The sequence below is a fragment of the Pseudorhodobacter wandonensis genome, assembly GCF_001202035.1.
Lineage (GTDB): Bacteria > Pseudomonadota > Alphaproteobacteria > Rhodobacterales > Rhodobacteraceae > Pseudorhodobacter > Pseudorhodobacter wandonensis.
This window is the reverse complement of record NZ_LGHT01000025.1, coordinates 56,722-286,488: the sequence shown is the minus strand read 5'-3', so window position 1 is coordinate 286,488 and position 229,767 is coordinate 56,722. Positions and strand designations below refer to the sequence as shown.

The 229,767-nt window shown below is 57.7% G+C and carries 215 protein-coding genes, 2 tRNA genes and 4 pseudogenes (2 of these 221 cut by a window edge); 118 read left to right on the top strand and 103 right to left on the bottom strand.

What is annotated here, in order from left to right; genetic code table 11:
• Positions 1-602, bottom strand: partial view of an alpha/beta hydrolase gene (locus AKU79_RS05385; protein ID WP_050522528.1) — the 5' portion only. The gene continues 328 nt to the left of window position 1, outside the view; only the first 602 of its 930 coding nucleotides appear in the window; it begins with the start codon at positions 600-602; its stop codon lies beyond the left edge, outside the window.
• A 3-nt stretch (positions 603-605) separates the two neighbouring features.
• Complete coding sequence (locus AKU79_RS05380) at positions 606-890, bottom strand: SCP2 sterol-binding domain-containing protein (RefSeq protein WP_050522527.1); 285 nt, start codon at positions 888-890, stop codon at positions 606-608.
• A 78-nt stretch (positions 891-968) separates the two neighbouring features.
• Between AKU79_RS05380 and AKU79_RS05375 the strand changes: the two genes are divergently transcribed.
• The 5 genes from AKU79_RS05375 to AKU79_RS05355 all read left to right on the top strand — a co-directional run bounded on the left by AKU79_RS05375 (position 969) and on the right by AKU79_RS05355 (position 5,986).
• On the top strand, positions 969-1,529 hold the full coding sequence (locus AKU79_RS05375; protein ID WP_050522526.1) for a tetratricopeptide repeat protein: 561 nt from the start codon (positions 969-971) through the stop codon (positions 1,527-1,529).
• 15 nt (positions 1,530-1,544) lie between these two features.
• Positions 1,545-4,415 (top strand): helicase-related protein, encoded by a 2,871-nt coding sequence (locus AKU79_RS05370; RefSeq protein WP_050522525.1) that lies wholly within the window; start codon positions 1,545-1,547, stop codon positions 4,413-4,415.
• A 3-nt stretch (positions 4,416-4,418) separates the two neighbouring features.
• A complete protein-coding gene (locus AKU79_RS05365; protein WP_082223936.1) occupies positions 4,419-4,787 on the top strand; it encodes an RNA-binding S4 domain-containing protein in 369 nt (122 codons plus the stop codon).
• 61 nt (positions 4,788-4,848) lie between these two features.
• Positions 4,849-5,187 (top strand): ferredoxin FdxA, encoded by a 339-nt coding sequence (fdxA, locus tag AKU79_RS05360; RefSeq protein ID WP_050522524.1) that lies wholly within the window; start codon positions 4,849-4,851, stop codon positions 5,185-5,187.
• Between the two features lie 289 nt (positions 5,188-5,476).
• Positions 5,477-5,986, top strand: coding sequence for a CarD family transcriptional regulator (locus tag AKU79_RS05355; RefSeq protein WP_050522523.1), 510 nt, complete (start codon positions 5,477-5,479; stop codon positions 5,984-5,986).
• A gap of 51 nt (positions 5,987-6,037) precedes the next feature.
• Here AKU79_RS05355 and cobS read toward each other — a convergent pair whose 3' ends face one another.
• Entirely contained in the window at positions 6,038-6,778 is a 741-nt protein-coding gene (gene cobS / locus AKU79_RS05350) for an adenosylcobinamide-GDP ribazoletransferase (protein WP_050522522.1), read from the bottom strand.
• 81 nt (positions 6,779-6,859) lie between these two features.
• Between cobS and cobT the strand changes: the two genes are divergently transcribed.
• Positions 6,860-7,870, top strand: coding sequence for a nicotinate-nucleotide--dimethylbenzimidazole phosphoribosyltransferase (cobT, locus tag AKU79_RS05345; RefSeq protein ID WP_050522521.1), 1,011 nt, complete (start codon positions 6,860-6,862; stop codon positions 7,868-7,870).
• An 88-nt stretch (positions 7,871-7,958) separates the two neighbouring features.
• Here the strand turns inward: cobT and AKU79_RS05340 are convergent, their stop codons facing one another.
• Both AKU79_RS05340 and AKU79_RS05335 read right to left on the bottom strand, forming a co-directional pair.
• Positions 7,959-9,875, bottom strand: a complete 1,917-nt coding sequence (locus AKU79_RS05340) for a cation:proton antiporter domain-containing protein (RefSeq protein WP_050522520.1) — start codon at positions 9,873-9,875, stop codon at positions 7,959-7,961.
• 51 nt (positions 9,876-9,926) lie between these two features.
• On the bottom strand, positions 9,927-10,382 hold the full coding sequence (locus tag AKU79_RS05335; protein WP_050522759.1) for an Lrp/AsnC family transcriptional regulator: 456 nt from the start codon (positions 10,380-10,382) through the stop codon (positions 9,927-9,929).
• A 130-nt stretch (positions 10,383-10,512) separates the two neighbouring features.
• Between AKU79_RS05335 and hppD the strand changes: the two genes are divergently transcribed.
• Positions 10,513-11,604: a 4-hydroxyphenylpyruvate dioxygenase gene (gene hppD, locus AKU79_RS05330; RefSeq protein WP_050522519.1), complete on the top strand. Its 1,092-nt coding sequence runs from the start codon at positions 10,513-10,515 to the stop codon at positions 11,602-11,604.
• A 67-nt stretch (positions 11,605-11,671) separates the two neighbouring features.
• Here hppD and AKU79_RS05325 read toward each other — a convergent pair whose 3' ends face one another.
• Positions 11,672-14,893 (bottom strand): hypothetical protein, encoded by a 3,222-nt coding sequence (locus tag AKU79_RS05325; protein WP_050522518.1) that lies wholly within the window; start codon positions 14,891-14,893, stop codon positions 11,672-11,674.
• Between the two features lie 193 nt (positions 14,894-15,086).
• Here AKU79_RS05325 and AKU79_RS05320 point away from each other — a divergent pair, with 193 nt between their 5' ends.
• The 3 genes from AKU79_RS05320 (at position 15,087) to AKU79_RS19205 (ending at position 17,467) form a co-directional block, all read left to right on the top strand.
• The gene (locus AKU79_RS05320; protein ID WP_050522517.1) at positions 15,087-15,773 is read left to right on the top strand and encodes an SIMPL domain-containing protein; all 687 of its coding nucleotides are present in this window, start codon (positions 15,087-15,089) and stop codon (positions 15,771-15,773) included.
• An 83-nt stretch (positions 15,774-15,856) separates the two neighbouring features.
• Positions 15,857-17,068, top strand: a complete 1,212-nt coding sequence (locus AKU79_RS05315) for an aminotransferase-like domain-containing protein (RefSeq protein ID WP_050522516.1) — start codon at positions 15,857-15,859, stop codon at positions 17,066-17,068.
• A 120-nt stretch (positions 17,069-17,188) separates the two neighbouring features.
• Positions 17,189-17,467 carry a hypothetical protein gene (locus tag AKU79_RS19205; RefSeq protein ID WP_156209488.1) on the top strand — a complete coding sequence of 93 codons (279 nt, stop codon included), beginning with the start codon at positions 17,189-17,191 and terminating at the stop codon, positions 17,465-17,467.
• 287 nt (positions 17,468-17,754) lie between these two features.
• On the opposite strand, the gene AKU79_RS05310 is transcribed toward AKU79_RS19205, so the two are convergent.
• A complete protein-coding gene (locus tag AKU79_RS05310) occupies positions 17,755-19,041 on the bottom strand; it encodes an O-acetylhomoserine aminocarboxypropyltransferase/cysteine synthase family protein (protein ID WP_050522515.1) in 1,287 nt (428 codons plus the stop codon).
• 251 nt (positions 19,042-19,292) lie between these two features.
• Between AKU79_RS05310 and AKU79_RS05305 the strand changes: the two genes are divergently transcribed.
• The 7 genes from AKU79_RS05305 (at position 19,293) to hisH (ending at position 24,745) form a co-directional block, all read left to right on the top strand.
• Entirely contained in the window at positions 19,293-19,778 is a 486-nt protein-coding gene (locus AKU79_RS05305; protein ID WP_050522514.1) for a lytic transglycosylase domain-containing protein, read from the top strand.
• Positions 19,779-19,851: 73 nt separating this feature from the next.
• Complete coding sequence (locus AKU79_RS05300) at positions 19,852-20,814, top strand: metal ABC transporter solute-binding protein, Zn/Mn family (protein ID WP_156209485.1); 963 nt, start codon at positions 19,852-19,854, stop codon at positions 20,812-20,814.
• Entirely contained in the window at positions 20,811-21,539 is a 729-nt protein-coding gene (locus tag AKU79_RS05295) for a metal ABC transporter ATP-binding protein (RefSeq protein WP_050522513.1), read from the top strand. Before AKU79_RS05300 ends, AKU79_RS05295 begins: the two co-directional genes overlap by 4 nt.
• Before the next feature lie 93 nt (positions 21,540-21,632).
• Positions 21,633-22,538, top strand: coding sequence for a metal ABC transporter permease (locus AKU79_RS05290; protein WP_050522512.1), 906 nt, complete (start codon positions 21,633-21,635; stop codon positions 22,536-22,538).
• Positions 22,538-23,446 (top strand): metal ABC transporter permease, encoded by a 909-nt coding sequence (locus AKU79_RS05285; RefSeq protein ID WP_050522757.1) that lies wholly within the window; start codon positions 22,538-22,540, stop codon positions 23,444-23,446. The genes AKU79_RS05290 and AKU79_RS05285 overlap by 1 nt, the downstream gene beginning before the upstream one ends.
• A 63-nt stretch (positions 23,447-23,509) precedes the next feature.
• Entirely contained in the window at positions 23,510-24,097 is a 588-nt protein-coding gene (hisB, locus tag AKU79_RS05280) for an imidazoleglycerol-phosphate dehydratase HisB (protein ID WP_050522511.1), read from the top strand.
• Positions 24,098-24,745 carry an imidazole glycerol phosphate synthase subunit HisH gene (gene hisH / locus AKU79_RS05275; RefSeq protein ID WP_050522510.1) on the top strand — a complete coding sequence of 216 codons (648 nt, stop codon included), beginning with the start codon at positions 24,098-24,100 and terminating at the stop codon, positions 24,743-24,745.
• Here the strand turns inward: hisH and AKU79_RS05270 are convergent.
• The gene (locus AKU79_RS05270) at positions 24,742-25,653 is read right to left on the bottom strand and encodes a DMT family transporter (RefSeq protein ID WP_050522509.1); all 912 of its coding nucleotides are present in this window, start codon (positions 25,651-25,653) and stop codon (positions 24,742-24,744) included. The genes hisH and AKU79_RS05270 overlap by 4 nt on opposite strands.
• A gap of 72 nt (positions 25,654-25,725) precedes the next feature.
• A complete protein-coding gene (locus AKU79_RS05265; RefSeq protein ID WP_050522508.1) occupies positions 25,726-26,109 on the bottom strand; it encodes a DUF2147 domain-containing protein in 384 nt (127 codons plus the stop codon).
• Positions 26,110-26,282: 173 nt separating this feature from the next.
• Between AKU79_RS05265 and hisA the strand changes: the two genes are divergently transcribed.
• The 3 genes from hisA (at position 26,283) to AKU79_RS05250 (ending at position 28,163) form a co-directional block, all read left to right on the top strand.
• The gene (gene hisA, locus AKU79_RS05260) at positions 26,283-27,002 is read left to right on the top strand and encodes a 1-(5-phosphoribosyl)-5-[(5-phosphoribosylamino)methylideneamino]imidazole-4-carboxamide isomerase (protein WP_050522756.1); all 720 of its coding nucleotides are present in this window, start codon (positions 26,283-26,285) and stop codon (positions 27,000-27,002) included.
• 91 nt (positions 27,003-27,093) lie between these two features.
• The gene (gene hisF / locus AKU79_RS05255) at positions 27,094-27,855 is read left to right on the top strand and encodes an imidazole glycerol phosphate synthase subunit HisF (RefSeq protein ID WP_050522507.1); all 762 of its coding nucleotides are present in this window, start codon (positions 27,094-27,096) and stop codon (positions 27,853-27,855) included.
• Positions 27,852-28,163 carry a phosphoribosyl-ATP diphosphatase gene (locus tag AKU79_RS05250; RefSeq protein WP_050522506.1) on the top strand — a complete coding sequence of 104 codons (312 nt, stop codon included), beginning with the start codon at positions 27,852-27,854 and terminating at the stop codon, positions 28,161-28,163. The genes hisF and AKU79_RS05250 overlap by 4 nt, the downstream gene beginning before the upstream one ends.
• Here AKU79_RS05250 and AKU79_RS05245 read toward each other — a convergent pair whose 3' ends face one another.
• Positions 28,164-28,583 carry a CoA-binding protein gene (locus AKU79_RS05245; RefSeq protein ID WP_050522505.1) on the bottom strand — a complete coding sequence of 140 codons (420 nt, stop codon included), beginning with the start codon at positions 28,581-28,583 and terminating at the stop codon, positions 28,164-28,166.
• Between the two features lie 179 nt (positions 28,584-28,762).
• Positions 28,763-29,548 carry a 23S rRNA (guanosine(2251)-2'-O)-methyltransferase RlmB gene (gene rlmB / locus AKU79_RS05240; RefSeq protein ID WP_050522755.1) on the bottom strand — a complete coding sequence of 262 codons (786 nt, stop codon included), beginning with the start codon at positions 29,546-29,548 and terminating at the stop codon, positions 28,763-28,765.
• Positions 29,549-29,709: 161 nt separating this feature from the next.
• On the opposite strand from rlmB, the gene AKU79_RS05235 reads away from it, so the two are divergent.
• Positions 29,710-29,793: transfer RNA gene (locus AKU79_RS05235), tRNA-Tyr, on the top strand.
• A gap of 258 nt (positions 29,794-30,051) precedes the next feature.
• On the opposite strand, the gene AKU79_RS05230 is transcribed toward AKU79_RS05235, so the two are convergent.
• From AKU79_RS05230 to AKU79_RS05210, 5 genes are all read right to left on the bottom strand, one after another.
• Positions 30,052-31,683, bottom strand: coding sequence for an FMN-binding glutamate synthase family protein (locus AKU79_RS05230; RefSeq protein WP_050522504.1), 1,632 nt, complete (start codon positions 31,681-31,683; stop codon positions 30,052-30,054).
• A gap of 187 nt (positions 31,684-31,870) precedes the next feature.
• Positions 31,871-32,254 (bottom strand): VOC family protein, encoded by a 384-nt coding sequence (locus AKU79_RS05225; RefSeq protein ID WP_050522754.1) that lies wholly within the window; start codon positions 32,252-32,254, stop codon positions 31,871-31,873.
• A 7-nt stretch (positions 32,255-32,261) separates the two neighbouring features.
• Entirely contained in the window at positions 32,262-33,131 is an 870-nt protein-coding gene (locus AKU79_RS05220) for an arginyltransferase (RefSeq protein WP_050522753.1), read from the bottom strand.
• A 129-nt stretch (positions 33,132-33,260) separates the two neighbouring features.
• The gene (locus AKU79_RS05215) at positions 33,261-33,704 is read right to left on the bottom strand and encodes an RDD family protein (RefSeq protein ID WP_050522503.1); all 444 of its coding nucleotides are present in this window, start codon (positions 33,702-33,704) and stop codon (positions 33,261-33,263) included.
• A gap of 57 nt (positions 33,705-33,761) precedes the next feature.
• The gene (locus tag AKU79_RS05210) at positions 33,762-34,193 is read right to left on the bottom strand and encodes a DUF2852 domain-containing protein (protein WP_050522502.1); all 432 of its coding nucleotides are present in this window, start codon (positions 34,191-34,193) and stop codon (positions 33,762-33,764) included.
• A gap of 257 nt (positions 34,194-34,450) precedes the next feature.
• Here AKU79_RS05210 and AKU79_RS05205 point away from each other — a divergent pair, with 257 nt between their 5' ends.
• A complete protein-coding gene (locus AKU79_RS05205) occupies positions 34,451-37,231 on the top strand; it encodes a [protein-PII] uridylyltransferase family protein (RefSeq protein ID WP_050522752.1) in 2,781 nt (926 codons plus the stop codon).
• A 36-nt stretch (positions 37,232-37,267) separates the two neighbouring features.
• Complete coding sequence (locus AKU79_RS05200) at positions 37,268-37,534, top strand: hypothetical protein (RefSeq protein WP_050522751.1); 267 nt, start codon at positions 37,268-37,270, stop codon at positions 37,532-37,534.
• Here AKU79_RS05200 and AKU79_RS05195 read toward each other — a convergent pair.
• From AKU79_RS05195 to edd, 3 genes are all read right to left on the bottom strand, one after another.
• Complete coding sequence (locus tag AKU79_RS05195) at positions 37,527-37,976, bottom strand: VOC family protein (RefSeq protein ID WP_050522501.1); 450 nt, start codon at positions 37,974-37,976, stop codon at positions 37,527-37,529. The two genes, AKU79_RS05200 and AKU79_RS05195, sit on opposite strands and share 8 nt — an antisense overlap.
• Before the next feature lie 56 nt (positions 37,977-38,032).
• Complete coding sequence (gene eda / locus AKU79_RS05190) at positions 38,033-38,671, bottom strand: bifunctional 4-hydroxy-2-oxoglutarate aldolase/2-dehydro-3-deoxy-phosphogluconate aldolase (protein ID WP_050522500.1); 639 nt, start codon at positions 38,669-38,671, stop codon at positions 38,033-38,035.
• A 188-nt stretch (positions 38,672-38,859) separates the two neighbouring features.
• A complete protein-coding gene (edd, locus tag AKU79_RS05185; RefSeq protein WP_050522499.1) occupies positions 38,860-40,662 on the bottom strand; it encodes a phosphogluconate dehydratase in 1,803 nt (600 codons plus the stop codon).
• A gap of 176 nt (positions 40,663-40,838) precedes the next feature.
• Here edd and AKU79_RS05180 point away from each other — a divergent pair, with 176 nt between their 5' ends.
• The 3 genes from AKU79_RS05180 (at position 40,839) to AKU79_RS05170 (ending at position 45,287) form a co-directional block, all read left to right on the top strand.
• Complete coding sequence (locus AKU79_RS05180; protein WP_050522498.1) at positions 40,839-42,080, top strand: RSP_2647 family RNA methyltransferase; 1,242 nt, start codon at positions 40,839-40,841, stop codon at positions 42,078-42,080.
• The gene (locus tag AKU79_RS05175) at positions 42,077-42,622 is read left to right on the top strand and encodes an RSP_2648 family PIN domain-containing protein (protein ID WP_050522497.1); all 546 of its coding nucleotides are present in this window, start codon (positions 42,077-42,079) and stop codon (positions 42,620-42,622) included. The genes AKU79_RS05180 and AKU79_RS05175 overlap by 4 nt, the downstream gene beginning before the upstream one ends.
• An 85-nt stretch (positions 42,623-42,707) precedes the next feature.
• Positions 42,708-45,287, top strand: coding sequence for a CHAT domain-containing tetratricopeptide repeat protein (locus AKU79_RS05170; protein ID WP_050522496.1), 2,580 nt, complete (start codon positions 42,708-42,710; stop codon positions 45,285-45,287).
• A 518-nt stretch (positions 45,288-45,805) separates the two neighbouring features.
• Here AKU79_RS05170 and AKU79_RS20050 read toward each other — a convergent pair.
• Positions 45,806-45,947: pseudogene (locus AKU79_RS20050) on the bottom strand (IS256 family transposase); the annotation flags it as partial.
• A gap of 496 nt (positions 45,948-46,443) precedes the next feature.
• Between AKU79_RS20050 and hemP the strand changes: the two are divergent.
• The 8 genes and pseudogenes from hemP to AKU79_RS19715 all read left to right on the top strand — a co-directional run bounded on the left by hemP (position 46,444) and on the right by AKU79_RS19715 (position 52,572).
• Complete coding sequence (gene hemP, locus AKU79_RS18890) at positions 46,444-46,590, top strand: hemin uptake protein HemP (protein ID WP_082223935.1); 147 nt, start codon at positions 46,444-46,446, stop codon at positions 46,588-46,590.
• Positions 46,591-46,658: 68 nt separating this feature from the next.
• Positions 46,659-47,084, top strand: a complete 426-nt coding sequence (locus tag AKU79_RS05165) for a hypothetical protein (protein ID WP_050522495.1) — start codon at positions 46,659-46,661, stop codon at positions 47,082-47,084.
• 18 nt (positions 47,085-47,102) lie between these two features.
• Complete coding sequence (locus AKU79_RS05160; RefSeq protein ID WP_050522494.1) at positions 47,103-48,371, top strand: imelysin family protein; 1,269 nt, start codon at positions 47,103-47,105, stop codon at positions 48,369-48,371.
• Between the two features lie 16 nt (positions 48,372-48,387).
• Complete coding sequence (locus tag AKU79_RS18885) at positions 48,388-48,687, top strand: (2Fe-2S)-binding protein (RefSeq protein ID WP_082223934.1); 300 nt, start codon at positions 48,388-48,390, stop codon at positions 48,685-48,687.
• Positions 48,635-49,120, top strand: a complete 486-nt coding sequence (bfr, locus tag AKU79_RS05155; RefSeq protein WP_050522493.1) for a bacterioferritin — start codon at positions 48,635-48,637, stop codon at positions 49,118-49,120. Before AKU79_RS18885 ends, bfr begins: the two co-directional genes overlap by 53 nt.
• A gap of 76 nt (positions 49,121-49,196) precedes the next feature.
• Positions 49,197-50,711, top strand: coding sequence for a di-heme oxidoreductase family protein (locus tag AKU79_RS05150; RefSeq protein ID WP_050522492.1), 1,515 nt, complete (start codon positions 49,197-49,199; stop codon positions 50,709-50,711).
• Positions 50,711-51,679, top strand: coding sequence for an imelysin family protein (locus tag AKU79_RS05145; protein WP_050522491.1), 969 nt, complete (start codon positions 50,711-50,713; stop codon positions 51,677-51,679). The genes AKU79_RS05150 and AKU79_RS05145 overlap by 1 nt, the downstream gene beginning before the upstream one ends.
• 125 nt (positions 51,680-51,804) lie before the next feature.
• Positions 51,805-52,572 (top strand): annotated as a pseudogene (locus tag AKU79_RS19715) (DUF1513 domain-containing protein).
• Here the strand turns inward: AKU79_RS19715 and AKU79_RS05130 are convergent.
• From AKU79_RS05130 to AKU79_RS05115, 4 genes are read right to left on the bottom strand one after another with little or no spacing between them, the layout of a single operon-like run.
• On the bottom strand, positions 52,569-53,384 hold the full coding sequence (locus AKU79_RS05130) for a heme ABC transporter ATP-binding protein (protein WP_231580103.1): 816 nt from the start codon (positions 53,382-53,384) through the stop codon (positions 52,569-52,571). The pseudogene AKU79_RS19715 and the gene AKU79_RS05130 sit on opposite strands and share 4 nt — an antisense overlap.
• Complete coding sequence (locus AKU79_RS05125; protein ID WP_050522488.1) at positions 53,345-54,391, bottom strand: FecCD family ABC transporter permease; 1,047 nt, start codon at positions 54,389-54,391, stop codon at positions 53,345-53,347. Before AKU79_RS05125 ends, AKU79_RS05130 begins: the two co-directional genes overlap by 40 nt.
• A gap of 1 nt (position 54,392) precedes the next feature.
• Positions 54,393-55,259 (bottom strand): heme/hemin ABC transporter substrate-binding protein, encoded by an 867-nt coding sequence (locus AKU79_RS05120; protein WP_050522487.1) that lies wholly within the window; start codon positions 55,257-55,259, stop codon positions 54,393-54,395.
• Positions 55,256-56,290, bottom strand: coding sequence for a hemin-degrading factor (locus tag AKU79_RS05115; protein ID WP_050522486.1), 1,035 nt, complete (start codon positions 56,288-56,290; stop codon positions 55,256-55,258). The genes AKU79_RS05120 and AKU79_RS05115 overlap by 4 nt, the downstream gene beginning before the upstream one ends.
• 234 nt (positions 56,291-56,524) lie before the next feature.
• Between AKU79_RS05115 and AKU79_RS05110 the strand changes: the two genes are divergently transcribed.
• From AKU79_RS05110 to AKU79_RS05080, 7 genes are all read left to right on the top strand, one after another.
• Positions 56,525-58,624, top strand: a complete 2,100-nt coding sequence (locus AKU79_RS05110; protein WP_050522485.1) for a TonB-dependent receptor domain-containing protein — start codon at positions 56,525-56,527, stop codon at positions 58,622-58,624.
• Entirely contained in the window at positions 58,618-59,052 is a 435-nt protein-coding gene (locus tag AKU79_RS05105; protein ID WP_050522484.1) for a hypothetical protein, read from the top strand. The genes AKU79_RS05110 and AKU79_RS05105 overlap by 7 nt, the downstream gene beginning before the upstream one ends.
• On the top strand, positions 59,049-59,714 hold the full coding sequence (locus AKU79_RS05100; RefSeq protein ID WP_050522483.1) for a MotA/TolQ/ExbB proton channel family protein: 666 nt from the start codon (positions 59,049-59,051) through the stop codon (positions 59,712-59,714). Before AKU79_RS05105 ends, AKU79_RS05100 begins: the two co-directional genes overlap by 4 nt.
• Complete coding sequence (locus AKU79_RS05095) at positions 59,707-60,078, top strand: biopolymer transporter ExbD (protein WP_050522482.1); 372 nt, start codon at positions 59,707-59,709, stop codon at positions 60,076-60,078. The genes AKU79_RS05100 and AKU79_RS05095 overlap by 8 nt, the downstream gene beginning before the upstream one ends.
• Positions 60,079-60,081: 3 nt before the next feature.
• Positions 60,082-60,468: an ExbD/TolR family protein gene (locus AKU79_RS05090; protein ID WP_050522481.1), complete on the top strand. Its 387-nt coding sequence runs from the start codon at positions 60,082-60,084 to the stop codon at positions 60,466-60,468.
• Positions 60,465-61,304: a TonB family protein gene (locus AKU79_RS05085; protein ID WP_050522480.1), complete on the top strand. Its 840-nt coding sequence runs from the start codon at positions 60,465-60,467 to the stop codon at positions 61,302-61,304. Before AKU79_RS05090 ends, AKU79_RS05085 begins: the two co-directional genes overlap by 4 nt.
• Positions 61,305-61,954: 650 nt before the next feature.
• Entirely contained in the window at positions 61,955-62,254 is a 300-nt protein-coding gene (locus AKU79_RS05080) for a hypothetical protein (protein ID WP_050522479.1), read from the top strand.
• Between the two features lie 168 nt (positions 62,255-62,422).
• Here the strand turns inward: AKU79_RS05080 and AKU79_RS19705 are convergent.
• Positions 62,423-62,827: pseudogene (locus AKU79_RS19705) on the bottom strand (integrase core domain-containing protein); the annotation flags it as partial.
• Between the two features lie 57 nt (positions 62,828-62,884).
• On the opposite strand from AKU79_RS19705, the gene AKU79_RS20000 reads away from it, so the two are divergent.
• The 4 genes and pseudogenes from AKU79_RS20000 (at position 62,885) to AKU79_RS05060 (ending at position 66,592) form a co-directional block, all read left to right on the top strand.
• A complete protein-coding gene (locus AKU79_RS20000; protein ID WP_408002834.1) occupies positions 62,885-63,013 on the top strand; it encodes a transposase in 129 nt (42 codons plus the stop codon).
• 15 nt (positions 63,014-63,028) lie between these two features.
• Positions 63,029-63,929: pseudogene (locus AKU79_RS19200) on the top strand (hypothetical protein); the annotation flags it as partial.
• Between the two features lie 762 nt (positions 63,930-64,691).
• Positions 64,692-65,702, top strand: a complete 1,011-nt coding sequence (gene dusA, locus AKU79_RS05065) for a tRNA dihydrouridine(20/20a) synthase DusA (protein ID WP_050522477.1) — start codon at positions 64,692-64,694, stop codon at positions 65,700-65,702.
• Between the two features lie 71 nt (positions 65,703-65,773).
• Positions 65,774-66,592 carry a sulfite exporter TauE/SafE family protein gene (locus tag AKU79_RS05060; protein WP_050522476.1) on the top strand — a complete coding sequence of 273 codons (819 nt, stop codon included), beginning with the start codon at positions 65,774-65,776 and terminating at the stop codon, positions 66,590-66,592.
• Here AKU79_RS05060 and AKU79_RS05055 read toward each other — a convergent pair.
• The 3 genes from AKU79_RS05055 to ccmI are packed head-to-tail and all read right to left on the bottom strand — an operon-like array spanning position 66,589 to position 68,526.
• The gene (locus AKU79_RS05055; protein WP_050522475.1) at positions 66,589-66,819 is read right to left on the bottom strand and encodes a DUF1289 domain-containing protein; all 231 of its coding nucleotides are present in this window, start codon (positions 66,817-66,819) and stop codon (positions 66,589-66,591) included. The two genes, AKU79_RS05060 and AKU79_RS05055, sit on opposite strands and share 4 nt — an antisense overlap.
• Positions 66,812-67,300, bottom strand: coding sequence for a Holliday junction resolvase RuvX (gene ruvX, locus AKU79_RS05050; RefSeq protein WP_050522474.1), 489 nt, complete (start codon positions 67,298-67,300; stop codon positions 66,812-66,814). Before ruvX ends, AKU79_RS05055 begins: the two co-directional genes overlap by 8 nt.
• The gene (gene ccmI / locus AKU79_RS05045) at positions 67,297-68,526 is read right to left on the bottom strand and encodes a c-type cytochrome biogenesis protein CcmI (RefSeq protein ID WP_050522749.1); all 1,230 of its coding nucleotides are present in this window, start codon (positions 68,524-68,526) and stop codon (positions 67,297-67,299) included. Before ccmI ends, ruvX begins: the two co-directional genes overlap by 4 nt.
• A gap of 221 nt (positions 68,527-68,747) precedes the next feature.
• Between ccmI and AKU79_RS05040 the strand changes: the two genes are divergently transcribed.
• The 6 genes from AKU79_RS05040 to AKU79_RS05015 all read left to right on the top strand — a co-directional run bounded on the left by AKU79_RS05040 (position 68,748) and on the right by AKU79_RS05015 (position 75,049).
• On the top strand, positions 68,748-69,995 hold the full coding sequence (locus AKU79_RS05040; RefSeq protein ID WP_050522473.1) for a sarcosine oxidase subunit beta family protein: 1,248 nt from the start codon (positions 68,748-68,750) through the stop codon (positions 69,993-69,995).
• 85 nt (positions 69,996-70,080) lie between these two features.
• Entirely contained in the window at positions 70,081-70,419 is a 339-nt protein-coding gene (locus AKU79_RS05035; protein WP_050522472.1) for a sarcosine oxidase subunit delta, read from the top strand.
• The gene (locus AKU79_RS05030) at positions 70,416-73,355 is read left to right on the top strand and encodes a sarcosine oxidase subunit alpha family protein (protein WP_050522471.1); all 2,940 of its coding nucleotides are present in this window, start codon (positions 70,416-70,418) and stop codon (positions 73,353-73,355) included. Before AKU79_RS05035 ends, AKU79_RS05030 begins: the two co-directional genes overlap by 4 nt.
• Entirely contained in the window at positions 73,348-73,893 is a 546-nt protein-coding gene (locus tag AKU79_RS05025; protein WP_050522470.1) for a sarcosine oxidase subunit gamma, read from the top strand. Before AKU79_RS05030 ends, AKU79_RS05025 begins: the two co-directional genes overlap by 8 nt.
• A 58-nt stretch (positions 73,894-73,951) precedes the next feature.
• Positions 73,952-74,368, top strand: coding sequence for a hypothetical protein (locus AKU79_RS05020; RefSeq protein ID WP_050522469.1), 417 nt, complete (start codon positions 73,952-73,954; stop codon positions 74,366-74,368).
• A gap of 81 nt (positions 74,369-74,449) precedes the next feature.
• The gene (locus AKU79_RS05015; protein WP_050522468.1) at positions 74,450-75,049 is read left to right on the top strand and encodes a superoxide dismutase; all 600 of its coding nucleotides are present in this window, start codon (positions 74,450-74,452) and stop codon (positions 75,047-75,049) included.
• Between the two features lie 52 nt (positions 75,050-75,101).
• Here the strand turns inward: AKU79_RS05015 and AKU79_RS05010 are convergent, their stop codons facing one another.
• Positions 75,102-75,668 (bottom strand): LOG family protein, encoded by a 567-nt coding sequence (locus AKU79_RS05010; protein ID WP_050522467.1) that lies wholly within the window; start codon positions 75,666-75,668, stop codon positions 75,102-75,104.
• Positions 75,669-75,767: 99 nt separating this feature from the next.
• On the opposite strand from AKU79_RS05010, the gene AKU79_RS18870 reads away from it, so the two are divergent.
• Together AKU79_RS18870 and AKU79_RS05000 are read left to right on the top strand one after the other, a co-directional pair.
• Positions 75,768-77,492 (top strand): LysM peptidoglycan-binding domain-containing protein, encoded by a 1,725-nt coding sequence (locus tag AKU79_RS18870; protein WP_050522466.1) that lies wholly within the window; start codon positions 75,768-75,770, stop codon positions 77,490-77,492.
• Positions 77,493-77,560: 68 nt separating this feature from the next.
• The gene (locus AKU79_RS05000; protein WP_082223930.1) at positions 77,561-79,396 is read left to right on the top strand and encodes an ABCB family ABC transporter ATP-binding protein/permease; all 1,836 of its coding nucleotides are present in this window, start codon (positions 77,561-77,563) and stop codon (positions 79,394-79,396) included.
• Positions 79,397-79,475: 79 nt separating this feature from the next.
• Here AKU79_RS05000 and AKU79_RS04995 read toward each other — a convergent pair whose 3' ends face one another.
• Positions 79,476-83,219, bottom strand: a complete 3,744-nt coding sequence (locus tag AKU79_RS04995) for an efflux RND transporter permease subunit (protein WP_050522464.1) — start codon at positions 83,217-83,219, stop codon at positions 79,476-79,478.
• On the bottom strand, positions 83,216-84,475 hold the full coding sequence (locus AKU79_RS04990) for an efflux RND transporter periplasmic adaptor subunit (RefSeq protein WP_050522748.1): 1,260 nt from the start codon (positions 84,473-84,475) through the stop codon (positions 83,216-83,218). The genes AKU79_RS04995 and AKU79_RS04990 overlap by 4 nt, the downstream gene beginning before the upstream one ends.
• 312 nt (positions 84,476-84,787) lie before the next feature.
• On the opposite strand from AKU79_RS04990, the gene AKU79_RS04985 reads away from it, so the two are divergent.
• The 3 genes from AKU79_RS04985 to der all read left to right on the top strand — a co-directional run bounded on the left by AKU79_RS04985 (position 84,788) and on the right by der (position 88,522).
• Positions 84,788-85,447: a hypothetical protein gene (locus tag AKU79_RS04985; RefSeq protein WP_050522463.1), complete on the top strand. Its 660-nt coding sequence runs from the start codon at positions 84,788-84,790 to the stop codon at positions 85,445-85,447.
• Positions 85,448-85,555: 108 nt separating this feature from the next.
• A complete protein-coding gene (locus AKU79_RS04980; protein ID WP_050522462.1) occupies positions 85,556-86,923 on the top strand; it encodes an outer membrane protein assembly factor BamB family protein in 1,368 nt (455 codons plus the stop codon).
• A gap of 120 nt (positions 86,924-87,043) precedes the next feature.
• Complete coding sequence (gene der, locus AKU79_RS04975; RefSeq protein ID WP_050522461.1) at positions 87,044-88,522, top strand: ribosome biogenesis GTPase Der; 1,479 nt, start codon at positions 87,044-87,046, stop codon at positions 88,520-88,522.
• A 26-nt stretch (positions 88,523-88,548) separates the two neighbouring features.
• Here der and AKU79_RS04970 read toward each other — a convergent pair whose 3' ends face one another.
• From AKU79_RS04970 to miaA, 6 genes are all read right to left on the bottom strand, one after another.
• The gene (locus AKU79_RS04970) at positions 88,549-90,636 is read right to left on the bottom strand and encodes an ABC transporter ATP-binding protein (protein ID WP_050522460.1); all 2,088 of its coding nucleotides are present in this window, start codon (positions 90,634-90,636) and stop codon (positions 88,549-88,551) included.
• Positions 90,637-90,730: 94 nt separating this feature from the next.
• A complete protein-coding gene (locus AKU79_RS04965; RefSeq protein ID WP_050522459.1) occupies positions 90,731-91,888 on the bottom strand; it encodes an ABC transporter permease in 1,158 nt (385 codons plus the stop codon).
• A gap of 12 nt (positions 91,889-91,900) precedes the next feature.
• Positions 91,901-92,983 carry an ABC transporter permease gene (locus AKU79_RS04960; protein ID WP_050522458.1) on the bottom strand — a complete coding sequence of 361 codons (1,083 nt, stop codon included), beginning with the start codon at positions 92,981-92,983 and terminating at the stop codon, positions 91,901-91,903.
• Between the two features lie 114 nt (positions 92,984-93,097).
• Complete coding sequence (locus AKU79_RS04955) at positions 93,098-94,747, bottom strand: ABC transporter substrate-binding protein (RefSeq protein WP_050522457.1); 1,650 nt, start codon at positions 94,745-94,747, stop codon at positions 93,098-93,100.
• Positions 94,748-94,967: 220 nt separating this feature from the next.
• Entirely contained in the window at positions 94,968-95,765 is a 798-nt protein-coding gene (locus AKU79_RS04950; protein ID WP_050522456.1) for an AraC family transcriptional regulator, read from the bottom strand.
• A gap of 135 nt (positions 95,766-95,900) precedes the next feature.
• A complete protein-coding gene (gene miaA, locus AKU79_RS04945; protein WP_050522455.1) occupies positions 95,901-96,812 on the bottom strand; it encodes a tRNA (adenosine(37)-N6)-dimethylallyltransferase MiaA in 912 nt (303 codons plus the stop codon).
• Between the two features lie 233 nt (positions 96,813-97,045).
• Here miaA and pyrH point away from each other — a divergent pair, with 233 nt between their 5' ends.
• The 12 genes from pyrH (at position 97,046) to lpxB (ending at position 109,347) form a co-directional block, all read left to right on the top strand.
• Positions 97,046-97,780: a UMP kinase gene (gene pyrH / locus AKU79_RS04940; protein WP_050522747.1), complete on the top strand. Its 735-nt coding sequence runs from the start codon at positions 97,046-97,048 to the stop codon at positions 97,778-97,780.
• A 94-nt stretch (positions 97,781-97,874) separates the two neighbouring features.
• Positions 97,875-98,438: a ribosome recycling factor gene (frr, locus tag AKU79_RS04935; RefSeq protein WP_050522454.1), complete on the top strand. Its 564-nt coding sequence runs from the start codon at positions 97,875-97,877 to the stop codon at positions 98,436-98,438.
• 112 nt (positions 98,439-98,550) lie between these two features.
• Positions 98,551-99,225 carry a polyprenyl diphosphate synthase gene (gene uppS / locus AKU79_RS04930; protein ID WP_082223929.1) on the top strand — a complete coding sequence of 225 codons (675 nt, stop codon included), beginning with the start codon at positions 98,551-98,553 and terminating at the stop codon, positions 99,223-99,225.
• Positions 99,225-100,061, top strand: a complete 837-nt coding sequence (locus tag AKU79_RS04925; protein WP_050522452.1) for a phosphatidate cytidylyltransferase — start codon at positions 99,225-99,227, stop codon at positions 100,059-100,061. The genes uppS and AKU79_RS04925 overlap by 1 nt, the downstream gene beginning before the upstream one ends.
• Before the next feature lie 3 nt (positions 100,062-100,064).
• Positions 100,065-101,249 (top strand): 1-deoxy-D-xylulose-5-phosphate reductoisomerase, encoded by a 1,185-nt coding sequence (gene dxr / locus AKU79_RS04920; protein ID WP_050522451.1) that lies wholly within the window; start codon positions 100,065-100,067, stop codon positions 101,247-101,249.
• A 5-nt stretch (positions 101,250-101,254) separates the two neighbouring features.
• A complete protein-coding gene (gene rseP / locus AKU79_RS04915) occupies positions 101,255-102,610 on the top strand; it encodes an RIP metalloprotease RseP (protein ID WP_050522450.1) in 1,356 nt (451 codons plus the stop codon).
• 471 nt (positions 102,611-103,081) lie between these two features.
• Complete coding sequence (gene bamA, locus AKU79_RS04910; protein ID WP_050522746.1) at positions 103,082-105,409, top strand: outer membrane protein assembly factor BamA; 2,328 nt, start codon at positions 103,082-103,084, stop codon at positions 105,407-105,409.
• Positions 105,409-106,068: an OmpH family outer membrane protein gene (locus AKU79_RS04905; protein WP_050522449.1), complete on the top strand. Its 660-nt coding sequence runs from the start codon at positions 105,409-105,411 to the stop codon at positions 106,066-106,068. The genes bamA and AKU79_RS04905 overlap by 1 nt, the downstream gene beginning before the upstream one ends.
• Positions 106,069-106,146: 78 nt before the next feature.
• The gene (gene fabZ, locus AKU79_RS04900; RefSeq protein WP_050522448.1) at positions 106,147-106,617 is read left to right on the top strand and encodes a 3-hydroxyacyl-ACP dehydratase FabZ; all 471 of its coding nucleotides are present in this window, start codon (positions 106,147-106,149) and stop codon (positions 106,615-106,617) included.
• Positions 106,614-107,399, top strand: a complete 786-nt coding sequence (lpxA, locus tag AKU79_RS04895; RefSeq protein ID WP_050522447.1) for an acyl-ACP--UDP-N-acetylglucosamine O-acyltransferase — start codon at positions 106,614-106,616, stop codon at positions 107,397-107,399. Before fabZ ends, lpxA begins: the two co-directional genes overlap by 4 nt.
• Positions 107,396-108,211, top strand: a complete 816-nt coding sequence (locus AKU79_RS04890) for an LpxI family protein (protein ID WP_050522446.1) — start codon at positions 107,396-107,398, stop codon at positions 108,209-108,211. Before lpxA ends, AKU79_RS04890 begins: the two co-directional genes overlap by 4 nt.
• The gene (gene lpxB / locus AKU79_RS04885; RefSeq protein ID WP_050522445.1) at positions 108,208-109,347 is read left to right on the top strand and encodes a lipid-A-disaccharide synthase; all 1,140 of its coding nucleotides are present in this window, start codon (positions 108,208-108,210) and stop codon (positions 109,345-109,347) included. Before AKU79_RS04890 ends, lpxB begins: the two co-directional genes overlap by 4 nt.
• A 38-nt stretch (positions 109,348-109,385) precedes the next feature.
• Here lpxB and AKU79_RS04880 read toward each other — a convergent pair whose 3' ends face one another.
• Complete coding sequence (locus AKU79_RS04880; protein WP_050522444.1) at positions 109,386-109,871, bottom strand: DUF2059 domain-containing protein; 486 nt, start codon at positions 109,869-109,871, stop codon at positions 109,386-109,388.
• Positions 109,872-110,153: 282 nt separating this feature from the next.
• On the bottom strand, positions 110,154-111,293 hold the full coding sequence (gene mnmA, locus AKU79_RS04875) for a tRNA 2-thiouridine(34) synthase MnmA (RefSeq protein WP_050522443.1): 1,140 nt from the start codon (positions 111,291-111,293) through the stop codon (positions 110,154-110,156).
• A gap of 120 nt (positions 111,294-111,413) precedes the next feature.
• Between mnmA and sciP the strand changes: the two genes are divergently transcribed.
• The 5 genes from sciP (at position 111,414) to AKU79_RS19850 (ending at position 116,982) form a co-directional block, all read left to right on the top strand.
• The gene (sciP, locus tag AKU79_RS04870; protein ID WP_050522442.1) at positions 111,414-111,692 is read left to right on the top strand and encodes a CtrA inhibitor SciP; all 279 of its coding nucleotides are present in this window, start codon (positions 111,414-111,416) and stop codon (positions 111,690-111,692) included.
• Between the two features lie 95 nt (positions 111,693-111,787).
• Positions 111,788-112,501, top strand: a complete 714-nt coding sequence (gene ctrA / locus AKU79_RS04865) for a response regulator transcription factor CtrA (RefSeq protein WP_050522441.1) — start codon at positions 111,788-111,790, stop codon at positions 112,499-112,501.
• A 96-nt stretch (positions 112,502-112,597) separates the two neighbouring features.
• The gene (ligA, locus tag AKU79_RS04860) at positions 112,598-114,688 is read left to right on the top strand and encodes an NAD-dependent DNA ligase LigA (RefSeq protein ID WP_408002833.1); all 2,091 of its coding nucleotides are present in this window, start codon (positions 112,598-112,600) and stop codon (positions 114,686-114,688) included.
• Positions 114,685-116,772 (top strand): ATP-dependent DNA helicase RecG, encoded by a 2,088-nt coding sequence (recG, locus tag AKU79_RS04855; RefSeq protein WP_050522439.1) that lies wholly within the window; start codon positions 114,685-114,687, stop codon positions 116,770-116,772. Before ligA ends, recG begins: the two co-directional genes overlap by 4 nt.
• Before the next feature lie 87 nt (positions 116,773-116,859).
• Entirely contained in the window at positions 116,860-116,982 is a 123-nt protein-coding gene (locus tag AKU79_RS19850) for a hypothetical protein (RefSeq protein ID WP_269430755.1), read from the top strand.
• Between the two features lie 115 nt (positions 116,983-117,097).
• On the opposite strand, the gene AKU79_RS04850 is transcribed toward AKU79_RS19850, so the two are convergent.
• Entirely contained in the window at positions 117,098-117,550 is a 453-nt protein-coding gene (locus tag AKU79_RS04850) for an iron-sulfur cluster assembly scaffold protein (RefSeq protein WP_050522438.1), read from the bottom strand.
• A 66-nt stretch (positions 117,551-117,616) separates the two neighbouring features.
• On the opposite strand from AKU79_RS04850, the gene hisI reads away from it, so the two are divergent.
• Positions 117,617-117,979: a phosphoribosyl-AMP cyclohydrolase gene (gene hisI, locus AKU79_RS04845; RefSeq protein WP_050522437.1), complete on the top strand. Its 363-nt coding sequence runs from the start codon at positions 117,617-117,619 to the stop codon at positions 117,977-117,979.
• Positions 117,980-118,000: 21 nt separating this feature from the next.
• Here the strand turns inward: hisI and gluQRS are convergent, their stop codons facing one another.
• From gluQRS to gyrA, 4 genes are all read right to left on the bottom strand, one after another.
• Positions 118,001-118,846 (bottom strand): tRNA glutamyl-Q(34) synthetase GluQRS, encoded by an 846-nt coding sequence (gene gluQRS, locus AKU79_RS04840; RefSeq protein ID WP_050522436.1) that lies wholly within the window; start codon positions 118,844-118,846, stop codon positions 118,001-118,003.
• On the bottom strand, positions 118,834-120,180 hold the full coding sequence (gene trmFO / locus AKU79_RS04835; protein ID WP_050522435.1) for a methylenetetrahydrofolate--tRNA-(uracil(54)-C(5))-methyltransferase (FADH(2)-oxidizing) TrmFO: 1,347 nt from the start codon (positions 120,178-120,180) through the stop codon (positions 118,834-118,836). The genes gluQRS and trmFO overlap by 13 nt, the downstream gene beginning before the upstream one ends.
• Positions 120,181-120,256: 76 nt before the next feature.
• Complete coding sequence (locus AKU79_RS04830; RefSeq protein WP_050522434.1) at positions 120,257-120,583, bottom strand: hypothetical protein; 327 nt, start codon at positions 120,581-120,583, stop codon at positions 120,257-120,259.
• On the bottom strand, positions 120,580-123,297 hold the full coding sequence (gene gyrA, locus AKU79_RS04825) for a DNA gyrase subunit A (protein WP_050522745.1): 2,718 nt from the start codon (positions 123,295-123,297) through the stop codon (positions 120,580-120,582). Before gyrA ends, AKU79_RS04830 begins: the two co-directional genes overlap by 4 nt.
• A 141-nt stretch (positions 123,298-123,438) precedes the next feature.
• Here gyrA and AKU79_RS19465 point away from each other — a divergent pair, with 141 nt between their 5' ends.
• On the top strand, positions 123,439-123,576 hold the full coding sequence (locus AKU79_RS19465) for a hypothetical protein (protein ID WP_197087228.1): 138 nt from the start codon (positions 123,439-123,441) through the stop codon (positions 123,574-123,576).
• A gap of 69 nt (positions 123,577-123,645) precedes the next feature.
• Here the strand turns inward: AKU79_RS19465 and AKU79_RS04820 are convergent, their stop codons facing one another.
• The 3 genes from AKU79_RS04820 to rocF are packed head-to-tail and all read right to left on the bottom strand — an operon-like array spanning position 123,646 to position 126,594.
• A complete protein-coding gene (locus AKU79_RS04820; protein WP_050522433.1) occupies positions 123,646-124,689 on the bottom strand; it encodes an ornithine cyclodeaminase in 1,044 nt (347 codons plus the stop codon).
• Position 124,690: 1 nt separating this feature from the next.
• Positions 124,691-125,665 (bottom strand): citrulline utilization hydrolase CtlX, encoded by a 975-nt coding sequence (ctlX, locus tag AKU79_RS04815; RefSeq protein WP_050522432.1) that lies wholly within the window; start codon positions 125,663-125,665, stop codon positions 124,691-124,693.
• A 2-nt stretch (positions 125,666-125,667) separates the two neighbouring features.
• The gene (gene rocF, locus AKU79_RS04810; protein ID WP_050522431.1) at positions 125,668-126,594 is read right to left on the bottom strand and encodes an arginase; all 927 of its coding nucleotides are present in this window, start codon (positions 126,592-126,594) and stop codon (positions 125,668-125,670) included.
• A 113-nt stretch (positions 126,595-126,707) separates the two neighbouring features.
• Here rocF and AKU79_RS04805 point away from each other — a divergent pair, with 113 nt between their 5' ends.
• The 5 genes from AKU79_RS04805 to AKU79_RS04785 all read left to right on the top strand — a co-directional run bounded on the left by AKU79_RS04805 (position 126,708) and on the right by AKU79_RS04785 (position 131,330).
• Entirely contained in the window at positions 126,708-127,148 is a 441-nt protein-coding gene (locus AKU79_RS04805; RefSeq protein ID WP_050522430.1) for an Lrp/AsnC family transcriptional regulator, read from the top strand.
• Positions 127,149-127,255: 107 nt separating this feature from the next.
• Positions 127,256-129,229: a heme lyase CcmF/NrfE family subunit gene (locus tag AKU79_RS04800; protein WP_050522744.1), complete on the top strand. Its 1,974-nt coding sequence runs from the start codon at positions 127,256-127,258 to the stop codon at positions 129,227-129,229.
• A complete protein-coding gene (locus tag AKU79_RS04795) occupies positions 129,226-129,690 on the top strand; it encodes a cytochrome c-type biogenesis protein (protein ID WP_050522429.1) in 465 nt (154 codons plus the stop codon). Before AKU79_RS04800 ends, AKU79_RS04795 begins: the two co-directional genes overlap by 4 nt.
• A 66-nt stretch (positions 129,691-129,756) precedes the next feature.
• On the top strand, positions 129,757-130,533 hold the full coding sequence (locus AKU79_RS04790; protein ID WP_050522428.1) for an enoyl-CoA hydratase-related protein: 777 nt from the start codon (positions 129,757-129,759) through the stop codon (positions 130,531-130,533).
• 155 nt (positions 130,534-130,688) lie between these two features.
• Complete coding sequence (locus AKU79_RS04785; RefSeq protein WP_050522427.1) at positions 130,689-131,330, top strand: EF-hand domain-containing protein; 642 nt, start codon at positions 130,689-130,691, stop codon at positions 131,328-131,330.
• 61 nt (positions 131,331-131,391) lie between these two features.
• Here the strand turns inward: AKU79_RS04785 and ilvN are convergent, their stop codons facing one another.
• The 4 genes from ilvN to AKU79_RS04765 all read right to left on the bottom strand — a co-directional run bounded on the left by ilvN (position 131,392) and on the right by AKU79_RS04765 (position 136,415).
• The gene (gene ilvN, locus AKU79_RS04780; protein WP_050522426.1) at positions 131,392-131,952 is read right to left on the bottom strand and encodes an acetolactate synthase small subunit; all 561 of its coding nucleotides are present in this window, start codon (positions 131,950-131,952) and stop codon (positions 131,392-131,394) included.
• Positions 131,953-132,037: 85 nt separating this feature from the next.
• Complete coding sequence (locus AKU79_RS04775) at positions 132,038-133,807, bottom strand: acetolactate synthase 3 large subunit (protein WP_050522425.1); 1,770 nt, start codon at positions 133,805-133,807, stop codon at positions 132,038-132,040.
• A gap of 605 nt (positions 133,808-134,412) precedes the next feature.
• Positions 134,413-135,051 carry a response regulator transcription factor gene (locus tag AKU79_RS04770; protein ID WP_050522424.1) on the bottom strand — a complete coding sequence of 213 codons (639 nt, stop codon included), beginning with the start codon at positions 135,049-135,051 and terminating at the stop codon, positions 134,413-134,415.
• On the bottom strand, positions 135,048-136,415 hold the full coding sequence (locus tag AKU79_RS04765) for a cache domain-containing protein (RefSeq protein WP_331458371.1): 1,368 nt from the start codon (positions 136,413-136,415) through the stop codon (positions 135,048-135,050). Before AKU79_RS04765 ends, AKU79_RS04770 begins: the two co-directional genes overlap by 4 nt.
• A 325-nt stretch (positions 136,416-136,740) precedes the next feature.
• Between AKU79_RS04765 and AKU79_RS04760 the strand changes: the two genes are divergently transcribed.
• The 6 genes from AKU79_RS04760 (at position 136,741) to pgi (ending at position 145,232) form a co-directional block, all read left to right on the top strand.
• Positions 136,741-137,829 carry a TRAP transporter substrate-binding protein gene (locus AKU79_RS04760; RefSeq protein WP_050522422.1) on the top strand — a complete coding sequence of 363 codons (1,089 nt, stop codon included), beginning with the start codon at positions 136,741-136,743 and terminating at the stop codon, positions 137,827-137,829.
• 95 nt (positions 137,830-137,924) lie between these two features.
• On the top strand, positions 137,925-138,872 hold the full coding sequence (locus AKU79_RS04755) for a TRAP transporter small permease subunit (RefSeq protein WP_050522421.1): 948 nt from the start codon (positions 137,925-137,927) through the stop codon (positions 138,870-138,872).
• Positions 138,873-138,902: 30 nt separating this feature from the next.
• Entirely contained in the window at positions 138,903-141,260 is a 2,358-nt protein-coding gene (locus AKU79_RS04750; RefSeq protein WP_050522420.1) for a TRAP transporter large permease, read from the top strand.
• A gap of 233 nt (positions 141,261-141,493) precedes the next feature.
• Entirely contained in the window at positions 141,494-142,948 is a 1,455-nt protein-coding gene (zwf, locus tag AKU79_RS04745) for a glucose-6-phosphate dehydrogenase (protein ID WP_050522419.1), read from the top strand.
• On the top strand, positions 142,945-143,616 hold the full coding sequence (gene pgl / locus AKU79_RS04740) for a 6-phosphogluconolactonase (protein ID WP_050522418.1): 672 nt from the start codon (positions 142,945-142,947) through the stop codon (positions 143,614-143,616). The genes zwf and pgl overlap by 4 nt, the downstream gene beginning before the upstream one ends.
• A 2-nt stretch (positions 143,617-143,618) precedes the next feature.
• Positions 143,619-145,232 carry a glucose-6-phosphate isomerase gene (gene pgi / locus AKU79_RS04735; RefSeq protein WP_050522417.1) on the top strand — a complete coding sequence of 538 codons (1,614 nt, stop codon included), beginning with the start codon at positions 143,619-143,621 and terminating at the stop codon, positions 145,230-145,232.
• 57 nt (positions 145,233-145,289) lie between these two features.
• Here pgi and AKU79_RS04730 read toward each other — a convergent pair whose 3' ends face one another.
• From AKU79_RS04730 to AKU79_RS19845, 10 genes are all read right to left on the bottom strand, one after another.
• Positions 145,290-145,640, bottom strand: coding sequence for a RidA family protein (locus AKU79_RS04730; RefSeq protein ID WP_050522416.1), 351 nt, complete (start codon positions 145,638-145,640; stop codon positions 145,290-145,292).
• Positions 145,641-145,742: 102 nt separating this feature from the next.
• A tRNA-Gly gene (locus AKU79_RS04725) sits at positions 145,743-145,816 on the bottom strand.
• 346 nt (positions 145,817-146,162) lie between these two features.
• Complete coding sequence (locus AKU79_RS04720; RefSeq protein WP_050522415.1) at positions 146,163-146,714, bottom strand: fasciclin domain-containing protein; 552 nt, start codon at positions 146,712-146,714, stop codon at positions 146,163-146,165.
• A gap of 94 nt (positions 146,715-146,808) precedes the next feature.
• Complete coding sequence (locus AKU79_RS04715) at positions 146,809-147,474, bottom strand: anti-sigma factor (protein ID WP_050522414.1); 666 nt, start codon at positions 147,472-147,474, stop codon at positions 146,809-146,811.
• Positions 147,471-148,016: a sigma-70 family RNA polymerase sigma factor gene (locus tag AKU79_RS04710; RefSeq protein WP_050522413.1), complete on the bottom strand. Its 546-nt coding sequence runs from the start codon at positions 148,014-148,016 to the stop codon at positions 147,471-147,473. The genes AKU79_RS04715 and AKU79_RS04710 overlap by 4 nt, the downstream gene beginning before the upstream one ends.
• A gap of 38 nt (positions 148,017-148,054) precedes the next feature.
• Complete coding sequence (locus tag AKU79_RS04705) at positions 148,055-150,091, bottom strand: ASKHA domain-containing protein (RefSeq protein ID WP_050522412.1); 2,037 nt, start codon at positions 150,089-150,091, stop codon at positions 148,055-148,057.
• Between the two features lie 127 nt (positions 150,092-150,218).
• On the bottom strand, positions 150,219-151,523 hold the full coding sequence (locus tag AKU79_RS04700; protein ID WP_050522411.1) for an HlyC/CorC family transporter: 1,305 nt from the start codon (positions 151,521-151,523) through the stop codon (positions 150,219-150,221).
• Positions 151,524-151,560: 37 nt separating this feature from the next.
• Positions 151,561-152,496 (bottom strand): tyrosine recombinase, encoded by a 936-nt coding sequence (locus AKU79_RS04695; protein WP_050522410.1) that lies wholly within the window; start codon positions 152,494-152,496, stop codon positions 151,561-151,563.
• Positions 152,493-154,061: a hypothetical protein gene (locus AKU79_RS04690; RefSeq protein WP_050522409.1), complete on the bottom strand. Its 1,569-nt coding sequence runs from the start codon at positions 154,059-154,061 to the stop codon at positions 152,493-152,495. Before AKU79_RS04690 ends, AKU79_RS04695 begins: the two co-directional genes overlap by 4 nt.
• Positions 154,051-154,185, bottom strand: coding sequence for a hypothetical protein (locus AKU79_RS19845; protein ID WP_269430754.1), 135 nt, complete (start codon positions 154,183-154,185; stop codon positions 154,051-154,053). The genes AKU79_RS04690 and AKU79_RS19845 overlap by 11 nt, the downstream gene beginning before the upstream one ends.
• Positions 154,186-154,450: 265 nt before the next feature.
• Between AKU79_RS19845 and AKU79_RS04680 the strand changes: the two genes are divergently transcribed.
• Together AKU79_RS04680 and aroB are read left to right on the top strand one after the other, a co-directional pair.
• Complete coding sequence (locus AKU79_RS04680) at positions 154,451-154,987, top strand: shikimate kinase (RefSeq protein ID WP_050522743.1); 537 nt, start codon at positions 154,451-154,453, stop codon at positions 154,985-154,987.
• A 3-nt stretch (positions 154,988-154,990) separates the two neighbouring features.
• Entirely contained in the window at positions 154,991-156,106 is a 1,116-nt protein-coding gene (gene aroB / locus AKU79_RS04675) for a 3-dehydroquinate synthase (RefSeq protein WP_050522407.1), read from the top strand.
• Here the strand turns inward: aroB and AKU79_RS04670 are convergent.
• The 8 genes from AKU79_RS04670 to AKU79_RS04635 all read right to left on the bottom strand — a co-directional run bounded on the left by AKU79_RS04670 (position 156,103) and on the right by AKU79_RS04635 (position 164,093).
• Positions 156,103-156,843 carry an ABC transporter ATP-binding protein gene (locus tag AKU79_RS04670; RefSeq protein WP_050522406.1) on the bottom strand — a complete coding sequence of 247 codons (741 nt, stop codon included), beginning with the start codon at positions 156,841-156,843 and terminating at the stop codon, positions 156,103-156,105. The genes aroB and AKU79_RS04670 overlap by 4 nt on opposite strands.
• Positions 156,840-157,697 (bottom strand): ABC transporter ATP-binding protein, encoded by an 858-nt coding sequence (locus tag AKU79_RS04665; RefSeq protein ID WP_050522405.1) that lies wholly within the window; start codon positions 157,695-157,697, stop codon positions 156,840-156,842. Before AKU79_RS04665 ends, AKU79_RS04670 begins: the two co-directional genes overlap by 4 nt.
• Positions 157,697-158,605 (bottom strand): ABC transporter permease, encoded by a 909-nt coding sequence (locus tag AKU79_RS04660; RefSeq protein ID WP_050522404.1) that lies wholly within the window; start codon positions 158,603-158,605, stop codon positions 157,697-157,699. The genes AKU79_RS04665 and AKU79_RS04660 overlap by 1 nt, the downstream gene beginning before the upstream one ends.
• Positions 158,606-158,617: 12 nt before the next feature.
• Complete coding sequence (locus AKU79_RS04655; RefSeq protein WP_050522403.1) at positions 158,618-159,676, bottom strand: ABC transporter permease; 1,059 nt, start codon at positions 159,674-159,676, stop codon at positions 158,618-158,620.
• Positions 159,676-161,271, bottom strand: coding sequence for an ABC transporter substrate-binding protein (locus tag AKU79_RS04650; protein WP_050522402.1), 1,596 nt, complete (start codon positions 161,269-161,271; stop codon positions 159,676-159,678). Before AKU79_RS04650 ends, AKU79_RS04655 begins: the two co-directional genes overlap by 1 nt.
• A gap of 48 nt (positions 161,272-161,319) precedes the next feature.
• Complete coding sequence (locus tag AKU79_RS04645; RefSeq protein ID WP_082223925.1) at positions 161,320-162,381, bottom strand: dipeptidase; 1,062 nt, start codon at positions 162,379-162,381, stop codon at positions 161,320-161,322.
• Between the two features lie 143 nt (positions 162,382-162,524).
• The gene (locus tag AKU79_RS04640) at positions 162,525-163,742 is read right to left on the bottom strand and encodes an NAD(P)/FAD-dependent oxidoreductase (protein WP_050522401.1); all 1,218 of its coding nucleotides are present in this window, start codon (positions 163,740-163,742) and stop codon (positions 162,525-162,527) included.
• A gap of 135 nt (positions 163,743-163,877) precedes the next feature.
• Complete coding sequence (locus AKU79_RS04635) at positions 163,878-164,093, bottom strand: DUF1127 domain-containing protein (protein WP_050522400.1); 216 nt, start codon at positions 164,091-164,093, stop codon at positions 163,878-163,880.
• A gap of 87 nt (positions 164,094-164,180) precedes the next feature.
• On the opposite strand from AKU79_RS04635, the gene AKU79_RS04630 reads away from it, so the two are divergent.
• The 5 genes from AKU79_RS04630 (at position 164,181) to AKU79_RS04610 (ending at position 168,838) form a co-directional block, all read left to right on the top strand.
• Positions 164,181-165,584: an aminotransferase-like domain-containing protein gene (locus AKU79_RS04630; protein ID WP_050522399.1), complete on the top strand. Its 1,404-nt coding sequence runs from the start codon at positions 164,181-164,183 to the stop codon at positions 165,582-165,584.
• Between the two features lie 109 nt (positions 165,585-165,693).
• Entirely contained in the window at positions 165,694-165,954 is a 261-nt protein-coding gene (locus tag AKU79_RS04625; RefSeq protein ID WP_050522398.1) for a hypothetical protein, read from the top strand.
• Positions 165,955-166,053: 99 nt separating this feature from the next.
• On the top strand, positions 166,054-166,941 hold the full coding sequence (locus AKU79_RS04620) for an ABC transporter permease (RefSeq protein WP_050522397.1): 888 nt from the start codon (positions 166,054-166,056) through the stop codon (positions 166,939-166,941).
• On the top strand, positions 166,941-167,747 hold the full coding sequence (locus tag AKU79_RS04615; protein WP_050522396.1) for an ABC transporter permease: 807 nt from the start codon (positions 166,941-166,943) through the stop codon (positions 167,745-167,747). The genes AKU79_RS04620 and AKU79_RS04615 overlap by 1 nt, the downstream gene beginning before the upstream one ends.
• A 14-nt stretch (positions 167,748-167,761) precedes the next feature.
• Positions 167,762-168,838 carry an ABC transporter ATP-binding protein gene (locus AKU79_RS04610; protein WP_050522741.1) on the top strand — a complete coding sequence of 359 codons (1,077 nt, stop codon included), beginning with the start codon at positions 167,762-167,764 and terminating at the stop codon, positions 168,836-168,838.
• A gap of 150 nt (positions 168,839-168,988) precedes the next feature.
• On the opposite strand, the gene AKU79_RS04605 is transcribed toward AKU79_RS04610, so the two are convergent.
• The 4 genes from AKU79_RS04605 to AKU79_RS04590 all read right to left on the bottom strand — a co-directional run bounded on the left by AKU79_RS04605 (position 168,989) and on the right by AKU79_RS04590 (position 172,391).
• Positions 168,989-169,606, bottom strand: coding sequence for a TetR/AcrR family transcriptional regulator (locus tag AKU79_RS04605; RefSeq protein ID WP_050522395.1), 618 nt, complete (start codon positions 169,604-169,606; stop codon positions 168,989-168,991).
• Entirely contained in the window at positions 169,599-170,480 is an 882-nt protein-coding gene (gene ppk2 / locus AKU79_RS04600; RefSeq protein ID WP_050522394.1) for a polyphosphate kinase 2, read from the bottom strand. The genes AKU79_RS04605 and ppk2 overlap by 8 nt, the downstream gene beginning before the upstream one ends.
• Before the next feature lie 96 nt (positions 170,481-170,576).
• Entirely contained in the window at positions 170,577-171,494 is a 918-nt protein-coding gene (gene metA, locus AKU79_RS04595; RefSeq protein ID WP_050522393.1) for a homoserine O-acetyltransferase MetA, read from the bottom strand.
• A 27-nt stretch (positions 171,495-171,521) separates the two neighbouring features.
• On the bottom strand, positions 171,522-172,391 hold the full coding sequence (locus tag AKU79_RS04590) for a thioredoxin domain-containing protein (protein WP_050522740.1): 870 nt from the start codon (positions 172,389-172,391) through the stop codon (positions 171,522-171,524).
• Positions 172,392-172,515: 124 nt separating this feature from the next.
• Between AKU79_RS04590 and AKU79_RS04585 the strand changes: the two genes are divergently transcribed.
• Entirely contained in the window at positions 172,516-173,124 is a 609-nt protein-coding gene (locus tag AKU79_RS04585; RefSeq protein ID WP_050522392.1) for an NYN domain-containing protein, read from the top strand.
• Between the two features lie 66 nt (positions 173,125-173,190).
• On the opposite strand, the gene AKU79_RS04580 is transcribed toward AKU79_RS04585, so the two are convergent.
• From AKU79_RS04580 to AKU79_RS04560, 5 genes are all read right to left on the bottom strand, one after another.
• Complete coding sequence (locus AKU79_RS04580; RefSeq protein ID WP_050522391.1) at positions 173,191-174,330, bottom strand: OmpP1/FadL family transporter; 1,140 nt, start codon at positions 174,328-174,330, stop codon at positions 173,191-173,193.
• A gap of 129 nt (positions 174,331-174,459) precedes the next feature.
• On the bottom strand, positions 174,460-175,338 hold the full coding sequence (locus AKU79_RS04575; protein WP_050522390.1) for a DMT family transporter: 879 nt from the start codon (positions 175,336-175,338) through the stop codon (positions 174,460-174,462).
• A gap of 198 nt (positions 175,339-175,536) precedes the next feature.
• Positions 175,537-176,517 carry a methyltetrahydrofolate cobalamin methyltransferase gene (locus tag AKU79_RS04570; protein ID WP_050522389.1) on the bottom strand — a complete coding sequence of 327 codons (981 nt, stop codon included), beginning with the start codon at positions 176,515-176,517 and terminating at the stop codon, positions 175,537-175,539.
• A gap of 15 nt (positions 176,518-176,532) precedes the next feature.
• Positions 176,533-177,465, bottom strand: a complete 933-nt coding sequence (locus tag AKU79_RS04565) for a methylenetetrahydrofolate reductase (protein ID WP_050522739.1) — start codon at positions 177,463-177,465, stop codon at positions 176,533-176,535.
• A 47-nt stretch (positions 177,466-177,512) separates the two neighbouring features.
• Positions 177,513-177,809, bottom strand: a complete 297-nt coding sequence (locus AKU79_RS04560) for a virulence factor (RefSeq protein ID WP_050522738.1) — start codon at positions 177,807-177,809, stop codon at positions 177,513-177,515.
• A 213-nt stretch (positions 177,810-178,022) separates the two neighbouring features.
• On the opposite strand from AKU79_RS04560, the gene AKU79_RS04555 reads away from it, so the two are divergent.
• Both AKU79_RS04555 and AKU79_RS04550 read left to right on the top strand, forming a co-directional pair.
• Positions 178,023-179,153 carry a Ppx/GppA phosphatase family protein gene (locus AKU79_RS04555; RefSeq protein ID WP_050522388.1) on the top strand — a complete coding sequence of 377 codons (1,131 nt, stop codon included), beginning with the start codon at positions 178,023-178,025 and terminating at the stop codon, positions 179,151-179,153.
• Between the two features lie 12 nt (positions 179,154-179,165).
• Complete coding sequence (locus AKU79_RS04550) at positions 179,166-179,900, top strand: RlmE family RNA methyltransferase (protein WP_050522387.1); 735 nt, start codon at positions 179,166-179,168, stop codon at positions 179,898-179,900.
• 85 nt (positions 179,901-179,985) lie between these two features.
• Here the strand turns inward: AKU79_RS04550 and AKU79_RS04545 are convergent, their stop codons facing one another.
• Entirely contained in the window at positions 179,986-180,555 is a 570-nt protein-coding gene (locus AKU79_RS04545; RefSeq protein ID WP_050522386.1) for a YcbK family protein, read from the bottom strand.
• Positions 180,556-180,861: 306 nt separating this feature from the next.
• Here AKU79_RS04545 and AKU79_RS04540 point away from each other — a divergent pair, with 306 nt between their 5' ends.
• Genes AKU79_RS04540 through AKU79_RS04525 form a run of 4 tightly spaced genes read left to right on the top strand, consistent with a single transcriptional unit; the run spans position 180,862 to position 185,105 of the window.
• Positions 180,862-182,505 (top strand): L,D-transpeptidase family protein, encoded by a 1,644-nt coding sequence (locus AKU79_RS04540; protein WP_082223924.1) that lies wholly within the window; start codon positions 180,862-180,864, stop codon positions 182,503-182,505.
• 46 nt (positions 182,506-182,551) lie between these two features.
• On the top strand, positions 182,552-183,637 hold the full coding sequence (locus AKU79_RS04535) for a UDP-3-O-(3-hydroxymyristoyl)glucosamine N-acyltransferase (protein ID WP_050522736.1): 1,086 nt from the start codon (positions 182,552-182,554) through the stop codon (positions 183,635-183,637).
• A 2-nt stretch (positions 183,638-183,639) separates the two neighbouring features.
• On the top strand, positions 183,640-183,900 hold the full coding sequence (locus AKU79_RS04530) for an acyl carrier protein (RefSeq protein WP_156209478.1): 261 nt from the start codon (positions 183,640-183,642) through the stop codon (positions 183,898-183,900).
• Positions 183,897-185,105, top strand: coding sequence for a beta-ketoacyl-[acyl-carrier-protein] synthase family protein (locus tag AKU79_RS04525; RefSeq protein ID WP_050522384.1), 1,209 nt, complete (start codon positions 183,897-183,899; stop codon positions 185,103-185,105). The genes AKU79_RS04530 and AKU79_RS04525 overlap by 4 nt, the downstream gene beginning before the upstream one ends.
• A gap of 159 nt (positions 185,106-185,264) precedes the next feature.
• Here AKU79_RS04525 and AKU79_RS04520 read toward each other — a convergent pair whose 3' ends face one another.
• Entirely contained in the window at positions 185,265-185,927 is a 663-nt protein-coding gene (locus AKU79_RS04520; protein ID WP_050522383.1) for an invasion associated locus B family protein, read from the bottom strand.
• 446 nt (positions 185,928-186,373) lie between these two features.
• Between AKU79_RS04520 and AKU79_RS04515 the strand changes: the two genes are divergently transcribed.
• The gene (locus AKU79_RS04515; protein ID WP_050522382.1) at positions 186,374-187,927 is read left to right on the top strand and encodes a helicase HerA-like domain-containing protein; all 1,554 of its coding nucleotides are present in this window, start codon (positions 186,374-186,376) and stop codon (positions 187,925-187,927) included.
• Positions 187,928-187,956: 29 nt separating this feature from the next.
• Here AKU79_RS04515 and AKU79_RS04510 read toward each other — a convergent pair whose 3' ends face one another.
• Positions 187,957-188,235 (bottom strand): antibiotic biosynthesis monooxygenase, encoded by a 279-nt coding sequence (locus AKU79_RS04510; protein WP_050522381.1) that lies wholly within the window; start codon positions 188,233-188,235, stop codon positions 187,957-187,959.
• A complete protein-coding gene (guaA, locus tag AKU79_RS04505; RefSeq protein ID WP_050522380.1) occupies positions 188,226-189,782 on the bottom strand; it encodes a glutamine-hydrolyzing GMP synthase in 1,557 nt (518 codons plus the stop codon). Before guaA ends, AKU79_RS04510 begins: the two co-directional genes overlap by 10 nt.
• Positions 189,783-190,067: 285 nt before the next feature.
• Here guaA and AKU79_RS04500 point away from each other — a divergent pair, with 285 nt between their 5' ends.
• A complete protein-coding gene (locus AKU79_RS04500; protein ID WP_050522735.1) occupies positions 190,068-191,609 on the top strand; it encodes a trimethylamine methyltransferase family protein in 1,542 nt (513 codons plus the stop codon).
• Positions 191,610-191,707: 98 nt separating this feature from the next.
• On the opposite strand, the gene AKU79_RS04495 is transcribed toward AKU79_RS04500, so the two are convergent.
• Positions 191,708-191,998: a DUF6477 family protein gene (locus tag AKU79_RS04495; RefSeq protein ID WP_050522379.1), complete on the bottom strand. Its 291-nt coding sequence runs from the start codon at positions 191,996-191,998 to the stop codon at positions 191,708-191,710.
• Positions 191,999-192,210: 212 nt separating this feature from the next.
• Between AKU79_RS04495 and AKU79_RS04490 the strand changes: the two genes are divergently transcribed.
• Both AKU79_RS04490 and lipA read left to right on the top strand, forming a co-directional pair.
• Positions 192,211-193,320 (top strand): DUF6456 domain-containing protein, encoded by a 1,110-nt coding sequence (locus AKU79_RS04490; protein ID WP_050522734.1) that lies wholly within the window; start codon positions 192,211-192,213, stop codon positions 193,318-193,320.
• 163 nt (positions 193,321-193,483) lie between these two features.
• Positions 193,484-194,434, top strand: coding sequence for a lipoyl synthase (lipA, locus tag AKU79_RS04485; RefSeq protein ID WP_050522378.1), 951 nt, complete (start codon positions 193,484-193,486; stop codon positions 194,432-194,434).
• Between the two features lie 120 nt (positions 194,435-194,554).
• Here lipA and AKU79_RS04480 read toward each other — a convergent pair whose 3' ends face one another.
• The 5 genes from AKU79_RS04480 to hpt all read right to left on the bottom strand — a co-directional run bounded on the left by AKU79_RS04480 (position 194,555) and on the right by hpt (position 197,262).
• Positions 194,555-195,448, bottom strand: coding sequence for a c-type cytochrome (locus tag AKU79_RS04480; RefSeq protein WP_050522377.1), 894 nt, complete (start codon positions 195,446-195,448; stop codon positions 194,555-194,557).
• A gap of 21 nt (positions 195,449-195,469) precedes the next feature.
• Entirely contained in the window at positions 195,470-195,937 is a 468-nt protein-coding gene (locus AKU79_RS04475; protein WP_050522376.1) for a c-type cytochrome, read from the bottom strand.
• A gap of 109 nt (positions 195,938-196,046) precedes the next feature.
• On the bottom strand, positions 196,047-196,229 hold the full coding sequence (locus AKU79_RS04470) for a hypothetical protein (RefSeq protein WP_050522375.1): 183 nt from the start codon (positions 196,227-196,229) through the stop codon (positions 196,047-196,049).
• Positions 196,226-196,717 (bottom strand): mismatch-specific DNA-glycosylase, encoded by a 492-nt coding sequence (locus AKU79_RS04465; protein ID WP_050522374.1) that lies wholly within the window; start codon positions 196,715-196,717, stop codon positions 196,226-196,228. The genes AKU79_RS04470 and AKU79_RS04465 overlap by 4 nt, the downstream gene beginning before the upstream one ends.
• Positions 196,717-197,262, bottom strand: coding sequence for a hypoxanthine phosphoribosyltransferase (hpt, locus tag AKU79_RS04460; RefSeq protein ID WP_050522373.1), 546 nt, complete (start codon positions 197,260-197,262; stop codon positions 196,717-196,719). The genes AKU79_RS04465 and hpt overlap by 1 nt, the downstream gene beginning before the upstream one ends.
• Positions 197,263-197,339: 77 nt before the next feature.
• Between hpt and AKU79_RS04455 the strand changes: the two genes are divergently transcribed.
• Entirely contained in the window at positions 197,340-197,789 is a 450-nt protein-coding gene (locus AKU79_RS04455; RefSeq protein ID WP_050522372.1) for a type II toxin-antitoxin system RatA family toxin, read from the top strand.
• A gap of 27 nt (positions 197,790-197,816) precedes the next feature.
• Here AKU79_RS04455 and AKU79_RS04450 read toward each other — a convergent pair whose 3' ends face one another.
• From AKU79_RS04450 to ispD, 5 genes are all read right to left on the bottom strand, one after another.
• Positions 197,817-198,995, bottom strand: coding sequence for an ammonium transporter (locus tag AKU79_RS04450; RefSeq protein WP_050522371.1), 1,179 nt, complete (start codon positions 198,993-198,995; stop codon positions 197,817-197,819).
• A gap of 168 nt (positions 198,996-199,163) precedes the next feature.
• Positions 199,164-199,631: a CinA family protein gene (locus AKU79_RS04445; RefSeq protein ID WP_050522370.1), complete on the bottom strand. Its 468-nt coding sequence runs from the start codon at positions 199,629-199,631 to the stop codon at positions 199,164-199,166.
• Positions 199,628-200,125: a phosphatidylglycerophosphatase A family protein gene (locus tag AKU79_RS04440; protein WP_050522369.1), complete on the bottom strand. Its 498-nt coding sequence runs from the start codon at positions 200,123-200,125 to the stop codon at positions 199,628-199,630. Before AKU79_RS04440 ends, AKU79_RS04445 begins: the two co-directional genes overlap by 4 nt.
• Positions 200,122-200,601, bottom strand: coding sequence for a 2-C-methyl-D-erythritol 2,4-cyclodiphosphate synthase (ispF, locus tag AKU79_RS19915; RefSeq protein ID WP_050522368.1), 480 nt, complete (start codon positions 200,599-200,601; stop codon positions 200,122-200,124). The genes AKU79_RS04440 and ispF overlap by 4 nt, the downstream gene beginning before the upstream one ends.
• Entirely contained in the window at positions 200,602-201,270 is a 669-nt protein-coding gene (gene ispD, locus AKU79_RS19910) for a 2-C-methyl-D-erythritol 4-phosphate cytidylyltransferase (RefSeq protein WP_050522367.1), read from the bottom strand.
• Between the two features lie 171 nt (positions 201,271-201,441).
• On the opposite strand from ispD, the gene dusB reads away from it, so the two are divergent.
• From dusB to hflX, 9 genes are all read left to right on the top strand, one after another.
• Positions 201,442-202,440 (top strand): tRNA dihydrouridine synthase DusB, encoded by a 999-nt coding sequence (gene dusB, locus AKU79_RS04425; protein WP_050522366.1) that lies wholly within the window; start codon positions 201,442-201,444, stop codon positions 202,438-202,440.
• Positions 202,437-203,531: a two-component system sensor histidine kinase NtrB gene (locus AKU79_RS04420; protein ID WP_050522365.1), complete on the top strand. Its 1,095-nt coding sequence runs from the start codon at positions 202,437-202,439 to the stop codon at positions 203,529-203,531. Before dusB ends, AKU79_RS04420 begins: the two co-directional genes overlap by 4 nt.
• A gap of 3 nt (positions 203,532-203,534) precedes the next feature.
• Complete coding sequence (locus AKU79_RS04415; protein WP_050522364.1) at positions 203,535-204,902, top strand: sigma-54-dependent Fis family transcriptional regulator; 1,368 nt, start codon at positions 203,535-203,537, stop codon at positions 204,900-204,902.
• Positions 204,903-205,014: 112 nt separating this feature from the next.
• Positions 205,015-207,258: a sensor histidine kinase NtrY-like gene (locus tag AKU79_RS04410; RefSeq protein ID WP_050522363.1), complete on the top strand. Its 2,244-nt coding sequence runs from the start codon at positions 205,015-205,017 to the stop codon at positions 207,256-207,258.
• Complete coding sequence (ntrX, locus tag AKU79_RS04405) at positions 207,255-208,670, top strand: nitrogen assimilation response regulator NtrX (RefSeq protein ID WP_050522362.1); 1,416 nt, start codon at positions 207,255-207,257, stop codon at positions 208,668-208,670. Before AKU79_RS04410 ends, ntrX begins: the two co-directional genes overlap by 4 nt.
• 94 nt (positions 208,671-208,764) lie before the next feature.
• Positions 208,765-210,141, top strand: a complete 1,377-nt coding sequence (gene trkA, locus AKU79_RS04400) for a Trk system potassium transporter TrkA (protein ID WP_050522361.1) — start codon at positions 208,765-208,767, stop codon at positions 210,139-210,141.
• Positions 210,142-210,147: 6 nt separating this feature from the next.
• Complete coding sequence (locus AKU79_RS04395; protein WP_231580101.1) at positions 210,148-211,668, top strand: potassium transporter TrkG; 1,521 nt, start codon at positions 210,148-210,150, stop codon at positions 211,666-211,668.
• A gap of 138 nt (positions 211,669-211,806) precedes the next feature.
• A complete protein-coding gene (gene hfq, locus AKU79_RS04390) occupies positions 211,807-212,040 on the top strand; it encodes an RNA chaperone Hfq (protein ID WP_022704857.1) in 234 nt (77 codons plus the stop codon).
• 53 nt (positions 212,041-212,093) lie between these two features.
• On the top strand, positions 212,094-213,374 hold the full coding sequence (gene hflX, locus AKU79_RS04385) for a GTPase HflX (RefSeq protein ID WP_050522732.1): 1,281 nt from the start codon (positions 212,094-212,096) through the stop codon (positions 213,372-213,374).
• A 128-nt stretch (positions 213,375-213,502) separates the two neighbouring features.
• Here the strand turns inward: hflX and AKU79_RS04380 are convergent, their stop codons facing one another.
• Positions 213,503-215,968: a penicillin acylase family protein gene (locus tag AKU79_RS04380; RefSeq protein WP_050522360.1), complete on the bottom strand. Its 2,466-nt coding sequence runs from the start codon at positions 215,966-215,968 to the stop codon at positions 213,503-213,505.
• Between the two features lie 99 nt (positions 215,969-216,067).
• Between AKU79_RS04380 and AKU79_RS04375 the strand changes: the two genes are divergently transcribed.
• Complete coding sequence (locus tag AKU79_RS04375) at positions 216,068-216,931, top strand: NAD(P)-dependent oxidoreductase (protein ID WP_050522731.1); 864 nt, start codon at positions 216,068-216,070, stop codon at positions 216,929-216,931.
• Between the two features lie 111 nt (positions 216,932-217,042).
• Here AKU79_RS04375 and AKU79_RS04370 read toward each other — a convergent pair whose 3' ends face one another.
• Both AKU79_RS04370 and hemB read right to left on the bottom strand, forming a co-directional pair.
• Positions 217,043-217,597 (bottom strand): lipid-binding SYLF domain-containing protein, encoded by a 555-nt coding sequence (locus AKU79_RS04370; protein ID WP_050522359.1) that lies wholly within the window; start codon positions 217,595-217,597, stop codon positions 217,043-217,045.
• Positions 217,598-217,783: 186 nt separating this feature from the next.
• Positions 217,784-218,788, bottom strand: coding sequence for a porphobilinogen synthase (gene hemB / locus AKU79_RS04365; protein WP_050522358.1), 1,005 nt, complete (start codon positions 218,786-218,788; stop codon positions 217,784-217,786).
• A gap of 150 nt (positions 218,789-218,938) precedes the next feature.
• On the opposite strand from hemB, the gene AKU79_RS04360 reads away from it, so the two are divergent.
• Together AKU79_RS04360 and mfd are read left to right on the top strand one after the other, a co-directional pair.
• Positions 218,939-219,469 carry a hypothetical protein gene (locus tag AKU79_RS04360; protein ID WP_050522357.1) on the top strand — a complete coding sequence of 177 codons (531 nt, stop codon included), beginning with the start codon at positions 218,939-218,941 and terminating at the stop codon, positions 219,467-219,469.
• A 4-nt stretch (positions 219,470-219,473) separates the two neighbouring features.
• The gene (gene mfd / locus AKU79_RS04355; protein ID WP_050522730.1) at positions 219,474-222,911 is read left to right on the top strand and encodes a transcription-repair coupling factor; all 3,438 of its coding nucleotides are present in this window, start codon (positions 219,474-219,476) and stop codon (positions 222,909-222,911) included.
• A gap of 26 nt (positions 222,912-222,937) precedes the next feature.
• On the opposite strand, the gene AKU79_RS04350 is transcribed toward mfd, so the two are convergent.
• From AKU79_RS04350 to AKU79_RS04340, 3 genes are all read right to left on the bottom strand, one after another.
• The gene (locus AKU79_RS04350; RefSeq protein ID WP_408002832.1) at positions 222,938-224,161 is read right to left on the bottom strand and encodes an MFS transporter; all 1,224 of its coding nucleotides are present in this window, start codon (positions 224,159-224,161) and stop codon (positions 222,938-222,940) included.
• A 290-nt stretch (positions 224,162-224,451) separates the two neighbouring features.
• Positions 224,452-225,096, bottom strand: coding sequence for a DsbA family oxidoreductase (locus AKU79_RS04345; RefSeq protein WP_050522355.1), 645 nt, complete (start codon positions 225,094-225,096; stop codon positions 224,452-224,454).
• Positions 225,093-226,622 (bottom strand): class I adenylate-forming enzyme family protein, encoded by a 1,530-nt coding sequence (locus AKU79_RS04340; RefSeq protein WP_050522354.1) that lies wholly within the window; start codon positions 226,620-226,622, stop codon positions 225,093-225,095. The genes AKU79_RS04345 and AKU79_RS04340 overlap by 4 nt, the downstream gene beginning before the upstream one ends.
• 84 nt (positions 226,623-226,706) lie before the next feature.
• Here AKU79_RS04340 and AKU79_RS04335 point away from each other — a divergent pair, with 84 nt between their 5' ends.
• Complete coding sequence (locus AKU79_RS04335) at positions 226,707-227,327, top strand: helix-turn-helix domain-containing protein (RefSeq protein ID WP_050522729.1); 621 nt, start codon at positions 226,707-226,709, stop codon at positions 227,325-227,327.
• A 116-nt stretch (positions 227,328-227,443) separates the two neighbouring features.
• On the opposite strand, the gene AKU79_RS04330 is transcribed toward AKU79_RS04335, so the two are convergent.
• From AKU79_RS04330 to AKU79_RS04315, 4 genes are all read right to left on the bottom strand, one after another.
• A complete protein-coding gene (locus AKU79_RS04330) occupies positions 227,444-227,830 on the bottom strand; it encodes a diacylglycerol kinase (protein ID WP_050522353.1) in 387 nt (128 codons plus the stop codon).
• Positions 227,820-229,451 carry a phosphoethanolamine transferase gene (locus tag AKU79_RS04325; RefSeq protein WP_231580100.1) on the bottom strand — a complete coding sequence of 544 codons (1,632 nt, stop codon included), beginning with the start codon at positions 229,449-229,451 and terminating at the stop codon, positions 227,820-227,822. Before AKU79_RS04325 ends, AKU79_RS04330 begins: the two co-directional genes overlap by 11 nt.
• Before the next feature lie 94 nt (positions 229,452-229,545).
• Positions 229,546-229,677 (bottom strand): hypothetical protein, encoded by a 132-nt coding sequence (locus tag AKU79_RS19840; RefSeq protein WP_269430753.1) that lies wholly within the window; start codon positions 229,675-229,677, stop codon positions 229,546-229,548.
• Positions 229,678-229,731: 54 nt separating this feature from the next.
• Positions 229,732-229,767: the end of an extracellular solute-binding protein gene (locus tag AKU79_RS04315; protein WP_408002831.1), read on the bottom strand. 1,779 nt of this gene lie beyond the right edge of the window; the window shows 36 of its 1,815 coding nt (coding positions 1,780-1,815); the start codon falls outside the window, past its right edge — the gene reads right to left on this strand; its stop codon occupies positions 229,732-229,734.

Below are 229,767 nucleotides of genomic sequence, written 5' to 3'. Positions count from 1 at the left end.
TCTCGTGTCAGGACATTGCCGAAATAGGGAAATGTGTTGACGTAAGTATCGCCGTTGGTCCCGGGCGCATAGCGATGTCCCTGGCCTAAAGCGCGCGCGGTACGGGCCACCATCCGCGCGACAGGGGCCAAGCCGGGCGCCATCCGAATGCCCCACATTGGTGCGGTGAAGGCCGCCGCCTTGACATTCAGCCCGTTCAGCAAAGCCCGTAGGCCGATGCAGCCGCCCATCGAATGTGCCACTAGGTAGAGCGGACCTGTCAGGGAAAGCTCATCCAGTTTGGCAAGAACGGCTTGTAAGTCTAATTGATAATTGGAGAATTTTTCAATATGGCCAACCATCGGGTCTGGTTTTGGCCGGTCCGATAACCCTTGTCCACGCCAGTCGATGGCCACGCAACCATAGCCACGCGCTGCAAACTCTGCAGCGACGCGCCCGTATTTTTCAATGTATTCTGTCCGCCCCGGAAACAGCAAAACTGTTCCTTTGTCACCGCCAGGCCATGCCGCCATACGCAGGCGTGTGCCATCTTTGGCGGTGAGCCAATAGGCGCGGCCCCCTGCGGGGCCTTGCGCCAAGTCATTATAGAGCGGGGCGTCCACGGACTAACCCAGCGCCGAGGCAAGTTTCATCGCCATCCCCATCGAGCCGTCAACCGACAACTTGCCCGTCATGAACGCGGAAGTCGGGTTCATTTCACCTTCCAGAATCGCCTGGAAAACCTCGGTGTCGGCGGTCAACGTCACGTCTGCTTCATCATCACCGGCCCGCACGCCGTTTTCATCGATCATGATGGCGCCTTCGCCTTTCAGCACAAATTTCGCCACCCCGTCAAAGCTTTGCACCTTTTCGGCCAGTTTCGCTACGGCGGTGTCAATTAAAGAACTCATCGTATATCCCCTCTATCATCATCTGAAAGTGAGCTTTGGGATATGGCAATTCCCGCAACACACGCTACAGTTTCACTTATGAAACCACGCGCATCATTAAACAATCGTATCGTTGCGGCACTTTTTCCGATTTTGCTGGGGCTTAGCGCCCTACCGGCAGTATCGGCAGGGCTTGATGATCTGTTTTCGCAGCTACAAACCGCGACGCCGCTTGAGTCTAACCGGATTGAGCGGCAAATCTGGCGCGAGTGGTCAAAATCCGGCTCGGCCTCAATGGACTTGCTGTTGCAACGTGGCCGTGATGCGCTGGACGAGGGTGATACCGCTGCTGCGATTGAACATCTGACCGCGTTGATCGACCACGCGCCTGACTTTGCCGAAGGTTGGAATGCGCGGGCCACGGCCTATTTTCAAGCTGGGCTATATGGCCCCTCGGTTGCTGATATCCAGCATGTGCTTGCGTTGAATCCGCGGCATTTCGGCGCAATGGTCGGGTTTGCACGGATTCTAGAGGATACGGACAGGCCGGAACGCGCCTTGGTGCTCTATCGCGCCGCGCTTGCTATACATCCCAATCTTGACGGGGTAAAAGACGCTATCGACCGGTTGGAAACCAAAGCCGCCGGGCAAGAAATGTAACTAAGGCAAAGCCCTATGCGCAGCACCGCGCGGGTAACGGCGGTTCTGGGACCGACCAATACCGGCAAAACCCATTACGCAATTGAACGCATGCTGACCCACCGGACGGGGGTTATCGGCCTGCCATTGCGCCTGCTTGCGCGTGAGGTCTATGACCGGATCGTGGCGCAGCGTGGCCCCAATGTTGTTGCGTTGGTCACGGGTGAAGAGCGCATTGTCCCTGATCGCACGCAGTATTGGGTTTGTACGGTAGAGGCGATGCCGCTGGAAATCGGCGCCGATTTTATTGCGATTGATGAGATCCAACTGTGCGCAGATGACGAACGTGGCCATGTCTTTACCGACCGTTTGCTGCGGGCGCGGGGGCTGCATGAAACGCTGTTTCTGGGCGCCGATACGATGCGCCCTGCAATTGCGGCACTTGTGCCGGGGGTGCAGTTCATGGCCCGCCCGCGCATGTCCGAGCTGGCCTATTCCGGGTCGAAAAAGATCGCCCGGATGCCAGAACGCAGCGCAATCGTCGGGTTTTCGGTCGAAAACGTTTACGCGATTGCCGAACTCATCCGCCGCACCAAAGGTGGTTGCGCGGTTGTTATGGGGGCGCTTAGCCCGCGTACGCGCAACGCGCAGGTGGCGCTCTATCAGAATGGCGATGTGGATTATCTGGTTGCCACTGATGCCATTGGCATGGGTTTGAACCTTGATATCAACCATGTGGCCTTTTCCTCGACCGCCAAGTTTGATGGCCGTCGGATGCGGGCGCTTTACCCGCAAGAGCTGGCGCAGATCGCTGGCCGTGCCGGCCGCCATACGGCACCGGGCACCTTTGGCGTGACAGGCGAGGCACGGCCGCTGAATGATGATGTCGTGGACGCGATTGAACAGCACCGCTTTCAGCCCGTCCGCAAATTGTCATGGCGCAATGAGCAGCTTGAATTTGGCACTGTCCCACGCCTGATTTCCGCGCTGGAACGCCACACTGACAATGATTGGCTGTCGCGTGCACGCGATGCTGATGATGTGACCGCGCTAAAAACCCTGTCGGCGGTGCCCGAAATCAGTGACCGCGTCAAAACCCCGCAGGATGTGCGCTTGTTGTGGGACGTGTGCCGCATTCCCGATTTTCGCGGAATTTCGACCTCGGAACACGCAAACCTGCTGCAAACCATCTTTGATTATTTGCGCAAAGGGCCGATTCCCGCCGATTGGTTGGCCCGGCAGATAAAGTTCATTGACCGGACCGAAGGCGACATTGACACATTGTCCAGACGTTTGGCCTTTATCCGGACGTGGACATATGTCACCCAACGCAAGAATTGGGTTGTAGACGAATCCCATTGGCGCGACGAGACTCGCGCTGTAGAAGACCGCTTGTCAGATGCGCTTCATGCGCGGCTGACCCAACGATTTATTGACCGGCGCACTTCTGTGCTCATGCGCCGGTTGAAGCAAAAGGAGAGCCTTGTGGCCGAGGTTAATGATAAAGGCGAAGTGACTGTCGAAGGCGAATTTGTCGGGAAACTGGAAGGTTTCCGGTTCCGGCAAGATGCCAGCGCGTCACCAGATGAGGCGCGCACGCTGCGCATGGCAGCCGTTCAGGCGCTAAAGCCCGAATTCCACCTGCGGTCGGACAAGTTCTATAACGCCCCCGACACCGAGCTGGATTTCACCGAGCAGGGGGGCCTGATGTGGGGCAGCTCGGCTGTGGGCAAGCTGGTGGCCGGTGCCGATGCGCTGCGCCCGACGGTTGAGGCATTCGTCGATGAAGACGCCGGCCCCGACATCACCGAAAAGGTAAAGCGCCGCCTGCAGCATTTTATCGACCGCAAGGTTGCGACCCTGTTCGAGCCGCTGTTGGCGATGAGCCGGGATGAGACCCTGACTGGCATGGCCCGTGGTTTCGCGTTTCAGATGGTCGAGGCGCTTGGCATCATCCCGCGTGAAAACGTGGCCGATGAGGTGAAGGCGCTGGACCAAGAGGCGCGCGGCCAGCTGCGCAAGCATGGCATCCGTTTTGGTCAATATACGATCTTTCAGCAGCTGTTGCTGAAACCTGCGCCTACCCGTTTGCGGTTGGTTTTGTGGTCTCTTGCCAATGGCTTGCAGGAATTTCCTGAAAGCCCGCCTCCCGGTTTGGTGACCATTCCGAATATCGCGGATGTGCCCCAGCAGCATTACACGCTGGCAGGTTATCGCCCCGCAGGCAGCCGAGCGATCCGCATTGATATGCTGGAACGTCTGGCTGATATGCTGCGCGGCGAAGACAGCCGCGGCGGGTTTGAAGCAAAACCTGACATGCTTTCGATCACTGGTATGACGCTGGACCAGTTTGCCGATCTGATGGCGGGTATGGGCTATAAAGGCGAAAAGGCCGAACGTCCAAAAGCCAAACCCGCAGCCCCGAAAGAGCTGACCGCCGAGGCAATCGCCGAAGCTGCCGCAGCCGCTGCCGCCGCAAGCAAGATCATCGTCGAGGATGAGGCCGCACCTGTGGCTGATGCCGAGGTTGCCGCTGCGACCGACGCCGCAGCTGCACCGGAACCAGCGGTCGAGATGGAAAGCTTCTACACCTTTACATGGGCACCTCGCCCGCGTGCCGACCGTCGCCCACCACGCCGCGATGCAAAACCTGCAGGCGATGCCGCCCCGAATGCTGAAAAGCGTGAAGGTGGCAAACCGCGCGGCGAAGGCCGTGGTGACCGCCCGGCAGGGCAGGGCAAGCGCCCCGAGCGCTCCGAAGGCGGCTATAAGGGCAAGGGCAAAAAAGGCGGCAAGCCGCCGCAAAACAGCCCGCAAAAGTTCGAATCGCGCCCCGCAAGGCCCGAGAAAAAGATCGATCCTGACAACCCGTTCGCGGCCCTCGCAGCACTTAAGGGCAAGATCTGACCCTTGGCTGGGCGAAAAGATAAAGCGGCGGGCAGTTCATCTGCCCCCGCTGAAACCGGCCCCGATTGCGGCCCCGACAAGCAGCGCGTTGATAAATGGCTGTTCTACGCGCGGTTCTTTAAAACCCGCGCCCTTGCTACGGCTCAGATTACCAAAGGCCGTGTGCGCCTGAATGGCCAACGCCAATCCAAACCCGGTCATGCCATTTCCCCCGGCGATATCATTAGCTTTCCGATGGGCGACCAAAAACGTGAGGTTCGTGTGCTTGCCACCGGCACCCGCCGCGGCCCCGCGTCCGAGGCCCAAACGCTTTATTTTGACCTTGATGAACCCGAACCAAACGCCGCAGCCCCTGCATCGCCGCTTGAATGATCGGCGCAGGTGTTTTAACCAAAGACGCAAATAGACCGTCTGCAAAAAAGATGAGGCCACCATGACCTATGTCGTGATCGACAACTGCATTGCCTGCAAATACACCGACTGCGTCGAGGTTTGCCCCGTAGACTGTTTCTATGACGGCGAGAATATGCTGGTCATCCATCCTGATGAGTGCATTGACTGCGGGGTTTGTGAACCCGAATGCCCAGCCGACGCAATCCGCCCCGATACTGAGCCGGATATGGAAAAATGGGTGGAATTCAACCGCAAATATTCCGAGAAATGGCCGGTTATCGTATCAAAGAAAGACCCGTTGCCGGGCTATGAAGAGCGCGACGGCGAAAAGGACAAATTGTCGAAGTACTTCTCTGAAGCCCCCGGCGAAGGCGGTTGATCGGCGAATCAATTTACCTTGGGTCAATCGGCGAAGTCTAGCCTAACGCCTTGATTTGCAGGCGCCGTCTGCGCAGCGGCCCGATTCTAAGCCTGTTGGAATCGGGGTGATTCTGTGTTATACAATTGTTACAGATAACCAAGGACGGCCACCCAAACCCAGTCCCTACGCCAGAGCTGCCAGCCTGCGGGGAACATCTAAACCTGAAAAACGCGATCGTAGCCTTTTGGCTATGTGCGTCCTTTTTCGTGTCACAATAGGGTGTGCGTCCAAGCAAGGAAGTGACTGTATGACAAAGACTAAAAAGCCTGAGTTTCGTCCGGACGAGTTTGTTGTTTATCCTGCCCATGGGGTGGGCCGTATCGTTTCCATCGAAGAACAGGAAATTGCGGGCCTTCATATGGAACTTTTTGTTATTTCCTTTGAAAAAGACAAGATGACCTTGCGGGTACCAACGCATAAAGCGACCGAGATCGGTATGCGCTCGTTGTCTTCGCCAGATCTGATCAATAAAGCGCTGGATACGCTTAAGGGCAAAGCCCGTGTGAAACGTGCGATGTGGTCGCGCCGCGCCCAAGAGTATGAGCAAAAGATTAACTCGGGTGATTTGCTGTCGATCGCCGAAGTGGTGCGCGACCTGCACCGCAGCGATGACCAACGTGAGCAAAGCTATTCCGAGCGTCAGTTGTATGAGGCTGCTTTGGAACGCCTGACCCGCGAAGTTGCGGCTGTTTCCGGCGTTGACGAAAAAGGCGCACAGAAAACTGTTGGCGATGTGTTGACCGCCCGCGCCGCCTAAGCCTCTTTAAAGACGACTAAAACGGCGGCCCTTTTGGGCCGCCGTTTTACTTTACAGGGTTGCGGCCAAAACGACCAAGCCCGCCGCCTCGGCCAATTGCTGGCTTGCGCCCAAAATGTCGCCGGTTTGTCCGCCGATTTTCGCCCGCGCTACCAGTGCCAATGCTAAAACCACCATGGCCGTAGCCAGAACCATCCAGAGGCCAGACCAGCCAAGGCATCCCGCCGCCGCCAGCCCGATCATCACCGCTATGTCTGCCGACGTCTGTGGCACTTGCCCCACTGATTGCGCCAATCCCTTGCCACGGGCATTGGGCATTGCTGTCATCAGAACGGCCATCGGGGCGCGTGACAGTACAGCCACGGCAATAAGCCCCCACCAAACGCCGCCGGTTAGAAGGGTCGCAATCGCGCTCCACCGCACCAGACCCAGCACCAACAGCGCCATCACGCCGTAGGTGCCGATATGGCTGTCTTTCATGATCTCTAGCCGCCGCGCGGGTTCCCACCCGCCCCAAAGGCCATCGGCAGTGTCGGCCAGCCCGTCTTCGTGCATTGCGCCGGTCATCATTGCTTGCGCCCCTAGCACCAGTGCCGCCGCAACACCCGCGCCCAAAGGCAAAGCCACAAACCCGAGCAGTGCCGCCAAACCGCCAACAACGGCGCCTGCAAGCGGCCAAGCCCAAGCGGCCCTCGGCCCTGCTATCCGCTCCGATGCAGGCATTGGCAGCCGCGTCAACAATCGCAATGCGCCCGAAATATCGCCAATCAACCCTGTGTCGTTTTGCTTCACTGTTTCGTCCCTTTCGGCACTGGTCAAATCCTTGCGGCTTAGGTACCCAAGCTGACAGAAATCGACAAGGACGCCAGCCCCATGACCCAAACTTTCACTGATTTGACCGCATTCAGGGCCATTTTGGCCAATGCGCCTGGCCTTGATAGCGCTGCGGCGCAAGGTGCCAAGGATCGCAACGGCCAGTTGACCAAGCCGCCAGGTGCTTTGGGGCGGCTTGAGGATCTGGCGATTTGGTATGCTGCTTGGCGCGCCAATGAACGCCCGCAGATTGCCAACCCGCAAGTGATTATTTTTGCAGGTAATCACGGCGTTGCGGCACGCGGTGTGTCGGCCTTTCCGCCCGAGGTTACGGTGCAAATGGTCGCGAACTTTCAAGCGGGCGGCGCGGCGATAAACCAGCTGTCCAAAGCCTTTGGTGCGAAAATGTCAGTTCACGCGCTTGAGCTTGACCGCCCCACCGCAGACTTTACCAAAGCACCTGCGATGACTGAGGCAGAGTTGCTAACCGCCTTGAAAACCGGTTGGGATGCTGTTGATCCCACTTCCGATCTGCTTGTCACTGGCGAGATGGGGATCGGCAATACCACCCCCGCCGCCGCAATTGCTTGCGCATTGTTTGGGGGAGAGGTTGCAGATTGGGTAGGACGCGGCACCGGCGTGGATGACGCGGGACTGGCGCGCAAAGCCGAAACTGTAGGCTTGGGGCTTGCATTGCACAGATCGCGCGACCCGCTTGACGTGCTGGCATGCCTTGGCGGGCGCGAGATTGCTGCGATGACCGGTGCAATCGCCCGTGCACGGGCGGAACGCATCCCGGTCATCCTTGATGGCTTTATCTGCTGCGCCGCTGCTGCCGTTCTGGCCAAAATGCAAACCGGCGCGTTGGACCATTGCGTGGCAGGGCATGTAAGTGCCGAAGGCGCCCATCCCGTGTTGCTGCGCCACTTGGGGCAAGAGCCCTTGTTGAACCTTGGTTTGCGGCTGGGCGAAGGCTCGGGCGCGGCTGTTGCGATTGGTGTGCTGAAAGCGGCGGTGGCCTGCCATTCTGGTATGGCTACCTTTGCCGAGGCGGGCGTCGCGGCGGGGTAGGCGGGCAGGGGGCGCTCGCGCCCCCTCTTGGCCTTGCGGCCAATTCACCCCCTGAGGATATTTGGACCGAAAAGAAAGCGGACGCCGATTACTGTGCCGCCTCTAGGTTTGCGCGGGTTTCATCTAGATCACGGCTCATTGCATCGGCCAGATCGCGTTCCAGTTGCACGGCACGCGCCACATAGGCATCGTTCAAATGCACGGGTTGGCCCGGCACCCATAGCTCGGCGAGATCGCGCAAGGCAGCGCGTTCCACCTTGAAATAGGTTTGGGTCATTTTGGCGGCTTCATAATCGGTGAATCCGATGTTTTCCAATACATAACGACCAGCACGAACTGAGCTATCATATGTTTCGCGTACGATGTCGTTTGCCCCGGCCTTATAGAGGGCAAACACATGCGGGCGATCATAGGCGCGTGCGATAATGTGCAGGTCGGGGCGATGTTTGCGGGCATGGGCCACGATTTTCAGAGCGTTTTCCTGATTGTCGACCGCTACCACCAGCACCGAAGCCTCGGCCAAGCCTGCTGCCTCTAACAACTCCGGCCGCGTCGGATCGCCGAAAAAGCCTTTGGCGCCAAAGCGCCGCATTTGTTCAATCGCATGCATATCGCTGTCGAGCACTACCGTCGAGCCGCCGCTCATCCGGACCAAGCGGTTGACGGTTTGACCAAAGCGGCCCACGCCGGCGATGATTACGCGGCCTTGTTCGTCGATCACATCCGCGGGATCTTCTTTCTCGCGGGTTTTCATGCGTTTCGCCAACGCCTCATACCCGATGAAGAGCGCCGGTGTCAGCAGCATTGACAGACTGATGATCAGCAACACGATCTCGGCAATCGACGATGGCAAAATCGACTGTTTGCGCGCAAAGCTGACCAACAGAAAGCCGAACTCGCCCGCCTGTGCCAGCCCCAGGGCAAACAGCCAGCGGTTATGCCCGCGCACTTTGAATATCACCGAAAGCAACAGCAAAACCGCAACTTTTAGGGCAATTACCGCTAGTGTCAGCGCCACAACGAGAAACGGATTTGCCAGTAAGACATCAAAGTTGATCCCGACCCCGACGGTGATGAAAAACAAGCCCATCAGAATGCCTTTGAAGGGCTGGATGTCGGCTTCGAGCTGGTGCCGGAATTCCGAGTTGGCCAAAACCACACCGGCCATAAACGTGCCCAAAGCAGGTGACAATCCGACCAGCATCATCAAGAACGCAATACCCAGCACCATCAGCAAGGAAATAAATGTGCTCATCTCGGGCAGCCGAGAGGCATGCACAAAACGAAATACCGGCCGGGTCAGGAAATGCCCTGCCAGCATGATGCCTACGACGATGCCCAATGTCATCATCGTCACGGCCCAGCCAGGCAAGGATTGTACAAGCGTCAGCAATGGTTCGGCCGGCCCGGCTGCGGCATGGGAATCTGTCACTACGTTGGGGTTGCTAATGCCAAAGGTGGCTGCCGAAATACCCTCGGGCATACCGGTGCCGCTGATCGCAAGCAGCGGGATAATCGCCAGAATCGGCACCACCGCGATATCCTGGGTTAGCAGGACTGCGAATGTTGCGCGCCCGCCGCCTGTACGCATCAGGTTCTTTTCTGATAGGGTTTGCAAGACGATAGCAGTAGAGGATAGCGAAAACAGCATCCCCAGCGTTGCCCCAACCTGCCAGCTGAAGCCCAGCCAATACGCGACGCCAGCAATTGCCCCGGTGGTCAGCACCACTTGCAAACCGCCCAAGCCAATCAGCTTGTGCCGCATATCCCACAGTGCGCGCGGTTCCAGTTCCAGCCCGATCAGGAACAGCATCATCACCACGCCAAATTCGGCGAAATGCTGCAAATCGGCGGTTTCGGTGCCGGCAAGGCCCATGATAGGCCCGACAAGAATACCTGCCGCCAAATAGCCAAGCACTGACCCTAAGCCTAGCCGAACTGCCAAAGGCACAATTAAAACAGCCGCACCAAGATAAATCGACGCCTGAAGCAGAAAACTTTCCATTACTATCCTTTAGGTCATTAGAAAATCGGACGGGGTGCCTAAATCGGACCCTTATGTTGGTAAGGCCGCGTCGGGTTTGAACTGATCCATTACGATCTGGCTTTGCGCACGTGATACCGAAGGGTGCGGTAACAAGACCTGATGGATCAGCCGGTTCAGCCCCGCCAAATCGGCGCACCAGACCCGCAGCAGGTAATCGGCCTCGCCGGTCAACGTCCAGGCGCTGATAATCTCGGGGCGTGTTGATATGAGGCTGGCGAAACTGCGTGCGCCATCGGGCGCGTGTGTAGCCATTTGAATTTGCACAAAGGCCTGCACCGTCAGGCCCACGCGGTCAGGGTTTAGCCGCGCGGTATAGCCTGTAATATAGCCCTCGGCCTCAAGCCTCTGGCGGCGGCGGCCAGCTTGCGAAGCTGACAAATGCAGCCTTTCGCCCAGTTCCTGCGCAGTCAGCATGGCGTTTTTTTGAACTTCGCTTAAAAGCCGGGCATCAAGATCATCCAGCAATGCGTAAACCCCGCGGAAAAAGTTTAAAAAATGCGCAGTTCGCGCATGCTTCGCCCCAAGTTTACCGAATAATGCGCAAAAAAGCGATGACTTTCGTGATAAACTTTTGTTACGTAAATAGGAGAGATTCATGGGCCCTTTCCCACATTCAGCCCCTCGGGCAAGCATTTCGGCAGAAAACCCCGCAGGCACGGATGGGTTTGAATTTGTAGAATTTGCGCACCCCGAACCGCAGGTCCTGCGTGATCTGTTTGGCCGCATGGGATATGTGCATACGGCGCAGCATAAGACCAAAGCGATCGAGCTGTGGCAGCAAGGCGACATTACCTATATCCTGAATACTGAACCCGACAGCCATGCGACCCGCTTTGCCGCCCAACACGGGCCTTGCGCGTCCTCGATGGGGTGGCGGGTGGTCAATGCACAGGCGGCTTATGCCCATGCGGTCACCTCTGGTGCCACGCCTTATGACGCCCCCGACAAGGCGTTGGATTTGCCTGCTATTGTTGGCATCGGTGGCAGCTTGATCTATTTTACCGATCAGTACGGCGACCAAAATCCCTACAGTGATTTCAACTGGTTAAGTTCTCCAAAACCCAAAGGCGTGGGGTTTTACTATCTCGATCACCTGACGCATAACGTCCACAAGGGCAATATGGATATCTGGTTTGCGTTTTACGGCGACATCTTCGGGTTCAAACAAATTCGGTTCTTTGATATCGAAGGCAAGCATTCTGGCCTCTACAGTCGTGCGCTTACCTCACCTTGCGGCCGCATCCGTATTCCAATCAACGAGGATCGCGGCGAGACCGGCCAAATTGTCGAATACCTCAAACGCTATAATGGCGAAGGAATCCAGCATATCGCCGTCGGCGCGGATGACATTTACAGCAGCGTAGATGAAATCGCGAACCGCGGTCTGAAGTTTATGCCCAAACCCCCTGCCGCCTATTACGAACTGTCCAAAACCCGCGTTACTGGCCATAGCGAGCCGCTGGACCGTATGGCCAAGCATGGCATTCTGATTGACGGCGAAGGCGTAGTCGATGGCGGCGAAACCCGTATCTTGTTACAGATTTTCTCAAAAACCGTGATCGGCCCAATCTTCTTTGAATTCATCCAACGCAAAGGCGACGACGGATTTGGCGAGGGCAACTTCCGGGCTTTGTTCGAATCCATCGAGCAAGATCAAATTGATCGGGGCGTACTCAAGGTCACATAGAGAGCTTCATGCTTGCTACGGATCGCCTTGCCAATCAGATCAAAGCCTACATTAAGGCCCAATCGCTTTAGCCGTTCGGCATTGACAGCGACAGCATCCGGCTGCCTTTCTTATAGCGGACTTCATTGTTCGTAATCGCGGCCACCGTGCCGCCGTCCAGACGATCACCTACCCGCACCTTGGAATACTTACCCGACGCAGTGCGGATCAATGCATAGCGTTTTCTATCCGAGCCATAAACCCCGATCAGGTTGGTCTTGGACAGGTTTATCGCGTTCTTGAAAGTGGCTTGCTGGGCCACATTGGCATGGGTTGGAATGCGCGGTGCAGATGCAACTGTGACCTCGGGCTCATCAGCTTGTTCCGGTTCTACTATGGCCTCGGGCGCTACAACCTGGCGGGTCGACTCGCGTGATGCTGCTGCAATCGCGGCCTCGACCGCGCCCGAAAAATCACGTGGCCGGGCGGCAGGGCGAGGTGACAGCGCAACCGTCAACGCCCCATCTTGTGCGGCCTGTTCTTGCGCCGCGGCTTTTGCAGCCAATGACGCAGCCTCAACCGCTTTGCTGGCCTCTTCTGCTGCAATCAAAACTGCTTTCGGCCGTGCAAGTGGCCGCAAGCTGGTCAGCCGCGCCAGTGCCGGGTCTTCGCTTGCCAAAGCGGCACCGTCATCCTGAGAAGGCGCCGCGGCTGCATCAGGCATGGCAGGCTTGCCCTTGGGGCGCGTATTATTCACATTCGCATCGGCCTGAAAAACAGAAGAAGGGCCCGTGCCCTCCGTTTGTGCTACCCCTGCGGTGCTGGCGTTAGCGGGATCTACCGCTGCTCCGCCCGGTGTGTCGGGCGGTGGGGGCGCCGCAGTGACCAAGTCAGGTGCCGTACTGACCGGGGAAGAAATCGCTGCCGGTCGGGCAGGGGGAAGCACTGGCGGCTTGGCTGCAATCAGCCAAAAACCTTCAGGCATGACCACGCCGTTTGCAGTGGCCTTGATCGTGCCATCAGGCTCGAATTCATATTGCGTACCAAAAGGCGGCGGCGCAGAGACCTGCGTAGGTGCCGAGTCAGGCTTTGAAATAGGGCGCGGCAAGGCAATCGCGTCAAAGCTGGGCTGCGCCTGATCGATGGCTGCCAAGAATATCTCGTCTTGCGGGCCGCGTCCTGGACCTTCGGCCTGCGCCTGGCCTTCGGTTTCGGCCAACGTAGGCGCCTTTTCGGCCGGTTCAGAGCCTGCAATCATTTCTGCAGCCGGCGGTTGGGTGTCACTCTGGGCCGTTGCAGTTACTTCTTCGATGGGCGGCAACTCGGCCTCTGCATCGGCCTGTATCTCGGCGTTCACTTCTGGCGCGGTCTCGGTTGCAACTCCGTCTGGCGCGGTTCCTTGGGTCATTGCGACTTCATCTGTGGTGGGGGCGGCTGCGGTCGTTGCCCCTGCATCAGCCTGCTGAACGGTCTCTGGGGTACCCGTATCGCGCGATAGGTACAGCGACGACCATGCAGCAATACCAGCAAGCACGGCAATCAAAACAAGCGTTAGAATCAGGCCCAGAAAACGGGGCTTGCCGCGACGAGGTGCCATCTTGGCGCCAAACGCACCCATGGTATTTGCAGAATCGGCACGTCCACCCGATTTAGGCAATATCGGCTTGGTCGCAGTTGCCTGCCCCGATTTTGCCAAAGCCTTTTTCTGCGTTTTGGATTTGAAGCGCGCCAAGGCGGCACCAGCACCCGGAATCCGTGCGGCGGTCACCTTTGCCGCCGCGACATTTGCCGCAACGCTTGCTTCGTCCTGCTTGGGCTTTGCCAACTCGGCCTTTGCGCCAGTTGCAAACGCGGCCGTCCCATTCAGCGGTTTTGGAGCGGATGATTTTGCAATTGCTGCAGCAAGTGTTGACGCAGGCTTTGACCCACTGACCGGGCGCGCGCTTGGCGCAGCCGGGCTTTTGGACTTGTCTGTAGACGGGTCTGCTTTTCCAAGTTCTGGTCGCGATGTTGCAGCAGGTTCTTTGGCGGAGTCTTTGGCCGAGGCCGGGCCAAGCGTAGGTGCGGCAGAGGTGGCATCGGCCCGCCGGCTGGTAAAAGCAGGAATCCCATAGGCTTTGGCCGCTTCGGGCTGCGGCGCGTTGGCTTTGCTGCCTTTGCCATCGGCAATGTTTTGGTCAGTTACCCCGTTAAAGGCTTCGGCCTTGGCGGCGGCGGCTTCGGCGGCCACGCGCTCCAAATCGGCGCGTTTGCGTTCGGCTTCGATCAGTGCAGTTTTGGTCTTCTCGCGCTCAAGCTGGGCCGCCTTGGCCTTTTCAGCCTCTTCGACAAGGCGCTTTGCCTCTGCCTGCGCAAGCTCTTGCGCGCGACGTTCCATTTCGGCTTTGGCGGCCTCGATCTTGCGCAAGGCTTCGGCATCAGCCGCCGCTTCGGCGTCAAGGCGTTCCTGCTCGTCGTCTTTGGCTTTTTGCGCGGCTTCGGCGTCTTGTTTGGCCTTTGCCTCTTGGTCAGCCTTTGAATCGGCAGCCAGCTTTTCAGCCGCTAGTTTCTCGGCTTTTTGTGCCTCGGTTTTTGCGTCTGCTTCTGCAGCTGCTTTGGCGTCTTGCTCGGCCTTGGCTGCCGCTTCGGCTTTTGCATCTGCTTTGTCGGCTGGTGCGGATTTGCTGCTCGCGTCGGCCTTGCCGTCTACCGCGTCCTCTGCGGCTTCTGCCGTATCTTCGTTATCTGTATCCTGTTTGACGGTTGCGGCCGTCTTGGGCGCATCACGTGCAATCACCTTTATCGGATCCTGATCGCGCGCAACCTTTTCACCCGCAGGCAAAACCGAAGCCGAAAGCTTGGTTACGCCAAACCATGGTTCGCCGGCAAATTGCCCCTCGGCAGGTGTGGTTACGAATGAGACCGGGTTAAACCGGTGTGTCGTGGCAAAGCCCTCTGCTTCATCCAGAGTTTCGCGCGCAACAACGGCAACCTTGACCTTGGGGCCGGTGCCCCACCAGTCAAACACCAAGTCCTCAACCGCGTAAGGGGTTAGCCCTTCCAAAGCCGCACGGATCTGTTTTTCACGCGTGGCCTTATCGGGGCCGGGGGCCTCAACCTCGGTGTACAAAATCTGGTCGGGCGGCAAAATCAGCTTGGTCGTGATTCCATGAGGCGACAGCCCCAGCGCCGACGCACGCAGGTATCCCAGCGCCTCGTCAAGATCGGGTGCATCGAAATTGGCCGTCCCAACCTCTAGCCAGCCGCGCGGGGTGCGGTGCAAAAGGCTTAATCCGGACTCAGTGATGTTCAGGGCAAAATTTGGTTTCATTGCACGCGTCTAGCACAAAAGGAAAAGGTGCGGAAAGTTCCGCCCTAGGTTAATACCGTCCTACAGCAGGTTTTTGCCGAATGAAAGAAAAAGCCCTCGATTTTTCAACACAATCGGCCCAAATCCGCCAAGACTCTGCTATTTGCCCGTGTCATTGCTAAGACAGCAGACGCAAAACCTAGGAGAACCCGACATGCGCGCCTACTACAGCCTGATTTTTCCAGCCTTTTTTGCTTTCGCCGCCCCATGTGCTGCCGAAACTGCGGCCGCGCAGATTACCATCACCGGCCAAGGCCAAGTTGCCGCTGCTCCCGATATGGCGACTGTCTCGCTTGGTGTGACGACAACGGCCAAAACTGCCCGCGCGGCGATGGAGGGGAATGCCAGCCAGTTGACGGTGGTTCTGGCCTCGCTCAAATCTGCAGGAATCGCGCCGCGCGATTTGCAAACCTCAAACCTTTCGCTGCAACCAAACTGGTCCAACAGCAGTGGGGGCAGCAACAGAATCGACGGCTATACCGCGTCCAACCAACTCGCGGTTCGGGTGCGCGATCTGGCCTCGCTTGGTTCCATCTTGGACGCCGCGATTGGTGACGGTGCGAACACATTGGGCGGGGTGCAATTCGGTATTACGGCACCCGCGCCCTTGCTCGACAATGCGCGTGAGGCGGCTGTTGCCGATGCCCGCCATCGCGCCGAGATTTTTGCCTCAGCGGCGGGTGTCACCCTTGGCCCGATTGTGACCATCACCGAGGCCGACACCTATAACCCAGCCCCGCAATTTGCCCGTGCCGCAATGGCCGACACCCCGGTCGAAGGCGGCGAGCTTTCGCTTTCCGCGTCGGTCACCATCACTTGGCAGCTTGTTCAGCCTAACTGATCCTGCGCTTACGTCAGCCTTATTGACTTACTCTCAAATCCGCGCCACTCCTTCTCCGAGCCATTTCGGGGAAGGGACAACAGATGAATTGGGACCACGTTTTCGCCAGCCGCACCAGCCGCATGAAGGCGTCCGAAATCCGCGAGCTGCTCAAGCTGCTCGACCAACCCGACATCATCTCATTCGCAGGCGGCATCCCTGACCCAGCGCTTTTTCCCGCCGCTGAATTCCAATCTGCAATCAGCGACATCCTAAGCGGCCCGCGTGCCGAGGCGGCGCTGCAATACTCGGTATCCGAAGGGTATAAACCGCTGCGCGACTGGATCGCCGGGCAAATGGGCCGCATCGGTGTGCCATGCGATGCGGACAACATCCTTATCACCTCGGGGTCGCAGCAAGCACTTGATTACTTGGGAAAACTGTTCCTTACCCCCAAAGATACGGCGCTTGTGGGTTGGCCCACATACCTTGGCGCGCTTGGTGCGTTCAACGCCTATGAACCAGAGTACGACCGCCTTGATCCGCGTGGCAACCGCGCGGCCGCCGACTATGCGCAAACCGCCGCTGCCAAAGGTGGCCGTGTAAAATTTGCCTATATGTCGGTCGATTTTGCCAACCCCACAGGCGAAACGCTTGACCATACCACCCGCGAAACCATGTTGCAGCTAGCCGAGGACCTGGACATCGCGATTATTGAAGACGCTGCCTACCAATCCCTGCGCTTTGATGGCGAGGCTATCCCACCGATCCTTGCGATGGAGATCGCGCAAAAGGGCAGTATCGAGGCGTGCCGCACGCTCTATTGCGGCTCGTTTTCCAAAACGCTTGCCCCCGGTCTGCGCGTCGGCTGGATTTGTGGCGCCAAGGAGGTCATCAGCCGCCTTGTCCTGATGAAGCAAGCCGCCGACCTGCATTCCTCGACACTGAACCAAATGGCCATCGCTGATGTGGCGGGTAAGATATTTGAAGACCATGTCGCCAAAATCAAAGCCGCCTATCGTGCCCGCCGCGACGCCATGCTTGCCGCTTTGGCCAAACACATGCCCGCCGGTGTTGAATGGACGCGGCCCGAGGGTGGCATGTTCGTCTGGATCACGCTGCCCAAAGGCATGGATGGCGCCGCGCTTTTGGCAAAATCCTTGCAAAACCAAAAGGTAGCCTTTGTGCCTGGTTCGGCCTTCTTTGCCGACGGTTCCGGCCGCAATACCATTCGCCTTTCATTCTCGCGCGTGGATGAGGTGACAATCGCCGAAGGTATCAAACGGCTAGGCGCACTTCTGAAGGCGGCTCAATAGGGCTGCCCTCCATGCCTCGACAGCAAGAATTGGCCCGAGATACACACTAAAAATACTACCAATTGACCTGTCTCGAGAGCAAGCGCATCCTTGATTTACTCTTTTTGATAGGAGGAAATCATGCAAAAGAGTGGAGGATGCCTACACCATTTTAAAGAATTCCTGAAAATCGGGTTTCTGGCGGCACTTGTTTTACCCCAAGCCGCGGCGGCCCAGCAATTTTTAAAACAAGATCAGTTGCTTGCGCCATTTCCGGGCGCAACCATAAACGGTAAAACCGCCCGAGGTATCCCGTGGACCCAAACCTATAGCGCGAAAAAGGGTGATACCAAGAAGGGAACAATCAAAGGCGTATTCGATGGCATCCAAATGGTATGTCGAAGGGGACAAATGGTGTGAAAACTGGGGCGATGGTCACGCCTGTTGGGATGTTGAGCAGGTCGACGCCAAATCACTGCGGCTCTATGAAAACGGCAAGGCAAAAAAGAACCTTTGGCATATTGAATAAAGTTGCCAAAACTACGAAATTTCCCTGCCCGGAGCAAACTGGGCAGGGGGCCGTCAGGCCAATGCTCTGTGCGCGCAGGTCGGGTTAACCCGTTCCTTCGGCAAGGGTAGGGTGCGCTTTAGCGCCCCGCACCACAAAGCGTCGGCCTGCAACTGTTCTTTTGCAGGCCGACCACTCTTTAACCTTTGGCCAAAGCCTGTTCCAGATCGGCGATAATATCGCCCGCATCTTCGATCCCGATTGACAGCCGCAGCGTATTCGGCGCGGCGCCTGCGGCCACTTGCTGGGCCTCGGAAAGCTGGCGGTGCGTGGTCGAGGCCGGGTGAATGACCAGGCTGCGCGTATCGCCCAAGTTCGCCACATGGCTGAACAATTTTAGGTTCGACACCAGCTTGACACAGGCTTCATACCCGCCTTTCAACGAGACGGTAAACAGCCCACCAGCCCCTTTAGGGCAAACCGTCGCCACCCGCGATTTATAGGGCGAGCTGTCCAGCCCCGCATAGGTGACTTTCTCGACGTTGGGATGCTTTTCCAGCCATTCGGCCACTTTCTGTGCGTTTTCCACATGCCGCGCCATGCGCAGCGACAGGGTTTCAATCCCCATCAACGTGTAATGCGCGCCTTGCGGGTTCATCGTCATGCCCAGATCGCGCAAACCGATGGCGATGGAATGGAAGGTAAAGGCCATGCCGCCAAGCGCTTCATGGAATTTGATCCCGTGATAGGCTGGTTCCGGCTCGGACAGGCTTGGGAACTTGCCACTCGCCGACCAGTCAAACGTGCCGCTATCCACCACACAGCCGCCGGTAACAGTGCCGTTTCCGGTCAAATATTTCGTTGTTGAGTGCACAACCAAAGTCGCGCCCAGCTTAATCGGCTGGCACAGATAGGGCGTGCCGGTCGTGTTATCTACAATCAGCGGCAAGCCCACTTTGTTGGCCACCTTGGCCACTACCGGAATATCGGTGATATAGCCACCCGGGTTCGCGATGCTTTCACAGAAAATCGCGCGGGTATTGTCATCGACAGCCGCTTCCAGTGCTTCCAGATCGTCGAAATCGACAAACTTGGCCGACCAGCCGAATTTGCGGATCGTGTTCGTGAACTGCTGGATTGTACCGCCATAAAGCCGGGTCGAGGCAACGACGTTGCAACCAGGCTGCATCAGCGGAAACAGCGCCATCAACTGCGCCGCGTGACCGGACGAGCAGCAGACAGCGCCCGCACCGCCTTCAAGCGCTGCAATCCGTTCGGCAAGGGCGGCGACGGTTGGGTTGGTCAGGCGCGAATAGATGTAACCAACTTCTTGCAAGTTGAACAATGCTGCCGCGTGATCGGCATCGCGAAACACATAGGCCGTGGTCTGATAAATCGGGATCTGCCGTGCGCCCGTCGCCGGATCAGGGTTTGCGCCCGCGTGAATCTGCAAGGTATCAAAGCTGTAATTGGCCGTATCTGACATCTGTCTTCCCCCTGGATAGGTCTGCAAAAGTGGCTCGTCTCGGGCGACGTTAAGGCAAAGCTGCCGGCAGTACAATTGGCCGATTTCAGGCAGGGACATCCGTCGCAGGGCGGTTTTCCCGAATTGAAAGTACATTCCAATACAAGGTTCCTGATCTGGCAATAGGCGGAAAAAAGCCGCTGGTCGAAACCAGCGTTTGCCAGAAAATTGTCTCAAAGTTAATGAGGTTACATTGACGCAAGGAGAATTTGATGCAGAAGATCACGCGCCGCACGGCGATGTTGGGGGCGATCGCTTTGGTATCTGCTTGCGCGGGCCCAAATTCAAACGGGCGCGATCCGTATCGAAACCAAAAGTTCGATCCACCTTTATATGTGAATGAGACCCCGAAGCTGCGGTTTCTCATCAATAAATATGCCGATCATTATAAGGTGCCGCGCTCTTTGGTTCACCGCATCATTCTACGCGAAAGCCATCATCGCCCCGAGGCCCGCAACGGCCCGTATTTCGGATTGATGCAGCTTTTGCCCGCCACGGCACAAGGTATGGGCTATCGCGGCAGCCCGAGCGGGCTTTTGGATGCCGAAACCAACCTGAAATTCGGGGTTAAGTATTTGCGCGGCGCTTGGCTCGTGTCCAATGGCAGCCAGGATGCGGCCGAAAGCTGGTATTCAAAAGGTTATTATTACGAGGCAAAACGGCGCGGCATGTTGGTGGAAACTGGTCTGCGGCGCTAAGGCAGCGGTATAAACTTGCGAATGGTTCTCAATTTCATTGACTTTGCGAACCATTCGCAATATTGCAGGCTGCATGACAGATAAAACGCACCTGACTCGTAGGGCCATGCTGGCCGCTCCTCTCTTGCTTGCATTGCCCAAGGCAGGCTTGGCAACATCGGCCCCAACAATCGTGGCGACCACAGGCATGATTGCCGATGCCGCCCGGCGGATCAGCGGCGGCACTGTGAACGCGCTGATGGGGCCGGGGGTGGACCCGCACAGCTATCGCCAGACCCGCAGTGATATTGCCGCAATGCTGCGCGCCGATCTTGTGTTATGGCATGGCTTGCGGCTTGAGGCGCAGCTGGTTGATTTCATAGCTGATATTGCGCGCCGTGTACCCGTGGTTCCGGTTGCCGAGGCAATTCCGAAGGATAGGCTGCTGTCTTGGGCAGGCTATGCCGACCACCATGACCCGCATGTCTGGATGGATCCGATACTTTGGCTTGACGCGGTGGCTGCCGTGCAAAGCGCTGTGTCAGAGCTGACCCCCAACGATGCCGATCTGCATGCCGCGAATGCGGCGGCCTATAGCGCAGAGATTCGTGCGCTGGATGGGTATGCCCGTGATGTTCTGACGCAAGTGCCGGAAGAGGCGCGGGTTTTGGTGACCGCCCATGACGCGTTTTCCTATTTCGGTCGCGCCTACGCGTTTGAGGTGGAAGGCCTGCAAGGGATTTCAACCGAAAGCGAGGCCGGCCTTGCACGGATTGGTGAATTGGTTGACATGCTGGTCGCCCGCAAGATCAAGGCGGTTTTCGTCGAAAGCTCGGTTCCGGCGCGTGCAATGCGCGCCTTGGTAGAAGGGGCGGCTGCACAAGGTCATCAGGTTGTGATTGGCGGCGAGCTGTTCTCGGATGCCATGGGCGTCGAGGGCACCTATGAAGGCACATATCCGGGTATGATGGACCATAATATCACGGTGATTGCCCGTGCCTTGGGGGCGAATGTACCGCAGCGCGGGTTTGCGGGCAAACTCGCGGCAGGCGTATGACAGCCCTAAGCATTGATACACTGTCGGTGCGCTATGGCGCGGTGACAGTCGTAGAGCAGGTAAGTGCCGATTTTCCCGCAGGTGCAATGACCGCGATTGTCGGGCCGAATGGCGCGGGGAAATCCAGCCTGTTAAAGGCGGCTTTGGGGGTGGTGCCCAAAGCAGGTGGACATGCACTGTTTTTTGGCAAACCTTTGGCACAAGTGCGTGCCAAAGTGGCCTATATGCCGCAACGTGCTTCGGTAGATTGGGATTTTCCGATACGGGTGATAGATGTCGTGCTGATGGGTATGCAGCGCGAACTTGGATTGCTTCGGCCTGTACGCGCCGCTGATCGGGCTTGGGCGATGGAGTGCCTCGCGAGGGTTGGGTTGACCGAGTTTGCCAAGCGTCAAATCGGTGCCTTGTCGGGTGGGCAACAGCAACGGGTATTCTTGGCGCGGGCCCTGGCGCAGCGGGCGAGCCTGTATTTGCTGGACGAACCCTTTGCCGGTGTCGATGCAAAAACCGAGGCCGCGATTGTCAGTGTGTTGCAAGCCTTGCGTGACGAAGGTGCTGCGGTGGTGGCCGTGCATCATGATCTTGCATCTGTGCCTTTATGGTTTGACCGCGTGGTGCTGTTGAACCGGCATGTAATCGCGGCGGGGGCCGTTTCCGAGGTATTTACGCCAGAAGCCCTGCGCGAGACCTATGGCGGCGCATTACCGCCTGTGCTGGCGGTGTAGAATGGAAAATGTGTTGGCAGGAAGCGCAAATTTTCTGCGAAAATTTTGCCTCCGGCGGGGATATTTAAGAATAGATGATGGGCAAGGGGCCCAATGAAAAAGGACGGGTTGATCCAGGCGCTGTTGTTGCAATCAGGGTATAATGCCACGCTTGTGACGCTGGGCGCGATGGCGTTGGGTATGGCGATGGGCGCTGTCGGGGCATTCTTGTTTTTGCGCCGCAGGTCCCTTGTGCCGGATGCGATGGCACATGCGACGTTGCCCGGAGTCGGGATTGCGTTTTTGGTGATGGTCGCGCTGGGGGGCGAGGGGCGGTTTTTGCCAGGATTGTTGCTCGGGGCAGGTTTGTCGGCGCTATTGGGGTTATGGGTGCTGCAAAGTTTGGTACGCGGCACGCGTTTGCCCGAGGATGCGGCGATCGGCATTGTGCTGTCGACATTCTACGGTGCGGGGATTGTGCTTCTGACCTATATTCAGGGATTGGGGGCAGGGCGGCAAGCGGGGCTTGAAGGCTTTTTGCTTGGCTCGACCGCGGGTATGCTGCGCGAGGATGTGTTGCTGATCGCCTGGGGTGGTGCGCTGGTGATTGCGGCATTGGTGGCATTGCGGCGTCTGTTGGTGATGGTTGCCTTTGATCCGGGCTATGCGCAGGTGATGGGTGTGCGGCCTGCGTGGGTGGATGCGGCCTTGATGGTCTTGGTGTTGGCCGTGGTGCTGTTGGGCATTCGCGTGGTAGGGGCGATACTGGTGGTGGCGCTGCTGATAACGCCTGCGGTTGCTGCGCGGATGTGGACCGACCGTGTCGGAATAATGGCCGTGGTTGCGGCAGGGATTGGCGGTGCGGCGGGGTATGGCGGAGCGGTGCTATCGGCGGCTTTGCCAGGGGTGCCAACGGGGCCGATGATTGTGATGCTGGCCTTTGCTGCGTTTGTGCTGTCGGCAATTTTTGCGCCACGGCGCGGGGTGATCGGCCGTTGGCGGCAAGGGCGGGCACTATGATGGGCGAAGACTTTCTGGTCCTGTCCTTTGCGCCCTTGTTGATCGGGGTTTTCGCGGCGGTTGCCTGTGCCTTGCCCGGCAATTTCATGCTGCTGCGCAGGCAAGCTATGATGGGCGATATGATGGCCCATTCGGTTTTGCCCGGACTGATTGCCGCATTCTTGCTAACGGGGCAGGTATCAGGCTGGGCGATGTTTTTGGGGGCAGGGGCTGCGGCACTGGTCGCGGCCTTGTTGGTCGAGGCAGTGACCAAGCTGGCGCGCGTTGATCCCGGCGCGGCGATGGGGATGAGCTTTACAACCATGTTTGCCGCTGGCGTTCTGTTGCTGGAACTAACAGGCGCATCGGGCGTGCATCTGGATGTGGAACATGCGCTTTATGGTAATCTGGAAAGCCTGATCTGGCTGGATGCTCAAGGGTGGCAATCTTTGCTGGACCCTGAGGCCTTGGCGGGGTTGCCGCCCGAACTGCCGCAACTGGCGCTGGTGGTTGCCGTGCTATCGCTGCTGATGTGGGTGTTTTGGCGGGTGCTGGTCATGGCGTCGTTTGATGCAGGCCACGCGGCCGTACTGGGGCTGCCCGTTGGGCTGATTTCATTGGGGATTGTGGCGGCAACGGCTATGGCTGCGGTTGCGGCCTTTACGGCAGTTGGATCTATTTTGACCATCGCCATGCTGATCTGTCCACCTGCCACAGCCCGATTGATGACCGACCGCTTGGGGGTGCAAGTGTTTCTGAGCCTAATCATTGCGGCGCTTTCGGCGGTGCTGGGCTATGTTCTGGCCGGGCAAGGCCCCGTGTGGCTTGGCTTGCCGGGGGCGGTTTCGGCAGCAGGGATGATAGCTGTTACCTCGGGCGCGCTACTGGCGCTGGCCGCCCTGTTCGGGCCGCATCGCAAAGCAGGCTAACCCCTTTCCAACCTGCCCCTTGCCCCCTATAACCCACCCAGAGCCAATAAACCGGAGCCCGCCATGCGCAAGGCCAACCTTACCCGCAACACCAACGAAACCAAAATCTATGTCGAGATCAATCTGGATGGCACCGGCCAATCTGCGATTGAAACCGGCGTCGGGTTCTTTGACCATATGCTGGACCAATTGGCGCGCCACTCGCTGATTGATATCGAGGTCAAAGCCACGGGTGATTTGCACATCGATGATCACCACACAGTCGAAGATGTGGGCATCGCGTTGGGCCAAGCGCTGACGCAAGCTTTGGGCGACAAGCGCGGTATCCGCCGCTATGGCAATTTTCACCTGGCGATGGATGACGCGCAAATCCGCTGCGCGCTGGATTTGTCGGCACGGCCCTATCTGGTGTGGAACATGCCTTTCCCGACCGCCAAGATCGGCAGTTTTGATACCGAGCTGGTCCGCGAGTTCTTTCAGGCGCTTGCCACACATGGTGGCATCACCCTACATGTTGATATGATCCACGGCATCAACAGCCACCACATTGCCGAGGCCGCGTTCAAGGCAGTTGCCCGTGCGCTGCGCGAGGCGGTTGAACCCGATCCGCGCCGCGCCGATGCGATCCCGTCAACCAAAGGTAGCCTCTGAATGCTGACAGTTCTGGTTGACTACGACTCGGGCAATCTGCACTCGGCCGAAAAGGCGTTCCAGCGCATGGCGGTTGAGGTGGGGGCAGGCGAGGTGCTTGTGTCGTCTAACCCCGAAGATGTGGCGCGCGCTGACCGTATCGTATTGCCGGGCGATGGTGCCTTTCCGGCCTGCCGCCGCGCATTGGGCAGTTATGGCGGGTTGTTTGAGGCGATTGAGGACGGCGTGACCCGCCGCGCTGTGCCATTCCTTGGCATTTGCGTTGGTATGCAGATGATGGCGACATGGGGCCGCGAATATTCCGATACCCAGGGCTTTGACTGGATTGGCGGCGAGGTGGCGCATATTGCCCCCGCCGACAAGGCGCTAAAAGTGCCGCATATGGGCTGGAATGATCTGGTTATCGATCCGCAAGGCGTTTCGCATCCGGTGCTGGCAGGGTTGCAAACCGGCGATCATGCCTATTTTGTCCACTCTTACCACTTTCGCGTAGAAAACTCTGCCGAGCGATTGGCCCATGTGGATTATGCGGGCGATATCACGGCGATTATTGGCCGCGATAACATGGTCGGCATGCAGTTTCACCCTGAAAAAAGCCAGACGAACGGCCTGCGGATGATCGGCAATTTCCTGCGTTGGGCGCCTTAGGGCCGGAACCTCTGCGCCCACCGTCCATCAATCACCGCCAACCCACATGCAATCAGCGCCATTCCAACCAGGTGCCGCAGCGCCAACGTCTCGCCAAGCACCAATACCGCAAGGGTAATCGCGCTGACAGGGATTAGAAACGTGACCAACGCCAGGTTCACCGCGCCCGCACTGGCCAACAGCCGGAAATACAACAGATAGGCCAGCGCGGTTGACAACAGCGCCAATCCCAAAATCGCAGCCATTGGCACCGTTCCGGGCAAGACCAGCTGCCAAGGCCGGTCTATTGCCAAAACCAACGGCAGCATGATCACGCTTGATGATGCCAACATACCAAAGGCCGTGGCTAGCGGCGCGACACCCATCGCCTTGAACCGTCGGCCCCACACCGAGGCAAAGGCGTAACATACCGCCGCCCCCAAACAGGCCGCTTGCGCCAGCACCGTCGCACTGCCCCCCAACAGTGCCGCCCCGCCCATCATAACCACGACCCCGCCAAAACCCAAGGTCAGGCCCAGCAGTTTGGCCCCGTTCAGTCGCTCATCCGTCGTCGCAATATGTGCAACCAGCAATGTAAACAGCGGCGTTGTCGCATTTAAAATCGCTGCTAGCGCGCTGCCAATCTCGCCCTGCGCCAGCACGAAAAAGCTGAACGGCAAGGCGTTGTTCAACAACCCCATCACCAGCAATGCCCGCCAGACGAGCCAGCCCTTGGGCAAGCCGATGCCGCGCAGCATTAACACCAAACCCAGCGCCAAAGCCGCCAGCGACACCCGCAAAAACACAATCGTAAAGGCAGGCAAATGCCCCACCGCAAGCTGCACAAAGAAAAACGATCCGCCCCAAAGCAGCGACAAGGCCGCCAGCAACCCCCAGTCAGCGCCGCTCATTTTCAGATTTTGTGGCATAGGCTCGCTCCTGATCGGCAATCCGTATCAGCTACCGCGAAACCGGCGCCAAAGGCGACCCGAATCCTGCGCTTATTTCACGCGGCTCCAACTTTGTTTTTTGCAGATAATGCCCCAGCACCCCGATACGCTCAGCACATCCCCGCTCAACGCCATTTTTGACTTGTACTCTTTACCCGTCGAAGGCTGCCAAATCTTGCCACCCGAATAGGCCCCATCACCATTGGCCGCCATATCCCAAACCAACTTCTTGCCGATGTTCGGTGACTTATACTCGCCGCTCGCATTGAATGTCCGTTCAATCGTGCCGCAAATCTTTTTGCCACAGGGGGCAATTTGCACCTGCGCATAGGCCCCGTCATCCACTTGGGTTTTCCACATGCCGAAAACCGGGTCCGCGGCCTGTGCCATGCTTGCCGTCAATACCAATGCAACGGCGGTAACTACTTGCTTCATCTGTGCTCCTCCCAAAGCGTAGAGCCCAGCAGTGCGGTGAAAAAAATGCCCGATCAAGTGTGACGTTGGGTCGAATTGTGGTACGAATTGCGGGTCAAACGCGCGGCCAGCAGATCTTGGCATCGCCGCGCAGCTGTGCCAAAGACAATCCAAGCAAAAAACCGGAGACCCCAATGATCCTTTATCCCGCAATCGACCTGAAAGACGGCCAATGCGTGCGCCTGTTGCGCGGCGAGATGGAGGCGGCCACGGTCTTTGGCGATGATCCGGCTGCACAGGCCGCGGCCTTTGAATCTGCCGGTTGTGAATGGGTGCATCTGGTCGACCTCAACGGCGCCTTCGCAGGCCAACCGGTCAATGCCGCCGCCGTCGAAGCTATCTTGAACCGCGTCAAAGTCCCTTGCCAATTGGGTGGCGGCATCCGTGATATGGCGACGATTGAAAACTGGCTGTCCAAAGGCCTCTCTCGTGTCATCCTTGGCACTGTGGCAGTCGAAAACCCGGCGCTGGTGCGTCAGGCCGCGCGCGCCTTTCCCGGCAAGGTCGCCGTAGGGATCGACGCCCGCAATGGCCGTGTGGCAACCAAAGGCTGGGCGAACGAAACCGATGTCATGGCCACCGATCTTGCCCGAAGCTTCGAAGATGCAGGCGTCGCGGCGATCATCTACACAGACATCGACCGCGACGGCGCAATGCAAGGCCCGAATATTGCGGCAACCGAATCCCTTGCCCGCGCCGTTTCCATTCCAGTCATTGCCTCGGGCGGCGTATCTTCCATGGCCGATTTGACAGCGCTGCGCGATACAGGCGTGATTGCGGGTGCAATCTCTGGCCGCGCCCTTTATGATGGGGCAATAGACCTTTCTTCAGCTCTAAAAGCACTTAAACTCTAACGCTTTCTGTTCGGCCCAAATATCCTGGGGGGAATTGGCCGCAAGGCCAAGGGGGGCAAGGCCCCCGCTACCTCACTCAAAGGCAATACTCATGCTCAAAACCCGAATTATTCCTTGCCTCGATGTCGCTGATGGCCGCGTGGTCAAAGGCGTCAATTTCGTTGGCCTGCGCGATGCCGGCGACCCGGTTGAGGCCGCACGTGCTTACGATGCTGCTGGCGCGGATGAGCTGTGTTTTCTCGACATCCACGCCACGCATGAAAACCGTGGCACAATGTTTGATCTGGTTATACGCACGGCCGAGCAATGCTTCATGCCGCTAACCGTTGGCGGCGGCGTGCGCACACATGAAGACGTACGGGCATTGCTTCTGGCCGGCGCCGACAAAGTGTCCTTCAACTCGGCCGCCGTTGCCAATCCTGATGTTGTGGCCGAAGCTGCCGATCGCTTTGGCTCTCAATGTATCGTGGTGGCGATTGACGCCAAAACCGTTTCGCCGGGCAAATGGGAAATCTTTACCCATGGCGGGCGCAAATCGACCGGCATTGATGCCGTCGAGTTTGCCCGCACCGTTGCTGCCAAAGGGGCGGGCGAAATTTTGTTGACCTCGATGGATCGAGACGGCACCCGCGCTGGTTTTAATCTGCCACTGACCCGCGCTATCTCGGATGCCGTGTCGGTGCCGGTCATCGCCTCGGGTGGGGTCGGCAACCTTGACCACCTTGTCGAAGGCGTCACCCTTGGCGGTGCGTCTGCCGTCCTCGCCGCCTCGATCTTTCACTTTGGTGATTTCACTATTGGTCAGGCCAAGGCCCATATGGCCGCCGCCGGCATCCCTATGAGGCTGACATGACTGCATTGCAACGCCTGTCCGACACCATCGCCGCGCGCAAATCCGCTGATCCGGCCTCCAGCTGGACTGCGAAGCTGCTGGCCAAAGGCCCCGAGAAATGCGCCGAGAAGTTTGGCGAAGAGGCAATCGAAGCAATCATCGAGGCGGTCAAAGGGGATCGCGCCAAGCTCACCTCCGAGGCGGCTGATGTGCTCTATCACCTTCTGGTTATGCTCGCGGCCCGCGATATCACGCTCGATGACGTGCAGGCCGAATTGACCCGCCGCGAGGGCACCTCTGGTATCGCCGAAAAAGCGGCGCGGGGCTGATCAAAGCCCCAAACGCGCGTATTCTATCTTGGGGCAGCGGTTTTGTACCCATGTCACGCCATGCTCCGCTGCCAGTGCGGCCCCGGCGGCACTTTCCACGCCAAGCTGCAACCAGATCACTCGCAGTTGCGGCAAATCGGCCAAGGCTTGTTGGACCAATGGCAACACCACATCCGAATTGCGAAACACGTCCACCATATCCACGGCCGCATCTTTCGGAATGTCGGCCAACGAGGCATAGACCATTTGTCCCTGTAGGGTTTGCCCGGCCAGTCCCGGATTTACCGGAATCACTTGATTGCCGCGTGCCAACAGAAACTGCATCACGCCATAGCTGGGCCGCGCCGGGTTGGCCGATGCGCCAACCAGCGCAATTACCTTAGAGTTCAACAAAATCTTTCTGATTTCGGCATCAGTCACGCTCTTAAATCCTTCTCAGCGAAAAAAAGCGCCCGTGCCGGAACGGCAGGGCGCTAGTGTGGAACGAGGGACAGTCAAGGTGCAACGGGGGTTCCGATCCCGCTGCCATAATATGAACATGGGAACCCCTTGCGCCGATTGAAAGCCCGCTCTCGCAACTGTGATACCACCGCCCCAAATCAGCGCCGTGTCGCTGCCGCATAAAGCGAGATCGCCGCCGCATTCGATACGTTCAACGACCCGAACCCACCGGCAGCAGGTATCCGCGCCAACATATCGCAAGTCTCACGGGTCTTTTCGCGCAGGCCCGGCCCTTCGGCGCCAAGCACAAGTGCAACCGGACGGCTGCCTGCTTCGGTCAACGCATCCGACAAGTCGGTATCCGTTTCGCCGGCAAGACCGATCAACACATAGCCCATCGCGCGCAATTCCTCCATCGCATCCGACAGATTGCCGACCCGCAAATAGGGTTGACGTTCCAACGCGCCACTTGCGGTCTTGGCCAACGCGCCAGTTTCCGGCGCGGAGTGGCGGTGCGGCGCGATAACGGCACGCGCGCCAAAAACCTCGGCCGAGCGCAGCACAGCCCCAACGTTATGCGGGTCCGTCACGCGGTCCAGCAACACGACCAAAGCCGCGCCCTTGCCGGAAATTGCTACCTCATCCAACTTGCCCCAATTCAGCGGTTTGGCTTGTAGGGCTGCCCCTTGATGGACCGAGCCCTCATCAATTGGCACGTCAAATTTTCGCGGGTCGACAATCTCGGGCTCCATGCCGCTGGTTGCAATAGCCTCGGCCAATTTGTCGGCAGCGTTTTTGGTCAGCACTAAACGCAGTTTTTCACGCGCCGGATTCACCAGGGCATCGCGCACGGCATGCAGGCCAAACAGCCAAACCGTTTCATTCGCGGCCTGCCGCTTTGCGCGCTCTTTGTCGATAACCCAGGTGGGTTTCTGGTTCGTCATATTCATTGCCCCTAGTCCGCAGATTGGCGCCAAGAATGGGCATTGACGGGCGGGGGCGCAAGGGGAAAACCTTATTCAGTGGCTAAAGCAACGTTTGGTTCAAAAATCCGTCGCTTTGCGCTTGACGCCCCCAAGCCCCCGCATTATTCACCCCGCTAAGTGGGCGATAGGCCGCAAGGTGTGGCAGGGGACTGTAACTCCCTCGAGGCGACTCACGCCTGGTTCGATTCCAGGATCGCCCACCATTCTTCTTTGAAATCATTAGGTTTTATTGGGAATGGTGGGTTCTCACTTTCTCTGGGGCATTTTCCGCGTCACCCGTCGAGAATGGACATTTTGTCGTATAGCCATACCGCACGATTGGGTTGGTCGGTGTGTTTTGGTGACGCAGGCTCAGCCATTTCTATTTCCAGCAGCGTTGTAGCTGCAAATCACTCGGATGCCTTTCCCGACCTTGGTCCCGCAGCGCGTGGCAGGTTGAATGATTGGCTAAACGGCCTTGATTACATGCTAAATGCGAAACTTTCTGGATCAGCATGATTCCAATATTTGGCAAAAGCAGGATGCGTCACATCATTGCCCATTAGCGCGCCCTGGTCCAACCACAGGTATTGACTGGCGGCCGAGCGTACTTCGCGGCTATTCACGCGGATCATCAAATGATGTGGCGTGAAATCGCTAGGGTGCTGCAAACCGCTCGCCTCAATGGCTTCTTTCAGCGTGTGCATGGTGTTTGCGTGAAATCTTGCCACGCGCTGATATTTTTCGTCGACCACCAATGCACGATAGCGGCTTGGGTCTTGTGTGGTCACACCGGTCGGGCATTTGCCGTTGTGGCAAGACTGCGCCTGGATGCAGCCAATGGCAAACATGAACCCGCGGGCCATGTTGCAAGCATCAGCCCCCAGCGCAAACAACCGGCAAATATCAAACGCCGAGATCAGTTTGCCCGAAACAATAATCTTGGTTGTGTAACGAATTCCAAGCCCAACCAATGTGTTATGCACCAGCATCAAACCCTCGCGCAGCGGGGCGCCGTAATGGTCTGCAAATTCGGCGGGGGCGGCGCCTGTGCCACCTTCGGCCCCGTCTACCGTAATGAAATCAGGCGTCAGCCCCGTTTGTGCAAAGGCTTTGGCCAAGGCAAACCACTCCCACGGGTGGCCGACGCACAGCTTGATGCCCACTGGTTTACCGCCTGACAAGCTGCGCAAATGCTGCACAAACTTACACAGTTCCAACGGCGTGGAAAATGCTGAGTGCGCCGAAGGGCTGATGCAATCCTGACCCACCTCGACGCCCCGCGCTTCGGCAATAGCTTCGGTGACTTTGGCGCCGGGTAAAATGCCGCCATGGCCGGGCTTGGCGCCTTGGCTTAGTTTTATTTCGATCATCTTTACCTGATCCGAAGCGGCATTCTGGGTGAATTTGTCTTCGGAAAAGCTGCCATCGGCATTGCGACAGCCAAAATACCCCGAGCCGATCTGCCAAACCAAATCACCGCCGCCCGCGCGGTGAAACCGCGAAATAGAGCCTTCACCCGTCGTATGGGCAAATCCACCGGTCGCCGCGCCGCGGTTCAGTGCCTCAATCGCAGTCGGGGACAATGCGCCATAGGACATCCCCGAAATATTTAGCACCGAGGCCGAGTATGGCTGGATACAATGTGGTCCACCAACCGTCACGCGCAAATCCTGGCTGTGCAAGTGCGAAGGCTTCATCGAATGGTTGATCCACTCATGGCCGATCTTTTCAACATCCAAAAGCGTGCCGAAAGGGCGTAACCCGTCAATTCCTTTGGCGCGGCGATAGACCAGCGCGCGCTGTTCGCGCGAAAACGGGGTCTCATCCTGATCACTTTCGACAAAATACTGGCGGATTTCCGGTCGAAAGGTTTCAAGCAAAAACCGCAACCGCGCCGAAACGGGATAGTTGCGCAGGACAGAACTGTTCGGCTGCGTCAGATCAAACAGGCCGAGTGCCGAAAACGCCATCGCAAGAACAGTAATCAGCCCGCCCCAGATCGGGTGGTACTGTGCCACCGCAAGGCCAATCGGCACGCAGAGCAGCACAAGTGCAAGAGGGGTGTATCGCAAAGGGAACATCAAAGCCTCTCTGTTCATTTGGCGGGCCATGAGGTCATCCTCGCAGCGATCGCTTAAAGCAAAGTTAAGGCTACTGGGTCCAAAGTCGGGTTGCTATACCTATCCGCAAAATTTCAAACCATTGCCGTGTGGCAAAAGGTGATTTTTGGTCGAACAATCCGACAATGCTAAGAAATATCAATATGATGCGCTAAAATCGCAAGCGAACTTGCCGCTGTCACATGCGCTGCAAAAGATCCCAGCGGTTGCCAAAAGGATCATTCCAAACGGCGACTTTTCCATAGGGTTCATCTCTTGGGGCTTCCTCAAAAACCACACCGGCGGCCAACATATTTGCGTGGTCACGGTCAAAATCATCGGTTTCCAAAAACAGAAATACCCGCCCTCCGGCCTGATCTCCAACTGCGCTTGCTTGCTGTTTTCCTTCGGCTTTGGCCAGAATTAGCGAGGCGCCTTGCCCGCCTTTCGGCGTTACCCGCACCCAGCGTTTATGGCCTTGATCGACATTCTCGGTCAGGTCAAACCCCATCACGCGCACGTAAAAATCTATCGCTGCGTCGTATTCGGGTACGACCAGCGCAATAGCGGAAATTGATTGCATCATCCCATTACTCCTGGGTCGCTCGGGGGGGGGGCAGGTTGGTGGGCATGTCTTTCGGGGTCCGTCCATCCGGTAGGCTAATTTTGGCAACTTGCTCGGCAATCGGTTCGACGGACAGGGGGTGCAGCTCTGCATGGTGGTCGGTAGGGTCGCCCATTTTCTGCCACTGCCCGGCTTTGAAAATCTCTAGCCCGGTAAAGCCGGCTTTGTAGCCCATCTTTTTACTGCCCGGCACCCAGTAGCCCAGATAGACAAAGGGCAAACCTGCAGCAAGCGCGATCTCGATATGGTCGAGGATCAGAAAGGTTCCCAATGAACGCCCCGCAAGGTCCGGGTCATAAAAGGAATAGACCATGCTCAACCCGTCATCGAAAACATCCGTCAGGCTGACTGCAGAAACCTCTGCCGGGCCTTTTCCTTCGGATTCGGAATATTCAATGACACGGCTGCGAATAGGGGTTTCCTCGATCATCGCTGCAAATTCAAAGATATCCATATCCGCCATCCCGCCCTCGGCATGGCGATAGTCCAGATAGCGGCGAAACAGCGCGAACTGGTCCTCGGTTGCCCAAGGGCTGGTGGCGTTGCGCTTCAATGCTGCATTGCGCCGCAAGATACGTTTATGCGTGCGCGATGGTTTGAAATCAGCCACACGGATACGCGCCGACATACAGGCCGAACATTCAGCACAAGAGGGCCGGTACAAAACGTTCTGCGACCGGCGGAACCCTTGTTTTGACAAGGTATCGTTCAGTAATTGCGCATGCTCGCCTTGTAAGGCTGTGAACAGCTTACGCTCCATCCGCCCGTCAAGATACGGGCAGGGTTGGGGAGCAGTCACATAAAACTGCGGCGCGAGGGGAAGCGTGTGTCGCATCGACATCCGAATATTGTGATTATTTCGCCTAAGTTAGCAAGACTATACCCCGCCGCCAAGGAAAGAGTGCGCCGCTTTGAACATGAAAACCGGATTTCCGCGCAAGTTTTGCGGAAATGGCCCATCAAACTAGAAACGTGCAGTCTTGTTGATCGCCACGCTTCCCAACACGGTGTCGGTCAGCCCTTGGCCCTTTGGCGTGAAAAGCATCATCGCGACCGACAGAATCTGCGGCAAAACCAGGGTCATGCTGACCACATACCCCAAAGTATGCAAAAACGCGGTTCCGGTATCAAAGGCGCGGCCATCGGCACGGCGAAATTCGATCGCGGCAAATCGCATACCGGGCGTAGCCGAGCTGTTGGCAAGGCTGATCCAGCGATAGGCGGTGTTCACCATGATGAACAGGGCGGGCAAAAAGAACAGGGCGGTAAAGGCGGTAAAGGGTACGATGATCGCTGTCAGGATCAATGTCAGGATTGTATCAATCACCCAAGCAATGCCCCGCTTTGCAGGCACGCCTTGGTAAAATTCACGTTGATATTCAGGGTCGGGCAGGGCGTTGGAATACATTTGGGCTTGGGTCCTTATGTGTGAAGGTAGGGCGGCCCCGCAAGGCCGCCCAAAAGATCAGTATGCCGATACGTCCTTTGCAGTATCATCGGCAGCGTTGGATTTCGCGCGTTCATCCATAAACGAGTCGAATTCCCGTTTGTCTTTGGCATCGCGCAGACGTTTCAAAAAAGCCTCGAATGCGCCTTGCTCTTCTTCAAGGCGGCGAATGGTTTCATCGCGATAGGCATCAAAGGCCGTGTTGCCGCTGGAATTCGATTTCCATGGGGCGTGTTGGTGGCGACGGTGACGGCAGGCGGAACGATTGAACATGCGTTTACTCCAGATCATATAGGCAAGAATGGCAAGGCCGACAGGCCAGACGAAGATAAAGCCAAGAACCATGGCTGCAATCCAGGCTGGCTTGCCCCGATCATCCAGCCAGCTTTCCGCACGGCGCGGCCAGCTGGTAATGCCGTAATGGGGGCTTTGGGTCGATGTGTCGTACATAATGCGCTCTCCGTGGGTTGGGTTTCAGGGTATGTTTACTCGCTTTACATTACCAAGATTGCCATTGGCCTGCAGTATTTCAAGCGGGTATGTTAAGGAAGTTTACATTTATTTTGTGCGCAACGCCGAGATTTTGACTAATGTATTGAAACCAAACAAAAATATGATTTCAAAAATGGTATGAAATACGTGCTTTGTTGTCATGTCCTTGCGTGATTACCGTTGACCCACCCTGTGCCACCCGTCATTCTGCGCAGATGACATATCAAAGTTTTGCCCCCCGTATCTCGCGCTTTCCCCGACAATTCGATGCAAAAGCAGCGGCTGACATCGGTGCAAGTTTTGATGACTTGGCGCCCGAATTGACCAAACTTTTAGCCGGTGCCGCCGGCTGCAGCCCCTATCTGGCCGATCTGATGGGGCGCGAAGCCGTATGGTTGCGTGCGGCGCTGGTTGTGGCACCCGAAACGGCCATCGTCGAGGAACTGGGCGGACTTGATGCGTTATCGCTTGACGCCCTTGGCGCGGGGCTGCGACAGGCCAAGCGGCGGGTGGCGTTGCTTGCTGGGCTCGCTGATCTGGGTGGGGTTTGGCCGCTTGAGGCCGTGACCGCTGCGTTGACCGATTTGGCCGACCGCGCGGTTGATCTGTCTTTGCAGCGCCTTGTCGCCGAGGAAATCCGGCGGGGCAAAATTCCGGGTGCGGTGCCCGAGGATGCAGCGACCGCCGCCGGAATGGTCGTGTTTGCGATGGGCAAGATGGGCGCCCGGGAATTGAATTACTCGTCTGACATAGACCTGATCTGCCTGTTTGATGAAAGCCGATACGCCGATGGCGCAAGCGATGCGCGGGCCGCCTTTATCCGTGTGACGCGCAAAATGGCGGCATTGGTGGGCGATCGTACCTCGGATGGCTATGTGTTTCGCACCGATTTGCGCCTGCGCCCCGATGCGGCAGTAACGCCGGTGTGCCTGTCGTTCGCTGCCGCAGAAAGCTATTATGAAAGCGTGGGTCGCACATGGGAAAGGGCCGCCTGGATCAAGGCACGGCCCTGTGCAGGCGATCTTGCGGCAGGTGAACGGTTTTTGAAAACCCTGACGCCCTTTGTCTGGCGCAAGCATCTTGATTTTGCCGCGATACAGGATGCGCATGATATGCGGCTGCGCATCCGCGACCACCGCCGCCTGCATGGCCCCATCGTGGTTGAAGGGCATAATATGAAGCTGGGTGTCGGTGGCATCCGCGAGATCGAGTTTTTCACCCAAACGCGGCAGTTGATCGCGGGCGGGCGTGACCCCGATTTGCGCGGCCGCGAAACAGTGCCAAGCCTGCGGGCGCTGGCCGAAAAAGGCTGGATTCCGGCCGAGACAGCCGAAGAGTTGATCACATTGTACCGCGCGCACCGGGAGGTGGAGCATCGGCTGCAAATGGTGAATGACGCGCAAACCCATGACATGCCGACCACCGCCGAAGGGGTAGCGCGGATTGCTGCGTTCTGTGGGCAGGATGAGGCAGCGTTTCGCACAGCTTTGATTGATCGCTTGGCGCGAACAGACCATTTGACCGAGGGATTTTTCGCGCCCGCCGAAGCCGAAGACGGCCCCGAACTTTCAGAAAACGCCCGCGCAATTGTACGCGGCTGGGATAGTTATCCCGCGCTGCGGTCGGAACGGGCAGGCACGATCTTTCGCCGCGTGCGGCCCGGCTTGCTGAAACGCCTGCAACGTGCGGCCAACCCCGACGAAGCGCTGATTTCCTTTGACGGCTTTCTGGCAGGTTTGCCTGCAGGGGTTCAAATATTCTCGTTATTTGAGGCCAACCCGCAACTGGTTGATCTGATTGTAGATATCGCCGCCACATCGCCTGCGCTTGCGCTCTATCTGTCGCGCAATGGTGCCGTTTTGGATGCGGTGATCGGTGGCAGTTTCTTTGACGCCTGGCCAAGTTTTCTGATGTTGTCGGCGGGTCTTTCTGCCAACCTCTCTGAAATACCCGATTATGAACGTAAACTGGATGCCGCCCGCCGCTGGATGAAGGAATGGCATTTCCGCATTGGCGTTCATCACCTGCGCGGCCTGATCGACGCGTTTGAGGCGGGCAAACAATATGCCGATCTGGCCGAGGCAACACTCGCCGCTATCTGGCCTGTGGTTGAAGCAGAATTTGCGTTGAAATACGGAGCTCCACCGGGCCGAGGCGCAATTCTGCTGGGAATGGGCAGCCTTGGCGCGGGGCGGCTGAACGCAGGGTCGGACCTTGATCTGATTGTGATCTATGACGCAGGCGATGCCGAATATTCCGAAGGCCGCAAACCGCTGGCCATCCGCCCCTATTTCGCGCGGCTAACTCAAGCAATGGTGACAGCCGTGACTGCGCAAATGGCGGATGGCAGGCTGTATGAGGTGGATATGCGGTTGCGGCCTTCGGGGCGGCAAGGACCGGTAGCAACCTCGATCCAGTCGTTTCGCGACTATCAGATGACCGAGGCCTGGACGTGGGAGCATCTGGCCCTGACACGCGCGCGACCCATTGCTGGCAATGCCGATCTGCGGGCCGAATTTGAAACCTTGCGACGTGAGGTATTGGGCGCAAAATCGGGGGGTGGCACCGTGCTGTCTGATGTGGCCGAAATGCGCACGCGGCTGGCCAGTGCAAAGCCCGCAAGCGGTGCTTGGGATGCCAAAAATGGCCCGGGCCGCTTGATGGATGTTGAACTGGCCGCGCAAACGGGCGCGCTGTTGGCGGGCGATGCCGCGCGGCGGGTCGAGGCGCAGCTGCGGGCTGGTGTAAAACGGAAATTTCTGTCGCAATCGGATGAGCAGGCTTTGCTTGATGCCTACAGGCTGTGTTGGCGGCTGCAAGCCGGGTCACGGTTGCTGACAGATAAAGCGCTGGATATGGACAGTCTCGGGATTGGGGCGCGGGCGTTTTTGCTGCGTGAAACCGGGCAGGTCGATCTGGCCGCACTGTCACAGCGCTTGGCCGAAGTCTTGTCCGCCGCCGAGGCTGTGATCAACCGGCTTTACGCCGCCCCGTAACGCGAACAACGGCCCTTGCGGGCGGAAATGGGAATGATGGACCTGACGATTGCCGACCCAAAAGGGCTGATCCGCGAAAGCTATCGGATAGAAGGGATCACGCCGGGCGAATGCCGGTCGATTTTCATGGATTGGGCATTAAGCCTGCCGGTGGATGCCGACACGCGTGCACCGCTTTTGCATCTGTTGGAAACCTATGGCGCGCAGTCAGATCACCCGATGACCACGGTTCTAAAACACGCGCTTATCGCCCCAGAGACACCCAAGCGCAGGGGCGGGCGGGCGGCACGGGTACCTAACTAGCTGCCGCTTGCAAGGCGGCGATATCCAGCTTTACCATGCCCATCATCGCCTGCATTACCTTGCCGGCGGTGTCATTCGCCAACAGGCTTGGCAATACGCGCGGCACAATTTGCCATGACAGGCCAAAGCGGTCGGTCAGCCAGCCGCAACGGCTTTCCGTGCCACCATCTGCCAACAGCGCCTGCCAAAGCCGGTCAATCTCGTCTTGGGTTTCCACTTCGACAGTGATTGAGGCGGCAGGGGTGAGTTGAAAATGTGGCCCGCCGTTCAATATCCAATAGTGCTGGCCCAAAAGGGTAAAGGCCGCGGTAAACGCGGCACCGCTTTTGTCACGCACCACGCGGGTCACTTCGGCACCGTCAAACAAACTGCAATAAAAGCGGGCGGGCGCCTCGGCATCGCCGTCCATCCACAAACAGGTTGAAATTGATGGCTGTTGCATTTGCCCCTCTTGTTTTGCCCCGCTCGGTATCGACGAACGGGGCCTTTCTGCTAATCTTACTTCAGTTTTGCCGCCTCGGCTGCAAGCGCGGTAATGCCCGCCCAATCACCCGCAGCTACCATAGCGGCAGGGGCTACCCAAGAGCCGCCAACGCACATGACGTTTGGCAAGCTTAGGTAATCATTTGCATTTTTCAGGCTAACGCCGCCAGTCGGGCAAAAACGCACTTGCGGAATTGGCCCGCCGATCGACTTCAGCAAAGGCGCGCCACCCGCAGCCTCGGCCGGAAAGAATTTTTGCACGGTATAGCCCAGTTCCAACAGCGCCATCACCTCGCTGGCTGTGGCCGCGCCGGGCAACAGAGGCAATTCATATTCGGCACAGGCATCCAGCAAGCGCGGCGTCGCCCCCGGAGACACGCCAAACTTGGCCCCCGCCGCCTTGGCCGCTTTTACATCGGCAGGCGTCAGCAAGGTGCCTGCGCCAACTACACCGCCTTCAACTTCGGCCATCGCGCGGATCGCATCCAATGCGCCAGCGGTGCGCAACGTTACCTCAAGCGCCGGCAGACCGCCGGTGACCAAAGCTTTGGCCAGACCTTGGGCTTTGCTGACGTCATCGATCACCAAAACAGGGACAACAGGGGCCAAAAGACAGATTTCGGCGGCGCGGATGGATTGTTCTGCTGGGGTCATAGTCAGATTTCCTTGATGATAAGAAAGAAGGGGGGCGGGGGGAACAGCCCGCAAACTTGCCCGATTGCTAGCGCAAACAAAGCCAAAGGTCTATCACAAAGACGCAACTGGTATGGCAGGCGGCGCATTTGTTGCGCCGCTGCGTTTTTAACGGCAGGTCGCCCTTGTGGGGGATGGAGCTGCGCGGCCTAAACCACCCGCGCACCTTCGGTAGATGGGCCGACATTCTGGCGAAATACGTCGAACAGTTCGCGCCCGATGCCATGCGCGTTGCCCGACAGATCGGCCTCGGCCAAGGGGCGGCTGTCGAGATCGACGCCAACAGCCTCTAGCGTGCCTGCATCGGCATCAAGCCGCACGATGTCGCCATCGCGCAGGCGCCCGATTGCCCCACCACAGGCCGCCTCGGGCGAGACGTGGATCGCGGCAGGCACTTTGCCCGAAGCGCCCGACATCCGGCCATCGGTGACCAAGGCCATTTTGTAGCCTCGATCTTGCAACACGGTCAGCATTGGCGTCAGCGAGTGCAGCTCGGGCATCCCGTTGGCACGCGGTCCTTGGAACCGCACGACGACCACGGTGTCGCCTTTGAACTCATCGGCGCGGAATGCCGCTTTAACCGCCTCTTGACTGTGGAAAATGCGGGCAGGGGCTTCGATGATGTGGCGCTCAGGTGCCACAGCAGAAACCTTGATCACGCCGCCCCCCAGATTGCCCGAGAGCTGTTTCAGCCCGCCAACGGGGGCAAACGGCGTGGCAGCAGGGCGCAGGATCTTGTCGTTCAGCGTCTCGGCCGCACCATTTTCCCAAACCAGCGTATCGCCTTGCAGCTTGGGTTCTTGGCGGTAGGCCTCAAGCCCGTCGCCCAGAATGGTCTTGGTATCGGGGTGCAACAGACCTGCATCCAGCAATTGCCCGATCATAAAACCAAGCCCGCCTGCCGCGTGAAAATGGTTCACATCAGCCAACCCGTTCGGGTAAACCTTGGCCATCAGCGGCACGGCATCGGAAATTTCATCGAAATCCTCGATATCCAGCAACACGCCCGCCGCGCGTGCCATCGCAGGCAAGTGCAGCACAAGGTTGGTTGACCCACCTGTCGCCATAAGGCCAACAATACCGTTCACGAAAGTACGTTCGTCCAGAATTTCGCCCGCAGGGGTAAAGTGGTTGCCAAGCGCCGTAATCGCGGCAGCACGTTCTACGGCGGCAGTTGTCAGCGCCTCACGCAGGCCATTGCCGGGGTTCACAAAGCTGGAACCGGGCAGGTGCAGGCCCATAAACTCCATCAGCATCTGGTTGGTGTTTGCGGTGCCGTAAAAGGTGCAGGTGCCAGGCCCGTGATAGCTGGCCATCTCGGCCGCCATCAATTCCTCACGCCCAACCTTGCCTTGCGCAAACGCATTGCGCACGGCCGATTTCTGGTCGTTGGGAATGCCGCTGGGCATTGGGCCAGCTGGTACGAACACTGCCGGAATATGCCCGAAAGTTGCAGCGGCAAGAATCAGGCCCGGTACGATTTTATCGCACACGCCCAAATACAGCGCTGCATCAAACACGTTATGCGACAGTGCCACACCCGCAGCCAGCGCAATCACATCGCGCGAAAACAGCGACAGTTCCATCCCCGGCTGGCCTTGGGTCACGCCGTCACACATCGCAGGCACGCCGCCCGCCACTTGCGCCGTAGCACCGGCCTTGCGGGCTGCAGCGCGGATCAGGTCGGGGTAACGCTCATACGGTTGGTGCGCCGACAGCATGTCGTTATAGGCGGTGACAATGCCGAGGTTTGGCTGGCGGTCCGCCACCAGCGCGTCTTTGTCTGCGCCCATCGCCGCATAGGCATGGGCTTGGTTACCGCAAGATAAATGCGCCCGCGCAGGCCCTTTGGCAACCGCTGCTGCCATCCGGCCCAGGTAATCTCCGCGCGATTTGGCCGAGCGTTCGCGGATGCGGTCGGTTACGCGATCAATTGTGCTGTTCAGGGACATATCGGGCCTCATTGGCAAATGCAGGGGTGATGCAGTACCTGTTAGCGCTAACGGGCGCAAAAGGAAAGAGCAAACATGCACCAATCAGAATTGTAGATCAGAAAACACCTGAGCGAAAGCATAGCTGCCCAATTGACGGGCTTTCCCATGCCAATAAAACCCGATATGGCGGGGGAATGAACAACAGCACCTCTTCGCATGACAGCGACTCCGCAAACACCGGGCCAAATGATCGGCCTACCGTCCGTCTGAAACCCAAGGCCGAGGCGCGGGCAATCCGCCATGGCTTTCCTTGGGTTTATGCTGATGAGCTGGTCACCGACCGGCGCACGCAAAAAATGGTCGCCGGCACGCTGGCGGTTTTAGAGGATGGTGATCGCCGCCCGATGGGTCTGGTGACCGTGAACACCAATTCCAAAATCATCTGCCGGATGCTTGACCAAAACCCCGAGGCGGTGATCGATCAGGCCTGGTGCGAGGCGCGGCTTGGCCGTGCGCTGGCAATGCGCGAGCGGCTGTATGACGCGCCGTTTTACCGCCTTGTCCATGCCGAGGCTGATTTCCTGCCTGGTGTGGTGATTGACCGCTTTGGTGACACTGCCGTAATCCAGCCCAATGCTGCATGGGCTGAGGCGCATATCGATGTGCTGGCCGCTGCGCTTATGGCGGTAACGGGCGTTAAGAACATCTTGAAAAACGCAACCGGCCGCGCGCGCAGCCTTGAAGGGTTGAATGAGGAAACCGTGGTCATCGCGGGGGCGATTGACGCACCGATCCCTGTGCCGATGAACGGCGCAGTTTACATGGCCGATCTGATCGGCGGGCAGAAAACCGGTTTGTTCTTTGACCAACGCCCCAACCACGCCTTTGCCGCCCGTATGGCCAAAGGCGCTCGGGTGCTAGATCTGTTTTCGCATGTCGGCGGCTTTGGCCTTGCGGCTTTGGCAGGCGGTGCGGCCTCGGTTCTGGCTGTCGATGGCTCGGCCCCTGCTTTGGCCTTGGCCGAACAAGGTGCGCAGGCCTCTGGCTTTGCAGACCGTTTTGCCAACCGCCAAGGCGACGCTTTTGCGGTGCTAGAGGCACTGGCCGCCGAAGGCGCGCAGTTTGATGTGATCATCTGTGATCCACCGGCCTTTGCCCCTGCCAAACCGGCGCTCGAGGCAGGCTTGCGCGCTTATGAGCGTGTGGCACGCCTTGCCGCCCCATTGTTGGCGCCCGGCGGCTATTTGGGCCTGTGTTCCTGTTCGCATGCGGCCGATCTGAACGCCTTTCGCAACGCCTGCGGGCGCGGCATCGGGCGGGCAGGGCGGCGCGGGCAATTACTGCACACAGGCTTTGCCGGCCCCGATCACCCGATGTTGCCGCAACTGGCTGAATCGGGCTACCTCAAGGCGCTCTTCTACCGGCTTGACGGTTGAAGCTTGCGCTTGATGCCTGCGTCCTGTTTCCCACAGTGATGCGAGAGGTCCTGCTGGCCGTTGCCGCGCAGGGCCTTTTTACCCCGCTTTGGTCCGATCGTATCTTGGGCGAATGGCAACGCGCCGCCGCCCGCTTTGGCCCCGCGGCCGAGGCCGAGGCGTTGGTGGCCATAGCGCGCGCCAAAGACGGGTTTCCAACGGCACGTGTCAAACCCCAAACGGGGCTAGAGGCGCGGCTTCATCTGCCGGATGAGAATGACATCCACGTTCTTGCCACAGCGATTGCAGGCCATGCCGATGCGATTGTCACGCTGAACGCCAAAGATTTCCCGCGCGGCACCTTGCAAGCCGAAGGTCTGACCCGCCGCGACCCGGACGGGTTGTTGTGGGAAATATGGTCGCATCACCCCGAACAGGTGGAAACCGCGCTGGAACGCGTGCGCGCCACGGCCTCAACCCTGTCGGGCGAAGAAAAAGCGCTGAAGCCTTTGCTAAAGCGCGCAAAACTGACCCGATTGGCCCGTGCTTTGTCAGAAACATGACAAATCCTGTCCTGTTGCAGGTCTTTCTTGCGATGTAATCGACCGCTGCCTAACATCCTATTACCCCAAGGTAAGGATTTTTGCGATGTTCGGCACGGCCCTCAGGTTACTCGTCACCCTAGCACTGCTTGGATTCCCCGCAATCACCGCGGCGCAATCTGACCCGTTTGACGGCTTGGATGCCAATCTGGTTGCGGGGGCGCAGGCGGGCAACCCCTATGACATGCTGAACCTTGGCATGGCCCTGCTTGCCGCTGACCGGACCGAAGCTGCACAGCGCCGCGCATTGGATCTGTTCAGCAAAGCCCATGCCAAAGCCACCGAAAACCCGGACGCGCTTGACCTGCGGCTGGCGGGCTATGCCCTGCGCGAAATGGCTAATGCCGAGAAGGCGCTGTCCAATTTCCGCGAGGCGCTGGCCTATTATGAAGAGGCTGAACGCCTGTTCCGGTCCTTTGACGCAACGGATGAATACAACAGCATGATCGCCGTGCTGATGGAAGATCGCGGCATCGTTTTGCAAGACCTGTCGCGCTATGAAGAGGCGCTGCCACCGCTGAAAATCGCCTACGACTGGTATCTGAACCAAGAGCCGCCGCAGCGGCGCAATGCGGCCAATGTCTTGCTGAACGCAGGCACCGCGCTTGAACGGCTAAAGCGCTATGATGAAGCGCTGGAGGTTTATAAGTGGAGCACCGAGGTTTTCACCGAAACCGATGGCAAAGACAGCGCGGCAGTGGGCTATTTGGCCAATAATATCGGCTGGGTCTATGTGCAAACCAAACGCTTCACCCAGGCCCGCGAATGGCTGGAAAACGCGCTGCGTATTCTCGAACCTTTGGAAGGCGCGATGTCCTATAACGTCACGATTTTGCGCATCAATATGAGCCTTGTCGCAGTAGAGGAAGGCAAATCGGAAGAGGCCGTGCGCTGGGGCTTTCTGGCCATGCCCTATATCGCGCAAAACCGCCAGCAAACCCTTGCCATCCAACGCTGGAATTTCGAATCCCTGTCGCGGGCGTTTACGATGCGCGGCGAACCCGAACGTGCGATCTTTTTCGGCAAGCTTGCAGTGAATGCCCAGCAAGCCATCCGCGCCAGCAATGCGGGCGACACGGCGGCCGATACCTCGGCCCTGCAAGAGGAATGGCGCCGCCTTTACCAATCGCTTGCCGATTTGCTGATCAGCCAAGGCCGGATCTCCGAGGCGCAAGCCGTGCTGAACATGGAAAAAGAAGAAGAGGTGTTTAACTACCTGAAACGTGATGCGCAGGCCGATATCACCAAAACCCGCGCCACGCTGAACGACAAGGAATTGTCCGAGCAAGACAAGCTAGAGGCGCTGGCCGCTTTGCCGATTGCTGCTGATGCGGCCTTGCGCGAATTGACCGATAAACTGGGCACCACAGACCTGACCGAAGAAGAAGCCAATCAGGTCTTTCTGCTGCAAGACGCGTTGCAAAAATCCAGCGATCAGTTTGATGCGGCCGTGACGGCGTTTTTGGCCGAGGTCGCGCCGGATGGCAAAGAAACGCTGGAAAAGCAATTCGACGCAACCGGAAGCTATCAGGCAACTCTGGAGTCACTGCCGCGCCCGACCGCGATTTTGCAGATCGCCACTTTGCCAGATGCGCTGCATCTTTTTGTCACGCTGCCCAGCCTGACATTGCATCAAGAAGTAGCAATCACTCGCGCCGATCTGGCGCGCGTTGTGTTTGACACATTGCAAGCTATTGAAACGGTTTCCCCTGATGCGCCTGAAAAGCTGCAAGCCTTGCACAAGCTGGTCTTTGCGCCGGTTGCCCAACAGCTAAAGGATGCGGGCGTCGAGGTTGTGATGCTGAATCTTGACGGGTTTTTACGCTATGTTCCCTTTGCCGCGCTTTATGATGGCGATCACTATCTGATCGAAGATTTCGCCTTTGTGCAATTCACACCGGCCATTGAAACCCAATTCAAACGCCCTGACCGCACGGCGGCAAAAACCGCTGGCTTTGGCGTGACGGCGCCACATCCCGGCTTTTCGGCTTTGCCCGGTGTACGGGCCGAACTTGCAACGATTTTTGGGGCCAGCGCAGGCCAAGGTGTGCTGAATGGCACCACCGCGCTGGATGCCAGCTTTGATGAACGCAGCCTGAAAACCACGTTGCTCAAGGCCCCTGAAATTCTGCATATTGCCAGCCATTTCAACCTGATGCCGGGGCAAGAGGATGACAGCTTCTTGCTGCTTGGCGATGGCGAGCATTTGCCCTTGGGCAAAATCCGCAACACGCGTGCGCTCAGTTTCAAAGGGATCGATTTGCTGACGCTCTCGGCTTGCCAAACCGCGCGCGGCGCCGATGGCGATGGCGCCGAAATTGACGGTTTTGGCACGACAGCACAGCTGAACGGGGCAGGGGCTGTGATGGCCTCGCTCTGGCCTGTGTCGGATGCAGCGACGCCCAGACTGATGCATGATTTTTACGCGGGAATCATGCAAAACGGGTTGGACAAGGCCGAGGCCCTGCGTCAGGCGCAAATCAAAATGCTGCGCAGCATTGACGTTGTCGCAGATAACACCGATCGTGCTGCGGCCGCCCTAAGCGCCCCCGAACCCGCTGCCAAAGCCGGCTTTGACCATCCCTATTTCTGGTCTGCTTTTGTGCTGATGGGGAATTGGTTGTAATGGCCAAAGCTTGGCCTATCCCCTTGCGTAACGCGGTATGAAACGGTCTGAAAGGCGGTTTGGTCACGGCGCAATTCGGGCGATTAACAACCATCCCCGACGGCGCAAGTGACCACGGGCAGCAGATCATTGCCCTGAAAATATCGGTATAAGGCACCGGCGCTGTTGGTCCGGCCGGGCCTTGCGCGGAGCGCTTATTTCGACCAGCGCGTCCAATCAAAATTGTCTGACACACATCACCGAGTTCCACATCCGCGCTGGAAAGGTCTATCTTTCCCTGATCATCGATTGCCTCAAAGCCGTCATCAGTTGGGCCATCGGGACCATGCCGGTCGCTAATTTGGTGCGGCCCCCTCTGGAACATGAAAATTCTATGAAAAACCGGCAAAATTATTGATGCAAGTGGGGCGCGGCGTTTCGGTAAACCGGGTAAATTTCTCGCAAAACTCAACAGCACAAAAATCAGCCTTTCTGTCCTTGGAGAGGCAACTTCGCATTTGTCTGATGCCACGTGGACACGCTTTGAAGCGTTCCTCGAACGCAATTGCGAATTGATTGCGGGCGGCAAACCATATCTCTGATATTTCTCTCACCCTTTTCAAAGTATCGGACCGCCGGGTAGATCAGCTTGGTCGCGGCTTCCTCGGTCGGGAAGGACCCACCAGCGGGTCTGTATTCGACCAGCCCCAGACCGACCGCGATCCCGCAAAGTAATCGCGCACTTCGGCACGATGATCTCTCCATTGCTCCTCTTGGCGAATCGCGACGGGGGAACGGTCACTTGGCTCAAGTCTCGGTAAAAATTGATCGTGAGATCGGATCACTTATAATGGTAAATCAACATGTTATGCTTGGTTGTCGCTGAAATGCGTCCATCGGTGGCATTGGTGACTAAAAGAATCGGATTTACATTTCTGACTAAATTTGTCAGTTTGATCTCAATCGCCAAGCCACCCCCGCAAGGAAGGGAAGCCCGGTCAGTTTTTGCAAAGGAGTGCGAAATGTCCGCGCCTGTCTATCCAAAGCCTCAGCGGCCAGATTGTGAAGTGATCCGCATCCCGAACTTATCGGAATGGCTGGGCCTTGCCGGGACCAGTGATGCCTCTGTCTGGGCAGCTTATGTTGACTTCAAAACGGCAACGACGAGTCGCGCAGAATGATGATGCAAAGCACGACCGCGAAGATCCCGACCTATGACGCGCGTATTTTGACGGCGGGTCAAGCTATGGCACAAATCACATTGGATGGGCAAATTTATACGCTGCGCATCACCAAGGCAGAAAAGTTGATCTTGACCAAATGAGTATTGCATGGACCCCAGGAGAAAAGCCAAAGCCTGAACAGCCTAACCGAGGCGGAGCTGCTGTTGGAATGCTGGTTGAATTGAACGCGCAAGACCGCGCGGCCATTCTGGCCTTTCGCAAGTGGTGCGATGGCGCTGCAGGCCGAGAGGCCGTTGCGCGCGAATATTCGAGCGCATTTTCTGGCGGTCGTGCGGCGCTAGAACTGAATGCCTTTGCCGATTTGATGGGGGTAATGTTGGGCGCGCCCCGCCGTTCCATCATGCGCCATGGCATCTCCTGCGCCTGCTTTGGCGGTGATGAAGCCGCCTTTGCGCATATGGTTGCTGCTGCAACGCTTGGCGACAATGAGGATGCGATGGCGTTCGCCTTGATCCTGATGCAACCCAATGCGGCTTGGCAGGCGGTGCAGCTGGCGCGGGGGGGGGGGACTTGGCTTGCTGGGCATGATCCGCAGCGCGCGCCGCGTGAACGACTCTCTACTACACTAACCTGAACCAAATAAGGAAATCTGATGCGTCTTAGCCTGTTTGCCACGCTGACCACCACCGCCCTGACTGCGACATTGTTTGCGGCTCCTGTATTTGCTGCAACGCCTGAGGCTGTGGCCCAAACCTATGTTGACATGGCTGCGGCAGGTTATGGCGACAGCTTGACTACTGCGCAGGCCTTGCAAAAGGCGGTTGCGGCGCTGATCGCGTCCCCGTCTGACGTTACGCTTGCTGCGGCCAAAACTGCTTGGTTGGCCGCGCGTGTTCCCTACCAGCAAACCGAGGCGTTTCGTTTTGGCAACTCTATCGTGGATGATTGGGAAGGCAAGGTGAATGCTTGGCCGCTGGACGAAGGGCTGATCGATTATGTTGATGCCAGTTACGGCCAATCCGACGAAAACCCGCTGTCTTCGCTGAACATCATTGCGACGCCGAAATTTACCCTTTCAGGGGCTGAAATTGATGCCAGCGCGCTGACTTCTGATTTTATATCCGGCACCCTGCATGAGGTCGACGGGATCGAGGCGAATGTGGCTTCCGGTTATCACGCGATTGAGTTTCTGCTGTGGGGGCAGGATTTGAACGGCACCGGGCCGGGGGCGGGCGCGCGTGCCGCTAGCGATTACGCACAAGGGGCAGCTTGCACCAATGGGAACTGTGACCGCCGCGCTGCCTATTTGCAGGCCGCGACCGATTTGCTGGTAAGTGACCTTGGCTATATGGCTGACCAATGGACCAGTGGCGAGGCCCGCGAAACCATTTTGAAAGACCCGAATGCCGCCCTTTCCGCTATACTGACCGGGATGGGCAGCCTGTCTTATGGTGAACTTGCCGGCGAGCGGATGCGCCTTGGCGTGATGCTGAATGACCCCGAGGAAGAGCATGATTGTTTTTCCGACAACACCCATAACAGCCACTATTACGATGGTTTGGGCATCCGCAACGTCTATACTGGCAGCTATACGCGGGTGGATGGCAGCGTAATTTCCGGCCCGTCTATGTCGGATCTGGTGGCCTCGGCCGATGCTGCGGTAGATGCGCAATTGCGCGGGGAACTGGATGCCTCGGTCGCTGCACTGGCTGCGGTCAAAACAGCGGCAGAGGGCGGCATGGCCTATGACCAAATGCTTGCGCCGGGCAATGCGAAAGGTGAGGCGCTGATTATGGGGGCTGTGGATGCGCTGGTCACGCAAACCGCCTCGATCAATCGCGCTGTCACGGCCTTGGGGGCTGCGGGCGTGGCGATTGAAGGGTCCGACAGTTTGGATAATCCGGGCGCTGTTTTCCAATAATGCAAAGGGGTTTGTCATGATCATCTGTCACTGTATGGGCATCACTGATCGCCAGATCGCGGCGGCGGTGGACTGGATGCGCGCGGCAGACCCCGAAACGGTTATTACCCCCGGTAAAATTTACCGCGCGCTCGGCAAGCGCGCGGATTGCGGCGGCTGTATGCCGCTGTTCCTTGACACCATGCGCAACTGTGCCAGTTTAGGGCCAGCCACGACGATCCCGTCCAGCCAGACAATACCATACCTTGGAACAGGAGCATCCCATGAAGGGCGACCCCGAAGTCATCGATTATCTGAACGCAGCGCTGCGGTCTGAACTGACAGCTGTCAGCCAGTACTGGCTGCACTACCGGCTGCAGGAGGATTGGGGTTTCGGCCATATCGCCGCCAAATCCCGTGCGGAAAGCATCGAGGAAATGCAGCATGCCGATCGCCTGATCGCGCGGATTTTGTTTCTGGAAGGCCACCCGAACCTGCAAAAGCTGGACCCTTTGCGCATTGGCGAAACCTTGCGCGAAACTCTGGATGCCGATTTGGCGGGCGAACATGACGCGCGCAAACTTTACATAGAGGCGCGCAAGCATTGCGATGCGGTGAGTGATTTCACCTCCAAAACCTTGTTTGAGGAGCTGATTAAGGATGAGGAGGGTCACATTGACTTTCTGGAAACCCAAATCGCACTTTATGATGCGATCGGACCCGAGAAATATGGCCAACTTAACGCAAAACCCGCAGATCAGGCTGAGTAACTGCGTCGCAGCGTGACATATTCTGATTGAATTAGTCAGAAATATTTAGCACTCAGGCGCGGTAAGGAGAAACACTATGTTCCGCACCGCCCTGATACTGTCATGCGTGGCAATGCCACTTGCCGCGCAAACCCTGGATGACCGCCATTTGTCGGCCATTCCCCGCACAGCGACCGAGTCGGCACGGATTGCGGCCGTGACAGCGCCCACCACTGATTTTACCAAGCCCGAATCCTTTGAAGAAAAACCGGCAGGGGCCGCGACAGTGCGGGTGCGGAGCAATGCCGATGCGTTCTCGCAGCTTTCGGCCAATATGCCCTTTGCGCATGAGATGGATTTCAAGCTGGGCAACGCGCTGTTTCGAAAAACCTGGGTTGCCTCTCCTTCGTCCACATTGGCATCCGACGGGTTGGGGCCACTTTACAATGCGCGGGCCTGTCAGGATTGCCACCTGAAGGACGGGCGTGGCCATGCACCAACCGGTGCCGATGACCGAGCCGTTTCGATGTTTTTGCGTCTGTCTGTGCCTGCACCTGCCGCCAGCAGCGCGCAGGAAATTGAGGATTGGATCGCCACCGCGCATGAGCCGACCTATGGCGGCCAATTGCAGGATTTTGCCAGTCCCGGCCACGCGGCCGAAGGTCAGATGCAAATCACGTATACCGACCTGCCCGTAACGCTTGGTGATGGCACAATTGTCACCCTGCGCGCGCCGCTCTACACCGTGGGTGATCTTGGTTATGGCCCGCTGCACGCAAATACCATGCTGTCGCCCCGCGTGGCGCCACAGATGATCGGGCTGGGTTTGCTGGAGGCTATTCCGGCTGAAACCCTTTTGGCCCGTTCCGACCCGCATGATGCCGATGGTGACGGCATTTCAGGCCGCCCCAGCATTGTTCCCAGTGCGGAATTTGGTACTCCCATGCTGGGTCGCTTTGGATACAAGGGCGGTGCGGCCACGGTTCGCGACCAATCGTCGGGGGCGTTTTCGGGCGATATGGGCCTGTCGACGCCTCTACACCCCGACCCGTGGGGCGATTGCATGGCGGCGCAAACCGAATGCATCAATGCCGTGCACGGGCAGGAACCGGGCAGTCGTGACGGGCTGGAGGTGGACGCCGCCTCGCTGGATCTGGTTGCGTTCTATTCGCGCAACCTTGGCGTTCCCGAACGCCGCGATGTTGCTGACCCGTTGGTTTTGCGTGGCAAAGAGGTATTTTATACCCTTGGTTGCACCGGTTGCCATACCCCCAAACACGTCACCCACCGGTTGGAAAACCAGCCCGAGCAAAGCTTTCAATTGATCTGGCCCTATACCGACCTTTTGCTGCATGACATGGGCGCAGGACTGGCCGACAACCGCCCCGAGGGCCGCGCGAGCGGGTCCGAATGGAAAACTCCGCCACTGTGGGGGGTGGGCCTGACCGAGCAGGTTTCCGGTCACAGCCAATTCTTGCACGATGGCCGCGCGCGGTCTTTACTAGAGGCGTTTTTGTGGCACGGCGGCGAGGCGCAGGCCGCCCGCAATGGTGTCGTTGCTCTGCCTGAAAATGACCGCGATGCCTTGATCAAATTTCTGGAGAGTCTGTGATGCTTAAACCCCTTGCCGTTTTGCTGTGCCTTGCCACGCCCGCACTTGCCGATTTTCCCGAGGCAGTGACGCAGCATATCCTACCCGGCTATGCCCGCTTCGCGCAGGCCAGCCAAAATTTGGCAGATGCCGCCACCCGCAGTTGTGACGTGGCCGATCTGCGCCCCGCCTATCAAGCGGCGTTTGATGCGTGGATGGGGGTGCAGCATTTGCGTTTTGGCCCGGTTGAACAGGGCGGGCTTGGCCTAGCCATCGCCTATTGGCCCGACCCGAAGGGCAGCGGTTCGCGGGCACAGATGGCCTTGTTGACAGGGGATGCGGCACAGTTGGACCCCGCGATGTTTGCCAAGCAATCCATTGCTGCGCGGGGGCTGTTTGCGTTGGAACGTTTGCTTTATCCGGCGGGGAATTTGCCTGCCGATCCTTGCCCGTTAACCCGTGCCACAACGACCGACCTTGCCCGTGTGGCGGGGGAGGTAAATGACGCATGGGTCACTGCTTATGCCGACACCATGCTGACGGCGGGCGAGGCGGGCAACACCACCTACCTGACCCGCCCCGAGGCACGGCAGGTTTTGTTTACCCAGCTTGTCACCTCGTTGGAGTTTACCGATGACAGCCGCCTTGGCCGCCCTTTGGGCAGTTTCACAACACCGCGCCCCGAGCGGGCCGAGGCACTGGCGTCAGGCCGTCCCTTGCGCAATATCATTCTGTCGTTGCAGGCGCAAAAGGCGTTGGCCCTTGCGCTGACCCCGGACGCGCCGCAGACCATCGCCGCGTTTGACCATGCTTTGGGGCTGGCCGAAACGCTTGATGATCCTGAACTGGCAGGCGTGGCAATGCCTGAAAGCCGCCTGAAGGTCGAGATTTTGCAACAGGCGATTGAGGCGTTGCGCATCGTCGTTTTGTCCGAGCTTGGGCCAGAGCTGGACGTGGGCATCGGGTTTAACGCAGCAGATGGGGATTAAAATGACCAGCCGCCGCGCTTTCTGGCAGGGCTTGCGATAACGAGCTTGCCGCGATTGACTTGGGCCGATGTCGGCAGTCCCGCCTTTCTGGCGGCGGGAAAAACGGCGCAGGGGGGGAGTGCTGCATGGGCTGTCTGGGAATGGACATAGTCGTTTCACCCAGCGCTGCCCGCGCGGCGGCCTGCGCCCGCCCCACCCGCGCGATAGCAGTGGTCTTTGCCCGACGCCCTGACACCTTTGCACTGGTGCTGAATGGTGCGCGCAGGGCCGTGCTGCACAGGCTTGACCCGCCACAGGGGCGGCAATTCAACGGGCATGGTGCCTTTTCGGCAGAAGGATTGCTGTTGCTGACATCCGAGGTGGGGGCGGAAGGCTCGGCAGGCCGCGTTGGCCTGTGGGATACGCGCGGTTTTCGCCGACTGCGGAAGCGGGGTTGTGGCGGTATTGCCCGATGATAACAAGGCGTTGCCCGATCACCGCTTGGCTGTGGCCAATGGGGGCATCCAGACCGACCCAAGCGCCCGAACCATACTGAACTTTGTACCATGCGCCAGAACCTGACGGTTATAGCAGATGGCGTGCTTGTGGATCAGGTGGAATTGGTGGCTGAATACCCTCAAAACTCGATCCTTCACCTTGCCCTGTTGCCTGACCACATCGCGATTGCCATGCAATGGGAGGGTGACGCCGCCGAGCCTGTGCCGCTGTTAGGTCTGTGGCAAGCAGGGCAGGCGGCGCAGCTTTGCCCGGCTGCGAATATTTCTGGCGTGGGCGCGATGGGGGCGGGGTTTGTCGTGACAGACGGGCAAGGCGTGGCACGGCAGCGTGATCAGGGTTTGGCCTTGCTGGAACAGCACCCCGTGGCATGGGGCAACCACCCGATCGCGCCTTAAGCCGGCATCGCTTGCGGCACCAGCCACGGGCCATGATCCGGGGCGGCATTTACGCGCACGGGGCAGCCATAGGCCGTAGACAAGGTGCCGTCCGTCATCACCTGATGCGGGCTGCCCATTGCTGCAAGGCGGCCGTTGTGCAGCAGCGCCATCTGGTCTGCAAACATGGCGGTCAGGTTCAGATCATGCATCACCGCCACCACTCCGCCCCCCGCATCGGCAAAACGCCGCGCGATGCCCATCACCATCAGTTGATGCCCGATATCAAGGCTGGACACCGGTTCATCCAGAAACAGCCAGCGCGGGCCGTTTGGCCCGACCGGCTGCCACACTTGCAACAAAACGCGGGCGAGGTGGGCGCGTTGCTGTTCGCCGCCAGAAAGGTCTTGGAAGGCGCGGTTGCCATAGGATGCCAGCCCGACCATGGCCAAGGCGCGCGCAGGCAGGTCGGTTTGGGCATCCACCTCGCTTGACTGAAGGCCAAGGCGCACCACCTCGGTCACGGTAAAGGGAAAGGCAAGCTGGGTCGCTTGGGCCAATACGGCGCGAATGGTAGCCAGTTGCCACAGTTTTGCCTGCGCCACGTCCAGCCCGTTCAATCGGGCGTGACCGTGAAATGGGGCATCGCCGGTCATAGCGCGCAACAGGGTTGTCTTGCCCGACCCGTTCGGCCCGACGATGGCTGTGATTTGCCCCTGCTGCGCGGTTAAGGAGATGCTATGCAAAACCTGACGTCCCGCAAGCGCAACACAAAGATCGCCTATTTCCAGCATCATAACCCCCCGATGCCGCGCCGTTGCAGCAATATCCATAAAAACACCGGCGCGCCGACCAGCGCAGTGACAATGCCAATAGGCAGCTCGGCCGGTGCCAAAAGCGTGCGGGCAAAGATATCGGCAAGCACCAGCAGGCTTGCCCCCAATAGGGCCGCATTGGGCAGCAAAAAGCGGTGGTCCGGCCCGGTTGCCAGCCTTAATAGATGCGGCACGACGATGCCGATAAAGCCGATGCCACCCGCAATCGCCACAGAGGCACCGGCGCTGGCCGCCACCCCCAGAATCGTGATGCGTTTCAAACGCTCGGTATCTATGCCGATATGGCGGGCCTGCGCCTCGCCCAGGGCCAGTGCGTTCAGCCCGCGTGCCAGCAGCGGCGAAAGCGCCAGAACCGGCACAATCAACGGCAGGCTGGCCGCAATCTTGGCCCAGCTTGCCCCCGCCAACGACCCCATGCCCCAAAAGGTAAGGTCGCGCAGCTGGCGGTCATCGGCCATATAAACCAGCACGCCCGTCACAGCGCCAGCCAAGGCACCAAGCGCGATGCCTGCCAATAGCATCGTGGCCACCGATACGCTGCCGCCGCGGCTGGCCAAACGATACAGAGCAATGGTCGCCGCCCAGCCGCCCAGAAACGCCGCAAACGGCACCAGTTGCGGGCCGATCCATGCGCCAAGGGTTGCAGGCAACAGCCCGCCCAGCACAATCGCCAGCACCGCACCAAGGCCGGCGCCGGCCCCCACTCCCACAATCCCCGGATCCGCCAGCGGGTTGCGAAACAGCCCTTGCATCAGCGCCCCCGACACTGCCAGCGCAGCACCCACCAGTGCGCCCATTGCCAAACGAGGCAGGCGAATATCCCATAGAATCAACGCCTCACGCGCAGATAAACCATCCAGCATATCGAAAAGCGACACCCCCGTTGCCCCTGACCCGATTGAGGCCAGTCCGGCCACAGCCAGAGCCAAGGCCAGCCCTTGTGTCACACGCGCCGCGCGGATCGACCGGTCTTGTATATCCGTCGTTTCGGCCAGCATAACCATGTCAGCCCCCGTAAAGTGCGGCGTTCAATGCCAGTGCCGCATCGGGCGTGCGCGGACCAAAGCCCAGCAATAGCATACCGTCCATGCGGATGATCCGGCCTGCCTTGGCGGCCGGCGTTGCGGCAAGCGCGGGCGTGGCCTGCACATCTTCGGCCGAAAGCGCCAGATCGCCACCGCGGTCCATCATCAAAATCACATCGGGCGCGGCGGCGATCACCGCCTCATCCGTGATCTGTTTATAGCCGTCAAAGCCTGACACCGCATTCACCCCGCCCCCAAGTGCGATGATGCCAGCCGCAGATGAGCCTTCGCCCCCCGCCATCACACGACCACCCTGCAGCGAAATCACAAACAGCACCGATTGCGGGGCGGTCACCGCATCTGCGCGGGCGGCGGCGGCGGCAAAGCCCGCAGCGGTTTTGTCGGCAAGGGCTGCGCCTTCTGCCTCAAGGTTCAGCGCGGCTGCGACAGATGTGATTTTGTCCAGCACCCCTTGGGCGCTAAAGCTACCGGGCATGGTGACAAAGGGAATGCCACCCGCCTGCAACACCGCCACTGCCTCTACCGGTCCCGCGCCGTCCTCGGATAAGATCAGATCCGGCGTCAGTGACAACACCCCTTCGGGCGAAAGCGCACGGATATAGCCGACATCGGGCAGGGCCAAAACGCTTTCGGGGTAGTTCGAGGTCGAATCCCGCCCAACCAGCAGATCCTCCGCGCCAAGCGCGACAATTGTTTCCGTGACTGAACCGCCCAAAGAGACGACGCGGGGTTTCGGGGTGTCGGCAAGGGCAAAGGTGGCAAGCGCCGCCACCCCAAGGCCCGCGATCAAGCCAAGATGCAGGCTTGCAAGGCTGGGCCGGATCATGCCATTTCCTCCACCAGACGGGGCAAGCGTGCCGTCATTGCGTCCCACGCATCGGGGGCCGCGTCTTTGCGATAACCAAAGATTTGCAAGATCAGCGCACCGTCTTTGTCAAATGCCTCTACACTATAGACGGTTCCGCGCTTGGTGGGCTTGGATACGCAATAGGCCTCGGCAATATGATCTTCGCGCAGATGCAGATTGAAACGCGGGTCCATGACGTTGATCCATGGCCCCATCGGCACGACTTTTTCGATCAGCCCGCCGTGGATTTGAATGCAGCCCGCATTGCCGACAAATATCATCACCGGAATGGCCTCGGTGGCGCAGGTGGTCAGGGTTTGTGTCACCGCCGACAGGTCCAGCCGTTGCACATGCGGCGCGCCGATAACATGATATGCGCCAAGGCGGTTCATCTTGTGCCGGCTTGTCATGGCAAAGAACTGATGCGTGTCGGTCATCGCGTCCCAATCGGCGCGCAGGGCATCGGCGCGTGCCGCATCGCCCTTCGGCCCCTCGACCGCTGCGCGGGGGGCCAGCGTCAGGGTTTGCACCTGATCGGGCAGGCGCAGGGTTGCGACCAGCGCATCAAATGCCGCAAAATCACTTTCTGGTTTCAGGTGGATTTTATGCACCGCATCACCCGCGCCGTCAAAAATTTGCAGGCTGCATTTGCGGCCGTCCGGCACCGTTTCGGCCACAGCAAAGCCGAAGACCCAATGTTTCGGGAACATCCGCATGTCGATTTCCGGCCCCAAGATCATTTGGGCATGGGCCCCGCCGTGATAGGGCGCGTAAACGCCGCGTCGTTCATGCACGGCAGAGTCGTTGCGGGTCAGCGCCATGACATCGCCCAAGCCTTCGATCAGGGGCATCAGACGGTCCAAAGTGGCGTCAATCGCAGTGGTACCATGGCCAACATGGGCGGCGACCAGATCGGCCTCGGTTATGCCTTGGGCATGGGCAAAATCACGGGCGCGGGCTGTGGGGTTTTCGATGCGCAATGCGCGCAGGTCTGCGGGTTGGATGGCCATCGCGGCGGTCCTCTCTATGTCAAAGGGGGGCTGTGTCTGGCGGCCGCAGAAAGGCGGTGGCTGGAGCGGTTTTTCAAAACTGTAATACTTGACAGTTATTGTCAGCTTACCTAAAAGCCTTTTCCTGACAGATCAAGTCAGAAAATGAAAACGCTCTGCCCGCCAGCATGATGCCGCCCCCGCTTTGGGCCGCAGGCCAGCCCCCTCTCGCAGAATTAACGTCAAGGGACGCCCATGCTTGTTTACCGCACCTACCATATTTCCATGTCCGCCCGCCTTATGGCATCCGCGACCGTTGCCGCCTTGGCCGCTGGCCCAATCGCCGCGCAAACGGCCGCTGATGTGCCGCTGCTGGGGCGAATCATTCTTGGCGCTGGCCAGCCCAAAGTGGCTATGGACACACCGCAGGCCGTCACCTCGGTAGAGCAAGAGGATTTGGATCGTGACCAGCCCGAAACCCTGACCGAGCTGTTTAAGACCGTGCCGGGGGTGCAGGGTGCGGGTGCTTCGGCGCGACCATTGGGGCAGGCGTTCAATATTCGTGGCATCGGCAATTCTGAGCAAACAGCATCCGAAAGCCGGATTATTGTGACGGTAGACGGTGCGCCCAAATTCTTTGAGCAATACCGCATGGGGTCTTTCTTTGGCGATCTGGAGCTGTTCAAGCGGGTCGAGGTGCTGCGCGGGCCTGCGTCTTCCACACTTTACGGGTCGGGGGCGATTGGCGGCGCGGTGGCCTTTACCACCAAGGACGCCAGCGATTTTATCCCCGAGGATAAGACGACGACCCTGCGGTTCAAATCGGCCTATGACAGCAATGGCAATGGGAACAAGCAAAGCCTGATTTTTGCCACCAAACAGGGCGGGGCCGAGTATTTGGGGGCGCTGAATTACAGCACCGGCAATGATGTCAAGGATGGTGCTGGCAATGTGTTGCCCGGCACCGCGCATGACAGTGTGTCGGGGCTGCTAAAAGGCACTTGGGCCTTGGGCGAGGAGCAATCGCTGACCCTGTCCATGTCGCGCACGGACAGCGATTTGGACGATACTGTCGTGGCGCAAACGGGCGGTGCTGCGGTCGCGGGCTTTGGCACGGCAGATGTGCATACGATTGATGATACGGTCGCGCTGACGTGGAAAAACCCCATGAGTGAAAGTGCACTCTGGGATGTCAGCGCCACCTTGTCGTTTACGAACACGCAGGTTGAAAAAGACGACTTCTCGCTCGGGTCCATGTGCGCGCCGGGGCGGACCATTGTGTTGTGTGACAGTGAATATGGTTACAAAACCACCAGCCTGCGTTTGGAAAACACCGCCGATTTGTCGGCAGGCGGATGGGAGAACTTCCTGACCTTTGGGGTGCAGGTTTCGCAGCAAATCCGCAGCGCGTCCTCTATCGCGGGGGCAATGGCTTTTCACCCCGAAGGCAAGGACAACAAGCTGGGTGCCTATGTGCAGGGTGAATTTGTCTGGAATGACCGGCTGACCCTGATCCCCGGTGTGCGGGTGGATTTTGGCGATGTGACCCCCAGTGCGGCGGCGATTGCGGCAGGGGGCACGGCGCAAAACGACAGCGCGATTTCGCCAAAACTGGCGGCGATGTATAAAATGAATGACAGCTGGTCGGTCTTTGGCTCGGTCGCCCGCACAGAACGGATGCCAACCTTGGATGAGCTGTATTCATCCGAAGCGGCAAGCAGCCTGCCGGCACGCACGCCAAGCCTGAACCTGGCCAAGGAAAGCGCCGATACGATCGAGTTGGGTTTTACATATCAACGCACTGGCCTGTTTGCGGCGGGTGATACGCTGCAGGTGAAAACCACCGCATTTCACAACGATGTCACCAACATGATCGCCACAACCCCGCGTGTGGCAGGTGGGGCGGCGGTGCCCTATTTCAGCAATATCGCGGCGGCCAAACTCTGGGGGGTAGAGGTTGAGGCCGATTATGACGCCGACCGTTGGTTTGCCCAGCTTGCCTATTCCAATGTGCGCAGCAAAGACCGCAGCACAGGGTTAACGCTGGCCGATACGCCTGCCGAAAACGTGGCGCTGACGCTGGGGGCGAAATTGCCAGACCATAACCTGACAGTCGGTTGGCGCGCGGCATATTTCGACAAGATCACAACCTCATCCGCCACGACGTCGGGGTCTGCCTATGACACGCATGATGTTTTCGTGACGTGGAAACCGCAGGATGGCGTTATGGCGGGGCTGGATGTGAACCTGTCACTGACCAATGTCTTTAATGCCGACTATCGCAACAACCTGTCACTGGATTCCGCCCCCGGCCGCAGTGCAAAGCTGTCTATCGGAAAGAGCATCTCATGGTGATGCGGGTAGCGGCGCTTTGTATGCTGATTGCGGGGCCCGCCGCCGCGCAATCCGTGCCCGCCGCGCAGTCCTTGGCTGTAGAGTTGAACACAGCCGAGGATATGGACACAGCAACGGGTGGGGCCTGCCGCCTCAGCTTTCTGGCCGAAAACAAACTGGGGGCCGACCTGTCAGCCGTGGTGTTCGAGGTCGTCGTGCTGAACGCTCAAGGACAAGTTGACCGCCTGACCTTGCTGGATTTCCAAGACCTGCCGCAGGGGCGCAAGCGGGTACGGCAGTTTGATCTGCCGGGCCTGACCTGTGACACTGTGGCCCAATTGTTGATCAACGCGGCCAACACCTGCACGGGCAAAGGGATGGACCCTGATGCCTGCATGAAAGGGCTTGCGGTGACATCGCGCGTCACGGGTACAGAGGTGTCAGGATGACAAATTGGCTGCATCAAACCGCCATCGCGGTCCAAGAGTTTATCGCACTTGGGGGTTGGGTTGTGGGGCTACTGCTTGCGCTGTCGGTGCTGGCGGGGGCGCTGGTGCTGTGGAAGCTGTGGCAATTCCAGTTGCTCGGCCGTGATGCCGCATTGCGCGAGGCACTCTTGTTGTGGAATGCGGGCCAAAAGCCTGCTGCGCGCGCCAGCTTGGGCACGGCGCCTGGCGCGCTGGGCCAACTCGCGGCGCGGGCGATGGCCGCACCTTCGCGCGATCTGCGCGACAGGCTGTATACGGAAACCGAGGCGCTGATGGCGCGGTTGGAGGCGGGCTTCCGCGCCTTGGATGCGATTGTTCAGATCGCACCTCTGATGGGGCTGTTCGGCACTGTTTTGGGCATGATCGAGGCGTTTCAGGCCTTGCAAGGGGCGGGAGCCTCGGTAGATCCGTCAATTTTGGCGGGGGGCATCTGGGTTGCGCTGCTGACCACGGCGGTTGGGCTGGCGATTGCGATGCCGGTTTCCCTGATCCTGACATGGCTTGAGGCGCGGGTGGCGGCGCAGCGGCGGCTGGCCGAGGCGATGGTCGAAACCTTGTGCGGCCCCGCCTTGCCGCAGGCAAACATCGTGGCGCATCCCGTGGAACGGCTGGCCCATGCCTAGCCGCGCAGCCCCCCTGCGGCGGCGGGCCTTGTCGCTGACATCGCTGATCGACGTGATCTTTCTGCTGCTGCTGTTTTTTATGCTGACAACCACCTTTACCCGCACGGGCGACTTGGCACTTAGCGAGGGCGGGGCAGGGGGTACGATTGCCGAAGCCCCTATTTTCCTGCGGTTGGCGGTTGATGGCCTGTCCGTTAATGGCGCGTCAATCCCGCTGGATCAGGTCGCAACCGCCATTGCCGCACTGTCCCCAGCCCCCATTGTTCTTATCAGCCCGCAACCCGGCGTGACCGCGCAGCGTTTGGCCGATGTGCTGACGGCCTTACAAGGGCTGGCAGGCGCGCAGCTGCATGTGTTGGGCTAACAGATGCGCGCCCCCCGTTTCCAACGCAAAAAGCCGGAACCGACGATCACCCTGATCAATGTAGTTTTTCTGATGCTGATTTTCTTTCTGGTTGCAGGCAGCATCGCGCCGCCTGTGCCAACCAATGTGCGTCTGGTGCAAGTTGCGGCGAATAAGGCAGCCATTCCGCCCAATGTATTGGTAATCGACGTGACGGGACAGACGTTTTCGCAACAGGGGCCAATCGACGCTGCGGCATTTGTCGCGGCGCTGCCCGCCGATGCCGCAGGTATTGCGCGGGTGATGCCAGACCGCGATCTGCCCGCCGAACAGCTAATCGCCGTGGCGCGGGCCTTGCGGCAGGCGGGCGCGCGTGAGGTGCGGCTGCTGACGGAAAGGACGACAGAATGAGCCTTCGCAAATTGGTCTTTGCTACGGCTACGATTGCGCTTTCTGGCACGCTTCATGCCGCAGCTGTGGGGCATCTGGCCCTGTCCAGAGGCCCTGTGCCGGACCTCAGCGCGGGTGGTGAGCAGGCGATCCCGCTGCTTGGGGATAGTTTTGCCGATATGGCAGCGGGCGGGGCAGTGGCCCCCGTGGCACCAACCCTGTCGCCCAAAGCGGTAGCAACGCCTTTGGCACCGCTGGACGTGTCTGCCTTGGAAATGCAGCCAGTGGTTGCGGTCGCGCGACCCGTCGAGTCTGCGAAAGCGCCCCAACCCGTGGCCCCCGAAGTTGCCACAGCACCCGCCCCGCAATACGCTACCGAACCCGAAACGCACGCGACCATCACTCCCGTGCCCAATGCGGTTCCGGTGCGCCCAGAACCGCGGCCCCAAAAGTCAAAGCCAGCGCCCAAGGCCAAGCCGCAAGCGGTCGGAAATTCTGATCAGAACCGGACAAAAGGGGGTGTATCTGGTCAGGTCGCCGGAAAATCCGCCATTGCCAAAGGTAAGGCCGCAGACCAGCAGGGCGATGGGGGCAAAGCGGCGGCAAGCTATGCCTCGTCCGTGTTGCGCAAGATTTCCAGAACTCGCAAAGCGAAATCCCCCGCGAAAGGGCGCGTAGTTGTCAGCTTTTCGGTTTCAGGGAATGGTACATTGCAATCCGCAAGCATCGCGAAATCTTCTGGCGATGCAAGGCTTGATCAGGTGGCATTAGATCACATCCGCCGCGCCGCCCCATTCCCCGCGCCGCCGCCCTCAGCCAAACGAAATTTTGCATTTGAATTCATCGGGAAGAACTGAACTGTCGGCGCTGTTGGCACTATGCCTTTCGTCATTGGACGCAACGGTTAGCCGCTGATCGCCTGTCGAACTGGATGCATCCGCAGATTGCAGATCGCAAAGCAAATCTGACGTGCAATAGTTCTGGCCGCTCTAAGTGCAACTCTGTGAATTCGCTTAAATATATTGACCTTGCGTTATGGTGGTACAAATCAGCATCGGCTCATTTTTTTGCCTTTGCTTGAGCCTGCGCGTTTAACCAAGTTTACGTCGCTGACATTATTTTCTGATGAAAACATAGGAAAAAATAAGAGGGCAAATCCTGATGCGCGCCGACACATCAAGCAGCCCATTTTGCGTCATTTGATTTTTGCGCAGCATCGCAGCCAACCGCGCTCTTTGTGCCGGACCGTTCCAGTTCATTGAAACCCGACCGGCTTTCAATATGAAAGCACCAACAAAAACCGCATTTGCGGACGGGCTTGCAGCCTTACATTCCTTCCCGCCCGGCCGTGGGGTGCTGCGTCTGCAATGGGTCGTTCCTGATGATAAGAGCCCGGTCCCTACCATCGCCAATTTGTCGATGTAAAAGAGAGAGCTGTCAGCTGGAACGCACGACAACCACAAATAACAAACAAACGGCCAAGACTTTGCGTCTTGGCCTGCACCTGATGCCGCTGATCTGTCTGCTGGTGGCGGCGATTGCTCTGGCCACGGTTTCGGGTGGTCTCTGGCCGTTTGATACAAGGTTTTCAGCGCTTGTTACGGGGGCCGGTCTGGCGATGCTGGCAATTGCCAATTGGGCCGCCGCCCTAGCTTTTGTCTTGATTTCCACTGTGCGACCAAGGGCTCTTTGGCGGCTGGCGTTTTGGCCATTGGGCGTGTCGGTGATGATGGCCGTTATTGGTGGGGCAATGTCAGAAGAAAATTCGTTGAGGCGGGCAGCGCGAGAAATTAGCGTCGTGAGATGATAAAATGCAGTCCCTTTCATTATTTCTATACCATCCCAAAGATTATCCTTCTGGCCGTAGTGCTATATGTGCGGTTTCCGTTTTGGATTCGCAATGTGTCCGTCGTCAAATGAATTGGGCCTCAGAACGGTTTGAGGATTGGAGGCTCAGGTTCGTTTGCGTGATTGACTATGCCGCTTGTATTTGGTGCTGCAAGCGGCGTTGGCGGAGTGTCTGCTTCTTGATCTTCTCCCTTTCAAGCAGCATGGCTTTGTCACGGCCAAAGTAGCCGTCGGCGGGTGTGAGGTTGTTCAGGCTCCTGTGGTAGCGTTGGTTGTGTAGTACTCGTCGAAGGCCCCGATCTGACGCTCAAGATCGCCTGGGAAGGTAGTAGTTTTCGAGGAGGTGGTTCTTCATGGTCTGGCGCCAGCGCTCGACCTTGCCTTGGGTTTGTGGGTGGAACGATGCGCCGAGAACGTGCTTCATTTTCTGCCATTCCAGTCATTCCGCCAAATCGCCCGAGATGTAATATCACAAGCCGTTCTTGCTGAGAGGGCGGGGCTTGTGGCGCACAACGGCCTGCTCGCAACCTGAATAGCCCCTAGATTTTCAGACGCCTTGCTTGGTAATTTTGGAAGCAAGGAGGACGATATGTCCGGAGCTAAATTCACAGATGAGTTTAGACGCGATGCAGTCGCCCACGTCGAGGATCGGGGCTACCCGGTCCGCGACGTGGCCGAGCGATTGTGGGGGGCCGTTGCACGGCAGGCGAATGCGTAGCAACCGTTGAGAGGGAGCACCAAGTCTATCTACACCTGGAAGAAGCAATTTTTGCGGCCCGCAAAGGTGATTCAAGAGGTTGATGCGCAAGCTCATGAGATCCGGCGGTTTAAGCGGGACCTGCTGCGGGTAACTTCGGGCCGGGACATCCTAAAAACGCCGACGGCATACTTCGCCAGGGAATCCCCCCTCTCGCGGATGAAAACATCCACTGCGGGCAGCGGGTGAGGTATGCGTTTATCGCCGAACACCGGCCGATCTTTGCTGTGAGGGCTATGTACCGGATGCTGTCGGTTCATCCCAGCGGTTTTTACGCATGGCTGCGTGAACCATTTTGTCAGCGAGCGCTTGAGGATCAGCGTCAAACCGTGCTGCTGAAGCAGGCTTGGGATGACAGCGGCGACGTGTATGGATACCCATTGCCCGGTAGGCGATTGCGCAGCAATCTGCCGAGAGGGGCAAGCTGCACGACTTTCTGTGCGATCTTGGCGAAGACATCAGCCCCAACAGGGCTTGGCGTTTAGCCCGCCTAGCAGGGATCAGGGCCCAGATTGGTTACAAAAAGAAGCCCGGTACTTATGGAGGCAGCCCTGCGGTCGTTGTTGACAAAGCTCTGAACCGGGAGTTCGATGTCGATGCCCCAGACCAGTTCCGGGGCGAGACCTTGTTCGCGATTGATTCGAGAACAATGTCGAGCGACATCACCAACATCCGCATCCACGAAGGCTTCCTGTATCTTGTCGTCGTGATCGATCTGTTTTCGCGGCGTGCTGTTGGCCCCCTCTCGCGGTTTGCAGTTAAACCGCTGCCGGACAGCGAGTCCATGCAAGGCCGCATCTATACCGACCTGCCGTTGCATGCGCTGCTGATGGCCGTCTGGCGGTGCAAACCAAAGACCAAAGTTCAGGTGCATTCCCGCTCTCGGGCATTGCGACGCAATCACCTGCCGGGCAATTGACCACATCGGGTTTTTCTACAATCCACAGCGCAAATAAGTTAGGAGCGGCATGCTGTCACCGATAGCCTTTGAACAGCAGCAGAAACTGAAGCTGCAAGGGGGCTAGGAAACTAGCGGCTATTCAGATCCCGTCCTGCGCGACATTCCGGTCAATTTCGCAATTCCACGCGGTTTTTGCTATCGACAGCACTGCGTTTAGGTGGCTGAGGTAATTTTGGACCGTGGAAGGAGCGGCCCCACCTTTCGCCAAAGCCCTGGCAATGCTGGTAACATCACTCGGTTTCAATTCATCGCATGGGATATCGCGGCTCGCTAAGTCATTTCGGATTTTACGCAGCACTTGGCTCTTTGTTCGACCTATCTCTCCGCCGGTAGCTTTGAGGTAGTCTTCGATGACGTCGCCCTCAGATCCAGATTTGCGGCGGGCTGCGTCCAGGCCATGAGGTGTAGCCAGTTCTTGCTCGCGACGTTTTAGCCAAGCTTTCGCATTTGTCAGGTGATCGAAGATTGACGACCCTTAGTGGACGATCCGGCCCTTCGACTTTATAGGGATCTGTGCGCGGTAGCTAACCGTGCCATCTTTGCGTTTGCGTTCTACGATTGAGCCCATTTAAGCAGTCCTCGATATCTTTTTGGTAGTCCTCAGGACTACTGATGGGGATATATAGGTCCAATCGCGTCAAAATAACACCAAATACGTCCCAGTGAGATCTTATAAATATGACTGATTTACCCATAAAAAAAAGGGGTTGCGATGCACATCGCCTGTCCGTTGCCCCGATGATGGATTGGACAGATCGCCACTGCAGGCATTTTCACCGCCTGATGACACGGCACGCGATGCTGTATACCGAAATGGTCACAGCGCCTGCGATTGTGCATGGCACCGTAGACCGTCTTTTGGCCTACGGGCAGCAAGAACATCCCGTGGCCCTGCAGCTTGGTGGCTCGGACCCTGCCGAGTTGGCGGCCGCTGTCGCGATTGCCACGCCCTATGCCTATGATGAGATCAACCTGAATGTCGGCTGCCCGTCTGACCGCGTGCAATCGGGCTGTTTTGGTGCGGTGCTGATGGAACGGCCGAACCTTGTGGCCGAATGTGTGGCGGCAATGCAGGCAGAGGCCCGTGTGCCCGTAACAGTGAAATGCCGGATTGGTGTTGATGACCAAGACCCTGAAATCGTGTTGCCAGCCTTCATCGAAACTGTGGCTGCGGCAGGCGTTTCACATTTCATCATCCATGCGCGCAAGGCTTGGCTCAAGGGCCTGTCGCCAAAAGAAAACCGTGAAATCCCGCCGCTTGATTACGGCTTGGTTCTGCGGATGAAACAGCAGTTCCCCCAGCTGACCATTTGCATCAACGGCGGCATTGCCTCGCTTGATCTGGCGCAGGAATTGCTGGACCAAGGCTTGGATGGCGTGATGATCGGGCGCGCAGCCTATCATGACCCGGCGTCGGTTTTGGTGGGGGCGGATGCGTTATGGGGCGATTCCCATCATGCCGATGCCTTTGCGGTGGCTGGCCAAATGCGCCCCTATATTACAGCGCATCTGGAAAATGGCGGGCGCTTGCATCAGGTCACGCGGCATATGCTGGGCCTGTTCCATGGTCGGCCAGGTGCGCGGGCATGGCGGCGGGTTTTGTCCGAAGGGGCAAGCCGTGAAGGCGCGGGGCTGGATGTGTATAACGCGGCCCTTGCCGAGGTCGAAGGCCCAGCCGTGACGCAATAGGCAAATCAAGGCTGGATTAGCGGCCAAGCGCCCGTTAAGCATCGGCTATTGTTGCTTGCAAAGGTGCGCCCATGCCCGATTTAATGACGTTGCTTCCGATGATTGGCTTACTGATGGCGATCGGCGCCTTTGCCGGCGTCATTGCAGGCCTTTTGGGCGTAGGGGGCGGTATCGTGCTGGTGCCTGCATTCTTTTACGCCTTTAGCCATTTGGGCTATGGCGGGCCAGAGTTGATGCAAGTCTGTCTGGCGACATCATTGGCGACGATCATCGTCACCTCGGCCCGCTCGGTTCTGGCGCATCATAAAAAAGGCGCGGTCGATTGGGACGTGCTGCGCGGCTGGTGGCCGTTTATCGGCTCTGGCGCGATAATGGGCATGTTGGTTGCGTCATCGCTGCGGTCCACGACCTTGCAAATCATCTTTGGCGTGCTGGCACTGACGGCGGGGCTGTACATGGCGTTTGGCAAGTCGCATTGGCGTTTGGGGCAGGCGATGCCTGTGGGGCCAAAGCGCATGGGCATTGGCGCCGGCGTTGGGTTTTTCTCGGTGCTGATGGGGATTGGCGGCGGCTCGTTCGGGGTGCCAACAATGAGCCTTTTTAACATGCCGATCCACCGCGCAGTGGCCACAGCAGCAGGGTTTGGCATCATCATCGCCGTGCCCTCGGTAATCGGCTTTTTGTTTGTCGATATCGCAAGCCCGCCGCCCTATAGCATAGGTGCCGTAAACCTGCCGGCCTTTGCTGTGGTCATTGCAATGACGTTGATGACTGCGCCGCTTGGCGTAAAACTGGCGCATACAATGGACCCGGCGCCACTAAAGCGCGTCTTCGCGATTTTTATCACGCTGGTCGCATTGAATATGCTGCGCAAGGTTATCTTTGGTTAAGGTTTTGCAACCCGCGCACTGCGCCCGCCGCGCCGTTTGGTCAGCAGCTTGGCGCGGTCGGGCAACTCGGCCATGACTGCGCGGCGCGCCTCGGGGCTCATGCGGGACCATGCACCGATTTCGTCGATAGACCGGTAACAGCCCACACAAAGCCGCGCCTCGGGGTGAACGACGCAAAGCTTGACGCAGGGGCTTTCCACCTCGTCACGTTTCCAGACCTCATCCAAGGCTTGCGCTCCGTTTGATATGCGCCAGACGGTCCAGCGCCCCTTGCAGAATATAACCGGCCGCCACATGGTCGATCAGCTCTTTGCGACGTTCGCGCGACATATCCGCCTCGATCAAGGCGCGTTCGGCGGCAACGGTCGATAAACGTTCATCCCAATAGACAAGGGGCAGGGGCGTCAGACGTGACAGATTGCGCGCAAACGCCCGTGTGGCCTGCACACGCGGCCCCTCTGATCCGTCCATATTGCGCGGCAGGCCCAGCACCAGACCCACCACCTCGCGCTCGGCCAACACTTTGATCAAAGCTTCGGCATCAACAGTAAATTTTACGCGGCGGATGGTCAGCGTCGGTGTGGCCACTGTGCGCATCCGGTCGGAAATAGCCACCCCGATGGTTTTGTCACCAAAGTCCAAACCGGCAAGCGCACCCATTGCGGGCAAACCACCTGCAAATTCCTCCATCATTTCATATTGGATCATGGCGTGATTCCGGCCTGAACAGCCGCTTCTTTCAGCCCGCTCAATTCGACCGTGCGGCCTTCGAACTTCTTTTGTGCCTCGGCATAAATGGCAATGGCGCGGTCTTTCTCGCCCAGATTTGCCAGTGCTGTAATCAGCCGCGCCCATTCTTCGGCAGAGCCGCCCTCGGTCGCCAAACGGTCGTTCAACCCTTCAACCATAGTGCGGATCATCGCCTGCCTATCCTCGGGCGACATATCTTGGGCTGCAGCGACATCATCCGCGCTTGGGCCTTTCAGGCCGGGCATGGCAGGTGCATCGGGCAGGCTGTAACGCACGCCTGCAACTTCGGCCAAGGCCTCGATCCGGCTGCGCACCTCTGACACCCAAGGGCTGTCAGCGGGGGCGACATCCATCAGATGTTTCCAATAGCGAAAGGCCAGATCATAGCGGCCTACCTGCATATTCACGATTCCGGTGAAAAACAGCGCAGTGTCATTATTGGCATCGCGAGTCAAAACACCGTCCAGCAGCGCCTCGGCCTGTGGCGAGACCTGTCCATCGGCAGCCTGAATCATCAAGGTCGCTTGGGTCAGGATATCGGCATCCGTGGCCTCCTTGCCCTTGATAGCAATCACCTTTTCCTGTGCCTTATAGGCTGCGGTCAAGTTGCCGACATTCGCCTCGTTGCGGGCCAGAAGTTGCTGGCCTTGCAAATCGTCCGGCCGGTTGGCGACAGCCGCACGCAGCTTTTCCACCAGTGCCAAAAATGCAGGGTCAATCGCTTCCAGCGGCGGGCGCGGGGGCAGGGCGGCTTCCAGCGCGTCTTGGGCCGGGCGGGTGCTGCGGCGCTCTTCGGCAATCTGAACCCGCTTTTCCAATGGCAAATCATCATAGCCCGGTTGCCCCAAATAGGCATATCCTGCAAAGCCAGTGGCCAGAATCACGGCCATCATACCCCAGATCAGCGCCGAGTTTGGCCCTGTTTGGGCGGTGCCGGTTGGACCTTCCAGCCGGTCTGCTGCCAGCAAGCGCCGCGCAACTTCCGACCGCAGGCGCTTGGCCTCATCGCCTGCTATCATGCCGCGCGCTTGGTCGCGTTCAATCTCGGCCAATTGGTCACGATAGACCTGCTGGTCAAAACTGGTGGCCGCGTCATCATTGGAACGGCGCAAGGCCCGCACCAGAATAAACGCCACAACCAGCGCAATCGCCCCTGCAATCCCCCAAAACAAATAGTTTGTCACACGCAATCCGCCTTTTTTATGCCTTGCCCCCCATGTAATGCCTCTGACACAAAGTCAAAAGCCTTAATCACACACAGGGTTGGGACGTCTGGCCGCAGGGCGCAGGCCGCTTGTTGCGCAGAATGTCGCAAATATCCCCATTGTGCCGCCTTTGATCGCGGGTATATCACCAGCACATAGCAAAAGGCAGGTAAGTCTTTCGGCCCAAAGGAGTCCCGCGCATGAGACGTTATTCCGTATTCGCGATCGCCCGTGAAGCAATGCGCTATCACACCGGCTGGGAACGTGCATGGCGTTCGCCCACCCCAAAAGCGGCCTATGATGCGATCATTATTGGGGCCGGCGGGCATGGGCTGGCCACGGCGTATTACCTTGGTAAAAATTACGGCATCACCAATGTCGCGATCATCGAAAAGGGCTGGCTGGGCGGCGGCAATACCGGCCGCAACACCACAATTATCCGCTCGAACTACCTCCAGGACCCTTCAGCCGCGATCTACGAAAAGGCCCGCAGCCTCTATGAGACGATGTCTCAGGACCTGAACTACAACGTCATGTTCTCGCCCCGCGGGTTGATCATGCTCGCCCAAACCCACCATGAGGTGCGCGGCTACCAACGCACTGCCCATGCCAACGCACTGCAAGGCGTGGCCACCGAATTTATCGATGCGGCCAAGGTCAAGGAACTGGTGCCGATCATCAATATCGATGGCCCGCGTTATCCCGTGCTTGGCGGCCTGTTGCAAAAACGCGGCGGCACGGCTCGGCACGATGCTGTGGCATGGGGCTATGCGCGTGCCTGCTCGGATATGGGCATGGATATCATCCAGCAATGCGAGGTCAAAGGAATCCGCTCCGAAGGCGGCAAGGTCACAGGCGTTGACACGACCAAAGGCTATATCGGCACCAAGAAACTCGGCATCGTTGTCGCGGGCCATTCCGGTCAGGTCGCTGATATGGCTGGCTTCCGCCTGCCGATTGAGGCTGTTGCCCTGCAAGCGCTCGTGTCTGAACCGATCAAACCCTGCATGGATGTTGTGGTCATGGCCAACACCGTCCACGGCTATATGTCGCAATCGGACAAAGGCGAAATGGTCATTGGCGGCGGCACTGACGGGTTCAACAACTTCACCCAACGCGGCAGCTTTCACCACATCGAGGAAACCCTGCGCGCGCTTGTCGAAACCTTCCCGATGATCTCACGCCTGAAAATGCTGCGCCAATGGGGCGGTATCGTCGATATGACAGGTGACCGCTCGCCCCTCATCTCGAAAACCCCGCTTGGTAACACTTTCATCAACTGCGGCTGGGGCACTGGCGGGTTCAAGGCAATCCCCGGTTCCGGCTGGGCGATGGCCGAACTGATGGCCAAAGGCGAACCCGGCCCCCTCGCCGCCGCTTTCAGCATCGACCGCTTCAAAGAAGGCCGTTTCATCGACGAGTCCGTCGCTGCGGGGGTTGCCCACTGATGCGCTTTCTTTTCGGTCAAAATATCCCCGGGGGGTCTGGGGGGCAGGCAGCCCCCCAGCGTTTCTCCAAGCACGAGGCCTCAACATGCTAACTCTTCAATGCCCCTATTGCGGCGTGCAAGCCGAAGAAACCGAACTCACCCCCGGCTATGAGGCCCACCTGAAACGCTTCGGCCCCGGTTCCAGCGCGGAAGAATTCGAGTCCTATATGTTTGCCCGCAAAAACCCCAAAGGTGTGCATTTTGAACGCTGGCGCCACGCTTACGGCTGCGGCAAGTGGTTCTTGGCAGCGCGTGATACCAACACGCTCGAAGTGTTCGGCACTTACCCCGCGCAATCTTCCGAACCACCCGCCGACCTCGTTGCTAAAATCAAAGCCAAACGACCAGAGTGGCCCGGCTATTCCGAGGAGGGCAATAAATGAGCACCCGTTTGCAAAAAGGCGGCCGCTTGATCGACCGCTCTACCCGCGCAGAATTTACCTTTAACGGCAAGCGCATGTCGGGCCACGCAGGCGATACGCTCGCCTCGGCTTTGCTCGCCAATGACCAAATGCTGGTCGGCCGTTCGTTCAAATACCACCGCCCGCGCGGCATTGTCGCGGCTGGCCCCGAGGAACCCAATGCTTTGGTCAATCTTGGCCGCGGCGAGCGGTTGGAACCGAACCAACGCGCCACCACGACCGAGCTGTTCGCAGGCCTGATGGCCAGCAGCCAGAACCACTGGCCCAGCCTTGAATTTGATGTCGGTGTTGCCAACAACTATGTCTCGCGCTTTCTGCCCGCAGGCTTTTATTACAAAACCTTCATCCATCCGCGCGCAGCGTGGAAACATGTGTTCGAACCGATCATCCGCCAATCCGCAGGTCTCGGCTCGGCCCCCAAAGATCCTGATGCCGACCGCTATGAATATGTCTATGCCTTTTGCGATCTGCTGATCATCGGTGGCGGAATCGCGGGCCTCAACGCAGCACTGGCCGCTGGCCAATCCGGCAAGCGCGTGATGCTGATCGAACAAACCGCCCATTGGGGTGGCCGCGCCGTGGTTGACGGTGATGAGGTCGAAGGCGAGAGCGCCGAAGATTGGGTCAAATCAGCCGTTGACGCTTTGAAAACAATGAAGAATGTGACGATGCGCAACCGCTGCATGGGGGCAGGGGTTTACGACCACGGCTATGTGCTGGCGAATGAGCGTGTCGCCGATCACACCCCGATGGATGGCCGCCCGAAACAGCGCGTCTGGCGTATCCGCGCGGGCCATATCATCACCGCCACGGGCGCGATTGAACGGCCTTTGTCCTTTGCCGGCAATGATATTCCGGGCGTCATGCTCGCAGCCTCGGTGCGCGACTATGTGGTGAATTTCGCGGTTTCCCCCGGCGATCGCACAGTTGTTGTCACAAATAACGATGACGCCTATCTGACCGCGATTGCGCTGGTCGGGGCTGGCGTTTCGGTGCCCGCCATCCTTGACGCCCGCACGAATGTCACCGGCGATCTGCCGGCCCGCGCGCGCGCCATGGGCATTCGGATTGAGGCCGGTCGCGGCATTGCATCGGTCAAAGGCGGCAAGCGGGTCACAGGCGTGCAGGTCTGCTTGCAAGCCGGCGAAGGCGCTGTCCTCGAAGAAATCGCTTGCGATGCGGTTGCGATGTCGGGCGGCTGGTCGCCAGTTGTGCACCTCTGGTCGCATTGCGGCGGCAAGCTGAACTGGTCGGAAACGCTTTCGGCCTTTGTGCCAGATGCCAGCCGCCCCCCGTTGAACCATGACGGTGCGGCGATGGTCACGGCGGTTGGTGCCGCCGCAGGCATTTACCGCGCAGCGGATATTATCACTGGCGAGGCCGGCACACAGGCGCCTGTTCCGCCGGTTTGGGTGATGCCGCAAGGCGCGCCTATCGCGCTGCGGTCGAAAATGTGGCTCGACTACCAGAACGACGTAAAGGTTTCCGACGTTCAACTTGCTGCCCGCGAAGGCTATGAAAGCGTCGAGCACACCAAACGTTACACCACTTTGGGCATGGCGACAGATCAGGGAAAGCTAAGCAATATCAACGGGCTTGCGGTGCTTTCGTCGGCGTTGGGGGCCGAAATTCCTCAGGTCGGCACCACCACTTTCCGCCCTCCCTATACGCCCGTTACCATCGGCGCATTGGCGGGCGAGGCACGGGGCGAGATTTTCCAACCACTGCGCCGCACCCCGATGCACGCATGGCACGAAGAAAACCACGCCTATATGGAACCCGTCGGTCTCTGGCGCCGCCCATATTGCTATCCGCGCAGTGGTGAAACGCATGCGCAAGCCGTGCACCGCGAGGTGAAAAATACCCGCGAAAACCTCGGCTTGCTCGATGCCTCGACCCTTGGCAAAATTATCGTCAAAGGGCCGGATGCCGGGCGCTTTATGGACATGCTTTACACCAATATGATGTCCACCTTGCCCATCGGTAAATGCCGCTACGGGCTCATGTGCAATGAGCAGGGCTTCCTTTCGGATGATGGTGTGGTTGCGCGGATTGATGAGGATACCTGGCTTTGCCACACCACATCGGGCGGCGCCGACCGTATTCACGCCTGGATGGAAGACTGGCTGCAATGTGAGTGGTGGGATTGGAAAGTCTATACCGCCAACGTGACCGAACAATATGCGCAAATCGCAGTTGTTGGCCCCAACGCACGGAAGTTGCTGGAAAAAATCGGCGGAATGGATGTTTCGGCCGAGACCCTGCCGTTCATGCAATGGGCTGATGGCAACTTGGGCGGATTTGCGGTGCGGGTTTATCGGATCAGTTTCTCGGGCGAATTGTCCTATGAAATTGCCATTCCCGCCAGCCATGGTGCCGCGTTCTGGGCACTGTTGCATGCCGAGGGCGCCGAGTTTGGCGCGATGCCCTATGGCACGGAATGCCTGCACGTTCTGCGCGCCGAAAAGGGCTTTATCATGATCGGCGATGAAACTGATGGCACGGTAACGCCGCTGGATCTGGGGCTGTCTTGGGCGGTGTCGAAAAAGAAGGCCGACTTCCTGGGCAAGCGCGGTATGGAACGCACGTTCCTTGCCGACCCTGACCGTTGGCAGTTGGTCGGGCTTGAAACGCTGGATGGCTCGGTTCTGCCGGATGGTTGCTATGCGGTGGCCCAAGGCACGAATGAGAACGGCCAGAAAAATACAGAAGGTCGTGTAACTTCAACATATTACAGCCCGACCTTAAACAAAGGTATCGCCATGGGTCTGGTCAAGCACGGCCCCGCGCGGATGGGTCAGGTGGTTGAAATGAACAAGGTCGATGGCAGCACCGTCAAGGCGCGGATCGTTGATCCGGTGTTCTTTGACAAAGCGGGGGAAAAGCCAAATGTCTAATCCGGTCAGCGCCTTGAACGGTCAAAGCTATGACGGCTTTGCCAAAATTACCGAGATCGGCCCCATGGGCATGATCACTTTGCGCTGTGATCTGGCCGAAAAGCCCGTGGCAGCCGCCTTAAAGAAACTAGGCCTTTCAGTGCCCGCGCCGCGCCGTATTGCAAAGGCGGGCGCGCGGTCGGTCGGCTGGATGTCGCCGGACGAGTTGTTGTTGATACTTCCATATGCCGAAGTGGCGGCAACATTAGAAACCTTGAACAAGGCATTGGCAAAACTACATTTCTTGGCTGCCGATGTGTCAGACGCCCGCGCTGTTTTCCGGATTGAGGGCGACAAGGCCAATCAGGTTCTGGCCAAGCTTTGCCCTGTCGATCTTGCCATGCTGGAACCGAATGAGCTGCGCCGTACCCGTGCCGCCCAAGTCGCCGCCGCTTTTTGGGCCGAGGATGGTGGCTATACGCTTGTCAGCTTCCGTTCGGTGGCGGGCTATGTGATGGGTCTTTTGACAGTGTCTTCGGCAAAGGGCGCCGAAATATAAGCCGTGGCAACAGCTCTAACGTCATGGTAGAAACGGACGGTAAGGGACTGTTTTTAGTATGATATTGCGCAGTCTTGCCCACGCCTTGATTGCCATGGCTGCGCCGCCTGCTTTGGCCGCGCAGCTTGCCTATTCTTGCAGTTTTGATGTCGCAGCGTCCGAGGCATGGGTGCCCGTGCAGGTGATCGTTCTTGCGCAACAAGGCGCGCAAGAGGCGTTGGTCAATGACCCGATCATCAACCATTTCATGAAAACACCGCAAAAGGCGCGTGTAGCGGCCGACAATGCAAAACGCATCACCTTTGTCTGGTCGCTGCCCGCCGCCAACAAGGCGACACGGCGCTTGGCGACAAAATTTGAATATCGTCTAACCTATCTAAAAACGACAAAGCAGGCCAGCATGATCGCCAAGCCTCTGGGCTATAGCAATATTTTTACCGCTTATGGCTCTTGCCGTGTGGGGCCCGTGCGCTAAATGTGAATGCCAAGCCCTTGACCTCTGGCCGCGAAAGAGGCCTATTCGCCCGCAGCGACTGACAATTGGAAAGGACCTCCCATGGCTTTTACACTTCCTGATCTTCCTTATGCCCATGACGCGTTGGCCTCGGCCGGCATGTCGAAAGAAACCCTCGAATATCACCATGACCTGCACCACAAGGCCTATGTCGACAATGGCAACAAGCTGATTGCCGGCACCGAGTGGGAAGGCAAATCGGTCGAAGAGATCGTTGTCGGCACCTATCAGGCCGGTGCGGTTGCACAGAACGGCATTTTCAACAATGCCAGCCAGCATTGGAACCACGCCCAGTTTTGGGAAATGATGGGGCCGGGCGGCAAGGCAATGCCGGGCGCGTTGGAAAAGGCGCTGGTCGAAAGCTTTGGTTCGGTGCAGAAATTCAAGGATGATTTCTCGGCCGCAGGCGCGGGCCAGTTCGGTTCGGGTTGGGCTTGGCTGGTCAAAGACAAAGACGGCAGCCTGAAAGTCACGAAAACCGAAAACGGCGTGAACCCGCTGTGCTTTGGCCAGACCGCGCTGCTGGGTTGCGATGTGTGGGAACATTCCTACTACATCGATTTCCGCAACAAGCGTCCGGCCTATCTGACCAACTTCCTCGACAAACTGGTCAACTGGGAAAACGTCGCTTCGCGGATGTGATCTGCGTTTAGCACGAATTGGGGCCCGCAGTTTGCAAAGCTGCGGGCCTTTTTTATTTCAGCCCCTCTTGCAGCCCCTCTTGCAGCGCCACCGTCAGCGCGGCCACGTCCGGCACCACTTGTACAAAACCGCGCATCGACCCATCGGCAAAGCCGTGCGCGATGACATGGTCAAGCAAAGCCACCAACGGTTGCCAATAACCCGCCACATCCAGCAAAATGATCGGCTTTGTGTGCAGGCCCAGCTGCCGCCATGTCAGCACCTCGAAAAACTCGTCCAGTGACCCGCCGCCGCCGGGCAATACCACGATCGCATCGCAGTTCATGAACATCACCTTTTTGCGCTCATGCATGGTTTCGGTCAGGATCAACTGCCCCAGATCGCGCTTGGCAATTTCCTGGCGCATCAGATGTTTCGGCATTACGCCCAAGGTCTTGGCCCCCGCAGCTTGCGCCGCCCGCGCGACCTCGCCCATCAGGCCGATATCGCCCGCGCCATAGACCAGCCGCCAGCCCATGTTTGCAATCATTTCGCCCGTTTCCTTGGCGGCTTGGCTATAGGCAGGCAGCACGCCCGCACGCGCACCACAAAAAATGCAGATAGAGGATGGTGAGGGCATGACAAATTCCACGAAAAGGGTTGATTTACGCAAGGATATAGGGGTTCTAGGGAAAGGGGAAGTTGCGCGCAGGCAGCGCAACGCAAGTGGAGACACAGAATGAGCAAGTGGAATGGTGCAAAGGCAGCCGCCTATGTCGGCGGTGCTGCGGTTGCTGCGGCGCTGATCGCTGTGGGGCTGACGTATTTTGCGCCTCCTGTGCTGAAATCCACGCTTGCACCCGCGGTTGAACAGCAGCCTGCACCCGTGCCAACACCTGCGCCATCCGCCGTGCCCAGCCCGACAGCAGAACCCGCCGCCACAGCTGCGCTGCCACAGGCACCTGAAATCAACGCACCAGTTGCCAAAGACCCGATGCCCGACGGGCCCAGCTTTGACGTCGTGCGCATAGAAAAGGACGGCTCTGCGCTGATAGCAGGCAAGGCGGCACCGGACAGCGCAGTCTCGGTGCTGATCGGTGCCGATGTCGTCACAACCGTCGCCGCCGATCGGTCGGGCGGTTTTGCCGCTCTTTTTACACTGGTGCCAAGCGATCAGCCGCGCCTGATTATGCTGCGCATGCGGCTAGCCGACGGGCGCGAATTTATGTCGCAAGATCAGGTGATCGTGGCGCCCGATGATGTAGCACAACCGCTGACCGTGGCCGAAGCCGCATCCGTTGCGGTGGCACCTGCCGCGCCCGCGCAAGTAACAGCCCCTCAAACCAGTGTGCCCGAAACGACCGCCGATCCGCAACCAACGCCAAAGCCAGCACCAGAGCCAGCACCAGAGCCAGCACCAGAACCAGCACCAGAACCTGTCGCCGCAGCAAATCCCGCAACCCCGCCGCCCAGCCCTGTTCCCGCGCAAGATCAGGCCCGTACAGAGCCTGAAAACTTAACGGCGCCCTCGGCAATTTTGCTGGGACCAAAAGGGGTTAAAGTTTTGCAACCCGGCGCGGCAAGTCGCCCGGGTGTTGTGCAACCGGTGGTCATTGATGCCATTTCCTACACAGCGAGCGGCGCGGTTTTGCTGGGCGGGCGGGGCACAGCAGGGTCTGCGGTGCGCATCTATTTGAACGACAGCTTCGTGACCGAGTTCCAGATTTCCGCTGACGGGGGCTGGGGCGGCGAGCTGCCCAGCGTCGCCCCCGGACGGTATAGTTTGCGCGCCGATCAGATTGACGCGACAGGCAAGGTAACAGCACGTTTTGAAACCCCGTTCCAACGGGAAACTCACGCCACTCTGGCGGCTCTGGCCGCGCCCAAAACTGCCGCCCCCCAAACACAAACACAAACCCAAACCGCGCCATCGGGCACAGATACCAATCCTGCGGTCGCAGATGATACCTCTGGTCGTGTTCCCGTACCCTCCATCCCACCCGGACTCGTGAGTTCGGATGCGCCGGAACAAATCGCACAGCCCGCTGCAGGAACGGCGCCCGATTCCCGCCCAGACCTGCAAGCAAATGTTTCCCTTCCACTTGATGCAGCACCCTTGGCCCAAGGCAATGCGGGTTCCGCGCCACAAGCCGACGCTACAGCTGCCGCGCCACAACCCAGCCGTACAGCTGCCGCACCGCCCGTTGCAGTTGCCGACCAAACGACAGCACCGCCCGCAAGCGCGCCTCAGCCAAACCTGCCAGAAACGGCACCTGCAGGTGTAACCGTAACCGTCCAACCCGGTTTCACCTTGTGGGAAATCGCGCGTGAACGGTTTGGCGACGGTATCTTGTATGTTCAGGTTTATGAGGCCAACAAAGACCGCATTCGTGACCCCGATCTTATCTATCCCGGTCAGGTTTTTGCCGTGCCTGAAATTTCGGGGCTTCCTGCCAAGCCATAAACGGTTTGGCACCTCTGGCCATTGCAGGCGCAGCACATTAGGTACGTCATTGAACAAATGAGGTCCCTATGCGCAGGTTAACAACTACAGCCACCAGTGCCGATGCAAACCGCGAAGGCGCTCCGGCCATGCAAACCATCCGCCGCGTCATCCCCTATCTGTGGCCCAAAGATACGTTTTGGGTGCGCCGCCGCGTGGTCATTGCGTTGGTGTTTCTGGTATTCGCCAAGGTCATCTCGGTTTCTACACCGTTCTTTTACAAAGCCGCAGTCGATGCGCTTGCGGGCGAGAGCCGTGATGAAACCCTGTTGCTGATGTTGGGCGCCGTCGGGCTGACCATCGCCTATGGCATCGCCCGCCTCAGCGCGGTTGGCTTTGGCGAGCTGCGCGATGCAATCTTTGTGCGGGTCGGGCAGCGCGCCTTGCGCAAACTGGCCTTGGAAACCTTTACCCATATCCACCGCCTGTCGATGCGCTATCACATCACCCGCAAAACCGGCGGGTTAAGCCGGATCATCGAACGCGGCGTCAAAGGTGTCGACTTTCTGCTGCGTTTCATGCTGTTTTCGGTCGGCCCGCTGATCCTTGAACTGTCGATGGTTGCGGTGCTGTTTGCCGTGCTGTTCGGTTGGCAATATATGGTCGTCGTGGTCATCACCATAGCGCTTTATGTCACCTTTACGCTGAAAGTGACCGAATGGCGCGTGCGCGTGCGCCGCCAGATGAACGACCAAGACACCGATGCGAACCAAAAGGCCATCGACAGCCTGTTGAACTTTGAAACCGTCAAATATTTCGGCGCAGAGTTGCGTGAGGCTGACCGCTATGACGGCGCGATGAAGCAATATGAAGTCGCAGCTGTGAAAACCGGCCAAAGCCTGTCTTTCCTGAACTTTGGTCAATCGCTGATCATCACCACCGGCCTTGTGATCGTCATGGTCATGGCCGCGATGGGCGTGCAGCAAAAAATCCTGACCGTGGGCGATTTCGTCATGGTCAACGCCTATATGATCCAGATCACCATGCCGCTGAACTTTCTTGGCACCGTTTACCGCGAAATCCGTCAGGCTTTGGTCGATATGGGCGAGATGTTTGCCCTGCTGGGTCAACCTGCCGAAGTGGTTGATAAACCGGGCGCGACTGCGTTGCAGGTAAATGGTGGCGAGGTTACGTTTGACAACGTTCAATTCGGCTATGACAAAGAGCGTCCAATCCTGAAAGGCGTTTCCTTTACCGTGGCACCGGGTCAGCGTATCGCGCTTGTCGGGCCGTCGGGTTCGGGCAAATCGACCATTGGGCGGCTGTTGTTCCGGTTTTATGATGTCGTCGGCGGCGCTGTGCGCATCGATGGCCAGGACCTGCGCGACATCACCCAAGACAGCCTGCATGCGAAAATCGGCGTGGTGCCGCAGGATACGGTTTTGTTTAACGATACCGTGCTTTACAACATCGCCTATGGCCGCCCCGACGCCACCCGCGCCGAGATTGAAGCCGCCGCACGCGCGGCCAAGATCCATGATTTCATTCTGTCCTTACCCGATGGTTATGCCACCACCGTGGGCGAGCGCGGCTTGAAACTGTCGGGCGGTGAAAAACAGCGGGTCGGCATCGCGCGCACCTTGCTGAAAAACCCGCCGATTTTGCTGTTGGATGAGGCGACATCTGCGCTTGATACCCAAACCGAGCGCGACATTCAGGATAGTCTGTTGGCCATGGGCGAGGGGCGTTCGGTCATCACCATCGCGCACCGGCTTTCCACGATTGCAGATGCCGACCAGATCATCGTGCTAGAGGCAGGCAATATCGTCGATCAAGGCACGCATGAGCAATTGCTGGGCAATAACGGCCGCTACGCCGCCATGTGGGCGCGCCAATCGTCCGAGGAAGAAGAAGCCGCCGCCTGATGGCTTTGGCCCGCTTTCCCAGATTGCCGGATCACCATTCCAATGCCCGCCCTGACATAACAGGGCGGGCATTGGCGCATTAATTGGCGGGCCGGGGCATGCCTTGAACGGCGGTGCGTTCGGGGCCGATCTCAGGGGCTTCGGCGGGCGCCGCCACAATGCCGCTTTCAGGCGCATCCTCCCATATCAGCACCGGATCGCGCAATTTACGCGCGGCGCGGTTCAGGGCAATATCGCGGGCGGCAGCACTTTCCTTGCCATGCGACAGCGCTGAAAGCGCGGTCAGACTGCGATAGGCGCCAATGCCAACCCACACCCGCAGCGCCAACAGTGCAGGCGTGAAAATCAGCGTCAGCACCGTTGCAATCCCCAGCCCGAAAACCACCGCTGTCGCAAGCTGCTTCCACCACAGCGCGGTTGGGCTGTCGATTGTATAGCCGCCGCCAATGAAGTCGAGGCTCAGGCCAAACATCATCGGCGCAAGGCCTGCCATCGTGGTGATCGTGGTCAGCAGCACGGGGCGGATGCGTTGCTCGGCAGTGCGGACAATGGCCTCGATTTTGGGCATATAGCGGCTAAAGTCCTGATAGGTATCGATCAGCACAATGTTGTTGTTCACCACAATCCCCGCCAGCGCCACAATGCCGGTGCCGGTCATGATGATGCTGAAGGTCTGGTCCATCACCAGCATGCCAATCAGCACACCGGTCGTTGACAACACAACCGCAATCAACACCAGAAACGCGTTGTAAAAACTGTTGAACTGCGCCAGCAGAATGATGAACATCAAGGCCAAAGCCCCCGCGAAAGCCTTGGACAGGAAAGCACCGCTTTCGGCCTGATCCTCTTGGTCGCCGGTCCATTCCCATTCCACACCTGCGGGCAAGGGCTTTGCCTCGGTCAGCCAATCCGTCAGCACGGCAATCCGTTCATTGGCGTTGATCGGCTCAAGTATCAGATCGGCCTTTGCCACGCTGTCAACGGGTTTGGTGCTGTCGATCAGGCTATAGCCATAATCGCCACCATCCAGATCTTTGGGGCTGGTTGCCTCGGCATCGCGCTGCTTGGCGGTGCCGATAATCGCAGTGCCCCCGCCGGTCAGCTTTTCTTTGACAGCCACAAGGCCGGGTGCGACATCGGCCTTGACGTCGTAATAGCGGTTTTGATCAATGCGGTCGATGCGCCCTAGCTTTTTCACCGGCGTGCGGCTGATAAAATTCGACAACGGCACCAAACCATCACGGGTCCGCACCTTTAGCGTGTCCAGGGTCGACAGCACGCGGTCATGTTCGGGCAGGCGCACGCGGATCTCAATTTCCTCATCCGAGCTGTCAACCCGCATCGTATCCAGCAGCACCCCGCGCGTGACCAGCTGCACCATGCCGCCCACCGTCGCTACATCGGCGCCAAAACGGCCGGCCTTTTCCACATCCACATCAATCTGCCAATCGATACCGGGCAAGGGGCGCGTGTCTTCCAACCCGATCGTGCCGGGCATCGACTCCATCTTGGCGCGCACAGTGGCCACGGCCTGCGCCAAGGCGTCAAAGCTATCACCCTTCAGCCGCAAATGAATAGGCTTGCCACTGGCAGGCCCGCGGCTTTGGCTTAACGCCTCGGTCTCAATCCCTGGCAGTTTGTCCAGCTTGGCCATGATGCGGTCCAACACCAGATCGCCATCCAGCTCGGCTATGCCCGCGCGGTCTTTCCACGGAATCATTTCAACCTGCACCTGCCCGATAGTATCCAGCGGGGCCTGCGCGCCCCCGGTGTTTGAATTCAACCCACCGGTGCCGGCAAAGGCAAAAGCGCTGTCCACGCCTTTGGTGCTCAGAATAATATCCTCGGCCTGCTTTAGCAGCGCATCTTTTTCAGTCAGCGACAGGTTGCCCCGCGCGCGGACATATACAATCGCCTGCTCGGTTTCCGATTCGACAAAGAACTCGACGCCTTTGGAATGGGTGCCAAAATAATTGAACGTAAACCCTACCACCGACAGCACAGCGACTATGGACACCACCGGCATCACCGGATTGCCGGCAATCGCATGGGTAAAGTAACCAAAGGGGGTGCGCCTATAGCGGCCCGAAATCGCACGGGGTTTGCGCGCGATGCGGGCTGCGTTCATGGTGATCGAGGTCAAAGCCGCCCCCAAGACAAACAGCAGCGCCCCCGGCACAATCGCCATTGCACCGCTAGGCGCCGCGGCCCCCAACAGATAGGCAGGGTTCAGCATCTGCATCGCGCCCAGAAAAATCAGATACATGGATGGCGGCACCAACGCCGCCCGCACCAACCACGGCAAGGGCTTTAGCAGCTTGGCCGTGTTGTCAAACTTGCGGCTGATGCGCCCCGAAACGCCGCCCAGAACCGGCAGGTAAATCAGCGCCACGATCAAGCTGGCCGATAGCACAAAGATCAGCGTGACCGGCAGCATCCCCATGAACTGCCCCGGTACACCCGGCCAGAACAGCATCGGCAAGAACGCACAAAGCGTCGTCGCAGTTGATGACACGACCGGCCAGAACATCCGCTTGGCGGCTTCGGTATAGGCCGCCATCGGGCCAGACCCCTCGGAAATCCGCGTGTCGGCGTATTCCACCACCACAATCGCGCCATCGACCAGCATACCCACGGCCAAGATCAGCCCGAACATTACGATGTTCGACACCGTAATCCCCATAATCGCCAGCAACACAAAACACAGCAAAAACGAGGTCGGAATCGCAAAGCCCACCAACAGCGCCGAGCGCGTACCAAGTGCCGCCAAAACCACAATCATCACCAGCGCAATCGCCGTCAGAACCGAGCCTTCCAACTGGCTGACCATGCTTTCCACTTGGCTCGACTGGTCCAAAGACGCCCGCACTTCTACCGCGTCGCGCATTTCCTGCGGCCAGCTTGCGCGCTCGACCTCAACCAAACGCCGCACCTCGGCAGTGGTATCGATCAGGTTAAAGCCTTTGCGCTTGACCACCTGAATGGCCACCGTGGTTTCGCCGTTAAACCGTGCCGTGCCGGTGCGGTCCTCAAAGGTCAGGCGAATATCGGCCAGCTCACCCAAGGTCACCACGCGGTCACCATTCACCTTGACAGGCAGCGCATAAACCTGCGCCGGTGTCTTGAACGATGACGGGATTTTCACCGCATAGGCGCCGTTCGCAGTTTCCACTTCGCCCGCAGCAATCAACTGATTGTTGTTCTTCACCACCGCAATCAGCTCGGCTGCGGTGACGTTATAGGCCTCTAGCCGCAAAGGGTCGATCACCACCTCCAGCATCTCGTCGCGGTGGCCTGCAAGCTCGGCCTTCAACACCGAATCCATGCTCTCGATACGGTCTTGCATCGATTTGGCCGCGCGCAGCAGGGTGCGTTCCGGCACCTGACCCGATAGCGCCACGATGATGATCGGGAATTCGGAAAAGTTGATCTCGGAAATCGAGTATTTGTCTGCGCCTGCCGGAAACTTGGCCTCGGCGGTGTTCATCTTGTCGCGCACATCGGCGATGATCTTGGTTTTGTCCCAACCAAACTCAAACTCCAGCGCCACACCACCATAGTTTTCCGCCGCAGTGCCGGAAATCTTTTTCAACCCGTCCAGCCCCGATAGCTCGGTTTCCATAACCTTGACCAACAGCGTTTCAGAATCAGCCGCCGAAATACCGGGAAAAGGAACCGACACAAACAACGCGGGAATTTCAATATCCGGCTCGCCCTCTTTGGGCAGCGAGAAATAGGCAAAACTGCCCGCCAGCAGCGATAGCACAACAAATGCCACCACCATGCGGGCACGGCTTGCAGCCCAGTCAACTATGCCGATCATTTGCCGTCACCTGCAGGCGCGTTCTTGAACGTGACCTCAAGGGCCACCCCATCAATCACAAACTCTTGCCCCACCACGATTACATCCACCGTTTCGGGCAAACCTTCGACCCAAACCCCGTCAATCGTGTCACGTTGCAACGTCACGGGCATGAATGCGGCCCGATTGTCGGCCGATACCGTGCGCACCCCCAACCGCCCCGCGTCATCCAGCGTCAGCGCCGAAGCGGGCAGCAAATGTGCAGGCTTGCCCGCCGTGGCAATCATCAATTCGGCGGTTTGCCCGTCGCGGATGGTCAGGCCGTCATTGGCAACCGTCACCTCTATGCGAAAAGTCCGCGTCTGCGGGTCGGCCGAACGGCTGACAAAGGTCACCCGCCCCAAGGCCTCGCGCCCCGAGGCAAGGCGCGCACGTGCCAACGCCCCGACGCTCACCTTATCAACATCGGTTTCCGCCAGAAATCCTACCAGCTTGATCGGGTCCAACTGGATAACGATCGCACAGGGCGACCCCGGTTGTAACAAAGCCCCCAACTCGGCCGTATCGGTTTCCAGCAGCCCGTGAAACGGTGCCCGCAAGGTCAGCCGCTCCATTTCACGCTCGGCCGCCTCTACTGCCGCCTCGGCAGATCGAATGCCCGAAAGCGCCCCTGACACCCCTGCATCCGCCGAACGAACCCCCGCCCGTGCAGATTCGATCGCCGCCGTCGTCGCCGCCACGCGGCTGTCCGAGGCATACCCGTCCTGGCTCAGCCGCGACGCCGCCCGCGCGTTGATCTCGGCTTCGGCCAGTTTGGCCTGTGCCTCGATCAACCGCGATTGTGCCTCGGGTGTGCGGCTGCTGGCCTCAAGCAGCCGTGCCTGTGCCTCTTTCAGCTGGGCGTCACGCGTGCCAGTATCCAAAACACACAGCGGTTCGCCCGCGCTGACATAGGCGCCGCGTCGCAACGGTTCAGATACCACAAGCCCCGAAGTTTCGGATTTCACCTCAACTTGCCGCGCCGCCTCGGTCCGGCCACGGGCCAAAATCGTGCTGTCAACCAATTGCGCCGCGCTGCGCTGCACCAAAACCGATACTTTGCGCTCTTGCTCGCCGCCTTGATCTGGGGGGGGCGCGTCGATTGTTTGGCCTGTCGCAGCTGCACTCTCGGCCGGCGCATCGCCCGCCGCAAAGGCCAAAAGCCTGTCGCGATGGAAAACCAGTAAAAACAGCGCCAGCGACACGATCGCAGCAGTGAGCAACGGAAAAATACGCATAAACTGGCCTTCATGTTGTGCCGACAATTTGCCGGACCATCCACCCGCGCAATCGCGTGGCATCAGGGAGGTCATACATTTCAGCGCAAGCGCGCTAAACTATTATGTTCAGGGTAAACTTTTTCACCAATGCTCGCAAGCCGCGCCCTTAGCGTGCGAAACCCTTGGCTTTGCGACCCGAATAGGAAAAATTGCGCCCAATTCAAAAGAAATGCCGGTGATCACGGCACGAAGCTTGCGCCGGCGGCGGGGCAGGGCTTGGCAAGCCCTTGGCCTTGCGTGTAAGACAGTTGCAAAGAATTGGAGACAGGCGTGAGCGACACAGAAAGCTTTATCGAAGAGGTCACCGAAGAGGTTCGCCGCGACCGGCTGTTTGCGACCTTCCGCAAGTATGGCTGGATTGGCGCGGTTTTGGTGATCGGCATCGTGGGCGGTGCCGCCTATACCGAATGGACCAAAGCCACCCATGCGACCGAAGCCAAAGCCTTTGGTGACGGGCTGCTGACCGCATTGGATGAAAACAGCCCCGATGCACGCCGCAAAGCGCTGGTGGATGCTGCAAGCACAGCAGGTGGCAACCCCGACCGTCTTGCCATTCAAAAGTTGATGCTGGCCTCGGACGTGGTTGGCGACAAAGCCGGCTCTTTGGCTGCACTTGACGCTGTGGCCAATGATGCCACCGTGCCGCAGCTCTATCGTGATCTGGCGGTTTTGCGCCGTGTCATCCTTGCAGGCGCGGATATGGATGTCTCATCCCGCCGCGCGGCGCTTGACCCGCTGACCGCACCGGGGCGCGCCTTCCGCACGCTGGCGTTGGAACAACTGGCCTACCTGTCGATAGAGGCAGGCGAACCGGATGCCGCGCTCAAGCAATTGCAAACCCTCTCGACCGACCAAGAGGCCCCGACCGGTTTGCGCCAACGCGCAGGCCAGATGATCGAGGCACTGGGCGGACAAATCGAAAAAAGTTAGGCTATGGCAGGCAGGCCGGTAACACAGGCTTGCTTTCACTTCTCGGCACAGAGAACATAGAGACAGAACATACTGCGCAACCGGCGCTGGACAAAGGGCAGACAGGATATGAACGCTTTTTCTGACACGCGGACCAAATCGGGCAAAACCCTGTGCTTGCTGGCTGGGCTTGCTTTGCTCGCTGGATGCGAAAAGGAGCTTATCTTGCAAGGCGAGCGGTTCAATGCCCGTGCGCCCCTAAGCGAAAGCATGGTAGAAGAGGGCAAAGCCGCCCCCACCGATACATTCGGGGTTGTTGAAAACAAATCCGTCCCGATCAGCATTCCTGCCGCTCGCGTCAATGCCGATTGGACGCATCGCTCGGATAACGCCCAGCATTTGTTGCCAAATGCTACGCTCTCTGCTGCACCTGTGCGCATCTGGTCGGCAGATATCGGCAAAGGCAACAGCCGCCAATACCGCATCAGCGCCGCCCCGATTGTCGCCGATGGTCGTGTATTTGCGATGGATGCCGCGACTGGCCTGACGGCAGTTTCGACCGCGGGCGCAAAACTCTGGTCAATCGATCTTGCGCCAGATGGCGCGCGTGGTCCGGCGCTGTCGGGCGGTGGCCTTGCCTATGGCAGCGGCCGCGTGTTTGCGTCAACCGGCAACGGCGAATTGATCGCCCTTGACCCTGCCAGCGGCGGCGTAGTCTGGCGGCAAAAGCTGGGTGCCCCTGCCGCCGGTGCGCCAACCGTCGAAGACGGCTTGGTCTATGTGGTCGGCCGTGACGGCACCGGATGGGCGGTCAGCGCCAAAGACGGAAAGGTCGAATGGCAAGTGGCGGGAACGGCCTCGGTCACCGGTATGATCGGCGCAGGTGCGCCTGTGGTTACACCGCGCACGGTTCTGTTCCCCTTCGACTCGGGTGATCTTGTCGCTGTCTTGAAAAAGGGCGGGCTAAAGCTCTGGTCGGCCAGCATTGCGGGCGCGCGCTTGGGCCGTGGCTATACCGGCGTCACCGATATTGCCGGCGATCCGGTGGTTGACGGTGCTGTCACCTATGTCGGCAACCAAAGCGGCCGCGTCAGCGCGATCGAAACCGCAACCGGCAATGAGATCTGGTCCGCGCGCGAAGCAGCCTATGGCGCCGTCTTGCCCGTTGGCGGTTCGGTGTTCCTGATCTCGGATGAGGCAAAGCTGGTGCGCCTTGATGCCAATACGGGTGAGGTAATCTGGGAAACCGAAATGCCCTACTATACCACCGCCAAAGAAAAGAAACGTGCGCCGATTACCGCCCATTATGGCCCCGTTCTGGCAGGTGGCCGCTTGGTCGTCGCTTCGGGTGACGGGCTGATCCGCATGTTCAACCCGACTGATGGCACACTTGCAGGCTCGGTCGCGTTGCCAGGCGGGGCTGCGTCCTCACCGGCATTGGCGGGGGGTGTTTTGTATGTGGTGTCGGGCAACGGCCAACTTCAGGCTTTCCGTTGACGCCCAAGCCGTGTATGGCCTACGGCTTGATGATCTGACCCAATCCCCTGCAAAGGGGCAAAACCGACCTGTGCCCCCTGCAAACGGGCGATTCCTATACCTGCCCCCGGAGGGGCCAAGATGAGCTTTACCCTCGCCATAGTTGGCCGCCCCAATGTGGGCAAATCTACGTTGTTCAACCGCCTTGTGGGGCGCAAACTCGCGCTGGTCGATGACCAGCCGGGCGTGACCCGTGACTTGCGCGAAGGCGACGGCAAAATCTTTGACCTGCGCTTTACCGTGATCGACACGGCAGGGCTTGAAGATGTCACCGATGACAGCCTTCAGGGCCGCATGCGCCGCCTGACCGAACGCGCGGTTGATATGGCCGATGTCTGCCTGTTCTTGCTGGATGGCCGCGTTGGCGTGACCGGCACGGATGAGGTGTTTGCTGACATTCTGCGCAAAAAAGGCGCGCGGGTGATCGTTGGCGTGAATAAATCAGAAGGCAAAGCTGGTGATGCCGGCGCGATTGACGCGTGGTCTTTGGGCCTTGGCGAACCGCTTCGCATTTCGGCCGAACATGGCGAAGGCATCGATGATCTCTATCGCTTGCTGCGCCCGATTGGCGATGAGTTTCAGGAACGCGCCGAGGCCGATGCGCCGTTGGTTGACATCGACATCCCCGAGGATGAGGCCGATCAAGAGGCCGATCCCGAATGGCACAAACCCACAGCCGCCAAGCCGCTGCAAATCGCAGTGATCGGTCGGCCGAACGCTGGCAAATCTACCCTGATCAACAAGATCATCGGTGAAGACCGCTTGTTAACCGGCCCCGAGGCGGGAATCACCCGCGACGCGATCTCGGTCAAAACCGAATGGTATGGCACGCCGACGCGGATTTTTGACACCGCAGGTATGCGCAAAAAGGCACGTATCAGCGACAAGATCGAAAAAATGTCGGTCTCGGACGGCTTGCGCGCCGTGCGCTTTGCCGAGGTGATCGTCGTGTTGCTGGATGTGGAAATCCCGTTTGAACAACAGGATCTGCGCATCGCCGACTTTGCCGAGACCGAAGGCCGCGCCGTCGTCGTTGCTGTGAACAAATGGGACCTTGAGGACGAAAAGCAGGAAAAACTGGCCGAGCTGCGCGAAAGCTTTGAGCGTTTGTTGCCGCAGTTGCGTGGCGCGCCGCTTGTCACCGTTTCTGCCAAAACCGGCCGCGGGCTGGACCGGCTGCACACGGCCATCATGCGCGCGCATGACATCTGGAACCGCCGCATCCCGACCAACCGCTTGAACACCTGGTTGCAAGCGATGACCGAGGCGCACCCGCCTCCGGCCCCCGGCGGCCGCCGCATCAAACTGCGCTATATGACACAGGTAAAAACCCGTCCACCGGGCTTTATTGTAATGTGCTCGCACCCCGATCTGATGCAGGAAAGCTATAAGCGTTATCTGGTCAATGGCTTGCGTGACCATTTTGATATGCCCGGCACGCCAATCCGTATCACGCTGCGCGGGCAGGGCGACCGGAACCCCTTTAAGGATAAAAAGTTCCATACGCCATCGCGCTTGCGCAAGCACAAGGCGTCCAAAGACCCAGATCAGCGGTTTTAGACAAAAGGGGCCAGTTGGCCCCTTTTTCATTCGGCCGCGATGGTGATAACCGGCTCCATCTCGGTCAAAATATCGTCGGACAGATGGCACTTGATCTGATGACCGGTTGCCAGATGCTTGACCGGTGGCACCTCGCGGTCGCAAAGCCCGTTTGGCACCTGATCTTTCCAACGGCACCGCGTCTGGAACGGGCAACCGGGCGGCGGGTTCATCGCCGACGGAATATCACCCTCCAAGACAATCCGCTTTTTAATCACGCGTGTGTCGGCAATCGGCACCGCCGACAGCAGCGCCTCGGTATAGGGATGATAGGGCGGGCTAAACACCTGATCGGTGGTGCCCAGTTCGACGACATGTCCCAGATACATCACCATCACGCGGTCCGCGAGGTAGCGCACGATCGACAAATCATGGCTGATGAACAGCAGGGTCGTGCGGTTCTTGCGCTGGATTTCCATCAGCAAATCCGTAACAGCCGCCTGCACCGACACATCCAGCGCAGACACCGGTTCATCCGCGACCACAATCTTGGCCCCGCCGGCAAAGGCCCGTGCAATACCAACGCGCTGCTTTTGCCCGCCCGAAAGCTGACGCGGCATACGGTCGGCAAACTCGCGCGGCAGCTTTACAAGGTCCATCAGTTCCAGCATGCGATTGCGACGCTCTTCGTCCGAATTGCCTTCGCCAAAAATCTCCAGCGCCCGAATGATCTGCCGCCCGACCGTCATCGACGGGTTCAGCGTGTCAAACGGGTTTTGAAACACCATCTGCACCGAAGACACCGTATCCACTGCGCGCTTTTCAATCGGTGTGTCTTGAATATCCTGATTATAAAGGAAAATCTTGCCGCTGGTCGCGGTTTCCAACCCCATCAGCACCTTGGCAAAGGTCGATTTTCCGCATCCGGATTCGCCTACAATCGCCAAGGTTTCACCTTCGCGCGCCTCAAACGACAGCGTTTCATTGGCTTTGACAACCTTTTGTGCGCCACCGCCAAACAGCGAGCCGCCGCTGACCTCGTAATATTTGCGCAGGTCTTCCATTTTCAAGACGACCTCGCCCACAGGCGTTCTTTCGGTTGTTTTGACCGCCGCCAAAGGCGCGTTCCAGTCGATCTCGGCGAATTTCACGCAGCGTGAGGCATGCCTGTCGCCACCGGTATCACCCATCGGAACCGGCCCCGCATCGCAGCGCCCTGCCTCAAAGTAATCACAACGCGGGCCAAAGTTGCAGCCCTTGGGGCGTTCATGCGGCAGTGGAAAGTTGCCGGGAATGGCGACCAGAGGACGCGAATTTTTGTCAGCCGTCGGCAGCGGGATAGAGCGGAACAGCGCCTGCGTATAGGGGTGACGCATTTTGTCAAAGACTTCGGCGACATTGCCGGTCTCAACCGCCTCGCCGGAATACATCACGCATAACCGGTTGCAAACATCCAGAACCAGCCCGAGGTTGTGGCTGATAAACAGCATCGAAGTGCCGTATTTCTTGCCCAAATCCTTAACCAGATCAACGATCCCCGCCTCGACCGTCACATCAAGCGCGGTCGTGGGTTCGTCCAAAATCAACAACGCGGGCTTTGACATCAAGGCCATGGCGATGACGATGCGCTGTTGCTGCCCGCCCGAAAGCTGATGCGGATAGGCGTTCACAATGCGATCAGGGTCCGGCAGGCGGACATCGGCCACGATTTGCCGCGCCAGCGCCCAAGCGTCCGTTTTGGACATGCCTTCATGGATCATCGGCACTTCGGCCAGCTGCGCGCCGACAGTCATCGCGGGGTTCAGGCTGGCCATCGGCTCTTGGTAGATCATCGCAATTTCCGAGCCGCGCAACTGGCGCAACTCTTCCTCGCCCATCGTGGTCAGGTCGCGGCCTTTGAACTTGATTGTACCTGCGACGATTTTGCCGTTCTTGCCAAGGTCGCGCATGACGGCAAGGGCAACGGTCGATTTGCCACATCCGGATTCGCCTACCAACCCCATCGCCTCGCCCGCCATCACGGTGCAGGAAAAATCCATCACGGCAGGGATTTCGCGCAGGCGGGTGAAGAAAGAAATCGAGAGGTTGGTGATCTCGAGGATGGGTTGGGACGGGTCCCATTCGGTTTTGCTCATGTTTGTCTCCTGTTGCGGAGGGAGGCTGCTTGGCCGGCGCCGGGGGCTGTCTGCCCCCGGACCCCCGAGGATATTTGTGGATAGATGATACGCATCAATCTTTCATGCTTTCTTCGCGCAGCCCGTCGGCGAGGAGGTTGAGGCCGAGAACCAGGCTCATCAAGGCAATGGCCGGAACCACGGCAGGGTGCGGGAAAATTGACAGCAGGCGGCGGCCATCATTGATGGTAGAGCCCCAATCAGGCGACTCGGGGCTGACGCCGAGGCCGAAAAAGCCGAGTGTGCCGAGCAGGATGGTGGTGTAGCCGATGCGCAGGCAGAAATCGACAATAAGGGGGCCACGGGCGTTGGGCAGGATTTCCCACAGCATGATGTACCATGCGCCTTCGCCACGGGTTTGACCGGCGGCAACGTAATCACGCGAGCGCAGATCCAGCACAATGCCGCGCACGATGCGAAAGACCGTAGGCGCATTGACGAAAACCACAGCAACAAAGACGTTCAGCAGGTTCGGGTCCATCGACCAGACGCCCAAGGGGTCGGCGTTGAAAGCAAGGCCGGAATAGGCCCAGAGACCGATAACCAGCGTGATGCCAACATAGAGGTTGCGGCGTTTGGGATCGGTGAAGAACCGGCTTTGGAACAGGGTCACAAGAAAGATGACCGGGAAGATAAAGAGCACTGCCGCAAGGATGACCGGGATGCCGGTATCGCGGATTTCAGGCGTGACCAGAAGGTAAAACAGCAAGATCACCGGGAAGGCCAGCACAAGATTGGCCAGAAACGACAAGCCGGTATCAAGCTTGCCCGCGAAATACCCCGCAGGCAGGCCCAAGGTAATACCCACCATAAAGGCAAACAGCGTGGCAGCGGGGGCAATGGCCAACACGCGGCGCGCGCCCATGACCACGCGGCTGAACACATCGCGCGCAAGGTTATCGCCGCCCAGCAGGTAATAGGCGTAAGTGCTGCCATCGGGGGCAGGGGTGCCGGGTGGCTTATTCTTCATACCCGAGAGCTGGCCCAGCGGGTCATGGGTGATGATCTGGTCGGCCAAAAGCGCCGTAAACACCCAAAACATCACGATGCCAAAGCCTATCATGCCGACCCGGCTGTCAAACAGCTTGCCATACAGGCCAAGACGGCGGCGGAAATGCATCGAGACGGCGAAAGTTACGATCAGTGCGGCCCAAACCGGCCAGAACTGGATTGCCATTTGGGCGAATATGCCGCCCCAGCCAAGCTTTTCCATATTGGGTCCTCCTCAGGAAATCCGGATGCGGGGGTTAAGGAAGGCATAGCCGATGTCGGAAATCAGTTGGGTGACCAGCACCACAACAACCGCCACGACCGAGCATGAGAGCAGCAGCTCGATGTCATTATTGCCGGCGCCTTGCACCAGTGTCCATCCGAAGCCTTTGTAATTAAACAAGGTTTCCACGATAACAACACCGTTCAGCAGCCATGGAAATTGCAGCATGATCACCGTAAACGGCGCAATCAACGCATTGCGCAGTGCGTGGCGGATGACCACTTGTCGAAACGACACGCCCTTTAGCCTTGCGGTGCGGATATATTGCGCTGTCATCACCTCGGTCATCGAGGCGCGGGTCATGCGGGCAATATAGCCCATGCCATAAAGCGCAACAGTGATGACCGGCAGGCCGAAATTCCAGAATGTGATTTCATCCATTGCGCTGGTGGCGGTGCCTTGGAACAAGGTGCGGCCCTCTATCCAGCCCCAATCGGCCAGGATCGGCGAAATGCCCGCCGTGGCGCTGGCCAAGACCACGATCAGAATAACCCCAGACACATATTCCGGTGTGGCGGTTGTTGCGATGGCCACCGTTGACAGCACGCGGTCTGTGCGCGAGCCTTCGCGCATTCCGGCCAGCACGCCCAAGGTCAGCGCCGATGGCACCATGATGATCATCACCCACAGCATCAACCAGCCTGTTGCGCCAAGCGCGCGGCCCAAAATCTCGGATACGGGGCGTTTGAATACGGTAGATTGCCCCCAGTTTCCCTGTAAGACGCCGCAAAACCGCGGTGCATCGGCGGCGGGCATTGCGGCGGTGATGCAGCGGCCGGTTGTCTCGCCGTCAATCTCTTTGGTCCAGCCGGGCATAGCACCCAGCCACTGGCCATAACGAACAATCAGTGGCTGCGCATAGCCGTTGTTTTCCAGCCAACTGGCCACCTGCGCATCCGACATCCGCACCGAACCTTCAGACCGCGCCAGTTTTTCAAGATTGGGTGTCAGGTTTGTCAGGAAAAACACGATGAACGTCAGGCACAAAGCTGTCAGCAGCATGATACCAAAACGTCGGATCAGGAACATTGCCATTGGGTATCCTTCCCCTGCGCCCCGCAGGAGTTGCGTGATTGGTACAGCCGCAAGGCCGCACCATGCAGTGCAAACGAGAAAAGGGGGCAGGCTTGCCCCCTTTGACGCGCCGGATTACGCTGCGATCCACCACTTGTAGTGGTGATGCTCAAAGGTCGCATGCATGTCGGCACCCTTAACCTTGGGGTCAAAGTGACGATAGAGCGAGCGCCAATAAGGCTGGATCAGCACGCCTTGCTCTTGCATGATTTCCTCAAGGCGTTTCATCACCTCGCTGCGCTTGGCTGCATCCGAAATCGAATTGGCCTTGGCCAGCAATGTGTCAAATTCCTCATTGCTAAAGGCCGCTTCATTCCACGCCTCGCCGCTGCGATAGGCCAGCGACAGAATTTGCACACCCAGCGGGCGCATGTTCCATTCGGTGGCCGAGAACGGATATTTCAGCCAGTCATTCCAAAAGGTTGATCCGGGCAGAACCGTCCGCTTGATCTTGATCCCTGCATCGCGGATTTGCGCCGCAACGGCATCACAGGTCGCCGCTTGCCAGGCATCATCAATCGACTTCAGCTCGAACTCGTGGTCCGCCATGCCTGCCTCGGTCAGCAAGGCAAGGGCGCCGGCCGGATCGGCCTTTAGCGGTGGCAACTTGGCGTATTCCGGGTGGATAGGGCAAACATGGTGGTTTTCAGCCACGGTCCCAAGGCCGTTATAGCCCAGTTCCAGAATGACATTGTTATCCACCGCCATCGACAAGGCCTTGCGCACGCGCACGTCCTTATATTCCTCGGCATCTTGGTTAAACCGCACCGCCAGCGTTGCTGCGGTCACAACCTCGGATTTCTCCCAGCCAAGGCCGTCGAGGATATCGATAAAGTCGCCGGTGGTCTGATACGTCGCGTCAATCTCGCCCGAACCGGCAGCTGCAACCGCGGCCGAAGGGTCGGTGCCAAGGTCGATATATTCGACCTTATCCAGATACGGGCCGCCATAAACATCGGTTCCCCACCATGGGTGATCCGCGTTGCGTGCCAGCACCTGACGCACGCCAACCTCGTTGGTTTCTGGCAAATACGGGCCGGTGCCAATCGGGTTAGCCGAAGGATCGCCTGTCTCATAGCTGGAATGCACCACTGCGGCCGGATAATCCGCCATGCCGACGATAATCGAAATATCGGGCGCGTTCAGCGTGATCTTGATGGTATGGTCATCGACCACCTCGATCGCACCGTCATTGGCAAGCTTGGTTTCGGCATTGATCAAGGCATTCATCCGCCCGGCCATAGAGTTGCCTTCGACATTGCCATCGCACCAACGGGTCAGATTGCGTGCCACATCTGCGGCGGTGAAATCGTCGCCATTGTTCCACTTGACGCCTTTGCGAACGTTCAAGGTATAGGATGTGGCATCCTCATTGGCTTCCCAGCTTTCCAGCAGCATCCCGCGCAAGGAACCGTCGCTGTTATACTCAACCAGATATTCCAGCCAGCCACGGGTAAAGTTGGCGATCTGGCTCCAATCGGCGGTGCGCGGATCTTTCAGGCCTTTGGTTTCCATTTCCATGCGCAGCGTGCCGCCCATGGTGGGGGTCTCGCCTGCGGCATTCGCTTCCGGCGCGGTCAGGCCCAGCAGGCCATAGGCGGCAGGGGCGGCCACGCCCAGCGCCGAGGCGCGGGTCAAGAATTCCCGGCGGCTCATCGTGCCGGCCTCAACTTCGGCGGCATAGGCGATGGCGGCGGGGTGGTGCTTTGTGGTGACGTCGTTCATTTCGTACGAATCTCCCTAATTGTAGTGTTTCAAAATTCAGCCAAGGCCGTTTCGAAACTTGTTTTTATGAGGCGCAGCGCAAGCGCATGCAGCGTCCTCTCCATACGGGCACGATTTTCAATGACGGTCAACGACGAAATTCGCCTGAAATTCGCACAAAAGCGACATCAAGCCCCGCCAAAGGGCAGGTTCAAAAACGCAAATCTGCGCCTTGCTTTGGTTACTTCTCTTTGCGGAAGGCCGATGGCGATTTGCCGGTTTTGTGCTGGAATGCGCGCGTGAAATAGGCGGGCGAGGCAAAACCCAGCGCCGTCGCAATCTGCCCGACGGGGATTTTCGTTTCCAATAACAGGCTGCGGGCCTCGAAGATCACCCGGTCTTGCAACATGGTCGAGGCCGACTTGCCGCAGGCCTGATTACAGCAGCGCGTCAGATGGGTCGGGGTCACGCCCAGCGCGCTGGCAAAATCGGCAACCCCCATACCATCGCGGAAATTTCGTTCCAACAGGTTGGAATAGCGCGCAACAAGGCGCTGGCCCGCATCGGGGCGCTTGACCTCTTCGGCACCTTTTTGCACCTGCCTTTCCAGCCAAACCCCAAGCAAGCCCAAATAATGCAAGGTCGCGCGGTCATGCGCCGGCGTGTCGCTGGTCATCTCGCGCACAATCGCATCAAGCGTGACGTTCAACTCCTGCTGCACAAACGTCTCGCGCACCCGCAGATGCTGCGGCGCGGTTGGCAGCGTGATGTCGCAATTCTTGCCGAAATATACGGCTGTCCCGAACACCTGCGGCCCCACTTCGAAACCGTGCATCACCCCTGCCGGAATGAACACCGCGTTATTGGCAGTATAGCCGCGGGTCGAGCCCGCAATCGTGATCCGCCCCTGACCTTTGGTAAACCACAGCAACAGCGGCTCAGACAGCGCCCGCATCGCCTCAACCCGCCACCGCCCGTTCGCGGCCAGCCGCGGAATGGCAATCACACGCAATTGGGAAATGGCTGAAAGATCTTGCATGGCTATAGGGTCCAGGTGTGTTGGCAAATGCTGCGTTGCAATAGGTTAACAACCACTTTGCCCGATACCCAAGGACAAAATGACAAAAATCGAACCAATCCACAGATCTATCCACAGCTTTGGTCGATTTCAGCCCTAAAACGTGGCCGGATCAAGCGCTTTCCACTGTTTCATCCGGTTTCGAAACCAGGTGCGCTGGCGTTTTGCATATTGGCGCGTGGCAATTTTGGCCGCCTCGACCGCTGCCTCGCGCGACATCTCGCCCCGCAAATGCGCAACCAGTTCCGGCGCACCGATGGCCCGCGCAGATGCCCGCGTCGGTTGCCAGAATGGCAATTCGGCCCGCACTTCGTCCAACGCGCCCAAATCCATCATCTGGTCAAACCGCATGTCAATCCGCGCGTTCAACCAATCGACCTGCGGCCGCAACACAATCGGCACAACGCTGTCCAAAGGCATTAGCGCAGGCGCGGTCTCGTCTTGCCACGCCGCCAATCCGCGCCCGGTGGTTTGCAACACCTCCCAGGCCCGTTGCACCCGTGCAGGGTTCATCACATCGATTCGTGCCGCAGTGACGCTGTCCAACTCGGCCAAAAGCGCTGCATTACCCTCGGTTACCATCCGCGCATCCGCCAGCGCCCGCACCGCCGCAGGCGTTGCCGGTATCTCGGCCAAACCATCAGTCAATGCACTGAAATACAGACCCGTCCCGCCCACAATAACCGGCCGCATTCCTTCGGCCAGTACCGTCTGCACCTCGCGCAACCAATGACCAACCGAATAAGGCTGGTCGCGCCCGACGTGGCCATACAGCCGGTGGGGCAGGGCGGCTTCTTCCTCGACACTCGGGCGCGCCGTCAGCACCCGCCAACAGCTGTACACCTGCAAGGCATCCGCATTCACCACAACCCCGCCAGAGCGCGCGACAATCTTGGCAGCCAGCGCTGACTTCCCGCTTGCCGTGGGGCCGGCAATCAATACCGGCGTTTCGGCGGGAATATCCCCGACAATAGATAAAGTCTCAATCACTTCGGCCCCATGCTTCATCTTGGCCCCAAATACCTCCGGGGGGAATTGCCCGTCAGGGCAAGGGGGGCAGGCAGCCCCCGCCACCCTTTCCCCGCAACCCTTCTCCTCGGGCTCTACGCCCATCCAACCAAATCATTGCCCGTTCAATGCCCGATCTATGGTTGAACCTTGCCCCGTTTTGCGACATTTTACACCGCAGTCCAAGCCGTGATCTGCAACAGATCCGCGCCAGCCAGTCAGGAACCCGTTCAATGCCCGTCAATCTTTCCCCCGCCGACACCATCCACGGCCGCGTCATGCTTAAAATTTCGGGCGAGGCGCTGATGGGTGACCAAGGCTTTGGCTTGCACCCGCCAACTGTGGCCCGCATCGCGCAAGAGGTGAAAACCGTGCATGATCTGGGGGTTGAGATTTGCATGGTTATCGGCGGCGGCAATATCTTTCGCGGCCTGCAAGGGTCGGCGCAGGGCATGGAACGCACAACTGCCGATTATATGGGGATGCTGGCCACCGTGATGAACGCGCTGGCGATGCAGGCCGCACTCGAAGACCTCAAAATCCACACCCGCGTGATTTCCGCGATTCCCATGGATCAGGTTTGTGAACCCTATATCCGTCGCCGCGCCGTGCGCCATCTTGAAAAAAAGCGCGTTTGCATCTTTGCGGCAGGCACCGGAAACCCCTATTTCACCACCGATACAGCAGCGACTTTGCGCGCCAATGAAATGGCCTGCGAGGCGATTTTCAAAGGCACCAAAGTTGATGGCGTCTATGACAAAGACCCAAAGAAACATGCCGATGCCAAGCGCTATGATACTGTAACTTATGACGAAGTGCTGCAAAAACACCTCGGCGTCATGGATGCCAGCGCCATCGCCCTTGCCCGTGACAATAACTTGCCGATCATCGTGTTCAGTCTGGATGAACCCGGCGGTTTCCGCGGTATTCTGGCCGGCAAAGGCACCTATACCAAGGTGCATGGCTAGGCCTGTAACCCTTCTTCTATACATAGGCCATTCTTGGGTCTATAAGCAGTAAAACGCGCCCGAACGGGGGCTCTAACCGTGCTAAGAGGCTATAATGTCAGACGATTTCATGCTTGATACCGACGATCTGGAACGCCGGATGGAGGGCGCGCACACGGCGCTGCGCGCTGAATTCGGCACGCTGCGCACCGGTCGCGGCTCGGCCTCGATGGTTGATCCTATCATGGTTGATGCCTACGGCTCGCTTACACCGCTCAATCAGGTTGCGACCGTCAACGTGCCCGAACCGCGTATGGTTACGATCAACGTCTGGGACAAAGGCCTTGTCGGCAAAGTTGAAAAGGCTATCCGCGAATCCGGCCTCGGCATCAACCCGCAGTTGAACGGCACCATTATCATGCTGCCCATTCCAGAACTGAACGAAGAACGCCGCCGCGAGCTGACCAAAGTGGCCGGCCAATATGCCGAAAGCGCCAAAGTCTCGATCCGCAACATCCGCCGCGATGGCATGGATCAGGTGAAAAAGGCCAAGGCCGATGGTATTTCCGAAGATGACCAGAAGTTCTGGGAAAGCACCGTACAAGAGCTGACAGACAAAGCCATTGCCGCCGTCGATAAGGCGCTTGAGGCCAAGCAACAGGAAATCATGCAGGTTTAACGGCGTTAGCGATTATGTAACCCATCGTCTATCCGACCGAGTATAAGGCGTGCCAGTGTCAGCAACTACAACCCCCATCAAGGCCCAGCCGGTCGAGCATGTCGCCATTATTATGGATGGCAATGGTCGCTGGGCCACCAATCGCGGTTGGCCGCGGCTGGTTGGCCACCGCAAAGGGGCGGAACGTGTCAAGCAAATCGTCACGGCCGCACCTGATTTGGGGATCAAGTGGTTAACGGTTTTTGCCTTCTCAACCGAAAACTGGCGGCGCTCGACCGAGGAAGTCCTCGGCCTCATGTCGATTTTCGCGCGTTACATCCAGCGCGAGTCTGACCGTATGGCCTCCGAAGGGGTGCGCGTGCGCTTTATCGGTGATCGCACGAAACTCGACCCCAAGCTGCGCAAGCTGATGTCCGGAATCGAGGCGCGCACCGCCGAATTTTCCCGCCTGAACCTGACAGTCGCCATCAACTACGGCGGCCGCGACGAAATTCTGCGTGCAACACGTGGCATGATGCAAGACGTGGCCGAAGGGCGGCTGAAACCCGAAGACGTGACCGAAGACGCAATCTCGGCGCGGCTTGATACCGGCGGCATTCCAGACCCCGATCTGGTGATCCGCACCTCGGGCGAAACCCGCACGTCAAACTTTCTGGTCTGGCAATCCATCTACGCCGAATATGAATTCACCCCGACCCTCTGGCCCGATTTCGGCCCGCAGGAACTGGCTGACATCTTGGTCCGCTTTGGCAATCGCGAGCGGCGTTTCGGAGGGGTATCCCCATAATGACAGATCCCGCAAACAGCCCCGCAAACCGCTGGCAAGACCTGCGTCCCCGAATGCTCTCGGCTGCGGTGATGATCTGTGTCGCCACCATCGGTATCTGGGCCGGCGGTGTCGTGTTTACGGCAATGGTTCTGGTGCTTGCGGCGATCATGCTGTGGGAATTGGCCAATATCACGGGCCTCAAAACCACCTACGGCCCCTTTGGCCTTTCGCCGGTACAACTGCCACTTTTGCTGGCAGCCCTTGGCGCGGTTTGCCTTGCAGTGGCGCTGGTCTCACCTTGTGCGGTTGTAATTGGCCTGCTTTTGGTGCCGTCGCTGGCCTTCCTGCTGACACCGCGCAAAGACGGCGTTTTGGCAGCTGCTTGGGCGGCAGGCGTCATGATCACGGGGTTTGGCCTGATCAGCCTGCGTCAGGATGGCGGCACAGCGGTGATTGTCTGGCTGGTGCTGGTTGTCGTCATCTCGGATGTCATGGGCTATTTCGCCGGCCGCAGCTTGGGCGGCCCCAAATTCTGGCCGGCAATCAGCCCCAAGAAAACATGGTCCGGCACAGCCGCCGGTTGGCTTGGCGCCGCCGGTATCGGGTTGGCGTTCTGGGCAACGGGCAACGCACCGGCAGGCATTATCCTGCTTTCGGCAGTTGTGTCGTTCGCGGGCCAAATGGGCGACATTGCCGAAAGCTGGATCAAACGGCGCACCGGCGTCAAAGACAGCTCGAACCTGATTCCCGGCCATGGCGGATTTTTGGACAGGTTTGACGCGATGTCAGGCGCCGTGGTGCTGGTCATGCTGCTTTCGCTGATTGTTGCCTTGCCACTGCCGACCGGGGGCTAGACCTTGCGTTCCATTTCGATTTTCGGGGCCACGGGCTCTATCGGTGAAAGCACGTTTGATCTGATCATGCGCGGTGGCGGCCCTGCGGCCTATCGCACCGTCGCCCTGACCGGCGCGCGCAATATTGCACGCTTGGCCGAAATGGCCCGCGCGCTGAACGCCGAAATTGCCGTCACAGCGCATGAGGATTGCCTGCCTGCGCTACGTGACGCATTGGCGGGCACAGGCATCGCCACAGCCGCAGGGCAGGCGGCGATTGCCGAGGCGGCAGATCGCCCTGCCGATTGGGTGATGTCGGCTATTGTGGGGGCCGCGGGCCTTGTGCCCGGAATGCGCGCCTTGCGCCACGGCGGCACATTGGCGCTGGCCAATAAAGAAAGCCTTGTTACCGCCGGCCCTTTGCTGATGGCCACCGCCGCGAAATACGGCGCGACCTTGCTGCCGGTCGATAGCGAACATTCCGCCGTGTTTCAGGCGCTGGCGGGCGAGGATAAAGCCGCCGTCGAACGTGTCATCATCACCGCTTCGGGCGGGCCGTTTCGCAACCACACGCTGGAACAGATGCAGGCGATCACACCCGCACAGGCTGTGGCGCACCCGAATTGGTCGATGGGCCAGCGCATTTCCATCGATTCCGCCTCGATGTTCAACAAAGCCTTGGAACTGATCGAAACGCGCGAGTTTTTTGGCTTTAGCCCCGATCAGATCGAGGTGATCGTCCACCCCCAATCCATCGTCCACGCGCTGATCGGCTTTAGCGATGGCGGCATCATGGCCCATCTTGGCCCCGCTGATATGCGCCACGCCATCGGCTTTGCACTGCATTGGCCGCGCCGGGGCCATGTGCCCGTGGAACGGCTTGATCTGGCCCGCCTTGCCGCGCTGAACTTTGAGGCCCCCGATCCCGTTCGTTTTCCTGCTTTGCGTCTGGCCCGTGAAGTGATGGAAACGCGCGGCCTGTCGGGTGCGGCCTTTAACGCCGCCAAGGAAATCGCGCTTGACCATTTTCTTGCAGGCAATTTGTCGTTTTTGGCCATGTCGCAGGTGGTCGAAGACACGCTTGCCCGTCTTTCGTGCCAAAATTGCCTTCAAATTGTCGCGACGACCCTTGAGGATGTGCTTGGTATGGACCATCTCGCAAGAAAGACTGCCGCAGAAGCGGTACAATCTTGGCAGCAAGGAATGTAAACGTAGTGGATTTTATGAATGTTCTCCCGACCGTCGGCAATTTTGCTTGGACGGCCGCGGCCTTTGTTGTTGCTTTGGCGATCATCGTCGCCGTGCATGAATATGGGCATTATATTGTCGGGCGCATGTCTGGCATTCATGCCGAGGTTTTTTCGCTTGGCTTTGGCCCGGTGCTGGCGTCGCGTGTTGATAAGCGCGGAACGCGCTGGCAATTGGCCGCCATTCCCTTTGGCGGTTTTGTAAAATTTCTGGGCGACTCAGATGCAGCCTCGGGCAAGGACGGGGTGGCGCTAAAAAGGCTTAGCGCGGCCGAGCGTCGGCGCAGTATGCATGGCGCGCCGCTTTGGGCGCGGGCCTCTACCGTGCTTGCCGGTCCGGTGTCCAATTTCATCCTGACCATCGCGATCTTTTGTGTCCTGACGCTCTACACAGGCGTCGCGGCAGACAGGCCAGTGGTCGGCGCAGTTGCCAGTTTGCCTGACAACGCCCAAACCCTGCAGGTCGGCGATGATATTCTGGCGATCAACGGTGCCGATACCCCTGATCTGACCAGCTTTGCCGAAGTGGCCCGCGCGCTGCCTTCCTCGGCCCGTGTCGAGTACACCATCCTTCGTGACGGTACCGTGCAAATCATTTCCGGTCCGCAACCGTTTCCCGCGATGATCGGCTCGATCGGCTTGCAGTCCGCGGCCCAAGATGCAGGTCTGGCGGTCGGTGACGTGGTGTTGTCGATCAACGACACGCCGGTTTACGCCTTTTCCGATATGGTTGCCTATGTAAAGAATTCCAAAGATACGCCGCTGTCGCTAAAAATCTGGCGTCCCGAAACCGGCGGGCAGGGCGCTGAGGTGATGGAAACCACGCTGATCCCGCGCAAATCTCTGACCCCAAAAGCGGATGGCGGCTTTGAAGAGCGCTATTTGATCGGCCTTGGCGAAGGTCTGGTCTTCACGCCCGAGCTTTATACCCCTGGCCCCATTGAAACCCTGATACTGGGGGTCGAGCGTACCTGGTCGCTGATTACAACCAATCTTTCGGGGATCATGCACCTCGTTACCGGCAAAGTTTCCTCTTGCTACATGAGCGGCCCGATCGGCATTGCCAAAGTATCCTCGGCCGCGGCCTCGCAAGGCGGGTTGACCTTTGTGATGATGATTGCAGGGCTTTCCACGGCAGTCGGCTTGATGAACCTGTTTCCGATCCCGGTGCTTGACGGTGGCCATCTGGTGTTTCACGTCTATGAAGCCGTCACCGGTAAACCGCCATCCGACTCTGTGCTCCGGATTCTGATGACAATCGGGCTTCTTTTGTTGCTATCTCTGATGGCGTTTGCTTTGGGGAATGATCTCTTTTGCCCGTAAGTGAATTGTTAACCAGTTTTTAACAATTAGGGCCGTTGCCCCAATCACGCCACATTTCACAGGTAAAATGTCTTGGTCTTGAAAGATGTAAACGGGTGAAACCAATGCAAGCGGTCATGAAAGGTTGTCGGGGGATCTCACTTTTGATGGGATTGAACTGGGACCGGCTGTTTAGCGTCGGAACGGTACTGGCAGGGCTATTGGCCGGGGCCTATCTGGGCCATGTTCTTCTGGTTCCCTGAAATAAAACGAATATTCACTGTTCCCTGTAGGGTGCCGCATAAAGTTGTGGCGCCCTTTTTTGCTGCCTCGGGAACTTATCCACAGCAAATTTGGTCAAAACCCGTGCATGTTTAACACATTGAAACAATATGGGCCTTTGCCCTTTTGACAAGCAGCCGCATTCCCGTTAGTCAGGGGCAACGGGATTAGTTATGGGGCAGAACAATGCATATTGCGGATCGGGTTTCGATGTCCCGCAACATCTTGGGCAAGGTTAAACGCCACTCCGCCATCGTGTCGGTTTCTTTAATCGTCTCAATGGCTTGCTTTGGAAATGCCTGGCAGGCCGAGGCGCAAACCTACCAGTTTTCAAAGGTTCAGGTTGTCGGCAATACCAATGTCGATACTGCGACTGTTTTGTCCTATGCCGGAATCAGCCCAGGTCAATCCGTGTCGCCTGGCGAGTTGAATGACGCCTATCAGCGCATTTCCGGCGTCGGCCTGTTTGAAACCGTCGAGGTAGTTCCAAACGGAAATACGCTTGTTATCAAGGTTTCCGAATTTCCGATCATCGGTATCATCAATTTCGAAGGCAATAAAAAGCTGAAGGATGACGTTCTGGCCAAGATCGTCAAATCCCAGTCCCGCCGTGTTTTCTCGCCCGCGCAAGCCGAGGCCGATGCCGCCGAGATTGTCAAAGCCTATCAGGAAGGTGGCCGTATCGCCGCCACTGTCGATCCTAAGATCATCCGCCGTTCGGCCAACCGCGTCGATCTGGTGTTTGACATCCGCGAAGGCGATGTCGTCGAGGTCGAGCGTCTAACCTTCAACGGCAACCGTGCGTTTTCCGATCGGCGCTTGCGTCAGGTTCTGGCCACCAAACAGGCCGGCATTTTCCGCCGCATCATCCAGTCCGATACGTTCATCGGTGACCGTATCGAGTATGACAAACAGCTGCTAAGGGATTTCTACATGGCCCGTGGCTATGCAGATTTTCAGGTGCTTGACGCTGTAGGCGAAGTAACCCGCGAACGTGACGGCTTCTTCGTTACCTTTACCCTGCAGGAAGGCCAAAGCTTTAAAGTCGGCAAAGTGACGACCGTTTCTGAAATCGACGGCGTTGATGCCGAAGAATTCCAGAAAGAAGTAAAGCTGCGTCCGGGCATCACCTATTCGCCGACTGTGATCGACAACAACACCCAGCGGCTTGAAAACCTTGCGTTGAAAAAGTCGCTCAACTTTGTGTCGGTGCAGCCGCGCATTACCCGTAATGAGCGTGAGCAAACGCTTGATGTTGAATTTGTTATCTCGCGCGCGCCCCGCATTTTCGTGGAACGCATTGATATCGAAGGCAATACCACCACGCTGGATGAGGTCATCCGCCGCCAGTTCCGCAACGCTGAAGGTGACCCCTTCAACCCGGGCGAGGTGCGCCGCGCAGCAGAGCGCATTCGGGCACTTGGTTTCTTCAAAGAAGCCAAGGTTGATACCGAACAAGGCAGCGCAAGCGATCAGGTTATCGTCAACGTTGATGTTCAGGAACAGCCAACCGGCTCGCTGTCTTTTGGTGCCAGCTACGGGGCTGATTCCGGTATTGGTCTGACTGTCGGCTTCTCAGAGGCTAACTTCCTTGGCCGTGGTCAGTCTGTCGGCCTCAGCATCTCTACTGCGTCCTCATCCAAAAGTGCCAGCGCCAGCTTTGTTGAACCTGCCTTCCTTGGCCGTGACCTGTCGTTCTCAATCAGCGGTGACTATGCCGAAACCACATCGGACAACGCCAATTACGACACGCGCACCGCTTCGATTGGCTTTGGTATCGGCTTCCCGATCGGTGATTACAGCCGCCTGAGCCTGAACTACAAGCTTGCGAACAACGCCGTTAACAACGTGGATTCGGGGTCGTCGAAAATTCTGCAGGCCGAGGATGCCATGGGCGGGCAATTCGCGTCCTCTCTGGGTTATTCCTTCAGCTATGACACGCGGACAGGTGGGCTTGACCCGAACGGCGGTATCTTGCTGCGCTTTGGTCAGGATCTCGCCGGTTTTGGCGGCGATCAGCGTTCGATCACAACCAGCGCCTTGGCCGTGGCCGAGCGTCGGGTGATGAATGACGATTTGACCCTGCGCGCAGTGTTCGAAGGCGGCATGCTTAACATGATCAAAGGCGACTCCCGGGTGACCGAGCGTTTCTTTGGAAATGGCAAAATCCGTGGCTTTGAAGCAAATGGCCTTGGCCCGCGTGATTTGAACGCGACCAACCAGGACGCTTTGGGCGGCAATATGTATGCCGTTACGCGGTTCGAATCCGAATTTCCGATCGGCTTGCCCGAAGAATACAACATCAAGGGCGGCGCGTTTTTTGATGTGGGTTCGGTCTGGAGCCTGGATAACGTGAACGGTGGTTTGGCTGGGGCGGATATTGTTGATGACGGCATGAAATTGCGTGCTTCCGTCGGTGTTTCGCTGTTCTGGACAACGCCTATCGGGCCGCTGCGGTTTAACTTCTCCAAAGCGCTCAAGAAAGAAACCTACGATAAGACCCGTAGCTTCGACTTGACGATCTCGTCCGAATTCTAATGCGGAAGCGGTTGGCAGCAGCGTCGTTGATGGCGTTTGCGGCAATAGGCGGCCCCCAACTTGTGCTTGCACAGGGGGCCGCTTTGCCTGCGGCCGATGCTGCCCCGCAGGTACAGATAATCCAGTCTCCGGTTCTGACGATCAATCAACAACGGTTTTTTGAGGATTCCGCTTTCGGCAAGGCCTCGCTTGCCAGGCTCGAAGCCGATGCACGCAATCTGCAAGTTGAAATCCGCAAGGTCGAGGCCGATCTTGAAATCGAAGAGCGGCTGCTGACCGAACGCCGCGCCGGGCTTTCGCCGGCCGAATTTCAGCCTATGGCCCGTGAGTTCGACGATAAAGTCGAGAAAATTCGTGCCGCGTGGGAACAAAAAGACCGCGACCTAAAGCGAGAGCGCGAGCAAGACCAAAAAACATTCTTCGACTCGGCGGTGCCAATTCTGGCCGCCATGATGCAAGAGGCCGGCGCCGTATTGCTGGTGGACCAATCAACCGTGATCCTCAGTCTGGATCGGGTCGATATTACCAATGTTGCGATAGAGCGCGTGAACAGCGCTTTGGCCAGCCCTGCGGCCCCAACGACGGCGCCCGACACGCCCGCACCTGAAACACCCGCCCCCGAAGCATCTGCGCCCGAAACTGCGGCGCCAAAGCCTTAGGTTTTCACTGGCTTGTTTCTGGCCGCCCGACTTGCTAATCATTTGATAAGAAAGTCCCGGCCCTGAAGGAACAAAGTGATGACCGATGCCGCAACGCCTTTGCCAACCACTGCTGATATTGACCTGATCCAACGGATCCTGCCGCATCGCTATCCTTTTCTTTTGGTTGATAAAGTGCGTGACATCGTGCCAAACCAATCGGCTGTCGGCATCAAATGCGTCACCATGAATGAGCCGCAGTTTCAGGGCCATTTCCCTGGCAAGCCGGTGTTTCCCGGTGTGCAAATCATCGAAGCCTTGGCGCAAACCTCGGGCATTCTGGTCGGCGTGTCGATGGATCTGGCCGATAAAAACCTGCTGGTCTATTTCATGGGCATCGACGCGGTAAAATTCCGCCGCATGGTTGTACCTGGCGATGTGATGGAACTGCATGTCACCGTCAAACGCGGCGGCGGCAAGGTCTGGAAATTTGAAGGACGCGCCACTGTGGATGGCGAGCTCTGCGCTCAGGCTGAATTCACCGCCATGATGGACCTGCCCAAAGCATGACCGCACAAATCCACCCCTCCGCCATCGTTGAACCTGGTGCCACGATTGGCCCGGGCTGTAAAATCGGCCCGTTCTGCATGGTCGGCGCCGAAGTCACCCTCGGGGCGGGGGTCGAGCTGAAATCCCATGCCGTCGTCACCGGCTGGACCGAAATCGGCGACGAGACAGTGGTTTTCCCTTTCGCCTGTGTTGGCGAAGTGCCGCAAGACCTCAAATTCAAAGGCGAACGCACGCGGTTGATCGTGGGCAAACGCTGCCGCATCCGCGAAGGCGCGACGCTGAACACCGGCACCGAAGGCGGCGGCGGTATTACCCGCGTCGGCGATGATTGCCTGCTGATGACTGGCAGCCATGTCGGCCATGACGCTACCCTCGGCAATCGCGTCATTCTTGCCAACCAAGCCGCGATTGCCGGCCATTGCCACCTTGGCGATGACGTTATCATCGGCGGGCTTTCCGGTGTGCATCAATGGGTCCGCATTGGCCACGGTGCCATTATCGGCGCGGTCACCATGGTCACGAATGACGTGCTGCCGCATGGTCTCGTCCAAGGCCCGCGCGGCGAGCTGGACGGTCTTAACCTCGTCGGTCTGAAACGCCGCGGCGTCGAGCGCTCGGAAATCACCGCCTTGCGTGCTGGCTATCAAATGCTGGCCCAAGGCGAAGGCACTTTCCTCGATCGCGCCCGCAAACTGGCCGAGGAAACCGACAGCAAGCATGTGCGCGAGATGACAGATTTCATCCTTTCCGCCACCGACCGCTCTTTCCTGACCCCGAAATGACCCGGCTTGCCATCATCGCAGGGGCAGGGGCGCTGCCTGCCACACTCATGGCTGCAATGCCCGAAAAACCACTTGTCGCGGCGCTGGACGGCTTTACCCCAACCGGCGTCACACCCGACATCACCTTTCGCGTTGAACGCTTGGTCCCTTTCCTTAATCACCTGTTAGATCAGGGCGTTACCCAAGTTTGTTTTGCAGGCGCCGTGCAACGCCCCAACCTTGACCCATCGCTGTTTGATCCGCTGACCGCGCAAATGGTGCCGCGTTTGCTGGCCGCGATGCAGGCGGGTGACGATGCTACCTTGCGCGAAGTGCTTAAAATTTTCCAGGAATTTGATCTGGAAATTCTCAGTGCCACCGATCTCGCCCCCAACCTCACCCCCGCAGCGGGCATCCTTACAGGCCATCTCACCGCGCCCGACGAATCAGACGCAACCCGCGCCGCTGCCATCGTTTCCGCCTTGGGCCGCGTTGATGTCGGGCAGGGCGCGGTGGTGCAGGCGGGGCTCTGCCTAGCCGTCGAAACCATCACCGGCACCGATGCAATGCTGGCCCAAACGGCGCTAATTCCCCAAAATCTGCGCCCAAATTCCACCAAAGGCCTGTTCTACAAGGCGCCAAAACCTACCCAAGACCTGCGCATCGACTTGCCGACCATTGGCTTGCAAACCATTGAAATGGTTGCCAAAGCGGGTCTCGGCGGCATTGCTTTCCAATCCGGCGGCGTCATCTTGCTTGATCAGGCAGCCATGATCGCGCGCGCCAGTGACCTTGGGCTGTTCCTCTGGTCGCGCCCTGTGGCTGATCCATGAAATTCACCCTCATCGCGGGCGAGCCTTCGGGCGACAAGCTGGGTGCAGCACTGATGGCCGCGCTTAAAACCCTGCTGCCAAACCCCGAGTTCAGCGGTATCGGTGGCCCGCTGATGCAGGCCGAAGGGCTGACCTCGCTTTTCCCGATGCAAGAGCTTTCGGTCATGGGCATCGCCGAGATTTTGCCGAAATACCGCCAGCTCAAAGCGCGAATCGCCCAAACCGCTGCCGCCACTCTGGCCACCAATCCCGATGCGCTGATCACCATCGACAGCCCCGATTTCTGCCTGCGCGTCGCGAAAATCGTCAAAACCACCCAACCTGATCTGAAAACCATCCATTATGTCGCGCCTTCGGTTTGGGCATGGCGCCCCGGCCGCGCTGCCAAAATGGCGCGCTACATCGACCATGTTCTGGCGCTTTTGCCGTTCGAGCCGCCTTTGATGCAGGCTGCCGGCATGACCTGCGATTTCGTCGGCCACCCCGTTGTGGCCGAGCCGTTGGCACAAAAAACCCAGCAATCCAGCCCGCTTATCCTTGCCTTGCCGGGGTCGCGGCGCGGCGAGGTCACGCGTCTGGCTCCGGTGATCGGCGCCACATTGCACGCGATCAAGGCTGCCCACCCCACCGCCCGCGTTGCGCTTCCCACGCTGCACGGGTTGACCGATTTGGTGCGTGATCTGACCTACAACTGGCCAATCCAACCGGAAATTATCGAGGATTTGACTCAAAAGCGCAGCGCTTTTGCCAATGCAACCGTTGCCATCGCAGCCTCGGGCACCGTCTCGCTGGAACTGGCCGCCAATGCTTGCCCGATGGTTATCGCCTATCGCATGCACCCGATCACCATGTGGCTGATGAAACGCGCAGCACTGGTCGATACGGTTACATTGGTCAATCTGGTGTCAGAAACCCGCCATGTGCCGGAATTTCTGGGCCCTGATTGTCAGCCTGCAAAAATCGCGCCGGCGCTTTTGGCGCTGATGCAACCTGGCCCCGCGCGCGACGCGCAACTTGCCGCGATGGCGGTCACAATGCAGCGCTTGGGCAAAGGTGGCGAGGCGCCGGGCCTACGCGCCGCCCGCTCTGTTCTCGCCGCCCTCGGGCAGGGGCAAAGCGCCCCGGATCACAGCTGATCACAGCTGATCCAAGACGCCATTCCCCACGAAATAACTTATTGACCTGCGACAATCGCCTGAAGTTTCGGCATAACCACCGGCATCAGGTCTTGCATCAACCCCATGATTTGCGGTTGCTGCGCTGCCATAATATCCGGCATTTTCATCATCACGGCCCGACCGTTTTCAGACGCATAAAAATCGCGCAACGCCTCGATCTGCGGCAACGTCAGATTGTCGGCCATAACCACATCCTGACGGGTCAAAATCTCTTTCAGCGGGCCGGTAAAGCTGTCTTGATAAACCGCGTCAATCTTTTGCAATTGTTCTGCGCTCAAGGGCTTGCCGGTAGAGGCCTCGATTTGCGGCACCATGGGCCGCCACATTTGTTCAATCAGGCGGGGCATATCCATATCGGCCACCGCTGCCGCCACATAGTCTTGCGCGGCCGCCAAACGGGCCGCATGGTCATCCTGGGCCAGCACAGGCAACGGGGCCAAAAAGCAAAGCGCAATGGCAACGGGTTTCAGACAAAGACGCATCGAACACTCCCTAAAACTGCAGTCTGGCTGCATAGCCCGCACTAAGCCCGTTTGCACCCCGCCTTCAACCCCATCCGCAGCTATTGGTCACCAAAGCGCCGCAATTTCATCTTGGCCCAAATACCTGCGCCGCAGGCATCCGCCAGTACCACAAAGCCTGTTCTGAAAGGTCATGACCAACCAGCCGCGACGTGCGGCAAGGGGTTAATTTTTGGTAAAGATTATCAAGGTAATCCTGTAATTACATATACTTACAAAAACGTCCGCGCGCGGTCATTGCCCTTAATATCCGCGCCAGATCCAGCCCCCACCCAAAACGCGGCTGCCTTCGGGCGCATAGAAAACACAGGCCTGCCCGGGCGAAACCCCTTCCTCGGGGCTCAATAATTCTACTTCGGCTTCGGTCGCAGAAATCGGGCGCAAAATCGCCTCACGCGGCGGGCGGGTAGACCTAACCTTGGCCATGATGGGCCATTCTTTTCGGCTGTCCAGCGGGGCATCGCCCAGCCAGTTTATCTCGCGCAGCGGCACGATCCGGGTCGAGAGCGCCTCTTTCGGCCCCACCACAATCCGCTTTGAATCGGCATCTAGTTTCACCACATAAAGCGGATCTTCCAGCCCGCCAATCCCAAGCCCGCGCCGCTGCCCGATCGTATAGTGAATGACCCCGCGATGTGTCCCCAAAATGTTGCCGTCCATGTCGACAATATCACCCGGATCCGCAGCACCGGGCCGCAGCTTTTCAATCACCGCCGCATAGTTTCCGTTCGGAACAAAACAAATATCCTGACTGTCGGGTTTATCCGCAACGGTCAGCCCGAATTTCCCGGCCAATGCCCGTGTTTCCGATTTGCTTTGCAAATGCCCCAGCGGGAACCTCAGATAGGCCAGCTGCTCGGCCGTGGTCGAAAACAGAAAATAGCTCTGGTCGCGCGCATGATCGGCAGCCATGTGGAGTTCCGGCCCCAAGGCGCCATCCTTGCGCTGAATATAATGCCCGGTGGCCATGCAATCGGCATCAAGATCGCGGGCCGTGTTTAGCAGATCTTTGAACTTCACGCGTTCATTGCACCGAATACAGGGCACCGGCGTCGCGCCAGCCAGATAAGCATCGGCAAATTCATCAATCACCGCTTCTCGAAAGGTATTTTCATAATCCAGCACATAATGCGGAAACCCCATTGTTTCAGCCACACGCCGCGCATCATGAATATCACGCCCGGCACAACAGGCGCCCTTCTTCGCCAGAGCCGCCCCATGATCATAGAGCTGCAAGGTCACCCCCACCACGTCATACCCTTCTGACGCCAGCTGCGCCGCCACGGCCGAGCTATCAACCCCACCCGACATAGCGACAACGACGCGCGTTTCAGAGGGAGGCTTGGCAAAGCCAAGAGAGTTCATGGGGTGATCGAGAGACATTTTGCCGCCTTTATAGTGATGTTTCACAATATAGGAAAATGCAACACACTCTCAACCCCACGTTTCACGCTTGATTAAGCCTGTTCCTTCAAACTAGCCACAATCAAGAAGGGTAGTGTGATGTATCTAAAGAAAGTTGATGGTCTTCGGCAAGTAATGCTGCCAGATGGTTCGATTCTTAGCCGCGCAGATTTACCACCGGTTGATACGCGCCGGTGGGTCGCGAGCAGAAAAGCCATTGTGGTCAAGGCCGTGACCCATGGTCTGATAAGCGAATCAGAGGCCTTGAGCCGCTATTCTTTATCCGAGGAAGAGTTTTCCTCTTGGCGTTCCGCCGTCGATTCACATGGTGAAAATGCCCTTAAAGTTACAACAATTCAAAAGTATAGACAACTTTAGGTTGTATTTTTCAACTCAGATGTCACAGTAACACCCAATTAACCATTAGACTGCAAGGTGGTTAGCGAACGGCAGAGAAATGCGGAGTTAACCTTATGAGAATCCTTTTGGTGGAAGACGACCCTACGACGTCGCGCAGCATTGAGCTAATGTTGACGCATGCAAACCTGAACGTATTTTGTACGGACTTGGGGGAAGAAGGGGTCGATCTTGCAAAGTTGTACGATTATGATCTGATACTGCTTGATATTAACCTACCGGATATGAGTGGGCATGATGTACTGCGTCAGCTGCGCTTGGCGCGGATTGATACGCCAATCCTTATACTCTCGGGTGCGGATGATACGGAAAGCAAGCTGAAAGGCTTTGGCTTCGGCGCTGACGATTATATGACCAAGCCATTTCATCGAGAAGAGCTGGTCGCTCGTATCCATGCAATTATACGGCGCTCAAAAGGCCATTCGCAATCCATGATCAAGACGGGCAATGTTTGTGTAAACCTTGATGCCAAAACTGTCGATGTCGAAGGTAAGACAGTGCATCTGACTGGCAAAGAATATCAGATGCTGGAATTGCTCAGCCTGCGCAAAGGCACCACTTTGACCAAGGAAATGTTCTTAAATCATCTTTATGGTGGCATGGACGAACCTGAACTGAAGATCATTGATGTTTTCATCTGTAAGTTGCGGAAAAAACTTGCCGAAGCTACGGGCGGTGTGAACTACATCGAAACGGTCTGGGGCCGGGGATATGTGCTTCGCGATCCCGCGACGGGCGCAGGGGAAAACCGCATTGCCATCGGGGCATAGCCCTGGCATCTGGACGTGGCGTTAACCTACCCCTAAACCTGTACTAAAATGGTGTGGGGGAATGCCGTGGCTAAAAATGTAGAGAAAAATATTTCTATGCTGTCTGACGCCGAGGCAGAGGCGGAATTGGCACGGCTTGCAGCGCTACTTTTGGCTGCGAACACAGCTTATCATACTAAGGATGCCCCAGAGATTACGGATGCGGAGTATGATGCAGCCAAACGTCGCAACTTTGCGCTTGAGGCCCGCTTCCCCCACTTGAAACGGGCTGATAGCCCGAGCGAAGTGGTTGGAGCGGGGGTAGCCGAAGGCTTTACAAAAATCGCACATGAGGTGCGAATGTTAAGCCTTGAGAATGCGTTTGAAGATAAGGACGTTGAAGAATTTGAAGACCGCGTTAGAAAATATTTGGGGCATTCTGGGCCGCTTGCGTTCACGGCAGAACCAAAGATTGACGGCTTATCGCTGTCTTTGCGCTATGAAAATGGACGGTTGATCCATGCAGCAACGAGGGGAGACGGTGAAACCGGCGAAAACGTAACCGAAAATGCGCAGACAATTGGCGATATTCCGCAGGTGCTGACTGATGCGCCTGTTGTGCTGGAAGTCCGTGGCGAGGTGTACATGAGCCATGTGGATTTCAAAGCCTTGAATGCGCGTCAAAAAGAACTCGGCGGCAAGATTTTTGCAAATCCACGCAATGCAGCTGCAGGCTCTCTGCGTCAGCTTGATGCGTCTATTACGTCTTCTCGTCCGTTGCGTTTTTTTGCCTATGCCTGGGGTGCGGTCTCGGAGCCTTTGGCGGAAACGCAAATTTCGGCCATCAACAGGTTAAAAAAACTTGGTTTTGCAGTAAATCCTTTGACTATATTGTGTAACGGTGCAGCCGAGATGCTGACGCATTACAATACGATCGAGGCCAAGCGCTCTAGCCTTGGGTATGACATTGACGGTGTGGTCTATAAGGTTAATGACCTGTCATTGCAGCGCCGTCTGGGATTTCGTTCGACAACGCCCCGTTGGGCTATCGCGCATAAATTTCCGGCCGAACTGGCTTGGACACGGCTTTTGGCGATTGATATTCAGGTAGGCCGCACAGGGGCGCTTTCACCAGTGGCGCGGTTGGAACCTGTGACGGTCGGGGGCGTGGTTGTGTCAAATGCCACGTTGCACAACGAAGATTACATTGCGGGTCGTGATAGCAAAGGCAACGCGATCAGGGATGGGAAAGATATTCGTGTAGGGGATTGGGTGCAGGTTTATCGCGCGGGCGATGTAATTCCCAAAATTGCAGATGTCGATCTGTCGCGTCGCAGTGACGGTTTGCAACGCTATGAATTTCCTGTGATTTGTCCAGAGTGCGGCTCTCCTACGCTGCGCGAAGAAGGTGATGCCGTGCGGCGTTGCTCGGGTGGCCTGATCTGCCCTGCACAGGCTGTTGAGCGATTGCGCCACTTTGTTGGCCGTGGGACATTTGATATCGAAGGTCTGGGCGCCAAGCAGATCGAGGCCTTTTACCGTGATGGTTGGGTTCAAACCCCGGCAGAGATATTTTCATTGCGTGCACGTTTTGGGACTGGCCTTCAGCAATTGAAAAACCGTGAGGGCTGGGGCGAGAAGTCAGCGGAAAACTTGTTTGATGCTATCGATGAAAAGCGAAAAATCTCCCTAAACAGACTCATTTTTGCGTTGGGAATTCGGCATGTGGGCGAAAGCTCGGCCAGTCTTTTAGCCAATCATTACGCGACCTGGCCACAATTTGAAACTGCGATGACGCATGCAACCATCGGGGCGGGCGCTGCGTGGGATGAATTGTTGGCGATTGACGGGGTTGGCGCCGTACTTGCTGCCTCGGTTATTGCAACATTTCAGAATGAAAGGGAGCGGGCTGCCATTGATGCGCTAATCGCCGAGCTTGAGGTTCAACCTGTTGTGACGCGCGCGCCGGTGAATAGCCCAGTAGCTGGAAAAACCGTTGTTTTCACGGGAACATTTGAAAAGATGACACGGGCCGAGGCTAAGGCGACGGCTGAAAGCCTTGGGGCCAAAGTGGCGGGATCGGTATCAGCAAAGACCGACTTGCTGGTTGCGGGACCGGGTGCCGGCTCCAAGGCCAAGGCTGCTGCAGCATTGGGGGTGGAAACGATCGACGAAGATGGCTGGCTTGCTCTTATAGGCTCGACATGAGCAGACCAGAGATCCTCTTCCCGCTTTTTGCGGGTTTGGAAACGCTTGATGGCATAGGCCCCAAATCAGCCAAGGCCTTTGCCGCGTTGGGCGTTGAAAAGCCGAAGGATTTGCTACTCCTTTTGCCGCATTCCGGGATTGACCGGGCACGCTGCGCCTCTGTTCGTGATGTCGTCCCACCGACCACAGCGACGGTTGAGGTTGAGGTAGAGGCACATTTTGCACCGCGCACAAAGGGGCGGCCCTACCGCGTAATGGTGCGCGACAGTGCATTGGAATTTCAGCTTATTTTTTTCCATGCCCGCGGTGACTATCTGCAAAAATTGCTGCCAGTCGGGGAAAAACGGTTAGTATCTGGCCGCATTGAGGTATTTGACGGCGTCGCGCAGATGGTGCATCCGGACCATATATTGCGTCTGGAAGATGCAGGCGAATTGCCGCAGTTTGAACCTGTGTACCCCCTGACGGCGGGCGTGACGCAAAAGCTGGTTGCCAAAGCGGTGGCTTCGGCCCTTGCACGGATGCCTGAGCTGGATGAGTGGATCGATCCTGGTCAAAAGGCCAGGGAGGGATGGCCAGATTGGTCCGCGGCAATACACGCCGCCCATGCCCCTAGCCGGAACGCCGATTTTGCTGCCACTGCGCCCGCACGGCAACGTCTTGCCTATGATGAGTTTTTTGCGCATCAGGTGACGCTTTCTTTGGCGCGGGCGTCGATGCGAAAAACCAAAGGACGGTCAAGCCATGCAACAGGGCAGTTGCAACAGGCAGTTCTGGCCGCACTTCCCTATATGCCAACAGGGGCACAAAGCCGCGCCGTGACCGAGATTGCGCGGGATATGGCAGCCCCTTTGCGGATGAACCGCTTGCTACAAGGCGATGTGGGCTCGGGCAAAACGCTGGTGGCTTTTTTGGCGCTTTTGGTCGCAGTCGAAGCGGGCGGGCAGGGCGTGATGATGGCCCCGACCGAAATTTTGGCGCGGCAACATCTTGCAGGTTTGGCCGAGCTTGCCGCGCTTGCAGGGGTCCGGCTAGAGTTGTTGACCGGCCGTGATAAAGGCAGCGAACGTGCGCGCAAATTGGAGGATTTGGCACAGGGGCGCATTCATATCCTTGTTGGCACCCATGCCGTTTTTCAAAAAGACGTGTTGTTTCAAGATCTTCGCCTTGCTGTCGTCGATGAGCAGCACCGATTTGGAGTTGCGCAACGCATGGAACTTGGTGCCAAAGGGCAATCGGTTGACGTCTTGGTTATGACGGCGACCCCGATTCCGCGCAGTCTCGCGTTGGCCAGCTATGGCGATATGGACGTGTCGGTGCTGGACGAAAAACCGCCGGGCAGAAAACCGGTGCAAACCGCTTTGGTGCCGACCGGGCGGATTGATGAGGTCGTCGAAAAGCTCCGCAAAGCAGTGGCTGAGGGGCGGCAGGCCTATTGGGTTTGCCCTTTGGTTGAAGACAGTGAAGTGCTGGATTACGCATCGGCCGAGGCGCGGTTCCAGCATCTGCGTGCCGCATTGGGCGAAGGCGTTGTTGCGATGGTGCATGGCCAAATGCCTGTCGTCGAAAAAGACGCTGCTATGGCGGGTTTTGTTGCGGGGCAAACCAAGGTTTTGGTGGCCACGACGGTGATTGAAGTGGGGGTCAATGTTCCAAATGCTTCGATCATGGTGATCGAGCGCGCGGAAACCTTCGGCCTTGCCCAGCTACATCAATTGCGGGGGCGGGTGGGGCGCGGTGCGGCGCAATCGACTTGCTTGCTGATGTATCAGGCCCCATTGGGCGAAACGGGCGAGCGGCGGCTAAAGGTGCTGCGCGATACCGAAGACGGGTTTCGGATTGCCGAAGAAGATCTGGCGATGCGCGGCGCCGGTGATTTGATCGGGACGGCGCAATCAGGACTGCCGCGGTTTAAAGTGGCCGACATGGAGCGGCAAACGGCGTTGATGGCCGTAGCACAATCAGACGCGCGCAAGCTATTGAATGATGACCCAGGCCTGACAAGCCGCCGCGGCCAGGCTGTAAGAATGTTGCTTTGGTTGCTGGATCAAGATCGCGCGATTCGGCTTATTTCGATCGGGTAACACTTTTTGTTCACGTATGTTCCTATAAAGTTCTTTACAGGGCGTTAATATTGTGAGAACAATATAGGAACAAGCAAGGAGGTTCCCATGATTGCCGAAATGAAAGCCGTCGTTACCCGCTCTTCTTCAACCCTTATCGAAGACACTTTGGGTGTATTGTCACTTTTTGCCGTGCTGGTTATCGGGCTCTCTTTGCCCTCTTTTATCTGAGACTACTGCCCGCGATCTGTTGCCGAGGGCGCACGCATTTTTGCGACGCGGTGATCCGCCGGGGTTGTCCCACCCCGAATGCGCCCTTCAGATACGCACACTTGCCGCCACCTGCCTAAAGGGTAGCGTGGCGGCTTTTTTCTACAGATTCAGCAGCTTCGGTTGCGGCCTCAATCGCCAACAAGATAGAGGCGTGGCGGTTGCGGAAATCGCGTGCGGGTTCGAGCACAGCAAACCCGTCAAACGGGGCAGGCGGCACCGGCCCACCCGCCAGCATCGCGCGCAAACCTTCGCGCCCGGCTTGCAGGTCTGCCAGCGATGCCCCCATAATTACCCGCCCAACAATCGCTGCCGCCGCCTGACCCAATGCGCAGGCCTTAACGTCTTGGGCATATTCGCTGACACGACCGTCTTGCATCACCAAATCCACCGTCACCACCGACCCGCATAACGGCGAGCGTTTGCGCACAGTGGCTTGCGGCGCGGGCAGATGCCCCAAATGCGGAATATCCGCGGCCAATGCCAGTATCCGCCCTGAATAGAGCTTCATCATTTCGGCGTCACTCATGGCTTTTCACTCCGTCCTATACCGCATAGATAGTCGGCTATGCCTGTGATGCAAAGGAAAAGCCCCATGCCGTTTGATCCTGCAAGCCTGAAATATGATGCCAAGGGGCTGATCCCTGCGATTGCGCAAGATTTTGCGACAGGCGAAGTGCTGATGATGGCGTGGATGAACGCCGAAAGCATCGCACGGACATTGGAAAGCGGGCAGGTGACCTATTGGTCCCGTTCGCGTCAGTCATTTTGGGCCAAGGGTGAAACCTCGGGGCATGTGCAAAAACTGGTGGAATTCCGGGTTGATTGTGATCGTGATTGCCTGCTTTTGAAGGTCGATCAAACGGGCCCCGCGTGCCACACCAATCGGCGGTCATGTTTCTATACTTTGGTGCAAAACGGGGAAGAGGTGATAACCGCCACCCCCATGAGCGATTGATTTTTCAACGAAAAGCCGCGGCTACAATCCAACCATTGCCCGAATATCTGCCGGGCTGTTACCATCAGCGCGGTATTTGGCCAAAGCCCTTGCATCATCACGCTTGGCCAAGCGCTTGCCCTGATCATCGCGGATCAAGGCGTGGTGATGGTAGACTGGCGTTGGCAGTTCCAAAAGCCGCTGCAGCAGCACATGGATGGCCGTAGCTTCAAACAAGTCTTCGCCGCGCACAACATGGGTTATGCCTTGCGCCGCGTCATCAAGAACCACTGAAAGATGATAGGATGTTCCCATATCGCGCCGCGCGATAACGATGTCACCGATACCCTCCAAATAACTTTCACGCGTCAACGCGATGCGCCCAGCATGGCGCGACCCAGTTTCCAGAAAGTTAAGATCGGTTAGGTTTTCCAGAGCAGCCGCCATGTTCAGGCGCAAAACCTCGCCTGTTCGCTGCCCAATTGGCGCGGTGCGGCAACTACCCGGATAAATCAAACCATCTGGCCCGAATTGCGGGGCTGCCCCTTCCTGTGGGGCGCTCAGTGCTGTTTCAATATCGCGCCGGGTGCAGGTGCATCGATACAATAAACCGCGCGACCAGAGCCTATCCAAGGCCTTTGAATAGTCGGCCAAACGGTCTGATTGCCGCATCACTGGCAGGGGCCAGGTCAGCCCCAACCAGCCCAAATCATCATAGATTTGCGATTCCCATTCGGGGCGGCAGCGCCCGCGATCAATATCCTCAATCCGCAGCAAGAACATGCCATCTGCAGCCCGTGCCATATCATGCGCAAAAATGGCCGAATAGGCATGGCCCAAATGCAATGGCCCGGTCGGTGATGGTGCGAACCGCGTTATGAAAGCCACGCTGTAAACGCTTCTTTTGCGCGGTCGGTATAGGCCTTATAGCGGTCTTTGCGCCCCTTACGGCCACCCTTGGCGTCAATCGGTGGGAACAGGCCAAAGTTTACGTTCATAGGCTGAAATGTTTTCGCTTCGGCCCCTCCCGTAATATGGGTTATCAAAGCACCCATCGCGGTATTTGGCGGCGGCGGCGGTAAATCACGTCCCAAAATCTCGGCTGCCGCCATACGCCCGGCAAGCAACCCCATCGCTGCCGATTCCACATAACCCTCAACCCCAGTAATCTGCCCTGCAAAGCGGATATTGGGCCGCGATTTCAAACGCATCTGGTCGTCCAGCAAAGTAGGAGAGTTGATGAACGTGTTGCGATGAATGCCCCCCAACCGTGCAAAGCTCGCATCCTGCAAGCCCGGAATCATTTTGAAAACAGCGGTTTGCGCGCCATACTTCATCTTGGTTTGGAACCCGACAATGTTGTAAAGCGTGCCCAGCTTGTTGTCTCGGCGCAGTTGTACCACGGCATAGGGTTTCATCGGGTTATGCGGATTGGTCAGCCCCACCGGCTTCATCGGACCAAAGCGCAGCGTCTCGCGGCCGCGTTCCGCCATTACCTCAATCGGCAAGCACCCGTCGAAATACCCTGCCGTCTCGCCTTCATGAAACTCGGTTTTTTCGGCGGCCATCAGCGCATCCACAAACGCCTCATATTCCGCCTTGGTCATCGGGCAGTTCATATAGGCCGTCTGTTCTTCCTCAGTCTCGCCCTTATCATAGCGCGACTGCATCCACGCCACTGACATATCCACGCTCTCAGCATAAACAATTGGCGCAATGGCATCAAAAAACGCCAGCGCTTCTGCTCCTGTAGCGGCGCGAATACTCTCGGCCAGCGCGCCCGAGGTCAGCGGCCCGGTCGCCACAATCCAATGCCCTTCGGTCGGCAGTTCGGTAATCTCATCATAGGAAACAGAAATCAAAGGATGCGCCAGAATCTTTGCCGATACAGCTTCGGCAAAAACATCGCGGTCCACCGCAAGCGCACCCCCCGCGGGCAAGCGGTTGGCCCGTGCCGTTTCCATGATAATTCCGTTTGCGGCACCCATTTCCCAGTGCAACAGGCCAACAGCATTCTGCTCGCTATCATCTGAACGAAAAGAGTTCGAACAGACCATCTCTGCCAGATTTCCCGTACGATGTGCAAAGGTCGCAACTTTTGGCCGCATTTCATGGATGACCACGCGAACGCCCATATTCGCAGCTTGCCAAGCGGCCTCTGACCCAGCCATACCGCCGCCAATGATGTGAAGTGTTTGCGTATCCAAGTGCTTAAATCCCATTCTCTTTGGACCAAATATCCTGCGGGGGTCCGGGGGGGCAAAACCCCCGGCACTGACCGCAATACCAATCGCTGATTTAACGCAGAGACGCCGCGTTGAAAAGCGCTGCCCGCTCGGACGCGACAAATCCCACAGGGTCCTGTCCATCAAACCGACCCAACTGCGTCGCAAGCTCAAAAAAGCCGGCTGCCGGCAAATCATTTAGCTTGGCACGGCACAAAACGGCACGCATCGGTCGCCCTGTCGCGGTATCCTCGATCATCATCGCTTCCAAAGCAGCCGTTAGCCGTGCGATGCTGCCGGGGTTTGGCAGGGCCAGTGCCCGTGCCAAATCTCCATAGGCCATCACCTCACCGCGGGTGGCCAAGCCCGCTAGGGCTTCGGCCAGGCCAGGCAAGCTCACTCTGCCTCGCCGCCGGTGTCGCCGCCGATTTCTGCATCGGCAATAACAGCGTCTTCGGCCTCGTCCTCGGTCTGGTCCGCAACCCGCGCCACAGAAACCACAACCTCGCCTTTTCCAGTGTTGAACACTTTTACCCCACCGGCTGAACGCGAGCGGAAGGAAATCCCCTCAACGGGTACTCGAATGGATTGGCCTGTTGAGGTTGCCAACATAACTTGGTCCGTCCGGTCCACAGGAAAGCAAGCAACCAACGCGCCGTTGCGTCCTGCCATGGCTTTTACGCCTTGGCCGCCACGGCCGCGTACAGGGTAGTCATGGCTTGACGAAAGCTTGCCTGACCCGCCTTGGGTAATCGTCAGGATCAAATCCTCAAACGCCTGCATTTCGGCAAATCGCTCAGCCGACAAATCACCCGCAACTACGGGTTCTTCGTCTTCGGTATCCGGCTCATCCATCACGCCTTCTTGCTGACGGCGCATTTTCAGATAGGCCGCACGTTCATCCGGCGTTGCCTCAAAATGGCGGATCACTGACATTGAAACGACGGTATCGTCCCCCTGCAACCTGATCCCACGCACCCCGGTTGATCCACGGCTTTTGAAGACCCGCACCTCGGTCGTCGGGAAACGGATCGCCCGCCCACCCGAGGTGACAAGCATGATGTCATCATTCTCATCACAAATACGGGCGTTTACGAGGAACACACCTTCCGGCAACTTCATCGCAATTTTGCCGTTGCGCATCACATTGGTGAAATCGGACAAAGCGTTTTGCCGCACATCACCATCAGATGTCGCAAAGAAAATCTGCAGATTGTCCCATTCATCATCCGGCACATCGACCGGCAGAATAGCGGCAATCGACACACCCGCGACGATTGGCAAAATATTAACCATCGCCTTGCCGCGTGCATTGCGACCCGCAAGCGGCAAACGCCAGCATTTCAGCTTATAGACCATGCCATCGGTGGTGAAAAACAGTAGCTGTGTATGGGTGTTGGCCACAAACAGCGTCGTCACGACATCGTCCTCTTTGGTCGACATCGACGACAGGCCTTTACCGCCCCGCTTTTGCGCGCGGAATTCAACCAGAGGCGTCCGCTTGATGTAGCCTCCGCTCGTAATGGTCACGACCATATCCTCACGTTCGATCAGGTCTTCGTCTTCCATATCGCCCGACCAGTCCGAAATCTCGGTCCGGCGGGGCACGGCAAACAACTCTTTCACCTCAGTCAATTCGGCGGCGATAATGCTCATGATCCGTTCACGGCTGCCCAGAATTTCAAGGTAGTCCTTGATTTTGCCGGCCAGCTCTTGCAACTCATCTGTGATCTCATTCACGCCAAAGGCAGTCAGACGCTGCAAGCGCAGGTCCAAAATCGCGCGGGCCTGAATTTCAGACAGGTTATAGGTGCCGTCGTCGTTCACCTTATGGCTGGGGTCGTCGATCAGCCGGATAAACGGAATAATCTCGCCAGCAGGCCAGCGCCGCGTCATCAGGCGTTCGCGCGCCTCACTTGCGTCGGCCGACGACCGGATGGTCTGCACCACCTCATCCACGTTTGAAACGGCGACAGCCAGGCCGCACAAGATATGGCTGCGCTCGCGCGCTTTGCGCAATTCATAAGCTGTGCGCCGCGCGACAACTTCTTCGCGGAATGTCAGGAAATACGTCAGAAAATCGCGCAATGTCAGCTGTTCAGGCCGACCAGAGTTCAGCGCCAACATGTTGCAACCAAAGTGGATCTGCATCGGCGAAAAGCGGAACAACTGGTTCAATACCACGTCCGCTGTCGCATCGCGCTTCAGCTCAATCACCACGCGCACGCCAATCCGGTCCGATTCGTCCTGCACGTGCGCGATGCCTTCAACCCGCTTTTCGCGGACCAGTTCGGCGATCTTTTCGATCATCGAGGCCTTGTTCACCTGATAGGGGATCTCGTCGATGATAATCGCCCAGCGGTCTTTGCGAATTTCCTCAACCCGCGTTTTGGCACGAATAACAATCGATCCACGCCCTTCAAGATAGGCTTTGCGTGCGCCTGAACGGCCCAAGATCACGCCGCCTGTCGGGAAATCCGGCGCAGGGATAATTTCCATCAGCGCTTCGGTTGACATGTCAGGATTGGCAATCAGCGCCAACGTGCCGTCGATCACCTCACCAAGGTTATGCGGTGGAATGTTGGTCGCCATCCCTACGGCGATACCACCTGCGCCATTGACCAGCATGTTCGGGAAACGCGCCGGCAAAACCGTCGGCTCACGGTCTTTGCCGTCATAGTTGTCTTGGAAGTCAACGGTATCTTTATCGATATCGGCCAACAAATAGTTCGCCGTCTTGGCCATCCGCACTTCGGTATAACGAAACGCCGCCGCCTTATCGCCGTCCATCGAGCCAAAGTTGCCCTGACCATCCAGCAGTACCAAAGACATGCTGAAATCTTGTGCCATCCGCACCAGCGCGTCATAGATCGCGCTGTCACCATGCGGGTGGTACTTACCCATTGTATCAGCCACAGGGCGCGAAGATTTGCGGTAAGGCTTGTCTATCGTATTGCCCACCTCATTCATTGCGTAAAGAATGCGGCGGTGAACCGGCTTCAAGCCGTCACGCAAATCCGGAATAGCACGGCTGACGATCACGCTCATCGCGTAATCCAGATAGGCCGTTTTCATTTCATCAATGATGGAAACCTGTGGTCCGTCATGGGCCATCCGATCAACCGCTTGGGTATCAAGTGTTTCATCAGTGTTTTCAGTGTCTTCCGGACGGTCTACCACGTTTCCCGCTCTTTCTTTCTTGGCCCCGTACAGCAGGGCTATATCTAGTTGCCCAAACTATAGACCATCCCTGATATGGGGTGCAATGCCGCCAAGCCAGCCAATTTGCCCAATCCTGCGCCAATGCTGCACAGCTACGCGCAATATACTGCTTTTATTGTGAAATTATTGACATTGATGGCGCAAAAAATCGGCGCGATATCATCTATCTGAAAATATCCTCAGGGGGTGAGGGGCCTATGCCCCGAGGGGGCGCGAGCGCCCCCTTGTTGTTGCAAGCAATCAAGATGCGCGTTGCAACATCCCAAATAGATCCCGTGGTTCGTCAGGATCGGCCACCATGTCCAATTGCTCGGAAAACCCGGTTTCCGCCACTTTTTTGTGGATGTAGCGCAGCGCGGTAAAATCCTCGATGGCAAAGCCCACGCTATCAAACAGCGTCACCTCTGCTGCAGAGCGGCGCCCCTCGGTTTGGCCCGCAATCACCTGCCACAATTCCGTTACCGGATGGTCTGGCGCCAATTGCTGGATCTCGCCTTCGACCCGCGTTTGCGGTGGATACTCGACAAAAATGGAAGAACGCAGCAAGATATCGCGGTGCAATTCGGTTTTACCGGGGCAATCACCACCGACACCGTTAATATGCACGCCCGCCCCAACCATGTTGTCGGTCAAAATCGTTGCCAATTGTTTATCGGCGGTCACAGTCGTGATGATCTGTGCGCCCTCAATCGCGTCTTGCGGTGTCTTGCAGGCAGTCAACGTCAGGCCATGCCCTTGCAAATTGGTCAGGCATTTTGCCGTGGCCGTGGGGTCGATATCATAGAACCGAACCTCGGTAATCCCGCAAATAGCCTTGAATGCCAGCGCTTGAAATTCTGCTTGTGCCCCATTCCCGATCAACGCCATCACGCGCGGGTTCTTGGGGGCCAACCACTTGGCTGCCATCGCTGAGGTTGCCGCTGTGCGCAGTGCCGTCAGAATGGTCATTTCTGATAACAAAATCGGATAGCCGGTCTGCACGTCTGCCAAAAGCCCAAAGGCCGTAACGGTTTGCAGGCCTTTCTTCATGTTGGCCGGGTGGCCGTTTACATATTTGAAGCCGTAGGTTTCCCCGTCTGACGTTGGCATCAGTTCAATCACGCCAACGTCCGAATGGCTTGCCACGCGCGGTGTCTTGTCAAAGGCAGGCCAGCGGCGGAAATCGGCCTCAATCTCGGCTGCCAAATCGGTCAGCACTTGTTCAATTCCAATATGAAGAACCATCTTCATCATATTGGCAACGCTCACAAAAGGCACATATGCCTGTTTGGACGGGGTAATCATTTCATGCTCCATTTGGGGGCAGCGCCCCGGTTCGTGGTGTAAGGTGGATACCTGCAATCATGCACCGCACCGAACCGCCGGCCAGTTCGATCGTTGGCACCTCCAACGCCAGCAGCGGCATCATTGTCTCTAGGCGGGCCCGGTTCGCAGGGCTTAGATTGTCGCGCGCGGTGGCTGACAGGCATAAGAACCGCCCGTCATCGCCTGTTAACTCAATGGCATTACCGGCAAACCCGGCAATCTCGGCAGGAGACAGGGCTATAACTTCGCGCCCGGTTTCCTCAAGCCGTTCAACAATTTCCGCGCGGCGGGCAGGGTTGATGATCTGGTCCAACCCTACCATCGCCATGTCGGTGCCAATGCACATCAGCACATTGGTGTGGTAGATTTCTTTGCCCTGATGATCATGGGCGTCAAACACCATTGGTTCATAGCCAAAGTTGGTGCAAAACCGTTCGAGCGCAATCGGATCGGCACGGTTGGATTTGACGGTAAAGGCGATGCGGCTGATATGGTCCAGCACCATCGCACCGGTTCCTTCCAGCGCCAATCCGTCCTGTTCGAGGCCCGAATAATCGATGATATCTTGCACCCGATAGGCAGTTTTCAGAAAGTCGAGAATGTCTTGGCGACGCTCTCGGCGTCGGCTGGGCACAAACATCGGGTAAACGGCGACGTGCCCGCCAGTATGGGTTGAAAACCAGTTGTTGGGAAACACCGAATCGGGGGTGTCGCGGCTTCCATCATCTTCAAACACGTGCACCGTTACACCCACTGACCGAAGCTGGGCGACACCTGCATCAAACTCGGCCAATGCTTTTGCCGACACGGCATCGCGTGCGGCATCGGCACGCCGCTGAAACGCGTTGTCTGCATGGGTTTCCGGGTTCGGGTGAAACGCATGCGGGCGGATCATGATCACAGCGTCGGGCGCCTGGGCCAAGTTGCGGCGCAGGGGGGCGGGCTTAATGGCCATTATCAACCAAAGCTCCGTGTTGGGCGGTCAAAGACCTTACGGCCCATCAGGCTGGCGACCAAATCTACCATCAGCCGTGCAGTGCGACCGCGTTCATCCAAAAACGGGTTCAGCTCAACCAGATCGAGCGAGGTGACGAGTCCGCTTTCATGCAGCAATTCCATCACCAGATGCGCCTCACGAATGGTTGTGCCGCCAGGAACGGTGGTGCCGACGGCCGGTGCGATTGATGGGTCCAGAAAATCGACATCCAGTGACACATGCAGCATCCCGCCCGCGGCCTCGACCTTTTCCAGAAAGTCGCGCAGGGGTTTGACGATGCCATGTTCATCCAGCACGCGCATATCGTTGATTTCAATGTCATGGTTCAACAGAGCAGCATGTTCGGCAGGGTCAACCGAGCGAATCCCGAACAGGCAAATGTTTTCCGGTGGAATGACAGCCGGGAAGGGGCCAAAGGCGTCAAACCCGTTGCGCCCCGCAATATAGGCGACCGGTGTGCCATGCAGGTTGCCGCTGGTGGTCGTCAATGGTGTGTGAAAATCGGAATGCGCATCAAGCCAAAGCAAAAACAGTGGCTTACCCTGTGCCGCCGCATGTTTTGCAGCACCTGCAACAGAGCCAAGAGCCAAGGAATGATCGCCCCCCATGATGATGGGAAAACCGGAGTTCAGAGCAGTATCGGTAACGCTGCGCAGGGTTTTAGACCAACCTACAACCTCGGCCAGTGAATGCACCGCAAGGTTGTCGCATTGCGCATCGGTTTGCGGGATCATCGAAACATCGCCCAGATCCTGAACAGAATGGCCCAGCTCTCGCAAGGTTTGCGCAAGGCCCGCCACACGGTAGGCCGTAGGCCCCATCAAACAACCAGCCACTTGTTGGCCGGCATCAATGGGTGCACCGATCAGAATACATGTTTTAGCCATGGGATACTCCGTTAAGGTTGGATACGTTTTGCTTTGCTAAACTGGCGGATAGAAGCTATAAATTTGCCAAGTTGAATGCTATTTCGTGCATTTTGTAATCCGAGGTTATCAAAATGGATGATGTTGACCAATCCTTAATTGCAGCGTTGCGCCGCGATGGTCGGGCGTCATTGTCCGATCTTGCACATACTCTGGGCTTGGCGCGTGCCACGGTTCGGGCACGTCTGGAGCGGTTGCAGGCAGCGGGAGAGGTGGTCGGCTTTACCGTTCTGACCCGTGGCGATGTGTCGGCCTTGCCGGTGCGGGCATTGATGATGATCGCGATAGAGGGACGGGGGGCCGAGAAAACCATGGCGCGGCTGGCAGGCATTCCGGCTGTGCAGGCGGTTCATTCCACGAATGGCCGCTGGGATCTGATAGCCGAAATTGGCACGGCCACTTTGCCGGAACTGGATGAGGTGATGTTTCGCGTGCGCGAAATCGACGGTGTTGTCACATCGGAAACCAATCTGCTGCTGTCAACGCGCCGCGCGGGAACCCGCAAAAGCGGTTGATCACTTCAAGTTTATACCAGCAGCCTGCGACGGCTTAACGCATCCCCATTGGCCCCACGACTGTTTCCGGTTAGGCTGCACGCAATCATGTGAACAGGATGCCCTTTATGATCGTCGAGCTTGGCCATTTTGCCCTTATCCTCGCCCTCGCGGTAGCGTTGATCCAAACTATCATGCCGCTGATCGGTGCGCATAAGCGTTGGACTGGCTGGATGGCAGTGGGTGGGGCGGCTGCGGGTGTGCAGCTGCTGTTGCTCTGCTTTAGCTTTGCCGCGCTAACTTATGCGTTTGTGATATCGGATTTCTCAGTCGCGTTGGTGGTCAATAACTCGCACACGCTGAAACCGATGCTGTACAAAGTATCGGGCGTTTGGGGCAACCACGAAGGGTCGCTGCTGTTGTGGTCGCTGATCTTGGCTGTGTTCGGTGCGTCGGTCGCGTTTTTTGGCACCAATCTGCCGCCAACATTGCGGGCGCGGGTTTTGGCCGTGCAAGGCAGTATCGGCCTGGCATTTTTGGCGTTCATGCTGTTCACCTCGAACCCGTTTTTGCGCATGGCTGTGCCGCCTTTCAACGGGCATGACCTGAACCCATTGCTGCAAGATCCGGGTTTGGCCTTTCACCCGCCGTTCTTGTATTTAGGCTATGTCGGCATGTCGGTCGCGTTTTCGTTCGCGGTAGCTGCGCTGATCGAGGGCCGCGTTGATGCTGCTTGGGGCCGCTGGGTGCGCCCATGGACGTTGGCTGCGTGGATTTGCCTGACCATCGGCATCGCGTTGGGGTCATGGTGGGCCTATTATGAACTTGGCTGGGGCGGTTTTTGGTTCTGGGACCCGGTTGAAAACGCAAGCTTTATGCCATGGCTGATCGGTGCAGCCCTGCTGCATTCGGCCATCGTGGTGGAAAAGCGCGAGGCATTGAAGGCGTGGACGATTTTGCTTGCCATCCTTGCCTTTGGCTTTTCGCTGATCGGTACTTTCATCGTGCGTTCAGGGGTGATTACATCGGTTCATGCCTTTGCCAATGACCCCGAACGCGGCGTGTTCATCCTACTTATCCTTGCGATCTTTATGGGGGGCGCGTTGATGTTGTTCGCTGCCCGCGCCGGCGCGATGGAGGCAAAGGGCCTGTTTGCCCCAGTCAGCCGTGAAAGTGCGCTGGTTGCCAATAACCTTTTGCTGGCCGTGGCGTGCTTTGTCGTTTTCGTCGGTACGATCTGGCCCTTGGTGGCCGAGCTGTTGTGGGACCGTAAGTTAAGTGTCGGCGAGCCGTTTTTTAACGCTGCCTTTACACCGTTTATGGTGGTGATTGCTTTGCTGATGCCTTTGGGGGCTATCCTGTCATGGAAACGTGCGGTTCTCGGCCGCCCAATGCGGGCATTGATACCGGCGGCGGCCTTGGCGGTTGCGCTGGGGTTGTTGGCCTATGCAATGCAAACCGGTCGCTCGGCGCTTGGGCCAATCGGCCTTGCACTTGGCGCGTGGGTGGTGTTTGGCGCAGGCGTGGATTTATGGCTGCGGGCAGGGCGCGGACCTATTGGTCAACGCTTTGGCCGTATCTTGCGATTGCCGCGTGCCGATTGGGGCAAATCGACGGCCCATACCGGCCTTGGCGTCACGGTCTTTGCTGTGGCAGCAATGCACGCGTGGCAGGTTGAAGATATCCGCACGATGAACGTGGGTGACAGCTTTGATCTGCACGGCTACAATATCACGCTTGCCGATGTCACAAAAGAAACTGGCCCGAACTACTTTAGCACGATGGCCACGATGACCGTTGCCAAAGGCGACAAAGTTGTCGCCACGGTTTATCCCGAAAAGCGTGTCTATCCCGTGGCAGGCATGCCGACGACCGAGGCCGGCATCGATTACGGCTTTACCCGCGATGTTTATCTGGTGATCGGCGATCCGCAGGATGACGGTTCCTGGGCGGTGCGTAGCTATTACAAACCCTTTGCCAATTGGATTTGGGGCGGGGCATTGTTGATGGCGATAGGCGGCATGATCAGCCTGGCCGACCGGCGTTACCGTGTGGCAGCCGGTGCGCGTGCCCGCAATATCAAGGCAGTGCCTGCCGAATGAAACAGCATTTTCCCGCACTCGTCCTTGCGATTACTCTGATTGCCACGCCTTTGCTGGCCGTACAGCCGGATGAGGTGTTGTCTGACCCGGCATTAGAAGCGCGCGCCAGAACGCTGTCCAAAGACTTGCGCTGTCTTGTTTGCCGCAATGAAAACATCGACGATAGCAATGCCGATCTGGCGCGCGATATCCGCTTGTTGGTGCGTGAACGCTTGGTCGCCGGCGACAGCGACGCGGCTGCGATGGCCTATATTGTTGACCGTTATGGCGAGTATGTGTTGCTGAACCCTACCTCTAAAGGTGCCAACCTGATCTTGTGGATCGCGGGTCCGGCCATGTTGCTGCTGGGGGGGGGGGTAGCCGTTGCCTATATACGCAAACGCCGCGGTGCGGGCGATCCTGCGGCAAGCGAGCTGTCAGAAGATGAAGAAAAGCGCTTGGCCGAGATTTTGAAGCAGTGACGTATCGTTCTTCTGTTCCTTGACGCTTGGGTCGCTATGCTGCGACCAAAGCAAAGGAACCGTGACATGCATTTTGAAACCATCACCTATTCAGAAACCGATGGCTTGGGCCTGATTACCCTGAACCGCCCAGAAGTGATGAATGCGCTGTCAAGCCAGATGCGGGCCGAACTGACCTATGCGGTCAAAGCGGCAAGCAAAACCGCCCGCGCTTTGGTTCTAACGGGGGCGGGGCGGGCGTTTTGCTCGGGGCAAGATCTCGGCGATGGTGCCAAGATCGCAAGTATCGATCTGGAACGCACACTGCGCGATGAGTATGAGCCGCTATTGCGCGCGATTTACGGCTGCCCTATCCCGACAATTTCTGCCGTGAACGGCGCAGCAGCAGGGGCAGGCGCCAACCTAGCACTTGCCGCTGATGTGGTAATTGCAACTCAATCTGCCAGTTTTATTCAGGCGTTCACGCGCATTGGCCTTATTCCCGATGCGGGGGGCACCTATTGGCTGCCCCGTCAGATCGGGGCCGCGCGGGCGATGGGCGCCGCGCTCTTTGCCGATAAGATCAGCGCAGATCAGGCGGCAAGTTGGGGCATGATCTACGAATCCATTCCCGATGACGGCTTTGCAGCGCATTGGCAGGCCCGTGCCGCACATTTGGCATCGGGCCCTACTGCGGCCTATGCTGCTGTTAAGACTGCTGTCCGCGGCAGTCACGGTAACACATTGGATGAACAATTGGCGCTTGAGGCGCGTTTGCAAGGCACTTGTGGTCAGACCCATGACTTTAAAGAAGGCGTGATTGCTTTCCTTGAAAAGCGCAAAGCGCAATTCGAAGGGCGCTGATCGGTTCCCAAAAATTGGCGTTGATCTGGTCACATTAATGTCATGCCGTTTTTCCCCATAGTTTGGAACGTATAGGCTGCACGCGGTGTTATCCTTGCATAGCGATACCGGAAGCAACCGCTGCCGCATCGCCCAACTTGTAAAGGAAGAACACTATGAAAAAGCTTGCACTGACAACAGCGTCCATCCTTGCCCTTACTGTTGCCACAGCCTCGGCTGCGACATTGGTCGAACTCGATTCCAACGCTGACGGCTCGGCCGATATTGCCGAGGTCCGCGCGGTTGCCCCCACACTCTCGCAAGAAGAGTTCAATTCGATCGACGCTGATGGTTCCAACGGCTGGGACGATAACGAATTCGGCATGGCCGCCGATATGTTGCTGAAGCATGCGCCAGCCTCTAGCGGTGCTGCGGTAAAGCTTGATCTTGGCAGCGTTGACACCAATGCCAACGGTTCTGCCGATATGGGCGAGGTGCTGGCCGTTTCACCAACCGTCAATCAGGATGAGTTCAACATGGTTGATGCTGATGGCTCGGGCGGCTGGGAAGAACCCGAATTCACAACCACGGCCATGATGCTGCTGGCCAAAGGTCAGGTGATGCCCGAAGCCGAAGGCCTTGTGTCGCTTGGCACGCTGGACAGCAACGGTGACGGCTCCGCCGATATTGCCGAGGTAAAAGCGGTGGCGCCAACAATCAACCAAGATGAATTCAACATGGTTGATGCCGATGGTTCGGCCGGTTGGGACCCACATGAAATGACCGGTCAGGCGCAGATGTTTCTCGCGCGCAAGTAACCATTGCTGCATGACAAAGGGCGCCCGAATGGGGCGCCCTTAATCTATCATCAACCGTCTTTCACGCCCCGCGAGACAGCGCAGCCACCCCGGTCCGCGCAATTTCGCGCAGGCCCAATGGCCGCATCAGATCCGCAAAAGCATCAATCTTTTCCGGCGTGCCCGTCATTTCAAAGACAAAACTCTCCAGCGTGCTATCGACCACATTGGCGCGGAAAATCTCGGCCAAACGCAACGCTTCAATCCGTGCGTCGCCTTTGCCTGAAACCTTGAACAACGCCAGTTCGCGCTGCACCGAAGGGCCTTCAACCGTCAGGTCATGCACTTCATGCACGGGCACAATCCGGCCAAGCTGCGCCTTGATCTGCACAATCACTTGCGGTGTGCCGCGTGTCACGATGGTAATTCGGCTGCGGTGCCCTGCATGGTCCACCTCGGCCACAGTTAAACTATCGATGTTATAGCCTCGCCCGGAAAACAGGCCGATTACCCGCGCCAGAACGCCACTCTCGTTATCAACCAGAACCGCCAGTGTGTGCTGCTCGATCACGTCGCCATTCGGATCGCGCAGATCATAGGCCGAGTGACTTGTAGACCCTTGTTTAATATTCAACGGCGACATGCTTTGCGCCCTTTCTTTTCGGTAAAAATATCCCACGGGGGTCCGGGGGTGTGAAACCCCCGGCTCTCTCAACACAGATAATCCGTCAGACCAACACAGCACCTTTGCTGCCAATCGCACCCGCCGTATCGGCATCGCCCAAAAGCATCTCGTTATGCGGCTTGCCCGAAGGGATCATCGGGAAACAGTTTTCATGCTTCTCAACAAGGCAATCAAAAATCACTGGCCCGTCATATTTGATCATCTCCATGATCGCATCATCAAGGTCTTTGGGGTCCGAACAGCGAATGCCTTTGCAGCCGAATGCTTCTGCCAACTTCACAAAGTCAGGCAAGGATTCCGACCAGCTTTGCGAATAGCGTTCACCGTGCAGCAATTGCTGCCACTGGCGCACCATGCCAAGGCGTTCGTTGTTCAGGATGAATTGCTTGGCGGGCGCGCGAAACTGCATTGCGGTGCCCATTTCTTGCATATTCATCAACCACGATGCCTCACCTGCCACGTTGATCACCAACGCCTCGGGGTGCGCGATTTGCACACCGATCGACGCAGGCAGGCCATAGCCCATCGTGCCCAAACCACCCGATGTCATCCAGCGGTTCGGGTCTTCAAACCCAAGAAACTGCGCCGCCCACATCTGGTGCTGGCCGACTTCAGTCGTGATGTACCGGTCCATGCCTTTGGTCAGGGCTTCCAAACGCTGCAATGCATATTGCGGTTTGATCACTTTGTCCGAGTTATTGTAGGACAAGCAATTCACCGCCCGCCATTCGGCAATCTGCTTCCACCATTTTGCCAGCGCCGACTTGTTGACCTTGCGGCCGCGGGCTTTCCACAGGCGCAGCGCGTCTTCCAGCACATGGCCGACATCGCCCAAAATCGGCACATCGACGCGGATCACCTTGTTCAGCGACGAGGCGTCAATATCCACATGCACCTTGCGGCTGTGCGGGCTGAAATCAGCAATCCGCCCCGTGATCCGGTCATCAAACCGCGCGCCGATGTTCAACATCAGATCGCAGCCATGCATGACCAAATTGGCCTCATAGGTGCCGTGCATTCCCAACATGCCCAACCATTTGTCGCCCGAGGCCGGATAGCTGCCCAAACCCATAAGGGTTGAGGTGATCGGGAAACCCGTTGCCTCGACAAATTCGCGCAGCAACTGGCTGGCGGCAGGGCCTGAATTGATAACGCCGCCGCCGGTGTAGAACACCGGACGCTCGGCTGTTTCCATCATCTCGACCATGCGGGTAATCAAATCCAGATCGCCCTTCAATTTGGGCTGATAATGGCTGATCTTGGCCTTTGGCGGCGCCATATAGGTGCCGGTTGCGAATTGCACATCCTTGGGGATGTCGATCAAAACGGGGCCCGGGCGGCCGCTGGTCGCTACATGAAAAGCCTGATGGATGGTTTCGGCCAGCTTGTCCGTGTCCTTGACCAACCAGTTATGCTTGGTGCAGGGGCGCGTGATGCCAACGGTGTCAGCCTCTTGGAACCCATCGGTCCCGATCATGAAGGTGGGCACCTGACCGGTAAAAACCACAAGCGGGATGCTATCCATCAAGGCATCGGTCAAGCCCGTCACCGCATTGGTCGCACCCGGACCCGAAGTCACCAGCACAACCCCCGGTTTGCCGGTCGAGCGCGCATAACCTTCGGCCATATGTACGGCCCCTTGTTCATGGCGGACGATGACATGGCGGATGTCATTTTGCTGAAAAATCGCATCATAAATCGGCAGGACCGCGCCACCGGGATAGCCAAAGACCACCTCGACACCCTGATCCTTCATGGCTTGTACCACCATCTCTGCGCCCGTCATCTCCGGGCCAGTATTCGCCTGTGCCATCCTATCATTCCTCTGTCGCCGCATTGCGCGGCCTTATCGCAACAAAAAGCCCCCGGGGGTAAAGCGGGGGCGCATGGGGTTTGGAAAGGGTTTTCCGCTACCGGCCCATACGCCTTATTAAAATGACGACCACTAGATTGTTCATTTGCATACCCTTCAAGTGCGAGGGCGACCATATGGTGGGTGAAAAGGCGCGTCAACACCGAAAAGACGGAACAAAGTGTCGCGCGGCGTAAAAAAACAGACATAAAATTACCAAACGTGCGATGCGAGCGTAAGAAACGCAAATGTTAGGTCGCTCCAAGCTCTGCGGGGGCTGAATTTGTGCGGGGCGACATCACATTTGGCCGCTTTGAATTTGTGGCCAACCGGGTCGCACTTAGGTGTGGTCAAGAAAAGTGGCCCATCATATTGGCGCAATCAGAGCATAGTCTTTGCGTTGACTTGGCTTGCGGCGGTCCTGATGGGGGGCCGGTGGGAAAGCAATCTGCCATTTATGGGCACGGGCCAAAAAGCCGTTCTGGCAATGCTTGTCTACCTTCCATATCCGTTTGGCAATGCCATCGATACGCATGGTTTGCGGCACAATTGCTGCCTTATCCGGCTTAGTTTCCTGTTCCTTGCAACACGCCATGCTCCATCGCATAGCGCGTCAATCCGGCCGTTGAGGCAATCCCCAGTTTTCGTTTTATGTTTTTACGATGCGTTTCCACCGTGCGCACCGAAATGTCGAGGGCACAGGCCACGTCTTTGTTCGACTTTCCGAGCGCCAGCTCTAAAAGGATTGTCTGTTCGCGGCTGGTCAAGGCCTCTCGCATGCCACCCTCGACAGGCTTGATCGCGATCTCGGCACCCGCGCATAAATACCGCGCACCGCCCATCACGGCATCTATTGCCAATTTTATTTCTTCGGTTGGCACGTCTTTTAGTAAATACCCCATCGCGCCATGGCTAAGTGCGGTACTGATATATTCAGGGCTATCGTGCATCGACAAAATCAGAATGCGTGTGTCTGGCCGCTGCTCTAGAATGATCTCGGTTGTGTTTAGTCCGTTCATCAACGGCATGTTCAAGTCTAAAAGCACTACATCGGGATCAAGCTGCGAGATCTGGTCAATCGCATCGCGGCCGTTGCACAATGTGCCGACAACATTGATGTCATCATAAGTTTCCAGAATGGCACTGATGCCTTGGGCGACCATCGGGTGGTCGTCCACAATCAAAACGCGGATTTGTTTTGTCATGCGCTTGCCTTCGTTTTTGGGGCAGGGGTCTTGCTTGCTGGGGGCAACATATGGCTTAGCGGCACTTGTGCTTCAATCATCATCCCGCTTTTTGTTGTCAAAATCCGCAAGGTGCCATCCAGGCGTTCCATGCGTTCGGCCATGTTGCGCAGGCCCAATCCGGCGGATTCCGCAGCGGTCGTGTTCATCCCGCGGCCATTATCCTGCACCCGCAAAATGGCCCCTGCCTTTGTACCACGTACGAGCATATTGACTTCTGTTGCCCCGGAATGCCTTTCGACATTGGTCAAGGCTTCTTGTGCAATCCGGAACAATGCGATCTTGCTGTCTTGGTCCAAACGGTTGCGGAACGGGTTGGTCTCATAATTCACCTTGATTCCGGTGCGTTTGCCGAATTCTTCGGCCATCGATTTCAGCGCAGGGCCGAGACCCAAATCATCCAGAACGCCTGGCCGCAGGTCACGGCTGATCCGGCGTACCTCTTGTATGGCGCCGTTCAGATGTTCGATGCCGCTGCTCAGGCTTTCACTGGCGCGCGCGTCGCCCGTGGCTTGCCTGCGGCGTGCCAGCTCAAATGTATAGCGCACGCCGACCAGAATCTGGCTGATACTGTCATGCAATTCCCGTGCAACGCGGCCACGCTCTTCTTCCTGGGTGTCAAATACCCTTTGAGTCAGCGCTTTCAGTTTATCTTCGGCCAATCGCCGTTCGCGCAAGTTCAAAAACAGGCCCGACAAAAACACCAAAAACACCGATGCCAGTGTTATGGCGGCAATATTCAGAAAGGTTCTTTGCACCCGCGCCTCGGTTTCGGCACGCGCAGCCGCGACCGAGCCCAAGACATCATCGATGAAAACGCCCGTCCCGATCGCCCAACGCCAATCTTGAAGCCCTACGACATAAGACACCATCGTCGCAGATTGCCCCGAACTGGGCTTGGGCCAGACATAGGTATGAAAGCCTACACCCTGCCGCGCCAAGCGGATGAATTCATCGACCACGGGTGTGCCTTCGGCATCGCTTAGACCGGCCCAGTTTTTCTCAATCAGCCAGGTCTGGCGCGGGCTGACAAGGTTTTTGCCGTCGTAATCATAGACGAAAAAGAAACCTTCGGTGCCATAGGTCATGGCCGCCAAAATCTGTAAAACCTGCCGCTTGGCGGCCTCATCATTCGGCAAGGCGTTACCGTAAATCGGGCCAAAAGCGGTGCGGGCAATCGACAGATAGTTTTTCAGCTCGGCTTTCTTGGCCGAAATCAACTGGGCCTCTAGCCCGGCAATTTCGCGGTCAGCCATATCGCGCGACTCGCGCAAAACCAATAGGCCCACCGTCAGCATCGCCAGCACAAGCGGCACAGTGGCCAAAAGAAAAATCTTCTGACCATAGCTTAACTCAACGCTAAAAAGTTTTGCTAGCCTATGCCGCAAGCACTGCTCCTTCGGCCCATGGCCTTTGTATTCGAATCACAAGATGGCCTTGATGTTGTGGTGGCGTCAAGAACGCTCCGTTGCGACCCAAAGGCACCTTGTTTGGTCCGCAATGCAGGCAACTGGTCCGGTTTTCTGGCCAGATCAGGCATCTCTACGTAGTACTAGGTATTCCTTGCGGTGAAAACCGCGGCTAAGGTCAAGGCTCTTAAAAGTATGCCCACCTCTAAATGGTGGGAATTCTCATGGGAGGAGAATCTATATGGACCGTCGTTCATTTTTGACAAAAGCCACGATTGGTGGCGCAACTGCTGCGGCAGCTTCGACGCTTGCCGCGCCGATGTATGCGCAAGGCAACCGCACCTTGACCATGGTGACCACCTGGGGTCGTGGCCTTGCCGGTGTGCATGATGCCGCACAGCGCAACGCCGATATGATCACCGCAATGACCGACGGGCAGTTGACCGTTGACCTTAAGGCGGCAGGCGAGCTCGTCGGCGCGTTCGAGGTGTTTGACGCTGTGACCTCGGGTCAGGCCGATATGTACCACGGCGCCGACTATTATTTTGTTGGCCAGCACCCAGCTTATGCGTTCTTTACCTGCGTCCCAATGGGGATGACGGCGCAAGAATTGGTGAACTGGTACTATCAAGATGGCGGCGCTGCCTTCCACGACGAGTTGGGTCAGACCTTTGGTTTGAAATCCTTCCTTGGTGGTAACACCGGCGCGCAAGCTGGTGGTTGGTTCCGCAAAGAAATCACCTCGGCCGAGGATTTCAACGGTTTGAAATTCCGTATGCCGGGCCTTGGTGGTAAAGCGCTGGGTAAACTGGGCGCATCCGTGCAAAACCTTCCAGGCGGCGAAGTGTACCAAGCCTTGGCTTCGGGCGCGATCGACGGCACTGAATGGATCGGCCCATGGGCAGATGAAAAAGCCGGTTTCCAGGAAATCACCAAGTTCTATTACACTGCGGGCTTCCACGAGCCAGGTGCAGGTTTGTCCTTGGCAATGAACCGCGAAGTGTTTGAAGGGCTGACCCCTGCACAGCAGAAAATCGTTGAAACCTGCGCTGGCGAAAACCACCAGTTCAACCTGTCGCAGTTCTTGTCGAACAACTCGGCAGCTTTGACACGGTTGCAAGCGGCAGGCGTGAAAACGCTGGAATTCCCTGACAGCGTCTGGGATGCCTTTGCCAAAGCAAGCCAGGAAGTCCATGACGAGAACATGAGTGATGAGCTTTATAAGCGCGTTTATGACAGCTATGTCGCTTCGATGAAGTCGTCGGCAAGCTGGATTGACAAGTCGGACGGTGCGTATCTTCGTCAGCGGACCCGCACGCAGTCTATGTAATCGAGAATACTCGGTACAGCACCCCTTCCGGTTTATTGCCGGGAGGGGTTATTTGCGCATCATAATGCCATACTACCTCATGGGGGAGGGACGAAATGCTCAGCAGCATTTCTACAGTTTTCACAAATATCGCCATGGCCATCGTCAACTTTTTCTACGCGGTCACGCACCCGGGGGAATGGTTGTCCTGGGTTACTGAAATGACCAAGTTTGAGACGCCCGAGGCAAAAGAATCCCTTGGTCGCTTCATCTTTTACGGTGCTAGCGAAGATTTTTTCTACGTCGTCTTTACGGCCTTTCTGATCCTGACAGCTGTTGGTATCTGGCGCAAATCGGTCATGTGGAGCGTGGTGCGCGGCCTTGAATGGTTTGCCAACGGGATTGGCCGTACCGTCGCCTGGATCGGGTTGTTGATGGTGCTGCAACAGATCGTAATCATCTTTTTGCAGCGGATTTTCCGCGTGGCGACGATCGATTTCGGCCCTTTCGCCCCCTTTGGGTACAAGCTTTGGGATGGCTACTCTTTCGTGTCGCATGACCTGAGCTGGTGGTCCGAAGAGCTGAAGCTGTACAACGCCATGATCGTTTGTCTGTGCATCAGCTATACTTTCGTGCAAGGCGGCCATGTGCGTGTTGACCTTGTCTATGCCAAGCTCAGCTACCGCGCTAAACGGGTGGTTGATATGGCGGGCTGTCTGATCTTTATGATGCCCGGCGCCATTATGACCTGGCTGTTCGCGTGGTTCTTTATGTGGCGCCACCTGTTGACGCCGAAAATCTCGGCATCCGACAGCTTGGAACAAATCATGCGCAAGGCAAAAGTGCTGCGTTGGAATGTTGAGACAATCGGCTTTTCGCCGAATGGCTTTGATGCCTATTACCTGTTCAAGATCCTGATGCTTACATTTACGGCGCTCGTCTTTATTCACGCGGTCGCGTTCTTTTACCGCTCGATGCTGGAATGGCGCGAAGGTGAAGAGGCAGATGGCAAATATCTGGACCTGGATGCGGCGAGCGATAGTGCGGCCACAGGCACCCACTAATTCAGGCATAAACTAAAGGACGGACACCCTATGTTATTCGGACTTGACGGGATCGAGGTCGGCCTCATCATCGTATTTCTGTGCCTGTTTTCGGGCATTATCTCAGGCTTTCCGGTGGCGTTTGCCATTGGCGGCGCGGGGATCATCTCGTTTGGCATCATTGCGATGCTCGACGGCGCTGGCCTCTTGATCCACAACGCGATTGATACGTCATCCGATGCCTATCGCGCGCTGATCGCTTCGGGCGTGAATCAGATCGACATTTCGCACTTCAGATATCCTGACTTGCCGCAGGTACAGCAGGCGCTGTTCCCGCAAGGTTGGGAAGTGGCGATGGATCGCAACTTGTCGTTCATCGTGAACCGGATGAACGAACGCGTGATCGCGGGCGCGTCGATTGAGACATTGCTGGCCGTGCTGATGTTCGTGATGATGGGCATTGTCTTGGAGCGATCAAAAATCGCCAATGATTTGCTGACCACGATGGCGCGGGTGTTCGGCCCGTTGCCCGGTGGTTTGGCTGTGGCGGTTGTGGTCGTGGGGGCGTTCTTGGCTGCCTCGACCGGGATTGTGGGTGCCACAGTGGTGACAATGGGGTTGCTGTCGTTGCCAACTATGCTGCGGGCTGGCTATTCGCCACAACTGGCGACCGGTGTTATCGCCGCCTCTGGCACGCTGGGTCAGATTATCCCTCCCTCCATCGTCATCGTGCTATTGGGCACCATGGCGGGTGATCTTTATGCCGCTGGCCAAGAGATCCGCGCCCAAACGGCGGGCTGTTCCGATGCGCTGACCTATCTGGGCTCGGCTGCGGTTGTGTCGGTCGGTACGTTGTTCCAAGCAGCTATTTTGCCCGGGATTTTGTTGGCTGTGCTTTATGCTGGCTATGCTTTTGGGTATGCGTTGCTAAATCCATCAAAAGCGCCGGCCGTGCATGTCGAAAACACTGGCCGAGGTGAGATCATTACACGCAATGAAGCGACCCTGTGGTTCCTTGGGCTGCCGGTTGCGCTGATCGCTGGCCTGTTTCTGTCGATGCAGATCAATTTGATTGGCAACCAAGACCTGACGGTTGACAGCTATTCCGACGCTGGCCAAACGGCCTCCTTGCGGACCCGTGTGTCTGATCAATGCAAGGCCTCAATGATTGAGCTGCACGGCCAGGCGAAGTGGGATGCCGCTGTAGCGCAACAAGCCGAGATTGATGCCGCAGGTGGCGTCGCAAAATCGGTGGCACTGACCGATGCCGAATTGACGACCGCGCATGCAGAAAAGCTTGCGTCGCGTGCGCCGATTGGTACTGGCGTGGCGGTTATCTTTTTGTTGCTGGCGCTTACGCTGACGACTGCGCGTGGTGTTGCCCCTTCGGCCGATCATCGCCCGATATGGATCGGTCTTGGCGGTGTGGCACTGGGTCTGCTTGTCGATGCCGCGCTGGTTGCACCTGATGCGACACCTGGAATGACGCTGGTCTTTCTGGCCATCCCGTTGGTGCTGGCGTTTTATGGCTGTTACCACGCTGCCGGAATGCTGGCCCGCAATGAACTGATCCGCGTGGTTTTCCCGCCGCTGATCCTGATCATTGCGGTTCTAGGATCGATTCTTGGCGGTATTACAAACCCGACACCTGCTGCAGGATTGGGGGCTGGTGGTGCCATCTTGTTGGCGGCCTATCGCAAACTGGGTGACCTGAACAAATCGGGCAGCATTATCGTGATGAGCGCTTTTGCGATTGTCATTATGATCCTTGTCGGCGTGAACTTTGACTTGCGCGTGGGGTTGGGTGTTACCACCACCGAACAATGGATCGCATGGGGCGTTGCCCAGGCGACCTATTCCTTTGCGATGTTTGGTTTGCTCTATGCCTGCTGGGTGCTGTGGCGCAACAAGGTGCTGACACCGGTTATGCGCGAAACCACCAAGGTCACTTCGATGGTGTTTGCCATCCTGATCGGCAGCCAGATCTTGAACCTCGTGTTGATCTCGTTCGGGGGCGAGGAGTTCATTCAAAGCTTCCTACGCAGCTTTGATAATGAGCTTACAGTGTTCCTGATCGTGATGCTTGTGCTGTTCGTTCTGGGTTTTGTTCTTGATTTCCTTGAAATCATTTACATCGTGGTGCCTATTGTCGGCCCCGTCATCTATGGCGGCACGTTCGACCCAAGCTGGGTAACGATCATGATTACGGTCAACTTGCAAACCTCGTTCTTGACGCCACCTTTTGGCTTTGCGCTGTTCTATCTGCGTGGCGTGGCACCAAAAGAGGTGACAACTGCCCATATCTATCGCGGTGTGGTGCCGTTTGTGCTGATCCAGGTCGGGGCATTGTTGCTGTTGTACCTCTTCCCTTGGGTGGTCACGATTGTGCCAAATCTCTTGGCGGGTTAACTAAAACGCCCTGAATACCAAAGGCCGCCCCCGGTTTGGGCGGCCTTTTTTCATGGTTTCAGGTAAATCGCGTTAAACCGGGCAGCACTTGGCAAGTAATCCTGAGCCAAACACTGCCCATTTTCAAAAGACGGTTCTGTCTTTAACATCTCAGTGCTAGACAGGGGCGGCATAGCAGGGTAAATACAGGCTCGTTAGCGCTAACAATTCTTGGATACCCAGAGAGGAAGCTCATGGTCTCGCGCGTCATTCCGGTGGAAGCCTTTGATCTTGTGGTGTTTGGTGGCACCGGAGATCTGGCACAACGCAAAATCATCCCGGGCCTGTACCGGCGTTTCTGGGCGGGGCAGATTCCGGCCGATAGTAATATTATTGGTGCGGCAAGGTCAGAACTTGACGACAAAGGCTTTCAAGATCTGGCACGTGCCGCCATTGCCGAATTCGTCGCCAAAGATAAATGTGACCCCGAAACCATCGATGCCTTTATCGCACGTCTGGGCTATGTCGCAATTGATGCCAAGGGCAAGGACGGATGGGCCGCGCTGAAATCACGTATGCGCGCGAATGTCGTGCACGCGTTTTATTTCTCGGTTGCGCCGTCGTTGTTTGGCGATTTGGCCGAGCGGCTGCATGACCATAAGATCGCCAACAAAAGCAGCCGCGTAGTTGTCGAAAAGCCTTTTGGCCGCGATCTGGAAAGCGCCAAGGCGTTGAACGCCGTTCTGGCTAAGCATTTTGACGAAACCCAGATTTACCGGATCGACCACTATCTTGGTAAAGAAACGGTGCAGAACCTGATGGCAGTGCGTTTTGCCAATATTCTGTTCGAGCCGCTTTGGAAATCTGAATATATCGACCATGTGCAAATCACGGTGGCCGAAACCGTCTCGGTTGATGGGCGCGGCGCCTATTACGATAAGTCGGGCGCGATGCGTGATATGGTGCAAAACCATATGATGCAGCTTTTGTGCCTTATCGCGATGGAGCCGCCATACCATTTCGACCCCGATGCCGTGCGCGACGAAAAGCTGAAGGTTATCCGCGCGTTGGACCCGGTAAAACCCGAGGATATTGTGCGCGGCCAGTATTTGGCAGGCAACGGGCAGGGCGGCTATGTTGAGCATTCCGAAGACCCCGCCAGCAAAACCGAAAGCTATATCGCGCTGAAAGTAAATGTTTCCAACTGGCGTTGGAAAGGTACACCGTTCTATCTGCGCACAGGCAAACGTCTGCGCGCCCGTGCTTCTGAGATCGCGATCACTTTCCGCGAGCCGCCGCATTCGATCTTTGACGATGCCGAAGGTTGGCGCGAGAATGTGCTTGTCATCCGGCTTCAGCCGAATGAAGGCATGAACCTGATGGTGATGATCAAGGAACCGGGGCCGGGCGGTATGCGTTTGACGCAAGTACCTTTGGACATGAGCTTTGCCGATGCCTTGGGCGAAGACGGCGCGGATATTCCTGATGCCTATGAGCGGCTGATTATGGATGTGATCCGTGGCAACCAGACGTTGTTCATGCGGGGAGATGAGGTCGAGGCTGCTTGGGCCTGGACTGACCCGATCATCCAAGGCTGGGAAGCCCGCGGTGACAAGCCAAAAGGCTATGATGCGGGATCCTCGGGCCCCGAAGATGCATTGATGTTGATGCACCGCGACGGGCGGCGCTGGCGGGAGATACGCGAATGAACCTCATCGAATATGCTGATCGTGAAATGCTGATGATGTCGCTGGCCAATAAAATCGCTGGCCAATTGGGGGATGTGTTGCGGCAAAAAGGGCGGGCGAGCCTGTCTGTTCCCGGCGGCACTACGCCGGGTCCGGTGTTTGACATGCTTTCGGCCACCACGCTCGACTGGGCGAATGTGGCTGTGTTTTTGAACGACGAACGCTGGGTGAATGAAGACAGCCCGCGGTCGAATACGCGGCTTTTGCGCCAGCGGTTGTTGCAAAGCAATGCGGCGGCCGCGCAACTGGTGCCGCTCTACGCGCCAACTGACGCGCCCGAAGAATCGATGGTTGCACTGTCGGATGGCATTACCCCGCATTTACCAATTTCTGTTTTGCTGCTGGGGATGGGCGCCGATATGCACACGGCTTCTCTTTTCCCGGGCGCTGATCGGCTGGCAGAGGCATTGGCCGATGATGCGCCAAACCTGCTGCCTATGCGCGCGGATGGTGCGGGTGAGCCACGGATCACACTGACCGCGCCCGTGTTAAAGGGCGCACAGCACATCCATATTCTGATCACAGGGGCTGACAAACGCGATGCCCTTGAACGTGCAGCCAAGCTGCCGGTGACCGAGGCACCAGTGCGCTGTGTGCTTGACGATGCAACAATCCATTGGGCGGAATAACGATGAAACAACAATGGCAAGCGCTTCGCGCATATCAAGAGAAACTTGCAGGCCACAGCATCGCAGCCTCATTGGCAGGCACGACCCGCGCCAGCGATTTTTCGCTGCGGCACGGTGATATGCTTTTCGATTATTCGAAAACCAGCATTGATGCTACGGCAATGGCACAGTTGCTGAACCTGGCCGAAACAGCCGGTGTCGCGCAAAAGCGCGAGGCGATGTTTTCCGGCGCCAAGATCAATGAAACTGAAGGCCGTGCTGTGTTGCATACGGCCCTGCGCAACCTGAATGCGGCCGTAAAGGTTGATGGCGAAAACGTCATGCCGCCCGTGCGTGCCACTTATGCCCGCATGGTCGCATTTGCCCGTGACATTCGTGAAGGCAAGATCAAAGGCCAGGGTGGTGCCTATACCGATGTGGTGAATATCGGGATTGGCGGATCGGATTTGGGGCCCGCGATGGCCTATCTGGCGCTGGCGCCTTTTGCTGACGGGCCGCGCTGCCATTTTGTCAGCAATGTCGATGGCGCGCATATTCATGATACGTTGCGGGGGCTGAACCCCGAAACCACGCTTGTTATCGTAGCCTCGAAAACCTTTACCACCATTGAAACTATGACCAACGCCGAAACCGCGCGGGTCTGGATTGCGTCAAAGGTTTCTGACCCTGCGGCACAGTTTGCGGCTGTTTCAACATCGGCCGAGAAAACCGCGGCTTTTGGCATTGATGCCGCACGGGTGTTCGGTTTTGACGATTGGGTTGGCGGGCGCTATTCGATGTGGGGGCCGATTGGCCTGTCGTTGATGCTGGCAATCGGGCCTGCGGGTTTTGATGATTTTCTGGCGGGTGCCGCCGATATGGACGCGCATTTCCGCCATGCCGCGCCTGCGCAAAACCTGCCCATTTTGCTGGCCTTGGTTGGCATCTGGCACAACCAGATTTGCGGCTACACCACCCGCGCCGTGCTGCCCTATGACCAGCGCCTGACACGGTTGCCCGCTTATTTGCAGCAGCTGGAAATGGAAAGCAACGGCAAGCGCGTGTCGATGGATGGCGCTGATCTGGCGGAACACTCTGGCCCTGTGGTTTGGGGCGAGCCGGGCACAAACGGTCAACATGCGTTCTATCAGCTGATCCACCAAGGCACGCGCATCGTGCCTTGCGAATTTATCGTGACCCGCCAAGGGCATGAACCTGACTTGGCACATCAGCACCTGTTGTTGGTTGCCAACTGCCTTGCTCAATCCGAAGCGCTGATGCGTGGCCGTTCCTTGGCCGAAGCGACTGCTATCATGGCGAAAAAGGGCCTGACCGGTGCGGAATTGGATCGCCAGGCGCGTCACCGAGTATTTCCCGGAAACCGGCCTTCGACCACACTGGCAATTCCAAAGCTGACGCCGTTTACGCTGGGCCAGATTGTTGCCTTGTACGAACATCGCGTGTTTGTCGAAGGCGTAATTTTGGGGCTGAATTCCTTTGACCAGTGGGGTGTTGAGCTGGGCAAAGAGTTGGCCGTGGCCTTGCAGCCAATCCTTGAAGGCAAGGAAACTGCGACCAGCAAGGATGCGTCAACGCAGATGCTTGTAAACTATCTGATGGCACCTGCCGACAAGTAAGCAAAAAGGGCGGGTCTTGATTGACCCGCCCTTTCTAATTTCTGCACCGTTCTTGCATCAAGGCAAAGCAGCGGTCACGATTACTTCGACCTTGTAGGCCGGCGCTGCCAATTTGGATTCGCCCGTTGCACGGCCAGGCGTGTGGCCAGCCGGTACCCAAGCATCCCAAACCGCATTCATTTCAGCGAAATCCGCCATATCGGCCAGCCAGATTTGTACCATCAGCATGCGGGTTTTATCGGTTCCGGCGGCTGCCAGAATACGGTCAACCTCGGCCAGACAATCCTGAGTTTGCTGAGTGACGGACGCGTTTGGCGTGCCAACCTGACCGGCCAAGTAAACAGTGCCATTGTGAACAACTGCTTCGCTCATACGCGGGCCAACGCCGATACGGGTAATCTCTGCCATGGGATGCTCCTTTATGCATGCAATACCACTGCCTAGCCTGAGCAGAGCGGCATGAAAAGGGGGCTGCCATAGCACGTGCGTTAAAAGCTTAGGTTTTGGGATTGGAGCGGGTGAAGGGAATCGAACCCTCGTATTCAGCTTGGGAAGCTGCTGCTCTACCATTGAGCTACACCCGCATCTTTCGCCCAAATAGGACAGCCGCGCGCCGCCGTCAAGCAAGATGCGCGGTCGGGAGGGGAAATGCATCTTGGTTGCGTTGCTATGCGTGGACGATTTGCAACCGCCGCCATGGATTTGCCGGAAATGTATGTGCCCAAATTTGGCGGCAAGCATTGTATTTTAGGGCGTAGTGGGTCTTCGCGGCCCAAACGGGCGGCATCATGCTGCAGAAGAACAAATTGTTCAAAGCCCCCTGGAAAAATATCCAGAGGGCTTTTGGTTCGGTCGACACATCGATGCATACTCGTAAAAACCGAACCAGCCGGGGCGGGCAAGGGGGACAGGAACACCGCCCCAAAGCAATTACATTTTTGGCAGCATGACAGTGTCGATCACATGGATCACACCGTTGGATTGCTTGACGTCAGCGATCGTGACGGTGGCAACATTGCCGTTTTCATCCGTCAGTTTGACCATGTCGCCTTCATAACTTGCCTGCAATGTGCAGCCGCCAAGCGTTGGCACAGGGTGCTTGCCGCCATCATCGGCAATCATTTTGTTCAGCGCGTCCAACATCACAGCCTTGCCAACGACATGGCAGGTCAAAATCTTGGTCAGCTGATCTTTGTTTTCCGGCTTGATCAAGGTTTCAACGGTGCCTGCTGGCAATTTGGCGAATGCGTCATTGGTGGGCGCAAACACGGTGAACGGGCCTTTGCCTTGCAGCGTTTCAACAAGGCCAGCTGCTGTGACAGCCGCAACCAGCGTGGTGTGATCTGCCGAGTTCACGGCGTTTTCAACAATGTTTTTGTCTTCGAACATGGCAGCGCCGCCAACCATCGGGTTTTCGGCCAGCGCCATCCCCGACATCAAAGCAAAAGCAGCGGTGAGGGAAGCGATACGTTTGGTCAACATGGTGTTTCTCCGTTTCATCCAAGGGCCAATCCCTTTGGTATGCTCGAAGTTACGGAGGCGATTGTGGGAAAGTTTCAGCGCAGTGAAAAAACTTTTAGATTTTTTCGATAACGCCTGTCACCAAGACAGGACCTGTCGGCGCACCGGTGGTCGAACCGCCCGCAGGCTCTAGGCTAACGGCCAGTACCATGCCGGGCGCAAGGCCGGTTGTGGCTAAGGTTTGATCTGTACCGGTAATCAGGCCCAATGACACAGGTGCTGCATTGCCTACAATCAACCACAGCTCATGCACGCGGCCAGATTCGGCCTCTGACCCTGAAATACGGGTGATATGCAATTCATTGCCGCGCAGGCCCACTTGATAGCGCAGATCGCTGTTTTCGGCGGCAAGCGTGGTCAGCGGCGTAAAGGGCAGCGGCGCGCTTGGCAAATAGATCAGCACGGCCACACCCAATGCCGCTGCAATTGATGCACCGCCAAACCAGCTTTTCCAATACGACAACCTATGCTTAGGCTTGGACGGCACACCGAATATGCGCGCTTCTATCTGTGGCAGCAGATTAGGGGCAGGGGCATCTGCATAATCGGCATTCAGAGGTGCTAGCCGCGCCTGCCACCGTTCGACGGCCAGCGCGAAATGCGCGTCACGCCTGATGCGGGTGGTTGCGACCTCGCGTTCCTGCAGCGTCAGGGTGCCAAGCACATATTCGGCGGCAAGCAGGTCTGTTGCGTCTTTTTCGGGGATGTCAGGTTCGGTCATCGGTCCAAACACTCCCGTAAGGCTAGAAGGCTGCGGCGCAGCCATGTGCGCATGGTGTTCAGCGGCACGCTAAATTGCACGGCCAAGTCTTCGTAAGACAGGCCTTCAAGATAGGCACCCTGCACAGCCGCAGAACGATCAGGTGCAAGTTCACCAAAGCATTTAACTGCGCGGCGTGCCTCGCCCTCGGCCATCAGCGATTGCAACACGCCGCGGCCTTTGTCGGCCACTTGCGCCACGGCTTCGCCATCGTCATTGTTCGACTGCACGGATCGGCTGCGCAGGCGGTCAATCGCATGGTTTCGCGCGATGGTGATGAGCCAAGTCATGCCACGACCTTTGTCCGCATCAAAGCGGGCAGCACGCAGCCATACTCGGGTGTAAACTTCTTGTAATGCATCTTCTGCCTCGGATCTATTTCCCAAGATACGCAGCAGAACGCCCATAAGTTTCGAAGATGTTGCCGAATAGATATCACGAAACGCCGCGCGGTCTTGCGCGGCGATGCGGGTCAGAAGCGTGGCTATCGGATCATCGGTCATGGCGCGACCCTATCAGGCTTGCATGTGCCGTCAATCCGTTAGCCGCGCCGCCGCCTGCGTCCGCCACCTTCGCCATCGCCGGTGTTAAAGTTCACATCCGGCAGGGTGAGGATGGAAAACAGGTTGGGGAAGCTTTCCACGGCGTTCGGAATGTTTGATGCATTCACAAAATGCTCTTGAAAACGCGGCTCAATCGCGGTCTCAATCTTGTGGATCTGGCTGACGGTATATTCCACTTCGGCCCGCGCCTTGCGGTTCAGCAGTGCAATGCGTGCGCCGGTACCTGCAGCATTCCCAGCCGAGGAAACCTTGTTCAGCGGCACATCGGGGATCATGCCCAACACCATCGCATGTTTAGGGCTGATATGCGCGCCGAACGCGCCGGCCAGCACGATACGATCGACTTTATCAACGCCAAATTTGTCCATAAGCAAACGCGCGCCAGAATAGAGCGCCGCTTTGGCCATCTGGATTTCGCGAATATCTCGGTTGGTCACAGTTATGCGCGGCCCACCTTCGGCCGTGCCATCCCAGATTAGATAGGAATGCGTGCGACCGTCTTGAAAAATCCGGTCGGTGCCGGTCTGCTCGGGCGAGCCAATCAACCCCGGCCCATCGACCAACCCCGCCATTCGCATTTCTGCGACCATCTCGATGATACCAGAGCCGCAAATACCAGTGATGCCTGTTGTGGCAATGGCCGCGTCAAAGCCTGCCTCATCTGACCAGAGATCCGACCCGATCACCTTGAAACGCGGCTCTTTGGTCACGGGGTCAATTTCAACCCGCTCAATCGCACCGGGGGCGGCACGTTGGCCGGAACTGATTTGCGCGCCTTCAAAGGCGGGGCCGGTGGGCGAGGAACAGGCCAAAACCTTTTCCTCATTTCCCAACAGAATTTCGGCATTGGTGCCAACATCAACCACCAACACCAGATCTTTTGACTTTTCCGGAGCCTCGGACAGGGCCACCGCTGCCGCATCTGCGCCGACATGACCTGCGATGCAGGGCAGAATATAGACCCGCGCCGAGGGGTGCAGCTGCAAATCCAGATCGCGGGCGGTCAGGTGCAAACTGCCCGAAGTGGCCAACGCAAAGGGCGCTTGGCCCAGCTCATATGGGTCGATCCCTAAGAACAGGTGGTGCATCACCGGGTTGCAGACAAAGACTGCATCCATAATCAGGCCTTTGTCGATGCCCGCTTCTTCGCTGATATTGGCGAACAACGTGTTCATACCCGCGCGCACGGCAGCAGTCATTTCGGCCGCGCCTGTCTCATTCATCATCGAATAGCTGACGCGGCTCATCAAATCCTCACCAAAGCGGATTTGCGGGTTCATCAGGCCCGATGATGCCAATACTTCGCCCGAGCGCAAATCGCACAAGTGCCCCGCGATGGTCGTTGACCCCAAATCAACCGCAACGCCGTATATCGTGCCTTCATACAGGCCCGGCCAGAGGTGCATGATGCGCGGAACCTCGTCATCGCGTTCGCGGTGCAGGGCAACTGTGACCTTCCATTCGCCCTTGCGCAATGTGGTTTGCAACCGCGTTAAAACCGACAGATCGGCCCGTACCGCCGCAACCTGCCATTGGTCGCGCAGCGCCATCGACAGCCGCTCAAAATCACCCGAGGGGTCGTGCATATCCGGCTCGGTCACTTCGACGTAATGCAATGTTACAGATGGATCGAGATGGATTTGCCGTGCCTCGGCCCGCTTGCGGATAACCTGCTTATGAACCTGGCTTTCAGGCGGCACGTCAATGACCACATCGCCTTGCACCTTGGCCTGACAGCCCAGCCGCCGCCCGTCAATCAACCCGCGCTTGGATTTATAGCGTTCCTCGACAGCGTTCCATTCCGACAGCGCGCCTTCGGACACTGTCACCCCATGCTTGGCAAACTCGCCATAGCCGGGGCTGATCTGGCATTTGGAACAAATCCCGCGCCCCCCACAGACAGAGTCCAGATCGACCCCCAGCTGCCGTGCAGCAGCTAGAACCGGCGTTCCCAGCGCAAAGCGCCCACGCTTGCCCGAAGGGGTGAAAATTACCAATGCATCAGGGGTGGTCATAGCTAATCCTTACTTTGTCCCACATCGTTCTAGGCTGTGGTGCGCCCATAGCAATGCCTTAAAGCGGCAATTCACGGTCGGTTTCGCCGCGATCGAACGGCGGCCTGACCAGATAGATCATTTCAGGCTATAAAGGGCGGATTTTCAGCATGGTGATGCGGTTTTCCTTGCGCGTCACTACCTCAAACCGAAAGCCGTGAAAGCTGAACACCTGGCCTTCATTCGGGATCAGCTGTGCCTCATGGATGACAAAGCCTGCAACGGTGTTTGCTTCGTCATCGGCAAGGCCCCAATCAGTGATCCGGTTCAAGTCGCGGATCGTCATCGCGCCTTCGACGATGTAATCGCCGGCATCGGTACGGGCAAGCGCGTGGTCTTTTTCCACAACGTCAAACTCGTCACGAATTTCGCCGACGATTTCCTCAAGAATATCTTCCAGCGTGATCAAGCCGCGGAGGGCGCCATATTCATCAACCACCAGAGCGAAATGCGTGCGCCGCTTCAGAAACTGGCGCATTTGCTCATCCAACGGGGTCGTGTCTGGCACGAAATACGGCTTCATCGCGACCTTGAGGATGTCTAGATCGGTCAGTTTGGCAATCCGCCCTGCGCCGGTACGCAACAGCCTGTCCACCTCGCGCAGCAGGTCTTTGGCATGCACTACTCCAAGGATGTTTTCGTCGTCGCCCCGATACACTGGCAGGCGCGTATGCGGCGAGGCAAGGACCTGGCTTAAAATATCTCCCGGAGATTTTTCTGCGTCGATCATCTCGATATCGCGGCGGTGACGCATGATTTCTTCGACGGTGCGATCATTCAGGTCAAGCGCACCCAGCAGACGGTCGCGGTCTTCTTTTTCGACCGAACCCTCGGAATGGCCAAGTGCGATAGCGCCGGCAATTTCTTCGCGCATGGCAAGGATATTGCTGTCAGGGTCTGTGCGCACGCCAAAAACATACAAAATCCCCCGCACCAAGGCCCGCACCAAATTCACCACCGGCGAAAAAATCGGAATGATAAGGCGGATAACAGGGGCAACCCTTGCCGCGGCAGATTCCGCATTGGTGATGGCATAAGTTTTGGGCAAAACTTCCGCAAAGATCAGCACAAGTGCAGTCATCACCAGCGTCGCCATTGCAACGCCGCTTTCGCCAAACAGGCGCGTCATCAAGGCCGTCGCCAATGAGGCCGACAAAATATTTACCACGTTATTGCCCAACAGCAATGCGCCGATCAGCTTTTCGCTATCATCGGTCACTTTCAGCGCCGTGGCAGCCCCAGCCGAACCACGATCGGCCTGTGACCTCAACTTACCCCGCGATGCCGCCGTCAGCGCTGTTTCCGACCCCGAGAAAAAAGCAGAGAGCACCAACAGGCAAAGAATTGCTCCTGCAGTCAGCCAAAGTCCGGTGTCAAAAATACTGTCGGTCACGTCGAATTTCCTATCGTTGCAATGCCCCGGCGCGGGTTCAGCCTTTGCGCGCCAAAGGGTGGTGGTTCAGCACCAGTGCTTTTAGATGTTCATCCAGCACATGGGTATAGATTTCAGTCGATGAAAGATCGGCATGGCCCAATAAAGTTTGGATCACCCGTAAATCGGCCCCACCTGCCAAAAGATGCGTCGCAAAGGCATGGCGCAGTGTGTGCGGTGTGACAGACGTGGGGTCCAGCCCGGCCTTTAGCGCAATCGCTTTTAGCAGCACAAAAAACTGTTGTCGGGTCAAATGCCCTGCGGCACCACGGCCGGGAAACAAGAACTTTGAGGCCTTGGCGCCTTTGGCATGTGCAGCCTTGTCGGCAGCATCCCGCACGTGCAACCATTCGGCCAAAACAGCCTTGGCGGGGGCTGACAGTGGCACCATCCGTTCTTTGCCGCCTTTGCCGCGCACCAAGATCATGGCTGGACCGCCACGCGCTGCGGCGACGGGAAGTTCGACCAACTCTGATACCCGCATGCCAGTGGCATAGATCATTTCAATCAAACACCGGTTGCGGGTGGCCTCTTCGGTGGTGCGACCGATTTGCGGGGCGGCTGCAATCAGGGCATTTACCGCAGCCAGATCCAGCGTTTTTGGCAAGGTCGCGGCCTTGCCCGGCCCTTTGATGCGCAAGCCCGGGTTATCCTCGCGCCAGCCTTCTTCAAAGGCAAAGCGCATCATCTGCCGAATAGCAGAAAGCCTGCGCGCGCGCGTGGATTTGGATAATCCCTGTGCATCACAATAAATCAGATAAGCCTCTATGCCCTCGCGCTCAACGGTCCGAAGGCCGTCCGAACGCGCTTCCAGCCACTCGGAAAAATCAAGCAAATCTCGGCCATAAGCCAGCCTTGTATTGCGGGCTGCATCCAATTCTGCGGCCATCGCCTCAAGGAAGACAGATACCCAGCGCCCATGTTCGGCATTCATCCGCGCCGCTCCAATAGCATCAGTTCAAGCGAGGTGCGCCGCGCAAGGTCTTCCAACCCCACTTGGCGAAACAGCGCCAATCCATCGGTCACGCCACGCAAATCGCCGTTCACCCCGCGTTGTATCAGATCAACCGCTTGTAAAATCGCCTCACCCAAGCGCTTTTCAGCCAAGAGCGCCATCAGATCTGTCGGCGGGGCAGGGCGCACAAACGCAGGTGCAATCGCGCGGGCAAGACTATTGGGCGGCGTTACCCCTTGCAAGTTGCCCTTGGCCAACCCGATCAGAAAGGCCTCGGCCGTGTCGGCGGCAGTCCGGCGGTTGGCAGCTTGTTCATAGCGCGATGACAGCAGCTCTACTTTGAACGCCAAAGCTGCTGCGGCATCGGTCAACGGCAAACGCATGAGCCGTTCCGAAAACAGTTCGGCAAAGGTCACTTCAAGCCCTGCCTGTTCCATCATTTTCCATGCATTGGGCAGGCTTTCAGCAACGGCACCCGGGTCGGCAGCCTGCAAAGCGGTATCAAAGCGCTGAAACGCCTCAACCCGGTCCCACACCCCGCCCGACGCCGCAGGCAGGCGCTGCGTATAAATGCCGAGCAAGGCATTCGGGGCTAAAACCGAGGCGCGGCCCAGCCGTTCCGCCGCCTCTAGCTGTGCTTTCCAACCAGCTGTCTCGCGCAGTTCTGCATGTGAAAAGGCCAGCGGCAGCGGTGCAGTCGGTAGGCCTTCACCAATCGCTTCCAGCATCCGCCATGCTAGCGGCGTTACGGGCGATGGCGGTTCCAGTGGCGGCTCGCCTTCAAAAAGGTCTGGGTCCAGGAACCGCGACAACAGCGCATCATCCGCCGCATCCACATAACCCAAAGCCTGCGCCATCCGCAGTGTCAGCGCACCGCCGGCCCAATCGCCCGCGCGGGCAAGACAAAAGATCCGCGCAGGATAGGTCGGGGCAAGATCTGGCGTCTCGCGCAGATAGGTGCAGGCTTGATCCTCTTGGCCGGTCAGCATGGCAATGTCGAAATAGCGGCGAAAGATGTCGGGCGGCATTTTACCCGAGGCTTTCACCAAAGCATCCGCTTCGTTCAAGGCGCCCATCTCTAACAACTTGTCAATGCGCGCGCGCAGCAAAATCCCGCGCCCTCCCGCATCGGCCGGCGCTGCCGCCTGCGCAAGCATGAGTGTCATCAAAACCTGCTGCAAAGATGGCAGAGAATCATCGCGCTTTTGCGAAATCAACGCGGCAATTTTCTCGGTTTCACCCAAACCCCAAAGATCATTTGGCAAGCCGGTCACGCGGGGCGGCAAAATACCCGCAGAATCTGGCGATGGCCCACCCAGAACCGAGACGATCACGTTTTCAGGGATGGCGCCGCCCGCGCCAGTTACGTCCGGCTCGGAAGGCGGTAGCGGTTGCGCCGGGGTTGAGACCGAGCTTGAAAGCCAGTCGATTGCCGACATCGGTGCCTCGGCCCCCACTGTACAAGGCGTCAGCCCAATTCCCGTGACCAATGCACATAGACGCCAAATCGGTCGGCCAAAGGTTAGTTTGGCGTTACTGCCCATCCAGAACCACCGGTTTGGTTACAATTTGTTGTTGCGGCGACAAATCACCCAAATAGGCAAAACCCGTCAGGCCAATCAGCCCCAGTACCACCAAGAATACCACACCTTTGAATATCAGTTTCATGCCATCGCCTTTTTGCCCGCGCCCCAGATGCCGAAATCTTCCATTGATGTGGGGTTTCATCCCCTGCAATCAACGGCGTTCCGGTCTTTCCCATTTCGCTATACACGCATTCATAGCCGAGTTCACGCCCTTGCGCAAAATTTTGCGGGCAGAATGGCGGTGCTGCGCCGATTTTCCCGCCAAAGCAGGCAATGCGGGACTGGACACGCAACAACGATGGCCGCTATTGGGAAGAGATGGTTTTCGTAAAAAGGTTACGTTTGGGATGAGGCTTAAGAAGTCCGTCGTTTTGGTTGGCATGATGGGGGCGGGAAAAACCGCCGTCGGCACGCAACTTGCACGGATTCTTTCGGTGCCTTTTATCGATTCAGACGATGCCATCGTTGCCGCCGCCAACCGCAGTATCGCCGAGATATTTGAACGTGATGGTGAACCGTTTTTCCGGCAAAAGGAATCTCAGGTGATCGGGCGTTTGCTCGAAGGCCCGCCTTGTGTGCTGTCAACCGGTGGGGGGGCGTTCATGTCACCCTTAAACCGGCAGATGATGGCTGCCCAGGGGGTTTCGGTCTGGCTTTGTGCTGATCTTGATCTGTTGTGGCAACGCGTGCGGCACAAAACCACGCGGCCATTGCTGCGTACATCCAACCCACGCGCCACATTGAAAGAGATTTATGATTTGCGTGTGCCGGTTTACGCGTTGGCAGATCTGAAAGTAGATGCTGCGCCAGAGCTGTCTATCGACGAAATGGCGAATAGGGTGCGCGAGGCGCTGCTGACGCGGCCTGATGTTTTAGAAGGGTAAAAGATGCAGACCGATATCGTGAGGGTAGAGCTGGGATCGCGCAGCTATGACGTGCGCATCGCGGATGGCCTGATTGATCGGGCAGGGGCCGAAATCGCGCCGTTCTTGCGCAGGCGCCGCGCCGCGATTGTCACCGATGAAACGGTGGGTGCGTTGCACCTTGCGCGTCTGCAGGCAGCCCTTTCGGCGCATGGCATCGACAGCACGGCTCTGGCCTTGCCCCCGGGCGAAGGTACCAAGGCCTGGCCGCAGTTTACGCGCTGTGTGGAATGGCTGCTGGATCAAAAGGTCGAACGCAAGGATTTGGTCATCGCCTTTGGCGGCGGGGTGATCGGTGATCTGGTCGGCTTTGCTGCGGCTGTTTTGCGCCGTGGCGTGGGGTTTGTGCAAATCCCGACCTCGTTGCTGGCGCAGGTTGACAGCTCGGTCGGCGGTAAAACCGGCATAAACGCACCCCAAGGCAAAAACCTGATCGGGGCCTTTCACCAGCCGACTTTGGTACTGGCCGATATTGGCCTGCTGGGCACCCTAACCCCGCGCGATTTTCTGTCGGGCTATGGTGAGGTGGCAAAATACGGCCTGCTGGGTGATGAGGCGTTTTTTACGTGGTTGGAAAAAAATGGCCCCGCTTTGGCTGCAGGCGATGTGGCCGCGCGTCAATATGCCGTAAAACGCTCGGTTGAAATGAAGGCCGAGATTGTCGCGCGCGATGAAACCGAAGAAGGCGACCGCGCGCTTTTAAACCTTGGCCATACATTCTGCCACGCGTTGGAACATGCCACCGGTTTTGGCGATCGCTTGCTGCATGGCGAAGGCGTGGCAGTTGGCTGCGCGCTGGCATTTGAGCTGAGCATGCGCCTTGGCCTGTGCAGCCAAGAGGCCCCCAGCCGTGTGCGCGCGCATTTGCGGGCTATGGGGATGAAGGTCGATATTGCCGATATTAAAGGCGACCTGCCTTCTGCCGAAGGGCTGCTTGCGCTGATGGCACAGGATAAAAAGGTGGTCGATGGCCAGCTGCGCTTTATCCTTGCGCGCGGCATTGGCGAAAGTCTTGTCGCCAGCGATGTGCCGGGTGATGTGGTTTTGGCCTTGCTGACGGATGCTTTGCGGGGCCGCTAAACAGACGCGGCAAGCAGGCTTTGTGAATAGGGGTGCTTGGCCTCCATCCGGCGCAAGGTGTCCACACCCATCACCTCGACAATCTCGCCCCCCTTCATCACTGCCAGCCGTTCGCACATGTGGCCCACAACCGACAAATCATGCGATACCATCACATAGGTCAGCGCATGTTCGCGGCGCAGATCGACCAACAGGTTCAAAATCTCGGCCTGCACGGATACGTCCAAGGCGCTGGTAGGTTCATCCAGCAGAAGCAGCGCGGGCTGCGGTGCCAAGGCCCGCGCAATCGCCACGCGCTGGCGTTGCCCGCCTGACAGCTGATGCGGATAACGAAAGCGGAACTTTTGCCCAAGGCCGACATCATCCAGCAGCTTGACCACCCGCGCGTCGATATCCTTAAACCCGTGCAGTTGCAGGGTTTCTCCCAAAACCTGATCAACCGAGTGGCGCGGATGAAGCGAGGCATAAGGGTCCTGGAACACCATCTGCACCGTCTTATAAAACGTCTTTGGCCGCACCTTGCCCAGTGCCAAACCATCGACAACCATCCGCCCCGACCACAATGGCGCCAGACCCGAAATCGCGCGCAAAATCGTCGATTTGCCCGACCCGCTTTCGCCGACAAGGCCGAAGCTCTCGCCCCGGGCCACCGTGAAACTGGCGTCTTTAACTGCATCCACACGGTCACGCCCATGACCAAACCAGACGTTCAGTTTTTCAATCTCTAACATGCTCATACTCGGCCACTCACGCTTGGCGCCTCTGACCACGCAGGGTCACGTTTCAACACTTCCAAATGATCGCGTGGTGCATCCAATCGCGGCAATGAATTCAACAGGCCGCGCGTATAGGGGTGCTTGGCCTCGTTCAATTTATCCGCTTTGCAGATCTCGACTATCCGGCCTGCATACATAATCAATACACGGTCGCAAAAATCGGCGACTAAGTTCAGATCATGGCTGATGAATATCAGCCCCATGCCACGGTCTTTGACAAGTTTATCCATGATGTCCAACACTTGCCGTTGAACGGAAACATCCAGCGCCGATGTCGGCTCATCCGCGATCAGAATCTCGGGGTTTGGAATCAGCATCATCGCGATCATGATCCGCTGCCCCATGCCGCCCGACATCTCATGCGGATAGGCGCGCATCACGCGCTCGGCGTCGCGGATCGAAACCGCCTCTAGCATTTCCAAGGCTTTCGCATAGGCATCAGCGTGGCTAACCTTGTTATGCTGGCGATACGCCTCGATGATTTGGGCGCCAATGGTCATCACGGGGTTCAGCGAAAACTTGGGGTCTTGCATCACCATTGAAATGCGCTTGCCCCGCACAGCACGCATTTCTTTTTCCGTCTTTTTCATCAGATCGTCACCGCCAAGGCTGATCTGCGTGGCCTCAACAATCCCGGGCGAACGGATTAGGCGCAAAATGGCGCGACCGGTCATCGACTTGCCCGAACCAGATTCGCCCACAATTCCCAGCCGTTCGCGCCCCAGCGTGAATGACACGCCGCGCACGGCATCAAACACCCCCTGGCGAGACGGAAACTTGACCCAAAGGTCCTCTACATCCAGCAAGGTTTCCATTATTCACCGCCTTTCGGGTCCAGCACGTCGCGCAGGCCATCCCCCAGCAGGTTGAACGCCAAAGACACGGTAAAGATTGCAAGGCCGGGCATGGTCGCAACCCACCAATGGTCCAGAATAAACCTGCGCCCTTCGGAAATCATCGCCCCCCATTCGGGGCTCGGGGGCTGCGCACCAAGGCCAAGAAAGCCGAGTCCGGCCGCTGCCAGAATGATGCCAGCCATATCCAGCGTTACCCGCACAATCAGGCTGGATATGCACAAAGGCCAGATGTGGCGCGTGATAATCCGCATCGCACCGGCCCCTTGCAGCTGGATTGCCGAAATATAGTCAGCCGCCCGAATGGTCAGCGTTTCGGCCCGCGCAATCCGTGCATAAGGGGGCCAAGCGGTCAGCGAAATCGCCAGCACCGCGTTTTCAATGCCAGCGCCCATCGCCGCCACAAAGGCCAGCGCCAGAACCAGCCGTGGAAAGGCCAGAAAAATATCGGTGATGCGCATCAAGACCACATCAACCCAGCCGCCCGCATAGCCCGAAACAGTGCCAACCAGCAGCCCCGCCACAGGCGCAATCAGCGCAACCAGTGCCACGATATAAAGGGTGATCCGGCTGCCATAGATCAGTCGTGACAGAATATCACGCCCCAAACTATCGGTACCCAACACATGGCTATCGGTGCCCAAAGGTGCCAATCGGTTGCCTAAATCCTGCACAAACGGGTCATGCGGGGCCAAAAGCGGCGCAAACAGCGCAACCGCCACCAGCGCCAGCAAAATGCACAACCCTATCATCGCCATCGTATTGCCGCGAAAAGACAACCAGCCATGATACAGCGCTGAAAGCTTGGCATGTCTGCGCGAGGTGGGGGTATCGGTCAGCAGCCATTGCCGCAAAGATTGCTCGGCCATTATTTAGCCCTTCTATTTCGCACGGGGGTCAAAGACCTTGTACAGCAGGTCGGAAAATATGTTCAACAAGATGAACACAAGGCCCACCACAACCGTACCGCCCAGAACTGCATTCATATCCGCCGACAGCAGCGCCGTGGTGATATAGCTGCCAATCCCCGGCCAGCTAAAGATAATCTCGGTCAGAACCGAACCTTCCAGCAGCCCCGCATAGGACAACGCAATCACGGTGATCAATTGCACGCGGATGTTGCGGAAAGCATGCTTCCACACCACATCCCATTCCGACATGCCTTTGACGCGGGCGGTGGTAATATATTCTGCGCTCATTTGCTCCAGCATGAAACTGCGCGTCATCCGGCTGATATAGGCCAATGAATAATAACCCAGTAATGATGCCGGCAGCACGATATGGCTGAAGGCGTCTTTCAGCACCGTCCAGTTACGGTCAAGGATACTATCAACCAAGATCATCCCCGTGACGGATGGCACGATATCTTCATAGAAAATACCCACACGTCCCGGCCCGCCAACCCAGCCGAGCATACCGTAAAATACCAGCAAACCCATCAGGCCCAGCCAGAAAATAGGCATTGAATATCCAACAAGTGCGACGACCCGTGCCACTTGGTCAATCCACGACCCTTTGCGCACGGCCGCAACCACGCCCAAAGGCACGCCAAGGAATATCCCGAAAAACACACCCAAGGTCGCCAGTTCTAACGTGGCCGGAAACACCCGCGCAATATCCTCAGAAACAGGCCGCGCGTTCAGCAAGGACATGCCGAAATCGCCGTGCATCACATCCCACAGGTAATAGCCAAATTGCACAACGACCGGCTTATCCAGACCCAGTTGCGTGTAAACGGCATTATAGGTCGATTGCGAGGCACGCTCGCCTACAATCGCCAACACCGGGTCAATCGGCATCACCCGTCCGATGACAAAGGTGATAAACACCAAGCCCAGCATCGTAACCGCAATAGAGCCGACAGTTTTCAACGTGCCGGTCACCCAAAGGGGAAGAGGCGCACGGCTGCGCGCCCCCCCGTTTTCACTGGCCTGCGCCATTATTTGGTGACTTTTTTGTAGTCAGCCGAACTGATCGCTTCACCGGTGGTGAAGTTCTTTACATTGTCGCGCACGCCATCCTGTTCAATTTGCTGGAACATGATGACAAAGGGCGAGGTTTCACGGAATTTTGCCTGAATTTCCTGATACAGTGCAATCCGCTTTTCTGTGTCGCCTTCGGTCACGGCAGCTTCGGTCAAAGGTGTCAGACCATCTGTGTCCCAAGCCAGACGCCATGCCAGCAGACCGGTTGCTTTGGCTTCCAGGCTGTTGTCAGGGTTATAGGCGAATGTGCCTGCGTTGGTTTGTGGATCGGGGTAATCCGGGCCCCAAGCTTCCAAAGACATATCCAGTTCACGCGCGCGATAACGGTCAAGGATCTGCTTGCCGGTTCCGACTGTGATATTCACCTTGATGCCCGCCTGCGCGGCAGTGTTTTGGAAGGATTGCGCAATCTCGATGCGTTCCTGCGCTTCACGCACGCCAACCTCGATTTCAAGGTTTTCAACCCCTGCCTCTTTCAGCAATTCCTTAGCCTTTTCAATGTTCAGGCTATACGGATTTTCATTTGAGGCACCCAGATAGGTTGCAGGCAAGAAGTTCTGATGGGTCGTATACTGACCATTCAAAAAGCTGTTTTGCATGCCTTCATAATCGACCAGATACTTGAACGCTTCGCGCACTTTTGGCTTTGACAGTACGGGGTGCGTCTGGTTCAGGCCCAGATACATCAAGCGGCCTTTCAGCTCTTCTTGAATGGTCACACCTGCCGCAGACCGCACACCGGCCACATCTTCGGGGTTCAGGTTGCGGGCCACGTCAATATCGCCGGCCTCAAGCAGCAAACGCTGGCTGGCGCTTTCTTGTACATGGCGCACGATCACGCGCTCCATCGCTGGCTTGCCGCCGTAATAGCCGTCAAAGGCCTGCATGGTCACAGATTCGTTCGGCTTCCAGCTAACCAGCGAATAGGGGCCAGAACCGGCCGAGTTGGTCGCAAGCCAGGCATTGCCCATATCGCCATCGACTTCGTGCTCCATCGCCAGCTTCTTATCAACCACCGAGCCGATCGTTGCAGTCAGGCAGTTCAACACGAAAGATGTCGCATAGCGTTTGTCGGTGGTGATGGTCAGCGTATTGCCATCAGCCTTGATCATCTCGGCCACGTTTTCAGGCGTGAACCCGAATTGCGTCAAAATAAATGCAGGTGTCTTGTTCAGCAAAACAGCGCGTTGCAGCGACCAAGCGGCATCTTCTGCCGTCACAGGGTTGCCCGACTGGAACATAACACCTTCGCGCATGGTAAAGGTGATGGATTTTCCGTCCTCAGACACGGCCCAGCTTTCGGCCAGGTCAGGCACATAGCCTTTGCTGTAATCCAACGGGTCAAAGTTTACCAGTTTGCTGTAAATGTTCTGATTCACGTCTGACCCTGCAAATTCAAAGCTTTGCGCAGGGTCCATCGTGGTGATGTCATCAATCCGGTTGGCAACAACCAACATATTCGCCGGTGTTTCGGCAAAAGTAGCCACGGATGTAAAGCTAAGCGCCACAGCCATCGTGGCACCCGCAAGTGTATGTTTCCAAATATTCATAACGTAAACCTCTCTGTTGATTAGCATTTCTTCGGGGCAGGGTAGGGGTTACGCCCCCCAGGTTTTCTCCAGCACCCGAAGCCAGTTCTCATGGCAAAGCTTGGCAACCAATGCCTTGCCATATCCGTGTTGGATCATCGCTGCACGCAATGCAGGCAGGCCTGCACAACTCGTTACATCCTCGGGCACAACGGCGCCGTCGTAATCCGACCCAAGGCCGACGCGATCTTCGCCGACATGTTCGATCAAATGGTCCAGATGCCGCAACATCTGCGTTAGCGGCACATCTGCCAGCATCTTGCCATCATCGCGCAAGAAAGCCACAGCAAAGTTCAAACCCACCATCCCGTCACTTTCGCGAATGGCTGCCAACTGCATGTCGGTCAGGTTGCGCGAATGCGGGCAAATCACATGGGCGTTGGAATGGGTGGCCACCAAAGGCGCGTCTGATATCCGCGCCACATCCCAGAAACCGGCCTCATTCAGATGCGACAGATCTAGCATGATCTTCAAGTCGTTACAGCGCTTGACCAAACGCACACCAGCCTCGGTCAGGCCGCCGCCGATATCAGGGCTGGAAGGGTACCGAAACGGCACGCCTTCACCAAAAATCGTCGGCCTGCTCCACACCGGACCAATAGACCGCAGGCCGGCGTGATACAGCACGTCAAGCGTGTGCAGATCGGGGTCAATACCTTCGGCGCCCTCAATATGAAATATTGCGGCCATGACACCGCTGGCCAAAGCCGCGCGAATATCGGCTACCGTGCGGCAGATTTTCAGCGCACCAATCCGCTCCATTTCAAACAGAATCGCGGCTTGGGCCATAACCACGGGGGCCGCATCGGCCCAGTCAATCGCATCAGGCAAAACCAGCTGATACTCCGGCTTTGTCATCTCTTCAAACTTTAGCGACAGATCCGTGGGTGACGGCACATAGACCGCGAAAAACCCGCCGCCAAAACCGCCAGCCTTGGCCGAGGGCACATCAACCGCACCGGGGCAACCTGTCAGAAAACTGGCCGCCGCCGAAACCCCGCCTGCACGGTACAGCTTTAGCAAAACGTCATTATGTCCATCAAAAACCAGCGGATGCAGCTGTTCAGTCACGCAATGCCCTCCAAAGCAATTGGCACTACGCTAACGCATTTTTGGTCTCGCGCCAGACCCATGATCGTATTTTTATGACCTAATGGTAAAAAAAGTGCGCCTTGCTTTGCTGAAATCGTGAATTTGCTTATTTCTCAATCACTTCAGATAATCGCCTTTTCCACAAAGGCCGCCCCTTTCGCAATCCGGTCAAACCCGAGCGGCGACAGATCAAGGCTGCGATATTCCCCATAAATCACCCATTCGGACAGCCCGCGCCCCATCGCAGGCGATTGCTGTAGGCCATGGCCGGAAAATCCGTTCAGGAACAGAAAGTTCGTTAATCCATCATGCGGGCCCACAATGGCGTTCTGGTCAAGTGTATTCAGGTCATAATGCCCGACCCATTCGCGCATGACCTTGATGGATTCAAACTGCGGAATACGCGCGGCAATCACCGGCCAGATGTGGCTTTCCCACAGGCTATAATCAGCCGCGAAATCGTCAAAACCGACAGCCGGGTCATGATCGCTATGCCCGCCAGCCATATAGCTTGCCGCGCCATCCTGCCGGAAATGCACGCCCGAAGGGTCAATGGTCAGGGGTAGGGGGCGGTCCAACGGACGCTCGGCGCTAAAGACCCAAGTGTGGCGTTTGCGCGGTTCGACCGGAATCAGTATGCCCGCCATCGCCGCCGTTTTCGCACCGCGCGTGCCCGACGCATTCACCACTTGCCCGCACTGAACAACCTGCCCCGAGGCGAGTGTCACACTTTCCACGCGCGTGCCCGCGGCGTTGCGATTGATTGCGACAACTTCATTCGCAATATATTCGGCCCCAAGTTTCCGAGCCTGACGCCGGAACATATCAAACAGAGTGATTCCGTCGAAATATCCTTCGTCACGGGTGTTTATGCTGCCTAAAACAAGGTCATCTACCGCATAAAACGGATATGCGGCCTTAATCTCGTCGGGCGTCAGCAGCTGGGTGCCTGCACCTTCCGCCAGCTGCACTTTTTGGCTCGCGCGCAAAATATCTGCAAAACCGGCTGTATCGGCCAGATACATATAGCCGAAATTCTGGATTTTCAGCTGGGGCGCGTCTGCCCCCATAAGGCGCGGCAAGTCTTGAACAAACGCCGCCCCGAACTGCGAGATTTGCACATTCAGCGCCGTCGAAAACTGCTGCCGGATGCAAGAGTTGGTGTGCGATGTCGCGGCATCCCGATAGCTCGGATCACGTTCGACCACCAAAACCCTACCGTCAAAATCGGGGTTGCTGGCCAAAAACCACGCTGCAGATGATCCCATCATTGCGCCGCCCACGATTACGACATCATAAGATGCGTGCTGCGGTGCCTCCAGCTTTCCCAAGCTTGCCATTCAATCCTCCGGCATTCGTTTTGCGCAAGGTTACAGCCAGATACTGATGCCAATGCAAGCGCGATCGGCTGCATTCATTAAATAAAAGGCCCACGAATGACGCGGGCCTTTGGAAATATCATAGGGAAAATTCGTTTAGCCTTTCCAGAAAGCTTTTTGGTGTTCCAACTCTGCTTCATGTTGGCTCAGGCCGATGTCACTTAGCATATGTTTATCCAAATGGCTTAGCGCGCGTCGGGTTTGGCGACGTTGTTCCCATTTCAGAATGGTGACAGCCAGCGCAAACACGGCAGATGCCACTGGGGGCAGCGGGCGAATTGCGATCAACGTCTCAAAATTCTGATATGACATAGGAAACCTCATTTGTACGCATACAATCCGGATTGACTGCATGCGTACAATATTGCAAACTTGCCAAAACAACGCCAGAGGTACTTTGTGACCAATACAAATTGGCTGCCAGATTTGACACAATATCCCGGCCCCAAATATTTGGCGCTGGTCCGCGCCTTGCGCGAAGCCATTCGGATGGGCGTTTTGCCGCCCGACAGCCAGCTGCCCACAGTGCGCGAACTGGCCTGGCAAATCAAAGTCACTCCGGGAACGGTCTCGCGTGCGTACCAATTGGCCACGCAAGAGGGGCTTTTGGCGGCAACAGTCGGGCGTGGTACTTTTGTGGCCATGTCGACGCCGCGCTTTGGCCCAACGCAAAGCTTTTATGCCGAGCGCGACCCGGCTTCTTTGACAGGGCGTATCGATATGCGTTCACCGCGAATGCCCGATGTCGGGCAGGGGGCGGCGTTCAATGCGGCATTGGCCACTATGAATGGTACAATTTCCTCCAGTTGGCTCGACTACCCCAGTCAACGCGACGAGGAAAGGTTGCGCGAAGGGATTGTCGGTTGGTTGCAGGGGCGGGTACTTGGCCCACTGTCTTCCGATGATATCGCGCTTAGTTATGGTGGCCAAAATGCCATTAACTTGGTGCTGCAATGTTGCCTGCGCGGTGATCGGCCGATGGTGCTGATCGAAGACCTTGCCTATGCAGGGTTTCGCCACGCCGCCCGCCTGTCGCGCGCCGAACCCCTGGCGATAGAGGTGGATGAGGAAGGAATGCGCCCCGATGCGCTTGAGGCGGCCTGCCGCAAGCACAGCCCGCAGGTGCTGTGCGTCACGACCGAGGCGCAAAATCCAACGACAGTACGAATGCCCGAACACAGGCGGATAGAGATCGCCCAGATCGCAAAAACCTATGAAATTCAGATCATTGAGGATGATTGTTATTCTATCGCCCAAAGCAATCTTCCGTCTTTGCGGGCATTGGCGCCAGATCGCACCTGGTATATCGCCAGTTTTTCCAAAAGCATTTCGGCGGCATTACGGCTTGGCTATGTTGTTTGCCCGAACGGGATGGGGCAAGCTGGCCGCCTGACAGCACAGCACAGCTTTTTCGGCCTCGCGCGGCCGGTCTCGGATCTCTGCACCGCGCTGCTGGACAGTGGCGTGGCACAAGAATTGCGCTTAGCAGTGCAGGCCGGCTTTTCAGACCGGCTGGAAGGTGTGGTCAATGTACTGGGCGCTTATGATCTTGCGTGGCAGCAAGGCTTGCCATTTGTCTGGTTGCGGCTGCCTTCGGGGTGGCGTGCATCGGTTTTTGCGCGGATGGCCGAAACCGAAGGCGTCTTGCTGCGTTCGGCGGATGAGTTCGCGTTAATTCATGGCCGGGCACCAAATGCTGTGCGTCTGGCACTGCCCGGCAACCATAGCAGGGGTCAGATCGAAGATGCCTGTCGAAGACTTGCGCGCCTGCTGGAAAGTCCTCCATCCGAGCTTTCTGTGTAATTGTTGCATTTCAATCGCTTCTGCGTGATCAGCGATCAAATCACTTGACCTGACGTGACGCTCTGAGCGATGATTGCCGGTAGAGCAGTTATATAAAAAGAGACCCAAAATGGGATATCAATCAGGTTTTCACGCACCCAATGGGGGCGCGCAGTTTCTTGGATTCCGCAAAGCACGCAACGGTGGTACCGAAGTCGTTTTTGATGATGGCGTCAGCCGCCGCATGGTTTGGCGCGTGTCCAGCCAGCATGTGAACGAAGCCCAGCTGTCTGAGGCCCTTCGCAGTGCGGTTTTGGCATTAAAGGTTGTGCCAGCGCTGATTTCCGAGGTCGGCAAACGTGCGATTGCGCTAGAGCGTATTGGCGTCTGACATCGCTCTGCACCAAGCCCATGCAAATACGCTCTTTTCACACGCGAATTCCTGTGTAAGACATAGTGTTTAGCAACTGTGAATTAGGTGGGCGGCACAATGGGCGCTGAATCGCGATGGAGCAAATGGCGCCAGTCTGAAGGCGCAAACGGATTGCTGATGGTTAGCCCAACGGCAATTTACGCCATTTTGATGTTGGCCGCGCCACTTGGTACAATTTTTCTGTATAGTTTTTTGACCGACGGCTATCTCGAGATCATCCGTCAATTCACCGTCGCCAACTATGTCGAGGCGTGGACGAATGAATTGTACCGCTCGGTGATGATCCGGTCGTTGGGCGTAGCGATGACCGTTACGTTTGTGACTGTCATTTTGGCCTTTCCTGTTGCGTATTTTGTTAGCTTTCATGTCGAAGCATCGAAAAAGTCGCTTTGGCTGTTTCTGATTACCATCCCGTTCTGGACCAGCTATCTGATCCGCGTGTTCTTGTGGAAAGTCATATTGGGCTATAACGGCGTGGTAAACTCGGGCCTCATCGGGCTTGGTATTATCGATCAACCGCTTGATTTTATTCTGTATAATGTAAATTCGGTTGTCATCACCCTAGCCCATGCCTATGCACCCTTTGCCATTTTGCCAATCTTTGTTGCGTTGGAAAAGATCGACCGCAGCTTGCTAGAGGCGGGGCAGGATTTGGGCGAAACCAAGTTCAGGACATTCCTGCGGGTCACTTTGCCTTTGGCGATGCCGGGCGTGATTGCCTCGGTTCTTATTGTGTTTATTCCGACCATCGGCGATTACGTCACGCCGCAACTTGTGGGTGGCCCCGAGGGCCGGATGGTCGCAAACCTGATCCAGCTACAATATCTCAAGCTTGATAATTATCCGCTCGGTTCGGCCATTGCGGTTTCGGCGATGGCGATTGTAACTTTGGTCAGCCTTGCCTTTATCGGGCTCAATCGTCGTTATCTGAAGGGGCCAAAGTGATGAAGGGAAGATGGTTCAAGGTCTATGCCATTGGGTATTTGCTGTTCCTTTACGCGCCAATCATCATTTTGCCGATGTTTGCCTTTAACGATGCGACAGTGATCGCCTTTCCGCTGACCGGCTTTTCGACCCGCTGGTTTGCCGCGATGTTCGAGCAGCCAACACTTGGTCTTGCGGTGAAAAACTCGTTGTTTATCGCAATTACCTCATCGATATTGGCGACCACTTTGGGCATTTTTGCCGCGCGCGCCTCAACGCGCTATCGTTTTCCGATGAAGGCAGGGATCATGGGGTTAATCATGCTTCCACTGGTGCTGCCAGAGATTATTGTCGCCGTATCTTTGCTGGTCGTCCTGCTGGGCATGGGGGTAAACCTGTCGCTGTGGACGGTGATTTTGGGGCATGTGCTGATTTGCACCCCTTTCACCATTGCGATTCTGTCATCAGCATTTCAATCGCTTGATCAAAGTCTGGAAGAGGCCGCCTATGATTTGGGCGAAACCGCTGCATCGACCTTTCGCCTGATTATTTTACCGCTGGTCATGCCGGGGATTATTTCCAGCCTGCTGATCTCGTTTACCATCAGTCTTGATGAGTTCATCATCGCGTTTTTCCTTGCGGGCACCGAGCCGACTTTGCCTGTGTTCATCTTCTCGCAGTTCCGCTTTCCGGCCGCAGTGCCGGTGATCATGGCGCTGGGGACTGTGCTCGTCTGCTTGTCGATTGTTTTGCTAACTATTGCTGAATTTTTCCGTCGCCGCGGGATCGCGAAAACCGGCGGAAAAGATACCGGAGGCTTCCTGTGACCGATAAACCCACCATGATTGCGTTTCAGGACGTGCAAAAATATTATGGCGATTACCATGCCTTGCGCGGGATTACGGCCGAGATTAGGGCGGGTGAGTTTTTCTCGCTACTCGGGCCTTCGGGTTGTGGCAAGACAACGCTTTTGCGTACGATTGCCGGGTTTGAGGGCATTTCTTCGGGCGCCGTAATGATTGACGGCCGCAATATGGCGGGGGTTCCGGCAAACCAACGGCCGACAAATATGGTGTTCCAATCCTACGCGATTTTTCCGCATTTGACTGTTGCCGAAAACGTCGGATTCGGGCTGCGCAAGGCCGGGCTTTCCAAAGCTGAGATGGCGTCGCGGGTCGGTGACGCCTTGGAAATGGTGGGTCTGAAAGGCTTTGGTGATCGTGAGGCCCATGCGCTTTCGGGTGGGCAGCGGCAACGGGTTGCTTTGGCGCGGGCGTTGATTTTGAAGCCCAAAGTCTTGCTGCTGGATGAGCCGCTTTCAGCGCTGGATAAAAAGATGCGCGAGCAGATGCAGGTGGAATTGATCCGCTTGCAACGCCAGGTGGGCATCACGTTTATTCTGGTCACCCATGATCAGGAAGAAGCCCTGGTTATGTCCGACCGGATTGCTGTGATGTTTGAAGGTGAGATCGCGCAGCTGGCCGACCCTGAAACCCTGTATCGGCGCCCCAATAGCCGGAGAGTGGCGGATTTTATTGGGACGATGAACTTCCTGCCTGCCCAGATTATTGGCGAATCCGGTGACACGGTTGAAGTCGAGGCGCAGGGCTTTGGGCGGCTGGTTTTGAATGCCGAGCAGGCGCCGGGGGGAACCTCGGGTGAGGGGGCGGTTGTAGGGTTTCGGCCCGAAACGTTGACGATCCTTTTTGAAGGCCAGACAGCGAGCGATCGCGAGAGTATGGCTGTGATTGAAGAGGTCGTTTATTACGGCGACATGACCTATTATGATGTCAAATTGGCCGGGTCGGATGCGGCGATCCGGATTTCGATGCGGAACGTTTTTGGCCGCCCGGTTCTGGAAATCGGGGATGAAACGCGGGTTGCCTGGTCTCCGGGGGCCTTGGTGCTGTTTCGCTGAACTGTCCGCGTGCGGTCACTTTGTTAACTAACAGAAAACAAACAAAAATCCCATTTCCGTTAACTGATTGTTAAGCCCTGTTTGCAACGCGAACAGGGTGATCGGGCAGGCCGATTGCGGGGTGTGCGCAACGTGCCCCCTTTTCAACGCCTAGTTATCGGGCGGCAGTAGCCCCAGCCCGCGCAGGTAGATGCCGATGCCGGTTTCCAGCAGATCTTCGGGCGGGTAGGGGCTTTTTGCCCCCGGTGAACCGCGGGCGAACAGCTCGACCACGCCATGGCTGAGCGCCCAGATATGGGCCGAAAACATCGAGGCAGGCGGGCGCTTTGCCGGTGGGAGTTGTTGTGACAATTGCACAGCGGCGCGCTCCATCACGCCACGCGCTTTGGCGGCGGTGGTTGCCAGTTCGGGATGGGCAGACATTGCCAAGCCGCTTTCAAACATGGCCTGATAATGGCCCGGATATTTGCGGGCAAAGGCAAGATAGGCGCGGCCTGTCGCCTCAAACGCCTGCAAGGCGCTGGGTTTGCCATCATTATAGGCGTATTCCATCAAAGCGGCAAAGATATCATAGCCTTGGCGGGCGGCCTCGGCGATCAGCTCATCCCGTCCGGCGAAATGGCGATAGACGGCGGCGGGGGTGACGCCGGCCTCTTTGGCGGCCTCGGACAGGGTAAAGCCTTGCGGGCCTTTTTCTGTAATCAGGTCCAGCGCTGCCTCGACCAATGCCTGTCGCAGGTTGCCATGATGATAACCGCGTTTACTCATCCGCGGAATCGGCCCAGAGCGCAGGGGTACCGCAAATCGCAGGGTCGGGCGTGCCGATCAGCGTGTCATCCTTGCCGGCATAATCGACTGCCCGCAGAAGGGTTTGAATAGCGGCAATACGGGCGCGCTTTTTATCGTCCGAGCGGATGACCGTCCAAGGCGCGTGGTCGCAGTGGCTGCGCGTCAGGGTTTCTTCGATGGCGGCGCTATAGGCGTCCCATTTTTTCAAGCCCTCGACATCAATCCATGAAAGTTTCCACTGCTTGAGCGGGTCTTTTTCACGCGCGAGAAAGCGGCGGAGCTGTTCGGCCTGACCGACATTCAGCCAGAGTTTGACCAGTACAATGCCCTCATTCACCAGCATTTCTTCGAAACTGGGAAGCTGGGCAAAGAAATGTTCGCGCTGATCAGGGGTACAAAAGCCAAAGACATGCTCAACAACACCACGATTGTACCAAGAGCGGTCGAACAGCACCATTTCACCGGCCGCAGGTAGCCAATCAATGTAGCGTTGAAAATACCATTGTGTCGCTTCGCGGTCAGAGGGTTTGGAAAGGGCGACGACCGAGGCAACACGCGGATTCAGGTTTTCGCGGGTGACGGCGATTGTACCCCCTTTGCCGGCGGCATCGCGCCCCTCATAAACCACGACCACACGCTTGCCCGTCTCTTTGATGTCGGCTTGCAAGCGCACAAGCTGGCGTTGCAGGCCGCGCATCGCGGTTTCATAATCCTTGCGCTTCATCTCGCGCTTATAGGGATAGGATTTCGACAGGATGTCGTCTTTATCAGCTTTTTCCAGCGTTTTGCGGACAGGCTTGGGCGCGTCTTGGGCCAGAAACTTGCTGATTGCTCCGTCAAAAGGCAGGTCCATAGCGGGCTCCGTTGGTTGGTTTATGGCAATATGGCGGGTTGTAGGCTGCGGTGCAATCAGCGGTTTGGTGCGCGTGCGGAAGAGGCGAAGACAGGGTTATTGGCCAATTTGCGCGATATCATAAGGGGTTGACTGGTAGATTTCATTAATCCAGTTGCCGTACAAAAGATGCGCGTGGCTGCGCCAGCGGTTCAGCGGTTTATTTGCAGGATTGTCATCCGGGTAGTAGTTTTGCGGCACGTTAATCGGGGTGCCGGCGGCGATGTCGCGGTCATATTCCTGCTTTAGCGTCTCGTTGTCATATTCGAAATGATTGAAGATATACAGCGCGCGATGTGCCGCGTCCTCGACCAGGCAGGGGCCTGATTGATCCGAGCCGAGCAGAATGTGCAGGCCGGGTGCGGCGTCAATTTCGGCCTGTTTCATTTCGGTCCAGCGCGACACAGGTATCACGCAATCATCTGAAAACCCGCGCAAATACGGCGAGGTAGGGGAAAGGTTCTGATGGCGGAAACAGCCGAACGCCTTGGCGGGCAACATGTGTTTTTGCACGCCATGAAAATGGTTGATCATCGCCATGCCGCCCCAGCAAACGCCAAAGGTGGAATGCACGTTGGTTTGCGTCCAGTCCATGACCTCGGTCAGCTCATCCCAATAGGTCACGTCTTGAAAGGGCAAATGCTCAATCGGTGCGCCCGTGATGATAAGGCCGTCGAATTTTTCATCCCGCACCTCTTGGAAGGGGCGATAGAAGGCTTCCATATGTTCGGCGGCGGTGTTTTTGGTTTGGTGTTCCGACATGCGGATCAGCGACAGATCAATCTGCAAGGGCGTGGCACCGATCAGCCGCGCGAATTGGTTTTCGGTTTGGATCTTTTTGGGCATCAGGTTCAGCAGCGCAATTTTCAGCGGGCGGATGTCTTGATGGCTGGCACGGTCGGGTGAAATCACCATGACGCCTTCCTTTGACAAAACGTCAAAAGCGGGCAGGTCTTCGGGCAGGGTGATGGGCATAATTTTGGCTCCGGTCTCGGACAAGAATTAGGGGGCGGTATTGCCGCGATCAAGGGCTTTGGCAATCAGGGCGATGTAATCGTCGGGTGATTTGACCTGCGCCACCTCATCTGCGGTGACGGTGACGCCCCATTTTGCCATTGCCGCATAGCGCGGGCGGCGATGGTCGAGCAGGCGGGCGTAGCCATAGCGCAGAAAGGCGTCGGGGTTTACCTGCTCTTCGGTCAGGGATTGCGCGGTCAGGTAATCGTTCCAGACCTGAAGCAGGAATTCAGGCTGATAATACATAGGCTTGGGCGCGCGATCAAAGCGGCGGATCAGGGCTTCACGATGCGCATCCGAGCCCTGGATCCAGACCAGCAGCAGGTTGCGCGACAGGGCGGTCAAAATAGGGTCGTGGGGGTCATTGGCATCAACAACCTCACAAATAGAGCCGCCGCTATCGCAGACGAAATTGTTATAGCCATAAAGGCTGGCGGCGCGTTTGATGAAACGCTCGGTATCCATCAATGCGGCTTTTTCGGCGGCCTCATGCTGGGTCTGGCGGGCGCAATATTCGGCAAAGGCCACGCCGCCAAGATCGGGGTTGCCGGGTTTGCCCAGATAGGTGGACAGCGGTGCCAGATTTTCAAAGGTGATGTTTGACGCGATATAAACGCTATCGGTCAGCAGTAATTCACGCAAAAGCGGAACTTTCATCGCCTCACGTTTAAAGTTGTCGGCGATATATTCGCCCATGTAGCGGGTGCCGATGCGGTAATCGACCGAATAGTGAAACCAACGGGCCTCATCGCGCAACATATTGGAAAGATAGGTTTTACCAAGGCCAGACATGCCAAAGAGCAAGGTTTTCTTGGCAGGTTCTGCCAGCCAGTCTTTGGATGAAGAATAGAGCATCAAGGCCTCCGCTGCGTGTTGGTGCCATGTGATAGCGCGGGCAGGGCCGGAGTTCACGCGAAAACTGCGGCTGGTGGGTGCAAGTCTGCTTGGCAAGGTGGTTTTTCACGGCTAGATTCGCGTTATGATTGTACCCGTCATTTTGTTTGCCCTCTCTGTTCTGGCATTGGCTGCGACGTGGACGATGCCAGATGCGTTTTTGCTGGCGGTGCTTTGCGCGATGGCCAGTGCGATTGTACTGCTGCGTGCGTGGTACGCGCCGGACAAGAAGGCACAGCGCCGCAAAATCACACCGCAGTACAAGAAGGCCCCGAGCCGCAAAATCTCGCGGGAAAAATGGATCGTCATCGACGGGTCAAACGTGATGTATTGGAACGGCGGCCAACCAAACCTTGAAACGGTGATCGTGGTGATCGAGCGGCTGACAAATTTGGGTTTTGTGCCCGGTGTGATGTTTGACGCGAATGCGGGCTATTTGCTGGGGGGGCGCCACCGCAATGATGTGGCCATGGCACGGGATTTGGGGTTGCCGCGTGACCGTGTGATGGTGGTGGCCAAAGGCGTGCAGGCCGATGGGTTTATTCTGCAATCGGCGCGGGATTTACAGGCGCGGATTGTGACGAATGACCGCTTTCGGGATTGGCAAGACGCGTTCCCCGAGGTGGCAAGTACCGGCTATTTGGTGCAAGGCGGCTATCGGGACGGGCGGCTTTGGCTGGACTTGGATTTTTAGCGAAAAAGGCCCCGCAGGATGTGCGGGGCCTTTCATGCTAGGGGTTAAACCTGTTCTATCAGCAGCTTAGAAGCTGTAACCAACCTTGATGCCGACGCCGACAGCGTGGTTGTCGTTAAAATTCGCTGCTGTGACTGTGTTGTTCAGCGTGGTTTGGGCATCGCCGATTTTTGTATAGGACAGGCCACCCGTGATTTTCATATTGTCGCGGGTATAGATCGCCGCCAGCGTCAGGCTTTTCTTGCCGTCATGCGGGCCAAGGTTTGCCGAAAAGCCACCGTGGGCTTTTTCATAGCCAAGCGAGGCCGAAACTGCCCAATTGTCGTTCAGCTTGCGCCCAACGCCCAAAGTATAGGTAATGGTGTCATGGTCGTAGGATACGAGGCTGCCACCGCCGGTCAATGTGTTGTAAATTTTTGGGGCGATTTTGAAATTGGACCAGTCAACCCAACGGACCGAGCCGAAGACCAATGTGTCCTTGGCAACGCCAGATTGGAATTCAAGGTTCAGTGATTGCGGTGTCTCGACCTGCATGGTGCTGGCGAGCGATGTAAGACCTGCCTGCGTAGAGGTTTCGACAACAGCAAAATCATGCTTTACCTTGGAGCTGTAGGTCAGCGCCACGCGCAGCGCTATTTCGGGCTTTTCATAAGCGGCCCCAACGACATAGCCATATCCGCCATCACGTTCGGCTTTGCCGGTATAGCTTTTGATAAAGGGCACGGATGCCACGGCTGACATGGTCTGATACTTCAGGCCGCCATAGACCGAAACATTTGACGCGGTTGTATATTTCAGCAAGCCGGTCATGGCCATCGTGTCGATTGAGGCGGTCGAGCCGCGCGCGAAATAGGTGGTTCCCGCAGGGTAGTAGACATCGGCGCCGAAAGGTTGATCGACGATCAGGGCTGCCGAAAGACGGTCGTTGAACTGATATTTCAAGCCACCAGCGATCTGGTTGTAATTGGCCGCCATATCGCCCGAGGCCTGACCCGGTGTCGGGGTTGCCAGACTTATACCGGTACCGATACCTGAGCTTGCACCAACGCCCGAAATGCTTGGTGACACGTGGCTAAAGGAAAACTCGGCGTAATTGCCTTTTTCGAACAGGATGCCCGTGGATTGGCCAGTGCGGTCAATGCCGCCGGCCTGTGCTGCGCCGGCGGTAAGCGCCGCCGCCCCTAGGGTTGCTAGGATTTTTTTCATGGTAGTTCCTCCCCGAACTTGTCCTTGAACGATTTAAAACAATGGTCCCGAAATACCGTTAAAGCGACGATTTGAATCGGTCAATTCGTTACGCCGCGTCACAAACTTTGAAGGGGAAAGTTGTTGTATCTATGCCCGTCTTGCGGCGGTTTTGCCCGCCCAAAGGTTAACACTGATGCCGATCAGGATGAGCGCCGCGCCAATTATCAAAGCAGGATCAAGGCCTTCATCATAAAGCACCCAGCCGAGGGTAAAGGCCACGGGCAGGCGCAGAAAGTCAATCGGGACGACAACGCTGGCAGGCGCAAGTGACAGCGCCGTGGTCAGGCAGAAGTGGGCGGTAAGGCCGCAGAGCCCGATCAGAACCAGCCAAGGCAAGGTCTGCGCGGTGGGCAAGGCGATAGCGCCATCATACCCCGCCATGACGATTCCCATCACCAGTTGCATGCCGGTCAGCCAGAACATGATGGAGACAATGGATTCGTGGCGGGTAAGCGATTTGGTTGCAATATTGGTGGTTGCAAAGCAAAGGGCGGCCAGCGCCGCGGCGGCTATTCCGGGGTCGAAGGCCGAAAAATCAGGGCGGGCGACAAACAGCGTACCCGCAAACCCAAAGCCGGCGGCGATTAGTTTTGGGCGGGTCAGGGACTCGCCCAGAAAGATCGGGGCGAGCAGGATAAGCCAGATCGGAGAGGTGAATTCGAGCGCAAAAACCTGGCCGAGGGGGATCATTGTTAACGCCCAGAACCAGAGGTTCTGACCGGTGAAATGCGCCACATTGCGCAAGGCGTGGCGGTGGAGGCGGTTGGTTTTCACCTCATGCAGGCGACGGGTGGTTGTGGCAACGGCCACAACGATGACAAAGCCGATGAGCGAACGCCAGGTCATGATTTCAAACGTGTCATGCACGCCCGAAACCTCGCGCCCGGCAACGGCCATGACCGAGAAAGCGGCGATAGAGCCGATCATCCATGCTGCGGCTGCGAGGGGGTGATTGCGTTCAGACATGCGCTGTTGATGGCGGCTGCGGTGTGGATTGTCCAGAGGGTAGGCATCCGCATTCAATATTTTGATTTATTGTCGAAAAATCAGGGGCGGTGCCGTTAACGCTGGCAAAACCGGTGCGAATGCGTGGAGCGGGGTGTTTTGGCTGTGTTCCATGGGCCCAAAACCATTGGGCCCATGGAGAAATTTTGTCGAAAGGCCTTAGCCGCGGCGCCCACCGCGACGCCCACCACGCCCACCGGCCGCACCGATAGAGGCCGAGGCTTCGGCAAAGGTCATCCCGCCTTCGACGGCTTCGATGACCTTGGCAAAGCGGATCCATTCGCCGCCGTTGGCATCATGGTTCATCAGGAAGTTGGCGGCGCGAATGGCCTCCATTTCCTGCAAACGCACGGGGTTCATGATGGCGCTGGTCATGCCTGCGCCAATGGCCATAGGCAAGAAAGCGCCATTGATACCGTGGCGTTGCGGCAGGCCAAAGGAAATATTCGACGCGCCGCAAGTGGTGTTTACGCCGAGTTCTTCGCGCAGGCGGCGCACAAGGGTGAACACCTGCTGACCAGCCGAGCCCATCGCGCCCACTGGCATCACCAGCGGGTCCACAACGATGTCACAAGCCGGAATGCCGAAATCGGCGGCACGTTCGACGATCTTTTTCGCCACAGCAAAACGGACATCGGGGTCTTCGGAAATGCCGGTATCGTCGTTGGAAATCGCCACAACCGGTACATTGTATTTTTTGACCAGTGGCAGAACGAGCTCTAGCCGGTCTTCTTCACCGGTGACCGAGTTCAAAAGCGGGCGGCCCTCGGCGGCTTTCAGGCCGGCCTCAAGTGCGCCGGGAACCGAGCTGTCGATGCACAAAGGCGTGTCGGTGATGGCCTGAATGCGGGTGATCAATTCGTGCATCAAGGGGGGTTCGACAAAGTTGTTGTCGGCGTAGCGCGGGTCTTCGGCCATTTTATTGGTGAAAACCGCGCCAGAGTTGACGTCAAGCACCGTGGCGCCGCAAGCAACCTGTTCCAGCGCGTCACGCAGAACGGTATCAAAATTGCCGGCCTCTAGTTCGGCTGCCAGCTTTTTACGCCCTGTGGGGTTGATACGTTCGCCGATAACGCAAAAGGGTTCGTCAAAACCGATGATTACCGTTTTTGTTTTAGATTCAATGACAGTACGGGTCATAGTTAAACTAGTTCCTTAAGATTGAGATGCAGGGGTGGCAGCGGTTCCGCCATTTTCAATGGCCCAGTTGGCATTGGTTTTGATGCCGCCAAGTGGGAAGAAATGGACAGATTGAATGCCGAAATTCGGGTGCTTGGCTTTATGCGCCGCCAGTTCGGTCACGAATTCGGTCGGCTCATAGGGCAGCAAGAGTTTGGTCACGTCCATCGCGCGTTTTTGCAGCACTTTCAGCGACGGACCAACACCGCAAGCGATGGCGAATTTGATCAGGGTTTGCAGCTTGGCAGGGCCGGCAACGCCAATATGGATCGGGATGTCGATGCCTTCGGCTGCCAGACGGTCGGCCCATTTTATGACGGGGCCGGCCTCAAAGCAAAACTGGGTCGCGATTGCCATTTTGGCATCCGAACGCTCGGAAAACGCCTGTTTCCATTTCAGCGCTTCCATTACCAGCTTATCGCCGCCGTCACGGTCAATATCGCGGTTGCCTTCGGGGTGACCGGCGATGTGCAAGCGGGTGAAGCCGTCAAACAGGCCGGATTCCATCAGCTGCATCGAGTTGTCGAAATCGCCGTGCGGTGTTGCCACGCCACCGCCCAAGAGCAGCGCCTGTTTGACATCGGCCTCGCCTTGGTATTGTGCAATCCAATTGGCCAAAGTGGCACGGTCTTTGATGATGCGGGCCGGAAAATGCGGCATGACATCAAAGCCTTCGCCTTTCAGACGCTTGGCGGTGGCGACCATTTCCTCAATCGGGGTGCCTTCGATATGGGCGACATAAACGCGGGTATGTTGCGGCAGAAGATCGCGGAAATTCTCGACCTTTTCGGCAGTGCGCGGCATCACCTCAATCGAGTAATCTTGCAAGAACGCCTCAAGCTGAGGGGCATTGGGGCTGGCAAATGTGCTTGCCGGTGCGGCCGCACGTTTGAAGTTGAAAAGAGCCACGACATTCTCCCACAGTTTGTTGGTTACGGGTGTTTTTTCCAAGGTGTTCAAGCCCAGCCGGAATTATCGATCAGTTGCTTGATGCGCGCAGTATCGAACTCGGCTTCCAGACGGGCGGCTTCGGCTTTGGCAATCTCGGCCGGATCGCCGTCAAGCGGGTAGGGTGCGGCTTTGCGCCATTCGGCAAGGTAGAGATCGGCATCTTTGGCGCCGATTTTCATCGCACAACGGTCAATCGCCTGTTCAAAGCGTTCAGGCAGCTGCACCTTGGTGCCCGAGCGGCCTTTGCCGACGATAACCTGCGCCGGAATATCCCGCCAATACACGATTGTGACCTCTGGCATCTTGCGATTCCCCTTTATCCGTTTGGCCTGTTTTAACGGTAGATCAGCGCTTTCAATGACGTTTTTCGACATCAAAACAGCTATGAGCGACCTTGCGCAGGTGATAGCAGGCCGCACCCTGCGGTGCGATAGGCGGAAAGGGTCATAATCTTCATCTTGTTTATGAGCCCTCGCGGGGGTAGCATAGTGGCAACACTGTATGGAGGGCGTGACATGACGCCCGAGCGTCCCCGGGAGGAGGACGCGATCCCTGAGCTTATCGATTCCGATGAGGCTCGGGTCGAACCGTCTGACTCCCCCCTGCCTGGGTCGGGCCAGCTTTATGCTGCGCTGGATTTGGGTACAAATAGTTGCCGGATGCTGATTGCCCGACCGCGGGGCAGCCAGTTTCAGGTGATCGACAGTTTTTCAAAAACTGTCCAGCTTGGCGCGGGGCTTGAGGCCTCGGGCAGGCTTTCGCGTGCGTCGATGACGCGGACGATCCAAGCGCTACGCATTTGTCAGAAAAAACTGGAAAAGCATCGGGTTAAGCGGATGCGTCTGGTTTCGACCGAGGCATGCCGGCAGGCCAAGAACGGGCGCGATTTTATCCGGCAGGTGCGGCGAGAGGCTGGTTTACAGCTGGAAATCATCGCGCCGGAAGATGAGGCGCGGCTGGCGGTTATTTCTTGTGCGCCTTTGGTGAATGTACAGGCCGAGCAGTTGCTGGTGGTTGATATTGGCGGCGGCTCAACCGAACTGGTGTGGATTGATCTGACAGGGGTAGAGCCATCGGACAGGCCGCGGGCGATTATGCGGCTGCATGCGGGGTTCAAGCCGCAAGGGCCGGGGCAAGCGCGGGTGGTGGATTGGATTTCGGTGCCTTTGGGGGTGGCGACGCTGAAAGACCAGTTTGCGGATGTCGAGGATGACGCCGCGCGCTTTGCCCTGATGAGCTGGTTTTTTGAGGAAAACCTGTCGAGTTTTTCGCCCTATAACCATGATAATGCGCGCGAGGGGTTTCAGATTATCGGCACCAGCGGCACGGTGACCACGGTGGCTGCGTCGTTCTTGGGGCTGAAGCGGTATGATCGGGCCAAGGTCGATGGGTTGCGCATGTCGTCGGATCAGATAGATACGGTCATCCGCGAATATCTGGCCCTGGGGCCGGAAGGGCGGCGGACAGACCCGAGAATCGGGCGGGACCGGCATAGTCTGATTATGTCGGGGGCGGCGATCTTGCAGGCTTTGATGCGGGTTTGGCCGACAGACCGTTTGTCGGTTGCAGATCGGGGCCTGCGTGAAGGCTTGCTTTATGCCCAGATGAGCGCGGATGGCGTGCTGACGGATGGGCCTTATGAATGACGGTGTAATGAGATGACCGAGAAAAAGACATCAGGCCGCGGCCAGCGCGATTTGCGCGTGCGGGTGAAAACGGCAAAAGGGCGCAAACTGTCGTCGACGCTGTGGCTGGAGCGGCAGTTGAACGACCCATATGTACAGCGGGCCAAGAAAGAGGGCTTTCGTGGCCGCGCGGCGTATAAAATTGCCGAGCTGGATGAGAAATACGGCTTTCTGGTGCCCGGCGCGCGGGTGGTTGACCTTGGCTGTGCGCCCGGTGGCTGGTGCCAGATCGCGGTTGAGCGGGTGAATGCACTGGGGCAGAACCCGAAAAAGCCGGTTGGCACGGTTTTGGGTGTGGATTTGCAGGCGATCGAGCCGATTCCCGGCGCGCAGATCCATCAGTTGGATTTCTTGTCCGAGGAAGCCGATGCCCTGGTCAAGGGCTGGTTGGGCGGCAATGCGGATGTGGTGATGTCGGATATGGCGGCGGCGGCCTCGGGGCATAAAGGTACCGACCACTTGCGGATTATTGCGCTGGTTGAGGCGGCGCTGGAATTTGCCTTTGACACGTTGGACGAAGGGGGCACGTTTGTGGCCAAGGTTCTGGCAGGTGGTGCCGAGATTGGCATGCAGAACCTGTTGAAAAAGAACTTTAAAAAGGTTGCGAACGTAAAGCCGCCGGCAAGCCGTTCGGATAGTTCGGAAAAATTCGTGGTTGCGATGGGGTTTCGCGGGCGTGAGGCGCGGGCGGCTGACACCGAAGGCTAAGGCCTTTGGCAATCGGGCAAAAGCAATGCACGCAAAAGAAAAGGCACCCCAAGGTGCCTTTTTTCATATCACTGGTGGCAGAATATTAGCCGCGCCAGCTGCGGACAGGGCCGCAATCCATATGGACAAAGTTCGAACGGCTGTAGGTGCCGACGCCACCCGATGCACAGGCCGAAGCGGCTTTGGTCATCTCTGATATCGAGCGGGATTTCAGGCGCAAATCGGCAGCCTGACCGCGCATATGCAGCGAATTTTTAGCCACACCGCGTGATTTTGACCGCAGCATCGCATTGGTTTTCGGGCTGCGGTAGCCCGATAGCAGCAGATAAGGTTCCGAGATGTTCATCAGGTTGTGCGAAGCAGCCATGATATCAATGGTGCGGGCATCTATATTGGTGGCCGTACCAGTGCGCCAATCGCGCATGAAGTGGTTGATTTCGGTCAGCGCCTCTTTGATGTAGTCGCCATCAACCCAATAAATCGTGTCGATGCTTTCGCCTGTCCGGCCGGAATACATTTTGATGCGTCGAATATCACCTGCACCACGCAAAAAGCCAAAAGCATTGCTATAGGTTGGTGTTGCAATCAGAGCGGTTGCTGCAAACGCACCAAGCAGCCCACGCCGTGAGATCATCGTTGCCGTATCATTTGTCATTCTGAGCGCCTGTCCCGTCGCTGGTATTCTACCACTTTTCAGCAGTCTTTTTGTGCAAGTATCCCCAAGTGCCCTTGCCTTATTGCACAAGTGGATTCGCAACCCAAGTGAAGATTCGCCGTGGTTCCCAGGATGCCGCCCAATAGGCAAAAAATTGCTTAAAATGGGGCAGGGTGTCTAAAATGGTGGCAAAAAAAGGCCGTGTGCCGGGAATGCGACAGTTTGCGCACTTTGACCTTCTTGACTGTGGACAGCCACGGTAAATGCACTAGATTGAAAGAAGTTGCGCGACTGCTAGGAATAATTATGACCATTTTCAATACGCTCCAGCCGGAATTGCGCCGTGGAGCCAAAGCCATTTTGCTTGCAACGGTGTTGTGCGGTGGCGCGGTTGCGTCTGCGGGCGCTGAAACCAAAATTTCGTTTTCTGTGGCCAAAGAATATGGCGCCTTTAGTCAATCCGTCGCCGCTGCGGCGTCAGATGACAAGGATATTGCTGCGTTTTACCGCGATTCTGGTTATGCCCCCATCTGGACCGGCGAGGGGCAAGAGGCCCGACGGTCGGCCTTGCTGAACGCCTTGGCCGGGGCTGGCGCGCATGGATTGCCGGTCAAACGCTATGATCCTGCGCAGTTAATCGCGGCGGCACGCAATGCCCATACCGAAGGGGATCGCGGGCGGCTGGATGTGATGATGACGCGTGCCTTGCTGGATTATGCGCATGACGTGCAGACCGGTGCGCTGACACCGGGCAAGGTTATTCCGCTGATCAAGCGGGACGTGCAGCTGCGGGACCGGCGCAAAAACCTTGAGGCCTTTCTGGCGGCGGAACCTGTCGCCTTTCTGAAATCCTTGCCGCCGCGCACGCAGGCCTATGCGCAGTTGATGCGGGCAAAGTTTGAGTTAGAGCAACGTGTGGCGGCCGGTGGTTGGGGCGAAAAGGTTTCTGCAACATCGCTAAAGCCCGGCGCGACTGGTCCTGCGGTTTTGCAACTGCGCGACCGTCTGGTCGCCTTGCGCTATTTGCCGCGCAGTGCAACCGCAAGCTATGACGGCTCTATCCAAAAAGCCGTGCAGGCGTTTCAGACCGATATGGGGCTGGAAGCCAATGGCGTGGCAAATGAGACGACGATTGAGCAGCTGAACATCGGCCCGCAAGAGCGGCTTGAAGCGGTTGTTGTTGCGATGGAGCGTGAGCGCTGGATGAATATTGCGCGGGGCCCGCGCCATATCTGGGTAAACCTGACAGATTTTACCGCCAAGATTGTGGATCATGGCCGCGTGACGTTTACCACGCGCTCGGTTATCGGGGCCAATACATCCGACCGGCAAACGCCCGAGTTTTCGGACGAGATGGAGTATATGGTGATCAACCCGTCGTGGAATGTTCCACGCTCGATCACCACCAAGGAATACCTGCCGATGATGCAGCGGAACCCGAATGCGGCGGGACATTTGAAGATTGTTGACAGCCGTGGTCGGGTTGTACCGCGCAGTGCGATCAATTTCGCGGCCTATTCTGCAAGAAGCTTCCCATATTCCATGCGCCAGCCGCCGTCGGATGGCAATGCGTTGGGATTGGTAAAGTTCATTTTCCCGAATCAATACAATATTTACCTGCATGATACGCCGTCGAAATCGCTGTTCGCGCGGGAGGTGCGGGCGTTCAGCCATGGCTGTATCCGGTTAAGTGACCCGATGGATTTCGCCTATGCCTTGTTGGCGGCGCAAACCGATGATCCGGTTGGTCTGTTCAAATCGCATCTGGCGACAGGTCAGGAAAGCACTGTCATGCTGGATGTGCCGCTGCCTGTGCATCTGGTATATTTCACTGCATATCCTTCAAACACAGGGCGGATCGAGTATCGCCGTGATGTTTACGGGCGTGACGCGGCGATTTTTCGCGCCCTGACCGATGCCGGGGTAGCACTGGGGCAACATCAGGGCTAAATCCTTCGTAACGGCCCTGCGCGGCCAAGGAATGAAGGAGCCGGACATGGGCCACACAATTGCAGAGATCGCTTTGGCGCTTGGGGCCGAAGCTGCGGGTGACACGTCGGTGGTTATCGAGCGTGCGTCCGAACCTGCGGCGGCGGGGCCGGATGATTTGGCACTGGCAATGGACCCGCGCTATGCCGATGGCATTGGCAAAGGGGCGGCACTTGCGGCCTTGTTGTGGCAAGGGGCGGATTGGCAGGCGCTTGGGCTAAGGGCTGCTGTCTTTGCGCCGCGTGGGCGGCTGGCGATGGCGGGTTTGTCGCGGATGTTGGATGCGGGGCCGGTGATTGCACCCGGTGTGCATGCGATGTCGGTGATCGATCCTTCGGCGGTGATTGGTGAGGGCGCCGCGATTGCACCGTTTGTGACGATTGGCGCCGGGGTTCGGATTGGCCCGAATGCACGGATTGCCAGCCATGTATCGATTGCCGAAGGTGCGCAGATCGGGGCGGATGCGTTGATTTGCCAAGGCGCGCGGATCGGGGCACGGGTGGTGATTGGTGACCGGTTCATTTGCCAGCCCGGTGCGGTGATCGGCGCAGACGGGTTTTCCTTTGTGACGCCCGAAAAATCGGGGGTTGAGGAAATTCGCCAGACCCTGGGCCAGCGCGACGAAATTGCGGCGCAAAGCTGGACGCGCATACATTCATTAGGCGCTGTAACCATCGGAAATGATGTGGAAATTGGTGCAAACGTCTGCATCGATCGCGGCACCATTCGCAACACGTCTATCGGCAATGGCACCAAGCTCGATAACCTTGTGCATATCGGGCACAATGTGCAGGTGGGCGATGATTGCTTGCTGTGCGGGCAGGTTGGCGTTGCGGGATCAAGCCGGATTGGCAACCGTGTTGTGCTGGCGGGGCAATGCGGTGTGAATGACAATATCTTTGTAGGTGATGATGTCATCGCGGGTGGGGCGACAAAAATTTTCACCAATGCGCCTGCGGGGCGGGTTTTGCTGGGCTATCCGGCGGTGAAGATGGAAACCCATCTGGAAATGCAAAAGGCGCTGCGCCGTTTGCCGCGCTTGGTGAAGAAACTGTCACAAACGTCTGATAAAGCAGATGAAACGGAGGGGTGAGTATGACAGTCGAAGACACGGTAAGAAAAATTATCGCCGAGCAGGCGGGGCTTGATCTGGCAGATGTGACGCTGGACAACAGCCTTGAAAGCCTTGGGGTGGATAGCCTTGGTTTGGTTGAGACGATCTTTGCGATTGAAGAAGCTTTTGATATTTCGGTGCCTTTCAATGCCAACGCGCCACAGGCCAGCGGGTTTGACCATAGCTCGGTACGTGCGATTGCGGCAGCGGTGCAAGGGTTGATTGACCAGCAGGCCGCATGAAACGGGTTGTCATCACGGGGGCCGGAACGGTAAACGCGCTGGCCCAAGATGTGGCCGGGACGCTAAAGGCCTTTGCGGAAGGGCGCTGCGGGATCTCGGCGCTGGATATTCCCGATATCGACCGGCTGTCGATCAAGATCGGGGGGCAAGTGCATGGCTGGGACCCCGAGGCGCATTTCAACCGGCAACAAATTGTTTTATTTGATAAATTTACGCAGTTTACCTTGGTTGCGGCGCGGCAGGCTATTGCGCAATCGGGGCTGAACTTTGATGGCCGTTTGGGCAATGAGGCGGGCGTTGTACTGGGCACGGCGGGCGGCGGCGTGAACACCTGGGATGAGAATTATCGCGCCGTTTATGAGGAACGCAAAAACCGCGTGCATCCGTTTGTTGTGCCAAAGCTGATGAACAATGCGGCGGCCAGCCATGTCTCGATGGAGTTTAACTTGCGCGGCCCCAGTTTTTCGGTGGCAACGGCCTGTGCCAGTTCGAACCACGCGATGGGGCAGGCGTTCCACATGATCCGGTCGGGGATGACGCGCGCGATGGTGACCGGCGGGTCGGAATCGATGCTGTGTTTTGGTGGGATCAAGGCCTGGGAAGGCCTGCGCGTGATGTCAAAAGAGGCGTGTCGGCCGTTTAGCCTGACGCGCAACGGCATGGTGCAAGGCGAAGGTGCTGCGGTGTTCGTGTTTGAGGAATATGAGCATGCACGCAAGCGCAAGGCAGAGATTTTGGCCGAGGTGGTGGGCTTTGCCATGACCTCGGATGCGGCCGATATTGTGATGCCGTCGCGGCAAGGGGCGGCGCGGGCGATTGCGGGCGCCTTGCGCGATGCGCGGCTGGACCCAGCGGATGTGGGCTATATTAACGCGCATGGCACAGGCACGGCGGCGAATGACAAAACCGAATGCGCGGCGGTGGCCGATGTGTTTGGGCCGCAAGCGGATCATGTGATGATTTCATCGACCAAGTCGATGCACGGGCATTTGATCGGCGGCACGGGGGCTGTAGAGCTGCTGGCCTGTATCATGGCGCTGCGGGACGGGATTATTGCGCCGACGATTGGCTATGAAGAGCCGGACCCGGAATGCGCGCTGGATGTGGTGCCGAATGAGGCGCGCGAGGCGCGGGTCGAGGCCGCAATTTCCAACGCTTTTGCCTTTGGCGGTTTGAACGCGGTTCTGGCGCTGCGGCGTGTATAAGCCGCGGGCGGGGGCGTTGCCCCCCTGCGCCTTGTGGCGCATTCACCCCAGGATATTTGTGCCGAAAAGAAAGCAGATTGATTGGGGCGGGATGCGAGAACAGAAAAAAACGCCGCGCGGGTTGGGCGCGGCGTTTTGATTTTGCGTGCCGTGAGGCCCTTAGTTTCCGTTGGTTTTGTTCACCGCGTCATAGCCTGCGGTAAACCCGGACAAGGAGATTTTCAGATCAACTTTTTGGTCGGGGGCGACAACGGGAACGATGGTTAGCGTCGCTTCATTGCCCTTTTTGAAACCGTCAACCTCGGCCTGGGTAAAGCCGACGCGGGAAATGCAGCCGATGTTTGTGCACCAGGAGAAGGGGTAGCGGCGTGCCTTGCTGTTATCGACAGACATCGACAGGCCTTGGGTGAGCATCGTTTCCAATGGTGCGATGATTGTCGCGCCTGCGGCCGCCTGATTATCTGCTGGCAGGCCGAAAATCGAGATCTCGGCGACGGCATTACCTTGGGCATCCTTGAGCAACTGATAGAGCTGGCAAGGATCGGCGCCGTCTTCGGTTTTGACGCAGCGTTGTTCCCATTCGCCAAAGGTGGCGGCGGTGTAGGTTGAGCCTACGCCATCAGCTGATGCGACATCCTTGCCCATCGAAAGCCCATCGGCCGCCGATGTTTCGGGGGCCGCAGCTGGTGCTGTCGTTTCGGCTGTGGTTGTTGCGGCGTCGGGTGCTGCGGCCTCGGGTGCTGCGGTTTGTGCAAAGGCTGCGGTGCCAACCAGCAAGCAGAGGGTTGTTGCAAGAAACTGTACAGATTTGGTTGCGTACATTCGGGTCGGTCCTTCCGTGTTATGACGGTGGTTTACCATGGCTGCGCGCGCCTGTCAGGCCCGAAATGGTGTGGCACGGGTAGGCATCCGGCGGATTGCCGCGCAAGACTTATGGTCTTTATATAAAAAAATTAGGGCCGGCGAACCGGCCCTGTTTTTAATTTTTTGCTCCCTGTCGGACTGGCCGACGTCATGGAAAGGGACGCTAAGGCCAAATCACAAGGGCGTCAACAAGAAATTTTGAAGGGTATCGCGCAGGTGCGGATTGAAAAAAACCGCGCCTTTTCAATGGTGCGGCCAGTTTGACAGGGAGGAAGTGTCACCAAACACCGGTTTTCGGGCGATTGGTAATAACGACTCTGGCACAGAAGCATTAACAATGTATTTTGCCTAAGACAGATGACGGCTGCAGGGTTTGCAGCCATAAGTTGAAAAGGGTGGTTGCTATGGCCGATGGCAGTATTTTCGTTGGGGGCGGGGGCGCGGCATATGCAGACCCGCAAAACCTGTTGTTGGGCTTTGGCAACCGCCATGGCTTGATCGCGGGGGCGACGGGCACCGGCAAAACCGTAACTTTGCAGATTTTGGCCGAAGGGTTTTCGGCGGCGGGCGTGCCGGTTTTCATGTCGGATGTTAAGGGCGACCTGTCGGGGATCGCGCTGCCCGGAACTGAGGGCCACAAGCTGCATGCGGCGTTTATGAAACGTGCGGCTACGATCGGGCTGGATTTGCAGTATAGTGCGTTTCCGGTGACGTTTTGGGATTTATACGGCAAGCAAGGCCACCCTGTGCGCACCACCGTAGCCGAGATGGGGCCGCTGCTGTTGTCGCGGCTGTTAGAGCTGACCGAGCCGCAAGAAGGTGTGATGAACGTAGCGTTCCGGATTGCCGATGACGAAGGTTTGCCGATGTATGATCTGAAAGATCTGCGGGCGATGCTGACCTTTATTGCCGAGAATGCGACCGACATCAGCGCGAAATACGGGCTTGTCTCGACCAGTTCGATCGGGGCCATTCAGCGGCGTTTGCTGGTGTTGGAAAACCAGGGCGGTGACAACTTGTTTGGCGAGCCGGCCTTGGAACTGGCCGATATGATGACGGTTGATAAGGACGGGCGCGGGCGGATCAATATTCTGGCCGCAGATCAGCTGATGGGCGCGCCGCGGCTATATGCAACATTCTTGCTGTGGTTGTTGTCGGAATTGTTTGAGGAACTGCCCGAGGTGGGCAACCCCGACAAACCCAAGCTGGTGTTTTTCTTTGACGAGGCGCATTTGCTGTTTGATGGCGCGCCGAAAGCGCTGGTCGATAAGGTTGAACAGGTGGTGCGCCTGATCCGGTCAAAAGGCGTAGGGATTTATTTTATCACGCAAAAGCCGGCCGACGTGCCGGATGATGTATTGGCGCAGCTGGGTAACCGTGTGCAGCATGCACTGCGGGTGTTTACACCGCGCGACCAAAAGGATTTGAAACTGGCGGCGCAGACCTATCGCGAGAACCCGCGTTTTTCGACCGAGGATGCGATTAAAGAAGTGGGCACAGGCGAGGCAGTGACCTCATTTTTAGAAGATAAGGGGATACCGGGTGTGGTCGAACGCACGCTGGTGCGCCCGCCCAGCAGCCAGTTGGGGCCGATTGATCTGGGCACACGGGCGATGCTGATGGCGGGGTCGCCCTTGGCGGGGAAGTATGAAGCGGTGATCGACCGCGACTCGGCCTTTGAGCGGCTGAAAGCGCGGGCTGATGCGGCAGCCAAAGAGGCGGCGGCGGCTGAGGCGGCTGAGGCCAAAGCCGCGCAAGATGCCAAGGAAGAAGAGCGCGAATTCAATTCGGCGCGGCGCTATGACGGCGGGCGGGCGGCGGCACCGAAAACCAGCCGGAGATCTTCGTCCGACAGCGTGGGCACGGCCTTTGCCAAATCATTCGCGCGGCAGCTGGGGACCAAAAGCGGCCAAGCGATTGTGCGCGGGATTTTGGGGTCTTTGTTCAAAAGCCGCTAGATTGGCGGCGCGCCCTGATCGGGCGCGGTTTAGCTGTCAATGCGTTTGAAATTACGGACCAGATGGGCGGTTTTTGTCGCCCAGATTGTCGCTTTGGTGCGGGTTTGATGCGCGGCAAAGGCATCGGCGTCCACGAACGCCTCATCCAGATGCCAGACAAACGGGTTTTCACCTTGGGTCACGTTGAACTTCAAACAGCCCGCTTCGGCGCGGCTAAGGCGGATATGGTCGGGCAAAAAGGCCTGAACCATATCCACATCCGCCTGCGAAGTGCAGGTCAGCGTACCGGTAAGGGTGGTTATTCCCATTCAATCGTGCCAGGCGGCTTTGATGTAATGTCGTAAGTAACGCGGTTAATCCCTTGAACTTCATTGATAATCCGCGTCGCGGTTTCACCAAGGAATTCATGGGTGAAGGGATAGTAATCGGCGGTCATACCGTCCACCGATGTCACGGCGCGCAGGGCGCAGGCGAAATCATAGGTGCGGCCGTCGCCCATCACGCCCACGGTGCGGACGGGCAGAATGGCGACAAAGGCTTGCCAAATCTCATCATAAAGACCGTGTTTGCGGATTTGATCGATATAGACGGCATCGGCTTTTTTCAGGATTGCCAGCTTTTCGCGGGTAATTTCACCTGGGCAGCGGATTGCCAAACCGGGGCCGGGGAACGGGTGGCGGCCGATGAATGACGCGGGCAGGCCAAGCTCGCGGCCCAAAGCACGGACCTCATCCTTGAACAATTCGCGCAGGGGTTCGACAAGTTTCAGGCCCATCTTTTCGGGCAGGCCGCCGACATTGTGGTGCGATTTGATCGTGACCGAAGGGCCGCCCGAGAAGGAAACGGATTCGATCACATCAGGGTAAAGCGTGCCTTGGGCCAGAAACTCGGCGCCCTCAATTTCATTGGCGTATTTCTGGAACACGTCGATGAACAGACCGCCGATGATTTTGCGCTTGGTTTCGGGGTCGGAGACGCCGTCGAGTTTGCCAAGGAACAGTTCGGATTCGTCAGCCGCGATCAGCTTGATATTATAGTTGTCGCGGAACATTTTGACGACTTCTTCGGCCTCATTCTGCCGCAACAGGCCGTGATCGACGAAAACGCAAGTGAGCTGGTCGCCGATTGCCTCATGGATCAGAATCGCCGCGACCGAGCTGTCAACGCCGCCCGACAGGCCGCAGATTACGTGGGCATCGCCGACTTGTTCGCGAATGGCCGCGATGGCCTGTTCGCGGTAGGCGCCCATCGTCCAATCGCCCGTGAAACCGGCGAGACGGATAAAGTTTTCGTATAGCTTGGCGCCGTTCGGGGTGTGGTGCACCTCGGGGTGGAATTGTACGGCGTAGAAATTACGCGACACATCGGCCGTGATGGCAAAAGGTGCGTTGGGCGAAGTGCCGAACACCGAAAAGCCGGGCGCGAGTTTGGAGACATGATCGCCGTGCGACATCCACACCTGCTCGCGGTCGTTTTCGAACCAGCCTTGCAGGATAGAGAGTTTATCTGCTGCAGGCGTCACAAATGCGCGGCCAAATTCGGCAGTGCCGTGGCCGCGTTCGACCTTGCCGCCGAGGCAATGCATCATCACCTGTTGGCCGTAGCAGATGCCCAGAACCGGGACACCAAGGGTGAAGACCGAGGCCGGCGGCATCGGTGCGCCATCGGCAAAGACCGAAGATGGGCCACCCGAAAGGATTACTGCTTTGGGCGCGAATTCGGACAGAAAGGCGTCATCCACTTTGTTGAACGGGTGGATTTCGCAATAGACGTTCAATTCCCGCAGGCGGCGCGCGATGAGCTGCGTGACCTGAGAGCCGAAGTCGATGATGAGGAGGCGTTCATGATGTGTCATAGGCGGGGAATAAGCAAGGATTGGCGGAATCGCAAGTGGGCAAACGCGGGTAATGTGACCAAGACGGGGGGCTGTTTGCCCCCCACAGGTCTGATTTCATCAGACCTTCCCCCCAAAGGTATTTTCGCCAAGATGAAATGGCACGGCGTGGCGGATGGGAATGTCGGTTTTGGGCGGCAAGTGACGGAAACGAGAAGTGGGCGCGCGGCATTTGGCGGCATAAGGGCGCGAATGGGCCGTGGTTTTATTGGCCATGGCATCAAAGGCAAGCATGGAGGTTTCGCGATGAATGAAGTTGCAGGACGGCGGGCGCGCGGCGGTGGTGGATCGGCGCGGCGGGCAGAGCGGACGGCTGTAAGCTTTGACGTTGCGAAATATATTCAGCGCAACATTCCGAATTTCGAGATTCTGAATGAGGAAGCGTTGCAGATCATCGAGCACAATGCGGAAACCGTGTTGGAAGAGATCGGTGTGAATTTCGTCGACAATCCGGCGGCGCTTGACCGTTGGCGCGCCGCTGGGGCCGATGTGAAAGGCGAGCGGGTGCATATTCCGCGCGGCTTGGCACGCAAGCTATGTGCGACAGCGCCGTCGAGCTTTACCCAGCATGCCCGCAATTCGGACCGCAATGTTGAGATTGGCGGGCGGAATTTGGTGTTGGCGCCGGTTTACGGCCCTCCCTTTGTGCGCGACCGTGAAGGCGGGCGGCGCTATGCCACGATGGTGGATTTCGAGAAATTCGTGAAGCTGGGATATATGTCGAAATGGCTGCACCATTCGGGCGGCACAGTATGTGAGCCGACCGATATTCCGGTGAACAAGCGGCATTTGGATATGTTGCGCGCGCATATGGTGCTGTCGGACAAGCCGTTCATGGGCTCGGTCACCGAGCCAGAGCGCGCCGCCGATACGGTTGAAATGTCAAAGCTGCTGTTTGGGGCAGATTTTGTTGACCAGAACGTGGTGACAACCAGCCTGATCAACATCAACAGCCCGCTGACCTTTGATTCGACGATGATGGGCGCGCTGGAAGTTTATGCCAAAGCGGGCCAAGCCGCGATTATTTCGCCCTTTATCGTGGGTGGTGCTATGGCACCTGTGACGGTTGCGGGTACGCTGACGCAAGTTCTGGCCGAGGTTTTGGCCGGTGTGGCCTATAGCCAGTTGGTGCGCCCCGGCGCACCGGTGATTTTCGGGGCGTTTGTGACCTCGATCGATATGAACTCGGGTGCGCCTACGTTCGGCACGCCTGAGGCGTCGCATATTACCTATGGCGCAGGCCAGTTGGCGCGGCGCTTGAACCTGCCGTACCGGTCTGGCGGGTCGTTCTGCGGGTCGAAACTGCCGGATGCGCAGGCGGCCTATGAGACAGCGAACAGCCTGAACATGGCGCTGCTGTCGGGTGTGAACTTTATGTTGCACGCTTGTGGTTGGTTGGAAGGCGGGCTTGTTTCCAGCTTTGAGAAATTCGTGATGGATGCCGATCAGCTGGGCACGTTGCACCATTTGGCCAAAGGTGTGTCGATGGATGACAATGGCCAAGCGATGGACGCGCTGCGCGAAGTGGGGCCGGGCGGGCATTTCTTGGGCTGCGACCACACGCAAAAGAACTTTAAAACGGCGTTCTGGCGGTCAGAGCTGTTTGACTACAAGCCGTTTGAGACGTGGTATGAGGAAGGCGCGCGTGACACCGAGACGCTGGCGGCCAACCGTGTGGCAAAAATGCTGGGCGATTATCAGGCGCCGACCCTGGATGAGGGTATTCGCGAGTCGATTGACGATTATGTGGCACGCAAGAAAGCCTCGATGCCGGATGCGTTTATTTAAGGCTGGCGCATTTACCTAGGCTGCAGCAAGACTGAATGAAGGCCCTTCCGTTATGGAGGGGCCTTTTTCGTTTGCGGCAGCGTTTTGGGGTTGCCCTGTCAGGCGCCGGTTTGTGGGCGCAGTAAACGGGCCTCGGCCATCATTGCAATGAGCAACTCGACATGGCGGGCTATGGAATAGCCGGCATCACCAGCGCGGCGGGTTTCTTCGGCGCGTTCCTCGGCGTCGAACAGACGGGCCAGTGCTGTTTCGGGGCTGGGCGGTGAGGGGGCGTCGATCAGGCGGCGCAAGTCACGTTCGCGGCGATAGTCTTGGATGCCATGGCGCGCGGCGCGAATAAGCAGGCGGGGGCGGCGAAGGTTGGCGAGAATGGTGCTGATGTCCGACATGATGTCCTCCAGGTGTATGCCCGGCGATGTTGCATCAGTGCAACCCTGCGTTGCGCGCTAATTGTTTCCAGCGCACGGTCCATTCGTAAATGTTTATAATTTGAAAACAATTGTGGAAAACAACACGGATAATAAAGGACAGGTAAACAATGCAACCGAGAGTTGAAGCAGGCCAAGGCTGGGCCAAAGGCTCGGACCGGGCAGTGCGAAAGATGGACAGGGGTTCCAACCTTGGTACGGATATTGCCTTGCCAGACTGGCTTCCGGATGCGGTGCGCCTTTATCTTGACCATACCGAGCAAGGGGTTTCCTTGCGGCAGCTGGCGCGGCGTGAAGGCTGCCATGCGTCAACGGTGATGCGTCAGGTGCGCCGATACGAGTGCCGCCGCGATGATCCTTTGGTCGATGAGGCGCTTTCGGCTCTGGGTCGTGTACAGGAAAAAACCACTAAGAACCACAGCCGGAAGGACCTGGAAAATATGACAGCCCCTATCAGAAAGGAAAGTTTGACGATTGATGAGGCGACGATGATGCGCGAAGGCAGGCGCATTTTGCGGCGCTTGGCCGAGGCCGACACCGTTTTGGCCATTGCTGCCGATCTGGAAAAAGCCGCCGTGCTGCGCAGTTTTCCCGATGGGCGCACGCTGCGCTTGGCGGTGACAGACCGTGCCGTGGCACAGGCCTTTGCCTTGCAGGACTGGATTACATGCCCAAAGCCGGGCCGGGTTTCGACCTATCTGATTACCCAAGCTGGGCGGGCGGCGCTGAAACGGATGATAGCGCAAGAAGATCGGCCGGGTATGGCCGAGGCGGCGCAGGCCTTTGGCGACCAGCATCGCAATTGGGATAGCCGCATGGTTGAGGAAGAGGGAGAGGAACGCCGCGTGCGCTATAATGCGGCCGAAAGCCCTGTCCAAATGTTGGCGCGGCGGCGTGGGCCGGATGGAAAACCCTTTTTGCCGCTCGAACTGGTCGCCGCAGCCGAGCAGTTGCGGATGGATTTTGAGCTGGCGCAGATGGGGCCGCGCGTGACCCAGAATTGGGAACGGTTTTTGACTGGCGGTGATCGTGGCAGCTTTGGTCCCGACAGCAAGAGTGGTGGCAGTGCGCGGGACCGTGTTTCGGGGGCATTGCGCGATCTGGGGCCGGGTTTGGGCGATATGGTGCTGCGCTGCTGCTGCTTTCTGGAAGGGCTGGAAGTGGCTGAAAAGCGGATGGGTTGGTCGGCACGATCGGGTAAAATCGTGCTGCGGATCGCCTTGCAACGGCTGCGGCTGCATTATGACAGGACTTATGGCAAGCACGGGCCAATGATCGGGTGAATGAAGGGGGGCCATCGGGGCCCCTTTTTGCTATTGGCAAGCTATGCACATGCTGCATGCCGCTGTGCGGATGCCAATGCTGCGCTATGCGGTCGCAGTGGTTGTATCGCCGCAAAAAAGCGCGTAATTTCGCGGCAATGCATTTTGTCAGGGGGAAAAGACTGTGCGTGACCTTAAATTGCCGGACCAACGCCACCCTGAAAAAGCGCATCGCGTTGACAATGCGCAGCCGAAAAAGCCGGCGTGGATCAGGGTTAAGGCACCGTCTTCGGAAGGTTACAAAAAGACCCGCGATATTTTGAAAGAGCAAAAGCTGGTCACAGTGTGCGAAGAGGCCGGTTGCCCCAATGTTGGCGAGTGCTGGGGGCAGGGCCATGCAACCATGATGATCATGGGTGAGATTTGCACGCGCGGCTGTACCTTTTGCAATGTGGCCACCGGCAAGCCGCAAACCCTGGATGCGTTTGAACCCGGGCGCGTGGCCCATGCGGTGCAACAGCTTGGCCTGAACCATGTGGTGATTACATCGGTTGACCGCGATGATCTGGAAGATGGCGGCGCCGAGCACTTTGCCCAGACCATCCGCGCCGTGCGTCACCGCAGCCCCGACACGACGATCGAGATTTTGACACCGGATTTTCTGAAATGCGATCCTTCGGTTTTGGAAAAAGTGGTTGAGGCGCGGCCGGATGTGTTTAACCACAATCTGGAAACCGTGCCCGGGCTTTACCCCGAAGTGCGACCCGGCGCGCGGTATTTCCATTCATTGCGCCTGTTGCAGCGGGTGAAAGAGCTGGACCCGACGATGTTTACCAAATCGGGTATCATGGTGGGTTTGGGCGAAGAGGCGATGGGCGTACGGCAGGTGATGGATGACATGCGCGCGGCGGATGTCGATTTTCTGACTATCGGGCAGTATTTGCAGCCAACGCCAAAGCATCACCGCGTTGACCGTTTTGTGACGCCGGAAGAGTTCAAGGCCTATGAGACCGCCGCCTATGGCAAGGGGTTCTTGCTGGTGTCGTCGACGCCACTGACGCGGTCAAGCTATCATGCGGGCGATGATTTTGCCCGCATGCGGGCGGCGCGGTTGGCAAAGCTGGGTGCGCAGTGAATTAGGGCAGAGGGGGGCTGTCTGCCCCCCCAAACGCTTTGCCATGCAAAGCGACCCCCCGAGGATATTTCCAGATAGATGATGCGATGTTTGCTGCAGCTTTGCCCGTTTGTGGCAAAGTCAGTTTGCAATTGGCGGCACGCGTTTGAGATAGGCGGCGATGGCCAAGCGCTCCTCATCTGACAGGTGCGAGAGGTTTGTCACCACCTCGACCATCGAGCCGCCGGCGCTGTCAAATTCGGGGGTAAAGCCGGTTTTCAGGTAATCGGCAATGTCGGATTCGGACCAGTCGAGCTTGGCCGGGGTAATGTTGGGAATGCGGCCTTTTCCATCGGGGTTGGGTGCACCGGATAGCCAGGCGGATTTATCAAGCCCACCCAGAGGGTTGCGCGGGGTATGACATTCACTGCAATGGCCTAAGCCTTCGACCATGTGGCGGCCTTGGGTTTCCTGCTCGTTCAACGTGCCAGTCACGACCGGCGCATCCGACATAAACAGCAGTTTCCAGCCACCCAACAGCCAGCGTTGATTGAAGGGAAAGCCGACATCATGCGGCATGTTCGGCGTGTTCGAGGCGGGAAGCGTCGCCATATAGGCGCGCAGGTCTACGGCCTCTTGCAGGCTGGCACGGGTGTAGGAGGCGTAGGGGAAGGCCGGGTAGAAATGCTGGTTATCGGGTGAGGTGCCATGCAGCAACGCATCAGCAAACTGTGCATTTGTCCATGTGCCGATGCCGTGGTCCGGATCACTGGAGATATTTGGCGCGCGGAAGGTGCCGAACTGTGTGACAAAGGCTTTGCCGCCCGACAGCACTTTGAGCGCATCACCTTCGGCCTTTTCGGCCGCGTGGCAGGCGGCGCAACCGCCCAGCCAGAACAGATTTTCCCCGCGTGTTGCATCGCCCGTCAGAGCTGCAACTGCTGTAGGATCAACATGTGCGGGGCGGGTAATCACCAAGAAGCCGCCCAGCCCGACAAGGGCCAGTGCCGAGCCCGTTAATAACAACCGTTTCATACGCCGGCCCCTTATGATTGTTTACTCTTCTGGTTGACGATAGGCCTTATGGCAGCTGCCGCAAGCCCCGCCCAAGTTTGCCATAACCCCTTTGATTGAGGAAGCATCTTTGCCGGCAGCGGCGACCATAAAGGACGCGGCGTCGTTCAGACCGGTGATTTTGGCTGCAAAATCATCAGGATTGGTCCAGATGGCAGGCAGGGCAAAGCTGTCGGGGGCGGCGTCTACTTCGGAGCCCGCCGGGAATTGATCCATGCTGATGACCGAAGCAATGGCTGCAAGATTGGCTGCTGATTTGGTAGCCGTGGCTGCGTCATAAGGGGTTTGGCCTTTGGCAATCGCACCAAGTTTGCCGAGATCGGCCGCCATTTGCAGCATCAAACCGTGGCGAATTTCGACCGTATCGGCAAAGGGCGACCGGGTTTCTTGAGCAAAAGTCGCAAAAGCCGGAAGAGCCGCGACAAGGGCGAGTAACGCGATTTTTTTCATGGGGCATATCCTGCTGAAATTGGGTGGGTATGGCCTTGGCTAGTCGATTAATTGCGCCGCGTGTTATACAAACCTGTATAAAACCAATGTATCACGCGAACGTGTCTGTTTAGCGTAGCGGGGTGCGGTGGCTTGCGGCATCAAGCGTCAAGCTTTTGGGCCAGCCCCAGAAATGTTCTATGCCGACCAGGATGAGGCAAGCCAAGACGACCGCCAGCACCAGCTTTACCCGTGCAGAGGAGGGCGGGTTGCGGGCCCAGCGGGCGGCGCGCGAAAGCCAAATCAGGTTCATGTTTGCCCTCTGAAATCATCGGCCAGATCATACCATGGGTGGCTGGAAAACGCACCGCGCGCGGCACCTGAAGGTGAGGGCAGAACCCAGATTTTCACATTAGGCAAATCGGGGTGCGCTGTGCGACCGGCCTTGATGCGCTGGCCGAGGGCGATTTTTGCGGCCGTCAGGCTGGTAAAGGCCAAGCGCGCAGGCCGCAATTCTGTGATCAACGCCATCAGGCGTGCGGGCGCATAGGCGTGGTGCGGGATGTCGCGGTCCATACCCGAAACATCCTTGGCCAGATCGGTCAGGCCGATGCCAAGGGCTGGCAAAAGCCGGTCCTCGGACGGGAAAAAGCGGCGCGGGGTCAGACCAGTTTCATGCAGCAGCGGCCAAAACCGGTTGCCGGGGCCTGCGTAATAATGGCCCTGTGCGGCCGACTTATGGCTGGCTGCGGTGCCACAAAACACCAGCTGCAAACCTGGCGCCAATAGGTCAGGCAGCATCAATTGCTATCGGTAAAGCGCACCTTGCCGATATAGGGCAGGTTGCGGTTGCGTTGGGCAAAATCGATGCCATAGCCCACGACAAATTCGTCGGGAATGACAAAGCCTGTCCAAGTGGCTTTGATGTCCACCTCGCGGCGGGTCGGTTTATCAAGCAAGGCGCAAACCTCGATCCGCGCGGGGTTGCGCGATTCCAGCAGGTGCAACACATGGTGCAGGGTAAAGCCGGTATCGACGATATCTTCGACCACCAGCACATCACGTCCCGCAATTTCGCCGCGCAAGTCCTTGAGAATGCGTACCTCTTTGCTGCTGACGGTGCCATCGCCATAGCTAGACGCCTCAAGGAAATCGACCTCGACCGGCAGGTCCAATTCGCGCACCAGATCGGCGATGAACACGAATGATCCGCGCAGCAAACCGACGACAACCAGCTTGTCGGTGCCGGTAAAATGGGTGCGGATTGCTTCGGCAAGTTCTTCGATTCGGGCCGCGATGGACTTGGCCGAAATCATCTGATCTATGACATATGGTCTGGTTGGCATGACGGCCCCTTGATTTCTGACGCTTGTTTATCCAAAACCGGAACGCAAGTCACGCCTAAGACGGATAAATTCGCGAAATGCCACGTCACTCGGAAATCAAACGCCTGCCATACACCGCCGACCAGATGTTCGGGCTGGTGGCGGATGTTGAAAGCTACCCGAAATTTCTGCCGTGGAATTCGGCCGCGCGGATCCGGTCGCGCAAAGCTGTTGACGGGGGCGAGGTGCTGGAAGCCGATCTGGTGATCAGTTTCAAAGTGTTTCGCGAACGTTTTGGCAGCCGGGTGACGCTGTGGCCGCAAGTGCATAAGATTGACACCGAGTATCTGGACGGGCCGTTCAAATACCTGCGCTCTACTTGGGCATTCCGCGATGTAGCGGGCGGCTGCGAGGTAGAGTTTATGGTGGATTTCGAGTTCAAGAACGCGATTTTGCAAGGCATCATTGGCGTTGTGTTCAATGAGGCGATGCTGCGTGTGGTGCGCGCGTTCGAGCAGCGCGCCGAAGCGCTCTACGCGCCGAAATAAGGGGGCGTTTGCCGCCCCCTTGGTCGTTTAGCTGGTCATATCATAGGCGCGTTCGCCATGCGAGGCGAGGTCAAGGCCGGTATGTTCGGTCTCGGTATCCACGCGCATGGGGGTCACCATACCCACCAGTTTGGCGATGATATAGGTGGTGCCCAAAGTCCAGACACCGACAATCGCCAGCGCCCCAAGCTGCGCGGTCCAAGAGCCTGCACCGAACGCCGCGATCATAATGGTGCCAAAGATGCCGCCAACGCCATGAACCGCGAACACATCCAAGGTGTCATCAATGCTCAGGCGGTTTTTGATCAGCAAAACAGCCTCTTGGCACATCACACCGGCGATAAGGCCAATGACCAGCGCCTCGATTGGGCCAACAAAACCGGATGCGGGGGTAATTGAGGCAAGCCCAACGATGGTGCCGGTGACAAGGCCAACCAGCGAGGATTTGCCAAACTTGATCCGTTCCCACAGCGCCCAAGACATTGAGGCGGCGGCGGCCGAAATATGGGTCACGGTGATCGCCATCGCGGCCGTGCCATCGGCGGCAAGCGCCGAGCCACCGTTAAAGCCGAACCAGCCCACCCAAAGCATCCCCGCACCGATCAGCACCATGCCGGGGCTGTGCGGAGGTGTGGATTTGTGGCGGCGCGGGCCAATCATAATGGCCAGCAACAAAGCGGCCAGACCTGCGGTTTCATGCACCACGATGCCGCCCGCAAAATCTTTGGTGCCAATCGCGCCGAAAATTCCGCCATCGGCCATCATGCCGCCGCCCCAGATCCAATGCGCCACAGGGGCATAGCAGATCAGCATCCAGAGCGCCGAAAAGGCCAGTACAAAGGCAAAATTCACGCGCTCGACATAGGCGCCGACGATCAGCGCGGGGGTAATGATGGCGAATGTCATCTGAAAAGCGAAAAATGCGATTTCAGGCAGGGTGTCGGTCAGGCTGTCAACGGTAACACCGTTCAGGAACAATTTGCCCAGCCCGCCCCAGAACGGGCCTTCGCCGCCAAAGGCGATGGAATAACCGGCGGCGAGCCAGAGCAGGCTCATCAAGGCCGCGATAGCTGCGCAATGCATGAACACGCTAAGCACGTTGCGGGCACGGACAAGCCCGCCATAAAACAGGGCGAGCCCTGGTAAGGTCATGAAAAGGACAAGGGCCGTGGCGGTCATTATCCAAGCGGTATCTGCGGCGTTCATGGGCGCTCCTGCTGGCTTTTTCAGTTCGGCGTAAAAAAGCGGCGTTTGCCTGCAAATAAAAGCATCACCCGGTGTGAAGTGTGCCCAATGAGGTGGCAATATTTGGAGTGCCCAATAATACAGCGATATTATTGCGATTGGCTGCAATTATGGGCGTTGCGCAAAGTTTCAGGAAAGTGCCAGTGCCAGCAAAGCGAGGGCCTGGTTCGTGGCGCTTTGCCGCACCAAGGCGCGGCCCAAGGCCCCGAATTCTATCGTTTCGGTGCGCGTGGGCTGGCCGCGTTGGGCAAGGCCAAAGCAAACGCGGCCTTCGGGCTTATGCTCGGACCCGCCCGGTCCGGCGATTCCGGTGATTGATACGGCAAGTGCAACATCGGCATTGCGCAAGGCGCCGGCGGCCATTTCAACTGCGACTGCCTCGGATACCGCGCCATCGGTGGCAAGTGTTTGCGGCGAAACGCCAAGCATGTCGATTTTGGCGGCATTGGAATAGGTAATAAAGCCACGGTCAAAGACATCGGACGAGCCTGCAATATCGGTCAGGGCCGCGGCGACCATGCCGCCGGTGCAGCTTTCGGCGGTGGCGATGGTAATGCCGCGCGCACGGGCTGCGGCAAGGATTTCAGCGGGTGTCACATCAGCACCAAATGGGCGATTGCCGCAAAGACCATGGTGCCGATACCGGCAAAAAGCCCGGCCCACAGGTCATCTATCATCACGCCATCGGCATCGCCGCGCGCATCGGCACGGCCCACAAGCCACGGTTTCCAAACGTCAAACAGCCGGAACAGCAGAAATGCTGTGACCCAGCCAGGATAGGGAAAGGTATCAGCCGCAAGGCCTGCATACCAGAACGCGAAGGATGGGAACGACAGGGCAATCCACATTCCTGCCACCTCATCAATCACAATCTCGGACGGGTCTTCGCCCGGTTTTCCGGCCAGTTCTGTGCGGCAGGCCCAGAAACCGATCAGCGTGACCAACACCGTGGCCACAGCCAAAAGCGGAAAATGCCCGATGCGGTGCAGCAGCAACCCGACGACAAGCGCTGCCGCCGAACCCCAAGTGCCGGGGGCAGGTCGCAGCAGACCCGCGCCGAAAAAGATCGAAACGATACGGCTTAGGGTCATGGTTTCACCAATGTTGCTGTGGCCAATGCGGCGATGCCTTCTTCGCGGCCGGTAAAGCCCAGCTGTTCGCTGGTCGTGGCTTTGACCGACACACGGTCCAATGCGACCTGCATAATGTCGGCCAACGCCTTGCGCATGGCAAGGGCATGGGGGCCGATTTTGGGGCGCTCGCAGATCAGGGTCACGTCGGCATTGCCCAGCGCAAAGCCGCGCGCACGGGCCATTTGCATCGCATGGGTTAGGAAAATATGGCTTTCGGCCCCTTTCCATTGCGGATCGGACGGAGGGAAATGCTGGCCAATATCACCCAAAGCCAAAGCGCCATAGATCGCATCTGTCAGCGCATGCATACCGACATCTGCATCAGAATGCCCTAAAAGGCCGGCAGTATGCGCCACCTGCACACCGCAGAGCCAGACGTGATCGCCTTTGCAAAAGGCATGCACGTCGAATCCGTTGCCAAGCCTGATATCCATCTACAAATCCTTTATCCGTTGCGCCAAAATTCGTTCAGCGCGTAAAAAATCATCGGGCAGGGTGATTTTGACGTTATCTTCATCGCCCGCAACTATGGCCACTTCAAGCCCCATGGCGCGCGCCACCGCCACATCATCGGCAGCGTCATCCGAATGGGCGCGGTGCGCGGCAAGGATGTCGGCAAAATGAAAGGCTTGCGGGGTCTGGGCGCGAAACAGGTTTGTGCGGTCTTGTACGCCTGTCACCTGGCCGTTTTTACCCCGCCACAGCGCATCGGTAACTGCCAAAGCGGGGGCTGCGGCCTTGGAATGGATCAACGCATCTGTCAGTCGATCAATCAGGGCGCGGGATGGAAAAGGGCGCGCGCCATCATGAATGAAAACATCCGATACGCTTGTAGATTCAATGGCTTCCAGTGCGTTTTTAACAGATTTAGCGCGGGTTTCGGCACCGAATACGAGTTGCACGTCCGGGCCAAGTGCCGTGGCATGTTGTTTGTCGTCAGGATGTATCGTGACGATGATTTTGGAAAACAGGTGCATCGCACGAAAGGCGTCTACCGTGTGCTGCAACACAGGCTTTCCACCAAGCATCTGCCATTGCTTGGGCAATCCACCGCCTGCACGGATGCCGCGGCCTGCGGCGGTGATGATAACGGCGCTGGTCATGCGGTGGTTTCCTGACTGTCTCTGGCCGTTTTATGGGATCAGTAAGATCAGGGCAATCGCCCCAGGTAAAAAATGCCTGATGGTTAAAGTTTAGGCGCTTTTTGTTTTTAGGTCAAAAAATTAGCGCAAGGGTTTGTCATTCCGTGCCAGTGGTACTAGGTCAAAGAGGTAATGTCTGAACCCAAGGCCTATTTCGTGAAACTCGGCGCAATTTCCATAAACCCTCCTGTCTTGCTGGCCCCTTTGGCCGGAATCACCGATCTGCCGTTCCGGCGCTTGGTGTCGGGTTTTGGGGCAGGGCTTGTGGTATCGGAAATGGTGGCCAGCCAAGAGGTGGTGCAGGCGCGTCCTTTGGCACGTGCGCGGGCGGAACTGGGGTTTGACCAGCAGGCGACCTCGGTTCAGCTTGCCGGGCGTGAGGCCTATTGGATGGCCGAGGCTGCCCGCTATGTAGAAGGGCAAGGCGCGCAAATCATTGATATCAATATGGGATGCCCCGCCAAAAAGGTCACGACCGGCTATTCAGGCTCGGCGTTGATGAAAATTCCCGACCATGCCTTGTCGTTGATTGAGGCAGTGGTGGCTGCGGTCAAGGTGCCTGTCACGCTAAAGACACGGCTGGGTTGGGATGATGACATGCTGAACGCCCCCGATATTGCACGGCGGGCCGAGGCGGCGGGCATTGCGATGATCACCATTCATGGCCGCACGCGCTGCCAGTTCTACAAAGGTGCTGCCGATTGGGCTGCCATTCGGCGGGTCAAAGAGGCCGTGTCGATTCCCGTTATTGCCAATGGCGATATTGTGGGCCCGGACGAGGCGCGCGCAGCCCTTGCGGCCTCGGGTGCCGATGGGGTGATGGTGGGCCGTGGCGCGCAGGGGCGGCCTTGGATATTGGCGACGATTGCCGCGCAGCTTTATGGCACGCCGATGCCAGTTGTGCCGCAAGGGGCGGCGTTGGGCGACCTTGTGATTGCGCATTATCAAGAGATGCTGGCGTTTTACGGCCCCGATCTGGGCGTCAAAACCGCGCGCAAGCATCTGGGCTGGTATTTGGAAACGGCGGGCCAGACCGAGGCGCGCGGCCATGTGATGACCCAAACCGACCCCAAGCGTGTGGTGGCCGAACTAGCCGCCATTTTTGCAGATGCAAAAGGAGTGGCCGCATGACCAAACCTGCAGACTTGCCTATGCCGGGTGCCTTTTGGGCCTCGCTTCCGGTGCCTGCGTTGCTGATTGATGCCGATGGCACCGTGATGGAGATTAACCCCGCTGCCGAGTTGTTTTTGAACCTGTCGGCACGCAGCCTGCAGGGGCAGGCCTTGCTGGAACGCCTACATATCGACGCGCCGATGGAAGAAGCGATGGCGCGGGTGCGGTTGAACCAGTCGGCAGTTGTGATCAATGATGTCGAGATTACCACGGGCGAGCGCGCGCCTGTACATTGCCGCATCCAGATTGCCCCGATGCAAGACCACCGCGACGTGCTGATGGTGCTTATCAGCCCGCGTGACATTGCCGACCGTCTGGGCCGGTCATCCGCGGTCAAGACGGCTGCGAAATCTGCGATCGGCATGGCGGAAATGTTGGCGCATGAAATCAAGAACCCGTTGGCGGGTATTTCAGGGGCTGCACAGCTGCTGGCGATGAACCTGTCAGTCGAAGATCGAGAGCTTTCTGACCTGATCGTTGAGGAAACGCGGCGGATTGTGAAGCTGCTGGAACAGGTGGAACAGTTCGGCAACCTTCGTCCACCAGAGCGGCAATCGGTCAACCTGCATGATGCGTTGGACCGCGCTCGGCGCTCGGCGATGGTAGGGTTTGCCCGCAATATGGCGATTGTCGAGGATTACGATCCGTCCTTGCCCAACACCTTTGCCGACCCTGACCAGCTGATGCAGGTGTTTTTGAACCTGATCAAGAACGCGGCCGAGGCCTCGGGGCCAGATGGCGGCACCATCAAGCTACGCACCTTCTATGACCTTTCGCTGCGCATGCGGCATAAGGATGGGTCGGGCAACCCCTTGGCATTACAAATCGAAATCATCGACGACGGCCCCGGCCTGCCGCCCGGTATTGCCGACAATATCTTTGAACCCTTTGTTTCGGGGCGTGAAAACGGCACCGGGCTGGGGCTGGCATTGGTGTCCAAGATCATCTCGGACCATGATGGCTGGATTGCGGTTGATTCAGTTCCCGGCCGCACCGTGTTTCGTGTGTCCTTGCCTTTGGCACCCAAAGTAAAACCTACAGGAGTATAAGCGATGGATGGCACAGTTCTTGTCGCAGATGATGACCGCACGATCCGTACGGTTTTGACGCAGGCGCTGACCCGCGCCGGCTGCAAAGTACATGCGACCTCTAGCCTGACCACGCTGATGCGTTGGGTCGAAGAAGGCAAAGGCGATCTGGTGATTTCTGATGTGATGATGCCTGATGGCAACGGGCTTGAGGCATTGCCCGCGATATCCAAGCTGCGCCCCGGACTGCCGGTGATTGTGATCTCGGCGCAAAACACCATCATGACGGCGATTCAGGCGGCCGAGGCCGAGGCCTATGATTACCTGCCCAAGCCGTTCGATTTGCCGGATTTGATGAAACGCTCGGCCCGCGCGCTTGACCTAAAGCGCCGTGCGCCCGCGCGGCCCGCCACGGCCCCGCGGGAAATGGGCGATGATCTGCCGCTGGTGGGGCGTACCGCCGTGATGCAGGCGCTGTACCGCTTGGTCGCGCGGGTGATGAACACCGATTTGGCCGTTCTGATAACGGGGGAATCGGGGACAGGCAAATCCCTGATCGCGCGGGCGATTCATGATTTTTCCGACCGGCGCAGCCAGCCTTATATTGTTGTCCATGCATCCGATCTGGCAGGGGTAGAGGGGCCGTCATCGCTGCTTGCACGGGCCAAAGGCGGCAGCTTGGTGTTTGACGAGATTGCCGATTACGACGATGACACGCAGGCGCGGATTGTGCGGATGCTAGACATGTTTGGCGATAATGCGCCGCGCGTCATGGCCACGTCACAAAACGATCTGGCCCAGCGGATGGAGGCGGGCAATTTCCGTCAGGATCTGTTTTACCGCTTGGGCGGTGTCAGTATTCAGGTGCCAGCCTTGCGCGAACGGGTCGAAGATATCGAGCTGCTGACCGAGCATTTTCTGGCGCGGGGCGAGCGTGATTCCGGCCTCGTGCGCAAGCTGTCGCCGGACGCGCGGGAATTGGTGCGCAATTACAGCTGGCCGGGCAATGTGCGTCAGTTGGAAAACGCTGTGCGCCGCCTGTTGGTTACATCGGCAGAGCCGGAAATCGCACGGGCGGAAATTGAAGGGATGCTGAGCAACCAACCTGCGACCGAGCCGCTGCGCGGTGGTGGCGAGGGGGATAAATTATCGGCCTCGGTCGCCCGCCATTTGCGCCGCTATTTCGATTTGCACGGCGGGGCGCTGCCGCCTCCGGGCGTTTATGCACGCATTTTGCGCGAATTTGAGGCGCCTTTGCTGGAAATCGCTTTGGATGCAACTGCCGGAAATCAAGCTAAATGTGCGGACCTGTTGGGCATCAACCGCAATACTTTGCGCAAGAAGATAACCGACTTGGAAATTCGCGTGACACGGCGCCGTAAGTTGATGTAAAACTGCCACAGGCAGCGTGGCATTTGTAGCGAACAGCAATCAGCCGCGCTGAAATCGATGGCTGGTCAGGTGGCCGGTCTGATTTTGGGGGTTTTGAAATGTGTCGGCAGTAATGCAGAGCAAGAGTTGGCTGCGACTGTCGCGTTTGCGCAGGCAGCGGCGTTTTCAGACCATCATGACCTTTACTTTGGTGACGCTAGGCCCGGTTTTGGCCTTTGCGACACTGATGGCGCTTGGCCCGTTCGATCAGGGCGCAACCTCGTTGTTCTTGCGGCTGATCTTGTTGGCCGATCTGGTCTATGTGCTGGTGGTGGCGTCGCTGGTTCTGGCGCGGGTGTCGCGGATGATCGCGGACCGGCGCAGCCAGTCTGCCGGTTCCAGATTGCACCTGCGCATGTCGGGCATCTTTGCGCTTTTGGCGCTGACGCCAACGGTTCTGGTCGCCGTATTTGCCACGATTACGTTTAACGTCGGGCTTGAAGGCTGGTTTTCCGAACGGGTGCGGGCGGTTGTCGGCAACTCGCTTTCTGCGGCGCAGGCCTATGACGGCGAGCATCGCCGCGATTTGACCGAAGATGTGAACGGCCTTGCCGCCTATCTGAACCTTGCCAAGCAAAGCACGTTCTTTCTGGCCGATGACCAGTTGCGCCCGGTGCTAACGCAGGGGCAGGCAGCGGTGCAGCGCGGGTTGAAAGAAGCTTATCTGATTGACGGGTCAGGCAAGCTTAAGACCCGTGGAGAGCGGTCCTATCTATTTGATTTTGAACCGCTAACACCCGAGGAAATAGCGCGCGCGCGCGCGGGCGAAACGGTTTTGATCGAGGATTGGCCCAATAATGAACTGCGCGCTTTGGTCTTTCTGACTGCCTATGTTGACCGGTTCTTATATGTCTCGCGCAGCGTTGACGGCAACATCCTTAGCCTTTTGGATGAAACCCGCGAAACCGTGACACTTTACCAACAGCTTGAGGCCGAGCGCGGGCGATTGCTGTTTGAATTCGGGCTTTTGTATCTTGGCTTTGCCGTTATCCTGATTTTGGCGGCGATCTGGCTGGGGCTTTGGCTGGCCGAGCGCCTTTCGCGGCCGATCGGGCGTTTGGCGGGGGCGGCGCAAAAGGTGGGCAGCGGCGATCTGAATGTGCAGATCCCCGAGGAAGAAGGCGATGATGAAATCGCGATGATGGGTCGTTTGTTCAACCAGATGACACGGCAGCTAAAAGGCCAGCGCGATGCCTTGGTCGAAAGCAACGTTAAAACCGAAGGGCGGCGGCGGTTGTTTGACAGCGTTTTGTCATCGGTTACGGCGGGTGTTATCGGGCTTGATGCCGAAGGCCGCGTCGATTTTGTGAACCGCGCGGCGGAACGGTTGCTGGATGTGCAAGGCGGTGGGCATGGGCATGTCATCACATCTTTGGTTCCAGAATTTTCCAACATTTTCAAACGGCTGCGTGATAGTCTTGGCGCGTCGGTGCAAGAGGAAATCCGGCTGACCCGCAAGGGACGTATGGAAAGCCTGCTGGTCCGGATGAGCGTAAGGCGATCAGACACGGGGCAACTTGAAGGCTATGTCGTGGCCTTTGACGATGTGACCGACCTTGTGTCGGCGCAGCGTATGGCCGCGTGGGGCGATGTTGCCCGCCGTATCGCGCATGAAATCAAGAACCCGCTGACGCCGATTCAGCTGTCAGCTGAACGGATCAAACGCAAGTTCCGCCCCCTTGTGGGCGATCAGAGCGCAGATCTGGATCAGTACGCCGATGTAATTATACGCCAAACCAATGACTTGCGCCGCATTGTTGATGAGTTTTCCAAGTTCGCCCGTATGCCCGAACCCGTCCGCCGCGAAGAAGATATTGTCAGGATTTTGCAGGATGCGCTGGTGTTGCAAGAGGCGGGTCAGCCAACCGTTCACTTTGTCAAAGATCTGGCGGATGGGCCGGTCTTGATGGATCTGGATGCGACCATGATCTCTCAGGCCTTGACAAACCTTATCAAAAACGGTGGGGAAGCCATTGAAACATTTATGGAAAAAGAGAAAGCTGACGGGTTTTCGCCGGAAATCAGAGTAAGCCTTTTGGCGGAAGCAGACCATATTGTGATCCGCATCGCAGACAATGGTATTGGCTTGCCGCCCGACAGGGCTAGATTGTTCGAACCCTATGTAACGACGCGGGCGAATGGCACGGGGCTTGGTCTGCCGATTGTAAAGAAGATCATCGAAGAGCATGGCGGCACGCTGGCGCTTTTGGATGCGGTTGAATTTGAGGGAAACACCCACGCAGGTGCCATGGCCGAGATTTATCTGCCACGGCTTCGGGCAAGAAACGCTGGCCGCAAGGCCGAGGGGGAGATATGAGTAGTATCCTTATCGTAGACGATGAACGTGATATCCGCGAGCTGATCGGGGATATTTTGAAAGACGAAGGTTACGCCGTGCGATTGGCGGGCAATTCCGACGAATGCATGGCGCAGATAGGGGCCGAAGCGCCGGCTCTGATGATCCTTGATATCTGGTTGAAAGACAGCCAGATGGACGGGATCGACATTCTTAAAACCGTGAAACGTGATAATCCTGATGTACCGGTGGTGATTATCTCGGGCCACGGGAATATTGAAATTGCCGTCGCTGCCATCAAGCAGGGCGCCTATGACTTTATCGAAAAGCCCTTTAATATCGACCAGTTGATGGTGGTTGTCAGCCGCGCGATGGAAACCAGCCGTCTGCGGCGCGAAAACACCGATCTGCGGCGGCGTGATGTGACGTCTTCGGATATGCTTGGATCAAGTACGGCGTTCAAGGCATTGAAATCACATCTTGAAAAAGTAACCAAGTCAAACGGGCGTGTCATGCTGACCGGCCCTGCGGGCGCCGGTAAAGAGCTTGCCGCACGGTTTATTCATAGCAATTCAAACCGCGCGTCGGCGCCGTTTGTCACCGTAAGCTCGGCCACGATCGAACCCGAGCGCATGGAAGAGGTGCTGTTTGGCCGCGAAACCTCTGATCGTGGGGTCGAGCAAGGGTTGCTGGAACAGGCGCATGGCGGTGTGGTGTATTTCGACGAGGTCGCCGAGATGCCGATTGGCACGCAATCCAAGATTTTGCGGGTGCTGGTCGAACAGCAGTTCACCCGGGTTGGTGGCGTTGATAAAGTCCGCGTCGATTTGCGCGTCATATCGTCAACCACCCGCAATTTGCAGGCTGAAATCGCCTCTGGTCGCTTTCGCCAAGAGCTGTATGACCGTCTGAATGTGGTGCCTATTGAGGTGCCCAGCCTGGAAGACCGGCGCGAGGACATTCCAGAATTGACGACTTACTTCATTGATATGTTTCACAAAACCCAAGGCCTGCCATTGCGCAAGCTTTCTTCGGAAGCCGAGGCAATGTTGCAAACCATGCAGTGGCCGGGGAATGTGCGGCAATTGCGCAATGTGATCGAACGGGTTTTGATACTTGGCGATGGCACAGGTGAGGTTGGCGTCAAGGAACTGCCGGGCCAGGAACCTGTGGGCCGTGACGAAGGGCGCTTGGTGCTAAGTGGGGCGCTGGCAACCTTGCCGCTGCGTGAGGCGCGCGAGTTGTTCGAAAAAGAATACTTGCTGACCCAGATCAACCGCTTTGGCGGCAATATCAGCCGCACCGCCAGTTTTGTTGGCATGGAACGCAGCGCTTTGCATCGCAAACTGAAATCGCTTGGCGTGGTGACGACAAACAAATCGGGCGCCCGCATGGCGCGGCTGGAAGACGGTGAAGACGAGGATGACGGCTAATCGCTTAGCCTTTGGCCCGCATGCCATTTATTGACCATTCCAGCTGCTTCTGCCAAACAGAGGCGAACAAGCCGCGACCACGGAGAACAGGCCCATGAAAGTTATCATCTGCGGTGCGGGGCAGGTGGGGTGGCAAATTGCCCGCCACTTGTCAGGGGAAAAGAACGACGTAACGGTTGTTGATTTTAACGCCGATCTGGTGCGCCGCGCCACCGATACCTTGGACGTGCAAGGTATCGTCGGTTTTGCCAGTTACCCCGATGTTCTGGCCAAAGCAGGTGCTGCCGATGCCGATATGATCATCGCCGCGACCCATTCGGACGAGGTGAATATGGTCACTTGTCAGGTCGCGCATTCGGTGTTCTCGGTCCCGCGGAAAATTGCACGGCTGCGGTCGCAAAGCTATCTTGATGCGATTTACGCCGATCTCTATCGCCGTGACCATTTGCCGATTGACGTGGTGATCAGCCCCGAACGCGAAGTGGCCGAGGCCGCCTTGCAACGGCTGGCCGCCCCCGCCACCTTTGACACCGAGAGTTTCATGGGCGGCAAGGCGCAGCTGCTTGGCATTATGCTTGACGAAGATTGCCCGGTGCTGAACACGCCTTTGCGCCAATTGTCCGAACTGTTTTCAACCCTGCGGGCCATCGTGGTGGGCGTGCGCCGCGATGACCGCTTGTTCGCGCCAGACCCGAACGACCAGTTGTTTGAAGGTGACCGGATCTATGTTTTCGCCCATACCGAAGACCTGAACCGCACGCTTGAAATCTTTGGCAAAAACACACGCAAGCAAGAACGCATCGTGATTGTCGGCGGCGGCAATGTCGGTCTTGGTGTGGCCCGCGCACTTGAGGCGCGCACCGACCGGATGCGGGCCAAGATTATCGAGAAAAACCGTGCCTGCGCCGAAAAAGCCGCCGATAGCCTGGAGCGAACCATCGTTTTGCACGGCGATGGTATGGATATGGATATTCTGCTTGAGGCAGGGATTGACCGTGCCGATGCGGTTTTGGCCGTGACCGACGATGATAAAACCAATCTGCTGGTTTCGGTTCGGGCCAAACAAGCGGGTTGCCCGATGGCGATTGCGTTGGTGAACGACCCCACCTTGGTGCCTTTGATGGGCGCGTTGGATATCGACGCGTTTATCAACCCTCGCGCGACCACCGTTTCGTCCATTCTGCGCCATATCCGCCACGGGCGCGTTAAGGCGATCTATTCGATCGGTGATGCCGAGGCCGAATTGATCGAGGCGCAGGTGCTGTCTACTTCGCCGCTTTCCGGCAAGCTGATCCGCGATATCGCCTTCCCCGAAGGCGTGTTGGTGGGGGCAGTCATGAAAGGCGAAAAAGTGCTAAAGCCGACGGGCGATTTGCGGGTAGAAGAGGGCGATGTGATCGCGCTGTTTGCAATGACCAAAGACGTGCCAGAGGTTGAACGCCTTTTGCAAGTCTCGGTCGATTTCTTCTAAGCCAAGATGATTCGGCGCATCCTAGAGCTTCCGCTGCTGGTGATCCTGTCGGGATGTGGGGCGCTGGCCATGCTTTTGCCGGCCGCACATGCGGCTGTGTTTTCAGATTTCACAATTGCACGGCCGTTTTTCTATGGTGCGGTTGTGTTTTTCTTGTTGTCGATTCTGGTCGGCATTGCCACGGCCAACTACCGGCCCCGCTCGGTTGCGCGGAGCCAGTTGGCGGCTTTGCTGGGCGCGTATTGCTGGTTGCCGATCCTGTTTGCCGTGCCCTTCGCCGAGGCCGTTAAGGATACCACCTTTGCCAATGCGTGGTTTGAGATGGTCTCATCTTTTACCACGACCGGTTTTACCCAATATGACGATCCAAGCCGCTTGGCACCGACCTTGCATTTATGGCGCGCGCTTGTCGGTTGGATGGGTGGCTTTTTCGTGCTGATGTCGGCGGTTGCGGTTCTGGCCCCTTTGAACCTTGGCGGGGTAGAGGTGCTTTCGGGCCGTGTTCCGGGCCGCAGTGCGCAGGGTGCAGGGCAGGTGACGCATGCCGCAGGCCCCGCTGATCGCCTGATCCGCCATTCGGCAGCACTGTTTCCAGCCTATGCGGGCCTGACGCTTTTGCTCTGGGTTTTGCTACTGATTGCCGGCGAGTCTGGCACAACGGCATTTTGTTACGCGCTTTCAACGCTTTCGACCAGTGGCATCACCAACGGTCAGCCAATGGTCAGTGCCGGTGGCGGTTTGGTGTCAGAAATGCTGGTGTTTGCCTTTATGGCGCTTGCCATCACCCGTCGCAGCATGCCCGGCGCGGTTTTGACCGACCGTAACCGCTCGATCATTAATGACCACGAGGTCCAGCTGGCCGCGTTTTTTCTGATTGTTGTGCCGGGTCTGCTGTTCCTGCGCCATTGGTTGGGTGCCTTGGCCGCAGATGACATGATGAATGTCGGCGCTGCGCTTGACGCGCTGTGGGGGGGATTGTTCACAACCATGTCCTTTCTGACCACCACCGGTTTTGAAAGCAGCGATTGGCATGAGGCGCAGATGTGGTCGGGCCTGAACAGCCCTGGGTTGGTGCTGCTGGGACTTGCGATGATGGGCGGCGGCATTGCCACCACGGCTGGCGGGCTGAAACTGCTGCGCGTTTATGCGCTGGCACGGCATGGCGAGCGCGAGATGGACCGGCTGGTCTATCCCAATTCAATCGGCGGCGGTGGCACGGCCGAACGCCAGTTGCGTCAAGGCGGGGCCTATGTCGCGTGGATTTTCTTTATGCTCTATGCGATGACGTTTGCGATTGTGGTCGCGGCACTGTCGCTGCGCGGTCTTGAATTTGAAAACGGGTTGGTGCTGACCGTTGCCGCCGTCACGACAACCGGACCGCTGGTGAATTTGGCGACCGAAATGCCCATTCGCGTGATTGAACTGACCTTTTCCGAAAAATTCATCCTTGGCGGCGCCATGATTGTGGGGCGCGTCGAAATTCTAGCGATTTTGGCACTATTTTCGCCCGGAGTGTGGCGCAGGTAAGACGGTCATCTGCTTGCGCGTCCGGTTCAACTGTTTTTGGGCTGGAAACTCTGGAAAACCCGTTTCATAGTGATTTTTGCGCCTCGGTAGAGGGATCGAAGGCAGTGACATTAACAAAAAGAAAAAAAGGCAAGAAAAATGGCTTCCGATAAACAAAATCTTCAAGACGCATTTTTGAATCACGTTCGCAAGGCAAAGGTGCCTGTGACGATATTTTTGATCAACGGCGTTAAACTGCAAGGCGTCATCACCTGGTTTGATAATTTTTGCGTTCTGTTGCGCCGCGATGGTCAATCGCAGTTGGTGTATAAACATGCGATTTCGACCATAATGCCAGGCGCGCCAATCAGCCTGTATGAAGGCGAAGAATAAACTTGGAAATAGACGATCACGACGAGGACGGTGGCTTCTCGGTTGAGCGGCGTTTGGCTGGGCACGATACACGTGCGCAGCAAACGCCTGCATATGTTTTGCATCCTGATCTGAAATCTGCCCGCGCGCGGCGATTGCCTGAACATGGGCTGGCTGAGGCGACTGCGCTTGCCGCTGCTTTGCCGGGGCTGGATGTGGTGGGCGGCGAGGTGGTTCGGCTGTCAAAGCTGTTGCCGGGCACGTTGTTTGGGACCGGAAAAGTGGCCGAGCTGAAGGCGCGGATGCATGACTTGGGCGCCGAGCTGGTGCTGGTGGACGGGCCGGTGACGCCGGTTCAGCAACGCAATCTGGAAAAGGAATGGGGCGTCAAGCTGCTGGACCGGACCGGATTGATTTTGGAAATTTTCGCCGATCGGGCGCGGACACGTGAAGGCGTGCTTCAGGTTGAACTGGCGGCGCTGTCTTATCAACGGACGCGGCTGGTGCGGGCATGGACCCACCTTGAACGCCAGCGTGGCGGGTTGGGTTTTGTCGGTGGGCCGGGTGAGACGCAGATCGAGGCCGACCGTCGCGCGATTGATGATCAGGTTGTGCGGATCAAGCGGCAGCTGGATAAGGTTGTCAAAACGCGCGAGCTTCACCGCGCGTCGCGGCGAAAGGTGCCGTTTCCGGTGGTGGCTTTGGTGGGCTATACGAACGCGGGGAAATCGACGCTGTTCAACCGGATTACCGGGGCTGAGGTGTTGGCCAAGGACATGCTGTTTGCCACGCTTGACCCGACGATGCGGGGCATGGAATTGCCGGATGGCAGCAAGGTGATCCTATCGGATACGGTAGGCTTTATTTCCGATCTTCCGACCCAGCTGGTGGCCGCGTTTCGCGCGACTTTGGAAGAGGTGCTGGAGGCTGATCTGATCTTGCATGTCCGCGATATCAGCCACCCTGAAACGGCCGAGCAGGCGGCGGATGTTGCTGATATTTTGACCTCGCTCGGGGTGAAATCTGACACGCCGCAGTTTGAAATCTGGAACAAACTGGATCTGGTGACCGAGTCAGTGCGGGCGCAGCTGGAGCAGCAGGCCGAGAAATCGGACCGGATTTTCGCGCTCTCGGCGATCACGGGCAACGGGATAGACAGGCTGCTTGCGGCGGTTTCAAAGGTGTTTGAGGCCCAGAAATCCGAGGCAGAATTCAGTCTGGATTTTTCAAAAGGGCGGGCCCATGCCTGGCTTCATTCTGAAGGCGTGATCTTGAGTGAAACCTTGACCGATACGGGCTGGGATTTGAAAGTAAGCTGGACCGAGCGGCAAAAAAACAGCTTTGCCGCGCTGTAGCGGGACAGGGTACGACCGCGCGCGGACATTTCAATAAGGCATTGAAATTACACGCAACCTTATGAAAAATTTACCGAAAATTAACCTGTGAACCCAGTGGTTCACAGGTCTTTTCAATGGTCCAAGCCCTATTTCGGTGCTGGCGACAAATGCGTGATGCCCACGGCCGCCGCGCGGGCCAAGTCGGCATCAAGCGACATCGGGATATATTCACCCCGCCGCCACAAAACGCCCAGATCATCATAATGGCGCGATAGCGGATGGCCTGATTGACCTGTGGACAGAATGAAAACCGAGCTGTCAGGATCGGCCAAATCATAGACCCCGCGATAGCCTGCGCCGTTGACGTTTTCATAAGGGTCGGGGCCGGTGCCTTTGGTCAGGCCGCGCATCAGCGTGCTGTCACCGCCCGAGGTGCTTTGGCGCATGTTGACGAAATAGCGCAGCACCGGAACATTGCCCAAAACCGGATGGTCATGCGTGGCCTGATGGGCATCGCCCCAGCGCCAAGTTTCCACGCTTGGGCCATAGCGTTCGGATAATTCCAAAAGCGCGTCATCCAGCGCGACGCGGGCAATATCGGTGCAGGTTTCTATGGTCGCCGATTGAATGATGTCACACCATTTCGAAGCGCCGTCGGTGTCGCGGAACACGCGTTCAATAAACACTGGATCGGGGTGGGTAAAGCTGTCAGCCAAGGGGCCAAGCTCGTCATGGATCAGACGGGTTTGCAGCGCGCGCAGCCATGCGGCATAAATCAGCGGCTCGGGCAGGTGTTCGTTCATCTCGCCGTTCCATGCGGCCAGCAGTTCCAGTGCTTGTTCGCGCAGGCGTTCGGGCGTGCCTGCGGGTGATGGGGTGCCGGTGAACCACAGATCGGCACCGATCAGCGGCAGAATGGCGCGGGCGACGGGCGAGACGGTATCGAGCTGCGCCTCGATAAAGCTTTCGCGGGTGTGAACCTCGCGGGTTTTCATCAGGGTCAGCCAGCGCTGAATGCGGTGGGTGTCGCCCCAGACAAAGCTGATATTATCGGGAAAGGGCGCATCGGTGGTTTTGTTGTTGGTATTGCCCAAAAGGCCCGACGTGGGTTTCCGAATGCGCAGGTTTTTATCGTAATCCATCACACCGGCCCAGCGGTTTTGCGGCTTGTCGCCGGTTGCGGGCATACGGCCTTGGGTTTCATGCGCGGGGTCGCGGTTGGGAACGGCCCCGACAAGCTGAAAGGCGATGCCGTCTTTATCTGCCAGCATCAGGTTGAGCGCCGGCGCGACGAACTGGCGGCCTGCGGCAAGCGCCTCATCGATATTGTTCGAATTCATCAGCCGGATGGCCGAAGTCATCGAGGTGTCATTGGCGGTAAGCGCCGTCCATTCCAGTGCCGCAACATGGCCGGGGGGCGTGACAGTAGCGAGGTTGTAATGCGAGCCGGGCAGAATTGGCCCCGCCTCGGACCAGCGCAGGGTGATGGTAACCGGATCATGATCTTTGACCGTGATGATCGAGCGGCGGGTGGTAAAGTTTTTCCAGCCGGCGCCGCTGTCATATTGTTCAGTATTCTCGGGGTTAACCCGTTCCATCACCACGTCCTGGTCATCAAGGTAAGATGAGGTGATGCCCCAGCCCAAGCTATCCGAGCGGCCCATCAACACAGCAGGCACACCCGGAATGGTGGCCCCGATCACGCCGCCGCTGGCGAATTGCAGGCGGGCAAGGTACCAGAGCGTCGGCGCGGTGAAATTAAGATGCGGGTCATTGGCCAGCAGCGACCCACCAGCGGCCGACCGTTCAGGGGCAGCGGCCCATGCGTTGGACGCGCCCGTAAAGGGGGCCGATTTGAACGGCGAGAGCGGGTCGAACGCCTCGCGCTGGGGAAAGCCGCCGGGGGGCGGCGCAGGCATCAGGCTGGCATAATCGGGCAGGGCGGTTACAGCAGAACCTGGGGCATCGGGCAAGATGTCACGCAGGCGGGACTCGGGCAGCAGCATCGAGGTGCGGGCGCGCAGCACCTCGGCATCCAGCTGGCCCGAGAGTTGCAGCGCCATGAGTTTCAGGATGGCGATAGAGTCAGCCGGTTGCCAGGTGGCGATTTCATTGGTGAAGAAAAAGAATTCTGGCGCGCCGCGGCCCAAAGCATTCAGGTTGACCTCGGATATCCAGGCGTTGACGCCGCGCGAATAGGCATCGAGCGCCTGTTTGGTCGCGTCATCCTGTGCGTCAACGGATTGGCTGGCAAGGGTATAGAGGTCATAGCGGCGCAGCAGCTCGTCGGTTTTCAGGGTGCGTTCGCCAAACACCTCGGACAGGCGGCCTTGGGCGGTGCGGCGCAGCATGGTCATTTGCCACAGCCGGTCCTGGGCATGGGCAAAGCCGAGCGCGAAGTAGACATCGGCATCGGTGGGGCCAAAGATATGCGGTACGTTGGCGTTATTGCGCACAATTTCGGTTTCGCCGCTGATGCCGGAAAGCTGGTAGCTGGCGGAATAATCGGGCAGCGAGCGCGACAAGAAGTAATAGGCGATCAGCAGTGACACAGCACCAAGCGCGAGGAGCGCGACAAAAATCCGGGTGAGCCAACGAAACGCGAGGAGCATGGTGGGTCTTTTCTGAAAGGCAGGGTTTTTCTTGACGGCAGGGATTGTGTGGTTACCTATGCCAAACTGGAGCGCGAGGCAATTGGAAGGGTTTGGGCAATGGCAAAAGTGGCGTTTTTAGGTTTGGGCGTGATGGGCTTTCCTATGGCGGGGCATTTGGCCGCCAAAGGGCATGAGGTGACCGTCTATAACCGCACGGCAGCCAAGGCCGGGGCTTGGGTAGCCAAACACGGCGGGCGGGCAGCGGCAACCCCGCGTGAGGCCGCCGTGGGGCAAGATTTTGTGATGGCCTGTGTGGGCAATGATGACGATTTGCGCGGGGTTTGTCTGGGGGCGGATGGCGCCTTTGCAGGGATGGCTGCGGGGGCGGTGTTTGTTGATCACACCACAGTTTCGGCGCAGGTCACGCGCGAGCTGGAGGCCGTGGCGCGGGCGGCGGGATTGGGGTTTGTCGATGCGCCGGTTTCGGGCGGGCAGGCGGGCGCCGAGAACGGCGTTCTATCGGTGATGTGTGGCGGCGATGCGGCGCATTATGCAGCGGCCGGGCCGGTGATTGCGGCCTATGCACGGATTTGCAAGCATCTGGGCGAAAGCGGCGCGGGGCAGATTGCCAAGATGATGAACCAGATTTGCATCGCGGGCCTGGTGCAGGGCCTTTCCGAGGCGCTGGCCTTTGGTGAGAAGGCGGGCATGGACGGGCGCGCGGTGGTCGAGGTGATCTCGGGCGGGGCGGCCGGGTCGTGGCAGATGAATGCGCGGCATCAGACCATGCTGGACGACCATTTCACCCATGGTTTTGCCGTGGACTGGATGCGCAAGGATCTGGGGATTTGTCTGGCGACCGCGAATGAGATTGGCGCGAGCCTGCCCGTCACGGCGCTGGTCGATCAGTTTTACAAGGATGTGCAGAACATGGGCGGCGGGCGCTGGGATACATCAAGCCTTATCAAGCGGTTGAAGTAGCGGCGCATGCCTGTGGGCTTGCGGCGTTTTGCCTGAAATCAATGATTTGCGTAAAAGAAATGAGAAATGGTGCAAGGACATGCCTTGCACCATCAAACGCAAAACAGCCGCTTACGGGATGATGCGGTTGTATTTTGAACCGGCCAGTGTGGCCCCCAGAATAAGGCCGGATTGACCAAAGACGAAGGCAATCACAGGTGCGTATTCGGTGGTTTCCTTGCCGATGCTTCCGCCCTCATTCGGGACGGCATAGCGGATGTCGGCGCTGGCGGCCCAACCGGTCGAGCGGCGGAAATCGCCCAAGGCCGCCTCGGTCATAAAGAACAGGGCGTGGGCATATTGCTGTGCGCCGATTTGCAGACCAAAGGTGGCGCGGGTGGCGGAGTAATAGTCAACCGTTACGTCATTGATCCGCAATGCACCCTGACCATAGGCCGCACCAAAGCCAAAGCCGGCCTCGGTCATCAAAGGCATATAGAGGATGCCATAAGCCCTTTGCGCCAGTTCACGCGTGCCGGGGTAGCTGCCAAACAGATAGTCGCGGGTGGCGTTTACGCGGCTATCAAGACGTGCGCCGCCGTCGCTGCCAACACCATTGGCGCAGCCGCCAAGCGCCAGGCCCGCAGCCGAGGTTGCCAAAAAATTGCGTCTGTTCAAAATTGTCATTCTCTCTGCCGCCTCATATTTCGCGCCAGAGTATCCTCTGGTCGCTGATTGCTCGGGTTCATTGGGCCACGTTGCGCCGTGTGGGGGCCGCGTTGGGCCGTGTGCCCAAAGGATAGCGCGGAAAAGACCGTCTGTCATCTATTTGGGCAGCCTTTTACGCGGTTTGGGCGCATTTTCGCCATGGGTTCAGCGTTGATCTTGCAACAATTGCGCCACGCGCGGTGCGAAATAGGTCAGCACCCCGTCGCATCCGGCGCGGCGAAAGGCCATCAAGCTTTCCAGCATCGCCTTTTCGCCATCAATCCAGCCGTTTTGCGCGGCGGCCATGATCATCGCGTATTCGCCCGACACTTGATAGGCATAGGTTGGCGCACCAAAACTGTCTTTGGCACGGCGGCAGATATCAAGATAGGGCATGCCGGGTTTGACCATGACCATATCGGCGCCCTCATTCAGGTCGCGTTCGATCAGACGCATGGCCTCATCCGAATTGGCGGGGTTCATCTGATAGGTTTTTTTGTCGCCCACAAGGCGGCTGCCTGCGCCAACGGCATCACGGAACGGGCCGTAAAAGGCCGAGGCGTATTTGGCGGCATAGGACAGGATTGCCACGTCTTTATAGCCTGACATTTCAAGCGCGTGACGCATCGCCCCGATGCGGCCATCCATCATGTCGGACGGGCCAAGGATGTCGGCGCCGGCCTCGGCCTGAGCGAGCGACATTTTTACCAATGCCTGAACGGTATCATCATTCAGGATGATGCCATCACGCACCAGCCCGTCGTGGCCGTTGATATTATAGGGGTCTAGTGCCACATCGGTCATCACCATCATGTCCGGCACCGCGGCCTTGATGGCGCGGATCGCGGTGTTGGCAAGGTTTTGCGGGCTCCATGCCTCGGCGCAATCTTCGGTGCGTTTGGCGGGGTCGGTATAGGGAAAGAGGCAAATGGCAGGAATACCAAGCGCTGCAGCCTGTTCGGCGGCCTGCACGATCAGATCAACCGAAAGCCGCTCGACGCCGGGCATAGAGGGGATTGGTTCGCGGATGTTCACGCCATCCCGCACAAAAAGCGGCCAGATCAGATCATTGACCGACAGAGTGTTTTCTTGCGCCAGACGCCGCAATCCATCAGATTTGCGCAAACGGCGAAAGCGTGTGGCGGGGTATTGGCCGATTGTGGGGCGCATGGCGGCTCCTTTTGCTGTGGTCCGAATGCAAGAGATTTCAGGTTTTTCTTCTGCCTGCCATGGAAAAGCCCGCGTCTCAAGGGTAGGAATGTCGCTATGGCGCGAAAGCCGCAGTTCGAGCGGCGCTAAATCTGTGAAAAGGTTGGTCTAGTGGATTGGTATAAAATGATTTTCGATCTGATCGACTTGCGATCATTTTCGAATCTTTGGTATTGGATCGCACTGGCGGTTATGTGGTCGACAACAAGCCATTGGGTTTTAGGGGTGCCATTCGATCTGGTAACGCGGGCACGGCGCAGAGGCGGCGAGGCGGCGCAGGATTTGCAGGATCTGGTTGAGATCAATTCGCGGCGCATCGTCTATATCGCGCGGGTTGCGGGGTTGTGGATCATCGCGAGCGGCGCATTCATTTTTTCGGTACTGGCGGTTTTGGGTTTTTTTTATTGGATAGAATTCGCGCAGGCGGTGTTTTTGCTGCTGGTGCCGATGACGATTGTCGGGGCGCTTAGCCTGTCAACCGCGCAGCAGATTTTGGTGCAAGAGATGGAAGGCGAAGATTTATACCGCAAGATTTCGCGCCACCGGATCAAGGTGCAAGCAATCGGGATGGTGTCGATTTTTGTGACCTCGCTGTGGGGCATGTGGCAAAACATGCAGGTTTTTGCGATTTGGCCGCATTGATCTGATGGCAAAGACACCGATTATTCTGGGCGGTGCGCCCGAAGGGTTTGATGCGCAGCTTTTGGCGCGGGAATTGGCGCGCGGTGTGCCGGTGATCCATGTGGCACGCGATGACAAGCGGCTTGAGGCGATGCGCGAGGCGCTGTCGGTGATGGCGCCGGATGTGGTGGTGCTGGAGCTGCCGGCCTGGGATTGTTTGCCCTATGACCGGGTGTCGCCCAACCCTGACATCATCGCGCGGCGGATGGCGACTTTGGCCGCGTTGGCGCATGGGGTGCCGGGGCCGTTTGTGTTGCTGACCACGCTGAATGCCGCGACCCAGCGTCTGCCTGCGGCGCAGGTGCTGCGTGACGCGTCATTCTCGGCCACGGTCGGGCATCGGATGAATGAAGAGGCGTTGCGTAATTTCCTAACGCGTATGGGGTTTACGCCAAGCCCCACGGTGGCCGAGCCGGGTGATTATGCCATTCGCGGCGGGATTATTGATATTTATCCACCCGGTCCGGGCGGGCCGGTGCGGCTTGATCTGTTCGGCGATGTGCTGGACGGGGCGCGGCGGTTTGACCCCGAAACCCAGCGCACCACGGAAAAGCTGAAAGCGGTTGAATTTGCGCCGGTGTCCGAGGTGATTTTGGACGAGGCGGCGATTGCGCGGTTTCGCCAGACCTACCGCGTAGAGTTTGGCGCGGGCGGGTCCGAAGACCCGCTGTATGAGGCCGTAAGCGCGGGGCGCAAGCATCAGGGGATGGAGCATTGGCTGCCGTTTTTCCATGCCGCGCTGGAAACGGTGTTTGACTATATGCCCGATGCTGCGGTGATGCTGGACGATCAGGTCACGCCGATGCGGCTGGCGCGCTGGGAAAGTATTGACGACCAATATGACGCGCGGGCCGAGGCGATGCGTGCCAAGGGGCGGATGGATACGGTCTATAAACCTGCGGCGCCGGGGCTGCTTTATCTGGATGATGCGGCATGGGAGGCGGCGCTGTCGGGGCTGCGTGTGGTGCAGCTGTCGCCGCTGGCGCAATCACCGGGGCCCGGGGTGTTGGATGCAGGCGGGCGGATGGGGCGCAGCTTTGCGCCGGAACGCCAACAGGAAAACATCAGTCTTTTTAGTGCTTTGTCTGATCATGTTAAAGCGTTGCGCAAATCGGGGAATGTGGTCATCGCCTCATGGTCCGAAGGCGCGCGTGAGCGGTTGCGCGGGCTGATTACCGACCAAGGGATTGAGGGCGCGGTAGAGGTTTCAGATTTCCGCGAGGTCAAAGGCAAGGGCGGGCTGTTCCTGATGATCTGGCCTTTGGAGGCGGGGTTTACGGCGCCTGATCTGGCGGTGATTTCAGAGCAGGATGTGCTGGGTGACCGGCTGGTGGCCAAGCCAAAGCGCAAACGCAAGGCCGATAACTTTCTGAAAAACGCCGACACGCTGAGCCCCGGTGACTTGGTCGTGCATGTGGAACACGGCGTTGGGCGTTATCACGGGCTGGAGATGATCACCGCCCTTGGCGCGCCGCATGAATGCCTGAGCATCGAATATGCCGAGAATGCCAAACTGTACCTACCCGTTGAAAACATTGAACTTCTAAGCCGCTATGGCCATGAAGAGGGGCTGCTTGACCGGCTGGGCGGTGGCGCGTGGCAGGCCAAAAAGGCCAAGCTGAAGGCCCGCATCCGCGAGATTGCGGAACGGCTGATGCGGATCGCGGCCGAGCGGCATTTGCGCAAGGCACCGGTGCTTGAGGCGCCGCATTCGATGTGGGAGGCCTTTGCTGCGCGTTTTCCCTATACCGAAACCGAGGACCAGTTGACCGCGATTGCCGATGTGATTGCAGATCTGGAGGCGGGCAGCCCGATGGACCGGTTGGTTGTGGGCGATGTCGGCTTTGGCAAAACCGAGGTTGCGATGCGGGCGGCCTTTGTTGCGGCGCTGTCGGGGATGCAGGTCGCGGTGATTGCGCCGACAACGCTGCTGGCGCGGCAGCACTATCGCAGCTTTGCAGAACGATTTCGCGGATTTCCGATTAATGTCAAGCCCTTGTCGCGGTTTGTTAGTGCAAAGGATGCTGCAAGCACGCGGGCCGGCCTTGCCGATGGTACGGTGGATATTGTGGTGGGCACGCATGCCGTGCTGGCCAAGGCGATAAGGTTTAAGAACGTCGGGCTGTTAGTCATTGATGAAGAACAACATTTCGGCGTTGGCCACAAAGAGCGGCTAAAGGAAATGCGGTCAGACGTGCATGTGCTGACGTTGACGGCAACACCCATTCCGCGCACGTTGCAACTGTCGCTGACAGGTGTGCGCGACTTGTCGATCATTGCGACGCCGCCGGTCGATCGCTTGGCCATTCGGACCTATGTTTCAGAATTTGATACGGTCACGATCCGCGAGGCCTTGCTGCGCGAACGCTATCGCGGGGGGCAGTCATTCTTTGTGGTGCCACGCATTTCCGACCTGCCGTTTGTCGAGGATTTCCTGAAAACCCATGTGCCCGAGGTAAGCTATATCGTCGGCCACGGGCAGTTGGCGGCGGGTGATCTTGATCAGCGAATGAACGATTTTTATGATGGAAAACAGGATGTTCTGGTTGCTACCTCAATCGTAGAGTCAGGTCTGGATATTCCAACCGCGAATACGATGATCGTGCACCGCGCCGATATGTTCGGCCTGAGCCAGCTTTACCAAATTCGGGGGCGTGTCGGGCGGGCGAAAACGCGGGCCTATTGCTATTTGACCACCAAACCCCGCGTACCACTGACCCCGCAAGCGATGAAGCGATTGCGGCTGTTGGGGTCACTGGACAGTTTGGGTGCCGGGTTCAATCTGGCCAGCCATGACCTTGATCTGCGCGGCGCAGGCAACTTGCTGGGTGAGGAACAGTCGGGCCACATCAAAGAGGTTGGCTATGAGCTGTATCAAAGCATGTTGGAAGAGACGATTTCCAAGCTGCGATCGGGCGAGATTTCGGGGCTGAATGAGGTTGACGACCAATGGGCGCCAAATATCAATCTTGGCGTTCCTGTATTGATTCCAGAGGCTTATGTGCCAGACCTCGACCTGCGTCTTGGGTTGTATCGCAGGCTTTCGGGGCTGGCGACCAAGGTCGAGTTGGAAGGGTTTGCAGCCGAGTTGATTGACCGTTTCGGGCCATTGCCCAAAGAGGTTAACACCTTGATGCTGGTCGTGCGGATCAAGGCGATGTGCAAACGTGCAGGCATTGCCAAGCTGGATGCGGGGCCAAAAGGGGCCACAGTGCAGTTTCACAATGACAAATTCGCCAACCCTGCGGGCTTGGTCGATTTCATCAAGACGCAAGCAGGGGCGCGGGTCTCGGGCAATAAAATCGTGCTGGTGCAGGACTGGAAAACCGAAGGCGACCGCATCAAGGGCGCCTTTGCGATTGCCAAAGCTTTGGCCGAGAAGCTGTTGGAATTAAAGAAATAACGCGCCCGACTTTGGGCGCGTTGGGGTCAGGATTTATCGCGCGGGATTGACAGCATCAGCGCCAGTGCCAGCACAGCCATGACCGAGATGCCCAAAACCAGCGGCACATAATTGCCATTGAACGCAAGGCCCAGCGGGGCCGCGATCACCACCGCCAACACGGTTGAGATTGAGCCTGCAACCGAGGCTGCCATGCCGGCAATATGACCAACAGGTTCCAAAGCCAGCGCGTTCAGGTTGCCCAAGGTCAGGCCGGCCATGGCAAAAACGCTGATCATCCAGAAAATGAAGGCAGCAAAGGCAAGACCCGCAGGCAGCAGGCCCGACAGGGTTAGAACAAGCATCGCGCCCGAGATGATGATTTGGCTGATCAGCGTGGCGGTAACCAGATAGCGCATACCAAGGCGACCGACCAGCGCCGCATTGGTGGGGCTGGCAAGCCCGGCACAGAGGGCAACAAGCGCAAACCACAGCGGAAAGCTGTCGGCGCGGCCGAATTGCACGTCAATCACCGGTTGCGCCGAAGAGAGCATTCCAAAAAGCGACCCAAGAACAAGGGTTTGCACCGCGATAGTGGTAACGATAGTGCGATGCGACAACACCTCGCGCAGGGCTGCAATCAAAGGGGCGGCACGGAACGGGCGGCGGCTTTCGAGGGGCAGGGTTTCCGGTTGGCGGGCCATGAGCCAGATCAGCGACAGCCCCGAAAACAGGACAAAAGTGACAAAGATCGCACGCCAGCCAAAAGCCGCAATAATACCGCTGGCGGCCAAAGGTGCGATGGCCGGGACGAGGGTAAAGATCATCATGGCAAAGCTGACAACGCGGGCCATTTCGCGGCCTTTGTACAGATCGCGTACCAGCGCCAGTGATACCACGCGCGGGGCTGCGACGCCCAAGCCTTGGACTACGCGGGCAAGGAGCATGGTTTCCAGCGTGGGCGCGAAATACGCGACAGCGGCGGCGATGCAATAGATCACCGAGCCGATCACGATGATGCGGCGGCGGCCAAAGCTGTCTGACAGGGGGCCTGCGACCATGGTGCCCAACCCCATGCCAAGCACGAAACTGGTCAGGATAAGCTGGGCTTTGTTCGGGATTTCAGGTGTCAGCTCGGCCGCGATTGTGGGCAGGGCGGGCAGCATAGAGTCGATGGAAAAAGCGATGGTCGCAAAGAGCATGGCGATCATCGCGATAAATTCGACTTGTCCCATGCGTTGGGCGTTTTGGGGATTAGCTGATTGGGTCACGGGGTCTTAAACCTTTGGTTTTTTGCCTGCGCAAAGCGGCGAACATCACAAATCAATATATGCCACGGAATGCAGCAGAAAAATCGGAACCCGGAGGGGAATGGAGGCTTGCCCAAAAATTAGGTAAGTAACCCTGTCGGATCACAGTCACGCCCAAGAGTTATCGCCCGCAATGCCAAAAAGGACAAGGCAGAAAAGCGCGGAAGCCGCGCTGCAATGTGGCGACAAGCCGTACCCCTGACTGCGCCGCCAAGGCCAAGTTTGTTGCACGGGGCGGCGCGCGGCGTGGGTTAATCTTTGGTCGCGATGGTTTCGAGCAATTCGTCGATGACGTTTTGCCATGTTTCCACCGGCTGCGCCCCCGGCATCATATATTGCTGCGCGATCAGAAAGGCGGGCACGCCGGTCACGCCTTTTTGACGGGCATCGGTATCACGGGCCGTCAGGTCGGCGCAGTCGGCATCGGTGGCCAGCAAGCGCTTGGTTGCCTCGGGGTCCATGCCGCAAACCTTGGCGATATCGACCAGAGTGTCGGTGTGGCCAATATCGCGGCCATCCTTGAAATAGGCGCGAAACAGGGCTGCAACAACGGCGTTTTGCCGCCCCTCTAGCCCCGCCCAATGGATCAGGCGGTGGGCGTTCAGCGTATTGGGTGTGCGCTGGATGGCAGCAAAGTCCATCTCGATGCCGGCTGCTTTGGCCGCCTCAGCGATACGGCCATAGACCTCGACCGCTTGTTGTTTGCCGCCAAACTTGCCTTCCAGATAGGCGCGGCGGTCCATACCTTCGGCAGGCATGTCAGGGTTCAACTGAAACGGATGCCATTCCACGCTAAAGGGGTGGTTGGGGCGGCTTTCCAAGGCCCGATCAAGCAGGGTTTTGCCGATATAGCACCAAGGGCAGATCGGGTCGGAAAAGATATCAAGGCGGATCATGGGGCGTCCAGATTTTGGGAAATGGTTTGGCGCAAAGCGCGGCGGTTCAGCTTGCCATTCGCGTTCCGAGGCAAAACAGTGTGATGGAAAAAGGCGCGGGGCTGTTTGTAGCGGGCAAGTGCTGCGGCAGCATGGGCGGCCAGTGCGTGGTCGGGCAAAGGGGTGGCGGCGGCATAGGCCAGTGCGATGATCGAGGCGCCTGCCTTCACCTCCAGCTCGATCGCGGCGCTGTCGGTCAGGCCCGGAAAACTTGCCATTGCGGCCTCGACCTCTAGCGGCGAGACGCGAAACCCGCCGGCGTTCATCATATCATCCTTGCGGCCCAGATAGGTGATTGCACCATCGGCGGCCATTAGGCCGGTATCGCCGGTCAGATACCAGTCACCGGCAAAGCGCGCCTGAGTTGCGGCCGCATCACCGAAATAGCCCAGAAACAGGCCGGGGTCGCGGCGATCTACGGCCAGAATGCCGGGGGTGCCGATGGCGGTGGGTTGGCCCGCATCATCCAGCAGCGCCACATGCCGCCCCGGTTGGGCATAACCGGTGCTGCCAGCCGGGGCCGGGTGATCGGGGCTGCCTGAAATGAAGGTTGAAATTTCAGACATGCCAAACGCTTCATAAATCGGGGTGGCTGTGGCGGCAGTCCATGCGCGGCGGGTTGTATCGGGCAATGCCTCGCCCGCTGAAAGCCCGTGGCGCAGATGCGGCAAGGCGGGCAGGGGGTGGCGCAGCATCTGGCGGTAAACCCCCGGGGCGGCAGCAAAAATCGTGGCCTTGGCGCGGGCCAGCAGGTCAGGCAAAGCCGTCGCCGGTGTCTGCGGCGCGGGTATCAGGGCCGTGGCGCCCATGGTCCAAGGGTCCATCAGACCGGTTCCCAAAGTATAGGTCCAGTTGAACGCGCCCGCATGCAGCAGCCTGTCATCCGGCGTCAGCCCGTACCAGCCTTGCAGCATCATCGCACGGCCCAGAATGGCGCGATGGGCATGGGCCACAGCCTGAGGTTGGCCAGAGGTGCCCGAGGTAAAGATGATATAGGCAAGCCGGTTCGGATCGCCCAGCGCGAAAGGCTGTGGCGGCAAGCTGTGCATATCGGCCAGCATTGCGGCGGGCAAAACCGGGCAGGAAGGGGCCTCGGGTACGGCCACATCTTCATCAGCCACTATCAAGGCTGGCGTCACCAGCTGGCACAGCTTTGTCACCTCAGCGCCGGTCAGCATGGCCGAAGTTGGCACTGGTATCAGCCCCGCCGCAATCGCCGCCAGAAACAGCACCGGAAATTCCACACTATTGCCCAGCCGCATCAAGACGCGGTCGCCCGGCACCAAACCTTGCGCCAACAGACCACATGCCACCCCCTGCACAGCCCGCGCCATTTGGGCATAGGTCCAGACTTCGGTATGTTTGGCATGCAGCAGTTCCAGCGCGGGTTTACCGGCCAAGGCAACTGCCTGCGTCAGCACATGCGCCGCCATATTGAAACGGGCGGGCAAGGCGGGATAATCAGAGGGAGGCGTGATTGAAAGCATAAGATCTTGCTAAACCGCACCCGAGGGCGTTGCAAGGCCGGTGCTGCCCGCGTATTGCAAAGCAAGCTTTGGATGGGTGCCAAGATGAGCGAAGGTGAAAATCTGATCCGCATTGCCCGTGATGGCCAGCGTGGCGACAGCCATGTGACCCAGCTTGACCTTGGTGCGCGGGTGCGCGAGCTGCGCAAGGCACGCGGTTGGACATTGGAACAGGCGGCCAATGAGGCAGGCCTTGCACGCTCCACCCTTTCCAAAATCGAGAACGGGCAAATGTCGCCCACCTATGAGGCGCTGAAAAAACTGGCAGGTGGTTTGGAAATCTCGGTGCCCCAGCTTTTTACCCCGCCAAGCCGCCATCAGGTGATGGGCCGTATGGCCGTAACCAAGCAAGGCCAAGGCCAGGCGCATCCCACCACCACCTATGAACACGAGCTGCTCGCCGCCGGGCTGGTGCAAAAGAACATGCTGCCCTATCAGGCCACCATCCGCGCCCGCAGTTTTGACGATTTCGACGGCTGGGTACGCCATGACGGCGAAGAGTTCCTCTATGTCCTTACCGGCGTGGTGCGTCTGTTTACCGAATTCTACGAATCCGTCGATCTGCGCCGCGGCGACAGCGCCTATTACGACGCCTCGATGGGCCACAACCTGATCAGCCTCTCACAAGAAGACGCGACCGTGCTCTGGGTCACGTCCCTCAGCTAAAGCATGGCATGATCTTCGTCATCATCTATCCCCAAATATCCTGGGGGGAATGCACCTTAAGGTGCAGGGGGGCAACGCCCCCGCCTACGCAAACCCCTGCCTAGGCAAAGCCCCACCTACGCAAACCCACGCATCAAGACATAGACCACAAACACCCCGTTGGCCCAAAGCAGCGCCATAACGGCAAGCGAGCCGAGGTCTTTGGCATCCCGTGCCGCCTCGGACCAGTTGGGCGATACGTGATCCACAAGCACCTCGATCGCCGTGTTCAGTGCCTCGGTTGCAATCAGCAGCAACCACAAAATCAAGAACACGCCATACGCCCATAGCGGTGCCGATGCGGCCCAGAATAAGGCGCTGATCACGGGCAGGCCCAGCGCCTCATGCCGAAAGGCGGTTTCACCCCACAGGCGGCGCAAGCCGGCGATGGAATAGCCGGCGGCGGCAAACAGATGGCGGATACCGGTGATGCGCTCTGGCTTTGGCTTGGGGTTAGTTGGCATTGAGGCAGGGTCCGATCAGGTCAAGCTTTGGGTCGATCACGCTGGTATCCACACCGGCAAGGCGCAGCACGGTGCTAAACATATTGTCGTGGCTGATCTCGGCCGAGGCCTCTTTGGCCACGCAGTCGCGCTGAATGTGGAACGCATCGGCATAGCTTTGCGGAATCCAGGTCAGCATAGGGACGCGGGTTTGATATTCAGGCGCGATAAAATAGGGCGCGCCGTGCAGGTAAAGTCCGTTTTCCCCCAGGGACTCGCCATGGTCCGACACAAAGAACAATGCCGATGTGGCCTTGGTTTGTGCGGCCAGAATATCGATCATGCTGGCAAGAATATGGTCGGTGTAAACGACTGTATTGTCATAGGCGTTGACGATTTCTTCGGTCGAGCAGGTCTTGAGTTCGGGGGTTTTGCAGGTCGGGGTGAAATGCTCGTACTCTGCCGGATAGCGCAGGTAATAAGACGGGCCATGGCTGCCGATCATATGCAACACAAGCACGGTGTTCTGGGTGATGCTGTCGGCATAGGCTGCCAGTTTATCAAGGAAAATTCCGTCGGTGCATTCGCCATCGGCACAATAGCGCGGGTCGGTCGAGGTGATGATGCTTTCCATCGTCTGGCGCGCGGCGATGCCTTTGTCACCGGTGTTATTGTCCCACCATTCAACGTGGTAACCGGTGCGGGCAAGGATATCGAGCATGTTTTCGGTGCTGAGGCCCAGCTCATAGCTGTAATCACTGCGGCCATAGGTGGCAAACATGCACGGCAGGGAAACGGCTGTCGCGGTTCCGCAAGACGATACATTGGGGAAATAGGTAATGTCGCGCTTGGCCAGTTCGGGGTTGGTCGGCCGGTCATAGCTGCCCAGGCTCCAGTTTTGCGCGCGCGAGGTTTCACCTGCGACGACCACCAGCAAAACCGGCTTGGTTTGCGCGGCCAGTGTGGCCGATGGTTTGGCATCCTGGCCAAAGGCTTGCAGCGGCATCGCGTCGGCCTTTTGCAACATGCGGGCATAGCGCAAGGCCCCGGCCAATGGCGCGCCGGGTTGATAGCTTGCCATCAGCTCTTTTTGGCCGCGCAGCACGACCGAAAAGGTTGCGAAATGCGATAGCAACAGGCCGACACACAGGGAAACCGACAGGGCTGCCATCATGCCCCAGTTCAACACCGCCCGCAGCGGTGCCGCGCGGCGGATCTTGACCCAGAACACCAGTGCAGCGGGTAAAACCCCGGCCCAAAGCACATGCAGGATAAAGGCCGGCGTGATCAGATGTTTGGATTCGGTGACGGTGGTGGTGATCGCGTTCTGGATCATTTCACGGTCGATGGTCGCGCCCAGCACGTCTTGGTAGTACGAAGTAACCGCCGCGAGGATCAGCAGGAACGCCAATACCGGCTTTTGCAGCCAGCGTACCGCAAACAAGGTCACGATCAGCCAGGTCAGCGCAAAGACGGCGCCGCCAAAGACGGCAATTGTCAGCGGCAGTTCAAAAATCGAGATGCTGCGCTGCCAGAAAGTATCATTGTGCACCGCCATGATGAACGCTGCGACCAGCAGGTTCAGAATCGTGGGCGACAATGTGGGGCGGAAGATACGGGGTTTCGGTGTGGCGTTTGTCACGGGTAACCTTTCGGCTCTGCAAGGCATGCCGCCTTTGAGCGCGCGGCATATGGCGTTTCTTGATTTTGTTCAAGCTGGCTTGATCGCGCGGATGTTAAAACAATTGTGATGCGCGGTTCGAGGCCGATGAGATGTCACGGCCAAAGCCTTCGACCGTGCCGCAGGCGCCAAGGGCCGCAAGCAGGGTCAATGCGACCAGAGTGGAAAGAGAGGGAAGCTTTTTCATATGCCTGTCCGTGTTTTTGATATTAGCCCCGCAAGGCAGCTTGCGGGGCGAAGGTTATTGCTGAAACCACCATACATCAGGTTGAAAGCC

Coding starts and splice junctions, on each gene's coding strand:
- AKU79_RS05380 (WP_050522527.1), bottom strand. CDS start 890: ATGAGTTCTTTAATTGACACCGCCGTAGCGAAACTGGCCGAAAAGGTG.
- AKU79_RS05375 (WP_050522526.1), top strand. CDS start 969: ATGAAACCACGCGCATCATTAAACAATCGTATCGTTGCGGCACTTTTT.
- AKU79_RS05370 (WP_050522525.1), top strand. CDS start 1,545: ATGCGCAGCACCGCGCGGGTAACGGCGGTTCTGGGACCGACCAATACC.
- fdxA (WP_050522524.1), top strand. CDS start 4,849: ATGACCTATGTCGTGATCGACAACTGCATTGCCTGCAAATACACCGAC.
- AKU79_RS05355 (WP_050522523.1), top strand. CDS start 5,477: ATGACAAAGACTAAAAAGCCTGAGTTTCGTCCGGACGAGTTTGTTGTT.
- cobT (WP_050522521.1), top strand. CDS start 6,860: ATGACCCAAACTTTCACTGATTTGACCGCATTCAGGGCCATTTTGGCC.
- AKU79_RS05340 (WP_050522520.1), bottom strand. CDS start 9,875: ATGGAAAGTTTTCTGCTTCAGGCGTCGATTTATCTTGGTGCGGCTGTT.
- hppD (WP_050522519.1), top strand. CDS start 10,513: ATGGGCCCTTTCCCACATTCAGCCCCTCGGGCAAGCATTTCGGCAGAA.
- AKU79_RS05325 (WP_050522518.1), bottom strand. CDS start 14,893: ATGAAACCAAATTTTGCCCTGAACATCACTGAGTCCGGATTAAGCCTT.
- AKU79_RS05320 (WP_050522517.1), top strand. CDS start 15,087: ATGCGCGCCTACTACAGCCTGATTTTTCCAGCCTTTTTTGCTTTCGCC.
- AKU79_RS05315 (WP_050522516.1), top strand. CDS start 15,857: ATGAATTGGGACCACGTTTTCGCCAGCCGCACCAGCCGCATGAAGGCG.
- AKU79_RS19205 (WP_156209488.1), top strand. CDS start 17,189: ATGCAAAAGAGTGGAGGATGCCTACACCATTTTAAAGAATTCCTGAAA.
- AKU79_RS05310 (WP_050522515.1), bottom strand. CDS start 19,041: ATGTCAGATACGGCCAATTACAGCTTTGATACCTTGCAGATTCACGCG.
- AKU79_RS05305 (WP_050522514.1), top strand. CDS start 19,293: ATGCAGAAGATCACGCGCCGCACGGCGATGTTGGGGGCGATCGCTTTG.
- AKU79_RS05300 (WP_156209485.1), top strand. CDS start 19,852: ATGACAGATAAAACGCACCTGACTCGTAGGGCCATGCTGGCCGCTCCT.
- AKU79_RS05295 (WP_050522513.1), top strand. CDS start 20,811: ATGACAGCCCTAAGCATTGATACACTGTCGGTGCGCTATGGCGCGGTG.
- AKU79_RS05290 (WP_050522512.1), top strand. CDS start 21,633: ATGAAAAAGGACGGGTTGATCCAGGCGCTGTTGTTGCAATCAGGGTAT.
- AKU79_RS05285 (WP_050522757.1), top strand. CDS start 22,538: ATGGGCGAAGACTTTCTGGTCCTGTCCTTTGCGCCCTTGTTGATCGGG.
- hisB (WP_050522511.1), top strand. CDS start 23,510: ATGCGCAAGGCCAACCTTACCCGCAACACCAACGAAACCAAAATCTAT.
- hisH (WP_050522510.1), top strand. CDS start 24,098: ATGCTGACAGTTCTGGTTGACTACGACTCGGGCAATCTGCACTCGGCC.
- AKU79_RS05270 (WP_050522509.1), bottom strand. CDS start 25,653: ATGCCACAAAATCTGAAAATGAGCGGCGCTGACTGGGGGTTGCTGGCG.
- AKU79_RS05265 (WP_050522508.1), bottom strand. CDS start 26,109: ATGAAGCAAGTAGTTACCGCCGTTGCATTGGTATTGACGGCAAGCATG.
- hisA (WP_050522756.1), top strand. CDS start 26,283: ATGATCCTTTATCCCGCAATCGACCTGAAAGACGGCCAATGCGTGCGC.
- hisF (WP_050522507.1), top strand. CDS start 27,094: ATGCTCAAAACCCGAATTATTCCTTGCCTCGATGTCGCTGATGGCCGC.
- AKU79_RS05250 (WP_050522506.1), top strand. CDS start 27,852: ATGACTGCATTGCAACGCCTGTCCGACACCATCGCCGCGCGCAAATCC.
- rlmB (WP_050522755.1), bottom strand. CDS start 29,548: ATGACGAACCAGAAACCCACCTGGGTTATCGACAAAGAGCGCGCAAAG.
- AKU79_RS05230 (WP_050522504.1), bottom strand. CDS start 31,683: ATGGCCCGCCAAATGAACAGAGAGGCTTTGATGTTCCCTTTGCGATAC.
- AKU79_RS05225 (WP_050522754.1), bottom strand. CDS start 32,254: ATGCAATCAATTTCCGCTATTGCGCTGGTCGTACCCGAATACGACGCA.
- AKU79_RS05220 (WP_050522753.1), bottom strand. CDS start 33,131: ATGCGACACACGCTTCCCCTCGCGCCGCAGTTTTATGTGACTGCTCCC.
- AKU79_RS05215 (WP_050522503.1), bottom strand. CDS start 33,704: ATGTATTCCAACGCCCTGCCCGACCCTGAATATCAACGTGAATTTTAC.
- AKU79_RS05210 (WP_050522502.1), bottom strand. CDS start 34,193: ATGTACGACACATCGACCCAAAGCCCCCATTACGGCATTACCAGCTGG.
- AKU79_RS05205 (WP_050522752.1), top strand. CDS start 34,451: ATGACATATCAAAGTTTTGCCCCCCGTATCTCGCGCTTTCCCCGACAA.
- AKU79_RS05200 (WP_050522751.1), top strand. CDS start 37,268: ATGGACCTGACGATTGCCGACCCAAAAGGGCTGATCCGCGAAAGCTAT.
- AKU79_RS05195 (WP_050522501.1), bottom strand. CDS start 37,976: ATGCAACAGCCATCAATTTCAACCTGTTTGTGGATGGACGGCGATGCC.
- eda (WP_050522500.1), bottom strand. CDS start 38,671: ATGACCCCAGCAGAACAATCCATCCGCGCCGCCGAAATCTGTCTTTTG.
- edd (WP_050522499.1), bottom strand. CDS start 40,662: ATGTCCCTGAACAGCACAATTGATCGCGTAACCGACCGCATCCGCGAA.
- AKU79_RS05180 (WP_050522498.1), top strand. CDS start 40,839: ATGAACAACAGCACCTCTTCGCATGACAGCGACTCCGCAAACACCGGG.
- AKU79_RS05170 (WP_050522496.1), top strand. CDS start 42,708: ATGTTCGGCACGGCCCTCAGGTTACTCGTCACCCTAGCACTGCTTGGA.
- hemP (WP_082223935.1), top strand. CDS start 46,444: ATGATGATGCAAAGCACGACCGCGAAGATCCCGACCTATGACGCGCGT.
- AKU79_RS05165 (WP_050522495.1), top strand. CDS start 46,659: ATGCTGGTTGAATTGAACGCGCAAGACCGCGCGGCCATTCTGGCCTTT.
- AKU79_RS05160 (WP_050522494.1), top strand. CDS start 47,103: ATGCGTCTTAGCCTGTTTGCCACGCTGACCACCACCGCCCTGACTGCG.
- AKU79_RS18885 (WP_082223934.1), top strand. CDS start 48,388: ATGATCATCTGTCACTGTATGGGCATCACTGATCGCCAGATCGCGGCG.
- bfr (WP_050522493.1), top strand. CDS start 48,635: ATGAAGGGCGACCCCGAAGTCATCGATTATCTGAACGCAGCGCTGCGG.
- AKU79_RS05150 (WP_050522492.1), top strand. CDS start 49,197: ATGTTCCGCACCGCCCTGATACTGTCATGCGTGGCAATGCCACTTGCC.
- AKU79_RS05145 (WP_050522491.1), top strand. CDS start 50,711: ATGCTTAAACCCCTTGCCGTTTTGCTGTGCCTTGCCACGCCCGCACTT.
- AKU79_RS05130 (WP_231580103.1), bottom strand. CDS start 53,384: ATGGATATTGCTGCAACGGCGCGGCATCGGGGGGTTATGATGCTGGAA.
- AKU79_RS05125 (WP_050522488.1), bottom strand. CDS start 54,391: ATGGTTATGCTGGCCGAAACGACGGATATACAAGACCGGTCGATCCGC.
- AKU79_RS05120 (WP_050522487.1), bottom strand. CDS start 55,259: ATGATCCGGCCCAGCCTTGCAAGCCTGCATCTTGGCTTGATCGCGGGC.
- AKU79_RS05115 (WP_050522486.1), bottom strand. CDS start 56,290: ATGGCCATCCAACCCGCAGACCTGCGCGCATTGCGCATCGAAAACCCC.
- AKU79_RS05110 (WP_050522485.1), top strand. CDS start 56,525: ATGCTTGTTTACCGCACCTACCATATTTCCATGTCCGCCCGCCTTATG.
- AKU79_RS05105 (WP_050522484.1), top strand. CDS start 58,618: ATGGTGATGCGGGTAGCGGCGCTTTGTATGCTGATTGCGGGGCCCGCC.
- AKU79_RS05100 (WP_050522483.1), top strand. CDS start 59,049: ATGACAAATTGGCTGCATCAAACCGCCATCGCGGTCCAAGAGTTTATC.
- AKU79_RS05095 (WP_050522482.1), top strand. CDS start 59,707: ATGCCTAGCCGCGCAGCCCCCCTGCGGCGGCGGGCCTTGTCGCTGACA.
- AKU79_RS05090 (WP_050522481.1), top strand. CDS start 60,082: ATGCGCGCCCCCCGTTTCCAACGCAAAAAGCCGGAACCGACGATCACC.
- AKU79_RS05085 (WP_050522480.1), top strand. CDS start 60,465: ATGAGCCTTCGCAAATTGGTCTTTGCTACGGCTACGATTGCGCTTTCT.
- AKU79_RS05080 (WP_050522479.1), top strand. CDS start 61,955: ATGCCGCTGATCTGTCTGCTGGTGGCGGCGATTGCTCTGGCCACGGTT.
- AKU79_RS20000 (WP_408002834.1), top strand. CDS start 62,885: ATGTCCGGAGCTAAATTCACAGATGAGTTTAGACGCGATGCAGTCGCC.
- dusA (WP_050522477.1), top strand. CDS start 64,692: ATGACTGATTTACCCATAAAAAAAAGGGGTTGCGATGCACATCGCCTG.
- AKU79_RS05060 (WP_050522476.1), top strand. CDS start 65,774: ATGCCCGATTTAATGACGTTGCTTCCGATGATTGGCTTACTGATGGCG.
- ruvX (WP_050522474.1), bottom strand. CDS start 67,300: ATGATCCAATATGAAATGATGGAGGAATTTGCAGGTGGTTTGCCCGCA.
- AKU79_RS05040 (WP_050522473.1), top strand. CDS start 68,748: ATGAGACGTTATTCCGTATTCGCGATCGCCCGTGAAGCAATGCGCTAT.
- AKU79_RS05035 (WP_050522472.1), top strand. CDS start 70,081: ATGCTAACTCTTCAATGCCCCTATTGCGGCGTGCAAGCCGAAGAAACC.
- AKU79_RS05030 (WP_050522471.1), top strand. CDS start 70,416: ATGAGCACCCGTTTGCAAAAAGGCGGCCGCTTGATCGACCGCTCTACC.
- AKU79_RS05025 (WP_050522470.1), top strand. CDS start 73,348: ATGTCTAATCCGGTCAGCGCCTTGAACGGTCAAAGCTATGACGGCTTT.
- AKU79_RS05020 (WP_050522469.1), top strand. CDS start 73,952: ATGATATTGCGCAGTCTTGCCCACGCCTTGATTGCCATGGCTGCGCCG.
- AKU79_RS05015 (WP_050522468.1), top strand. CDS start 74,450: ATGGCTTTTACACTTCCTGATCTTCCTTATGCCCATGACGCGTTGGCC.
- AKU79_RS05010 (WP_050522467.1), bottom strand. CDS start 75,668: ATGCCCTCACCATCCTCTATCTGCATTTTTTGTGGTGCGCGTGCGGGC.
- AKU79_RS18870 (WP_050522466.1), top strand. CDS start 75,768: ATGAGCAAGTGGAATGGTGCAAAGGCAGCCGCCTATGTCGGCGGTGCT.
- AKU79_RS05000 (WP_082223930.1), top strand. CDS start 77,561: ATGCGCAGGTTAACAACTACAGCCACCAGTGCCGATGCAAACCGCGAA.
- AKU79_RS04995 (WP_050522464.1), bottom strand. CDS start 83,219: ATGATCGGCATAGTTGACTGGGCTGCAAGCCGTGCCCGCATGGTGGTG.
- AKU79_RS04990 (WP_050522748.1), bottom strand. CDS start 84,475: ATGCGTATTTTTCCGTTGCTCACTGCTGCGATCGTGTCGCTGGCGCTG.
- AKU79_RS04980 (WP_050522462.1), top strand. CDS start 85,556: ATGAACGCTTTTTCTGACACGCGGACCAAATCGGGCAAAACCCTGTGC.
- der (WP_050522461.1), top strand. CDS start 87,044: ATGAGCTTTACCCTCGCCATAGTTGGCCGCCCCAATGTGGGCAAATCT.
- AKU79_RS04970 (WP_050522460.1), bottom strand. CDS start 90,636: ATGAGCAAAACCGAATGGGACCCGTCCCAACCCATCCTCGAGATCACC.
- AKU79_RS04965 (WP_050522459.1), bottom strand. CDS start 91,888: ATGGAAAAGCTTGGCTGGGGCGGCATATTCGCCCAAATGGCAATCCAG.
- AKU79_RS04960 (WP_050522458.1), bottom strand. CDS start 92,983: ATGGCAATGTTCCTGATCCGACGTTTTGGTATCATGCTGCTGACAGCT.
- AKU79_RS04955 (WP_050522457.1), bottom strand. CDS start 94,747: ATGAACGACGTCACCACAAAGCACCACCCCGCCGCCATCGCCTATGCC.
- AKU79_RS04950 (WP_050522456.1), bottom strand. CDS start 95,765: ATGCAAGATCTTTCAGCCATTTCCCAATTGCGTGTGATTGCCATTCCG.
- miaA (WP_050522455.1), bottom strand. CDS start 96,812: ATGAAGCATGGGGCCGAAGTGATTGAGACTTTATCTATTGTCGGGGAT.
- pyrH (WP_050522747.1), top strand. CDS start 97,046: ATGCCCGTCAATCTTTCCCCCGCCGACACCATCCACGGCCGCGTCATG.
- frr (WP_050522454.1), top strand. CDS start 97,875: ATGTCAGACGATTTCATGCTTGATACCGACGATCTGGAACGCCGGATG.
- uppS (WP_082223929.1), top strand. CDS start 98,551: ATGGATGGCAATGGTCGCTGGGCCACCAATCGCGGTTGGCCGCGGCTG.
- AKU79_RS04925 (WP_050522452.1), top strand. CDS start 99,225: ATGACAGATCCCGCAAACAGCCCCGCAAACCGCTGGCAAGACCTGCGT.
- bamA (WP_050522746.1), top strand. CDS start 103,082: ATGTCCCGCAACATCTTGGGCAAGGTTAAACGCCACTCCGCCATCGTG.
- AKU79_RS04905 (WP_050522449.1), top strand. CDS start 105,409: ATGCGGAAGCGGTTGGCAGCAGCGTCGTTGATGGCGTTTGCGGCAATA.
- fabZ (WP_050522448.1), top strand. CDS start 106,147: ATGACCGATGCCGCAACGCCTTTGCCAACCACTGCTGATATTGACCTG.
- lpxA (WP_050522447.1), top strand. CDS start 106,614: ATGACCGCACAAATCCACCCCTCCGCCATCGTTGAACCTGGTGCCACG.
- AKU79_RS04890 (WP_050522446.1), top strand. CDS start 107,396: ATGACCCGGCTTGCCATCATCGCAGGGGCAGGGGCGCTGCCTGCCACA.
- lpxB (WP_050522445.1), top strand. CDS start 108,208: ATGAAATTCACCCTCATCGCGGGCGAGCCTTCGGGCGACAAGCTGGGT.
- AKU79_RS04880 (WP_050522444.1), bottom strand. CDS start 109,871: ATGCGTCTTTGTCTGAAACCCGTTGCCATTGCGCTTTGCTTTTTGGCC.
- mnmA (WP_050522443.1), bottom strand. CDS start 111,293: ATGTCTCTCGATCACCCCATGAACTCTCTTGGCTTTGCCAAGCCTCCC.
- sciP (WP_050522442.1), top strand. CDS start 111,414: ATGTATCTAAAGAAAGTTGATGGTCTTCGGCAAGTAATGCTGCCAGAT.
- ctrA (WP_050522441.1), top strand. CDS start 111,788: ATGAGAATCCTTTTGGTGGAAGACGACCCTACGACGTCGCGCAGCATT.
- ligA (WP_408002833.1), top strand. CDS start 112,598: ATGCTGTCTGACGCCGAGGCAGAGGCGGAATTGGCACGGCTTGCAGCG.
- recG (WP_050522439.1), top strand. CDS start 114,685: ATGAGCAGACCAGAGATCCTCTTCCCGCTTTTTGCGGGTTTGGAAACG.
- AKU79_RS19850 (WP_269430755.1), top strand. CDS start 116,860: ATGATTGCCGAAATGAAAGCCGTCGTTACCCGCTCTTCTTCAACCCTT.
- AKU79_RS04850 (WP_050522438.1), bottom strand. CDS start 117,550: ATGAGTGACGCCGAAATGATGAAGCTCTATTCAGGGCGGATACTGGCA.
- hisI (WP_050522437.1), top strand. CDS start 117,617: ATGCCGTTTGATCCTGCAAGCCTGAAATATGATGCCAAGGGGCTGATC.
- trmFO (WP_050522435.1), bottom strand. CDS start 120,180: ATGGGATTTAAGCACTTGGATACGCAAACACTTCACATCATTGGCGGC.
- gyrA (WP_050522745.1), bottom strand. CDS start 123,297: ATGGCCCATGACGGACCACAGGTTTCCATCATTGATGAAATGAAAACG.
- AKU79_RS19465 (WP_197087228.1), top strand. CDS start 123,439: ATGGGGTGCAATGCCGCCAAGCCAGCCAATTTGCCCAATCCTGCGCCA.
- AKU79_RS04820 (WP_050522433.1), bottom strand. CDS start 124,689: ATGATTACCCCGTCCAAACAGGCATATGTGCCTTTTGTGAGCGTTGCC.
- ctlX (WP_050522432.1), bottom strand. CDS start 125,665: ATGGCCATTAAGCCCGCCCCCCTGCGCCGCAACTTGGCCCAGGCGCCC.
- rocF (WP_050522431.1), bottom strand. CDS start 126,594: ATGGCTAAAACATGTATTCTGATCGGTGCACCCATTGATGCCGGCCAA.
- AKU79_RS04805 (WP_050522430.1), top strand. CDS start 126,708: ATGGATGATGTTGACCAATCCTTAATTGCAGCGTTGCGCCGCGATGGT.
- AKU79_RS04800 (WP_050522744.1), top strand. CDS start 127,256: ATGATCGTCGAGCTTGGCCATTTTGCCCTTATCCTCGCCCTCGCGGTA.
- AKU79_RS04795 (WP_050522429.1), top strand. CDS start 129,226: ATGAAACAGCATTTTCCCGCACTCGTCCTTGCGATTACTCTGATTGCC.
- AKU79_RS04790 (WP_050522428.1), top strand. CDS start 129,757: ATGCATTTTGAAACCATCACCTATTCAGAAACCGATGGCTTGGGCCTG.
- AKU79_RS04785 (WP_050522427.1), top strand. CDS start 130,689: ATGAAAAAGCTTGCACTGACAACAGCGTCCATCCTTGCCCTTACTGTT.
- ilvN (WP_050522426.1), bottom strand. CDS start 131,952: ATGTCGCCGTTGAATATTAAACAAGGGTCTACAAGTCACTCGGCCTAT.
- AKU79_RS04775 (WP_050522425.1), bottom strand. CDS start 133,807: ATGGCACAGGCGAATACTGGCCCGGAGATGACGGGCGCAGAGATGGTG.
- AKU79_RS04770 (WP_050522424.1), bottom strand. CDS start 135,051: ATGACAAAACAAATCCGCGTTTTGATTGTGGACGACCACCCGATGGTC.
- AKU79_RS04760 (WP_050522422.1), top strand. CDS start 136,741: ATGGACCGTCGTTCATTTTTGACAAAAGCCACGATTGGTGGCGCAACT.
- AKU79_RS04755 (WP_050522421.1), top strand. CDS start 137,925: ATGCTCAGCAGCATTTCTACAGTTTTCACAAATATCGCCATGGCCATC.
- AKU79_RS04750 (WP_050522420.1), top strand. CDS start 138,903: ATGTTATTCGGACTTGACGGGATCGAGGTCGGCCTCATCATCGTATTT.
- zwf (WP_050522419.1), top strand. CDS start 141,494: ATGGTCTCGCGCGTCATTCCGGTGGAAGCCTTTGATCTTGTGGTGTTT.
- pgl (WP_050522418.1), top strand. CDS start 142,945: ATGAACCTCATCGAATATGCTGATCGTGAAATGCTGATGATGTCGCTG.
- pgi (WP_050522417.1), top strand. CDS start 143,619: ATGAAACAACAATGGCAAGCGCTTCGCGCATATCAAGAGAAACTTGCA.
- AKU79_RS04730 (WP_050522416.1), bottom strand. CDS start 145,640: ATGGCAGAGATTACCCGTATCGGCGTTGGCCCGCGTATGAGCGAAGCA.
- AKU79_RS04720 (WP_050522415.1), bottom strand. CDS start 146,714: ATGTTGACCAAACGTATCGCTTCCCTCACCGCTGCTTTTGCTTTGATG.
- AKU79_RS04715 (WP_050522414.1), bottom strand. CDS start 147,474: ATGACCGAACCTGACATCCCCGAAAAAGACGCAACAGACCTGCTTGCC.
- AKU79_RS04710 (WP_050522413.1), bottom strand. CDS start 148,016: ATGACCGATGATCCGATAGCCACGCTTCTGACCCGCATCGCCGCGCAA.
- AKU79_RS04705 (WP_050522412.1), bottom strand. CDS start 150,091: ATGACCACCCCTGATGCATTGGTAATTTTCACCCCTTCGGGCAAGCGT.
- AKU79_RS04695 (WP_050522410.1), bottom strand. CDS start 152,496: ATGAATGCCGAACATGGGCGCTGGGTATCTGTCTTCCTTGAGGCGATG.
- AKU79_RS04690 (WP_050522409.1), bottom strand. CDS start 154,061: ATGGGCAGTAACGCCAAACTAACCTTTGGCCGACCGATTTGGCGTCTA.
- AKU79_RS19845 (WP_269430754.1), bottom strand. CDS start 154,185: ATGAAACTGATATTCAAAGGTGTGGTATTCTTGGTGGTACTGGGGCTG.
- AKU79_RS04680 (WP_050522743.1), top strand. CDS start 154,451: ATGAGGCTTAAGAAGTCCGTCGTTTTGGTTGGCATGATGGGGGCGGGA.
- aroB (WP_050522407.1), top strand. CDS start 154,991: ATGCAGACCGATATCGTGAGGGTAGAGCTGGGATCGCGCAGCTATGAC.
- AKU79_RS04670 (WP_050522406.1), bottom strand. CDS start 156,843: ATGAGCATGTTAGAGATTGAAAAACTGAACGTCTGGTTTGGTCATGGG.
- AKU79_RS04665 (WP_050522405.1), bottom strand. CDS start 157,697: ATGGAAACCTTGCTGGATGTAGAGGACCTTTGGGTCAAGTTTCCGTCT.
- AKU79_RS04660 (WP_050522404.1), bottom strand. CDS start 158,605: ATGGCCGAGCAATCTTTGCGGCAATGGCTGCTGACCGATACCCCCACC.
- AKU79_RS04655 (WP_050522403.1), bottom strand. CDS start 159,676: ATGGCGCAGGCCAGTGAAAACGGGGGGGCGCGCAGCCGTGCGCCTCTT.
- AKU79_RS04650 (WP_050522402.1), bottom strand. CDS start 161,271: ATGAATATTTGGAAACATACACTTGCGGGTGCCACGATGGCTGTGGCG.
- AKU79_RS04640 (WP_050522401.1), bottom strand. CDS start 163,742: ATGGCAAGCTTGGGAAAGCTGGAGGCACCGCAGCACGCATCTTATGAT.
- AKU79_RS04635 (WP_050522400.1), bottom strand. CDS start 164,093: ATGTCATATCAGAATTTTGAGACGTTGATCGCAATTCGCCCGCTGCCC.
- AKU79_RS04625 (WP_050522398.1), top strand. CDS start 165,694: ATGGGATATCAATCAGGTTTTCACGCACCCAATGGGGGCGCGCAGTTT.
- AKU79_RS04620 (WP_050522397.1), top strand. CDS start 166,054: ATGGGCGCTGAATCGCGATGGAGCAAATGGCGCCAGTCTGAAGGCGCA.
- AKU79_RS04615 (WP_050522396.1), top strand. CDS start 166,941: ATGAAGGGAAGATGGTTCAAGGTCTATGCCATTGGGTATTTGCTGTTC.
- AKU79_RS04610 (WP_050522741.1), top strand. CDS start 167,762: ATGATTGCGTTTCAGGACGTGCAAAAATATTATGGCGATTACCATGCC.
- AKU79_RS04605 (WP_050522395.1), bottom strand. CDS start 169,606: ATGAGTAAACGCGGTTATCATCATGGCAACCTGCGACAGGCATTGGTC.
- ppk2 (WP_050522394.1), bottom strand. CDS start 170,480: ATGGACCTGCCTTTTGACGGAGCAATCAGCAAGTTTCTGGCCCAAGAC.
- metA (WP_050522393.1), bottom strand. CDS start 171,494: ATGCCCATCACCCTGCCCGAAGACCTGCCCGCTTTTGACGTTTTGTCA.
- AKU79_RS04590 (WP_050522740.1), bottom strand. CDS start 172,391: ATGCTCTATTCTTCATCCAAAGACTGGCTGGCAGAACCTGCCAAGAAA.
- AKU79_RS04585 (WP_050522392.1), top strand. CDS start 172,516: ATGATTGTACCCGTCATTTTGTTTGCCCTCTCTGTTCTGGCATTGGCT.
- AKU79_RS04580 (WP_050522391.1), bottom strand. CDS start 174,330: ATGAAAAAAATCCTAGCAACCCTAGGGGCGGCGGCGCTTACCGCCGGC.
- AKU79_RS04575 (WP_050522390.1), bottom strand. CDS start 175,338: ATGTCTGAACGCAATCACCCCCTCGCAGCCGCAGCATGGATGATCGGC.
- AKU79_RS04570 (WP_050522389.1), bottom strand. CDS start 176,517: ATGACCCGTACTGTCATTGAATCTAAAACAAAAACGGTAATCATCGGT.
- AKU79_RS04560 (WP_050522738.1), bottom strand. CDS start 177,809: ATGCCAGAGGTCACAATCGTGTATTGGCGGGATATTCCGGCGCAGGTT.
- AKU79_RS04555 (WP_050522388.1), top strand. CDS start 178,023: ATGACGCCCGAGCGTCCCCGGGAGGAGGACGCGATCCCTGAGCTTATC.
- AKU79_RS04550 (WP_050522387.1), top strand. CDS start 179,166: ATGACCGAGAAAAAGACATCAGGCCGCGGCCAGCGCGATTTGCGCGTG.
- AKU79_RS04545 (WP_050522386.1), bottom strand. CDS start 180,555: ATGACAAATGATACGGCAACGATGATCTCACGGCGTGGGCTGCTTGGT.
- AKU79_RS04540 (WP_082223924.1), top strand. CDS start 180,862: ATGACCATTTTCAATACGCTCCAGCCGGAATTGCGCCGTGGAGCCAAA.
- AKU79_RS04535 (WP_050522736.1), top strand. CDS start 182,552: ATGGGCCACACAATTGCAGAGATCGCTTTGGCGCTTGGGGCCGAAGCT.
- AKU79_RS04530 (WP_156209478.1), top strand. CDS start 183,640: ATGACAGTCGAAGACACGGTAAGAAAAATTATCGCCGAGCAGGCGGGG.
- AKU79_RS04525 (WP_050522384.1), top strand. CDS start 183,897: ATGAAACGGGTTGTCATCACGGGGGCCGGAACGGTAAACGCGCTGGCC.
- AKU79_RS04520 (WP_050522383.1), bottom strand. CDS start 185,927: ATGTACGCAACCAAATCTGTACAGTTTCTTGCAACAACCCTCTGCTTG.
- AKU79_RS04515 (WP_050522382.1), top strand. CDS start 186,374: ATGGCCGATGGCAGTATTTTCGTTGGGGGCGGGGGCGCGGCATATGCA.
- AKU79_RS04510 (WP_050522381.1), bottom strand. CDS start 188,235: ATGGGAATAACCACCCTTACCGGTACGCTGACCTGCACTTCGCAGGCG.
- guaA (WP_050522380.1), bottom strand. CDS start 189,782: ATGACACATCATGAACGCCTCCTCATCATCGACTTCGGCTCTCAGGTC.
- AKU79_RS04500 (WP_050522735.1), top strand. CDS start 190,068: ATGAATGAAGTTGCAGGACGGCGGGCGCGCGGCGGTGGTGGATCGGCG.
- AKU79_RS04495 (WP_050522379.1), bottom strand. CDS start 191,998: ATGTCGGACATCAGCACCATTCTCGCCAACCTTCGCCGCCCCCGCCTG.
- AKU79_RS04490 (WP_050522734.1), top strand. CDS start 192,211: ATGGACAGGGGTTCCAACCTTGGTACGGATATTGCCTTGCCAGACTGG.
- AKU79_RS04480 (WP_050522377.1), bottom strand. CDS start 195,448: ATGAAACGGTTGTTATTAACGGGCTCGGCACTGGCCCTTGTCGGGCTG.
- AKU79_RS04475 (WP_050522376.1), bottom strand. CDS start 195,937: ATGAAAAAAATCGCGTTACTCGCCCTTGTCGCGGCTCTTCCGGCTTTT.
- AKU79_RS04470 (WP_050522375.1), bottom strand. CDS start 196,229: ATGAACCTGATTTGGCTTTCGCGCGCCGCCCGCTGGGCCCGCAACCCG.
- AKU79_RS04465 (WP_050522374.1), bottom strand. CDS start 196,717: ATGCTGCCTGACCTATTGGCGCCAGGTTTGCAGCTGGTGTTTTGTGGC.
- hpt (WP_050522373.1), bottom strand. CDS start 197,262: ATGCCAACCAGACCATATGTCATAGATCAGATGATTTCGGCCAAGTCC.
- AKU79_RS04455 (WP_050522372.1), top strand. CDS start 197,340: ATGCCACGTCACTCGGAAATCAAACGCCTGCCATACACCGCCGACCAG.
- AKU79_RS04450 (WP_050522371.1), bottom strand. CDS start 198,995: ATGAACGCCGCAGATACCGCTTGGATAATGACCGCCACGGCCCTTGTC.
- AKU79_RS04440 (WP_050522369.1), bottom strand. CDS start 200,125: ATGACCCTAAGCCGTATCGTTTCGATCTTTTTCGGCGCGGGTCTGCTG.
- ispF (WP_050522368.1), bottom strand. CDS start 200,601: ATGGATATCAGGCTTGGCAACGGATTCGACGTGCATGCCTTTTGCAAA.
- ispD (WP_050522367.1), bottom strand. CDS start 201,270: ATGACCAGCGCCGTTATCATCACCGCCGCAGGCCGCGGCATCCGTGCA.
- dusB (WP_050522366.1), top strand. CDS start 201,442: ATGTCTGAACCCAAGGCCTATTTCGTGAAACTCGGCGCAATTTCCATA.
- AKU79_RS04420 (WP_050522365.1), top strand. CDS start 202,437: ATGACCAAACCTGCAGACTTGCCTATGCCGGGTGCCTTTTGGGCCTCG.
- AKU79_RS04415 (WP_050522364.1), top strand. CDS start 203,535: ATGGATGGCACAGTTCTTGTCGCAGATGATGACCGCACGATCCGTACG.
- AKU79_RS04410 (WP_050522363.1), top strand. CDS start 205,015: ATGCAGAGCAAGAGTTGGCTGCGACTGTCGCGTTTGCGCAGGCAGCGG.
- ntrX (WP_050522362.1), top strand. CDS start 207,255: ATGAGTAGTATCCTTATCGTAGACGATGAACGTGATATCCGCGAGCTG.
- trkA (WP_050522361.1), top strand. CDS start 208,765: ATGAAAGTTATCATCTGCGGTGCGGGGCAGGTGGGGTGGCAAATTGCC.
- AKU79_RS04395 (WP_231580101.1), top strand. CDS start 210,148: ATGATTCGGCGCATCCTAGAGCTTCCGCTGCTGGTGATCCTGTCGGGA.
- hfq (WP_022704857.1), top strand. CDS start 211,807: ATGGCTTCCGATAAACAAAATCTTCAAGACGCATTTTTGAATCACGTT.
- AKU79_RS04380 (WP_050522360.1), bottom strand. CDS start 215,968: ATGCTCCTCGCGTTTCGTTGGCTCACCCGGATTTTTGTCGCGCTCCTC.
- AKU79_RS04375 (WP_050522731.1), top strand. CDS start 216,068: ATGGCAAAAGTGGCGTTTTTAGGTTTGGGCGTGATGGGCTTTCCTATG.
- AKU79_RS04370 (WP_050522359.1), bottom strand. CDS start 217,597: ATGACAATTTTGAACAGACGCAATTTTTTGGCAACCTCGGCTGCGGGC.
- hemB (WP_050522358.1), bottom strand. CDS start 218,788: ATGCGCCCCACAATCGGCCAATACCCCGCCACACGCTTTCGCCGTTTG.
- mfd (WP_050522730.1), top strand. CDS start 219,474: ATGGCAAAGACACCGATTATTCTGGGCGGTGCGCCCGAAGGGTTTGAT.
- AKU79_RS04345 (WP_050522355.1), bottom strand. CDS start 225,096: ATGATCCGCCTTGATATCTTTTCCGACCCGATCTGCCCTTGGTGCTAT.
- AKU79_RS04340 (WP_050522354.1), bottom strand. CDS start 226,622: ATGCTTTCAATCACGCCTCCCTCTGATTATCCCGCCTTGCCCGCCCGT.
- AKU79_RS04335 (WP_050522729.1), top strand. CDS start 226,707: ATGAGCGAAGGTGAAAATCTGATCCGCATTGCCCGTGATGGCCAGCGT.
- AKU79_RS04330 (WP_050522353.1), bottom strand. CDS start 227,830: ATGCCAACTAACCCCAAGCCAAAGCCAGAGCGCATCACCGGTATCCGC.
- AKU79_RS19840 (WP_269430753.1), bottom strand. CDS start 229,677: ATGAAAAAGCTTCCCTCTCTTTCCACTCTGGTCGCATTGACCCTGCTT.